Here is a 225204-nt window from a genome sequence, read left to right on the forward strand (position 1 = left end):
AAGGAAAGTTCGGCTCCCGGGAGAGCACGGCATAAGCCGTCCGACCATCGCGCAGGGAAGGCCGAGTGATCGGCGACACCTGTATGCTGCTGTGCGGTTCTTCCTGCGTGCGCATTTCGCGCAGCGGACCGCGGGTGCGAACTGGCACTCGGCCTTCCCTGCGCCCTCTTGGATTTGAGGGTGGAGTGACCAAGCAAAGCTCGGGCGAAATCAGCCGCGAGAGCGCGAAGCCATGTCTGCAGCCGCACACTCACCGTCATCGCCCGGCTTGTCGCCTTCTGAAGCTTCGGCGCATTCCGAGGAGCCCGCGACAAAATTGCGAAGCAATTTTGCGCGGGCGACGAAGAGGAGAATACGCCCGCCACTTCGCTCTCGTGTCTGGACGCAGCCCTCCCTGGCATGCTCTATCCCGCGAGGATCCGCCGGCAAGCGTCGACGAAGACCTCTGCACCGGTGACGATATCGGCGTCGGCGGTGTTTTCGGTCCAGTGATGACTGATGCCGCCGATCGACGGTACGAACAGCATGCCGGCGGGCATGACCGTTGCCAGCATCTGCGCATCGTGACCTGCGCCACTGGGCATGCGAACGGATCGGCCGCCGGCGAGCGCCTTGCTTACGGCTTCGATCGCATCCTGGAAGCCGGTATTCATCATGGCGGGCGCACCGGTGCGCAACTTCGTCACGATGACGGTGCAGGGGCCCTTCGCACTGGCCTCGTCCGCCATGGTCCGCAGCAATTGCTCCAGCCGGGCAATGACGGCAGGATCGTCGTCGCGGATCTGGAACAGCATTTCCGCGCCGCCCGGAATGATGCTCGGTGCGCCAGGATTGAGCGTGATGCGCCCGGTGGTCCAGACCGTGCGCGGGCCGCAGGCATCAGGCAAACTCTGGTCGAGCGCGACGCAGAATTTTGCCAGCGCCAGCCCTGCATCCTTGCGCACGGCCATGCGCGTGGTGCCGGCATGGTTCTGCTCGCCGACGAAATTGATCTGGTATTGCCAGATGCCGACGATGGAGGTGACGACACCGACCGCGAGCTTCCCGCTTTCGAGCGTGTCGCCCTGTTCGATATGCGCCTCGAGATATCCGACGTACCGGCCCGGCTCGACCTTGGCGCGCGGGCGGCCGGCGAGCCCCATGTCGGCGAGCGCGTCACGCATCGTGCGCCCGCTGGTGCGGTCGCGCGCGGCATCGATGTCGGCTTCGGTCACCTGCCCGACATAGGAGCGCGAGCCGAGGAAATGGCCAAAATGTCCCTCCTCGTCGCACCAGGAGGCGACTTCGACGGCGCCCTTGAGCGAAGGATCGGCATTGAGCACGCGGGCAGCTTCGAGCGCGTAGACGACGCCGAGCGGGCCATCCAGCCAGCCGGCATAGTTCTGGCTTTCCAGGTGCGAGCCGGCCAGCAGCTTCGGTCCGGGCTTGGCGCTGGTTCCGAACACGTTGCCGATGCCGTCGATCGAAGCGGAGAGACCGGCATCGGGCAGCTTGCGCAGCAGCCAATCGAGCGAAAGCTTGTGCGGCTCGGAGAAGGTCGGCTTATGCACGCCGGTCTTGTAGGCGCCGATGGCACGGAGCGCATTGAGATCGGCGAGAACGCGTTTCCCGTCGGCTGAAGGGAGATGGTCAGGCATGTTCGGCAACCTTCAACGCCTCGGTGCGGATTTCCTCGACCAGCCGTTCCTTGAGCTGGACGAACTCCGGCGTCGTCTTGATCTTGTAGGAGCGCGGATGCGGCAGGTCCACGTTGATCTCGGCTTTGATCCTGCCGGGGCGCGCGCTCATGACGATGACGCGGCTGCCGAGGAAGATCGCCTCCTCGATGTCGTGGGTCACGAACAGCACAGTCTTCTGGTCGCGCTCCCAGATCTCGAGCAGCATCTCCTGCATCAGGGCGCGGGTCTGGTTGTCCAGTGCGCCGAACGGCTCATCTAGCAGCAGGATTTTGGGATCGTTGGCGAGCGCGCGGGCAATCGCCGTGCGCTGCTGCATGCCGCCGGAGAGTTGTTTTGGCCAGTGGTTCTCGAAGCCGGACAACCCGACCTGGCGGATGAACGCGTCGGCGATCTTGTTGCGCTCCGCCTCGGCCACACCGCGCTCGCGCAGGCCGAAGGCGATGTTCTCGCGCACGGTGAGCCAGGGAAACAGCGTATAGGACTGGAACACCATGCCGCGATCGGCGCCGGGGCCGGTCACCTCGCGCCCATCGAGCGTGACGCGGCCGCTGCTGGGACGATCGAGGCCGGCGACGATGCGGAGCAGCGTGGACTTGCCGCAGCCGGACGGGCCGAGGATGGTGACGAAGTCATTGTTGCCGATGACGAGGTCGGTCGGCTCGAGCGCCTTGGTCGGCGCGTTGCCCTGGCGAGCCGGGAAGGTGCGGGAGACCTGTTCGATCTTGAGGATCGTCACGCGAGCCTCCACGGAAACAGCCAGGCGTTGAACGCCTTGAACATGAAGTCCGAGAGCAGGCCGATCAGCCCGATCACGATGATGCCGAAGATGATCTGCCCGGTGTTGAGCAGCGCCTGGCTGTCGGTGATCATGTGGCCGATGCCGGAGGACGAGCCGATCAGCTCGGCGACGATGACGTAGGTCCAGGCCCAGCCCAGCACCAGCCGCAGGATTTCCGCGATCTCGGGCGCCGAGGACGGCAGCAGCACGCGGCGGATGATGCCGCGGTCGCTGGCCCCAAGCGTATAGGCAGCCTCGACCAGATCGCGCCGCGTCGTGCCGACGGTGACGGCGATCATCAGGATGATCTGGAACACCGAGCCGATGAAGATGACGAGCAGTTTTTGCAATTCGCCGATGCCGGCCCACAAGATCAGGAGCGGGATGAAGGCGGAGGCAGGCAGATAGCGCGCAAAGGAGACGAACGGTTCGAGGAATGCTTCGACCGGCTTGTAGGCGCCCATCAGCACACCGAGCGGGACCGCGATGATGGCCGCGAGTGCAAAGCCTCCGACGACGCGCCAGATCGTCATGCCGATATCGTAGGCGAAGCCCTGCTTGGCCAGGAGGTCATAGCCCTCCTGCACCATGGTCAAAGGGTTGGCGAGGAAGGTCTTCGACACATGGCCGCCGAGCGTTGCCCAGGACCAGAGGGCAACGAACAACACGAAGAACGCAAGGCCGTAGGCCACGCGCTGCTTCGATGTCACAGGATCCAGGGGACGCATCAAACTGTCTATCCGAATGGTCGATCATGAGCCGGCTCCGCTTTCGGGCGGAACCGGCGGCCTGCAGAAGTTTACTTGATGTAGCTCGCGTCGAAGAGGTCCTCGACCTTCGGCGCGGCCTTGATGATGCCGATTTCCAGCAGCAAATCGGCGGCCTCCTTGTTGAAGGTCAGGAAGTCGCCGGCGAAGAACTTCTGGTTTGCGGCCTTGTCCTGCCAGCGCAGATATTTTGCCGAGTTGCCGAACTGCTCGCCGCTCTGCTTCACGTCGGCGCCCATGATCTCGTAGGCCTTGGCCTGATCCTTGGCGATCATGTCAAGCGCCTCGAAATAGCTGCCGGCGAGCGCCTTGGCGGCTTTGGGATTCTCGGCGAGGAATTTCGGCGTGCAGCCGAAGGTGTCCATGACCATCGGATAATCGAGCGTGGTCGCGATGATCTTGCCCTTGTCGGGCGCGGCGCGCACGGTCGACAGATACGGCTCGTAGGTCATCGCCGCATCGTTCTGGCCGGAGACGAAAGCCTGCGCGGCCGCAGCCGGCTCCAGGTTGACGACGGTGACGTCCTTCACCGACAGGCCGTTTTTCTTGAGCATCCAGGCCAGCGCGAAATACGGCGAGGTGCCCGGCGCGGAGGCGGCGACGGTCTTGCCCTTCAGGTCCTTGATCGCTGCGAGGTCGTTGCGCACGGCCATGCCGTCGGCGCCATAGCTCTTGTCGAGCTGGAAGATCTGCTTGGTCGCAACGCCGTTGGCGTTCCAGGAAATCCAGGTCTCGACGGTCGTCGCCGCGCACTGGACGTCACCGGAGGCGATCGCGAGATGGCGGTCCTTCTGCGGAATCTTCTTGATGGTGACGTCGAGGCCGTTCTTCTTGAAGATACCAGCCTCCTTCGCCAGCGTCAGCGGCGCGAAGCCGGTCCATCCGGAGATGCCGACGCCGACCTTGACGTCGTCCGCGAGCACGGGAGTGGAGGCCGCGAGGGCAATGATTGTCGCAAATATCGTCGAACTACGCATGATTGTCGTCCTCTGCCGATCGATGGATTGACGTCCTGTTGATCTCTTCATGGAGCGTTGCACGATTTGTGCCGACATATCTCAGCCTCCCTTGAATCGCGCGACAAGGCGGTGAGAGTCACCGGGATAGAGCAGGCGCACGGCGGTGATCGTGCGCGCGCTGCGCCAGGTGTAACGGTCGATCACGAGACAGGGCGCGCCGACGGCGATCGCGAGCGCGTCCGCCGTATGGTCGTCCGCAACGATGGCGCTGATCGTGTGTTCGGCCTCGGTCCATGGGACGTGGTGAAGCAGCCACGATCCGGGCGGCTCGCGCGAGAAATCCGCGGTCGCGGCATCCGGCACGGACGACAGGTCAATCAGCCTGTCCTCGACCGCGAACGGCACGTTGTCGGCGCTGTGCCGGCAGGTGATCGCGACCACCTTGCCGGCCTTCTTCACGCCGAGACGGTCACGGTCGGCCGCGGTCGCGGCGCGCAGCTTGCGATGGATCAGCTCATAGCCATATGCGCGGCCGAGCGCGGTGATCTCGGCGCGCATGTCCGCGATCTTGAGCACCGCGGATTGATGTTGCGGCCGGCGGACAAAAGAGCCCGCGCGCCGCCGCCGCTCGATCAGATCGGCCTGCGCGAGCTCCGACAGCGCCTTGTTCACCGTCATGCGCGAGCAGCCGTAACGGGCCACCAACTCGTGCTCGAAGGGAATGCGATGCCCCGGCGGCCATTCGCCGGTCAGGATGCGTGTCTCGATGTCGGCGCGGATGCGCTTGTACAGCGTCGGCTTGTCGGCGGCATCGGTGGCAAGGCTCATGCGACGAGCCTCCGCACTGTCGCATTGAAGCGTTCGCGTGCGGCTTGGCGCAATCTGTGCCGGCCGCCTTCGACGACCTTGTGGCCGCCGGCCCAGACGCAATCGACCGCGCCAGTGCCTGCGGCAAAGATCCAACCATCGATGGCAGCGTCGCCGGCGCGCCCTGCCAGCGAAGGATGCGCCGTGTCGAGCGTGACGATGTCGGCGCGCGCGCCCGGCGTAAGCCCCACCGCCTCCTGCGCCAGCGCTTGCGCGCCGCCCGCAAGAGCATGGTCGAACAGTGTGCGCCCCGTCGAACGGCCCGCGCCGCTGGAGAGCACGTTGCGCGCGCGATGCTTGAGCCGTTGGCCGTATTCGAGCTGGCGCAATTCGTCGGCGACGCCGACCAGCACGTTGGAATCTGTGCCGATACCGAATGCGCCGCCGGCATCGAGGAATTCGCGCGCAGGAAAGATCCCGTCGCCAAGGCTCGCCTCGGTGATGGGGCAGAGCCCGGCAACCGCGCCGGTCCGGGCGAGGGCGGCGACTTCCTCGTCCGTCGTGTGAGTCGCGTGAATGAGGCACCAGCGCTGATCGACGGGCGCGTGCTCCAGCAACCATTGCACTGGCCGGCGGTCCGACCAAGCCAGGCAATCCTCGACCTCCTTCACCTGCTCGGCGGCATGGATATGCACCGGCCCGCCGTCCGCCAGAGGAATGATCGCCGCGAGTTCGTCAGGCGTCACCGCACGCAGGCTGTGCGGCGCGATGCCGATATTGGCGTCCGGCAAAGCGCTGATCGCCTTGCGCGATGCTGACATCAATGCCGCGAACTGATCGGCCGAGCAAATGAAGCGGCGCTGGCCGGCATGCGGCGCCGCGCCGCCGAACGAGCCGTGCGCATAAAAACTCGGCAGTAACGTCAGAGCAATGCCGGAGACCTCGGCAGCCTGCGCAATCCGCGTGGCCATCTCGGCAATATCGGCATAGAGAGCGCCGTCGCGGTCGTGGTGAAGATAGTGGAATTCGCCGACGCGGGTAAAACCCTGCTCCAGCATCTCGACATAGAGCAGCGTCGCAACAGAGACGACGTCGTCCGGCGTCATGGCGAGAGCGAAGCGATACATCGTCTCGCGCCAGGTCCAGAACGTGTCGGTGCTGTCGCCACGCAGCTCGGCAAGACCCGCCATGCCGCGCTGGAAGGCGTGGCTGTGCAGGCTCGCCAGTCCCGGAAGCGCAATCGCGTGGCGCTCGGTGCCGGCATCCGGTGCCACGCCCGGCGTCACCTCCGCGATCGCGCCGGCGGTGATCACCACCTGCACGTCATTAGCCCAGCCCGAGGGCAGGAGCGCGGAGGCGAAATGCAGTCGTGTCATGTTTCCATGCCGGCTGGACAGAACCGCCTTACGGTTATATGTCTAGACATATAAGTCAAGCATCCCACGAAGGGACCATTGCATGGCAGAGCGCTTCGACCGGATCTGGCACAACGCCCGGCTCGCCACGATGCGGGCCGGGCGTCCCGATCTCGGCGAGATCGAGCGTGGCCTGATCGCAGCGCGCGGCGGCCGCATCGTCTATTCGGGGACGCAGACCGATTTTGCGGTGGATGCCGATGCGGTCGAAAGGATCGACTGCGAGGGACGCTGGATCACGCCGGGCCTCGTCGACTGCCACACCCATCTCGTCTATGGCGGCAACCGCGCCCATGAGTTCGAGCTGCGCCTGAAGGGTGCGAGCTATGAAGAGATCGCGCGCGCCGGCGGCGGCATCGTCTCGACGGTAGCTGCGACGCGCAAGGCGAGCGAAGCCGAGCTCGTCGCAAGCGCGCTGCCGCGGCTCGATGCGTTGATAGGCGAGGGCGCAACCACCGTTGAGATCAAATCCGGCTATGGCCTCGACGCCGAGACGGAGATGCGGCAGCTCGCGGCCGCGCGCAGCCTTGGCCGCCAGCGGCCGGTTGCGATCCGCACCTCTTTCCTCGGCGCACATGCGTTGCCGGTGGAAGCCGGCGGCAACAAGGATCGCTACATCGATCTCGTTTGCAACGAGATGCTGCGGGCTGTTGCAAAGGCCGGCCTTGCCGACGCCGTCGATGCTTTCATGGAGGGCATCGCGTTCTCGGCCGAGCAGACGGCGCGGGTGTTCGCCACGGCGAGGGAGTTGGGGCTGCCGGTCAAGCTCCATGCCGACCAGCTGTCGAATCTCGGCGGTGCCGCGCTCGCTGCAAGATTCTCCGCGCTGTCGGCCGATCATCTGGAGCATACCGACGAAGCCGGCGCTGCCGCGATGGCGAAGGCCGGCACCGTGGCCGTGCTGTTGCCCGGCGCGTTCTACTTCATCCGTGAGACGCAGAAGCCGCCGGTCGAGGCGTTCCGCAAACACGGCGTCCACATGGCGCTCGCGACCGACTGCAATCCCGGCAGCTCGCCGCTGACCTCGCTGCTGCTCGCGATGAACATGGGGGCGACGCTGTTCCGGATGAATGTGGCCGAGTGCCTTGCGGGCGTCACCCGAGAAGGCGCGCGGGCGCTGGGCGTGCTCGATGAAACCGGCACGCTGGAGACCGGCAAATGGTGCGATCTCGCGATCTGGGACATCGAGCGGCCCGCTGAGCTCGTCTACCGCATCGGTTTCAATCCGCTGCACCGGCGGGTGTGGAGGGGGCAGTGACGGAGGAGGGCGCAGCGATCGTCGTTAAGCCGGGAACGGTCAGCCTCGACGATCTCGCGCGCGTGCTCGCAGGACAAGCCGTTGTGCTCGATCCATCGTTCTGGCCGCGTGTCGAGGTGGCTGCCGAGATCGTCGCGAAGGCCGCGCGGGCCGACGCTCCCGTCTATGGGATCAATACCGGCTTCGGGAAGCTGGCGTCGAAGCGCATTCCGCCGGACCAGACTGCGCTGCTCCAGCGTAACCTCATCGTCTCGCACTGCTGCGGCGTCGGACCCGCCACGCCCGAGCCGATCGTTCGTCTGATGATCGCTTTGAAGATCGTTTCCCTTGGGCGCGGCGCTTCCGGCGTGCGCCGCGAGGTGATTGAGCATTTGCAGGGCATGCTGGCGCGGGGCGTCTACCCGCTGGTGCCGCAACAGGGCTCGGTCGGCGCCTCCGGCGATCTCGCGCCGCTGGCGCACATGACTGCGGTCATGATCGGCGAAGGACAGGCGATCGTCGATGGCAAGATCGTGTCCGGCAACGAGGCGCTCGCCGTTGCCGGCCTCTCGCCGCTGACGCTCGGACCTAAGGAAGGCCTCGCGCTGATCAACGGGACACAGTTCTCGACGGCCTATGCGGTCTCCGGCGTGCTGCGCGCATTCGGCCTGGCGCGCGCCGCGCTCGTCACCGGCGCATTGTCGGTCGATGCGGCGATGGCCTCGACGGCACCGTTCCGCCCCGAGATCCAGGCGCTGCGCGGCCATGCCGGGCAGATCGCGGCGGCAGCGACCTTGATGGCGCTGCTCGACGGCAGCGACATCCGCTTGTCGCATCTCGAAGGCGATGAGCGCGTGCAGGATCCTTATTGCCTGCGTTGCCAGCCGCAGGTCGCGGGCGCGGCGCTCGACCTGATCACGCAGGCCGCGCGCACGTTGATCGTCGAGGCCAACGCCGTCACCGACAATCCGCTGGTGCTGGTCGAGAGCGGCGAGATCGTTTCCGGCGGCAATTTCCACGCCGAGCCGGTGGCGTTTGCCGCCGACGCGATCGCACTCGCGCTATCGGAGATCGGCGCGATCAGCGAGCGGCGCATCGCCACGTTGGTCGATCCCGCGCTCAATTTCGGCCTGCCGCCGTTCCTCACGCCTGATCCCGGCATCAATTCGGGGTTCATGATCGCCGAGGTGACGGCGGCCGCGCTCTATGCCGAGAACAAGCAGCGCGCTTCTGCCTGCTCGATCGACTCGACGCCGACCAGCGCCAACCAGGAAGACCACGTCTCGATGGCGGCGCACGCCGCGCGCCGCCTGTCCGACATGGTCGACAATCTTGCCGCCATCCTCGGCATCGAGCTTCTGGTCGCAGCGCAAGGCATTACGCTGCGCGCGCCGCATGCGACCAGTGCGCCGCTCGCCGCCGTCGTCGCGGCGTTGCGCCAGCGGGTGCCCGCCCTCGGCGCCGACCGCTACATGGCCGGCGATCTCGCCAAGGCGGCTGCGCTGATCGAAGCCGACGCGTTGCCGGCCATCGCGATCACCGCGCTTCCATCCGATCCGTTTCCGAGACTTGATTGAGAGGTCCGCATGAACCGCCGACTGGACAATGACCGCACCATTCGCGCCCCCCGCGGCAGCGACATCAGCGCCAAAAGCTGGCTGACCGAAGCGCCGCTGCGCATGCTGATGAACAACCTCGATCCTGACGTCGCGGAGCGCCCGAGCGAGCTCGTCGTCTATGGCGGCATCGGCCGCGCTGCACGCGACTGGGAGAGCTTTGACCGGATCGTTGCGGCCCTGCGCAAGCTCGAGGCCGACCAGACGCTGCTGGTCCAGTCCGGCAAGCCGGTAGGTGTGTTCCGCACCCATGCGGACGCGCCGCGCGTGCTGATCGCGAACTCCAACATCGTGCCGCACTGGGCGACGCTCGATCATTTCAATGAGCTCGATCGCCTGGGCCTGATGATGTACGGCCAGATGACGGCGGGCTCCTGGATCTACATCGGCAGCCAGGGCATCGTGCAGGGCACCTACGAGACCTTCGTCGAGATTGGCCGACGCCATTACGGCGGTAGTCTTGCCGGCAAATGGATTCTCACCGCAGGCCTTGGCGGCATGGGCGGCGCGCAGCCGCTGGCCGCGACCATGGCCGGCGCCTCGATGCTCGCCGTCGAATGCCAGCCGAGCCGCATCGAGATGCGGCTGCGCACCGGCTATCTCGACCAGCAGGCCGCAACGCTCGACGAAGCGCTGGCGATCATGGCGGACGCCGCAAAGACGAAGAAGGCGGTCTCGGTCGGCCTGCTCGGCAACGCCGCGGAGATTTTTCCTGAGCTGGTGCGCCGTGGCGTCAAGCCCGACGTCGTCACCGACCAGACCAGCGCGCACGATCCGGTCAACGGATATTTGCCGAAGAGGTGGACGCTCGCCGAGTGGGAAGCCAAGCGCGGCTCAGATCCGAAGGCGGTCGAACGCGCCTCCAAGACCTCGATGGTTGAGCACGTTCAGGCCATGCTGGATTTTCACGCGCAGGGCATTCCGACGCTCGACTACGGCAACAACATCCGCCAGATGGCGCAGGACATGGGCCTGAAGAACGCCTTCGATTTCCCCGGCTTCGTTCCCGCCTATATCCGTCCGCTGTTCTGCCGCGGCGTCGGGCCGTTCCGCTGGGCTGCGCTCTCGGGTGATCCCGAGGACATCTTCAAGACCGACGCCAAGGTCAAGGAGCTGATGCCTGACGACAAGCACCTGCACAATTGGCTCGACATGGCCAAGGCGCGCATCAAGTTCCAGGGCCTGCCGGCGCGGATCTGCTGGGTCGGCCTCGGCGATCGTCACCGGCTCGGCCTCGCCTTCAACGAGATGGTGGCACGCGGCGAGCTCAAGGCGCCGATCGTGATCGGCCGCGATCATCTCGATAGCGGCTCGGTGGCGAGCCCCAACCGTGAGACCGAGGCGATGAAGGACGGCTCGGACGCGGTGTCCGACTGGCCACTGCTCAACGCCCTGCTCAACTGCGCCAGCGGCGCGACCTGGGTGTCGCTGCATCATGGCGGCGGCGTCGGCATCGGCTATTCGCAGCATGCCGGCATGGTGATCGTCGCCGACGGCACGCCGGAAGCGGCCAAGCGCATCGAGCGCGTGCTCTGGAACGATCCCGCCACCGGCGTCATGCGGCATGCTGATGCGGGCTATGACGCTGCAATCGACTGCGCCCATGACAAGGGGCTCGACCTGCCGAGCCTGGCGCGATAGCCGCAGCTTTCGGTCACTCTCCCGAAGGGCCGCCCACCCGGACCCTCCATCCTGAAGGCCCGCCAACGGCGGGCGTCGCGAAGGATGGCCACAGCCGAGACCGCTGCCGTCGGCGATTGACCGCTCCCGGTTCGGGGAGAGGTCATAGCCGCATCCGATGGCCGTTACTTCTTTTCGAGCGCCGCGGTCTGCTTGGCCAGTTGCTTGTCGAAATCCTCCGACAGGCCGGTCACGTAGGTCGCAAGCTCGCCGGGTTTGACGAACGGATTCGGGGCGCCGTCTTTCATCTGCGCCCGCTTGGCCTGCATGCCATAGACCTCCGGGTGCGGCCCGAGCAGCACGTCGATCTTCATCGCCTTGGCCTTGACGTAGGTCGCCCGGTAATCGTCGACAATGCCGGGATAGGTCGGCTGACCGACCAACCTGTTCAGTGCCACCGTGCCACTGCAGAAGAACAGCACCTCGCGGTTCTGGTCGCCGTCCTTGGCGGTCATCTCCCAGCTCGTGCAGCCCGGCGAGTGGCCGGGCGTTGCATGTGCGGTGAGCGTCGTGTCGCCAAGCGTGACCTTGTCGCCTTCCTTTACGGTGCGATCGACCTTCACCGCGGGAAAGGTGAGATCCTCGTTCTTCTCGTCGCCGGGATAGTAGCCGCCTTCGAGCAGAGGCTTGTCGCGCTCGCCAGCCACCAGCTGCGCACCCGTTTCCTTCTTGATCTCGGCAAAACCACCGGTGTGATCGAGATGCGCGTGCGAGTTGAGAACGACCTTGATGTCGGAAACCTTGAAGCCGAGCTTGACGATGTTGTCCTTGATCATGCCGGTCGACTGGGACATCGCCGTGTCCATCAGGATCAGGCCCTCCGATGTCTTAATGATATAGACGGCAATGCCTTCGGTCCCGACATAGTAGATGTTGCCAATGAGCTGGAACGGCTCGAACGGTGCTGTCCACTTCTGCATGGCCGTCGCCAGGAAATCCTTGAGGGTCTGCGCTTGCGCGCCCGTTGCCAACAGTGCCAGTGCGCACAATGCGGCCGTGAGTGTTCTCATGGTTTGCCTCCCGTAGTGTTCTTGTCGTTTTAATCGGCCCGATGTCGCGGCTCGACCCCTGCGCAGGTTACGTTGCAGGCCGCGTTGCGGGCAACCGCTTCGCATGCGGAAAAATTCATACGTCGCCCGGGAACAACGGCATGTCGGCGGGAAAGCCGCGCTTTAGGTTGTTGTTTAAGCATGATCTTTTCGGAAAACCGCTGCGCACTTTTTGCCGATCATGCTTTTAGCGCCCGATGGTCACGCCGGCGGTCGAGCGCATGGCGGCTCTCAGGCTGGTCGCGTTCATGTCGTCGAGCATTCGTCGCGTCAGCACGGTGGTCTGGCCCGGCGTGTTGAGGATCGGCTCTCCGCGCGAGGAAGAGAGCCTGTCGGCGTTGTAGGAGGCGGACGGATCGGTGGCGGGAACGGCAGCGACTGCATGACGTGGCCGTTTGCCCGCGGCGATGGCTGGCTGCGAAGCGCAGGAGGCGGCGATCACGACCAGAAGCAACGAGCTTGCGCGCATATGCGATCTCCCCCTGCGGGATATCTGCCTAGCACACATGACAGCGATCGCGGAAGAAAGGATCAGGCAAGAGCGGCCTGGCGTTCCCGCGGTTCGCGGACGCGCTCGATTTTCCCAGGCTCGGCGAGTCGCGTGAAACTGCGATGGCTCGCCTGCGCCGGCGCTTCGACGATGACGCCTTCACAGACGATCTGTCCGCCAAGCATCTTGAATTCCAGCTTGTCGTAACGCGGCATCGTCTCGCCGGGCTCGGGCGGCAGCAGCCCGACGCTCCCCTGGATGTTCAGCGTGGCTTCGCCGGCGCCGTACAGCCGCGGATTCCACATCCTGATCCCGGTTTCCGCCCAGCGCTGCCGGATCAGCGCGGTGCGATCGGCAGGTTCCGCGGCTCTTGCGCGAACTCTCGGTACGTTGCGGCTTTCGGGAGAAGGAGACACGAGAGCCAGCTCGATCTCGGTAGCGAGGCCGGCTGTGTTGGCGGAACACTGCGCGGCGGCTATCGCTGCGACGGGGGCAGCAACGTCCACAACAGCCGGCTCGATTTCCACCGCGGCACGGGGGGAGGGAACGCTGTCGAAATGTTCCTCGGGAACGGGTTCTGCCGCCAGCACTTCGCTATCGGCAGGCGCGACACCCGGCTCGTCCACGGCGGCTTCGCCATCCACGATGACGTCAAGGCAATGATCCTCGTTGACGACAAGAGCGGGAGCATCAACCGGAGTGCTCGCGACGGCGATAGAAGAGGGCGATGCCTCCTCCGCGACAACGAACTCCGCGTTGCTCGGGAGTGCGGGACGTGGATCGCTGCCGATGACGAGTTCGGCGTCGACCGCTTCGCAGGCGATGGCGACCGCGGCCGGCTGCGCATTGACGCCCTCGAGCTTCGCCCCGGTTTCGACAGCCGGGTCATTGCTGGCGACGGGCTCGGGAACATCGGCTGTCGCGATGTCGATCTCGATGGTCGAGACCGAAGCCTCCTCCACGATGACCGGCTCGATTTCCGACGGCGTCTCCGGCGAGGAATCGTCGCCGCTGGCATCGGTGGGTGCTGCCGGCGGGCTCTCCGCCATGACGGCGACTGCGGTAGCATCCTCAGTGGAGGGAGCCGCACCTGCGATCTCGGCGTCGTCTCGCGCTGAAACCGTGCTGATATCGCTGATCTGATCCGAAGTCGTTTCCGCCACGACCTGGGCGACGTCTTCGGCGATGACAGGCGCGACGTCTGCGGCGAGCGGCGTGACATCAATGTTGCCGCCATGCGGCACAGGCCGAAGCCCGGCGAATGCCCATTTCACCACGGGGATGCGGCGCAGCAACGATATCAGTCTCGAAAGCACTGGGAGTTGTCCAGGAGGTACTCGGCGTGAGGCAATCGCTGATTCGCCAGCAATATGAAAAACTGCCTCGGCCGTCACACCCGTGTCAATGTAAGGGAGATCAATTGCAGAACATCCGCACCTTCGGCGCGCGGTGACCGCAACACAGTGCACCCGACCTAAACGTGTCTTCGAAAGCAAAGGAGAGGAAACGTGATCACAAAATCTGTTTGGCCCTCGCGAGGCCTTTCGAAATCGGGATCGCAGAGCGTCCGCCGCCTGCCAAGATATTGTCACGGTCGCTGATCAATTCCTGTCGGTCCGTGGGAGGGGACGACGATCCCCTCCCGGAACTCCGATCTTCCGACTATTTGCGATCTTCCGACTATTTGCCCGAGCCAGCACCGCTGCCCGAGCCTGCGCCGCCGCCAGAGGCGCCACCGGCCTGGCTGCCCATATTGTTGGTGTTGGTGCCGCCGGCCGACGGCTGCGCACCCTTGCTGTCGCTGGCCTCGTTCTGCATGTTCGACGACCGTCCTGTCGTCATGCCCTTGGTGGCGGGACCTCGCGATGAGGGGCCGACGTCGCTTTGGTCGGAGGCGCCCGGAGCGGGTTGTGTCTGCGCGACGGCGCCACCGGTCGCCAGCGCCATGATGCATGCGGATGCCAAGATGATCTGCTTCATTGGATTCTCCTTGACTTTACATCCCGACAATCCGCCTGAGCCAACGACGTTCCTGCCGCTTTGCAGCCACCCGTTCAACTCTCTGCGGCTTTAACATCGGGGGTTCCCCTCTTCATCGACAGGGACTATTCAGGTCCGTCATTGTTGGTTGAGGAACGACGCATGAAGAAGATTGCTGCCCTGGGAGCGGTACTGCTCTGGTCCACCATCGCATTCGCGCAGGATCGCTCCATCACAGTCGCCTCGACCACCTCGACGGAACAATCAGGCCTGTTCGGCCATCTGCTGCCGCTGTTCACGAAGGCGGGGGGCATCGGCGTGAAGGTCGTCGCCGTCGGCACCGGCCAGGCGCTGGATATCGGGCGGCGCGGCGATGCCGACGTGGTGTTCGTCCATGACAGGCCCGCCGAAGACAAGTTCATGTCGGAAGGGCAAGGCGTGAAGCGCTTCGACGTCATGTACAACGACTTCGTCATCGTCGGCCCGAACAGCGATCCCGCAAAGATTGCCGGCGGCAAGGACGTTGCGGACGCGCTGCGCAAGATCGCGGCGGCGAAGGCGCCGTTCATCTCGCGCGGCGACAAGTCCGGCACGCATGCCGCCGAGCTCCGGCTTTGGAAGGAAGCGGGCGTCGACATCGGCGCGGCGAAGGACAATTGGTACCGGGAGATCGGCCAGGGCATGGGCCCGGCGCTGAACATGGCCTCGTCGTCGAACGCCTATCTGCTTTCGGACCGGGGCACGTGGCTGTCGTTCAAGAACCGTGGCGAACTCGCCATCCTGACCGAAGGGGACAAGCGACTGTTCAACCAGTACGGCGTCATGCTGGTGAATCCCGCCACGCATCCGAACGTGAAGGCGAAGGACGGGCAGGCCTTCATCGACTGGCTCGTCTCCCCGAAGGGACAGGAGGCGATCGCCGGGCACAAGGTCGGCGGCGAGCAGCTATTTTTCCCCAACGCGTCCCACTAGCAGGAAGGCGACGGTCGACACCGCCACGCTCAGTGCGAGCAGGATCAGCCCGAGCCCGAGTGCCAGCGGCAGGTCGCCTTTGCTGGTCTCCAGCGCGATCGCGGTCGTCATCGTGCGCGTGAAGCCGCGGATGTTGCCGCCGACGATGAGGATGGCGCCAACCTCGGCGATGGCACGTCCGAACGCCGCGAGAAAGGCCGTCAGCAGCGAGGTTCGACCGAGCGCGAACAGCAAGCCGATGCTGCGCAGTGTCGACAGCCCGTCGATCCGTGCCAGGTCGCCATATTCTGCCCACAGCAGGCTCGCTGGCCGGTGCACCAGTGCGACCACGATCGGTGTCGCGAGCAGCGCCTGCGCGATCACCATGGCCGCCGGCGTGAACAACAGGCCGGCCGCCCCGAGGGGGCCGGACCGCGACAACAGAAGATAAAGCGCGAGCCCGACCACGACCGGCGGAAGACCAAGCAAGGCATTGGTCAGGACAATGATAACCTGCCGTCCGCGGAACCGGGTGATCGCAAGCAGGACTCCGAACGGCGCGCCGATCAGAAGCGCGACGATGCTGGCGGTGAGGCTGACGCGCACCGACAAGGCGACGATGCCCAGAAGTTCGGCATCGGCCTCGCCGATCAGCGTGAAGGCGGCCGTGATAGATTGCGCGAAGTCGTTCATCCGGCCTGATGCCGTTGCGCCGGCTCGATGCCGGTGATCCCGATCAAATCCATCGCGAAATCCCTCGCCCTCAGCAGCTTGCCCCGCCAGCTCGGCCTACGTCGGCCGCGGACGGGGTCGTTCACGCACATCCTCGGATGGCAGCTGCACCGGTTCTGGCCGCTGTGCTCGCCACAATCAAGAGGTCGCAATCCCGGATGTTGGGGGTGGGCTCTCGTCCATGTGACATCGGGGTGCCCGATGTCGTTCGACCACGTCGGGCCGCCCGACACAGAATCGGGCAGTTCGGGCGGGCATAGCCCAAATCCTCCAGGCCGGCGCTAGATGGCTTTATTCCGCCCATGGATGCTTTAAGGAAGGGGCAGGGTCGGGTCGCACCCTCAGTGCCAGACCCTGACGCGGGAAACAGGTGGGGGCCGGAGCGATGCTGGCAGACCCTCACGATGAGAAGGATAGGACGCAAATGATCCAGACCGTTGGTATCATCGGAGCAGGGACCATGGGAAACGGCATCGCGCAAATCTGCGCGGCAGCCGGGCTCTCGGTCGTGATGGTCGACATTTCCGATGCGGCGGTGAACCGCGGGATTTCGACCGTCGGCGGCAGCCTCGAGCGCCTGGTCAAGAAGGAGAAGATGTCGGCGGCCGATCGCGACGCCACGCTCAAGCGCATCACCGGCACCACCGACCGCGCGAAGCTCGCCGATTGCGATCTCGTTATCGAGGCCGCGACCGAGAATGAGGAGCTCAAGGTCAAGATCCTGAAGGATCTCTGCGCCACCTTGTCGCCGCGCACGCTGGTTGCGACCAACACCTCGTCGATCTCGATCACCAAGCTCGCCGCCGCGACCGACCGTCCCGACCGTTTTATCGGTATGCACTTCTTCAACCCGGTGCCGGTGATGGCGCTGCTGGAACTCATCCGCGGCTTGCAGACCTCGGACGACACCCACGCCAAGGCGCTCGATTTCGCCCAGCGCATCGGCAAGGTGGCGATCACGGCGAAGAACAGCCCGGGCTTTGCCGTCAACCGCATCCTGTGCCCGATGATCAACGAAGCGATCTTCGCGCTTCAGGAGGGGATTGCGACGGCGGAAGAAATCGACGCCGGCATGAAGCTCGGCTGCAACCATCCGATCGGGCCGCTGGCTCTGGCCGATCTGGTCGGGCTCGACACCATGCTTTCGGTGATGGAGGTCTTTTACAAGGGCTTCAACGATCCTAAATATCGGCCAGCGCCACTGCTGAAAGAGATGGTCGATGCCGGCCATCTCGGCCGCAAGACCGGGCAGGGCTTCTACACCTATAGCGGCTGATCAGGGCGCCGGGCTTCGGCGTGCGCGCCGGATTCCGCACTTTGCGCTGCGACAAAGACGGCGCGCGCAATCGGCCCGACAATCTCGAACGGACGGACTGCAGGAACAACGGAACGGAGCGCGAAGGACATGTCGGATCGACTGATGGCCGAGCGCGAGGCGGCGGCCGGGCGGCGGAATCTGTTGATCCAGGATGCGATCGAGCGCACCGGGATCACTGAGGAGATGATCGGGGAACTCGTCACCCGCTTCTACGGGCGCGTTCGCGAAGACGCACGGCTGGGACCGGTGTTTGGGGTCGTGCAGAATTGGGACGAGCATCTCGCCAAGCTCAGGGATTTCTGGTCCTCTGTTGTGCTGATGAGCGGCCGATACCAGGGCTCGCCAATGCGGGCACATCTGCCGCTGAGTCTGGTCGGCGCTCATTTCGATCGCTGGCTCGATCTGTTCGAGCAGAGCGCGCGCGAGGTTTGCCCACCGCCGGCGGCTGCGCTGTTCATCGACAAGGCGCGTCGCATCGCCGACAGTTTCGAAATGGCGTCGGCGACGGTCGCTGGTTCTATCGCGGCGCCGCGCCACGTGCTCAGGCCCTGACGACCAGCGGCTGCCCGCAAAATATGCGGGCGCATCGTGCCGCGTTTGCGGAGCGCGATGCATGCGCTGCACCAATTCCAACATCATTGGTCTGATCTGCAAAATCGTCATGCGGATCGCCCGGCGCGACGTTGAAATTGCGAAAACGCGCTTGAATGGATTCATCCTCGCTCAATCACCGCGAGCAAAGCCATATTGATGCGCTGCGGTGCCAACTCTTCGCCTTTTTTTCGGCAGAGTTCCAGCGCCTCCTTGCAAACATGTCCCGCACATCGTTCACGACCAATTCCTCATCGTCCGGAAACATCACGGAACCCGAAGCCGACCCGTGCGCCGAGCAGACGCGGCGAACGGTTCTGCTTGGCGCAATCGCGACCACCGCCTGCCTCGGTTGTTCCGCGTACGCGCGTGCGGGCGAGGATCCGCCCGGCTCCGACGAACGGCCCCAGAAAGGCGATGTGCTCGTCTTCGCCGAAGGCGACAACGAAGGAAAGCTCATCACCGCGGCCGACCTGTCCGCTGGTGGACCGCCGGTGCATGCCTGGCCGAAGGATCCCAAGACATCGGTGGTGCGCAGCGCCTCGCGACTCAACGAGATCCTGATTATCAGGCTCGATCCCGCCGAGCTCGACGAGAAGACCCGCGAGCGCGCCGTCGACGGCATCATCGCCTATTCGGCGATCTGCTCTCACGCCGGCTGTCCGGTCACGGCCTGGGTGAAGAGCGATGTCGGCGACAAGGAGGTGTTCAAGTGCATGTGTCACAACTCCGAATACGATCCTCGTGCGGGCGCACAGGTCGTGTTCGGGCCGGCGCCGCGACGGCTCGCTTCGCTACCGCTGGCGCTCTCCGACGGCTCGCTCAGCGTCGCCGGCAACTTCATCGGAAAGGTAGGTGGCGCGCAGCCGGGATGATGGACAGTGCGGGCCCGCGCCCGCTCACGAGAGACCGCATCCGCCACGGGGCGGACGGCGGGACGAACGACAAGAATTCAACACAAGAATTCAAACGGATGAAAAAGGGGAACGTCCATGACCAGGAAGCAATGGTTACTGTCCGGCTTCGTCGCCTTTACCTGCCTCGCTTCGACCGCCGCCGTATCGGGCCCGATCGAGAATTACGCGCCGGTCACCGCACAGCGGCTGGAGAATCCGGAACCAAGCAACTGGATGCTTTATCGGCGCACCTATGACGGGCACGGCTATAGCCCGCTCGAGCAGATCAACACCTCCAACGTGAAGAACCTCACGCCGGTCTGGACCTTTGCCACCGGCGTCGTCGAAGGCCACGAGGCGCCGCCGATCGTCAACAACGGCGTGATGTTCGTCGCGACCCCGATGGGGCAGGTGATCGCTCTGAATGCGAAGACCGGCGACGAATACTGGCGCTACAAGCGGCAGCTTCCCGACGATCTGTTCCAGCTGCATCCGACCAGCCGCGGCGTCGGCCTCTGGGAGGACAAGCTCTACCTCGCCACCACGGACGACCACGTCGTCGCGCTCGACGCGAAGACCGGCAAGGTGGTGTGGGACACCAAGGTGCAGGACTACAAGAAGGGCCAGTACATGACCCTGATGCCGCTGATCATCGACGGCAAGGTCATTGTCGGCGGCTCCGGGGGCGAGTTCGGGGTGCGCGGCTATATTGCCGCCTATGATGCCAAGGATGGCAAGGAGCTGTGGCGAACCTTCACCATTCCCGGCGAAGGCGAGCCGGGGCATGACACCTGGCAGGGCGACGACTGGAAGAACGGCGGCGGCTCGGCCTGGATGACCGGCAATTACGACAAGGAGACCAAGACGATCTATTGGGGCGTCGGCAACGCAGCGCCATGGCCCGGCGAGACCCATCCCGGCGACAATCTCTACACCTCCTCTGTGCTCGCGCTCGATCCCAACACCGGCAAGATCAAGACCTATCACCAGTATCACCAGAACGATTCCTGGGACTGGGACGAGGTCGACGCGCCGATGCTGATCGACCTGCAACGCGACGGCCGCAACATCAAGAGCCTGGTCCATCCTGGGCGCGACGCGATCTTCTGGATACTCGAACGCACGCCGACGAAGATCAACTATGTCGCCGGCTGGCCGTTCGTTTTCACCGACGTCTGGAAGGGTATCGAACCCGAGAGCGGCAAGCCGATCGTCGACCCCGCGCACAAGCCGGTGATCGGCAAGCGCGTCGAGTTCTGTCCGTCGCTATGGGGCGGCAAGGACTGGCCGTCGGCGGCCTACAGCCAGAAGACCGGCCTCGTCTACGTGCCCGCCAACGAGAATTTCTGCGGCGGGTTCACCGGCGAGAAGGTCGCGCTGAAGCCAGGCGAGCTCTGGCTCGGCACCAAGCCGGAGGACATCGGGCTGACGACGAAGCCGGGCGCGGACCATTTCGGCGAGCTGCAGGCTTGGGATCCAGCTACGGGGAAGAAGGTCTGGCAGCATAATTTCCCGAAGTCGCAGCTGTTCGGTTCGGTGACGGCGACCGCGGGCGATCTCATCTTCGTCGGCGGCACCAATGACCGCAACTTCCGGGCGTTCAATGCCAAGACCGGCGAACTCCTATGGGAGCAGAAGACCAACTCCGGCATCATGGGCATGCCGGTGTCCTATGAGATCGACGGCACGCAGTACATCGCGATCCAGTCGGGGTGGGGCGTGGACGCGCAGCGCATCCAGGATGCGCTGGTGACCAACAACATCGGCATCGAAGCCAACGTGCCGCAAGGCGGCGTCATCTGGGTGTTCGCACTGAAGAAGTAACTCCGCGGGCGGATCGAAAGAAGCGGAGGCGCAGGGGGTGGCGAATGCGGCGGACGGTAACGTCCGCCGCATCTTTTTGTGGGGAAAGGGATTGCTCTCGCGGCCGCGTGCTCGTCGTCATGCCCGGTCCTGTCCCGTTTATCCATGTCTTCGTGCGGCGGCAAAGGACGTGGATGGCCAGGACAAGCCGGCCATGACGGCGTGAGGTCTGCAAAGCCTACTTTCCCTCGCGCTCGACCTTGTCCTTTTCCTTCTGGTTCATCTCACGAATCTTGGGATCCGGATTGTGCTGCCCGGTGGTCTGGGTGGTCGAGGCGGGCGGGGCGTTGGCGTTGGGAAGCGACGTCTGATCCGGCGTGCTGGGGCGCGTCGCGGTGGTCGGCGGCGCCGTATTGCCTTGGGCGAATGCGCCGGAGGTCGTCAAAAGAAAGGCGCCCGACAGCGAGACTGCGAGCGCCCTTGAGATGTTGGTCATCGATCTGCTCCTGTCAGATCGATGGAAACGGCGTGAGGCCGCTTCTAGTTCCGACTCACGCCTCCAATTGCTTGCCGATCGGCAGCGAGCGGATGCGTTTTCCCGTCGCGGCGAAGATCGCATTGATCAGCGCCGGCGCGAATGGCGGCACACCAGGCTCGCCGACGCCGCTGGGCGGCGTGTCGGGGCCGGGCGGCACGATGTAGACATTGGTCACCACAGGAGAGTCGTCCATCCTGACGACCTGGAAGTCGTCAAAATTCTTCTGCTGCACCTTGCCGTCCTTGAAGCTGATCTCGCCGTATTTGGCGAGGCTCAGCCCCATGATCGCGGCGCCCTCGATCTGCGAGGCAATGCGCTCGGGGTTGACGTAAGTGCCGCAGTCGATGGCGGTATCGACCCGCGGTACCGTGAGCTTGCCCTTGTCGTCGACGGCCACCTCGACGATGGTCGCGATGTAGCTGACGAAGCTGCGGTGCACGGCAATGCCGAGACCGTGGCCCTTCGGGACCTGGCGACCCCACTCGCCCTTCTCGGCGACCAGCTCGACGACCTTGCGAAGGCGCGCAGTGTCGATCGGGTAGCTGTCCTGGGGCTCGCCATAGTTCCACAGATCCTTCACCTCGGGTTTGACGATCCGCGGGCTGCCGATCAGCGCGAGCAGCGTCTCCTTCTGGTCACGCCCCGTCGCCTGCGCGATCTCGCTCACCATCGACTGTACCGCGAAGGCGCGCGGGATGTTCGAGACCGAGCGGAACCAGCCGATGCGGGTATGCGCGGCGGCCTCCGGATTCTCACACGAGATGTTTGCGATCTCAAACGGCATGTCGACGAGGCCCATGCCGATCTCGAACGGCGCCTGATGCACCGTGCCGGCGGCAAAGGTCGAGGCGATGCTGGGAGCTACGCTGCGGTGGCGCCAGGCAATCACCTTGCCGCTCTTGTCGAGGCCGGCCTCGATCCGCTCGGCCGAGACGGTGTGCAGGAAGCCGTTACGAATGTCGTCCTCCCGCGTCCACTGCACTTTCACCGGCGCGCCGAGCTCCTTCGACAGCAAGGCAGCCTCGAGCGCAAAGTCGCACTTCGATTTGCGGCCGAAACCCCCGCCGAGCAGCGTGACGTTGACGGTGACGTTGCCCTCGGGAATGCCGAGCGTCTTGGCGACGTCGTCGCGCGTGCCACCCGGGCTCTGCACCGGCGCCCAGATATCCGCCTTATCGCCCTTGACGTCGGCGACTGCCACCGGCGGCTCCATGCTGACATGAGCAAGATGCGGGATGTAATACTCGCCGACGATGACCTTGTCGGCGCCCTTCAGCGCAGCATCCGCATCGCCCTCCTTGCGCAGCACGAGGCCGGGCTTGCGTGAGGCCTCCTCGAGCTCCTTGCGGTAGGCGACCGAGTCGTACTTGCCGTTAGGCCCGTCGTCCCAGACCAGCTTCAATGCGTCGCGGCCCTTGATCGCCGCGCCGGTGTTGCGCGCGATCACCGCGACGCCGCCGAGCGGCTGGAACTTCGATGGCCACGGCCAGCCCTGAACCTTCATCACCTTCTCGACGCCGGGGACCTTCAGTGCCGCCTCCGGATCGAACGAGACCAGCTTGCCGCCGGTCACCGGCGGACGTGCGATCACGGCATATTTCATGCCCGGCAGCCGCACGTCGGCGCCGTAGCGCGCCTTGCCGGTGGTGATGTCGTGGAGGTCGACGATGCCGACCTGGCCCTTGCCGAGATAGCGGAAGTCCTTGGGGTCCTTCAGCTTGAGGCCCTCGATGCTGGGCACCGATTCCTTGGCGGCGTCGGCTGCCAGCTCGCCGAAACCGAGCTTGCGGCCGCTGGCGCTGTGGACGACCTCGTGATTGACGGTCTTCACCTCGGTCGCCGGCACGCCCCAGCGCTTGGCCGCAGCCTGCTCCAGCATGGTGCGGGCGGAGGCACCGATTTGGCGCATCGGCATCAGATAATGCCGTGTGCTGCGCGAGCCGTCGGTATCCTGGTTGCCGAACTTCACCTCGTCGCCATGGGCCTGCTGCACCTTGACCCTGGACCAGTCGGCTTCCATCTCCTCGGCCACGATCAGCGGCAGGCTGGTGCGCACGCCGGTGCCCATTTCCGAACGGTGCCCGACGATCGTGACAATGCCGTCCGGGGCGACCGAAACGAACACGCGCGGATCGACCACGACGCCATGCGGCATCTTGCCGGCACCGGTTTCGTAAGCGAGCGCCTGGCGCGACATCACGGGCGCGGCGAGCACGAAGCCGCCGGTGATGCCAAGCCCCTTCAGGATGCTGCGGCGCGAGACCTTCTCGACCCTGACGTGCTTCTCGAAACCGCGAATCTTGCGGGGATTGTCGATGAAATTCATGTCACACTCCCGTCGATGCGAGGTGGACCGCGTTCTCGATCCGTTGGTAACAGCCGCAGCGGCAGATGTTGCCGGACATCGCCTCGCGGATCTGGTCATGCGAGGGCTTTGGGTTGTCCATCAGAAGCGCGGCGGCCTGCATGATCTGGCCGGTCTGGCAGAAGCCGCATTGGGGCACGTTGACCTGGCGCCAGGCCTTTTGCACCGGATGATCGCCGTTCGGATGCAGCCCTTCGATCGTGGTAACTTCGCGTCCGGCGACGTCGTTCACGGACGTGATGCAGGCCCGTACCGCCTGCTTGTCGACAATGACGGTGCAGGCGCCGCACAGGGCCTGGCCGCAGCCATATTTGGTCCCGGTCAGCCCGGTCTCATCGCGCAGGAACCAGAGTAGCGGGAGATCCGGGTCGCCGTCCCAGCTCTGTTCCTGGCCGTTGATCTTCACCTTGATCATGATCATCCCTCGCTCTTCATAAGCATGCCAAATTTAGAACTCGCCGACGCCAGCCGGCCCAGAACCGGTCGCGCCGCGTCGTCATATTCCGGCCCTCGATTCCGCACGGGCAGATCCCGGCAGGAGGCAGGAACGTGAATCTCGATGTCCGGATGTGTTCGATACCTCCCGTTTTTCTTCTTAATTGATTGTATTTCGCGCGGCATCTTGACGGCGCGATCGTAACAGAGATCGCGCCGGCCCGGCGTTCACAGCCGGGTGTTCTCACCGGGAAAAGATTGCATCGATGGTTTGTCAAAAGCAGGGCGAGTCATCGCGCCGCGTGGACTTCGCGTTCGCAAACGGGAATTGCGATGAAAAGGGCTTCGTCCGCCAGAAAGCCTGCGCGGACGAAGCAAGATGCCTCAGTCGAGGGAGGGAGAAACGCAGGGCCGGACTTCAAGACGGAAGTTGGCGGCGCTGCGCAGTCATTCAGAGACCAGGACTGAGGGAGCTAATTACCCTCGAATACGCGTAAGTTGGTAGAACTGGCGGCATCGCCGCGATCGTTCCGGGGCCGGCCCGTCCGGTTCGCTGGCACTGGTCGAGGCCAGCGAGCGGACGGGGTTCGGCGAACGTGAGGCGGCCTTGATCAGGCGGCCTTGATTAGGCGGCCTTGGCTTTGGCGACGTGGGTCGCGATTGCGTCCATCAACGCCGGTGACAGGCAATCATAGGGCTCGAGGCCGATTTCCTTCAGTCGTGAACGGATGCCTGTCATCTGCTCCGGCTTCACGCCCGCTTCGATCACCGAGGAGACGAAGGCGGCGAATTGCGGCGCCTGCGAGCCCTGCTCCTGGAACAGCTCGGGATGGATGAAGTCGAGACCGTAGAACGGGTGGCCCGTGTTCTCGATGCGGCCGTACATGTGCGTTCCGCAAGCCTTGCAGGCATGGCGCTGGATCACTGCGGAGGGGTCGACGACCTGGAGCTTGTCGCCGTTCTCGAGCACGGTGACGTTCTGGCGCGGCACAACGGCGACGACGGAGAACGTCGCGCCCTGCGGCTTCCAGCACTTGGTGCAGCCGCAGGCGTGGTTATGCGCGACGTCGCCCTTGATGCCGACCTTGACCTGGTGGTCCTTGCATTTGCAGGCCAGCGTGCCGCCGGCGAAGCTGCCGCTGCCCTGTTTGAGGCCGTTGTCAATGGTAGGGTGGAGTGCAACAGTCATGGGTCGATCCTCCTTGGGGGTGACGCTTTCGAGCTAGAACACGACGACTGAACGGATGGATTTGCCCTCATGCATGAGGTCAAAGCCCTTGTTGATCTCCTCGAGCTTGAGCACGTGGGTGATCATTGGATCGATCTGGATCTTTCCGTTCATGTACCAGTCGACGATCTTCGGCACGTCGGTGCGGCCGCGCGCGCCGCCGAAGGCCGTGCCGCGCCAGTTGCGTCCGGTGACGAGCTGGAACGGGCGGGTGGCGATCTCTTTGCCGGACTCGGCAACGCCGATGATGATCGAGGTGCCCCAGCCGCGATGGCAGGCTTCCAGCGCCTGGCGCATCACCGTGGTGTTGCCGGTGCAATCGAACGTGTAGTCGGCGCCGCCGTCGGTGAGGCCGACGAGATGCTGAACGATGTCGCCGGTGATCTTCTTGGGGTTGACGAATTCCGTCATGCCGAACCGGCGGCCCCAATCCTCCTTGGCATCGTTGATATCGACGCCGATGATCTTGTCGGCGCCGGCCATCTTGGCGCCCTGGATCACGTTGAGGCCGATGCCGCCGAGGCCGAACACGACCACGTTGGAGCCTGGCGTGACCTTCGCAGTGTTGACGACGGCGCCGACGCCGGTGGTAACGCCGCAGCCGATGTAGCAGCTCTTGTCGAACGGGGCGTCCTCGCGGATCTTGGCGACCGCGATCTCCGGCAGCACCGTGAAGTTCGAGAAGGTCGAGCAGCCCATGTAATGGTAGACCGGCTTGCCCTTGTAGGAGAAGCGGCTGGTGCCGTCGGGCATCACGCCCTTGCCTTGCGTCGCGCGGATCGCGGTGCAGAGATTGGTCTTCTGGCTGAGGCAGCTTTTGCACTGCCGGCATTCAGGCGTGTAGAGCGGGATGACGTGGTCACCCGGCTTCACCGAGGTCACGCCGGGACCGATCTCGCGGATGATGCCCGCACCCTCATGTCCCAGGATCGACGGGAAAATTCCCTCGCTGTCGAAGCCGTCGAGCGTATAGGCGTCGGTATGGCAGATGCCCGTCGCCTTGATCTCGACCAGGACTTCGCCGGCCTTCGGGCCTTCCAGATCGAGCTCGACGATCTCGAGCGGCTTCTTGGCCTCGAAAGCGACGGCGGCACGTGTTTTCATCGTAAACTCCTCAGATTCTCATGGGGCGCCAAGAGGTCGTCTCGGCAATCCTACGCACCGTAGCTTCACTTCTTGCCCATGCAGGCGTCTTCCGCCTTGGTGTAGGCCTCTGGTTTTTCCTCCTTCTTGGAGGGACGCTGCCGGCCCCATGCTTCGGTGGAGCGGGCGCGAAGATAGACGTACAGGTCGTCCATGTAGCAGGCCACGTTCGGATTATCGCCGAAGGCCGGCATGACGTTCTCCTGCGCGGTCGAGATGTTCTTACGACCCGAGGCGACCACGCCGAGGAAGTCGCCATAGCTCATGGACTTGACGGAATCCTTTAGCGCCGGCGCGTAGGTGGAGCCCATGCCGTCGGGGCCATGGCAGACGTGGCAGTCGGAGTGATAGCGGCGGTATCCGGAATAGGTGAACCAGTCCACGGTGCCGTCGGCCGAAATCTTGTAGGTCGGAATCCCGTCCTTATCGAGCCACTTTCCGTCGTCTTCCTTCTTCACGGAAGTCGGGTCGCCTGGAGCGTCGTCCGCGACTGCAATCCCTCCGGACGCAACCAAGACCGTCGCAGCAATGACAAAGCAGATTCTACGCAAGAGATTTATCCTCGAAGGAGCCCGGGGAGACGAGCCGGCGCGTGGAGTTAATCCACGCGCCGGAGCGATGCTGATGGGCCTAGTTCGGCAGCGAGAACACGGTCAGCGTTCCGCCGAGTGCCGTGTAGTTGCTGAGCGCCGCGTAGCCACCGACTGCGCCGAGACCTGCAGTCGGATCGGTCAGACCCGCCGCCAGACCGATGCCGGCCCAGCCGCCGACGCCGGAGAGCACTGCGACATACTGCTTGCCGCCGTTCTCATAGGTCGTGACGTTGCCGATGATGCCGGAGGGAGTCTTGAACTTGTAGAGCTCCTTGCCGGTCTTGGCATCGACCGCCTTCAGGTAGCCTTCGAGCGTTCCGTAGAACACCACGTTGCCAGCGGTTGCAAGCGCACCTGACCAGACCGAGAACTGCTCCTTGTTCGACCAGACGATCTTGCCGGTCTTGCCATCCCAGGCGATGAAGTTACCCATGTGGGTCTCACCGGCCGGCGGATACATCGAGAGCGTCGCGCCCACATAGGGCTGGCCCGCAGTGTAGCTCACCTTGAACGGCTCGTAGTCCATGCAGACGTGGTTGGTCGGAACGTAGAACAGCTGCGTGTCCGGCGAGTAGGCCGCCGGCTGCTCGTCCTTGGTGCCGAGCGCGGCCGGGCAGATGCCCTTCACGTTGTGGTCTTCACCGGCCTTGTCGGTCGAAGCTGCGTCGAGCACCTTCGGGCGGCCGTAGGTCGGCGAGTTCTTGTCCATGTCGACGCCGGAGGTCCAGTTCACCTTCGGATCGTACTTTTCGGCCACCAGAAGCTCACCGGTGGCGCGATCGAGCGTGTAGCCGAGGCCGTTACGATCGAAATGCGTCAGCAGCTTGCGTGCCTGACCGTTGATCGATTGATCCGAGAGGATCATCTCGTTGACGCCGTCATAGTCCCACTCGTCGTGGGGCGTCATCTGGTAGACCCACTTGGCCTGGCCGGTGTCCGGGTTCCGCGCCCAGATCGTCATCGACCATTTGTTGTCGCCGGGACGCTGCTTCGGATTCCAGGTCGAGGGATTGCCCGATCCGTAGTAGACGAGGTTCAACTCGGGATCGTAGGAGATCCAGCCCCAGGTGGCACCGCCGCCGATTTTCCACTGATCGCCTTGCCAGGTCTTCAGGCTCGAGTCCTTGCCGACCGGCTTGCCGAGTGCTGTGGTCTTCTCTGCATCGACCAGGATTTGGTCATCCGGCCCTTCCGAATATCCGCGCCATGCCAGCTTGCCGGTCTTGATGTCGTAAGCCGACATGTGGGCCTGGACGCCGAACTCGCCGCCCGAGATGCCGATCAGTACCTTGTCCTTGACGACGAGTGGCGCCGAGGTGCCGGTCTCGCCCTTGCCGGGATCGCCATTCTTCGCGGTCCATGCGACCTGGCCGGTCTTGGCATCGAGCGCGACGAGGGTTGTGTCGGCCTGATGCAGGAAGATCTTGCCGTCACCATAGGCGACGCCGCGATTCACGGTGTCGCAGCACATCACGGGGATGACGTTCGGATCCTGCTTCGGCTCGTATTTCCAGACGATCTTGTTCTCGTTGGAAAGGTCAATGGCATAGACCTTGTTCGGGAACGGCGTGTGGACGTACATCATGTTGCCGATGATCAGCGGGCCGCCTTCATGGCCGCGCAGCACGCCGGTCGAGAAGGTCCAGGCGACCTGGAGCTTGCCTACGTTTTGTGCGTTGATCTGGTTCAGCTTGGAAAAGCGGGTATTGGCATAGTCACCCGCCGGCATCACCCAATCTTTTGGGTTCTGCGCCATCTTGCTCAGCTCATCATTGGCTGAGGCGCTGCCGACAGCGAGAGCTGCCGCGGAGCCAAGAAAGGTCGCCAGTAGCACCTTGCGCATAGTCATTCCTCCGTTGATTTCGTTTTATTGTTTCCGAAGCATTGCTCAATCGCCGGGCTTCTCGTCCGGCGTCTGCTCGTGCAGGGCGGTCACGTTTGGGACCAGAAACGATGCTGTGGTGTTTTCTCCTCCTGATGAGAGCTACGGGTCCGCGTGCATGAGCGGCCCGTTCTTGTTGTTCCTGATACAATCCGTAACGCCTTCGTCATTGGGAAACTTGCCCAAGAGGGAAGCTGGTTTGCTTGACAGCGCACGGGTACGAAGTTTTTGATTTTGCAGTAGCGAATTCAGCGGCTTCGGCGGCGCGTCGGCGCTGAGGTTCCCCTTGACGGCGCTGCAACTAAGGGTGAGGATTAACTTTCAAGGGTGGCGATGGAACGATGGCGCTGTGCCAACAGACCGCTCAAATTCGAGGTAAACGTCTCGCAATCATGGCTGAGGGCTCCGGCAGCGCTGGTCGCGATTCGCGTCGAATCTCCGGATCAAACCAGTGGCTGGATTAATGTCCGACACCATTCACACGCTCTCGACGACCGGTATGACGCCGAAGCGCCAGATCCAGAGCTGGATCGACGGGCTGACGAGCCTGTGTGGGCATTTCGACGTCGATCCGTTGGAGGCTTCCTCGCTCGAAGGCCGCATCGACTACACGAGCGTCTCGCGCCTGAAGCTTTGCCAGATCGAGGTGAGCCAGCATCGCATCGCGCACACCCTGGCGCGCGCCAAGGCCAATGAACACCCCTACATCAAGATCCACTTCCAGACCTACGGCGTGTCCTATTTCGAGCAAGAAGGCCGTCACATCGAAATCAATCCCGGCGATATCATCGCCTATGACGTCTCCTGCCCGCATTCGATCATCAGCCCCGCCTTCACGCGTCACGACGTGGTGATCGTACCGAAGGCGCTGCTGCGCGACCGCGGATTCCCGTCGCAGCGAATGCCCGCCTGCAAGCTGACGTCGAAGACGGGCACGGGGCGGATCGCCCACGATTTCGTCCATGCGACCTTCGACGAGGCGGCCAAGCTGTCGGCGAACAGCGCGGTCGGCGTCGCCGATTCGCTGATCGATCTGCTGCTGCTGCCGCTGCGCGAAGCCGACACAATGTTCGACCGGGTCGGGCCCGAAGCGATGTATGTGCGCGCGCAGTTCTTCATCCGCGAGCATCTGCGTGATCCGGATCTGTGCATCGACCAGATCTCCGCCGAGCTCGGCTGCTCCAAGCGCTATCTGCACATGCTGTTCTCGGAGCGCGGCACCACGGTGAGCGACTACATTTGGCAGGCGCGTCTGCAGAATTGCCGCCAGGAACTCGAGGCTCACGCCGGCAAGACCATCACCGATGTCGCGTTCTCCTGGGGCTTCTCCAGCTCATCGCATTTCAGCCGGGTGTTCCGGAAATACTTTGGCGTGGTGCCGTCCTCGATCCACAAGGCGCAGCAGGGCACGGTCAGCGCGGACAAGCATTAGGCAGGGCGGGGAATCTTCCGCTGACTGCCAATCCGCTGACTACCAATGATGCTCATGCCGTCGCGGCAATATAGGGAATGCTCGCCAACAGAGCGGCAAGCAGCACCGCGTTTGCCAACATGCCGCTCCAATGCAGCCGGCGCAGCCGACGCGGGGCCTCACTATCGCCGGCCTCTCTCGCGCTGAGTTGGTCGTCCATCCGCTGCATGAACCTGCGGCGTCCCCAGATCGCCAAGGCTGCAAGCAGACCAACGCCTGTCGCGGCGATGAGGCGACCGTCGAGCAGCAGAGCTATGGTTCCTACGATGCCGGCGACGCGCATCACCACAAAATGGGCATTGAACATGCCGCGCAGCAGCTGGGCGACGGGCGGGATATCCAGCCTCACCAGCAGGAAGGCGGGCGAGGCCAGCGTGAAATAGCCCATCGGAAACAGCAGGATGATCATGGTGGCTATGGCGATGGGATCCGGCGTCATGCGATCGGCCCTTCTCCTCCGCGCCGGGAGGATCTCCCGGCGGTCATGCAGGAGCATAGCCGCAAGATATGTCTTGGGCACTAGGCTTTGGTCGGAAGCCGCCGCGCCGAAGGGCACCGGCCCGGCGGTTACGCCTCGCCTCGAAACTCAGGCCGGCTCGAGGCCGAGCGACTTCGCGCTCTCGATCCAGATCGGCAGTTCGCGCTGATACAGCGCATTGGTCTCCTTGAAGCCGATCGCGGGCTCAAGCACGAAGGTCGCGAGAACCTCCTTCACTTTTGGATCGTTGTTGGCGGCGACGCAGAGTTCCGCCAATCGGTCGACGATCGGCTGCGGCGTTGCCTTGGGCACGGCCCAACCCGAAAAGCCGCTGACGGCAAAGAATTTCGACGTCGCGCCCTGTTCGGGAAGAGTCTTGATGGTCGGGATCGCGTCGACCTTCTTGGAATGCACCGCGAACACGGTGCCGCGGTCGCTTTGCAGGACGGACTGTGCTGCCGTGTAGCTGCCCATCGCGGCATCGAGCGTGCCTTCGAGCATCCCCGTCCACATAGGCGCCTCGCCCCGGTAATGGATCGGCTCGATGTTGAGGCCGTACTGCTTGTTGAGCTCGTGGATCGTCATGTGCGGGGCCGAGCCCGCGCTATAGGTTCCGAAGTTCACCCTGCCGCTCTTGCGGGCGAAGGCGACGAAATCCTCCAGCGTCTTGACGCCGGTCTTCGGGTTCGCCACCAGCAACAGGCCGGCGCCCGGAATGACGCTGACCAGGGTCAAATCCTTGTCCATGTCGTAGCCGGGATTCTTCATCACCACCCGGTTCATGATGTAGGTGGTCGAGATCGAGCACAGCATGGTGTGACCGTCGGGCTCGGCGCGGGCGACCTCCGCCGTGCCGATCGCGCCGGAGGCGCCCGGCTTGTTTTCGACGACCACGGTCTTGCCGACCTGCTTGGAGATGAATTCGCCGTAGGCGCGCGCGAGCAGGTCGGTCTGCCCGCCGGCTGGATAGCTGCAAATCATGCGAATTTGCCGCGCCGGCCAAGTGCCTTGTGATGCAGCTTGCGCCGAGGCGTTACGCGCAACGAAAGGCATCGCGAATGCCCCGGCTCCGGCGGCGATGAAGTGGCGGCGGTCGATTTTCGTGGACATGATTCTCTCCCGTTCCGGGCAGGGTACTGCACGAGGCTGGCGCTGCCACGGGCCTCAGGCGAGACAGATTGGCGCATTCGAAAGGCCGTGCTGTGTCTGTTCGGGCGTCAGTTTCATCCAGCGCGCGTCAGCTCCTCAATGCCGCTCCCAACTCGCAATGACGATGGAGCGCCAGTGTGAGCGCCGCATCTCGCTCTTCCTTCCCGGCTGCGGAGCGTCACTGCGTGCCGCACCGCGTCCGGACAAGAAAGCTTCACCGTTGAATGATCTTCCTCCAGACGTCGCCCAAAATCGCGGGCTCGCGCGGTGGCAGATAGGTGAGGCCGGCCTGCCTGCCGAATTCGGCGATCCTGCCCTCGGCCGCGAGGGCGCTCAGCGCCTTGTTGACGGCGTCGATCAGGGCGCCATCGCTGGCAAGCCCGACATAGCCGCGATTGGCGCCGATCGGATAGTAATACCCGGACGCGGTGAGCGCCGTATCGGGGTGCGCGGCGCGATGGGCATCGAAGCGCGCAAGGTCGATCAGCGTCGCGTCGTGCTCGCCGCGCTGGAGCGCGCCCAGGAGATCGTCGCGGCCGGGGACGAGATGGGTAATGCCGTCGATCAACCGCCCCTTGTCGAAGGTCATCAGGATGGCGTCGCCGAGCGAGCCGCTTTCGACGACCAGACGAAGCCCGGCGAGATCGCCGATGTCGCCGATCCTGCGGCCGCGTGCCTTCGGCCCGAGCACCACCGTCATCGGCGAATAGACGTAAGGCTGGCTCGGCGCCAGCACGCCGAGCGCGACGCGGCGTCGGCGATCGTCGCGTGTGGCCCCGGCGAAGTCAGGCAAGCGCGCCGTCTTCATCCCGGGGACGACGAGCGAATCCTGCGTCAGCGCGTAGCCGCCGACCAGCGAGCAGCGCCCATCCGAGAGCAGCGCGTTGGCCTCGAGCTGTGGGCTGGAATCCTCGTCCAGCTTGCTCTCGAACCATTGGATCGTCAGCGGCCGTCCGAGCCGCTCCGCGATCGCCTGCGCCAGCAGCACGTCGAAGCCGGCATCCGGCTTGCCCCGCTGATGCACCGAGAGCGGCGGCCGGTTCTCGTCGAGACAGATTTTCAGGGGATCGTCGGCGGCAAGCGCGACCGACGCCATCGTCGACAGAACGGCCGCGAGGCTCCATGCAACAGGCCGGCCTCTCATGGCTTTCTCCGGCTGGAGATGAAGGCCCAGAGATCGCCGATCTGGTCGTCGCTGAGGATGTCGCCCCAGGGCGGCATCTTGTTGTTCTTGCCGTTCTTCACCGTCGTGACGAAGCGCGTCTTGTCGTCGGGAAAGACGCGCAGGTCCGGCGTGATGGCGCCGGAGTTCATCAGGTTCGGGCCGTGGCAGTGCGAGCATTTCTCCGCATAGGTCGACTTGCCGTGGTCGATCTGCGCCTGCATGGGATTGCCAGTTGGCTCGTCGGCGGCGCGAACGGTCGCCGCAAGCGCGACCGTCAGCACCAGGGCGGCGGCGAAGATCGCCGCCGTCCTGTCATACATGTCTCTCAGCATCATGCCGCGGATTACTGCTTGACCGCAAAGACCCACAGCGAGCCGCCGGGCGGCACCTTAGCAAGCCGCTCGTCGCCGGAGAACAGCGAGTAGACGCCGCCGTAGCCGCTGGTCACCGCGACATACTGCACGCCGTCCTGCTGCCAGGTCACCGGCTGGCCCTCGATGCCGGACCCGGTCTGGAACTGCCAGAGCTTCTTGCCGGTGTCGGCGTCGAAGGCCTCGAACTCGCCGGTCAGGGCGCCCGAGAATACGACGCCGCCCGCGGTCGACAGCACGCCCGAGAAGCGTGGAATGTCGCTCGGCGCTTCCCACTTCGACTTGCCGGTCATGGGGTCGATGGCCTTGAGGTGACCGCGCGGTCCGTCCCCGAACTCCCAGGGGTCGGTCAGGTCCATGCCGAGATACCATTCACCCTGCTTGAAGGTGACGGGCTCGGCCTTGTACTTGCCGCCGAAGTTGAGCGTGTTGGCGTAAGCAAGACCAGTCTGCGGATTGAATGACATCGGCTCCCAGTTCTTGCCGCCGAGGATCGACGGATAGACGGTCACCTTCTTGCCCTCGCGCGCCTCCTTGGCGACGTCCGTCTCGATCGGCTTGCCGGTCTTCATGTCGACGCCGGTCGCCCAGTTCACCTTCACGTAAGGATTGGCCGCCAGCAGCTTGCCGTTGGTGCGGTCGAGCACGTAGAAGAAGCCGTTGCGGTTGGCATTCATCAGCGCCTTGGTCGGCTTGCCCTCGACGTTCACATCCGCGAGCACCATCTCGGCGACCGCGTCATAATCGAACGGATTGTTCGGCGAGAACTGGTAGTGCCACTTGATCTTGCCGGTCTTGGGGTCCATCGCCAGCACAGAGCAGGTGTAGAGATTGTCGCCCGGGCGCACCGCCGAGTTGAAGGGTCCGGGATTGCCGATGCCCCAATACACGGTGTTCAGCTCGGCGTCATAGGAGCCGGTGATCCAGGTCGAGCCGCCGCCGAGCTTCCAGGTGTCGCCCTTCCAGGTGTCGCCGCCGGGCTCCTCCGGCGAAGGGATGGAATGGGTGCGCCACAGGTGCTTGCCAGTCGCCGGATCCCAGCCGTCGATGAAGCCCCGCGTGCCGAACTCGGCGCCGGAGATGCCGGTGATGACGACGCCGTCGGCGACCAGCGGGGCCACCGTCATCGAATAGCCTTCCTTGATGTCGGCCGCCTTCTGTCGCCACAGCTCCTTGCCGTTCTTGGCGTCAATCGCAATCACGTTGGCATCGAGCGTCGTACGAAACAATTTGCCTTCGTGGATAGCGACGCCGCGATTGATGATGCCGCAGCAGACGATTCGGGGCGTCTCGGCGGGATATTCGATCTTGCTCTTCCAGATCTGCTTGCCGGTCTTGGCGTCCACCGCCATGGTCGCATTGTGCGAGGTCACATAGATCACGCCCTGATAGACGATGGGCTGGGATTCCTCGCTGCGATCGTCGTTGAAGGAGTAATTCCAGACCGGGACAAGGTTCTTGACGCTGTCCTTGTTGATCTGATTCAGCGTCGAAAAGCGCTGCAGATTGTAGCCCATCCCGTAATTGAGAACGTTCGATGTATCGGTCGCGCCTTTGACCAGTTGCTCGGTGGTCTGTGCGCTTGCACAAGTCGATGCAAGCACGACGAGGCTCGCAGCCATCGCAAAGCGTTTCATCCGTTCCTCCCAATATGCGCGCCTTTTGACGCTGCGGAACCAAATCTCTGTCGGAAACCAAAACGCGTCAATACGAAAGTCGCATGCGTCGTGCGATATCGTTGAACGCAGGTGATGGTCACCTTGCGGAAACCTGACGCAACCGAGTCCCACTTGCGCGGAGGCGCTGGGAAATTCCGTGCCACGAACCAGCTCCGGTCGAAGTGGTCGGTGCGAGCGGTCGGATTCCGCGAGTTGTGGCGCGCGCAAGTTGCATTCCGGACTTGAACCGGGAGGCGCTTGTGGATTTATCTCGTTGCACGGGAGATTTTCGTCTGGGAGGTCTTGATGAGTTCGCGTCGCTCAACTGCGCTTGCGCTCACGATTGCATTGTTGTCCGGTCCGGCATGGTCGGCCTCCGGCAACGTAGTCAAGCTGTTCGATACCGACAATGACGGCACGCTCGATCTTGCCGAGGTGAAGAAGGCGGCGGCCGCATTGTTCGCAAAGCTCGATCCCGATCATGACGGCACGCTCGATGCCCGCGAATTGCGCGGACGGTTGACGGCGAAAGAACTCGCCGCCGCCGATCCTGACCGCGATGGGACCCTGACGCTCGACGAATATCTATCCCCGGTCGAGCAGCGCTTCAATGCAGCCAATCCTGACAAGGATGGAACGCTGGATGCGAAGGAGCTGAACTCGCCCGCCGGCCGCGCGCTGCTCCGATTGTTGCGGTGATCGCAACGGAACAGACGTGCCGAGGACGGCTTGCGAGCATTTCCGCTCCGATACTCGGAACATCGGGCAGCTCGGCCTGTTCTCTACGCGATGTCCTGCGCGGCCTCGGGGCAACGCGGCGGGAGAAGAGGAGATACAGATGAACACGAAACGTTCCGTTCTTGCCGCCTGCGCGATCCTGACGTTGAGCGCCGGCGTCGCCATCGCCGGCCCATGCAACACGGGCAGCGCCAGCACGGACAAGGATGCTGGTTCTGGTCCGGTCACCGTAGGCTCGGCGCAGTCGCAGAGTTCGTCGGGTGAAACGGGCCAGCATCCGCCGACCAGCACGATGAATCGCGCCAGCGGTGGTGCAGCTACCTCATCGGAAGATGCGCAGCGGCAAATGCAGAGCCAGCCAACCGCAGCGGAGCGGGCGGAAGGTGCCAAGCCCAATCAGCAAACGGCAGGCAAGGACTGCTGACGACATCGCCGCGGCGAGCGAATAAGCTGCGGCGATGCATCGCACAAGATGCTGCGTTTGCCCGAGAGGGAACATCCCTTGCCCGAGAGCGAAGTCTCAGCGCGCGGAAGTTGAGCAGATGCATTGCCTCTGCGATTCCAGACTTGCACTGCATCTGACGCAGCCCTAGGTTTTGCGCCGCGCGATGTCGCGCTCAATACCTTGGGGAGACCCCGAATGGCTTGGAAAGCTCCGAAGATCGTGGAAGTGCCGGTCGGCATGGAAATCAACATGTACGCCTGCGCTTTGCGCAAGTAAGACTGACGACCTGCCGCGGCTTCGATGGCAAACGCCGTCGGAGCCGTGGTAGTGTCAGGAATGCCCGCGAGAGCCAACAGCTTCTGGACTATTGCTGCCTGCACGGTCGCGCTTCTACCCGTATGCGTCAGCGCCGAGGAGGGCTTCGATACCGAGCACATCTTCGGCTTCATGATCGGCACCGACGTCGGCAATCCCGGCGAGCGCGAATTCCAGACCCAGACGACCGGGCGCTTCGGCAAGGGCGCCGGCACATATCGCGCCCTCGAGCACGAGTTCGAGGTCGAAGTCGTGCCGCTGCCGAACTTTCGCGTCGAGGTCGGCGGTACGGCGACGCTGCACGACATCACCGGCGTCCCCGATATCGACGACCGCCGCCAGCTCAATTTCCAGGGGGCCTCGCTCGACCTGCGTTATCGCCTGCTCAATCGCGAGCGCGCGCCGTTCGGTCTTACCATTGCCGCCGAGCTTCATGGCGACCGCATCGACGAGACCAGCGGCGCGAAAGGGAGGATGTATGGCACCGAATTCACCCTCGCCATCGACCGCGAGCTCATCCCGAACTTCGCCATCGGCGCCCTCAACCTGATCTATCAGCCGGAATGGGCGCGCTTCGAGATGGCGGGAGTGTCCGAGAAGAGCTCGACGATCGGAGCGGCGTTTGCGGGCCTGGTGCGCGTGCGGCCCAATATGCTGCTCGGCGGGGAGCTGCGCTACTTCCGGCAATATGAAGGCATCGGCCTCGGGGAGCTTTCAGGCCAGGCCCTGTTCGTCGGCCCGACCGCCTATTTCCAGCTCTCCCAGCGCTCGCGGCTCACCCTGAGCTGGAGCATGCAGGCCTGGGGCCGTCCGGCCGGGTCATCCGCAAATCTCGACCTCGTCAATTTCGAGCGCCACCAGGCCCGGATGGTGTTCGGGGTAAACTTTTAAGCTTGGGAGGTCGTCATGCCCGGGCTTGTCCCGCCTGCGCGGCCGAAGCCGTCTCGGCGCGGCGAAGGCCCGGACATCCACGTTCTTTGTGCTGCTTGGAAGGTGTGGATGGCCGGGACTAACCCGGCCACCACGACGTGGAAGCTTCGGCGGTCTGCTCCGTATCCGGGAGACGAGAGGCCGTTCCCGCCCCATCCTCGCGCCCGTTTGAAACTTCCGGCTCCTTGCTACGTATTTCTTCGTGCTAATCTCGATCGCCCTTGCGAGAGGATCCCGGCATGAACCCGATTGACCTGGTGGTGACTGTGTGTGCGGTGCTCTCGCCTGCGACCTGCGAGGAGCAGCACCTGATGTTCAACTATGGTGGGTCGCCGCGGCAATGCGCGATGGCCGCGCCGCCCTATATCGCGCAATGGGTCGGCGAGCATCCGAAGTGGCAGGCGGTGCGGTGGCGCTGCGAATATCCGCACCCGAACGACAAGGCGTAAGGCCTGGGCGTTGATCTTGCCGAGCCACGGGCAGTCTAGCCCCTCATCCTGAGAAGCCGCGAAGCGGGGTCTTGAAAGATCGAGGCCGAGCTTCATCAGCCGGGCCTGCATGGTTCGAGACGCGCTTCGCGCTCCTCACCACGACGGGTGGGGAGCTACTTGGTGCAGTCCTTCAGATCCTTGTCGGCAATCGAGAACACCGCATCCGCCCTGATCTCGATATCGCGAACGACGCACTGCCGCGCGTTGGGATAGCTGACCTTGGCGTCGTAACGGCCCGGCTCGACGCCGGTGATGCGCAGCCGCTCGTCGTGGTCGACCTCCTTGTCCTTGTCGTTCAAACACTGGTTCGGGCCCCAGTCGGTCTTGCCGGCGGGGGAGAGCTGAAAGCCGGAGATCGTCTCCGTCGTCAGGTTCCAGAGCCTGATGCCCTTGCCCTTGGTCTGCGCCAGCGCCGCGCCGGGCACTGCGACCAAGAGGATGCCGATCGCAATCAGCTGACGCCGCATTGGTGAACCTCTCTCGACAACGTGTGGTCCAGTTGACCACGAGTATTCATTTCGATTCAAGCTGCAACGCTGCGACCTCCGCCCTGATGCTGGCGAGTTCGGCCTCACCGCGCATCGCGCGCGGAATGGCGATCGGCACATCCTGCACGATGCGCGCGGGACGCGGCGACAAGAACAACAGGCGGTCGCCGAGCCGGATCGCATCGTCGAGACTGTGGGTGACGAGCAGCGTCATCACCGGACGGCTCGCCACCAGCGTTGCGATCTCGTCGCGCAAGCGGCCGGCGAGCGCGTCGTCGAGCGAAGCGAGGGGCTCGTCAAGCACCAGCAGATCAGGTTCGACTGCGAAGGCGCGGGCGAGCGCGACGCGCCGGGCAAGGCCCAGCGACAACTCGCCGGGAAAGTGGCTGCGATGCGCGTCCAGCTCCAGAATCCTGAAAAGCTCTGACAGCTTGGCTCCGGTCACGTCCGGCGCCGCCAGCCGCACATTCTGCTCGACCGAACGCCACGGCAACAGCCTCGGCTCCTGGAACACCATTCCGATCCGCGCCTGTGGTGGACGCGCGATATGGCCCCTGAAATCGCCATCGAGTCCGAGGATGATGCGCAGCATCGTGCTCTTGCCGCAGCCGGAGGGGCCGATGAGCACGCCGACCTCGCCGGAGCAAAGCGTGAATTTGAGCGGCGCGAGCACCTCGTGCATCCCGCCCGCGGCACTCATGAACGTCTTGCCTGTGATGTCGACCTCAAGCCGCACGGGGCCGCCACCGTGTTGTGCGTGACTCGAACGGCTGCACCAGCAAGGTTTCGATCACGAGTACGACCGCGGCGAATGTCAGTGAATAGGCGAGCAGCCGCGGCGTGTCGAACAGCTGAAAGGCGACGCCGATCTCGAAGCCCACGCCGTTCGGACGCCCCAGCAGCTCGGCAACCAGCACGATCTTCCACACCAGCGACAGTCCCGAGCGGGCCGCGGCGGCGATATAGGGCGCGAGCTGCGGCAACACGACATGGCGGAATGCGCGCCAGCGCGGCATCGCGAACACGCTCGCCATCTCGTCGAGCGAGCGATCCAGCGCGCGGGTGCCCTCGCGCAAGGTGACGACTGCGGTCGGCAGCTTGTTGATGGCGATCGCCGCGATCGCTGCGGTCTCGGTGAGGCCGGCCCAGATATAGGCCAGCACGATCACGACCAGCGCGGGCAAATTGAGCAGCAGGATCAGCCAGGGATCGCCAAGCCGGTCGGCGAGCCCGACCCGTCCCATCAGGTAGCCGATGGCGCTACCGAGCGACATCGCCAGCACGAAGGCGAGCGTCACGCGCGCCAGCGTGGCGCCGAGATGCAGGAACAGCGCGCCGGATGAGGCTTCCGCGATCATCACTTCGAGCACGGCCGGCGGGGAGGGCAGCTTTGCGCCGCCCACGAACAACGCGGCAATCCACCAGGTGACGAGGAACAGGGCGAACGATAGAAGGCGCAGCACCTCAGTCTCCGGGCACGGCGTGATAGAACGTGCCGGGATCGAGCTCGACCGCAGGGCCGACGAGGTCGCGGCCGCCGGTCTCGGCCAGCACGCGGTAGAGCACGCGCGCATCTTTTTCCTCGTCGTCGATGCTCCGGCGCGGAATGCCGTCGCGATAGCGGTCGCGATAAGTCTTGAGCAGGGTGGCATCGCTCGTGCCGGTCAGCGGCGCGATCTTGTCCCAGGCAGCATCCGAGCTCACCAGCAGCTGCTTGGCCTTGCGGGTCATGGCGATGAAGCGCGCCAACGCTTCGCGATGGGTCGCGGCCCAGCTCTCGTCAAAGACATAACCGATTGCGGAGACCGCGCCCTTGGCGCCGAGCTTGGGCAGGATGTCCTCGATGCCGGCGAGACGCCTAAAACCCTTGGCTTCGAGCTGGGCGCAGAAATTCCAGAAATTGAGGCTCGCATCCATCTCGCCGTCGAGTGATTTGGCGGCGATCAAGGGCGGAGCGCCATAGACGATGGTTGCCTCCGACTTCAGGTCGATGCCGTCCTGCTTCATGCGCGCCTGGAGCAGCAGCCAGCTCTTGTCGATGGCTCCGCCGGCCACGGCGAGCTTGCGGCCCTTCAGGTCGGCGAGCGACTTGATCGGCGAGGTGGCGGGTACCATCACCGCGCCGAGGGCGCTGGAATAGGGATAGAAGGTGAGCTTGGCGCCGAGCGCCCGCTCGCGCGACACCCACAGCCAGTCCGACAGGATAATGTCGGCGCTGCCCGCGCGCATTGCGATCTTGCCGGCCTCGGTGCTCGCGAGCTCGGTGACCTCCAGCGCGAGGTCGGCTTCCCTGTCGAGGCCGCTCGCGCGGATCGCAGCCAGCTCCCAGGAGAATGTTCCGGTTTTCTGCACCGCAAGACGGATGGTATCCGCGGCGTGACCCGGTGCCGCCAGCGTCAACGCCAGCGTCGTTGCGAGCGCCAATGTTCGGCCAAGTGCCCTTATCACACCAAGTGCTCTCATTACTTGTGAGCCGTTTCCTCTGACAGAATGCTTTTCAGGACAATACGCATAGCATAGCTTTGGTCGCAACCAGCGGGAGGATGCGCATGAAACTGGCCGGGCAGCTACGACCGATTGTCGCCGCATTGACGGTGCTGGCCGCGACGGCGTGCGTGGCGCGGGCCGAGGAAGCCAATGATTATCCCACGTCGGCGCGCGCGGAGTACGTCTATGGTTGCATGAAGGCCAATGGCGAGAGCCGGCAGTCGATCGAGCAATGTTCCTGCTCCATCGACGTGGTCGCCTCGATCGTCCCCTACGAGCGCTATGTTACCGCGGAGACCGCGCTCAGCATGTCGCAGGTGCGCGGCAATCTCGGCGTCCAGTTCCGCACCTCGGAGCAGGCGAACACGGCGGTGAATGATTTGAGGCGGGCACAGGCGGAAGCTGAGGTGAGGTGTTTTTAGTTTAGTGTGGTCATTCCGGGCGCGCGAAGCGCGAACCCGAATCTCAAGATTCCGGGTTCGGTCCTGTGGACTGCCCCGAAATGACAGTGTGACAACTAAGTCCCCGGCTTCTCCACATCCCACTCGTTGCGGAACACGTGTCCCTCCGTGTCCTTGGCCTCCGCGCGGAAGCGCTTGGCGCCGCTGGATACGTAGGTGAAACGCAGATTGGGATCTTCCGAGATCGAGATGCCGCCTTCCATCGACAGCACGGGGCTGTCGTCCTGCGTCAGCTTCAGCTGGTTGACGAAGAAGGCGGGAATATAGAGCTGCGTGACCTGGTCCATCTGCAGGCCGGAATTGTTGGGATGGCCGATCATGATCTGCGCTTCGCGGATACGGCTCGCGGGCGCCTCCTCGCGCGTGAACTGCCGGTAGCGCATCTGGCCGAGCCGGTTTTGCGCTTCCTCGGCGTTCTTTCCTGCCGGCGCCGAGCAGCCTCCCGAGGCCTTCACGTAGACTTTCGAGACATAGAGCTGGCCGTCGCTGAGCTCCGCCACCGCATGCACATCGGTGTAATTGTTGACGCGCACGCGCGTCGATATCTCGCTGACATTTGCGTCGGAGCCGAGCTCGAACTTCGCCGCCATCGGCGCCGGGTTACGGTCGATCACCAGCGTGATCGAACGGATCCGGCGGCTATCTGCCGGCGATAGCTTGCTGTGTAGAGTCACCGGCACGATCGCCGCGTCCTCCGCGCGATACGGCATCTCGATGCCGATGACGGCGCTGCCCTCATTCATCGGACGATTATTGAAAATGTCCTGCACCAGGCCCGGCCAGGGATCGTCGGCCTCTTCAGCCTGCGCCGGCACCGCGAAGGCGATGCCGAGCAGTGCGGCGATCAAGGGCAGGTGGCGTGTCCATCCCGTCATGGTCATGGTCCCGGGAGTCAGCGAAGCTGATCTCATGGCTATGATAGCGCGCCCGCTACTCCCATTCAATTTCCGAAAATGCTGCGGTTGCGTTACGAGCATTGTAGTCGCCGAACAGCTCCCAGCGCGCCCGCTCCTCAGCCGCCGCCTTGTCGGCAGCGGCTCGGATCGGCTCGCCGTTTTTGTTCAGCGCGCGCACGTCGGACAGCAGCGTTGACAGGTAACGCCGTTCATCGGTCAGCGCGGCAGGCCAGTCGCTCACGGGTCCGTGACCGGGAACGACGCGTTGCGCCGGAATGGCCTCCAATTCCTTCAACGTGTCAAGCCAGCCGCGGATGCTGCCGTCCATGACCGGAATGTGGCGGAGAAAGACGAGGTCGCCCCCGAACAAGGTCTTGGTCGTTTCGTCGTACACCGTGACATCGCTGTCGCTGTGCCCGGTCCGCCAGGCGCGCAAGGTCAGTTGGCGCGACCCGAGGTCAAGTGTCATCGTGTCCGAAACCAGCAGGGAAGGAGCAATGATCTTCACGGGATCTATCAACGCGCTGCCCATGATGCGACGAAAATTGTCGAGATAGTAGGGTCCGCGCGTCGCGAGCGCCTGCGGCAGCTTGCTATGGCCGACGAAGCTTGTATTTGCGGTGGCGAAGGCGGCGTTGCCGAAGACATGGTCGGGATGGCCGTGGGTGTTGATGACATAGCGGATCGGCTTGGGGGTGCGGGCCCGCACGGCAGCCAGCAGGGCCTCGCCTTCGCGTAAGCTGCCGCCGGTATCGATGACAGCCACGGCATCAGCGCCCACGATGAAGCCGACATTGGCGATGTCGCCCTCGTTCTCGCGGGTCATCAGGGCAATGGCCCCGGAGTGTACGAAGATTCCCGTTGCGACTTCGCTCACAGGCAATTCGGCCGCCCTGGCCCATGCTAGCGTTGCTATCCCCAGCAGGGACAAGGCTGCGATCACTCGAGCGCTGCGAGACACTTTTCCGCCTCAGTTTAAAGGGTTTGCTGCATTGCACTGCAACAAAGCGAAGCCAGCGAAGTCTGGCAAAACATGGCGCATCATGCGTTGCATGGATAGCATTCAAACAAAACGAGGAGGAAGCGGGATGACGGAGCTCGGACGACATCGTCGCTGGTTGTTTTCATTGTGGGTTCTGGTTGGATCCTGTGCGCTCGGTGATGTCGCCGTCGCGCAGACGAACGAGGCCGGCGATCTCTCATTCGAGCTGGTTGATCCCAAGGTGCTGCGCGTCTGCGCCGATCCACGCAATCTGCCGTTCTCGAACGAGAAGGGCGAGGGGTTCGAGAACAAGCTGGCCGAGCTGTTTGCCGACAAGCTCCAGAAGAAGCTCGACTACGTCTTCTTCCCGCAGGCTACCGGCTTCGTGCGGATGACGCTGGGTGCGCATCGCTGCGACGTCATCATGGGCTTTCCGCAAGGCGATGACGTCGTGCAGGGTACCAATCCCTATTACCGCACGACCTATGCGCTGGTCGCCAAGGCCGGCAGTGGGCTCGAGGATGTCGACACACTGGAAGACTCGCGCCTCAAGGGCAAGCATCTCGGTATCGTCGCCGGCACCCCGCCCGCGACCAACATGGCGTTGGCCGGCCTGATGGGCGATGCAAAGCCCTATCCGCTGATGGTCGACACGCGCTACGACAATTCGGCGCAGGCCATGATCGACGATCTCACTGCCGGCAAGATCGACGCCGGCGTGCTGTGGGGTCCCATGGCCGGCTACTACGCGAAGAAGGTCGGCTCGCTTCACGTCACGCCGCTGGTGAAGGAAACCACGGGGCCGAAGCTGGTCTATCGCATCGGAATGGGCGTGCGTCCCGCCGACCAGAACTGGAAGCGGCAGCTCAACAAGCTGATCCAGGAAAACCAGGCCGAGATCAACAAGATCCTGGTCGACTTCGGCATACCGTTGCTCGACGAGAGCAATCGGCCGCTCAGTGCGGAGACGGCCAAGAAGACACCATGAGGTAGACGCCATGAGGCGACCTCTTGCCGCTGCGCTCGTCGCTGCCCTGCTGGCGGCGCCGGCTCTGGCGCAGCAGCAGGAGCCGTTCGAGCCTGAGGGTTATCGCGCCGACAATTATCGCGCGCCGGTGCCGGCAACGCTCGCCGGTGCGCGGGTGCTCTCTACAGTGGAAGCGGAAGCGATCTGGCGCGCCAGAAGCGGTGCATTCATCAACGTGCTGCCGCGCCCGCCGAAGCCGAAGAATCTCCCGGAGGGCACGGTGTGGCGCGATGCGCCGCGCAGGAACATTCCGGGCAGCATCTGGCTGCCGGATACCGGCTACGGCTCTTTGCCGCTGGCGATGGAGGATTATTTCCAGCGCGGGCTCGCGCGTGCCTCGCGCGGCGACAAGGCCGCGCTGGTGGTGATCTATTGCCTCGCCGACTGCTGGATGTCCTGGAATGCCGCCAAACGCGCGCTCGACTATGGCTATTCCAACATAGCCTGGTACCCCGACGGCACCGACGGCTGGGAGCGTGCCAAGCTCCCCACCGAGGAGGCAAAGCCGGAGGCGCGGCCGGAGCAGTGAACGTCTTGACGAAAGGCGCGCAGCCACTCCTCGTCATTGCGAGCGCAGCGAAGCAATCCAGGGTCTTTCCGCGGAGGGACCCTGGATTGCTCCGTCGCTTCGCTCCTCGCAATGACGATGTGAGACCCAGCCCTACTGCTTCTGCAACTTCGTCAGCGTGCCGGTACCGTTATTGTCGGTCGCCGAATAGTTCACCCGGTCGCCGGCATGAACGGCGTCCAGCATCGCGGCATCTTTGGTTTTGTACTCCTGGAGCGCGCCTGCACTGCCAGTGCTGGCGCCGACCGTGCCCTTCTGCGTCTGCTGGATCGAGATCGTGCCGTTGAGCCGATCGATCCGCATGACCGTTCCGGTCAGGTCGTCAGCAAGGACGCTGGTTGCGAGCAAGCTGAGGGCCACAGCGCCCGCATAGATCAATCTTGTGGTTCCCATCGAGGCCTCCCGACGTCTTGGAGTTCACTTCGACAAGCCATCCTAGATCGATTTGGTTCCGTCGGATAGCCGGGCAAAGGTTAACCGGGCTGGTGCGGGAACCTGTCGAGAGCCGTCGGCAGGCGAGCGCTATTCCATTTCCTGCTGGATCACGCGGCCGAGCGCGAACAGGCGCTGGTCAATCGTGGTTGGAACCTCGCAGACGAATCGCACCACCTTGTTGCGGTCTTCGAAAATGCGGGTCTTCCAGATCAGCTCGTTGCCGAGCGCCTCGACCTTGGCCTCGTCACGCGGCGTGGCGCCCTGAAGCGCCTGGAGCTGAATTGTCTCCTCGCGGATCTTGTCGGCGGCCTCGCGCTGCTTGCGGCTGACTCGCTCGAGCCCGCTCATGACCTGCGTACGCTGGGCGTTGAGCGTATCGAACAGGCCGGCGAACAGCAGCTTGGCATTCGCAGTCTTGTCGGCAGAAGAGGCGGCCAAGAAGTCCTTCACCGACTTCTCGGCCTCGTCCATCGGCGTCTTGCGCGCCGACAGTTTTGCGACCAGTGCCGTGATTTTCGTGTCGTTCTTCCATTTGGTCTCGGCATCGTCGAGCGCAGGACCAGCCCAGACGGCGGCGAGCGAAATCTCCGGCACCTTGGCCTGCGTGCAGGGCCAGTTCGGGTAGCGCGGATCGGCCGCGCGGGCGACCGTGCCCGACAGCGCGAGCGCCAGAACAGCCATGGCCAGAACCTTCATCATTCGCCTCCTGGGGGCCCCCGTCGCGCCAGTCCACGCGAGGGATCATAGGCCCAAATCGCGCCGATCATGAAAACGACTGTGCAAGCCGCGACCACCGCGAGCGAGATCCAGTTGATCTGCCCGTAGAGTGCAAAACGTACCAGCTCGACCGCATGGGTGAACGGATTGACCTCGCACAGATAGTACAGATAAGGGCTGCCCTCCTGCACCCGCCAGAGCGGATAGAGCGCGGAGGAGGCGAAGAACATCGGGAAAATCACGAAATTCATCACGCCGGCGAAGTTCTCCAGCTGCTTGATGCCGGAGGAGATCAGCATGCCGAGCGAACCCAGCATCAGCCCCGACAGGATCAGCGCCGGCAGCACGGTGAGATAGCCCGACGACGGCGGGGTGATGTCCCAGAACCAGGCGATCAGGAGGAACGCATAGACCTGGAGTAACGACACCGCGGTGCCCGCCAGCAACTTGCAGAACAGGAGAAATCCGCGGGGCAGCGGGCTCACCAGCAACGTGCGCATGTTGCCCATCTCGCGGTCATAGACCATCGAGAGCGAGGACTGCATGCCGTTGAAGAGCTGGATCATCGCCATCAAGCCGGGCGCGATATAGACCTCGTAGAGGATGTAGGTCTCGTAAGGCGGGATGATGGAGATGCCGAGCACTTGGCGGAAGCCGGCGGCGAAGATGAACAGCCACACCAGCGGCCGCACCAGCGCCGAGACGAAGCGCTCGCGCTGATGCAGGAAGCGCAAGCCCTCGCGCCAGACGATGCCGGTGAGGCACGTCATGTACTCGGCGGCCGAGAAGCCGCGCGGCGCCTCACGCGTGGTGATGCTGCTCATGCGCCGCCTCCCGGCATGGTTTGCGCGCCGGTCAGGCGCATGAAGGCGGTGTTGACGTCCTGTGCGCCGGCCTCCGTGATGACGCGGCTCATCGGCCCCTGCGCCAGCACCTTGCCCTGGTGCAGCACCACGAGGTCGTCACTGGGCACGATCTCGTCGAACAGGTGCGTAGCCCAGAGCACGCCGATGCCTTGCTCCGTCACGAGTTGGCGGACCTGACTGATGATGTCGGCGCGCGCCTTGACATCGAGGCCGACGGTCGGCTCGTCGAGGAGCAGCAGCCGAGGCCGGTGCAGCAGCGCGCGGGCGATCTCGAGCCGCCGCATCTGCCCGCCCGAGAGATCGCGCACCTTGCTGCCGGCGCGGTCTTCGAGCCCGATGCGGCCGAGCAGATCGGCGCTGCGCGCGGCGGCTTCGCGGCGGCTGATGCCGTGGAGCGCGGCGTGATACAGCAGGTTCTGCGTCAACGACAGGTCGAGATCGAGCGTACGCGGCTGGAACACGACCCCTAACAGCCGCAGCGCCTCGCCGGGGCTCTTGCTGATGTCGTGGCCGAAAATGCCGACGCGACCGGACTGGATGCCGAACAGGCGCGTGATCAGCGAGAACAACGTGCTCTTGCCGGCGCCGTTGAGCCCGAGCAGGGCCGTGAAGCTCGCGGGCTGCACGTTGAAAGAGACGTCGATCAACGCCCGTCGCGGCCCATAGACATGGCTGACACCGTCGATCGACAGCGCCGGCGCCGGGGTCGGTACTAGCCTCGCCGCCTCCTGTGGTTCGGGAATTGCAGCAGGGCTGGTCATGGCGCGATCGTGATGCCCCAGGGCAGTTCGCCCACCTGAATGGTCTTGATCACCTTTTGCGCGGCGACGTCGATGACGGAAACGTCGTTCGACACGCCATTGGTGGTGAGCAGGTATTTCTCATCGGGCGTGAACGCCATGTGCCAGACCCGTTGCCCCACCAGCAGATATTTCGTCACCTTGCGCGTGGCGACATCGACCACGGCAATGCGGTTGGCCGGCCCGAGCGCGACGAAAGCGGTCTTGTCGTCCTTGGTCATGCCGATGCCGACCGGCTGGATCGCCTCCTTCCGCAGGCCCGGAATCTCGAACGTAACCTTGCCGATCACCTCGTGCTTTTTCGGGTCGATCACCGAGACGGTGCCACCGATCTCGGAGGAGATCCACACTTCCGACGAGTCGTGCTTGAACTCGGCAAAGCGCGGCCGGGCATCCACCAGCACGTTGGCGACGATCTGGCGCGACGAGGTGTCGATGAAATGCGCCATGTTGGTCGTTTCCGACGTGTTGATCAGCGTCTTGCCATCAGGGCTGATGGTCATTCCCTCCGGCTCGACGCCGACCTGGATATCGCCGAGCCGCGTCCGCTTCTCGAGGTCGATCACGGTCACCGTGTTGTCGTTCTCGTTGGCGACATAGAGGATCTTGCCGGCGGCGTCCTGCGCGAACAATTCCGGGTCGGGCCCGGAGGGCAGGCTGTCCACCACGGTCTGCGTCTTGGCGTCAATCATCTGGATGGTGTCGTCGTCGCCGACCGCGACCATCACGAACTTGCCGTCGCGCGTGAAATCGATGCCGCGCGGACGCTGGCCGACCTTGATGGTCTTGGTCACGGTCCAGCTGTCGGTGTCGATCACGCTCACGGTGTTGCTCTTTTCGTTCGAGACATAGGCGATGAACGCATGCGCGGGCGCTGTCCCCAGCACCAGTCCGGCGAGAAGCCCCATACGCCCCATGCGCAACATTCGCGTCCTCATTTCAGCTTGCATTTGCTCTCCGGGCGATCATAGCCGAGCGTGTCGAGCTCGGAGACCTGGTGCAGGAATCCCTCCTGAGGCGACACCGACACCACCATGCGGCCGTCGACCAAGAGGATCGGCTGGCGCAGCTGCAGATTCCAGTCGCGCAAGGTCAATCGCGTGCCCTTGAAGGCGGCGACCGAGAAGTCCGGGCCCTTGATGAAGTCGGTCACTTTCTTCACGTCGCCGGAATTGGTGCGCGAGGTGGCCTCTCCAATCATGCGGGCCGCGGTCCAGGCCTGCATGTCCAGCGCCGTCATCCGCCGGGAATTCAGCTTCATGAAGCGGTTCTGCATCTGGATTGCGCCCCACTGGTCCTGCGCCGCGTCCCAGCTGCGCGGTACGAGCCCGGCCGAGCCCGCGACGGGCCGCGGATCCCAGGTGCGATAGGGCAGATAGGCGCCGAACACCTCGCTCTCGTCGGCGGCGACCAGCACGTCGTAAGCGGGCGCGGCCTGCGTGAACACCGGCATCTGGCGCTGGATCAGCGTCACGCCGCTATCGGTGCGGCGGGCGCCGCCCTTGTCCTCGAAGTTGCGCTCCTGCACGATCTTGGCACCGAACCGCGCGGCTGTGCGCCGGAGCGCATCCGCGAACAGCTTGTCTTGGTCGTGCGAGCCGACCACGAGCAGCCAGCGTGACCACTTCTTCCAAACCAGATATTGACCGAGCGCATCGGCCAGCATCGCGCGCGTCGGCGCGGTATGGATCACATTGGCGCGGCAATCGGCCTCGCGCAGCCGCTCGTCGGTTGCCCCCGCATTGAACAGCAGCGTGCCGCGGTCGCGCAGGGCGTCGGCCACTTTCAGCAGCGCATCGGCGGGCAGGTCGGCGATGATGAAGCCGTTCTTCTCCGCCAGCGCGGTCGCGGCCTGCACAGGGTCCTCGCCCTCCTTGATGCGGCGCTCTTCCAGCGCGAAGCGCTGATCCAGAAATTTTCCAGTGGTGTTGTTGTCCTCGATCGCGAGCCGCGCGCCGGCGAGGCCGTCATTCTCCGCGGGCTGCTCGACCAGCGACAGCGTCGATCGGCTAGCAGCGACGCCGAGATAGCCGACGCCGATCAGGGCAGGCTCCGCCGCGAGCGCGCTCGTCGCAGCGAGACCAAAGCCGATCAGACCGGCCAACCATCGGATCATGTTTCCTCCAGGCGTTCTCTCCCGCTTGACCGCCGGTAGAGAATTGTCTCTGCTAAAGCATGACCAATTTGTCAGGGCATGCAACCCCGCATTTCGTCCCCGCGCACGAGCACTGGAATCACGATCATGCGAGCGCTGATATGTTTCGCGGCTTTGCTGTTGACGGGCTCGGCCGCGCGCGCCGACCCGCCGAAACTCGCGGTGTTCGATTTTGAATTGATCGATACTAGCCTGCCCGGCGAGTTCTACGGCTCGAAGCCGGAGGAGACGCGGCTCGAGCTAATCAGCGAGCAGTTGCGCAAGGCACTGGCTGAGTCAGGCCGGTTCCAGCTGCTCGACATCGCGCCGATCCGGGATGCCGCCCGTCGCAGCAATTTACAGGCCTGCGGCAACTGCGATCTCCAGCTGGCCGGACAGTTAGGCGCTGACCTCGAGATCACCGGCACGGTGCAGAAGGTCTCGAACCTGATCATCAACCTCAACATCTATCTGCGCGACGTGAAGACCGGCACCATGATCACTGCGGCGAGCGCCGACATGCGCGGCAACACGGATGAAGCCTGGACGCGCACGATGAGCTACCTGATCCGCAACCGCTTGCTGGCGCCGAATTACGGCAAGCCAGAGTAGGGGGAGCTCTTACCCTGCCTCCAGGGAGGGTAAGAAAGATCACCCCTTCAGCTTCTCCGCATGCCAGTGCAGATGGTCGCCTATGACGGTCGAGATGAAATAATAGCTGTGATCGTAACCCGCCTGCCGTCGCAGCGTCAGCGGGATGCCCGCCTTGGTGCAGGCGGCTTCAAGCAGCTCCGGCTTGAGCTGCTCTTTGAGGAAGTTGTCGGCCTCACCGACATCGACCAGGAAGCCGGAAAACTTCGCGCCGTCCTCGATCAGCGCCACCGTGTCGTGGCCGCGCCAGGCGTCCTTGTTCACCCCGAGATAGCCGGTCAGCGCCTTGATGCCCCAAGGCACGAGCGAGGGCGCCACGATCGGTGCGAACGCGCTCGCGGCGCGATAGCGGTGCGGGTTGCGCAGCGCCACGGTCAGCGCGCCGTGACCGCCCATCGAATGCCCCATCATCGATTGCCGCTTGGCGTCAACCGGAAAGTTCTCGGCGACCAGCTTCGGCAGTTCGTCGGTGACATAGCTCCACATCCGATAATTGCGCGCGAACGGCGCCTGCGTCGCATCGACATAGAAGCCGGCGCCCAGGCCGAAATCATACGCGTTGTTGGCATCACCGGGCACGTCGGCGCCGCGCGGTGAGGTGTCGGGTGCGACGAAGATCAGGCCAAGCTCGGCGCAGGCTTTGCGGAATTCGCCCTTTTCGGTGACGTTGGCATGGGTGCAGGTGAGGCCCGACAGATACCAGACCACCGGCAGCCTGGCGCCGTCGGCATGCGGAGGAACATAGACCGAGAACACCATGTCGGTTCCGGTCGCCTGGCTCGCATGGCGATAGACACCCTGCACGCCGCCGTAGGATTTGTTCGTCGAGACAGTCTGAATCGTCATGCCCTAGCTCCAGTGGCATCTCACCACATCAATATTGCAACGCTTGTGTGACCGGATTTGTGGCAGCCGCCGCGTCAGGCAACGCCGCTGGCGATCGCGAGCCGCACCAGCTCGACCGAGGTCTTCACCCCGAGCTTCTGGCGCATGATGGACGAGGTGTTGGCGACCGTCTTGTACGACGACTGCACCAGCCAGGCGATCTCCGACAGGCTCTTTCCGGCGCTGAGCAGCCGCAGGATCTCCATCTCGCGCGCGTTCAGCTTGGACAGAGGACTTTGCGCCAGCGCAGGTCCTGCAAAGGCGATGCTGCGCGCGATCGCGCTCGGCAAGTACGTGCCGCCGCCGCCGACGGCGCGGATCGCCTCGACGAGATCGTCCGGATCGCCGGTCTTGGAGACGTAGCCCTTGGCGCCGCATTCGATCGCTCGCGCGGCAAAGGCCGGGTCGTCGTTCATGCTGAACATGATGATGCGGGCCTCGGGCGCGCGCTCGAGGATGCGGCGCGCGAGCTCGAATCCGGAGACGGTCGGCAAGTTGATGTCGATGATGCAGAGGTCAGGGCGTTCGACGATGAAGACGCACTCGCCGTCTTCGGCGTCGGCGGCCTCCAAAATCTCGATCTCGCCCTCGTCCGCCAGCACGGCGCGGCAGCCGGAGGCCACAATGGGATGATCGTCGACGATCAGAATGCGCATAGGCGTTTCCCTGTGACAGCGCCAGCCTGTTGTCGCGCCGCATGCTACCGAACATGGAGCCGTGCGCGTCTCATGTCGCCTCATGCAACCCGGCCGGGATTGCTGTACGCTTCCGATTAGATATCCGGCGCTTCGCCTCTGTCAACGTCATCGGGCAGGCGGGGGCCAAAGCTTCGCGGGGAACGAGCGATACCAATGTGGCAAAATCTATCCTTGCGCGGGCGCATCAACCTGTTGCTGGCGCTGCTGCTCGCCCTGGGGCTCGCCGTCAATATCGGCCGCCAGGTCGCGGAGGCCGGACCGCGGGTGCAGGCCGAGGATCAGAGCGTGATCCGGCTCGCGCGCGAGTTCATCGAGATGATCGTGGCCGACCTCAACGAGGCGCCCGATCCGGATGCCAGGCTGAACCAGATCGCGCGCGACCTCAGCCGTCTGCGCCATGTCAGCATCACGCTCCGTGATGCCGGCGGTAATCCGCAGACGCCGCCCCGGCTTGACACCGATGCCGACACGCGCGGGCCGCCGGCCTGGTTCGTCAGCCTGGTTCATCCCGAGCAGACCGCGGTGAGCGTGCCGGTCTCGATCCATGGCAGGCCCGGCTCGCTCCTGATCACCTCGCATCCGGATGACGAGATCGCCGAGATCTGGGACGGCATCGTGACCCAGCTCGAGGTCGGCTCGGTGATCGCGCTGGCGCTGTTTTTCCTGATGATGAATGTGGTCGGCCGGGCGCTGGCACCGCTGCAGTCGCTGGCGGAGGCCATGGGGAAGCTCGAAGGCGGACATTACGAGGCCCGTGTCACGCCGGGCGGCGCGCCGGAGCTCGCCGCGATCTGCACCAAGCTCAACCACCTGGCCGCAACGCTTCATGAGGCCGTCGAGGACAAGCGCCGCCTCGCCGAGCGAGCGGTGTCGCTCCAGGACATCGAGCGCAAGGAGATCGCCCGCGAGCTCCATGACGAGTTCGGGCCGTATCTGTTCTCGCTGCGCGCGCATGCCGGCGCGCTGGCCAAGCAGGCGGATGGGCGCGTCCCGAGTGCGGAGGCCGTGCGAAAACATGGCAGCGCTATGCTGGAGCAGATCAACGCGCTGCAGCAGTTCAATCGTCGCGTGCTAGAACGCCTCCGGCCCGTCGGCCTCGCCGAGCTCGGCCTGCGTCAGGCGCTGGAATCGCTTTCGCGGCTGTGGCGGGAGTCGCATCCCGATGTCGCGATAGAGACCGTGATCTCGCCGTCGCTTGGGGTCACCGGCGAGACCGCCGACCTCACCATCTACCGCATCGTGCAGGAGGCGCTCACCAATGTGTTCCGCCATGCCGGCGCGACCTCGGTCAATGTTGTCATCGAGCCGGTGGAGCAGATGACGCACGACGGTCGCTTTTGCGCCCGGGTGCGGGTCAGCGACAATGGCCGCGGCATGGAGCCGGGTCAGAAGCTGGGCTTCGGCCTCGTCGGCATGCGCGAGCGAATTCTGGCGCTGGGCGGCACGCTCGACGTCATCTCCGGCGACGGCGGACTGACCGTCGAGGCGCTGGTTCCAACGGCGGCTGCCTGAGCGCGCCCGAAGTGATCGGGAAAAATTCCCGATTTGGTCGGGAGAAAGGGAGCCGATATTGCCCGACCTTTTGTGGCTGGCGCACCCGATGTGGCCGAATACACTCGTCTCGACCAATCGGCGAAGAGCAAAACAGCCGATGGTCACGGATGGGAAGGCGGGATGGGCAAGGTTGTTTCGTTCAAGCGTGGTTTGTTGATGGTCTCGGTGTCGACTGGTCTGGTCTCAGGGCTGGTGTTCGCCAGCCCCGCCGGGGCCGCGCCAGACGAGGAAACCAATGTCCAGAATCTGCCGCCGGTCGAGGTGACGGCGCCGCCGCCGTCGCTGGCGAGGCGTAGCGCGCCGACGCGGCCGGTCGCGCGCATCGGCGCCGCGTCGTCCGCCAGTCCCCGGACGCGCATCTACGTCTACCCGACTGCGCCGGGCACCGGCAGAGGTCTCGATGTCGACAAGGTGCCGTCGGCGATCAACGCCGTCGATCCGAACCAGATCAGGCGCACCGGATCGCTGAACATCACCGACGCGCTGCGCGACAACATCGCCGGCGTCAACATCACCGAAGTCACCGGCAATCCGTTCCAGCCGGATGTCGAATTCCGGGGCTTCGTCGCTTCGCCCGTAACGGGCACACCGCAAGGCCTTGCCGTGTATCAGAACGGCGTCCGCATCAACGAAGCCTTCTCGGATGCCGTCAATTGGGACCTGATCCCGACCGCCGCAATCAGGTCGGTGACGCTGGTGACCAACAATCCCGCCTTTGGCCTCAACGCGTTGGGCGGCGCGCTCAATCTGCAAATGAAGGACGGTTTTACCTATCAGGGCGCCGAGATCGACGTGATGGGCGGCTCGTTCGGCCGCATCCAGGGCTCGGCGCAATGGGGGAAGCAGGTCGACAAGAACTATGGTGTCTACGCCGCGCTGGAAGGCCTGCGCGACGACGGCTTCCGCAATTTCTCCCAATCGACCGTACGGCGCTTTTACGGGGACGTCGGCTACAAGGCAGGTGACAGTGAATTCCACGCCAATATGGGCGTCGCCAAGAACGATTTCGGCGCCAGCGCCACGGTTCCCGCCGAGCTGCTCGACAAATATTGGGGTGCGACCTACACCACGCCGCAGACCACGTCCAACCGCGTCGGCTATCTCAATCTAACGGGCAAGGCCGATCCGACGCCGACCTGGACGCTGGAGGGCGCCGCGCATGTGCGCAGGTACGAACAGAGGCTGGTCGACGGCAATCCGACCGACACGCAGGAATGCGCGGTTGTGGGGCTGCTGTGCTTCGGCGACGATGCGACGCCGGCGAATGGCACGAACGGCGCGCAGCTCGTCAATCCGTTTCCGTTGGGAACCATCCTGGGCGAGATCGATCGGAGCACGATAAGTTCGACCAGCTTCGGCGTGTCAGGGCAGGCCACCAACACCGATCAATTGTTCGGGCACGACAACCGCTTCGTAATCGGCGCGAGCTATGACGCTGGCGTCACGCGCTACAACGCCACCGCCGAGATCGGCTCGATCGGGGAAAACTACCTCGTCAGCGGCAGCAGCCTCTTCCTGGGGCCGACCGGCCAGCCGACGACAGTCGCCGGTCCCGTCTCGCTGCGGACCGTCAATCAATATAACGGCCTATATGCGATGGACACGTTCAACGTAACGGACGCCTTCGCCGTTACGGGTGGCGGCCGCTTCAACGTGGCGCGGATTTCGTTAGAGGACCAGCTCGGGACCGATCTCAACGGCGATCATACCTTCACCCGCTTCAATCCGGTGATCGGCGGCACCTACAAGATCACGCCGGAGCTGACCGCCTATGCCGGCTATTCCGAGGCCAACCGTGTGCCGACACCGCTCGAGCTCGGCTGCTCCGATCCGGCCCGTCCGTGCCTCCTTGCGGCCTTTCTGGTCTCCGACCCGCCGCTCAAGCAGGTCGTCTCCAAGACCGTGGAAGCCGGCTTCCGCGGCACCAAGGAGCTGAACATCGGCACCCTCGGCTGGAAAATCGGCGGCTTCCGCGCCACCAACCATGACGACATCGTCGCGGTCCCCGTGGTCGGGCGAACCGGCTTCGGCTATTTCTCCAATGTCGGCCGGACCAGGCGACAGGGCTTCGAGGCCGAAATCAACATCAAGTCGCCCACGCTCCAGTTCCAGGCGAGCTACGCCTTCGTCGACGCGCGCTTTCTCGATCCGCTCGAGCTCGGATCCGAAAGTCCATTTGCCGATCCGGCCACCGACACCATCCAGGTCAGGCCCGGCAACCAGCTCCCCGCGATCCCGCGCCATCGTGTCAAGGTCGGTATCGACTATGCCGTGACCGACGTCTGGAAGGTCGGCGGCAATGCGCTGTTCGTCTCCAGCCAGTATCTGGTTGGCGACGAGTCGAACCAGTACACCAAGCTGCCGTCTTATACGGTGTTCAATCTCCACACCTCTTATCAGGTGACGAAGAACATCCAGCTCTACGGCAAGATCGACAACATCTTCGACAAGCGCTACGCGACCTATGGACAATTCTTCGACAGGGGAGCCCTGCCCAACTTCACCAATGGCGGCAACGACTTCACCGACCCGCGCTCGCTCAGCCCTGCACGGCCGCGTGCATTCTATGCGGGGATGCGGGTGACGTTCTAGGCACGGGTACCGCGTCTGTAGGACTCGGCGCGTTCTGCAGTCATTCAGGCGAGCTGCCGGAAGTTCCGGCACCCAGCGGGGAGGCGGGAAGCTGCGCCCATTGTTCTGCGATGGCGTTCGCTGAACTTGCAGAATATTCCGCCTCCGGCATGATGGCTTCGGAGGCCTGCCTTACCGTGTCGTTGAAGAATCCCGATGCCGTCGCTTCGATCGTTTCAGCGCTTCGACATGCCTACGGTGACGAGATCGCCCGACTTATGCTCGTCGAGGGCATGAGCCTCGCCGACTTGATCGATGCGATGTTTTCCGGGCCCCTGGCGCATCGCGAGGCCGTTCGGGATATTACCGACGCATTGGACGATTTTGTCATTTCACCGGAGCTGGGTCTGATGTGGCACCTCAGGTACATCTATGAAGACGAGCCCGGCTCCCTGCACGTCGTGGACATGGAGATCGCCACGCCGGATGGCACGCTGGCAAGCAAGGACGTCTGGCTTCGGCTGTCCTCTTGAGCGAGAGGCCGCCCCTGGGATGATTTGGCTCCGCTCCGCGCGGCGTTGTCTTTACCAATCAGAAACCATGTCAAATGATCCGAAAATTTTAACGAAACCGCTCGGGGATCTCCGCGTCAGTTTGTCGGAGGGCCGGTGTGATGACAGAGCGCCAGTTGAGAGAGCGGGAATGCCAGATCGCGCGTTATCGGCGTTTGGAGCGGGAGGTTACGGATCCGCTCGCCGCGTGTCTGCTTCACGGCATCGTCGAGGAGCTTGAAGCCGAGCTGCGCAAGCAGCGGCCGGAATGGCACGGGCCGCGTGATTAACGCTTTCTTTGCGCTAATCATGCGGATTATCGTGGGGGAATGTCAGGGGAGACGGCGCTCCCATGCTGAAGGACGGGAGGTATGCGGCGTGGTACAAGACGCCGCTCAACCAGGGCACCGGGATCGTCCATGTCGCGGACGGACAGATTTAGGGCCGTGACAGCCTGATGACCTATCGCGGCTCCTGTCAGGTCGACGGAGATCGCTTCACCGCCACCGTGTCGACGAAGCGTCATACCGACGGACGGGCAACGGTGTTCGGCGTAGACCACGAGCTCATTTTGGATATCGAGGGAAACTGCCCCGGCAAGATCGCGACTTACACCGCGACGGCGCAGCAAGTGCCGGGAATGGTCCTCCAGGGAACGCTCGTTCTCACCGAACAGCAGCCGCCGGCACATGAACGGGCCGAGCCGCGCCCTGCGTTCAATCCCGGCAAGCTGCCAAAGTTGCCGAAGCGCTCGCGCTGATCACGGAAGTCAGCGCGTCGGCTGGCCCGCATCCATATGTCGCGCCCCAGACCGCGCAATTCTGCATCCGGCATTCCCTCAAGCTTGCTTCTCAAACCGCCCTGGACTCGCCATTGTGCGCCCGCAACAGCTCGGAAAGCGGAGGAGCATCAATGTCGGACAAGGTCTCGCGTCGCCGGTTCGCGAAAATCGCAGGGCTGTCCGCCGCCGGTTTGACCGGTCCGCTCGATGCAGCAAAGGCCAAACCGGCAGCGGCGCCGCGCGGCGGCTTTCCGGCGGGCTTCGTCTGGGGCACGGCGACCTCGTCCTACCAGGTCGAGGGCGCGGTCAACGAGGACGGGCGAGGGGCCTCGATCTGGGACAAGTTCGTGCGCATCCCCGGCAAGATCGAGGACGGCACCACCGGCGACCGCGCCAATGAGCATTATCACCGCTATAAGGAGGATATCGCGCTCATCAAGGCGCTCGGCTGCAAGGCCTATCGCTTTTCGGTGGCTTGGCCGCGGCTGTTTCCGGACGGCGACGGCAGGCCGAACCCGAAGGGGCTCGACTTCTATAACCGGCTCATTGACGAGCTCCTGAAGAACGGCATCGAGCCGTGGCTGACGCTTTATCATTGGGACCTGCCGCAATCGCTTCAGGATCGCTTCGGCGGCTGGCGCTCGACTGAAACCTGCAAGATCTTCGGCGACTACGCCGCCTATGTCGCAAAGCATCTGACCGACCGCGTCAAAAACGTCTTCACGCTAAACGAGAGCGGCCGCTTCGTCTATTTCGGTTACGGCATCGGGATCGACGCTCCGGGATTGACGCTGCCGCAGGCCGAGGTCAACCAGATCAGGCACAACAGCGCGCTGGCGCACGGGCTCGCGGTGCAGGCGGTGCGCGCCCATGGTCGGCGCAAGACCAAAGTGGGGCCGGCGGAGAACATCGATGCGTGCGCGCCCGCGATCGATACGCCGGAGAACGTCCGCGCCGCCGAGATCGCGCTGCGCGAAATGAATGCCGGCTATCTCAACGTCATCATGACGGGGCGCTATACCGACGCTTTCCTGAAATTCGCCGGGCCGACCGCGCCGAAATTCACCGATGCGGAGCTGAAGATCATCTCCTCGCCGGTCGATTTTCTCGGCCTCAACATCTATGCGCCGCAGAACTACGTGGTGGCCTCCGACCAGGGCGCGGGCTTCATGCCGCTGCCGATTCCGAAATCGTTTCCGCACATGAATTCGGACTGGCTGCGCGTCGGGCCCGAGACGCTCTATTGGGTACCGAAGCTGGCGGCGAAGATATGGAAGACGGATGCGATCTATATCAGCGAGAACGGCGCGTCCGGCGACGACGTCGTAACGCCGGACGGCAAGATTTACGACACCGACCGCATCATGTATCTGCGCAACTATCTCGCCCAGCTCCAGCGCGCCACCAGCGAGGGCGTGCCGGTGCGCGGCTATTTCCTCTGGAGCCTGATGGACAATTTCGAGTGGGTGTATGGGCTCAACAAGCGTTTCGGATTGTATCACGTCAATTTCGACACCCAGGTCCGCACGCCGAAACTCAGCGCCAGTTTCTATCGCAACGTGATCGCAAAGAACGCCGCGGGGGCGTAGCGGCGGGATCGGTCGTCATGGCGCGGGCTTGTCCCGCCTGCGCGGCCGAAGCCGCTTCGGCGAGGCGAAGGCCCGGGCATCTTTCTCAGTGCGGCGTGGCAATGCGTGGATGGCCGGGGGCCCGGCCATCACGTCGTGGAGGCTTTCAGCGCTAACCGCGCAGCGGAAAATCCACGTGAGAATCGGCAAACGCCGCGCATTGACTCTCCTCTCCGCCTTATTCAGAACCGTCCTCAACACTCTCAACAGGAGGACAACGCCAATGGCTGACGCGCTGATCATCGATGCCTGCCGGACCCCGCGCGGCGTCGGCAAGGCCGGCAAGGGAGCGCTGTCGGGCATTCATCCGCAGCAGCTGGGCGCAACCGTGCTGCGCGCGCTCGCGAGCCGCACCGGCATCAATACGGCCGACGTCGACGACATCGTCTGGGGCTGCAGCGCGCAGGTGGCGACGCAGGGCGGCGATCTCGGCCGGATGTCGGCGCTCGATGCCGGCTATGACGTGCGCGCCAGCGCCGTGACGCTCGACCGCTTCTGCGGAAGCGGCATCACCAGCGTCAACATGGCGGCCGCCTCGATCATGGCAGGCGCGGAAGACCTCGTCATCGCCGGCGGCTGCGAGATGATGTCGATGGAGGGACGCCGCGGCTCCGGCCCGATGATGATGGACAACGGCAATCTGCGCCTGCGCGCGCGGCATCCGCAGTCGCATCAGGGCGTCTGCGCCGACGCGATCGCGACGATGGAAGGCATCAGCCGAAGGGATGTCGACGCGCTCGGACTGGAAAGCCAGAAGCGCGCAGCGCATGCCATTGCGAACGGGCACTTCAAGAGGAGCCTCGTGCCCGTCCACCGCGAGGACGGCAGCCTCGCGCTCGACCACGAGGAGTATCCGCGGCCGCAGACCACGATGGAGGGCCTCAGCAGCCTGAAGCCGGCATTCCCCGCGGTCGCCGACTACGCCCTCGACGACAAGGGCACAACCTATCGCGGCCTGATCCTGCAGGAGTACCCGGACCTGAACATCGACTTCGTGCACCACGCCGGCAACTCCTCGGGCGTCGTCGATGGTGCCGCCGCGATCCTGCTGGCCTCGCCCGCTTACGCCAGGGCGCATGGCCTTAAAGCCCGCGCCCGTGTCGTCGCGATGGCGAACATGGGGGACTCGCCGACCCTGATGCTGAACGCGCCGGTGCCGGCCACGCGCAAGGTGCTGGCGAAGGCGGGCCTGACCATTGATGACATCGACCTGTTCGAGATCAACGAGGCCTTTGCGGTGGTGGCGGAAAAATATATCCGCGACCTCAAGCTCGACCGCGCCAAGGTCAACGTCAATGGCGGCTCGATCGCCCTCGGCCATCCCATCGGCGCCACCGGCTCGATCCTGATCGGCACCGTGCTCGACGAGCTCGAACGGCGCGATCTCAAGCGTGGTCTCGTCACCATGTGCGCCGCCGGCGGCATGGCGCCCGCCGTCATCATCGAGCGCATCTAGCCTTATTTTCCAGGGTGAAACGCGACCGGCCTCATACAAGAGGCCGGTCGTCGCTTGTCGAAAGCAGCGAATCAGCTTTAGCAGGCTGCGTGCGGGCCTTTGAAACAAGGCAAAATCCGCTGCCTGAGGCTTCTCCCGCTCCGGAAGTAGCTAAAAAGCAGGGTTTTTTGCCGCAGAGGGCCAAAAAAGCCCGTAAAACCGCGACAAAACTGTGCAGAAGGCTATAGGCCTTCGCCGGTTGGTCTAATATGCAGCCGTCACGAATCAGAGGAGACACGATGGCAACCCAAATGTCCAAATCGCAGCTGATCGAAAAGATTGCGACCACCACCGAGCTTTCCAAGCGCGACGTCAAGAGCGTCATGGAGACGCTGACCGACGTCGGTCACAAGGAGCTCAAGAAGAACGGCCTGTTCCTGGTGCCGGGATTCGCCAAGTTCGTGGTCATCAAGAAGCCCGCGACCAAGGCACGCAAGGGCACCAACCCGTTCACGGGTGAAGAGATGATGTTCAAGGCCAAGCCGGCCCGCAAGATCGTCCGCGCCCGTCCGGTCAAGGCCGCCAAGGACGCGGTGGGCTAACGAGGCAAAGGGCCCCCTTGGGTAGAGGGGGCCTTTTGTTTGGGGCAGCCGCGAGGACTTGAGACGGAGGGCTCAACCCTTGCGGCGCTTCACCCTGATAGGAATGGGTTGAAGCTGCGGCCCGGGCGCCGCCAGCGCATCGCGAACCCCGTCGATCGCGCGATCGAGCGACTGGCGCAGCCGCTGCGTTGCCGTCGCATCCTTCGCTTTTTCCAACAGTTTGTTCATCGCAGTCACTCCGCCGCTTCGACCTTCGCGTCGACTTGCGCATGGGCTTGGGCCTCGACCGGCTCGAGCGCCGCGGCGATGGCTTCGTCGACGCGCTCCAGCCAGATGAATTCGAGGTTGTCCCGCGCGCTCTTCGGGATGTCGTCATAGTCCCGCTTGTTGCGCGCCGGCAGCATCACCCGCTTCAGGCCGGCGGCCGCGGCTGCGACCACCTTCTCCTTGATGCCGCCGACCGGCAGCACCAGGCCGCGCAGCGAGATCTCGCCGGTCATTGCGGTGTCGCTGCGCACCGTGCGGTTGGTGAGCAGGGACGTCAGCGCCGTGAACATCGCAACGCCCGCGCTCGGCCCGTCCTTCGGAGTTGCCCCCGCCGGGACGTGAACGTGGATGTCGCTCTTCTCGAACAGCGACTGGTCGATGCCGAGCTGCGGCGCTTTGCTCTTCACCAGCGTCAGCGCAGCCTGCACGCTCTCGCGCATGACCTCGCCGAGCTGGCCGGTCAGGATCATCCCGCCCTTGCCAAGGACACGAGACGCTTCGATGAACAGGATATCGCCGCCAACAGGCGTCCAGGCAAGGCCGGTGGCCACGCCCGGAATGCTGGTGCGCTGTGCGATCTCGCCTTCGAAGCGCGGCTGGCCGAGCACGGTGGCGATGTCCTTCGGCGTCACAACGACCTTGGCAGCCGTGCCCTCGGCGACCTGCACCGCGGCATGCCGGAACAGCTTGCCGACCTCGCGCTCGAGGTTACGCACGCCGGCTTCGCGGGTGTAACCCTTGACCACCAGCTTCAGCGCCTCCGGCTCGATCTCGGCCTGCTCCGCCGAGAGGCCGTTGGCCTCGAGCTGCCGCCGCACCAGATAGCGGCGCGCGATCTCCAGCTTCTCGTCCTCGGTGTAGCCGGTGAGGCTGATCAGCTCCATGCGGTCCAGCAGCGGACCGGGGATCTGGTCGAGCATGTTGGCGGTCGCGATGAACACCACGCGCGACAGGTCGAAGGGCACGCCCAGGTAATTGTCCCGGAATGTCCCGTTCTGCTCGGGGTCGAGCACCTCAAGCATGGCAGCCGATGGATCGCCCTGCACGCCGCGGCCCATCTTGTCGATCTCGTCCAGCATCATGACGCAGTTGCGGCTGCCCGCCTTCTTGATGCCCTGGATGATGTTGCCCGGCAGCGCGCCGATATAGGTGCGCCGGTGACCGCGGATCTCGGCCTCGTCATGCACGCCGCCCAGGCTGACGCGCACGAAGGGGCGGTCCATCGCACGCGCGATGGATTGGCCGAGCGAGGTCTTGCCGACTCCAGGCGGGCCGACGAAGCACAGGATCGGCGCCTTGCCTTGCGGCGCGAGCTTGCGCACCGCCAGATATTCGATGATCCGGCTCTTGATCTTCTCCAGGCCGAAATGGTCTGCATCCAGAATGGCTCGGGCCTCCTTGATGTCGATCGGCTTCTCCGCGGGCAGGGCCCAGGGCAGCTCGATCAGCCAGTCGAGATAGGTACGGACCATGCCGGCTTCGCCGGCGGCCTCAGGCATCCGTTCGTAGCGGCGCAGCTCCTTCTTGGCGTGCGCGTCTGCCTCGGGAGGCATGTTGGCCTTGGCAATGGCAGACGTCAGCTCGGCGACCTCGGCCGCCTTGCCGTCGCCTTCGCCGAGCTGGCGCTGGATGGTCGCCATCTGCTCGCGCAGGATCGCCTCCCGCTGCCGCTCGTCGAAGCTGGCGCGAGTCTTCTGGCCGATTTCGTTGGAGATGCGCAGCACCTCCAGCCGCTCGGCCAGATGCTTCGACACCTTCTCGACGCGCAAGGCGAGGTCGATGGTCTCAAGCACCTCCTGCTTGTCCTGCGGCTTGATGTCCATGAACGAGGTCGCCAGATCCGCCAGCGCGCCGGGCGCGGTGGTGCCCTGGAACATGGCCGCGAGCTCGGGCGGGGCCTGCGGCAGCAGCTCGATCGCCTCGATCGCCTGGCGCTGCAGATTAAGCGCGCGCGCCTCGATCTCGGGCGATGTCGTGGTGGGCTCGGGGATCTGCTGGATACGCGCAGCCGGGAATGGCGTTCCCGGCAGGAAGTCGAGGATGCGCGCGCGCTGCACGCCCTGGCAGACGATGTGGTGGGTGCCGTCGGGCGCGGTGATGTAGCGCACGATGTTGGCGATGGTCGCAACCCGGTAGAGGTCGTCCGGTCCGGGCTCCTCGATCTCGGGGCTGCGTTGCAGGACGATGCCGACCGGCCGCTGCTCGCGCAGCGCCTGCTGTGCGGCGGCGATCGACTTGGCACGGCCGATCGTGATCGGGGCGATGGCGCCGGGGAACAGCACCATCTCGCGCACGGGGATGACGATCAGCGCGTCGTCGGGGATCTTCACTTCGTTATTGTTCTGTTCGTTGTTCATCTGTTCGGTGGCCATGATCGACCTCAGGATTTGGCAAGGCGCAGCGCGACGCAGCCGTCCATCACGAAGCGGCTGATGACGTAGCGGCCGAGGGGCAATGCAATGCGGCGCTCAAAACGCCCCTGCGGCAGCTCGAGCCTATGGATGCGGGCGTTGCGAAGCTCCGGCGGAAGGGTGCGCTGGCCGGAGATGACGAGCACCCCGTCATGGATGACAGTCTCGACATTGTCGGGATTGACGCCGGGAAGCGCGACCAGGATCAGGAGCTCACGCTCGGTCTCGAGCACGTCGATCGGCGGCTCCCAGCAGGCTTCCTGGCGGCCGAACTGCTGGCGCAGCCGTTCGGCGCGCGTCAGCGAGTCCAGGGCTTCGGACAGCATCCAGTCGAGGGGATTTTTCGGTTGCATGATGGAGGCTCGGCGGTGGGAAAGTCAGCATATGGGGCTGGTTCCCGGGAATGCCAGCCCGGCGGCGCGGACGTGCCATGCAGATCATGCGATCCGAAAAGCAAACGCCGCGGCATAGGCCGCGGCGTTCCGTAGGGCAGGCGCAACTCATCAGGCCGCGGCGCGATACTCTTCTTCGGCTTCGAGATTGATCACGGAGGTCGCGAGCTCCGTCAGCGTGTGATCAGTCGCCTCTTCCTCGTCCAGCGTCGCCTGCAACAGCCTTGCTGCGTCCTGCATGCCGAGCTCCTCGGCCCAGGTGCGCAGCGTACCGTAGCGGGAGATCTCGTAATGCTCGACCGCCTGGGCGGCCGCGAGCAGTCCCGCATCAAGCGCCGGCGCGCCCTTGAACTCCTTCATGATCTCGGCGCCCTCGTCGGTAATGCCGTTGATGGCTTCGCAGGGCTTGCCGCGTGCAGGCTTGCCCAGCATCTTGAAGATCTGGTCCAGCCGCTTGACCTGGCCCTGGGTCTCGCGCAGGTGCTTGTTGAAGGCGGCGGCCAGCTCTTTCGACTGCGCTGCCTTCGCCATTTTGGGCAAGGTCTTGATGATCTTGTTTTCGGCGAAATAGATGTCCTTCAGCGTCTCCAGAAACAGGTCGCTGAGCATTTTTGGCGCCTGACGCGGCCGCCGCGCCGCGGTCTTCTTGCTTGTGCGCTTCTTCGCTTTTTTAGCCATACGTCCTCCTCATGAGGTGACACGGGAGGGCCTCGCCCTCCTCAATCCTCAGGCGATCAAAGCCGTTTGACGAACGAAAGTTCCAAACTGCAACCGGCGTTCGGTCGCTCAGGTCGGGCGCTTGTGGGGATCTTCCTGGCGCTGCCGCTCCTCCGTCGCGCGATCGAGCCGTGCGCGCTCGCCGCCGCGCAGGTGGCCGGCCTTCATCACGCCATAGACGAGGACGCCGCCGAGCACGAACGCGCCGATGAACCAGAGCCAAAGCATTTGGGCCGAGGCGTGACCCAGCAGCATGCTAACTCCGTTATCGCTCATGATTGGTCTCCACCGATGTCCATTGCGATCATGCTGAGCTAAGTCGGCGACCGAAACGTCGTTCCATCCGACCGCCCACCGCCGCGTCAGACCAGATCCGGCATTGACTGCCGTAACGGCGCTCCCTTCGGCTCGCTGCCCCGCGCGGTGAAATCACCCGCCTCAGTCGAGGTCCGCAGCCATTTCGTCACGTCGCCGATGGCTTCCCATGGCGACCGGCCGAATTTCCTCAGGCCGCGGAAATATTCGAGCTGAAGATGCGCCGAAGTGCCGCGCTTGGGAATGGTCTTGAGATGCTGGATGTCGTCTTCGATGCCCAAGTGCGCGATGTCGCCCGCCAGCTTCGCGATCACCGCCTCGAGCCAGCTCCTGAACGAAACCGGTTCGAACGACACCAGATCGATGTAGGTGCCGTCGGTTCCATAGCGCTGGGCGCGCCAGCGGTTTTCCTCGATCAGCGCGCGGTGCACCGCCGAATAGGTGGCATTCAGATCGGGATGATGGATGGCGTGCCGGACGAGGGCGCGGAATAGCGCCGCGATCGCCACCGAATCCGCGATCGCTGTGCAGCAGTCGGTGATGCGCAGTTCGAGAGTCGGATGCTGCAGCGAGGGCCGCAGCGCCCACCAGACATAGGTCGCGTTGGGGACGATGCCTGCGTCCACCAACGTCTTCACATAGGTCTCGTATTCAGCAAGGTTCCGAAACATCTCGGGGAAGCCGGTGCGGGGCAGGGCGTCGTTAGCGGCATTGCGGTAGCCCAGCAATCCAGTGGGATAGCCGCACCAGAACGGCGACGAGGTCGAGAGCGCCAGCAGCAGCGGCAGGAACGGCACCAGACGATGCATGATCTCGACGCGCTGATCAGGCTCGGGCACCTCGACATGGACGTGCAATCCGCTGATCGGGTTGCCGAGGCCGACCATTCCGAGGTCGCTGATGACTTTGCTGTAGCGGCGCTTTTGCGTCATGCGTTGCTGCTGCGGCTGGGCCAGCGGATGGGTGCCTGCGGCGATGATGCCGACGCCGTGGTCCTTGCCGACCTCGGCCAGAACCGAGCGGTATCGCGCAAGCTCCGCGATCGCGTCCGCCGAAGATGCCAGCGGCGGCGTCGCCACCTCGATCTGCGATTGCAGGATTTCGGTGGTCAGGCGCTCGCCGAGGCGTTTCTGGGCCACAACCATGTAAGGCTTGGGCAGTTCGGAGCGTGGGGCCGCCGATTGGCGATTGACCAGAAAGTACTCTTCCTCGATGCCGAAGCGGTAGCGATGCATGTCTAGGCTGCCCCTTGCGTCTTCGCACGCTGGCGAACCGCGTCTCCAAAGGCCGAGAGGATGCGCGCCGATGCACGGTCCGTGCTTGCCCAATAGTCCGGATGAAAGAGGGTGCCGAGTGCAAAGCCGCTCGCGCCTTCGACGCTGACGGCTTCGATCGCGCCGTCCTCGGCCACGGCTTCCGCGACGAGGCCCGGAGCCAGATCGGCGATCAGGAAGCTGTGCAGCGAATTCACCAGGAGGTCGTCCTCGCCGCAGATCTGCTGCAACATGCCACCCTTGCGCAGTGTCACCTTCTGCCGCAGCCGGTAGCGGGCATCCTCATTGTCTGCTTTCGGCGTGCCGTGGCGTTTATCCTCGGGCAGATCATCCGGCTCCTTTATCAGCGTGCCGCCAAGGGCGACGTTCAGCTCCTGGATGCCGCGGCAGATAAAAAGTGCGGGGATGCCCCGCGAAAGCGTCCTCGGGATCAGGCGAAGTGCGACCTCATCGCGGAATTCATCGAACGGGCCGTCGCGCGCCTCGTCAGCCGTTTGCCCATAGCGGGAGGGATGGACATTGGTCTGCCCGCCACCGACGAGAAGGCCGTCGAGGCCGTCGAGGTAAGCATCGATATCTGCTTCGGGCGCTGCGGGCAGAACCCGCGGCACCGCGCCCGCGACGAGGCCGATTGCGCTGACGCAGGTCAAGGCGACCGAGGCGAGCTGTTCGCCGCGCGCAATCATGGAATCGGAGAGAATGCCCACCTGTGGCGCGCCGCTGCGGCCTTGCCATTGGCCACGCGATGCGCTGCGCCGCCACTGCTGAAGACCGTAAGCAACCGCGTCTGCGGCGCTGCCGAATTGATGGATCGCAGCCTTGAGTTCTCGGACGTTTGTCCCTAATCGAAGTGCCCAGCGGCTGCAGGCGACGGGATCGTGCGGATCAATTCTGGAACGGGGCTCGTGCAATTGTCTCGGTGCTTCTGTTTGTGTCTTGATGACAAGTGCAACGGCAATCGTGGAGAATGGTTGCTTTGCAATTGAACTGCTTGATCTTTTTGCCCCGCACCGCTCTTAACTTTTGTTATTGCTGGGCGCTTGAATAAGTCCACCGGGAGAAACCCTCATGATTGATTTCTCCCTGTCCGCCTTCGTGACGCTGCTGCTGGTCGTCGATCCCGTTGGTCTCGTGCCGGCGTTTCTGGCTGCTACGGCTGGCATGCCCGACACTGCCAAGCGTACGATCGCCTGGCGCGCGCCGCTGATCGCGGCCTCGATCCTGGTGGTGATCGCGCTGGTCGGAAACTGGCTGCTCCGCCAACTCGGGATCGGCATCCCCGCCTTCCAGATCGCCGGCGGGCTGCTGCTGTTCGGCGTGTCCTACCAGATGATCTTCGGCGATCGTCCGCATCGCGAGGCCCGCGAGGCCGACAAGGCGACGGCCGAGCACGTCTCCGATGTCGCGGTATTTCCCCTGGCCATTCCCATGATGGCGGGCCCCGGCGCGATTGCGACCACGCTGCTCCTGTCAGGCGATGCCGGCCACGGGGCGAGGCTCGCGATCATCATCGCGGTCGTCCTCTCGGTCTGCCTGCTCTGCATGCTGTGCTTCGTCTCGGCTCACCTGATCGCGCGCACCTTGGGCCGCACCGGAAACGCCGTGCTCTCGCGCGTCCTCGGCATGCTGCTCGCCGCCTATTCCGTGCAGTTCGTGCTCAACGGGATTGTGGCCGTTCGGACCAGCCTGTCGTAGGACTGCGATATCAGGTGAATCCATTGATTCTGTCGTCCATTTCGTGGTTTGGCAGGAGCCTCGCCAAGGCGATACCGGATCCGGGCCGCTTTCGCTTGCACTGCCATGTTGCTTTGACGTACTTCCGGTCTAACAAGCCCAGCGTCAGGAAATCGGGATGTCGATGACTGCGGACGAGCTCGCCAAGAGACAGGCTATCATCGACGCTTGCCGGCGCATGAACGCGCTCGGTATCAACCAGGGCACCTCGGGCAATATCTCTGTCCGGCATGTGGACGGGCTTCTGGTCACGCCGACAAGCGTGCCCTATGAGGCCATGATGCCGGACCAGATCGTCTTCATGGCCATGGACGGCGCACACGCGGCCGATCAAAAGCCGTCGAGCGAATGGCGGTTTCATCGCGATATCTTGAAGTCGCGGCCGGACGTCAACGCCGTCGTGCACGCTCATCCGACCTATTGCACCATCCTGGCGATCATGGGCATGGAGATTCCGCCGGTGCACTACATGATCGCGGCGGCGGGCGGCGACAGCATCCGATGCGCGCCCTATGCGACGTTCGGAACCGTGGAGCTATCCGACCATGCTGTGCGGGCGTTGGAGGGGCGGCTTGCCTGCCTGCTCGACCATCACGGCATGATCGCGATCGGCAAGACGCTGGACAAGGCAATGTGGCTGGCGGTGGAGGTCGAGACACTGGCGCGGCAATATCACGGCTGCCTCCAGATCGGACAACCGCCGTTGCTTCCGAGCGACGAGATCGAGCGGGTCCGCCAGCGCATGGCCGGCTACGGCCTGTCGGAAGAGTAGGACAGAAGGTGTTCGTGCGGATCAGGCATCTCGTCGATGGCAAGGGGACGAACCGCACCATGGTTCGGCTCCGCGCCCTGTTGCGCAGCAACGAGTTCTACCTGATCCCGCTGGCGCTGGTGATCGGCACGCTGGCCGGCGCGGTCGTGACGCTGATGGCCGAGATCGCGCAGATCGCGCATGTGGTGATTTACGGCATCCCCATCGACGTGCGCCTCTCGTCCAACGCCTATGTGAGTCCCTGGGCCGCGCTGCTCGCGCCTGCGCTCGGGGGGCTTGCGCTCGGCATCATGGAATGGTCGCGGCGGCGCATGAAGATTTCGAGCGCGGTCGATCCGATCGAGGCGAATGCGCTGCGTGGCGGCAATCTGTCGATGCGCGACAGCGTGGTGGTGTCGAGCCAGACGCTGATCTCGAACGGTTGCGGTGCGTCCGTCGGCCTCGAGGCCGGCTACACCCAGATCGGCTCGGGTATCGCCTCGTTGTTCGGCAAGTTCTTCAATCTGCGCCGCAACGATCTGCGCCTGATGGTCGGTTGCGGCGCTGCCGCGGCGATCGCGGCGGCGTTCGGTGCGCCGATCACGGGCGCGTTCTATGCCTGTGAGCTGATCGTCGGCGTTTATTCGGTCGGCAGCGCGGCGCCGATCCTGGCTGCCTCGCTCGCCGGCGCGTTGACCGCGCAGTGGCTCGGCGGCGCGCCCTATTCGTTGGAGATACCCAAGGTCAGCGCCGTCGGCGTCGAGCAATACCTGGCGCTGATCGGGCTCGCGCTCATCACCAGCGGCGTCGGCATCGCCGTGATGCGCTCCTCGCCGATGTTCGAGCGGCTATTCAAATGGCTGCCGGTTTGGCTGCGGCCGGTGTTTGGCGGCCTCATTGTCGGCGGTTTCGCGATCGTCACGCCGCAGGTGCTGGCGGCCGGCCATGGCGCCATGGTGCTCGATCTCTTTCACGAGATGGCGATCGGCATGATCGCGCTGATCATCGCCTTGAAGGTGACCGCCTGCCTGATTTCGCTCGCCTCGGGCTTCCGCGGCGGCTTGTTCTTCGCCTCGCTGTTCGTCGGCAGTCTGATCGGCAAGTTCTTTGCCGCGGTGCTGCTCTTGATCAGTCCGAATTTTGCGATCGATCCCTTGGTCGCGATGCTGACGGGCATGGCGACGCTCGGTGTCGCCATCGTCGGCGGCCCCCTGACCATGTCGTTCCTGGTGCTCGAGATGACCCGCAATGTCGACGTCACCGCCGTGGTGCTCGCCGGCTGCATCGTCACCTCGATCTGCGTCCGCTTCATGTTCGGTCACTCCTTCTCGACCTGGCGCCTGCATCTGCGCGGCGAAACCATACGCAGCGCCAACGACGTCGGCTGGCTGCGCAATCTCACCGTGGAGCGGCTGATGCGCTCCGACGTCGGCAAGGTGCCCTCGACCACGACGATCGCCGCGGTGCGCCGCGAATTCGCGCTGGGCTCGCGGCCGGGAATCGTCATCGTCAACAATGCCGACGAATATGTCGGCCTCGTCCTGCTGCCGGATTTGTTCTCCGGCGACCTCGATACCATCGCCGACGAGATCCAGGTGATCGAGCTCGCCCGCCTGATCGACATCGTGCTGATTCCGGAAATGAACGTGAAGTCGGCGATGGCAGTGTTCGACGAGGCGGAGGCCGAAATGCTGGCGGTGGTCGATTCCACCGACAGCCGCAAGGTGGTCGGCTTCCTCACCGAAACCTTCGCCCGCCGCCGCTATGTCGAGGAGATCGACAAGGCCACGCGCGGCGTGCTCGGTGCGCTGTCGTAAAGTCGCTTGGAGGCGGGACGGCGGGTCCACCGCCGTCCGCGCCGGTTATCCGCCTGGTTGAGATGGGGACGCGACGAGCAGCCTCACGATGCGCCGGACCATCGGCAGTACCAAGAGCAGCGTCGGAAAGGCGACCAGCCAGGACAGCGCCCAGGCGCCTGGCCACGTCGCGAGGAATGCCGGCGTTGGGCCGAGGCTTCGAAGCGTGGAAATGACCGACACCACGGCCGTCATAAGGATGGACAGCACAAATGGCATCACGATCGGCGCATAGCGCGCCGGCAGTTTGCGAACCGCAATCATCTGATTCTCTAGGGGAAAAGGACGCGTCGATCACGGTGAACCTGCAAATGGCATCGATCCCGACAGCGTCGGTTGATGCGTTGGTTCACGTAAAACGCTTACGGCGACCGAAAAAGGCGCGGCTGTTCATTATCCGCTCAGGTTCGATGGTTCAAGCTACGATTTGGCCGTTGATTTACAATCGTTCAAAGCGTGGCAGATTGCCGCGAACGTGAAACCATCTCAATGGTTTGCGCATTAAACAGGGTTGCATATCTCTTCATTGGGCAAGAACTCAGGCAAGGGCATAGGAAGGTCAAAATGACTGTTAGAGCCATGATTTCTGCAGCCGGCCGCAACATGGTGCTGGCCGCGTTCACTAGCCTGGCATTGGTCGCAAGCTCCGCGTCGCCCTCGGCTGCGGCGTCGCCGGCTGAACCGGCATCCGCGAAGCCTGTCACCGCCGGGCAGGGCTCCTCCGACGTCACCGATTTCAGCGCAGCCCGCCGTCGCTACTATCGGCGCGGCCCGAACGCTGCCGGTCTCGCCTTCATGGGCCTTGCGGCGGGCGTGATCGGTGGTGCGATCGCCGAGAGCCGGCGCCGAGACTATTACGAGAACCGCTATTATTACGGCTCGCGTCCTTACTACGGGGGGCAAGGCTATTACGGCGGTCAGGGTTATTATGGCGGCGGCAGTCCGTTCTATTACGATCCCGGCTACTAGTACCGGCCACGTCGAGCGACGGTTTTCGACGCTACCTGGATTGGGTTGCACGAAAGGGCGGTGCTTGTGTCGCCCTTTTTTGATGCGTTGGTGCTCCCGTAGCCCGGGTCAGCGCAGCCTACTCCGGACATTGCTTGGGGAAACCCGGATGTCGCTGCGCTTCATCCAACCTAGGGGTCGGGCCTGTGTCGCACTCTGTCAATCCACTCGCGTAAAAACATTCCACCTTACCGAAATTCGGTTTTGGCGCATATGTCGTCCATCCCGGCTCATCCAAGAGGGGCGATCTTGTGGTCGTCACGCTCGCGAGCCGGGCTTGCGGTGGACGCGGCAGCGTCGGTACGAGATGGGAGGGCAGGGCGGGTAGTCCCTGTGAGGTCCTGCTGCTGATGGTGTCCCCGTCAGCGGCGCAAGCCAAAGCGCCGAAGACCACGAAGACGCGTCCCGATCCCTGTGCCCCGATCGGCGTACCGCGGATGGCAAGCTGGTCTACGCCATGACGTGCGAGACCCTACCGGCGCCGCCGCAAGCGGAACTGAAGGAGGCGCCGCCGCCTGCCGCCGGGCCGGAACCGGAGACGCGGCGGAGCGGCATTTTCGGCTGGTCCTACGACCGCAGGTGACGTTGCCGCGCACTTGCGCGAAGCTGTCGGGAGTGCTCTTTGCTTCAAAGGTTTCGTGGGCCACTGGCCCGACCCAGAGAGATGAGATGGGCAAACTCGTTATCCGTGCGGGCGATTTCACTTTCGATGCCCGCTTCGAGGAGCAGCTGGCACCCAAGACCGTCGCCGCCTTCCGCAAGGCGCTGCCGTTCGAAAGCCACATCATCCATGTGCGTTGGAGCGGCGAGGGCGTGTGGATGCCGCTCGGTGATCTCGACTTCGGCGTCGGCTACGAGAACCACACCAGCTATCCCGCGCCCGGCCAGATCATTCTCTATCCCGGCGGCATCAGCGAGACCGAGATCCTTCTCGCTTACGGCGGCGTGCAGTTCGCGAGCAAGATGGGCCAGCTCGCCGGCAACCATTTCATCACGCTGACCTCGGGGCTGGAGAACCTGGCGACGCTGGGCAAGAGCGTGCTGTGGAAAGGCGCGCTGCCGATCCGTTTCGAGGAAGCCTGAGTGGCCGATACAAGCTACCCACGCGATCTCCGCGGCTACGGCCGCAACCCGCCGCACCCGCAATGGCCTGGTGACGCACGCGTCGCGGTGCAGTTCGTCGTCAATTTCGAGGAAGGCGGCGAGAACAACATTTTGCACGGCGACCGCGCCTCGGAAGCCTTTCTGTCCGACGTTCTCGGCGCGCAGCCCTGGCCGGGTCAGCGCCACGCCAATATCGAGTCGATGTTCGAATATGGCTCGCGCGCCGGATTCTGGCGACTGTGGCGGATGTTCACCGCGCGCAACTGGCCGACCACGGTGTTCGGCGTCGCCACCGCGCTGAAGCGCAATCCCGAGATCGTGGCGGCGATGAAGGAGGCGAGCTGGGATATCGCCAGCCACAGCCTGAAATGGATCGAGCACAAGGACATGACCGAGGCGCAGGAGCGCGCCGAGATCGCGGAGGCGATCCGCGTCCACACAGAAGCCACCGGTTCGCGTCCGCTCGGCTGGTACACCGGGCGCTCCTCGATCAACACCAACCGTCTGCTGATGGAGGAAGGCGGCTTCCTCTATCTCTGCGATTCCTATGCCGACGATCTGCCCTATTGGATCAAGGGTGCGAGCGGCAAGCAGCTCATCATTCCCTATACGCTCGACGCCAACGACATGCGCTTCATCAATCCGCAGGGCTTTGCCGAAGGCGAGCAGTTCTTCACCTATCTGAAGGATGCCTTCGACGTGCTCTATGCCGAAGGCGAGAGCGCGCCGAAGATGATGTCGGTGGGCCTGCACTGCCGCCTCGCCGGGCGGCCCGGCCGCGCCGCCGGTTTGATCCGCTTCCTGGATTACATCGGCAAGCACGAGCGCGTCTGGGTGCCGACCCGATTGCAGATCGCGCAGCACTGGCACGACAAGCATGCGCATCTGGCGGCCGACGCATTCGAGGTCGGATAAGGAATGTCACAGATCTCGCTGGCCGATCTCAACGCAGCAAGCAACGCCGATTTCGTCGCGGCGCTCGCCAACGTCGTCGAATACTCGCCGTGGATCGCCGAGCAGCTCGCTGGCAAGCGGCCGTTCGCCGGCATCAATCAGTTGCACACAGCGTTGATGGCGGCGATCCAGAGCGCCGAGCCGGAGGCGCAACTGGCGCTGATCCGGGCGCATCCCGATCTCGCCAACAAGACCCAGCGCGCGGCAGGGCTCACGGCGGAATCAACTGACGAGCAGAACAGCGCTGGGCTCGACCGGCTGTCGGAGGCCGAGTACGCGGCGTTCGGGCGCGTCAACAACGCCTATCGCGACAAGTTCGGCTTCCCCTATATCGTCTGCGTGCGCCGCCACACCAAAGAGTCCGTGCTGCGCGACTTCGAGGTCCGGTTGCGCAATATCGCAAAGACCGAGACGCGGCGTGCGATCGAGGAGATCGGTCGCATTTCGGCGCTCCGGCTGGATCAGCTCGTCATTGCCGACGACAAGCTGAAGGTGCATGGCCGGTTGTCGACGCATGTGCTGGACAATCACATTGGCAAGCCCGCGGCCGGCATCCCGATTGAGCTGGTGGAACTCGCGAGCCTCGGCGAGAGCCGCGTCATCGCGCGGGGGGTCACCAATGCGGACGGTCGCACCGATCATCCGCTGATCGGCGGCCGCCCGTTGCCGATCGGCCGCTACGAGCTCAGATTCAACGTTGCCAAATATTATGCCGGACGCAATGTGCCGCTGTCCGATCCGCCGTTCCTCGACGAAATCCCGCTGCACTTTGCGATCAGCGAGCCGGAAGGCCATTACCACGTGCCGTTGCTGGTCACGCCCTGGAGCTATTCGACCTATCGTGGCAGTTAGCTGCCGAACTTGTCGTGCAGCGCCGGAAACAGCCGATCCGGCTTGAAGGGTGGCGCGGTGAAGCGGATGCCGGTGGCATTGGCAATCGCGTTGCCGAGCGCGGCGGCAACCGGATTGTACGGGCTCTCGCTCATCGACTTAGCGCCAAGCGGCCCGATCGTGTCGCACGTCTCGGCGAAGTACACCTCCGTGCGCGGCACGTCGGCGAAAGAGGGCAGGTGGTAGTCGCGGAATTTCGGGTTGGTGACGCGGCCGCTCGCGTCGATCACCATCTCCTCGTAGAGCGCGGCGCCGAGCGCCTGCGCGACGCCGCCTTCGACCTGACCGCGGCACTGCATGGGATTGGCGACGATTCCAGCGTCCGCCGCCTGCACGCTCCTGAGAATCCTGAGCTCGCCGGTGCCCTTGTTCACGGCGATACGAAGCCCCTGGACGTTGAAGCCGACCGAACGCGGCGTGCCCTCGGAATTGCCGCTGCTCGCGAATGGCTGTCCGCGTTCGCGCGCGAGCTTGACCAATTCGGTAAAGGGCATGCGCCGGACGCCGCTGACGACGGCATTGTCTTCGAGCACACAGGCCTGGACGTCGCACAGCCACGCACCGGCGGCCGCCGCCTTCAGCTCGGTCGCAAGCTGCATGGAAGCCGCATGAGTCGCCTTGCCGGCGACAAACATGCCCGCGCTGCCGTAGGCGCCGGTGTCGTGGCCGCCATGGGCCGTGTCGGACTGGCGCAGGCGGATTCTGTCGACGGTGGTCGCGAGCGTGGTCGCTGCAATCTGCCGGTGCACCGTGCTGGTGCCGTTGCCGAACTCTGCGGTGCCGACGGTGAGGTCGAAACCGCCGTCCTCGCTGAGCGCGATCGTGGCGTCGGCGATGTGCCCCGCTGGCGGCGCCGAGTCGATCATGGTGAGAGCGATACCGTCGCCGATCAGCCATTCCGGCGAAAGCTCCGGCTGCGGGCCATCAGCCTGCATGGCGCGCTCGACGAGATCGAGGCATTGGTCGAGCCCGTAGGAGCCATAGACGACGTCGTGAAATTCGGATGGTGGCGGCGACAGCATGGGGTCGCCGTCCCTCACGATGTTGCGCCGGCGCATCTCGTACGGGCTGATGCCGAGCTGCCTTGCCAGCTCGTCGATTGCGGCTTCCACAGCGATCAGCGCCTGCGGCAGGCCGTAGCCGCGAAACGCCCCCGCCGGCACCGTGTTGGTGTAGACAGCGGCGCCGTCGACCCGCTTGTTCGGACAATTATACACGCTGATGGACTCGGCCAACGCATGGAACATCACGGGGCCGGCGTGATTGCCGTAAGCGCCGGTGTTGGAGAGCAGATCGAGCTGAAGCGCGGTGAGCTTGCCGCTCGCATCGGAGCCAGCCTTGATATGGACCCGCATCGGGTGCCGCGTCGAGGTCGCGATGAACTGCTCCTCGCGCGTGAGCTCCAGCTTCACGGGACGTCCGGTCCTTAGCGCGGCGAGCGCTAGAATGTCCTCGACGAACATCTCCTGCTTGCCGCCAAAGCCGCCGCCGACGCGCCCGCAGAACACACGCACTTTGTCCATGGGGAGCTCAAAGATCTCGGACAGCGCGCGGCGGGTCAGGAACGGCACCTGGGTCGAGGTGCGGACGTTGAGCACGCCCGAAGCATCGAGCCAGGCGAGCCCGCCATGGGTCTCCAGCGCCGCATGCTGCACGCGATGGCTGTGAAAGGTGCCTTCATAGGTGACCGCGGACGTCAGGAGCGCCGTCGCGACGTCGCCAAACTCGCCGTGGGTCTCAGCGGCAAGGTTGCGCTGGGGATCGGCGATGCGGTTCGCCCTGGTTCGATCAGGGTGAATGATCGGTGCGCCAGGCGCCATCGCCTGCTCCGGATCGATGAGCGCGGGCAAAATCTCGTAATCCACCTTGAGCCGGCGGCATGCCTCTTCGGCGGCGGCTTCGCTCTCGGCGACGACGGCAGCAACCCGCTGTCCGATGAAGCGGACGACGTCGTCGAGAATGCGGGTGTCCTCTGGGTCCATCCAGTCCTTCTCGTGCCGCGCAGTGGACATCAGGACAGACGGCGCATCCTCATACGTCAGCACCGCGTGCACGCCGGGAATCCTCAGCGCTTCCGACGTGTCGATCGCGACGATCCTGGCGTGAGCATGAGGCGACCGCAGCAGCTTGATGCGCAGCAGGCCGTCGATGGCGGTGTCGAAGGTGTAGCGGGCCGTGCCGCGCACGATGTCAGGGCCCGCCGGTGCCGGCAGGCTGCGGCCGAAGGCGGAACCGGCCTCGACACTCGCCTCGACATTGGTCTTGCCGAGCAGTGCATCCTCGATCGAGCGATAGCCGGTGCAGCGGCAGATATTGCCCTTCAGCGCTGCGCCGAGATCGGTTCGCTGAGCCTGGTTCAGCGAGACGCAGGTCAGGATCATGCCGGCGGTGCAGAAGCCGCATTGGAAGCCCTGCGCATCGAGGAAGGCCTGCTGCATCGGATGCGTGCCGCTCTCTCCGCCCAGACCTTCGATCGTGGTCACAATGCGTCTCTCGGCGCGGAACGCCGGGATCAGGCAGCTATGCACCGGCTCCCCGTCGAGCAGCACGGTGCAGGCGCCGCAATCGCCGGCATCGCAGCCCTTCTTCACGCCGAAATGGCCGAGTTCGCGCAAGAACGTGCGCAGACACTGGCCGGCGCGCGGCGTCTGCGCAAACGACTTTCCGTTGACCTCGAAGCTCATGACGGCATCGCTCCCAGCAGCTCGCAGCGAATCTCTTCAGCGAGCCGAAGCGTCATGTGCTTGCGCCAGAGCGGCTGCCCGTGGATGTCGGTGTGGTACAGATCGTCCGTGATCTGCTGCTTGATCGCGTCGCGCAGCGTGCTTGCGGCCGGGACCCCTCGAAAGGACAGTTGGATCGGCCGCACGGTCGATGCGGTGACCGTGAGCGTCAGCGAGTCATCGATATCAAGGCTGCCGATGAGCAGCGCTGCCGAGCGGCCGACCGGCGCCAGCGAAATCTGGCGAAATGCGGTGCGGCGCTTCAGCGCGGCGATTGGAATGTCGATCTGGCGAAGCAGGTCGCCCGGCGTTAGGCGATTGCGCTGGTTGCCAGTGACGAAGTCGACGACAGGAACGTTCTGCTCGCGCCCGCCGGCCTTCCAGATGGTGCAGACGCCGTCGAGCGCGGAGGTGAGCGAGATCATCGGTCCCGCCGGCAGCGACATGCAGAGATTGCCGCCGACGGTCGCGGTCTTCCAGATCTTGAACGAGGCAAGAAAGGCGCGGCAGCACTGGCCGATCAGCGGCGCGGCGAGCCAGTCAGGCGGGCAGGCAAGTCCGTCGAGCTCCGCGATGGTGCAGGTGGCGGCGATCGAGAGATGGCTCTCGGTGATCGTCAGCGCCGGCCATTTCAGGTCGGTGAGATCGATCAGCCGCGTCAGCTGCGTTTGCGGCTCCGAGAACAGCCAGGTGCCGCCCGCGAGCCAGGCATCGCCTGCCGTCCACGCGGGCAGCTGCGTGCGCGTTTGCGGATGGGCGACCGCTGTGATGGTATTCAAATCCATGGCTGCGCCAGCGCTTCCGTCGGGTGAATCGTCCAAGAGAAAGTGTTGCAAGACGGGAGCCAAGTGGCAACAACAAGTCGGAGCAAGGACGCAGTCGTCCTCCGCCTTGGGGGCCCCCGTCAGCGGATGTGAGGAGAAGCGGGACCATGAGCGATTCATTGCCGATCTGGATCAAGGATCCCTTGGCCATCCTCGCCGATGGTGCCGAGCGCGGCATCGTGGTGAAGGACGGCCGGATCGTCGAGCTCGTCCCGGCCGGCAGTACGCCTGCGACCGCTGACGTCGCGGTGTTCGATGCCGGCGAACACGTCGTGCTGCCGGGCCTGATCAACACCCATCATCACTTCTACCAGACGCTGACGCGGGCGCTTCCGGCGGCGATGGACCGCGAGCTGTTCCCCTGGCTCCAGGCGCTCTATCCGGTGTGGGCGCGGCTAACGCCTGAAGCGCTCGAGCTCGGCGTCACCGTGGCGATGTCCGAACTGCTGCTCTCCGGCTGCACCACCACGACCGATCATCACTACGTCTTCCCCGCGGGGCTCGAGGACGCGGTCGATATCGAGGCCGGCGTCGCAAAGCGGCTCGGAATGCGCGTGCTGCTGACGCGCGGCTCGATGAATCTGTCGCAGCGCCACGGCGGCCTGCCGCCCGACAGCGTCGTGCAGGACGAGGACACGATCCTCGCCGACAGCGCGCGCGTGGTGGCGAAGCATCACCAGCGCGGTCCGGCTGCCATGGTGCAGATCGCGCTGGCCCCTTGCTCGCCGTTCTCCGTGACGACCTCGCTGATGCGCGCCACCGCCGGTCTTGCTGAAAAACTCGACGTGCGCCTCCACACCCATCTCGCCGAGACCGACGACGAGAACAAATTCTGCGAGCAGATGTATGGCTGCCGCCCGCTCGACTATCTCGAACAATGCGGCTGGCTCAATGCGCGCACGTGGCTCGCCCATGGCATCTTCTTCAACGCGGACGAGATGAAGCGTCTCGGGAAGGCAAGGACGACCATCAGCCATTGCGCCTGCAGCAATCAATTGCTGGCGTCCGGCTGCTGTCCCGTGTGCGAGATGGAGGAGGCCGGGGTCGGAATCGGGATCGGTGTCGACGGCTCGGCCTCGAACGACGGCTCGAACCTGATGCAGGAGGTGCGGGCCGCGTTCCTGCTCCAACGGGCGCGCTATGGCGTGACCAAGGTCAGCCACAAGGATGCGTTGCGCTGGGCCACCAGGGGTTCGGCGGCCTGCGTCGGCCGGCCGGAACTCGGCGAGATCGCGGTCGGCAAGGCCGCCGATCTCGCGCTGTTCAAGCTCGACGAGCTGCGCTTCTCCGGCCATGGCGATCCGCTGGCGGCGCTGGTGCTATGCGGGGCGCATCGCGCCGACCGGGTGATGGTGGCCGGACAATGGGCCGTGATCGACGGCGCGGTCCCGGGCCTGGATGTCGCTGACCTGATCCGCCGCCACAGCTCGGCGGCGCGGGCCATGCAGACCGCATAGGGGCAGAAATTGAAAGAGGGGGCGACCACAAGTGCCGGGTGCTTCTGGCCACCCCCTCCGAACCTCCTCCGCGAGGAGCAGGTGATTTGGGTAAAGCAAGAAGCGTGCTACTTGCCCGGCAGCTTATCATCGATGCCTTTGACGTAGAAATTCATGCCGAGAATCTGGCCGTCGTCGAGGTGATCGCCGCCCTTGCACTCCACCGGCTTGCCGTCCTGCCCAATGATCGGGCACTTGAACGGATGCAGCTTGCCCGCGGTGATCGCGGCCTGGGCATCCTCCGCCATCTTCTTCACCTCGTCGGGCATGTTGGTATAGGGCGCCATCGCGAACATGTGGCTGTCGAGGCCGCCCCAGCTGTCCTCGGACTTCCAGGTTCCGGCGAGCTCGGCCTTGACGCGTTCGATGTAGTAGGGCCCCCAGGTGTCCAGGATCGAGGTGAGCTGGGTCTTCGGCCCGAACTTGATCATCTCGGAATCTTGCCCGAAGGCGAGCTTGCCGCGTTCGCTGGCAATCTGCATCGCGGCGGGCGAATCCGTGTGCTGCATGATGACGTCGGCGCCCTGGTCGATCAGCGCCTTGGCGGCGTCGGCCTCCTTGCCGGGATCGAACCAGGTGTTGGCCCAGATGATCTTGGCCTTGATGTTCGGGTTGATGGTCTGCGCCGCCAGCATCGTCGCGTTGATGCCGGAGACGACCTCCGGAATCGGGAATGAGCCGATATAGCCGAGCACGCCCGACTTCGACATCTTGGCCGCGATCAGACCCTGAATGTAACGGCCCTGCCACCACTTGGCCGAGTAGGTCGACATGTTCGGATTGCGCTTGTAGCCCGTGGCGTGCTCGAAATGCACGTTCGGATATTTCTTGGCGACCTTCAGCGTCGGGTCCATGTAGCCGAACGAAGTCGTGAAGATCAGCTTGTTGCCGGCGCGCACGAGCTGCTCGATCGAGCGCTCGGCATCCGGGCCTTCAGGCACGTTCTCAAGATAGGTGGTCTCGATCTTGTCGCCTAGTTCCTTCACCAGCGCCTGACGCGCGAGATCGTGCTGATAGGTCCAGCCGAGATCTCCGATCGGACCCAGATAGATGAAGCCGACCTTCAGCTTGTCGGCGGCGGAGGTTGCACTGACGCTCCCGGCGAGCAAGAGCCCGGTAGCAAGCGCGAGAAATGATTTCCTCATCATCGATCTCCAAACATCAGGGGAAAGCCACGATCCGCAACGCGCGCGCCCCATCGCGCACGCCGCGGAAATGAAATTCAGCGGTCAGGTACGAACACGGTGCCGAGCGCGGCCGGTGCGGTCGAGCCGCCGCTGCGCGCGCGGGAGAGCAGGACAAGAACGATGATGGTCGCGAGATACGGCAGCGCCGACATGAACTGCGAGGGGATCCCAACGCCCCAGCCCTGCGCATGCAGTTGCAGGATCGTCACCGTGCCGAAGAGATAGGCGCCGACCACGAGCCGGCCCGGCCGCCAGGACGAGAACACTACGAGCGCCAGCGCGATCCAGCCGCGACCCGCGGTCATGCCCGGGATGAAGAACGGCGTATAGGCGAGCGGCAGATAGGCGCCGGCGAGCCCAGCGCAGGCGCCGCCGAACATCACGGCGAAGGTGCGGATGCGGAGCACGGGGTAGCCGAGCGCATGCGCGGAGACGTGGTTGTCGCCGCAGGCGCGCAGGATCAATCCTGCTCGCGTGCGGTACAGGAACCACCAGACGCCGACGACGAGTGCAACGGAGACATAGACGAAGGCATCCTCGCCGAACAGCACGCGGCCGGCCAGCGGGATGTCGGTGAGGCCTGGAATGGAAAGGTGAACTGCAGGGGTGATGCGCTCGCCGACGAAGCGGGCACCGATCAGTCCGGACAGCCCGACACCGAAGATGGTCAGCGCGAGACCCGTCGCCACCTGGTTGACGGCGAGCCCGAGGGCCATCAAAGCGAAGATCAGCGACATCATCGTGCCCGCGACGATGCCGAACAGCGCGCCAATGAAAATCGATCCAGTGAGCCAGGCACCGGCAAAGCCGCAGGCCGCGCCGACGATCATCATGCCCTCGACGCCGAGGTTGAGCACGCCGGAGCGCTCGGCGACGAGCTCGCCGGTCGCCGCAATCAGCAGCGGCGTCGAGGCGGCGAGCACCGCGAGGATGATGGCCTCAACCAACTCCACGGGTCACCTGTTGGTTCGAGGACACCAGCTTGAAGCGGTAGAGGATCAGGGAATCGCAGGCGAGCACGTAGAACAGCAAAACGCCCTGAAACACCTTTGTGACGTCCAACGGAATCTTCATCGCGATCTGCGCCTGCTCGCCACCAATAAAAGTCAAGGCAAGGAAAAGACCTGCAATTAATATTCCAAGCGGGTTCAGTCGACCGAGGAAGGCGACGATGATCGCGGTAAAGCCATAGCCGGGCGAGATGCCGGGCTGGAGATGTCCGACGGGCCCCGCGACTTCGATGATGCCGGCGAGACCCGCGAGCGCTCCCGAGACCGCGAAGGTCAGGATGATCAGCTGGTTGGCATTGAAGCCGCCGAACCGTGCCGCACGGGGCGCGGCGCCGACGACGCGGATCTCGAACCCCTTGATGGTGCGAGCGAGCAGGATCGCCGCTGCCGCGACGACGAGCAGGACGATGATGGAGCCGAGATGCAGCCGGCCGCCTTCGATCAGCAGCGGGACCGTCGCTACGGGATCGAACTCCGCCGTGGTCGGGAAGTTGAAGCCGTGCGGATCGCGCCAGGGTCCGCGCACGAGATAATCGAGGAGGAGGTCGGCGACATAGACCAGCATCAGGCTTGTCAGGATCTCGCTGGCCCCGAACTTCACCTTGCAGATAGCCGGGATCAGCGCATAGAGCGCGCCTGCGGCGGCAGCGAGCACGAGCATGGCCGGCAGCACCCAGGCGCCCGCGTCCGTGCCTTGCGTCTTCACCGCGAACCAGCTCCCGGCGACCGCGCCGATCAGGAATTGTCCTTCAGCACCGATGTTCCAGGCATTGGCGAGATAGCAGAGCGAGAGCCCGATCGCGATCATCACCAGCGGCGTCGCCTTCACCGCGATTTCCTGGAGCGAATAGCTGTCGGTCAAAGGCGCGATGAAATAGGCGTGCAGTGCGAGCAGCGGATTCTTGCCGAGGATCGCGAACAGGATGACCATGGTCACGATCGTGAGCGCGATCGCGATCAGTGGCGAGACCAGCGCGATCGTATTGGAGCGTTCGGCGCGCTTCTCAAGCACCAACTGCATGCGCGGCCTCCTTCGGCTCCAGGCTGCTGCCGCCCATGAGCAGGCCGAGCTTTTCGCGGCTCGCCTCGCTCGTGGCGAGCGGCGCAGACAGCTTGCCGTGGAACATCACGGCGATGCGGTTGGCGATCTCCGAGAGCTCGTCGAGATCCTGGCTGGTCACGAGCACAGCGGCGCCCGCGGTTGCGAGATCAAGCAGCGCCTGGCGGATCACGGCGGCGGCGCCGGCATCGACGCCCCAGGTCGGCTGGCCCACTACCAGTACCGCGGGCTTGCGCAGGATCTCGCGTCCCACGATGAACTTTTGCAAATTGCCGCCGGAGAGGGATCCTGCTTCAGGATCGCGCTTGGCCTTGCGCACGTCGAACCTTTCGGTCGCGCTGTCGACCGTCTTCAGCGTGGCCGCGGTGTCGATGAAGCCGCGATGGACCATGCCGCTGGCGGCATGTCCGGTGAGCAGCGCGTTCTCCGACAGCTTCATGCGCGGCGCGGCGCCGTGGCCGAGCCGCTCCTCGGGCACGAAGGCGGCACCCAGCTTGCGCCGCTGAGTGATGGAGAGATGGCCGGCGGCGATGCCTTCGATCACGACTGTGCCGGGATCCTTCGACAGCCGCTCACCGGACAACGCGGCGAACAATTCGTCCTGGCCATTGCCGGCAACGCCGGCGATGCCAAGGATCTCGCCACCCTTCAACTCGAACGATATGTGCTCGAGCCGTACGCCATGCGCCTCGCCTGGTGCGAGCGAAAGATCGTTGACGACGAGGCGCGGCACGGTGGTCTTCCGGGCCGATGCCGCCTTCACCTCCTTGATGTCGCCCCCGACCATCATGCGTGCGAGCGAGGCAGCGGTCTCGAGCCTGGGATTGCAGGTTGCGATCTTCCTGCCGCCGCGCAGGATCGTGGCGGTATCGCAAAGCCGCTTCACTTCCTCGAGCTTGTGGCTGATGTAGAGGATGGCGCGCCCTTCGGCCTTGAGCCGCTCCAGCACGATGAAGAGCTGGTCGGCTTCCTGCGGTGTTAAGACGGCGGTGGGCTCGTCCAGGATCAGGAATTTCGGGTCCTGCATCAGCGCGCGGACGATCTCGATGCGCTGGCGCTCGCCGACGGACAATTGCCAGACCTCGCGCCGGGGATCGAGGGGAAGGCCATAAAGTTTCGACACCTGCTCCAGGCGCGCCGACATGTGCTTGAAGGACTCCTTGCCGTCGAGGCCGAGCGCGACGTTCTCGGCGACGGTGAGATTGTCGAACAGCGAGAAATGCTGGAACACCATGCCGATGCCGCGGCGGCGCGCGTCCGAGGGACCGGACAGTCGCTCGCCCTGCCAGCGGATCTCGCCGGCGCTGGGCTGGATCAGTCCGTAGATCGCCTTCACCAGCGTCGACTTGCCGGCGCCGTTCTCGCCGAGCAGTGCGTGGATCTCGCCGGGCCAGATATCGATGTCGATGCAATCGTTGGCGAGGAAATCGCCGTAGCGTTTGGTCAATCCGGCCGTCTGAAGCAGCGGGGATTCGCCGGAATGCAGGCCTTTGGACGTCGGATCTAACATTCGCTGATGCGCTTGCATGGGATGGAGTGCCTCAATACTGGGCCAGTTTGAGCCGCCGCGTAAGATGCGAAAAAGCGTCATCCCTTGCCCAACGCTTCGGCAAGCATGGCAGTGCCGGGAAGGGCGCGTCGTTTTCGAGCGACGATCGCCGCTAGCAGCTTCGGACGGGCTGGCGCAGTCGCGGCTCCCAATGGCGTCTGTTGCAAATTTGTGACGGTTTGAACCAATTCGGAACCCGCGGTGCAGGCTTGACGTGAAGTTGAGCAATCCTGCGTCGGTCTCTCCATGCCTGAGGACCGCGGCCGCGACAAGCGTTCCGGCCCGGCCGTACATCGGGCAGAGGTCCGAAAATCCGAACAAAAACAATCGGGAATGTTCGGCAACGCGATCCTGCCGTGCGGGCTCGCAGCGTGTGCAATCTTGGCAGTGTCCGGCGATGAATCGCCGCGTGCTGCCGAAGCAAGCGGCACGTCATGTGAAAAGTTGAGGCTTCTCACTTCGGGAGATCGGCGCAAGTGTCGCACCCAAGCGCGTTCACTGACGTGTCCAAACTCGGGGGTATTCAGGATGTGGTTTCGTTACACGGCAATGGCAGCAGCGGCGCTGTCACTTGCTACGCTGGCCACCGGTGGTCAGGCTCACGCGGCGGATCTGCCGGTCAAGGCGGCCAAGAAGGCGCCCGACCTTCCGTTTTTCCTGGTGATCGATAACCGCGTCACGTTCTCGTACATCTTCAGCGCGTCGCAGCCGGGCGCGTGGTCGTTCCGGCCGGATGGGTCGATCGACAGCAAGACCACCAAGCAGGTCTATTCGTTCACGCATTTTGACGCGTGGGCGTACGGCACGAACTTCTTCACCATCTCGATGTTCAAGTCGGATCACAATGACCCGGCCGGGCCCTGCAGCAACGCGGGCACGATCTTCGGCGCGCCGGCATCGTGCGCCGGGGCAACGGAAATCTATGGCCTGTTCCGCTCGACGTTCGGCTGGAATGAGCTCTTCAACACCAAAGCCTTCAGTGCAGGGCCGCTGCACAACATCTCGTTCGAGGTCGGCATGGATGCCAATACCGAGAACAGGTATTTCGGTGCCGCAAAGCGCGACGTCGTCGGCGGTCTGCAGTTTGCGTTCGATCTGCCCTACAAGGGTTACGTCAACGTCGCGCCGCTGGTGTACTGGGAGTTTGCCAACCACAACTCATTCAGCCAGTGCGGCCTGTTCGGTCCGGGTGTTCCCGGCGTCACGTGTCTTGCAGATGGCAATACGTCGTTCAGGCCAACCTGGGCCGTCGAAGTCAATTACTACATGGACCTCGGCTTCCTGCCGCCGAACATGCAGTATTTCTCGGTCAGCGGGCGCGCCGGCTGGTACGGCAAGAAGGGCACCGACACCGAGCCGCTTCCCTACAGCCCGGCGAACGGCGTCTACAACACAGCGGTGGAGCTGAATTCGGAGCCGATCCGCCTGACCTTCGACGCCTCGAAAGCCGCCTGGGGTGACAAGTACTCCCACTTCGTGGACGTCTGGGTTGCCTACCGCTACTGGCAGAACAAGTTCGGTCTCGATCACAACCTCGCCGTCGGCTGTACCACGGCCGTCGGTGGCCGGACGGTGAGCACCGGGGCCTGCACCGAATCCTCGCTCTATTCCGGTATCACCGTGAAGTTCTGAGCGGTTGAGGCCTCGAAGGTTTGGATGGTGCCACGTAGAAATGCGCGGCGCCATTCGCGCTTACCAAGAGTGCGCTCGTACGGGGGGCAAAGCGAAGCGTGCCCACCATCTTCTGCGGTGTTGGGATAGATGGTGGGCACGGCGCAAGCGCGCTTTTGCCCACCCTACGGTAGCGGTTGTTCAACCATCTACTTCGTCCACACGCCCTCGTGCAGCGCTTCGGCTTCCTCTTCGAGCAGCGGCCCGACCACCTCGGTCGGCCGCTGTCCGCCGGCAAAGACCTCGCGGCAGGGCAGGTCGAGGGTCGGGTTCTCCGGATGGTTGCCAGTGACGCCGCGCAGGCGATGCTCGCTGAGGCCGTAGACCACGCGGCCGATGCCGGCCCAGTAAATCGCGCCGGCGCACATCGCACAGGGCTCGGCCGAGGAATAGAGCGTCGCCCTCGCCAGCACCTCGCGGCTGAGTGTGCGGCAGGCATGGGTGGCCGCGAGACGTTCGGCATGCGCGGTGCCGTCACGATCCGGCATGTAGCCGTTCTCGGCCTCGATCAGCACCTTGTCGTCCGCGACGAGGATGCAGCCGAACGGATGATTGCCATGGGTAAGGGAGCGGCGCGCAACCGCAAAGGACAGGCGCAGAAAGTGTTCGTCGCGTTCCGATGCGCCGGCCATCAATCCTCCGCGGTCAGTGTTCCGCTGTGCGCCGACCAACTTCGGCGAGATCGGCCTCGCTGGTCGTGCTTCATGCACGAATTCGGCGTTGAACGTACCACCGGCGCTGAGCAGGTTGAAAGTGCCTCGCCGGGGGCCGGCAAGTCATCTGGGAGAAATACGAATCAGGCAAGCTGGATGGCGGCCGCACCATCGGAGTTGCTCTAGCCCAGATATGAATAAGTGTTATCTCATTGCCTCAAATCGCGGAAACCGATTCTACCACGGTGTGGCTGCGACGTTTTTCGCCAACGTCGTCCATGGGGTCAATTTTCTCGGATCGTCTATCAGCAGGGCTATCGCATTGGTATTTGTCACGAGCTGAGTGCCCGCCTCGTCCTTCGAGACGACCGCTTCGCGGTCTCCTCAGGATGAGGCTAAGCAGCACTGAGCCCGTTGAAACTGCTGCCGCACACTCGGTCCTCGTCCTCAGGGCCCGCCATCGGCGGGCGTCTCGAAGGATCGCGGCAGAGAAAGCGCTCCCTTATGCGATAGCCCTGCGCCCATCAGGGAGCTCCTCTTGGCCCACGTTCAACGTCGAATTCGCGGATCGCATGCCAGGACTCATGCGTGTCCGCCGAGAGCGGAGGACCCGCGGTTAGTTGTCATGCATTGGTGTCACGCCGCGAGATCCAGCAGCCGGCACGATCCACGCACCAGCACCTTGCGGCCGGCTGGTGTCATCGCAGGCACGCCGTCATTGATGACGACCAAGCCGAGTTCGACGAGGCTTGCGACAGGATAGGGCTTCGAGAGGCAACCGTTCGCCGGCGGGTTGCGCAGTGTGCGCAGAGCTTCCCATTGATCCGGCGCAAGTTCGAAATCGAAATCGTTGCTCATGTTGCCTCAAGTAGTAGTGCCGATGGCGCCTCTGTTAGCGGCGCTGCATGAAGACCGTGCGACGACAATGAGTCGGGAATTCGGTGAGCTGTTTAGAGCTTCTCTCACAAATTGCCGCACTTCGTTGCGACACGAGGAGCTAGACCGCTCAATCGCAAACTGCGCCCCGAAGCTCGATCACTAATTGATGATCCGCAGTTGATGCTGCGCTGCAAGTTACCGCAGCGCATGGGAAGTATCGCTGTCCATTCTGCGATATGCCTGGGAATCACGAGGCGAGCAGCCGGGATTCTGTTAGGTTGATTCGGGGGATGACTTCACACGGCGGGAGTGGAGTGCATGAACAGGCTGGTCGAAATTCGCAGTCAGGAATCCCTGTGCCGGGAGCGTGCCGCGCTCGATTTTGAGCGCCGGATTTTCTGGCTCGCGCAAGCCCAGGAATGGGAGCAGCGCGCGCTCGACGAAATTGCCTATCACTTCCGGGAGTGTAACGTCGGCCATGCGGAGCTTGCGCGAAACTGACGTTTCGCAACTGAGTTGGCCGAGCGAGACCTACCGATAAGTCGCCACGATGTCGGACACGGCGCGCTCGAGCTGTTGCGCCGTGGCGCATTGACGTACGACGCTGCAAAAGGTCGCGTAGCGCGGCATCTCGGAATCGCCAAAGCCCCAGGCGAGGCGTCCTTCGGGATTGAGCCAGACCAGCCGCTTCGAGCGTTCGGAGATGCGGCGCAGGATGTCAGCACGCGGGTCCAGATTGTTGCTGCGGGCATCGCCGAGCACGATCACCGTCGTCTGCGGCGTCAGTGCGCTCATGAAGTCCTTCTCGAAATCGGCCAGCGAAGAGCCGTAGTCGGACGAGCCGAAGCCGACCTTCGACATGATCTCGGCCATCGCCTCTTCCGGCGAGTTCTTCTCCAGGATCTCGCTGACCTCGATCGTGTGCGAGGAGAAGGCGAAGGAGCGGACGTCGTCGACCACCTCGTGCAGCGAATGGATCAGGAGCAGGAAGAAATCGGAGACCTGCGCGACCGACCCGGAGACGTCGCAGAGCGCTACGATCTTCGGCCGGTCGCGATGCTTGCGCTTCCATGCGGTCAGGAAGGGCACGCCGCCCCAGGCCGCATTGCGGCGGAGCGTGCGGCGGACCTCGAGATGGCCGCGGCGCTGGCGCTTGCGCGGCTTCGAATAGCGCTCGCGCAGGCGGCGCGCGATCTGGCGGATGAGGGCGCGCATCTCGGCGACTTGGCGACGCTCGATGCGGGCGAGCGGCGCGTTGCGCAGGATCTCGTTCCGGAGATTTTCGGCTTCCTCGCGGGCGTAGAGCGCAAGCCCCTGGGAGACCGTGTCGCGCACCGCCTCACGCAAGGCATCGAGCGTGGCGCGCAGACGCTCGGCCAGTGCCGGATTGGTCGCGGTCAGATCATCGAGATCGTCGCGCAGGCGCTGGAGGCCCATGGCATCGAGAATGCGGCTGGAGAAGATGCCGCGCTGGGTGGAGTAGCGGATATCTGACAGGGAGGTAGCCCCGGAGGCGCTGGCGATGGCGGCTGCGATCGCGTTGCGGTCCTGCGACAGCAGCATCTGCGCAAGCTGACCCAACTCCTCGGGAGGCTGACCTTCGCCCGCTTCGCTGGCCGAGCCGGAGGAGGGCGACTGATCCGAATCCTGCGAGGCGTTCTCGTCGCTGTCGGCCTCGGGCTGATGCTGCCGCGGCTCCGGCTGGCTGAAGAACAGGTCAAAACAGTCGGCGAGTGCAAGCTTCTCGTCCTGGGATTTGGCGAGCGTGAGCAGCAGTGAATCGCGCAGGATGGCCCGGTCGGAAAAGCCGACCTGCTTGACCGCACGCATCGCATCGATGCTCTCCGCAGGCGAGACGTGGACACCGACGCCCCGGGCTGCTCGAAAGAAACGATGGAGATTCTCGCGCATCGGCGTTAACCGAAGACGTTGGACCGTGCCGCCTTGGCAATGAAGGTCGTCACCTGCGGCCTTGCTGCCTCGATGTCGGCTTCGTATTTCAGGAGCACGTTGAGCGTGTCCTTCACCATATCGGTGTCGAGCTCCGTGGCCTGGAGCAGCACCAGCACGCGCGCCCAGTCGATGGTCTCACTGACCGAGGGCAGCTTCTTTAGATCCAGCGAGCGGATCTCGTGGATGAATCCGACCATCTGCCGGCGCAGCGTCTGCGAGACGCCGGGCACGCGGCTTTCGACGATGCGCTCCTCGAGCCGCTGCTCGGGGAAGCCGATATGCAGATGCAGGCACCGGCGCTTCAAGGCGTCGCCGAGGTCGCGCTCGCTGTTGGAGGTGAGGATCACGGTCGGCGGCGTGATTGCGGAGACGGTGCCGAGCTCGGGGATCGTGACCTGGAAGTCGGACAGGATTTCCAGCAGCAGCGACTCGAACTCCGCGTCCGACTTGTCGATCTCGTCGATCAGGAGCACACAGCCGCCCGACTGCTCCAGCGCCTGGAGCAGGGGGCGCGGCTCGACGAACTCCTTGGAGAAGAACACGTCGCCGAAATCGTGGAGTTGGCCGAGCGCGGCCTGCAGCGTCTGCGCGCCGCCCAAGACTTCGCCGAGCTTGTCCTTGAGGATCTGGGTGTAGAGAAGCTGCTTGGCGTATTTCCACTCGTAGAGCGCCTTGGCCTCGTCGAGGCCCTCGTAGCATTGCAGGCGGATCATCTTCATGCCGCGCCAGGCCGCAATCGCCTTGGCGAGCTCGGTCTTGCCGACGCCCGCGGGGCCCTCGACCAGGATCGGCTTCTCGATCTGCTGCGACAAATAGACGGCGGTCGCGATCTGGCGGCTCGCGATATAGCCCTGCGCGGCGAGGCCGCTCTCCACTGCCTCGATCGAGGTCGAGGCCTTCTGTTCAGCCACGAAAGGGCGCTCCCAAAGGTCTAGTTTGAGGCTTGTTCTGCCTGCGTTCCCGACAAAGAACAAGCCTCGTTTGGGAGGCATCAGACCCGCGTGAACGGCGTTTTTCCGCTTAGCGCAAATAATTGCGCGGTTCGCCGTTCGCGCAATCAGTGCCGAAGCAGCTCCCGCTCGCCGTGACATTCTTGAGACGTGCCGTACTGTAACGGGCGGACTGAATGCCTATCTGCGGCCAGTCCGGCTGTTCGGATTCTCACCCAACGATAAGGGAGCAATGCCCATGACGCATGCCATTCGTTTTCACAAGACCGGCGGTCCGGAAGTCCTGGTCTGGGAGGAGGTCAGCGTCGGCAAGCCCGGACCGGGCGAGGCGCGCATCCGCCACACCGCCGTCGGCCTCAACTTCGTCGACATCTACAACCGCTCGGGCCTGTACCCGGCGCAACTGCCGAGCGGGCTCGGCAGCGAGGCGGCCGGAATCGTCGAGGAGGTCGGCCCAGATGTCACCGATCTGAAGCCGGGCGATCGTGTCGCTTATGGCGCCTCGCCGCTCGGGGCCTATTCCGAGGCGCGGCTGATCCCTGCGGACCGCCTGTTGAAGCTGCCCGACGGCGTCGACGACAAGACCGCGGCGGCGATGATGCTCAAGGGCCTCACCACACAATATCTGATCCGGCAGACCTATCGGGTAAAGGCCGGCGATACCATCCTGCTGCATGCCGCGGCCGGCGGCGTCGGTCTGATCCTGGGCCAGTGGGCCAAGCACCTCGGTGCGACCGTAATCGGCACTGTCGGCAACGACGAGAAGGCCAAGCTTGCCAAGGCGCATGGCTGCGACCACGTCATCATCTACACGCGCGAGGATTTCGTGAAGCGGGTCGACGAGATCACCGGCGGCAAGAAGGTCCCCGTGGTCTACGATTCCGTCGGCAAGGACACGTTCCTGAAATCGCTCGACTGCCTCGCGCCGCTCGGCGTCGCTGCGCTGTTCGGTGCGTCCTCTGGCGCGGTCGAACCGCTCAATCTCGGTCTGCTCGCGCAAAAAGGCTCGCTCTACGTCACTCGCCCGACGCTGTTCACCTACGCCGCCAAGCGCGAAAATCTGGTCGCGATGGCGAACGAACTGTTCGACGTCGTCAAGTCCGGTGCGGTCAAGATCGAGGTGCACCAGACCTATCTGTTGAAGGATGCCGCAAAGGCGCATGCCGATCTCGCCGCACGCAAGACCACGGGGTCGACCGTGCTTCTGGTGTAATGCCCGGCCGGGGCGGTGGCGCAGGCTTTCCGGCCTGCGTCACGTCCGTTCGTGCTTGCGCAGATCGCGGATATGATCGAGGCGGGATGCCTCGAGATCGAGATCTTCGGGCGGAATGTCTGGCAGGGCGGCCTCGGTCAGGATGGCCTCGGTGACGTCCTCGACCGAATCCTCCGCTATTTCGTGGATGAACGAGACATTCCGGTATTCACCCGAGGCGACGCGGGAGACGACCTCACGTCTCGTGATCTCAGGGTCGACGACCGCCTCGCGGCCCCGCCGTCCATAGTCGATCATCACGACGAAATACTGCATGAAAACGACCCCGCCGCGTCCCGTTTACGGGCGCGCGGCAGAGTATTTCTGAAAAACGGAAGTAAGTCAAGATCGACTTCTAAAAAGTCGAAATCCGCCGGCCGGGGCCTTCACTTCCCCTTCTTGCGGGGGCGCGCCGACTTCGCGCGCAGCCGCTCCAGTTGCCCTTTGGGCATGGACAGGCAGATCTCCCCGACCCATTCCAGCTTCACGCCGACGATCGGCTTGGCATTGAAGCTGTTGAGATTGACGACGGACGGGCTTTTCCCACGCTCGATCGTCTTCAAATAGCGTTCGCCGGTCTTGAGTCGGACCACAGCCTCTTCGCCGTAGAAGCTCGACAGCGGATGGCGCTGGTCCTTGTAGACCACGATCACGTCCCCGCTCTCGTATTTGGGCAGCATTGAATCGCCCACGATCTCGAATGCGACGGTCTCTTCCATGATCGGAAAGGGCAGCGTGATGTCGCCCAGCCCCTCCGGCGGAACCTGCTCGTAATCCGGCTCGATCACGGCACCGGCGCCGACGCGGCCCATGATCGGCGCAAGATTGAGCTCGAGGTATTCCATGATCGGAATGATCTCAGAAGCCTTCACCAGGCGCTCGCCGCCGAGGATCTCCGAGACCGCGCCGGGCCGCACGCCCATGGCCGCCGCCAAGCCGCCCTTGCTCTTGCCTGTTTTCTCCAGGCCTCGCTCGATCATTGCAACGTCCAACATGGTGATTCCCTCATTGCGCATCGTTCTGCTCTTGTAATCCGAAATTCGGAATAATTGCAATTATGAATATCAGAATTACCGCTTGACTCGGGCTTCGGAATACCGGAATGTGCGTTTCGCCTCCGGTCAGGCGGTCGGAAGAGGCGCATCACAGGACAGCAACATGGAACCGGGTCATTGGCCGTCGGAGCACTCCGACGCGCTTCGCGACTATTTTCGCAAGGGCATGTCTTACGCAGAGATCGGACGACAGATTAACGCTAGGTTTGGAACGGCTTACACCCGCAATGCAGTGATCGGCCGCGCCAAGCGGCTTGGACTCGTGATACCGGAATGGATAGCGAGCCCGTCGATCGCGCCGTATTTGCCGGGTGAGATCCCGGTTTCGCCGCGCCGCGCGGTGTTACCGAACCTGAATCTGCCGCCGAAGTCCGCAATGAAGCCTGCGGCGCCGGTGAAGTTGCGCTGCGTCGGCGTTCAGCCGCGCCTGGTCAAACTGGTTGAACTCGAGCCGGCCGACTGCCGCTATCCCTATGGGGGCGACAAGGAGGGGGAGGAGATCGCCTTCTGTGGGCATCCCTGCGAGCCGGGCTCCAGCTATTGCGCGCCGCATGCGCGCCTGACGCGCCGCTCTGGTGCTGCGTCCGCCGGCGTCCCCGGTCCGATCGTGCTGAGGCTGGTCTCGGCTGCCTGAGTTCGTGGTTCCCCGTTCCATCGATAATTCGCAAGGAGTATCCGAGTGGCTCGTGTCCGACGCAATAAGTCCTACAAATTGACGCAGATCTACGACCGGCGGTCCCGCGAGGTGCCGTTCAATGCCGAAGTGGCGGAGGTCGAGGTCGACAATCCGCTGGCGCTCGATGCCGGCGAGAAGATCGTGGCCATCCGGTCGATCCGTGGCGATCCCCTCGGCCGCCTGCACGCACACCACCAGATCGACGAGGCGCAATACCGCGGCGGTCGAGCCTTCCAGAACGATTGGGAGAGGGCGGAGCGGGGTCCTCAGGCGATGGACCCGACCCGGGAATATGTCGATGGCGCGCGCACGCGTGAGCCCATCACCGAGAGCCAGCGCCAGGCGGTTTTGCGGCTGAACCGGGTCGAGCGCGAACTCGGCACCGACGGCGCCGCGCTGGTGCACGACGTGCTGATACTGGGCCTGACCATGGATCAGATCGGGGAGCGTCGCGCCGTCCGGACGCAGCGCTGGAACGATTATTTTGCGCGGCGTTTTCGCGAATGTCTGGACCGGCTGGCGCTGCTCTACGGCTTTGCGACGGAAGCGGGGACGCAACGGGCAGAGCGACGCAGATGAATGCGGCACGCCAGCGGCCTCGGCTGCGGCGTGCCGGTCTATTGCCTAAAGCGCGATGCGATTAGGATGAATCGCCATCGCGTTTTAGGTTGTTGTTTGAGCATGACCTTTTCGGAAAACCGCTGCGCACTTTTCCGGAACATGCTTTAGGGATGCGGTACGATCTGGTAAGGCGTCGTGTAGGGCTCGACGCGGAGCGAGGCGTTGGCCAGAAGCCCGATCTTGGCGGTCGGTGTCTGCTGCAATTCGCCGTTCGGGCCGCGATGCACGTTATATTGCCAGACCGTGAGATCGCCCTTCTGCGCCAGCGCGTGCGCAACCGCGCTCGCATCGTTGCCGCCGATTCCCTGAAGTTCCTCCGTCGATAGCCCGACGACGATTTCGTCCTTGATGGTGATGATCTTGAACAGGTTCATCTTGGTCTCCTGGGCCCCGGCGCCTTGTATCGAGAGGATGAACAGCGCGGCCGCGGCGCCCTTGATGAGATCACAGCGAGAAAGCATGCCGTCGTCCTTTGGTGCTGACGCGCGCCCGAATCGAAGTCTTCAGCCATGGCGCCGTGGTCTGCGTGGCCGTGTCGCAACGGCTTGGTCGTTCGATCATGGACAACGGTTCATCGGGGAAAACATTTCCGGCCGAGGCGGCGGCCGCGCCGAGTCAGGACGCCGGAGATCCGCTGCGAGATCAATCTTCATGTCGCCGCGGATACAACCGCCGAAGTCGGACTCGGAAAGCCGCTCATCGCAGCCAACGTCCGTTCATATCGGAAACACGCCGAAACGTTGCGCCGATTGACGGCGGCAGGGGCTCCGTGCGTGATTGATGCCGCTTGTTGACACAGGTGGGTGACGGCGCTCGATATTCCTGTTATCCGGAATTTGCCGTGGTGCGATGCCGACGAAGCATCGCTACAGCTATTGTTGGACTTGCCGGATTGGTTGTTCTTTGGCATAAATGCAACCCATTGGTTTCGGATATGTCGTTCGACGTGCCAACCGGTCGGGGCCATCCGTCGAGAGTTCGTAGGGTCCAGTTGTGGTGTCTTGTCGTGGCGTTCGGTGCTTGAGTGGATCACGAAGGCCGATGCTTGTCATAGGTGCGAGATGAAAAACCTCAGTTTCGCGGCTGAACTGCACCTCAAGCTCGGCGCGCCCGCAAGCGGCACGGTCGAAAGTCTGCGCCTGCTCCGTGCATTCCTGAAGCTCGCACCTCGACAGCGTTTCGAGGTCATCAAGCTGGTCGAAGACCTCGCCACCGAAGAAGCCCTTCCCGAGCACCCCTTGTCCTGAGCTTTGCTGCGCGCCGGCCCCTACGCCGTCTCCTTCGTTTTCCCGCGACATTTTCTTGCCGGAGTCGGGCCGCCGGCGACGTTTCCCCGAGGCTGGCGCTGGAAGGCGATCCGGCAAGTGTGGTATTCAGTTGGGAAGATGGGAGGAGTGCGACCATGATCGAACCGAAGCTCGAAGTTCCGGCCGAACTGCGCGACCTGGCCGAGAAGACGATTGACCAGGCGGAAAAAGCATTCGGCATGTTTTTCGAAGCCGCCACAAAATCGATGTCGTCCGTTCCAGGCGCGGGGACGGAGGTGTCGAAGCAGGCGCTGGTTTTCACCGAGCAAAACATGAAGTCGGCCTTCGAGCATGCGCGCAAGCTGGTTCATGCCACCGACCTCCAGGAAGCGATGCGGATCCAGTCCGATTTCCTGCGCAGCCAGTTCACCAGCGCCGGAGATCACATGCGCCAGATGACCGGCAGTCTCATGCAACCGGGCAAGGGCAAGTCCTGATTCTCGGCTTGTGCACAGCGTGCCCACAAATTGAACTTGCATGGCGTGGCGATCCGCACTTCGATGCTGGTGCGGATCCATGCCGGGCCACCGAATGACCTCATTCGCCGTCTGGCATTCCTTCTGCTGATCCCTGTCGGTCCTCCGGCAGGGATTTGCATTTGTGGCAGATGTGGTGCTCGGCGCGCTACCGGTTCACTTGCGCCAACGCGGCCCTTCGGGTCGGATCGTGCTCTAACGCAGCGATGCGATGTAGGCCGCGATGTCGCCGGCTTCGGTCCGGCTCAAGGGCATTCGGCATCTTCGGGTGTGGATCGAGCAGGAAGAAGGCGAGCCTCTCCGGATTGAGTCCTGCCTGCGCGGAACGGAGGCAAAGGAGGAGACGTCGGCACTCGCCTGGGTCTGGCCGTTCGCAATGACATGGCAGCTTGCGCACCAACGTTTGGCGAGGTAGGCACCGGGATCATCGGCTGACGAGGAAATACTCCCCGACGCCGAGAACGCAAAGAAACGCTAGGATTGAAAACACCCTTTTCATGGTGTGGTCTCAAATCACGTTCGGCTGAACAGGGCCATTGCGAACTCCCGGATCGAGCGATCGTGAGCAGGTCACGGGGTTAAATTTAGGCAAGTCCGTAAGCTAGGCCGCAAGGGCTGCATGCCGGGGGACCACTCCGAACGGCAGGGCGGCTAGAGACAGCCGGCTTTGGCTCGTTCAGGGCAGAGCCGGAATGCGCTCGACAGCGTGAACAGGAAGCGGGGACTGCGGCGCTCGTTGTCCGGTGCCCGGTAGCTCAAGGGCACGGCCACGCCGAGATCGGCCTGGAAATCGTGTGGCAGGAAGAAGCGCACACCGGCTCCGGCCGATGTGAGCGACAGGCCCTGGCTCAGGCGGTACCCGTGGTTCCAGACGGCGCCGGCGTCGCCAAAGGCGTAGAGCTGATAGCCAGTCCAGTAGCGGAAATTGAGCTTCTGGTCGAAGCGCAGTTCGAGCGAGCCGGCAAGGCCGTTGTCGCCGCTGATCTCGGCTGCGCCATAGCCCCGGCCGAAGGCCGCGCCGCCGAGATAGAACTGCTGCGAGGTGAACAGCGGCCGCGACGCTGTCTGGCTCGCCGCGGAGAGCTTGAGCGACCAGGCATCGTTGAGGGTCTGGTAGCGCGTGAACCAGAGATTCAGCACCGAGAAGTTCGACGAGGCGCCGTCGCGGGACAACAGAGCGTCGTCGAAATGGGACGCGCCGAAGACGTCGAGGGCCTGGCGGTAGGTCAGCGTCGCAAGGTTGGTGCCGCCGAAGCTATCCTGAAGCCGGTAGTCGGCGGTCAGGCTCGCCGTCCTGATGTGATCGTTGTACCATGGGCCGTAAAGGTCGTGCTCGGATACGTTGCTGAAGCTCGTCGCCGCTGTCAGGGTCAGGGTGGAGGATTGCGACTGCAACGGGACAATGCTGGCGCGCAGCTCGAAGGCCTCAGTCGTCGTGACGTCGCTGTCGAGGCGGCGGGCATCGCCCGGGCGGACCGCGCTGTAGAGAACGGAGGCACCGAGGCGTACGCCGTCGACGCCGACGGGCGTGTCATAGGACAGCCGCGCAAAGCCGAGCTGGCGCGGATCGTTCGCGATGGTCGACAGGTTGACTGCCAGCGTGTCTCCGGGCGCGAGATAGGAGTTGAACGCGCCGGTCGCGTAGGTCTGCCACGGGCCGACCGATGACGATCCGAGATTGTCCACGCCGAACGAGGAGAAGACGTGCCAGGTCTTCAAATGGACTGTGAGGCGGAAGCGGCCGGACGCGCCGCCGATTTCCTCGAGCGCGGTATCGGTGATCCGGACGCCCGGCCTGCCATTGATGAGGAAGAGCTGGCGTTCGAGCGTCGGCAGGCGCGACGGCTGCTCGGCCAGAACCGGCCCGAGCATCGGCCTGACGCCGAATTGCTCGGCGCCGTCGCCTTTCAGCTCGACCTGCACGATGGCGCCTTCGATCACCTGGATCCGGACCCGGCCGTCGGCAATGTCCTGCGGCGGCACGATGGCCCGGCTCAGATGGAAGCCGTCGGCGCGGTAGAGGTCGCTGATCGTGCCTGCGATCCCGGCGAGATCCGCCTGCGAGACCTTCCTGCCGAGATACGGCTGATAGGCCGCGGCAATGCGATCGGGGGAGACGGCGTGGGCGCCGCTGATGTTGACGCCGCGCAGCACGAATTGCGGCGTGGTATCGCCGCCGGTGTTGGGCTGGCCGGCCGTCGGCAGCCTGACCGGCGGTCGGTTCAATGTTTCTCGTTCGGTTTGGTTTTCAAAGTATTTCTCGGGCTGGCGGGGATCGAAACCCGGCTGGTTCGCCTGTTGTGCGAACGCCTGGGAAGCTCCCGCAAAAATCGGTGCCAACAGCGCCAGGGCGGTAAGGAGATGCCGTCTCTCAACGCGCGCAGCGAATCTTTCCCCGTAGTTTGACGGAGAAATTGCTACGGGGCGGAAAGGGTTCATTGGCCGCATGATTTTTCATAGATTTTTATGGTCAATGATTGGTTAAAGCGGCCGCTTGGTTGGCCGCTACCCGCTAATTCTCTCTTGAGTGATTTCGATTATCCCTCTGATCTGGCTCTAACGCGGACTGAGGATCGTCATGCTCGGCAGAATTGGAATGCGGTGCGCCTTCGCGGCGGCACTGATCCTGGGAACGGCTTCCGGTGCATCCGCTGCGGCGGATGGTGTCTGGTCGGTCAGCAAGGCCACCGGTGAGGTGTGGATCGCGACCGACGGGGCGCAACAGGTCTCGCTGAGCCAGGAAGAGACACTCAAGCCTGGCAATACCATTCGCACCGGACGCAACGGCCGGGTGCTGCTCGTCCGCGGCGAGGAAACGATGCTGATCTCTCCCAACTCCGTGGTCGGCTTGCCGGCGGAGAAGAAGGACGGGCTCTCGACCACCATCATCCAGCAGGCGGGTTCGATCCTGCTCGAAGTCGAGAAGCGCAACGTCAAGCATTTCGAGGTCGAGACGCCCTATCTCGCCGCCGTGGTCAAGGGAACGAAATTCACTGTCACCGTGGGGGCAGGCAGCACCAAGGTCGGCGTTGTCCGCGGCCAGGTCGAAGTCGCCGACTTCAGGACGGGACAGATTGCCCAGGTCATGCCGGACCAGGCGGCCACCGTCTTCGAGCGTGGCAAAGCCGGTATCAGCCTGAGTGGCGCGGGGACGTTCAACCCGATCGAGCACGGCAAGCCGCGCGCTCCCACCATCGAGCGCATTCCTGTCCCGAAGTCGGGATTGTCCGCACCGCGCAACGCCGCGAACGGCCATGCGATTCACGCGCTTGGTCCGACCGACAAGGGGACCAAGGCGGCGGGCGCGCCGAAGCAGGCACACCAGGCGGCCGGAGCTCACACCCTCAAGGGTGGCGGCAGCGCTAAGGCCGGCGTCGTGCGCATCTCCAGCTCGCTCGGCGAGGTCAAGCTGAATGTCCACAAGGCCACGCGCGGGCTCGCCCACGGCGTCGATGCTCCCGGTCAAGTGCGCAGGGCGAACGCGAGCACTGAAAGCCAGACGGTCTGGAGCGACGGCAAGACCAACCCGACGGCGTCCAACAGCTCCATCCAGACCGCGGTGACGACCAGCGGAGGCGCGACGGCCGGCAACAGCGCGTCGAGTGCAGGTGCGGCGGTCGCTGCAGCAACAGCGGGCGCATCGAGCGACAGCCCCGGCGCTAACAACGGAAATGGCGGCGGCAACGGCAACAACGGCAATAACGGCAATAACGGCAACAACGGTAATAGCGGCAACAACGGCAATAGCGGTAACAACGGCAACGGCAACAGCGGTGCCACCGGCAACGGCAAGGGCAACAACGGCAACGGCAATGGCAATGGCGGCGGCAATGGCAGCAACGGCCATGGCGTTGCCCACGGCCGGCACTGAGGCGGCTTTCTCGGGGACCGAAGGGGGCGCGCCCGTTGAAGCGGGCGCGCGGGAGGATCGGAGTGAAACGTTATCGGCCGCATATCCTCGTCGCGATCGCGCTTGCGATCGTGCTGTCCACGGGATGGCATGGTGCGCTTCGCAACGCGCTGACCGATCTGCGGTTCGCCTGGCAATCGCGTGCTGCCAGCGGCAATGTCATCGTCGTGGGCATCGACGCACCGTCCATCGATCAGATGGGGGTGTGGCCCTGGCCGCGCCGGCTGCACGCGGAGCTGCTGCACAGGCTCGAGGCCGCGGGTGCGGCGGACATTGCATTCGATGTCGATTTCAGCACGCCGTCGGATCCGGCATCCGACGAAGCCTTCCTCAAGGCCCTCCGCGAGGTCGGGGGATCGACGATCCTGCCGTCCTTCAAGCAGCCGACGCCGAACGGTGGCGCGGCACACGTCAATCGCCCGCTGAAGCCGTTCGGTAACCAGTCCTGGCCCGCCCTCGTGAACGTCGCAATCGAGTCCGACGGGCTCGTTCGCCGCTATCCGTTTGGAGAACGGCTCGGCGATGCCTTGATGCCGTCGATGGCGGTCGTGCTGGCTGGGCAGAACGCCAATCGGCGGCCGCCGTTTCTGATCGATTTCAGCATTCGTGCAACCTCCATCCCGAGCGTCTCCTATGTCGACGTGCTGCGCGGCGATAGCGCGACGCTCGACAGACTGAGGGACAAGAAGATCATCGTCGGCGCCACCGCGCTCGAGCTCGGTGACCGCTTCAGCGTTCCCAATGGCAAGATCGTCTCGGGGCCGGTCCTGCAGGCGCTGGCCGCCGAATCGATCCTTCAGGGCCGGATGCTGCGCTGGACGTCCGATGGCGGCATGGTCCTGGGCCTGGGTGTGATCTGCCTGATGATGATGTATTCATGGCGCCGCGTCGCGCCAGGAATTCGCGTCGCTGTCCTTATCGCGTCCGGGGCGGGCGTCGAACTGGTCGCAGCCATCGTCCAGACAAGATGGCCCTTCATCATCGACACATCGCTGTTCCACATTGCGATCGTCGCCTATCTGACCGCGATCGCGCTGGACGAGATCGATTTCCGTGGTCTCCTGGGACGCATCGCCGAGAGCCGCTTTCACCGCATCGCGATGTCGCTTGGCGACGGCCTCGTCTGCACCGACGAGGATCACCGGATCACGGTCTGGAATCCCGGCGCGAGTGCGATCTTCGGCTTCACGCCGGCCGAGATGATCGGCCGCCCGTTCGAAACGCTGTGCGCGGTGGCGGTGGACGGCAAAGAAAGATCGTCCATGCACGACGCCGCGCGCCAGGCGCTGCTGGTCCCGGGCGGGGCGGTCGTGGTCGAGTTCGAGGGCCGGCGCAAGAACGGCGAAACCTTCTCCGTCGAGGCGAGCTTCTCGGGCTGGCAGGGAGCGGACGGCTTTCAGTACGGCGCGATCCTGCGCGACATCTCGGTGCGCAAACGCGAGGCTGAACGCGTCAAATATCTTGCCGAACATGACGTGCTGACCGGTCTTGCCAATCGCAGCACGTTGCATGCCGGGCTGGCCGGCATGATTGCAGATGCGGAGCGACGGCCTCGCGAGGTCGCGTTGCTCGTGATCGGGCTCGACGGCTTCCAGCAAATCAACGACATGCTCGGGCATTCAGCCGGTGACCACGTGCTGCGGGCGGTCGCCGAGCGTCTCCGGATCCAAGTCGATGGCAAGGCGATCGTCGCGCGGCTCAGCGGCGACGAATTCGCCGTCGCGCTCGATGGTGCAAAGGCCGGCGAGCCGATCGCGGCGTTCGCCGAGCGGATCGCGCAGGCGTTCGAAGCGCCGCTTGCGACGGGCACGCGGCAGCACCGCGTCAGGATCAGCATCGGAGTTGCCGTCTATCCTGAAGGTGGACACAACGCTGACGATCTCCTGAGCAACGGCCATCTCGCGCTGAGCCGTGCCAAGGCGACGCGGCGGGGCAGCCACGTGCTGTTCGAGGCTGCGATCCGGCAGGAGCTGGAGAACCGGCTGACGCTGGAGAGCGAGCTGGCGCTTGCCGCAGATCGCGGTGAGTTCGAGCTGTTTTACCAGCCCCAGGTTCGTCTGATCGACGGCAGCCTGGTCGGGGCCGAGGCGCTCATCCGATGGCGGCATCCCGTGCGCGGCTACGTCTCGCCCGCGGAGTTCATGCCGGTGGTCAACAGCTCGGCGCTCTCCGATCGGGTCGCGGGCTGGGTGATGGAGACCGCCTGCCGTCAGGCGCGTGACTGGGAGCTGTCCGGCAACGGCGTGCGCGTTGCGATCAACCTCTCGCCCTCGCAGCTTCACTCCGGCGATCTCGCGCATGCGGTTGCGGCGCTGCTCGATGCGACGGGGCTCTCGCCCTCGCTGCTCGAGATCGAGGTCACCGAAGACATCCTGCTCCATGATGAAAGCCGCGTGCTCGACATGTTCAAGCGGATTCAGCAGCTGGGCGTCCGCGTCCTGTTCGACGATTTCGGCACCGGCTATGCAAGCCTGAGCTATCTGAAGAAGTTTCCGCTCGACGGGCTCAAGATCGACCGGTCGTTCGTGTTCGGTCTGCTCGCCAATTCCGACGATGCCGCGATCGTCGGCTCGACCATCGGGCTCAGCAAGCAGCTTGGCCTCACGGTCGTGGCTGAAGGCATTGAGGACCGCGCAACCGCCGACTTCCTGGTCGGCATGGGATGCGAGGAAGGGCAGGGATATTTCTTCGGCCGTCCGATGCCTGCGGAAGCATTCGAAAAGCAATTCCTGGCTGCCGAGCTCGAAGCTGTCAGCGCTGCCTGACCAGGGTGGCGTCGCTATCGCCGCCGCGCGATTGCCATGCCGAAAAGGAAGGCGACAAACAGGCTGGCGAGCGGCGCTTCGCGCGTGATCGCCGAGACCGTCGCCAGGGCTCCGCCGGGCTTGCGCGATTCCTCGATTGTAGAGGTTAGACGGTCGACCGCTGCGTGCAGGCCCCCGGCGACTTCACCGATCGTGCGGGAGACATCGGCTGCCGTATCGATGGCACGCTCGGTCACGCCGGGCTGCGAAGTGGACTGCGGTATCTCGGTGCTCAACTGCGCGACCTCCAAGCCGGATGGCGGAGGCCGACACCTTTGGCTATCCGCGCGAGCGCTCGTTCTGAACAGCGGGTCTGATGACCTTTGGCTATCCGCGAGAGGCGCCGTGGTTGACGGCGGGTGCCGGCCCTGGATGAGCAATTCAGCGCGTGAGCTTTTGTTCCCAGGTGATCCGCCGACAGCGGAGGTACCCGGGAAACGACGGGGGCGAATCTCTGTTAGGCTTGCTCAACCTTGTTGACGCAGGAGGCGGCAGCCGTGACCGATCGAGGCATGACGGATCGCGCCCGGCGCATCGCCCTGCTCGGTGCTCCCATCGACATGGGGGCCTCGCAGCGCGGCACCTTGATGGGCCCTGCGGCGCTGCGTACCGCTGGCCTTGCGACACTGCTCGAAAGCCTGGATTTCGAGGTCGTCGACTACGGCGATCTTTCCGTGGCCGAGATCCGGGACCTCGCCGACAGGCCGCCGGAAAGAGCCAATCACTACCGGGAGATCCAGCGCTGGACGCGTGTTCTGAGCCAACGAGGCCATGAGATCGCGAAAACCGGTGCGCTACCGATCTTCCTCGGCGGCGATCACACGCTGTCCATGGGATCGGTCAACGCCATGGCGCGCCATTGGCAGGAGCGTGGACGGGAGCTGTTCGTGCTCTGGCTCGACGCCCATGCCGACTACAACACGCCGGAGACCACGATCACCGCGAACATGCATGGCATGTCGGCCGCGTTCCTGTGCGGCGAACCCGGCCTCGACGGTCTGCTTGGCGAGGATCCGCGCGCTTCGATCGGCCCTGACAGGCTCGATCTGTTCGGCGCGCGTTCGATCGACAAGCTCGAAAAGGAGCTGATGCGCGCGCGTCGGATCAGGGTCGTCGACATGCGCCAGATCGACGAGTTCGGCGTCGCCGTGTTGATCCGGCGCGTCATCGAGCGGGTCAAGGCGAGCAACGGCGTCCTGCACGTCAGCTTCGATGTCGATTTCCTCGACCCATCGGTGGCGCCGGGGGTCGGCACCACAGTGCCGGGCGGTGCGACCTACCGCGAGGCACATCTGATCATGGAGCTGTTGCACGATTCCGGTGCGGTCGGATCCGTCGACATCGTCGAGCTCAATCCCTTTCTGGACGAACGCGGTCGGACGGCGCGCACGGCCGTCGAGCTGATCGGCAGCCTGTTCGGCCAGCAGATCACCGACCGGCCGACGCCGAGCAACGCGATCGCTCCGGGCGAGTGAAGAGACCATCTCTATCAAAGTCGATCCGAGTGACGAACTCAGTGACGATGGGCCCAGACCGAGCGACAAGCACCCAAGGGTGACCCCAGTGGCCCAGCTCCCCGATGCCGCGAATATCCGCGAGCTGGGCCTTTTTTTCCATCGCAACCGGGGTACCGACGCGGCCGGAACTTTGCCGCTGCATCATCGTTTCCGGTGCTCAGGCGCGAATGTAGGCGGAAGCCATGAAATGGATGCTTGTGGTCCTCGTCGGTGGCGTCGCGCCCGTCAATACTGATCTCGTCTTCGACAAGTTCAGCGACTGCCTGTCCGCGGAGGAGCAGATGCGGCAGCACTACTCTGATGCGTTCGATGCCTGGGACCGTTTGGCCGCGACAAGAATCGAGCGGCGTCGTGACTATAAGAAGGCCCGCGATCTCGAGGCGAAGAGATTGCTGAGCAATGTCGGCACCTGTGTGCCACATGGCGGGGGAGATCTTGCTGCGCCGGCGGAGCAGCCCAAGCCGCCGGCCGCACCCTCGCAGCAACCTGCTGCGCCGTCGCAGCCGGCGCCACGAACTTAGCACAGCATGGGACCCAAGCGGCGGCCGAGTGGTGTCGCGGTTATTGGCCGCTGCCGGTTAGGTGAGACGCCGACACGACTTTCGACCGGTAGGATTTCTCCTTCGCGGCGGATGAGCGAACGCCGCGCCTGACCCGAATAAGGCCGCGCTCATTCGGAGCGCGGCCGCCTTGACGGTGACGAGCGAAGCCTACCAGTGGTGATGATGCCAGCGGTGCCGCACGACTGGATAGGATCCGCGGTAATAGGCATAGGCGGGGCGCACGACGCGGCGATAGCGGTAACCGTAGGAAACCGGCTGCGTGTAATAGGTGGCTGTGGTGTACCCGCCGCCCCAGCGATATGGCGCATCGTAGTCGTAGGCGTAGGGGCCGCCGTAGTAGCCGGCGCCATAGTAACCGGCGTAGCCTGGACCGTAGCCGGAGTAGCCATAGCCGGGGCCCCAACCATACGCCGAGGAGGCAAGCCCGCCGATCACGGCACCGGCGACAAGGCCGCCGGCAATGCCCGGACCCCAGCCTCGCCAATGGGCTTCAGCCGGAGACGTCGCAGCGATCGAACTCAAACCAAGAGCGCCGGCCATCAGAGCCGACATTGCGATTTTCTTCATCGAGATACCCTTTCACATCGCACTTCTTCTGCCCCGGCAACAACGGGAAAAATAGGCAATGGTTGCTAGCTGAAGGATCCTGCGAGGCATTAGGGCGTGTACTCATAAATTCCGGCCAGCCCGCGGGGGCCCGTGCCCGCTAGTTCTTCAACACCGGACATGGCTAGTTCGCCCTGGTTAGGCCGCTAAGGGCCAACAGGAGACATCCCCAGCCTGGTATTGTATGCTGGAGCTGCAACGAAGGTGGCCTTCGGGATAGAACAAGCACTCATGTTTGCGTTGTTTGTAATTGTCGTGTGGCTTGCTGTGCTCTGGATACCGCCGTGGATTGTCTTGCATCGTAATCGCGCTGTCTTTGGCCAAGGCTTGAGAGCGGTGTGGCGCATCTGGATCGCTCAGGTATTCATCGCCTCCGCCCTTATCTTTGTGGCAGATAGGGCAGGCTTGCTCAATCCGGCAGGCTACACGCTCGGAATCTGTCTCTTAGTTGGATTGGTAGGTGCTTTCGTCCTAAATCGCTCTAAAGCAAACTGGCCATTCCCATCATCAAAATAGCCTCGATAGGTCAGCGACAACGGCGGCGGCTCGTCGGATGTCTCCTTTGGGTCAAAACGCGAAGAACTCAGGTTGAGCAAATCTGGTCCGCTCTGGCTCAACGAGCGGACTTCCAATCGCCGAAGCGCAACTTCGCAGATGGGCCATCAGCGGACATCGCAAGCGTGGCGTGGTATAGCCAATTCGCACCAATTGCTGCGATAAAGAAGATGCCACGCCCACTCACCTCCAACGAGCGAGACCTAGTTGCCTTTATTCTGGGGCACTCTTCACCTTTGCATGGTCATTTTGGCCTCGTAGAAGAAATGGACGACGGTGGGATGGGTAGTCTTCGCTTTGTCGGTAGCGCAGACCGCCGTTTGGGCAAATGCATTGGCGAAGCCGAATTCGATGACGCAGATGGAGTGACCGTCTCAGTCGCGCTCAATGTTGATCAGCGAGGAGAATTGTTTGAGCTCGATCTTTGGAAGGTGGACTTTTCGCCACTACAACGCATCGCGGCTCTAGCTGAACTTCGCCCCGCAGCGGGTCGCCACGGAACGTCAGTCTGAGCGAACCTCAAAGCTGTTAAAATTCAGCTCGACGCAAGTCCGCTTCGGGTCAAAGGCGGCGGTCCGCATCGGAGACAACTACTTCTGCTCTGCCCCCGACTCCAGACCTGCCGTTGCAGTGCGCCAAACGACGCGACGGGCCAATAGGCGACATCTGAATAAGGAGGCCGCGAAGTGAAGGCGGCCTTACTGCTTCTCTGAAGAACGATGCAGCCACAGATAAAGGAACGGTCCCAACACAAGAAGGTCCAGTAGCATCCCGCCGAGATAGGCCGAACCTTTGAAATAAATCGCAATGGGCACGCTAGCAGCTATAGCGGCAAACATGGCGGCTCGCTCCCACGTTGTCGGTAGAGGTGGTTGCGACCCGATGGGCAGTTGATGATGTATCGGACTGGCCGCATCGTTCAAGTCTGACCGTACTCCCGGTGGAGGGTCAGGAAGCACGCTTCTCAGTTCGCGAGACTCGGTCATGCAGTCCCATCTTAGTCGATTGGGCAAGCTGCCGATTTCAAATGTTTGTAAGCCCGATCAAAAATAGTCACGAGCGCTCAGTCCCTATCCGGTTCGCCCCGGCGATTGCACTCGCGCACGGATATGTCGAGCGGCAGGCCTCTCCAGCGCAAAATGCCGGCCGAAACAAGCATCGAGAGACCGGCTGCGAGCATGCACTCAGAGAGAACTCCGCTGGCGGGCATCCCTCGCCAAAGCAGGACCGGAATGAGGCCAAGCACAGCCAATACCGCAGTGTTCAGAACCATCGGTAGTCCATTCATCGAACGGCCTCAGTTCGGCAGTTGTGCAACAACTATGGCACAATCTCGAGCAAGCTCTCCATCCGCAAGCCAGCCGCTTACCCTGCGCTCGCAGTCAGCTTCGGGTCCATAATGCGAAGAACTCAAGCCGAGCAAATCTCGTCCGCTCTGCCGCAGCGAGCGGCCTCGGTCAGCCGACGCGCAACTTCGCTGATGGGCCAACACGAGACGTCAGTGCGTCAGTTTTGAGGAGCATAAATGTCGCACCTCCCTTTTGCGATGCCGTGAATAACAAAGTTGATGGCGTCTTGACGGGTCATGCCCTGTTCACCGAGAAGCCGTGCCGCCGGGGCTCTCCGTCCTCGGCGAATATCGCGACAAGAAGAGCGCCACCGAGAGCGCAGCATAAAAATCGCCCTACGGGACGTCATCCGTTCGACTAAAGTTACCGGGAAAAAGTGGAAACATTCACGAGTGCCTGGAGTTGGCAGCGATGAATTGGTGCCCGGAGAAAGCATCGTGGACGACGCCGTCTTGAAGACTGCCACTGAGACTGCCTGGACGGTGTACCGGGCGCGGCATCCCGATGTCGAGGTATCCGACAGTCGACGATGCCTGCTGGAACGCCATTTGGTCAGGAGAAGGGAAGAGCGCGAGAGCGATGCCGAAGAACTCGCCAGCTTCGGGATAGCCTATCTGCATCGGCTTTCCAGCGACGAATGTTGACGGGCATGAGACTGCTCGTCGCCCGGGTAGCCAGCGCAAGCACAAGGCCGGGGTGGACGCTGCTCGCGATTTCGTTTCTCATCTCGGCCGTCGTCGTGATCGTCCTGCGCATCGTGTTCGGGAGTTAGTCGCGGACACACCACGAAGCCCGGGTTCACGTGCCGGCCTTGCGCCGCAGTACAGGGTCAATCACGCCGGCGCCTAGTGCACGGGACTGCAGTCCAGCAGTTTGATCCTCCCGGCGGCGTCAAACGCCAGGACCGAGCTCATAACCCCCGTACTGGTGGCGTAAGAGATCACGGTTCCACGGTCCGAAGGATTGAGATCGTCCAACGTGCCCGCCGGATATTTTTGGAGGCGGTCGATCCAATAGGCGCGAAGTGCCTGGCGGCCGGTGATGGTCTGGACGCCGCAGCAGCCGCAGTGCACCACGGCATCGTCGGCATGGAGTTCCAGGATCGCTTCGATGTCGCCGGCGCGGTAGGCATCAAGCCAGTCAACCGCGACCGCCATCGGGTCAAAGGAGATATTTGTCACTTGCAGCCATCCAAACAGATTTAGGTTGGGGAACCAAACCGACGATTCTATTTTATTACCCCACCCGGCCACGGCCATATGCCGAAGGACATAGAGGACCGGGCCGAGGCAAAGTCGATGTTGGACGCGTCCGCCAGGCACGGGATACTCAAACCCATCCGGCTTGTGCTCGTTGATCGGCAACCGATCGTCCTGCAGGGACTGAAGTCGATACTCGGGACGCAGCAGGACTTCGATGTTGTCGCATCGTCCAGCGATGGGGCAAGCTGCCTCGAGGCCATTCGGAATTTGGCGCCCGACGTCGCGCTTATTGCCGATACCCTGCCGGACCTGACGCTACGCGACATCCTTGCGATCGCGAAAGCCGAAAAGCTTTCCACGCGGCTGGTGTTTTTTACCGAATCCGACCCCAACAACGATCTGACCGCAGCGATTGCTGCCGGCGCCTGCAGCGCGATTTCGAAATATGCTGCTCCCTGGACCATGCTGCAATCACTGCGGCTGATGGCGAAGAGCGGTGTGTCTCTGGAGCAGTCCGATCTTTCGCCAACTGGCAAGGAAGCTGATGGCGGCGGCAAGATCGAAAAATTGCTGGAGCTGTTGACGCCCCGGGAACATCAGATCGTTCGCCTGGTCTCGGAAGGAATGTCGAACAAGGAGATCGCGCGTCGGCTCGACGTTTCCCAAGGGACGGTCAAAGTCCACCTGCATAATATCTTTCAGAAGCTCGAGATCACCAATAGGACGGTGCTCGCGACGATCTCATTGCTGCAACGCACCTCTGGCTTCAGCGCGCTCGCTCTGGGCCTTCTGGCGTTCGCAATTGCGGACGAACTCAAGGCGTCGGAAGCCGACGACATGTTGGCGCATGACGATGGCTCCGGTCAGACGGACGAGCACGCCGGATATGAGGTCTGCAAAAAAGCCGTGCTCCAGCATCTCATCGTGTCGAAATCCGGCGGGACGTCTTCTTTCGCGGAGAGGGACTTGCTTGCCAAAGCCAGCCAAGCCGCGACCCCGGCCGCGGCCATTGAAGCGTTGCGCGCGGCGGAGCAATTCCTGGGTTCGAAGCTCTGGAAAGATGGCGGTCCGGTCGGATCGGGCACGCCAGGCTTGCCTGCGCTCTTGCTGCGAGGAAGCAACGACGCTCTGACTGGAGGTGACCCTGCCCGGGAAGACCACCTTCCGCGGCTTGCTCCCAATCCGATGCCGATTCAGGGAGGCTATGCCACCTTTGCCGCTGTCGCCGGGGCATTGATCTACGAACTGAGCGAGGCTCAGCACGCCGCGCAGGCGCATGGGCCGGATCAGGCTTCGATCGACAGCGTCCTGGCTGGCATCGGAGACAAGGTCACTGCAAAACTGGCTGCGGTCAGCGATGTCGAGGTCAATCATGCAGACAACGCAGCGCCAAAATTCCTTTCACACGATTTCGGTCCGCATTCCGACTTTGTGACCCCTGCAAATAGTGTCACGCAACAAGGCGTTCCTGGCAACGCGGCCCTGGACGGCGCGGGTCACAATCTCCAAACATCTGTTGACGTACTGGACGCGAGTCACGATCCCAGTGCGGGCGGACATGGCCGCGACCAGCTGCTGGGGGCCAATTTTGCAAACGCTCCCGATCGCTCTGCGGCCGATTCCAAGCCTGCCCCTTCGGATGCCGTCGTGGATGTCGCATCCGGTCCGGGGCGGCTCAATCTTGCGGCGTTCGGAGCGCTGGCCTCGCTGCATCTGACGGCGGCGGCCAAATCCATCCCGCCACATACGCTGGCCTGGATCTACGATCCCGAAAGCAATCAAACGATCGTCTATGTAAATCCGACCGATCACATCCTTGATGTCGGGGATCGCAGCCTGGTCGAAGTCCATCTGCAGGGAATTGTATCCGTTGCGGAGTCGGATTTCGTTCATCAGCCAGGAGGTACTGCTGTCGCGGTCACCTTGGAGCAGCTCGAACAGATGCTGATGGCGGCCGCAATCGATGAGACCGCTCTGAGTCCGAACAGCAGCCACGCGAATGAGGACTCGCTCGAAGCGGCCGACGTTTGGAGCCCGTGGGCCGACGACGGCTTGAGCTTCCAATTCGCACACCTTCGAACTGGCTCCGGGACATCCGCAAAGTCCGGCGCCTACAGCAGCGATTCGGCGGACGCAACGGAAGAGAGTGCCAGTGTGTCCGGTGGGTCGGCTTACGGATCATCAATCGCGCCCGGTCATGGCGCGGCGCCTCCGTCCGTGGAAAACCCCTCCGCGAAGAATGAGCCGGCTAATTCGAACACCGGGGCTCCGCCGGCGAAGCAGAGCGAGATCGTTCAACCCGGCATCGACACCGTGGATGGTGCCGGCCGCGCTAACTCTGAGCACGATCCAGAGCCGGGGTCGGCAAAGGCAGAGATGGCCCAGGAGGAATCCAAGCCCGGCAACAGCGTCGGTCATGGCAATGAGCACCATTCGCAGGCCGAAGACGGTTCGCCAGGCGCAGCGAAGATCGCAGAACCAGACCTCTCGCTCGGCAATTCGGGCCATTCAGCTTCTGCAAAGGGCGCGCAAGCAGCGGACGCGGCCGAGCCGAGCGTCGTAACCGCCGATAAGACCAGCCACGGCCCCGCACAGCAGGGTGTGGAGCCCGGGTCTGCAACGGCGGCCGCAGAGATGGCCGCCGCCAAATCCAAACCCGGCAACGGTGTCGGGAATGACCATGAGCACCATTCCCAAGCTTCGGACACTCCGCCGGAGGCAGCGAAGACAGTAGAACCCAGCGGCGTGGAGCACGGCAATCCGGGCCATTCAACTTCCGCCAAAGGAACGGAAGAAGGCGAGAGCGCCGCAGCTCCCGGTCACGCGGAGCACGGCCACTCACAGCACGGTGCGGAGCCCGGGTCTGCAACGGCGGCCGTAGAGATGGCCGACGCCAAATCCAAACCCGGCCACGGTGTCGGGAATGACCACGAGCACCATTCCCAAGCTCCGGACACTCCGGGGGCAGCGAAGACAGCAGAAGCCAGCGGCGTGGAGCACGGCAATTCGGGCCATTCAACTTCCGGCAAAGGAACGGAAGCAGGCGAGAGCGCCGCAACTCCGGGTCACGCGGAGCACGGCCACTCACAGCACGTGGCGGAGCCGGGGTCGGCAAAGGCGGCGGCCGTCGAGATGACCGAGGTGGAGCCTAGATCCGGCAACGTCGGTCACGGCAATACGCACGATTCCCAGGCTTTGGACGGCTCGCCAGACGCAGCGAATACGGCCGAGCCCGGCGGCGGCACAGACCGCCAGTCGAGCCGTTCAATTTCGGCAGAAGGGGCGGACCCGGGCCAGAGCGCCGCAGCTCACGGCAACACGGACCACGGCAAGTCGCTGCAGGCTGCGCATTCCGGTGCAACCCCATCCGAAGCCGCGCAGCCGGCGAAAGCCGCGTCCGAGGCTGGCGCCGATCAGCAATCAGTGTTCCGCTTCGATGGCGAAGTCGCTCCATCCACGCTCGTCATCGCCGTCGAGCCCAAGGAGCATCATATGCCGCACGCCGCGCTCGGTCAGGCAGACGACCTCAGGATGATCGCCGCGATGGTCCCTCCTGTCCTGGGCGAACATGCGGCGCAGCACGGCAATCATGGTCAGCATCCCGGCGCTTTGCACGGGTCTCATGACTTGCTGATTTGAAGCTTCCCTCGTCTAGAAATGGGCAACCGCGCGACAGCCAGGCCCACGGTCATCATGACGCTGGAACCAGGCTGGCGCGCCTGGAACCGGGAGGGACGCTTCTGAATTATCCTGTGATAAGAAAATAGCGGATCCTGTGATGACAAGTGGTCGCCTTGCCAATTCGATCTCTACCGCGCTCCGCCATCCCGGCGTAATCGCGCTCATCGTGGCCGGTATGACGATTGCAGCAATGCTGATCGTCGACCACGGCCCCTGGAATCGCGCCAAGACCCAGCCGGCCCATGTTGCGATGTATGCAACCACGGGCGAAGCGGCACGAGCCGCCGGCGCCTCGGTGCTCCCGACCAGTCCGAAGTCGCCGGTCGAGCCGGCGCGGCCGGGGCCCAAGACGTCGCCGACCGTCAATCCCGTGACGCCGTAGCTTCTTCAGCCCATCATCGACGAGCCGAGCAGAGCGAGGACAGCCAGCGCCATCAGCGCAGTGCCGACCCAGCCCAGCGCGATCAGCCATGACCGGGCCCTGAAGCGGCCCATGATCGCGCGGCTCGAGACAATCAGCATCATCATCGCCATGATGGGGACTGCGACGATGCCGTTGAGCACCGCGCTCCAGACCAGCATGTGGATGGAGTCAATTCCGGTGAAGCCGAGGCCGAAGCCGATGAGGGTCGCCGCGGCGATGATGGTGTAGAAGCCGACCGCCTCGTCGGGCTTGGCCTCCAGCGTGGCGCGCCACCCGAAGATCTCCGCAACGCCGTAAGCGGCCGAGCCTGCCAGCACCGGGATCGCAAGCAGGCCCGTGCCGATGATACCGGTCGCGAACAGCGCGAAGGTGAAGTCCCCGGCGAGCGGCCGCAGCGCTTCGGCCGCCTCGGTCGCCGAGTTGATCCTTGTGATGCCGTTGGCATGCAGCACCGACGCGGTGGTTAGAATGATGAAGAAGGCGATGCCGTTGGAGAGCAGCATGCCGGAGAGCGTGTCGATCTTGATGCGGTCGAGCTCATGCGTGCCGCCGCGCTTGAGTTCGCGCAGCGGCTTGTCGCGCTTGCCCTGGTTCATCTCCTCGACCTCCTGCGAAGCCTGCCAGAAGAACAGATACGGGCTGATCGTGGTGCCGAGCACGGCCACGACCATCATCAGATAATCGGCGTTGACGTTGGCCTTGGGCCACACCGCGGCGAGCAGCGCCGCGCTCCACGGGATCTTGACGGTGAAGGCAGTTGCGACATAGGCGAACAGCGCCAAGGTGAGGAATTTCAGCACCGGCGAATAGCGGCGATAGGGCAGGAATACCTGCAGCAGGGTCGAGCCCGCCGCGAAGATCAGCGCGTGCTCGTGATTGAGCCCGCCGATGACGAGCGAGAGCGCCTCGGCCATCGCGGCAATGTCGGCGGCGATGTTGAACGTGTTCGCGGCAACGAGCATGGCAACGAGGCCAAGCACCGCCCAGCGCGGCGCGACCTTCATGACGTTTGCGGCAAGCCCCTTGCCGGTGACGCGGCCGATCTGCGCGCTGACGAGCTGGATGGCGATCATGAACGGCGTGGTCAGGAACACCGTCCATAGCAGCCCGTAGCCGAATTGCGCGCCGGCCTGCGAATAGGTGGCGATGCCCGACGGATCGTCGTCGGCAGCTCCGGTGACCAGGCCCGGCCCAAGCCGCTGCAACAGCGTCGGCGCGGATTTCGTCGGGGTGAGGGCGCTGTCGCTCATGAAGGTGACCTCGGTCGGCGGCGATGTTCTTAGCAAATGCTAAAGCGGGAACATAAGTTCCCTGCCGCGTGGGAGGGTTGGCAATTTCTGAAAATGCTAATTCAACTTGACCGCCGGGCAAAACACCTGTAGATTGCCATCATCGCAAGAGTTGTCTCTCCAGGCTCCGGTCCGCTAGATTTGTTCGCCTGCGGGCGAATACTCACCGAAGGCTCGCGCGCCGCCTCGCTTATTTGACGCTGACGAACATGCCCCAGGCGGCGGCCAGCGCCGCACCAGAAAAGACGATCAGCGGGTTGTCGCAGAACGGGCCGCCATAGCGGCACATGGTAACGCCGAACGAGCCGATCTCGTGATGGCTCGCGGAATAGAACAGTCCCGACAGCACCAGCAATGCGGCGGCGACGTAGTACATGGCGACCTCTCTCCGAAGCTCTCCCGATTGCGTCCGCAAGGAGAGCAGGCAACATGCTTCAGCATGGCGTAAAGAGATTTCATTCCGCCGAATCCGATGCGGCGGGTTTGGTTAAATTTGATTCCAAATGCCTGTTTTTCCCGACGCGGCAAGGTGGTTCGCCCTCATGAAAAAAGGCCCCGCACCGCGGGGCCTTGTCTGGTCGGGATCGACGCAGGCCTATCGCCGCGTACCCGCGCCGTAAAGCTCGCGCTCGCGGCCGATGTCCTCCGGAGACAGCGGCGGGCTCGCCGCGTCGAAGTCGCTCCAGCCGGTCTTCTGCCAGGCCGCGCTGCGCTCCTGCAAGTTCACGGCTCTCTCGTGAAGCAGCGCATCGAGCCGTGCGCGGTCCTGGTCCGGCACCCGCGCGGTCACCAGCGTGCCGCCGCGGCGAACGCCCTCGGCATAGCGCGATGCATCCTCCTTGGAGACGCCGGCCTCCGTCAGGGCGCCGACGATGCCGCCCGTTGCCGCACCGGCGGCTGCGCCGGCTGCGGTTGCGGCCAGCCATCCTGCGGCCACAACCGGCCCGAGGCCGGGAATGGCGAGCAGGCCGAGGCCGGCGAGAAGGCCTGCGGCGCCGCCGAGGCCCGCGCCGATGCCGGCACCGGTGCCGGCGCCTTCGGCACGATCGTCGACGCCGTCACGGTCACGGTCGATCTTGCCGCGCGAGGAGCCGTACCAATTGTCTGAATTGTTGGCGACGATGCTGATGTCGGAGTGTGCCACGCCGGCTCCTTCGAGCCGGGTCACGGCGCGCTCGGCGTCGGCGTAATTGTCGTAGAGGCGAGAGATGGTGGTCGTCATGTCAGGGATTCCTTACTTGGCGGGGTTCACGTTGCCCTGGAAGTCCAGGCTGACGTCGGACTTGGTGCCGGCCTTGTCGGCCTTGCCGCGCCAGACGCCCTGGTCATCCTTCTGCAGTCCGGAGACGTTGGAGTATCCGGCGTCCTCGATCCGCGATTTCGCCTGGCCCTCGGTGAAGCTGTTGCGTCCGGCGACCGGCTTGTTCGCGTTGTTCTGGTCAGAGCTGTTGACGGCGTTGTTGCCCGGCCCGCTTTGCGCAGGCTGCGACTGGGCGCCCGCGGGCACCGAAGCCAGCAGCAACAAGGTTGCGGCCAGCAGAGTTGAACGTGTCATGTTGTCGTCTCCTGCAAGTGATTGTGCCGGCGACAACAAGCCAGAGTCGAAATAGTTGCCTATGTTAAAGCTGCGAGTGCCGGAGCACGGTCAAGCTGCGATCGTGCTTTGCGAAAAATGAGGTTGTGAGGAACGATTGCCAGAATATCCCGTTTGCTCGCCTCGCCTCGTCCTCGCATTCGGGCGCGACCTAGGTTCGTGCTGGTCGTGCCCGCAGAAGGTCAGCTGGGCCCGCCGATCAACGCCGGTTGCGGAGGAACGTCACCCCTGGCGGCCGCTTGTTCTCACTTGAACGGCAGTCGAGGCAGCTCCAACCATGCAATCACGCTATCCATTGTTGAAGAGGTGGACAGCGGACGAGCATGAGCGGTTGAAGGCCATGGCTGAAGCCGGCCGGCGGCCCGACGAGATTGCACGCGAACTCAACCGGAGCGAAGCGGCCGTGAGGGTGCGTGCCTGGCAGCACGGCATCGCGCTGCGCACCGTCACTGCGAAGCGCAGCAGATAAGCCGCGCCAGCCCGCAACGCCCGAGTTCGTCTTCATGCCGCCGCATGCCGCAATGGATCACCCTGCTTGCCGCGTTCCCGCCACCGGCGAGCGGGCATTTGCAGGCCAGGAAACACGCCTGAAACAGTGCTGAAACCCGATTGTCCTGAACTCCGCGAGCCCGGGCCCCGACCAACGGAGCGAAGAGGAGATCATCATGATCCAGATCGGCTCGAAGGAAGAAGTCGCGTTTCTGCTGGCGCTGTTCGGCACCCACACTCAGCCTGTGAAGTGGCCGAAGCCGAAACCGCAGCAAAGGTGAGAGGCTTGAAGCCATGCCCGGTTTGGCCGAATGCCAGAGCCTGTTGCGGCTCCTGATCGCCCGGGGCGATCCCAAGGCGATCCCGCTCGCCAAGGGCGCCATCGACCAGTTCCTGAACACGGCGCCACTCAGTGCCCGCGGGCGCGGCCTGCGCGTGCTCCAGCGCGACGCACTGGACCAGCATGATGTGGCGGTCGGCGTGCAGCGCTCGTTTGCAGAGACCGTCGACGCCTATATCGAGCGCAAGCTCGCGGAAGAGTAGGCCGGCGCATTCCGGCAGGCGGATCGCGGCAAGGTGTCGCGCGTTCCCGGAACCCGTTGGAACGCAACAGAATTTTTCGCTCCTGGGGAAACCTTTGTCCGCCCCGCGCCTAATAGGGCAAAGGATGCGGACATGCCCCGATATTACTTCGACCTTCGCGACGAACAGGGAATTGCGCTGGACGAGGAGGGACTGGAACTGTCCAGCCCGCGCGCGGTTCGGGCCGAGGCCGCCAAATCGGTTGCCGACATGGCGCGCGACGCCGTCCTGTCCGCGCCGCTCACGGGCAACCGGCAGAAGATGGCGATCGACGTTCGCGACGCCGACGGGCCCGTCATGCAGGTGAAGTTCTGCTTCGAGATCGACAGTCTTTCGTCGCGATTGCACTCACGCGATCATTGACGCGTCAGTGTCGGTCGGGATCGCGCGGATGGCAGCGGCGGCCGAGACTCCTCCGAGTCCAGCACGGCGATCTTGCGGGCGAGCTGCCACACCTCCACCTTGCCCTGCCGCGTGAACTGCTGCGCGAAGGTGAGGGCGGACTCGTCGGACGGGGCCTCGAACGCTTCGGCGGAGCGGAAGACGCCGTTCTCGCCGACGAGGTAAGCGCGATATTGCTGCCTCATGTCGGTGCCCTCAGTCCGGGCGAGCGCAGCCAGGCCTCGATCTGCATGGCGGTCTCGTCCTGCCGCGCCCGGCGCAGCAGCATCTCGCGGCGCCGTCCCGGTTCGAGCCGGCGCGCTTCCTCGCGACAGCGTATCGCTTCGTCGGCGAGCCTTTCGTTGAGTGTCGTGGTCTGTTTGAAACGACGCCGCTTCAACATGGCGTGCTCCCTCGTTGGATGAGGCGGAAGCGCATCGGCGTTCTCGTCATCGACCGATACCAAGAGCCTTGGTTGCTGCATGAAGGCTACGGCTGCCGTGAGCGGGGAGTCTCTATCTTTTGATAGTACAGCGAATTTATTTTCGAAAGCGGGGATGAGCGTGTTGAGTGACTTACTCAGTCGGGTGCGACGCGATCATTAAGTTCACTTTTGAACAGAAGCGAGCTCTGCTGGTTTGCGGGACGTCAGCCGCCGAGCTTTCGTGCGTGGCACCGGCCGAGAAAGCGCGCGCTCTCCCTGCAGAGCAACGGATGAACTCTCCGCCGAACGCGAGGCCGATATCTCGATGAGCCTCAACGCCAGACAAGACATCAATTGACATTGTTCTCTGTTTGTTCTAGGTAAACTAATTCAACCTGTGCGGGAAATGCGCTTCGACTTTGCCCCATCATTCTCGCGGGTCAGATGATGAATAGCTCGCTGCTGTCTGTGGTCTTGTTGGACCATCCGGTAACGCCGGACATGTCTGCGGTCGCCAGGGTCCTTCATGCCCGGCATCCGGAGTCGGCCACGGCGGTGGACGACGGGCGTGCGCCGCAGGCTCAGGCAAACTCCCCGCTCATTCGCTGCGGCAAAGACCTGGTTGCCCTCAAGTCAATGCCGGGGCCCGTCCCGGCCGATCAGGGACTGTGGGCGCGCGCGGGAATATTATACTTTAGGTACCCAGTAGCCCGGTGCTACCATTAGTAGCGCCGGGTTGCGTCTCGGCCCGATGCGGAGGGGACCGGTGAAGCGAATTCGAATTCCGTGGATGCTCGAGGTTCTGAACGCGATTGAGCAGCTTGACCTTATTACTGAAGGGAAGCCACTCAAGGAGTCGTGGTTTTTCCTCTATCAGGCCAAAAACCAAATCGAGGCTGTTTTCGGTCAAAGTCCATATTCGAGGCACTTGCGCGTATCGCGCGATCTTGCTGGCGAACTTCACACAGAGATAACGAGCATTCTCGGGGATGGAACCAAGAACGATAGGGCGCTCGATGACTTCGAGGTTTGGTCGCTGAAATTTAAGCGCGACGCATTCAAGCCCGTGTTTACCTCAGAGGTGAGCACTCTCCCTTCATTCCTTGTTGTGGAGAAGGAGGGGTATGACATCAATCTTCTGATCGAAGATGGAGTGAAGCTGTTTCCGGCGACGATAGCAGCACGGGCGCCAGAGGCCGTGCGAGACGCAATGGAAGTAGGCAAGGCCATCGCATTTGAACTTCCAACAGCAGCGGGCTTTCACATTTTCCGCGTCGTAGAAGCGGTAGTGAAACGCTACTGGGATCACGTCTCGGCAGGCAAGGATCGGCCAAAGCTCGAAACTCTCGGTACCTACGCTGTAGCGTTGGAGGACAACAAGTTTGGGGATGCAAAAGTTTGGGAGTCCTTGAAGCAACTTGGGAAGCTACATCGCAATCCGCTGATCCATCCGGAAGTTATTTTGGATGTAGGTGAGGAAATTGAAATTCTTGGCATATCCCGCAGCCTTGTCGGAGCAATGCTCAAGGTAATGCCGGATGTCCCGACAACTACGACGACGGCTTTGCCGACGACTTAGCAACCCGCTTGAACGCTTTTTCGAAAGTCTTCCCCGCTTTCATCAAACGCCAAGCTCCCGAGCGGCTTCTATGAACCGCTCGGATTGCTCTTTGTCGCTCAGCTTAGGCGTTGCCTTTTTCCGCTTTGGGGGATCGGCGGCTTTTGCCATATGGAGATCCTTGGCTAATTAGTCGTTCGATAGGTCAGCCGCCTTCCAGCCGCTCCCTTCAATGTGGTGAAGGACGGCGATACGATCTGGGCAAGTGCGAGCGAGCGCATCCAGCTTCGTTATCCGAACTCCGATGTTTTTGGAGGGCTGCCGGTGTTTTGCTGTACCGACGAGTTCGTGCAAATGGGCGGCATCGGCACACTGAGCCACGGTCGGGAAGCAATAATCCGTCATGCCGACGTGGCTAGATCTTCCTTAGCAGCTCCGCGAGCCACGATTTCCAATTGCTCGTCCGGCAATGGTCGCTGCAGCGCCTTCGCTTCGTCCCAAGGCGCCCGCATCCACACGTCCCATTCTTCGGCAGTCGTTAGAAGCACGGGCATAGCCTTGGGATGAATCGGCTCCACGACCGCATTTGGCGTCGTCGTGAGAAAACCATAGACCCGATGCGGCCCCGGAAGGGGCTTCGACTTCGTTCCGCGATCACCGTTGAATGTCGTCCAGATTCCGGCGAACGCAAACAGCGGTCGCGTCTCCGCAAACGCAAACCACACGATGTCTTTCTTCTTCGTCTCCGGGTTCGGCTCCGGTGCGTATTCGGCAAAGCTGTTGACCGGCACGAGGCAGCGGTGCTCGGGCTTGAGCCAGCCGCGCCAGTGCGGCGAGGAGGTGTTGCGAATGTTCGTCACGGGCGGACCGCCGGTGCGCGGCGGCGGCGGCATGCCCCAACGCATCATCACCAGCTCGCGCTCACCCCCGCCGGCCTCGCGAATGACCGGTGCGGGGAAATCCGGAAACACGCCGGGCATGGGCGGCAAATTGCCTTCGAAGCGGCGGACGACGCGAAAGAGTTCGGCAATGGCGGCTTGATTGGTCGTTATCGAATAGAGATTGCACATGGGGAAGGAAATCCTAGCGCTCGCCGGGCCACCAATATGAAGCCGGATGTTCAGCGGAAATCTTGGTCGGTCTCAGCGCGACCAGCTGGCCGCGTTTATATGCGTAACCACGCATTTGCGAACAGTCTTTGCAACGCATGTAGCGTTCTAATTCATGTACGGGCGTCGTCTTGGCGCGCCGAATGATGTCCAGTGCCACGGTTTGATTGGTGTCGCATCCAAGGCATCGAACCTCGAGGTACAAGAAGCCGGCGTTGATGGCATCGCCGATCGTCGGCGACGGCTGGGCGGGGCCTCTGTAGCCGAGCATCCGCTGGTTCCAGGCAACGCAGGCAAGCTTGTCGGCCTCCTTGCGCGCTTCCTTCGCGCGCTCGGCCGACATCTTGATCTGAGTGCCAAAGAGATATTGACGCGACTTCGTGGACATCCGGTCATCAAAGGCATGAGCCAACTGCGTTGGCAAATTGTCGATTCCTAGTGGAGGGGCAGGGCGGAGAACCACTGCCCGTCGTGGCTGTGGAAAATCGAGGCCGTCAGATAGTTACCAACTGTCGGCCGGTTCCTTTGCAATCAACGCAAGCGCAATCGGGTCCGACAATCTCTGGTGCGAACTTGCCCCAGTTACCGTCGCCGCCGCATTCGAGACATTGGATTTCTCCGGCGCCGCACCCGATGTCGGCAACGTCTATCTCGACCTCGGTGTTACAATTATTGGCGCAGTAAACCACCATCGCTGAAGTGGCGGTCGCCGACCAGGTTGTCGTCATCTTCGATATGCCTTTGCAGAGACACTCTCCGGATACAGCTCCAGAGTTTGGACTCGAAGCCACTCAATTGCCTGGGCGAAATTGTCGACCGTTTCAGAGGCAGCGAAGCCGTGCAGCTCATCGCCAATCTTGACCTGAAATCCGGCATCCCAAAATGCGGCGATCGCAAAGTTTACTTCGCTATCATAGAGATCCTGAAGTGTGCGAGCGGTGCTATCCATCACAGGTCCTCCCTCAGCCCCTTGAAAAATGGGTGCCGCACCTTGCCCTCCGCCGACTTGGTGCGATACTCGATCTCCGCGAGTAGCTTCGGCTCAACCCAAACGCCTTTGCGCGAAATCCGCTTCGCGTAGGGTTGCGTCTTACGCCGCAGCGGCTCCAGGCGCTTCCGCAGTTCGGCCGCTGATGCGTTGTCGAACCCGTTGTCGACCTTGCCGGCGTAGACCAGATCATTATCCTTGCGGCGGCCGAGATACACGCCGTCCCATTTGCCTTCGTCGAGTGCGAAGCCTGCGATGGTCAGGGTCTCCCGCTGCGCGCAAGTCTTCTTGACCCACTTGATGTTAGAGCCGCTGGTGTAGCTGCTGTCACGAACCTTGGAGACGACGCCCTCAAGTCCGACCTTGCAAGCATGGGTGAACATCTTGCGACCGTCGATCTCGAAGCTTTCGCTGAACTGCACGTCGGTGCCGGAAATGATCTTCTTCAGCTCGGCCTTGCGCTCAAGCAGCGGCACGCTGCGAATGTCGCGACCGTTGAGATAGAGCAGATCGAACGCCACCAGCACGATCTTGGACGAGTTGCCCCTCAGTTCGTTTTGCAGCACCGAGAAGTCGGTCGTGCCGTTAGCGGCCGGGACGACAACTTCGCCATCGATGATCGCCGAGCCCGCCTTGATGTGCCATGCGTCCTCGGCGACCTTCTTGAAGCGCCTGGTCCAGTCGCGGCCGCGCCGGGTGTAGATGGTAGCGGCGTCATCGGCCAAGTGCACTTGAACGCGATAGCCGTCGAACTTGATCTCGTGAATCCACCGCTCTCCGGACGGCACCCTCTCGACTGAGGATGCCAAGGCCGGTTTGATAAAGCCGGGTAAAGGCGCCTTGACGCCGATCGCCGGGGACTTCCGCTGACGCTGGGACGCCACCAAACAACTCCACGCAACAAACTCATTTGATTCGAATCTTTGTGCGGGGATTCGTTCCGGTCGCACCAGCTCGCGCGATCACCCAAAGGAACCAACTGAATCCTCAAGCGTTTTCGCAGCGCATGGAGGTGCAATATGGCTAAGGCGAAGAAGCAGACCGCTCGCGGTCGCAAGCAGGACCGCGCACGCGTGGCGGGCGGACAGAACTACGAAGTCGGCTACGAGGCAAAGAAGACGGGCCGCTCGGCCTCTTCCGTAAAGAAGGCGGTCAAGAAGGTGGGCAGCAGCCGAAAGAAGGTCGAGCGCAAGCTGAGCCGCTGAGGCCGCTTTTGAGCAAGCGCTCAGACTGGCATTTAATCCCGAACACAATGATCTCGAACGGCAAGGGGCAATCGCGAGGTAGCCGCTTTTCTGATGCGTTGTGCGCCTGCCTGCTCGAGTTTGACACGTCGGGCAAAACACTGGCAGAATAGCATCATCGAGACGAGTTTGTTTTGCACCCGCGCCGGAGATTTCCGCCGCGGGTTTTTTGCGTCCCGATCCAGACCAATCGGATTGTTTGAAAAAGGATTTCCAAATGACTGAACCGGCCAAGAACAGCCTTCTGTCCGAGAACGCTATCGCGAGGATACGCGCTCGCCAAGCTCTGAAGCAGCGGACGTTGACCGAAATCAAATCCCTGGCGCGGACGCATACGAATCTGGCCATGAAAACTCTCGTGCAGATCATGCGCGACAAGGATGCTCCTGCCCATGCCCGCGTGCTGGCCGCCAACGCCATTCTCGATCGGGGATGGGGCAAGCCATTGCAGCCGATTGTGAGTGAAGACGACAAGCCGATACAATTTGTTCATCGCATCGAGCGGGTCATTGTGCATCCCAGCGACAATGTGAGCATGGAAGCGTCAATCGAGGAGAGGGTGCAGCGGATGCCGATCAGTGTTCTTGGCAGCCTCGGCGCGGTGGGCGATAGCGATGCTTGCCACGAAGAGCTTTGGTTGCGTTCGCAGGAGCAGGCATGAGCGGAATACTGCTGAAGCCGTTTCAAGCTGAGCCGGTGGTGGACTCGGCACCGGAGTAGAGTTCTCGGTAGCCAACAAGCGTCACGTTGGTTGTTGACATGAGGGTTGACTATCAAAACGAGTGGCAGCATTTCGCGGTGTCGCTGAATGTCGGCTCGCAGGGCAATCCGGAAGTTTGCAGCCGGGCTAATTCGGCGGCTTGCGACCCCCAAGAGGACCTTGGGGGCCGCTTAGCGGTCATGATCAGTTCTGAGGTTGTCTAGTCGTTCTCATGGCTGGTGTGGTACTGGCCTGCTCCCGACCTCGGTGGCCTAGTTTAATTTTGGGAGTGGCCTGATTTGAAAACAAACATATGAAATAGCAACTTAGCTGGGGTCGCGGCATTTTTGTCGCATGTCTGATTCCGTACTCACCCGCGCCGAACTTGCTATTGAGGAAGCCCGCCAGCTCAGAGAGCAGAGGGAACTCCTCGCGCGTGTTTCCGAGAACGCCCGCATGGCTTGTCGACTAGCCGTTTGGGAAAGCGCCACGACGCGCGCGGAACTCAGAGCTTATCGGAGCGACAAAGAGGAGTAAGGCCGTCCAAGTTGACGGACTGAGTTTTCCACTCGTTTGATTTTGTGAGTGGCCTAGATTCGTTCTGAGCACTAGAGTTCTCCCGCACTGCACGGTGGGGGCTATGGCGGGATACCGCGTTTACCGAGTTGACGACTCCGGCCACATCCAAGGGATGCCGGAAATTATCGAGTGCGACGATGACGACGCCGCACTGGTTGAGGCGCAACGCTTTGTCGATGGCTGCGGCGTTGAGCTATGGGACGGCGCTCGTAAGGTGGCCTCTTTCCCCCCGGACAAGACGCGTGGCCATCCGTAAGTTACCCCGCCCGCCTGACAACAAGCGCGAGGATGATTTGCTCCAGATGGTCCAAGATGACATCGAGGAACAGCGCGAGCTCCAACGGAGACTTCGCCGTAAGATGAATTAAGGCCGCCTCAGTTGGCGGTCTTCCACTGTCAGCTGTTGGCCATTCGGCGATCTCAAGTTGTCCGCTGTTTAGCCTCCTGTTGAGGGATAAGCGGACATCCGAAGCACCCTGATCAAAAGTCCAGGTCCTTAGGCCGGGCTCGGCTCGGCCCGAACCACCGCGTCATTGCCTCCTCAAGCCCGCTCTGCCTCCCGTCTCCGACCCACGCCACATGCCCATCTGGACGCACCAGCACGGCGCTTGGCGCTGCCACTTGCCCGCTGACTGGAAGCTCCCATACGCCGTGGTATGTGGCATCGACGACATCGATGCGATCCGCCCACGGCGCCACGTCGATGGCCCCTCGCTTGCCGAAATCGAGCAGCACGCCGCGCGCGCGGTGCAGCAGCGAGAACAGTGTTCGCTTCTGTCCTTCGACCGTTAGGTCCAGATCCGGCATGCGCCGCCCCAGCAGCGCGTGGCCTTCGCCGAGATCGTAAGCGATGTCGAGCCCGCTCATCATCGCGCCAAAGCGCTTGCGCGGCTCGTCCATGCCGAGCAGCTCGGCGATGGTGTCGCGCGCGGCCTTGCGGCCCTCGTCGCCGCGGCGGAGCAGGGCGATCTGCGCCATGGTGTTTTTCAGCACGCGCGCGGCCACCGGATGGCGCTCGGCATGGTAGCTGTCGAGCAGGCTGCCCGGCGAGACGCCCTTGACCACCTGCGCCAGCTTCCAGCCGAGATTGACGGCGTCCTGCACACCGAGGTTGAGGCCTTGCCCGCCGGCGGAGTGATGGATATGCGCGGCATCGCCGGCGAGCAGCACGCGGCCCTTGCGATAGGACACAGCCTGCCGCGCCGCATCGGTGAAGCGGGAGATCCACGCCGAGCTGTGCAGGCCAAAGTCGGTGCCGTACACGGCCATGAGCGCGTCGCTGAGATCGCGCGGGGTGGGCGTGCCGCTGCGATCGAGGCTTGCTTCGGTCACGACGACCAGCACGCGCCCGCTCTCGGTCTTGCTCAGGCCGTGGAAGCCGAGCGCGTCGTGACGCAGGCCCCATTCCGGCGGCTCGCGCATCTCGACCTCGGCCATCAAGTTGCTGAGCGTCGGATCGAAGCCGGCGAAATCGATGCCCGCGGTCTTGCGCACCAGGCTGCGGCCGCCATCGCAGCCGACCAGGTAATCTGCCCGCAAGCGCTCGCCGCCGGACAGCGAGATGTCGACGCCGGTCTCGTCCTGCGCAAAGCCCGTGACCTCGCTACTCCGGTAGAAGGGGACCGCGAGCTCTTCGGCCCAATCGGCCAGGATGCGCTCGATGTGGGTCTGCCGCAGCGCGAGCCCGTAAGCGTGCCGTGTCGGGAGGTCGCTGATGTCGAGCCTGGTCCAGGCAAAACCGGCGAGCTGCACGATTGTCCCCTCGCGCAGGAAGCGGTCGGCGACGCCGCGCTGATCGAATATCTCGATGGTGCGGGCGTGCAGCCCGCCGGCGCGCGTCTCGACAATCGCCTGATCGGGGCGCCGTTCGACCACGGCGACGTCGATACCGGCGAGCGCGAGCTCGGCGGCCAGCATCAGGCCGGTCGGGCCGCCGCCGGCAATCACGACGTCGTGCTCGCTCATGGCCGGGTTCCGCAGGCGGGTTCGGCGCGTGCGGTCGCGCGAACGGGAATTGGGAAGCGTTGCAGACACGTCGTGACCCCTCGGCTTGCTGGTTGGGCCGGGGGTTCTACGGCAGAGGCGGGGACTTGAAGCAAGCCCGTTGCGCACCACATATTGAGTTGGGAGGAGGGGCTTGCTCTTCCGCGCCCGCCGCGTTGACACGTCGGGCAACACACCGGCATGATGGCATCATCGAAACGAGTTTGATTTGGCCCGCGCGGGAGATGCCCGCTGCGGGTTTTGTTTTGCCGGGAGAGATTCAGCAGGTGCCGGTGGTTCGCTGCATGACGTCGGCGAGCTCCTCAAACGAGAACGGCTTCCTGATCATCGGCAGGCCGTCGCGCCGGGGCTCGCGCCCCGACAATTGCAGCATCTTCAGCTCCGGGCGGATGCGCCTTGCCAGCTCGGCCAGTTCATGCCCATCCATGCCGGGCATGTTGATATCGGTGATGAGGATGGAGATGTCCTGGTTCTGCCTGAGCCGTTCGAGCGCATCCGCGCCGCCTTTGGCGCAGATCACCTCGCAGCCGAGCTCCTCCAGCATATCCACGATCACGTCGAGGACGGCGGGGTCGTCATCAACGACCAGGACAGTGTGGCTCATCGCGCGAACTTCCTTGCATCACATCGATCAACGCGCCGCTCTGCTTGTAGGTTCCCGCGAGCCTAAGCATGATCCGAAAAAGTGCGCAGCGGTTTTCCGAAAAGATCATGCTTAAACAACGACCTAAAGCGCGATGCGATTCACCCTCATCGCATCGCGCTTTAGTCGTCCTTCGACAAATCGCCGGGCTTTTCGGGAACGCTGATGCTGCCGCCTTCGCCGTGCGCGAGGTCGCGGCCGCTGTCACGGGTCTCGCCGGGCTCTTCGATGATCGCGTCCGGCATGTCGCGCTTTTTGTCGCGGCGCGGCTCGTCTGCGGGCGTGCTGCGCGGTGTCTGCGGTATCGTCGTCTTCGGTGTCATTGGCCGATCCTTTCGATCGGCTAACGCTCGCCGCGCCTGCAGGTTCGTTTGACACGTCGGGCAAAACACTGGCAGAATGGCATCATCGAAAAACGTCTGGTTAGCCCGCGCGGAGACATCTGCAGCGGGCTTTTTCATTTCCGCTTTTTCGCGGCGACGATCTCGCGCAACACAGGCTTTGACACGTCGGGCAACACACCGGCATAATGACATCATCGAGACGAGTTTGGTTCACCCGCGCGGAGCACATCCGCCGCGGGTTTTTTCGTCTCGATTTCAGAATCGGACGGCGGCGGCGCATTGCGGCCACGCACTCGTCAAACCTGGAGCGCCGATCGGCGCGCCGCCGTCCGTACCATTGCTGGCCGTGCACGCGCGAACGTGCCGGCCCGCGGCGAGAGGGCCCATTGCCCGCGCCGCTGCGGTCTCCGGAAGACACGGAGATAGGGTTCGCGCCCGAAACGATCGCGCTTTTGTTGACGCGATCTGCCGCGCATTTTCTTGTTTGGGAGGGATGATGACCGCCTATCTGATATCGCTCGCGCTCGCCGGCCTGATCGCAATCGTGCTGTGGGAGACGTTGTCGTGAGCGATGACATCGAAAGCGAGCTCGCAAACGAGCCGTCCCGACCGCCGGCTGGCAGGAAAACGGCGAGGGCGCGCACCCTGACCGAGATCCGCTCGCTCGCGCGCAGCCACACCAGGACGGCCCTGAAGGTTCTCGTCGGCATCATGCGCAGCGATGATGCGACGCCGGCCGCGCGCCTCTCGGCCGCCAACGCCATCCTCGATCGCGGCTGGGGCAAGGCCGCACAGCCGCTCGAGAGCGGCGAAGAGGTCGTGGAAACGATCCACCGGGTCGAGCGGGTCATCGTGCGCCCGGAAGACGCCATCGGCGGCGAGGCCGGCCCCAAGGCTTGAGTTGCCAAAATCTCGAACTTGAAGTTCGCCTCGACGCGTCGGGCAAAACACTGGCAGAATGGCATCGTCGAAAGAGTTCCGTTCAGCCCGCGCGGGAAGCATCCCGTTGCTTGCTGCTCATTTCGTCGATCCCTAGTTCCTGCTCTGCTTGCCGGCCCGGTGCTGCGCGGCATAGGCGCGTTGCACCTGAGCGCCGCAATAGGACAGCTTTCGGCCGTCGCCGGTGAAGTGTCCGTCCTTGATGATCCAGAGGATGACGGTCTTGTCGTCGATCTTCTTGAACATCAGGTTCTTGCGGTCATGAATGGTGTCCGGGTCCTGCACGCTGACGGCGTCGGGGCCTGGAGCCGATTGCAACGTGCAGTCGGCGTCGATCCTGACGGTGTCGGGAAGCTGAACCTGCGTATTCCTGATCTGGCAGATATTCGAGGCCGTCGTGATCGACTTCCTGGCGAATGCAACGACCGTGTCACTGAATTTTGCGCAACGTTCCTCGAAATCAGCACCTACCGCGCCGTAGACGCCATCCTGCGGATGAGCGCTCTTGAGAGTGAGTTCCACTTCGGCCTTCCGCTTGGCTTCCTCGGCCTTCTGCTTTGTTTCCACCTTGGCTCTCAGCGTGGCCTCGGCGAGCGCGCGCTGCGTCTTCAGAGGGCAATAGGCTGCACGCCAGGGAGGGTCCTTGAACTTCCCGTTCAGGCTTTTCTGGACAGAGATTGTCGCGTCATCAATCCGCTTGACGAACATGACTTCGTTGAATTTCCTGCTCGCCCAGTTGGGATCGCGGGGGTTGAGGTTCTGCGCCAGATTGTAATCGTCGCAGACCATTTCAACCCTCAGCGAGCCCGGGCCTAGATCGGTGATTTTCTTGAAATCGCAGCCCCATTCGGAACCGCTGACCGACATTTCGCCGATCGTCATGTCGTTGCCCTCATCGCAGTTCGACTCGAAATTCCTGCCGGGTTCAGCATAGGCGCCGGCCTTCGGACGCCATTTGTCGAATGCCGGCGCGGGGCGCTCTTGTGCGATCGCATCGGATGCGAATGTGGTCAGCATCAGCGCCAACATCGCGTGATGCCGAATTCCGAAGACCGGCAGCTTTCTCACGCGAGTCTCCCCTGTCCGTCGGATCGAGAGGTCGCCCTCTGCGTCTCCTGCGGGCAACCTAGTTAGACAATTATCAATGGTTGAGCAAATCGGCCGAAGCCACACCGTCGCAGGTGCGGGCAAGTGCGCTGACGTGCCTCTTCCGAATGGGGTTGGGACATGTCCTGGGAAGATATGACGAGAATGCCTGTCGGAAGCCCGAACCGATCGGCGTTCGATTCAGCGCCGGTAGAGGTCCCGAACATCGGCCCGGCTTCCACGCTCCCACCAGCCGCGCAGGAACAGTTCGGTGGCCTATTTGGGCTTTGGCTGCCATTCTCCGAAAACGCGATCCCGCCCGACCTGAGCCAACCTCGGCAACGACAACCCGACTCACCAGACAACGAAGACTGGTCCGCGATGTGGCGCAGGCGCACCAGCCTGCCCTAGGGCGAGCGAGCGCATCCATTGTCCATCCTGAAAATTCCGACGGCCAAGATCTTCGAGCCGCTGCTGAAGCCTGCGCGCTACAAGGGCGTTTATGGCGGACGCGGCTCGGGCAAATCGCATTTCTTCGGCGAGCTGCTGGTCGAGACCTGCCAGGCCGAACGCGGCACGCTCGCGGTCTGCATTCGCGAGGCGCAGCGTACGCTGGCGCAATCCTCCAAACGCCTGATCGAAGGCAAGATCGCAAGTCTCGGTCTCGGCCACGGCTTCAAGCTCTTCAGCGACAAGATCGAGACGCCCGGCGACGGGCTCATCATCTTCCGCGGGCTTCAGGATCACACGGCCGACTCGATCAAATCATTGGAGGGATTCCGCATCGCCTGGATCGACGAGGCGCAATCCTTGAGCGCGCGCAGCCTTGCGCTGCTGCGGCCTACGATTCGCGCCAAGGACTCCGAGCTTTGGGCGAGCTGGAATCCGCGCCGCAAGAGCGATGCGATCGACGATTTCCTGCGTGGGCGCAAGCCCGACGGCTCCCTGGTCGTCAAGGCGAACTGGCGCGACAATCCCTGGTTTCCGGACGTGCTCGGCGAGGAAAGATTGCTGGATCAAAAGCTCTATCCGGAGCGCTACGATCACATCTGGGAAGGCGAGTATGCGCGCGCTTTCGAGGGCGCCTATTTCGCCTCGCTGCTGTCGGAAGCACGCGCGCAGGGGCGGATCGGGAAGGTGGCGGCGGATCCATTGCTGCCGCTGCGCGCCTTCATCGACATCGGCGGCGCGGGCGCAGCGGCGGATGCCTTCACGATGTGGGTCGTGCAGTGGGTTGGCAGCGAACTCAGAGCCGACTTCCAGCACCTGCGGCGCTGGCGAAAGAGCGTGGAACAGGCGCAGAGCTACACCTTCAAGGCGGTGATCACGATCATTGCGACGGGCCTGATGGGGGCGGTCTGGCTCGGCGTCAAAGTCGTGCTGGGCAAGTGAGCCTCCACCGCCTCCGAGTCGCAGTAGACTACCCCCCAATAGGCCATCCCATGTACAGAATTCGGATCGTCGATGCGGACGATGATGAGACCGCCGAGATTCTCGGCGATCTGCATCGGCTGACATTCTTCGATGGGGCTTCCATGCCGCAATTCGATTTGGGGGCGTGGTGGATCGCCTACCACGGTGATGACGCGGTCGCCTTCGCCGGCGTCGTGCCGTCGACGCATGCGCGGAACAGCGGATATTTCTGCCGGGTCGGGGTCTTGCAGCGGCACTGGGGACGGGGACTTCAACTGAGGCTGATGCGAGCGATCGAAGTGCGAGCGCGACGCCTCGGATGGGACTGCATCGTCTCCGATACAACGGACAATCCGGTATCTGCGAATAATTTCATCCGTGCGGGTTATCGGCTTCACGAGCCCGAATCGCCATGGGCCTGGTCGCATACGCTCTATTGGCGAAAGTGGCTGCGCTGAACAATTGCAGCGGTTTTCCCGTCATGCGGAACGTGACTTTCGCAAACTAGAATGGCCGCGAGAGGCGCGCGCGCTTCCGCCGCTCGGAGATCTCTAACAGCCCGGCAGCTTGATGGCTGCCGGGCTGTTTCTGCGTTTCGGGCTGGAGCGAGCGAGGCACTTGGGAAGTGGGCCTTGCGAAGTGGGCGGCGCCGGGCTTTAAGTTTGCTCTTGCAGGAAATTCGGCGGCCATAAGCCGATGTAAAGGGAGCGCCATCGATGCCCAACAAGCCTCAATTGCCGGAACGTTCGCCGCGGGCGACGGGAGGACCGACTGCGCTCGATGGCCTGCTGGTCGTCGATTTTACGCGTGTCGTCGCCGGCCCGGCCTGCACGCAGATACTCGCCGATTTTGGCGCGCACGTCATCAAGATCGAGAACCCCGACGGCGGCGACGACACGCGCGCCTATGAGCACGCCGAAATTGGCGGCGAAAGCGCGGCCTATCTCAGCCTGAACCGCAACAAGCGCGGCATTGCGCTCGATCTTTCGGTGCCGGAGGCCCGCGAGATCGCGCTGGATCTGATTCGCAAGGCGGATGTGGTCGTCGAGAACTTTTCCAGCGGGGTCATGAAGAAGTTCGGGCTCGACTATGAGGCGGTTGCCCCGCTCAATCCTCGGCTGGTCTATTGCTCGATCTCCGCCTACGGACGCTCCGGACCGTTCGCCTCGCGCCCCGGCTTCGATCCCATCACGCAGGCCGAGAGCGGCTTCATGTCCCTCAACGGATTCGCCGACGGCCCGGCGGTTCGGACCGGCCCGCCCATCGTGGACATGGCGACGGGGATGTCCGCCTGTAACGCCATCCTGCTGGCGCTGCTCGCGCGGGATCGGCTCGGCCGCGGGCAACATGTCGAAGTCGCCTTGTTCGACATCGCGATGGGAATGACCGGCTTCTACGGCATGGCCTATCTCATCAACGGCGAAAACCCCGGCCGGTTCGGCAATTCGCCCAGCGGGTCTCCCACCGTCGGCGTCTATGAGGCCTCCGATGGGCCACTTTACATGGCCTGCGCCAACGATCGGCTCTATCGCCGGCTCGTGGTCGAGGTGTTCAACCGACCAGATCTCATTAGCGAGCCGCAGTTTGCCACGCGCAAGGCCCGTTCCGAGAACAAGGAGCTCCTGCGCGCGGCCATCGCGGAGGTCTTTGCCGGCGATACGCTCGAGAACTGGATGAGGAAGATGAAGCGGGCCAATATTCCGGTCGGCTACCTTCGGACGGTGGAGGAGGGGTTCAACGCACCAGAAGCTCGCGAGCGCCATCGCTTGAACCGGATTCCGCACCGTACCGCGGAATGGGTGCCCAACATCGAGCCGCCGATTACCATGAGCCTCACCGGCGCGATCGATCCCGTTGCGGCACCCCTGCTAGGTGAGCATACCGAGGATGTCTTGCGTCATGTGCTCGGTTACGACGAGCGTCGGATTACGGAGTTTACGCGGAAGGGTGTCTTTGGCGTGGGCAAAACCTCGGCGCCAGGTTAAGCCTGAGCGGTCAGTCCTCACGGGACCCGGCTTCGCCGGCATGCGAATCGATACCATTTGCATTGGCTTGATTTGGCGGTGCGGCGGCCGCATAAATGTGTGAAGCGAGGGACACGAATGGCGCCTGGTCGAAAGCCGAGCATGGGGCAGCCCACCGGGCCGGACGCCGGCGAACACGCCCATGCGGCAATGATCGCGAAGGCTCGGGCGCTGGTGCCGCAGCTCCGAGAGCGGGCGGCGCGAACCGAGGAGCTGCGGCATCTGCCGTCAGAAACCGAGAGGGACCTCCACGACAGTGGTCTGTTCCGGATGCTCCAACCGGCACGGATTGGCGGCGCCGAGCTTGACTATGTCGCCCTCGTCGACTGCGCCGAGTTGCTCGGACAAGCGGACGCGTCGGTCGCCTGGAATCTCGCCAATCTGGCGAGCCATCACTGGATGCTCGGCATGTTCGAGCAGAAGGCTCAGGAGCTGGTCTGGGGCCGTGATCCGGACGCGCTGATCGCATCCTCGTTCATTTTCCCCGCCGGACGCGCCACGAGAGTCGCGGGCGGATACCAGCTGCACGGCAGCTGGCCGTTCTCCTCCGGCGTTGCCTCCTGCGAATGGAACATGCTTGCAAGCGTGGTCTACTCCGACGACGAGGCGGACGGCATTGAGTATCGCATCTTTCTGCTGCCAAAAGGCGATTACAAGGTGCTGGACACTTGGAACGTCACGGGACTGCGCGGGACGGGGTCTTGCGACGTAGAGGTCAGGGACGCCTTCGTGGCTGACCACATGACGCTCGCCGTCGGCGACCTCGCCGGCGGTCCGACGCCGGGAAGCAGGATCAATCCAAATCCGCTGTATGCGCTCCCCGTATTCTCGCTGTTCCCATACGTCCTCTCCGGGGTCGCGCTGGGGAATGCACAGGCGTGCCTCGACGATTACACGGAGGTCGCACGTCATCGTATTTCGACCTACAACCGTGCCAAGCTGAGCGATTTTCAGAGCACTCAGATCAAGATCGCGGAGACTTCGGCCAAGATCGACGCCGCGCGGCTGATCATGCGGTCGGCATGCCTCGATGCCATGGAGGACGCGCGACGCAATCACGTTCCTGACATGGCAACAAAGACCCGATATCGGCGCGACGGATCTTTTTCTGTGAATTTGTGTACGGACGCGGTGTCGATGCTGTTTGCTGCGAGCGGCGCGCGCGGGCTGTTCACGAGCGGTGTGTTGCAGCGTCAATTCCGCGATGCTCACGCGATCAATTCGCATCTCGCATTCAACTTCGATTCGGCCGGGACCAACTATGGACGCGTGGCGCTGGGCCTGCCGTCCGAAAATCTCACGCTGTGAGGCCGGCTGATGAATGATCTGCCGCAGCAGCCCCACGTTCCCGATCCCGCCAACGAATTCGCGAGCGATAGCTCGCAGATTGACCCTCGCGACTTTCGCAACGCGCTCGGAACCTATGCAACGGGCGTGACGATCATCACGGCCGCGGCGCCTGACGGCAAGCCCTACGGGCTGACATGCAATTCGTTCGCCTCCGTGTCGCTGAATCCTCCGCTGGTGCTGTGGAGCCTGGTCGTCTACTCCTCGAGTCTGACCATCTTCCAGAACGCCAGCCATTTCACGGTCAACGTGCTTGGCGCTTCGCAGCAGGGGCTTGCGAACAAATTCGCCAAGTCGTCGGACGACAAGTTCACCGGTGTGGATTGGACGCCGGGCCTCGGCGGGGCGCCGGTGCTTGCGAAGAGCGTCTCCAACTTTCAATGCCGCTCCGTGAATCGCTATTATGGCGGCGACCACGTGATCTTTCTCGGCGCGGTCGAAGCCTACACCTACAATACGCAGGAGCCGCTGCTCTTTGCGCAGGGAGCGTTCGGCCGATTTCTCGCGGACGACGCGCGCAAGAAGACACCTTAGCGCTTCAGGTCGCGCTCGATGGCTTAGCGCTCCGCCGCTGAAAGCTTGTAAATTTCCAGTGCGTCCGCTTCCGCGCCGCGCGCGGCCTTGGCCAACCTGAAGAGCTGGCCCGCAAGCGAGGCCATCGGCACAGGCGTCGACGTCGCCTGTGCGATGTCGGCGACGGTATCGAGATCCTTGAGCATCGTTGCGACGTGGCCGAGCGGCGGGGAGTGAATCCCTTGGACCATCCGCGGCACGAAGAGCTGGAGCGGGATGGAATCCGCAAAGCCGCCGGCGAGCGCTTCAGGCAGGCGATTAGCATCAATGCCGGCGTTGACGGCCAGGCGCGTGGCTTCGGCCAGGACCGCCATCGCGCAGCCGACGATCACCTGATTGCACAGCTTTGTGGTCTGGCCGGCGCCGGTCGGACCCATGTGGGTGAACCTGCGCGCCATGGTCAAAACGTAGGGGCGTACCCTCTCGATGTCGGCCGCCTCTCCGCCCGCCATGATCGCAAGCGTGCCTTCCTCGGCGCCCTTCGTTCCGCCGGAAACCGGTGCATCGATCCAGCCGGCGCCGTTGGCGTCTTTCAGTCGCTTGGCGAGCTCGCGCGCGGCGTCGGGATGTATCGACGAGAAGTCGACGACCAGCTTGCCTGCGCCGGGCGCCGCTGCAAGCCCGTCGGTCCCGAAGATCACCTCGTCGACCGCCGCCGCGTCCGTCACGCACATGAAAGCAATATCCGAGTTCACCAGGAGATCGCGAGGCGTGACTGCGGCCTTGGCCCCGGCCTCGACCAGCGGAGCCACCTTGCCTACCGAACGGTTCCAGATGTTGACCTGATAGCCAGCCTTAAGCAGGCGTCGGGTCATCGGCGTTCCCATCAGCCCCAGGCCGAGATAGCCAAGCCTCTCGGCACCTTGCGGGTTCGCCTTGCTCGCATCAGCCATAGGTTGCCTCCCTTCTGTCGCAGTGCGACGCCGCTTTACCATACATTGCGCATCGGACGGCAAAACCGCCCGGCTCGCATGGCTTGCCTGATTGTTTGAACCATGAAACATTTGATCCCGGTCGGGTTGAGGTGGCGCCGGTCGGCGCCGGAGCAGCGGAGTGGGCACCATGCGAACCGTTTCGAAGTGGATCCTGGCTTTGGGGGCGGCAGCGGCCGTGAGCGCGGGAGCAACCTCCTCATGGGCGCAGCAGACGATCCGCGTCGGCTGGACGATCCCGGCCGAAGAATCCAAATACTGGATGATGCGCCGCCCGGCTGAATTTCCCAGTATCGGCAAAACCTACAACATCGAATGGACCCAATTCCAGGGCACCGCGCCGATGACGCAGGCACTCGCGGCTGGCGCGCTGGATTGCGCGACGCAGGCGCCACTGTCGCTCGCCAACGGTGTGGTCGGCGGCAATCTCAAAGCCTACATCGTGGCGCAGCACGTGTTCGAGAAGCCTGGCGGTTTCTCCGTCTATTGGGCGGTCATGGATGACTCGCCCATCAAGACAATCGCTGATCTCAAGGGCAAAACGGTCGGCATTTCCGTGATCGGCGGTGGCACGCAAGGCCCGTTCAACCTGCTGCTGAAGCAGAATGGCGTCGATCCAGCGAGGGATATCAAGCTGGTCGAGGTCGGCTTTGCCGTCTCCGAGGATGCGCTGCGCCAGGGCCGTGTCGATGCGGTCAACATGAACCAGCCGTTTGCCGCGCGCGCGGAGGCTAAGGGTGGCACAAGGAAGCTGTTCTCGCTGTCCCAGGCCATGCCGAACATCGTGCATATCCTCGAAGCCTGCCGGGCCGATTTCGTCGACAAGAACCCCGAGCTGGTCAAGACCTATGTCCGCGACATCACGTCGGGCATGAAGAAGGCGCTGGCCAACCGCGAGGAGACTCTCAAGGTGGTCAACGAAGTCCTGAAGGCGCCTATCCCGGTGCTCGAGACCTACCTGCTCAAGGACAACGATTTCGGCCGTGATCCAGGCGCGGCGCCGAACTTCCCCGCGATCCAGAAGATGCTGGACATCTACGCGGAGACCGGAATGCTGCCGAAACTGGATGTCGCGCAGTTCAAGCATCCGGCGATCGTCGCTCCGCTGCAGTAGGCGAGCGGGCGAACGATCCGAACGAGGAGCTTGCGGCGTCCCCGGATGATCCGGGACGAGGCACGAAGAAGATGCGCGCATGAAGAAGTTGCGATCACGAGTCACGACAGACGGCCTCGACCGGGCTCCGCACCGGGCGTTCATGCGTGCGATGGGGCTCGACGACGCGGCGATTGCGAAGCCGATGGTGGGCGTCGTCAGCATGAAGGGCGAGCAGACGCCCTGCAACATGACCCACGACTTCCAGGTGGCTGCGGCCAAAACCGGAATTGAGGAGGCCGGCGGCACGCCCCGCGAATTCTCGACCGTGTCGGTTTCCGACGGCATCAGCATGAATCACGAGGGAATGAAGTTCTCGCTGTTTTCGCGTGAACTGATCGCCGACTCGATCGAGGCCGTCGTCCATGGTTTGGCTTACGACGCTCTGATCGGCTACGGCGGATGCGACAAGACGCTTCCCGGCGTGATGATGGGCATGGTTCGTTGCAACGTGCCGTCCATCTTCATCTATGGCGGGAGCTCGCTGCCGGGCCGCGTGGACGGGCGTACGCTGACGGTGCTCGACTCCTACGAGGCTGTCGGCAGCTTCATGACGGGGGAGATCGATGGCGGCACGCTCGAGCGGATCGAGCGTGCCTGCTTGCCGACGATCGGCGCGTGCGCCGGTCAGTTCACCGCGAACACAATGGGAATGGTCTCGGAGGCGATGGGACTGACCATTCCCAACGTCTCGATGGTCCCCGGAGTCTATGCCGAGCGCGCGCAGATTTCGCGGCGCGCCGGGCGCCTGATCATGGAGATGCTGGAGCGCGGCGGGCCGTTGCCACGCGACATCGTGACGCGGAAATCCCTGGAGAACGGCGCGGCGATCGTTGCGGCGACAGGCGGCTCGACCAACGCTGCGCTGCATCTGCCTGCGATCGCGAACGAAGCCGGCATTGCATTCACAATCGACGATGTGGGGGAGGTCTTCACCAGGACGCCGTTGATCGGAAATCTGCGCCCGGGCGGCAAGTACACCGCAAAGGATGTCTACGACATCGGCGGCGCGGCGGTCGTCATCCGTGAGCTGATCCAGAGTGGGCATATCGATGGCAGCTGCTTGTCCATCACCGGCCGCACCCTTGCTGAAGAATATGGCGCGGCCAACGCACCCGATGGAGAAGTTGTGCATGCGGTACGTGCGCCGATCATGCCTGATGGCGGCGTGGCGGTGCTGAAGGGAAATCTCTGTCCCGACGGTGCCGTGATCAAGGTCGCGGGTTTGAAGAGCCAGTTTTTCGAAGGCGTGGCGCGCGTGTTCGAGGACGAGGAAGCTTGCGTGAAAGCGGTTCGTGACCGCAGTTACAAGGCAGGTGAGGTTCTCGTGATCCGCAATGAGGGGCCGGTCGGCGGTCCCGGCATGCGTGAGATGCTCGGCGTCACCGCGCTGATCTACGGGCAGGGCATGGGCGAAAAGGTGGCCCTGATCACCGATGGCCGGTTCTCCGGCGCGACCCGCGGCATGTGCATCGGCTACGTGGCCCCCGAAGCATTTGTCGGCGGTCCGCTGGCGCTCGTTCGCGACGGTGATAGGATCCGGATCGATGCGGCAAACCGGCGGATGGATGTGCTGCTCGATGAGCAGGTACTCACCGCGCGACGACGAGATTGGAAGCCAGGTCTGCCGCGTCACCGTGCAGGTGCGCTTGCAAAATATGCGCGACTGGTAGGGCAGGCGCCGGGCGGAGCCGTTACGCATGAAGGCCCGGCAGAATGGCCGTGGTTCGAATGACGCACCGCACGCGTGCGAAAACGGCCGTCTGTCTGGCAGGTTTCTTGCTAAGCTCGTGCCGCTAACGAAGAACGTTCAGCAGGTTCGCCGAGAATGTTCGCGCGAGTGAGACCAGAGACGGGATGACGGTGGTGCCAGCGAGATCGAGCGAATGGGTGAGACCGGTGACATCACAACAGCCGGCTTCTGCAATCATCGAGATCGACCGCGTCTCGCAGGTCTTCCAGACCTCGGCGCGCAAGGGTCATGTGGCGTTGTCGGACATCTCGCTGACGATTGACGAGAGAGCCTTCGTCTCCATCCTCGGTCCGTCCGGCTGCGGCAAGTCGACACTGCTCTATATCGTCGGCGGTTTTGTCAGCCCGACCAGCGGCACGGCGAAAATCAAGGGCCGTGCGATCACAGGGCCCGGTCCGGACCGCGGACCGGTGTTCCAAGAGTTTGCCCTGTTCCCCTGGAAGACCGTGCTGGGCAATGTGATGTATGGCCCGCGCCAGCAAGGTGTGCGTGCCGCCGAGGCGGAAGCGCAGAGCCGGACCTTGATCGAGATGGTCGGCCTCAAGGGCTTTGAGAATTTCTACCCAAAGGAATTGTCAGGCGGCATGAAACAGCGCGTCGCGCTGGCGCGGACACTCGCCTACCATCCCGAAGTGCTGCTGATGGACGAGCCGTTCGGCGCGCTCGACGCGCACACAAGGACGCGCCTGCAGAACGACCTCCTGAACATCTGGGAGCGTGACCGCAAGACCGTGCTGTTCGTCACCCACTCCGTCGACGAGGCCGTCTTCCTCTCGGACAAGGTCGTCATGATGTCGAACTCTCCCGGCCGGATCCGGCAGGTGATCGACATCGACCTGCCGCGCCCGCGCCGCCGCAACGAGCTGTTGCTCGATCCGCGCTACCAGAAGTACGTCGTCGATATCGAGCGCATGTTCGATGACGGCGACGAAGGCGGGCCAGCCTTATGATGTCGCCGGCCGCCTTGATCAGACGAGCCGCGCCGGTGCTGGCCTGCATCGGATTGCTGGCGCTGTGGCAGGTCGCCTCGCTGGCGCTGAAGAACGACAGCTTCCCGACCGCGATCGAGGCGATCCGGGCAATTCCCGATATCCTCGGCGACAAGGAATCCCTGATCAACATCCTGGCCTCGCTTCGCCGCATGGCGATCGGGTTTGGCCTAGCGGTGCTGGCTTCCATTCCGCTGGGCCTGTTGATGGGACGCAGCAGGGGCGTTGCGGCTTTTTTCAATCCGCTTCTGATGGTGATCTATCCGGTGCCGAAGGCCGCCTTGATGCCGATTATCATGCTTTGGCTCGGCGTCGGCGACATCACCAAGACATTGGTGATCTTCCTGGGCGTCAGCCTTCCCGTCATCTATCATAGCTTCGAGGGTGCCAAAGCTGTCGAAGAGAAGATGCTGTGGTCGGGCGCCGCGATGGGGCTCTCGCCCGCGCAACGCCTGGTGCGGATCGTGTTGCCGGCGGCTCTGCCGGAAATCCTGACCGGGTGCCGCACGGGACTGGTGCTGGCGCTGATCACGATGATCACCAGCGAGATGATCGCCCGCCAATCCGGCGCGGGCAACATCCTGTTCAATGCGCTCGACATGGGCCAGTATGACACCGTGTTTGCGATGATCATCATCGTGGGGGCGATGGGAATCTGCCTCGACGCGATTTTCGAAAGGGTGCGTGCCAGGCTCGTGCGTTGGTCCGAGCCTCAGTTCGACATACCGCTGAGCTTCTCGTGATGTCGCGCCTTCCTTCTCCCTACGTCCTTCTTGGGATTGCCCCGATCGTGCTGGTCATCGCCTTGTGGCAAGGCCTGGTGTCATTCGGCTTCGCCCCAGCGGTCTTGCTGCCGCCGCCGGGCTTCGTCTTCAGCCGCCTGCTCCAGCAGCTCCTGACGTGGACATTTCAGCAGGAGATCGCGGCAACCTTGATCCGGCTGTTTGCAGGGTTCGCGATTGCGGTCGTGCTGGGTGTCAGTCTCGGCATTGCCGCCGCCGCCAATCCCGCGATCAATGCCGTGGTTCGGCCAATCGTGCGCGTATTGGCGCCATTGCCCAAGGTCGCGCTCTATCCAGCATTGCTGCTGCTGCTCGGCTTCGGCCACGGGTCGAAGATCACATTGGTGGCTGCCGACGCTCTTTTCCCCATTCTATTGTCGACCTATTACGGTGCCTCGATCGTCGAACAGAAGCTGATCTGGTCGGCGATGGCGGCGGGATCGCGTCGCACCGAAATTCTGTTCAAGGTGGTGCTACCGGCGGCGATGCCGTCGATCCTGACCGGATGCCGGATCGGGCTTGTCATTTCCTGCATCGTAGTGTTTCTGGCCGAGATGATCACGTCGACGGACGGGTTGGGGCATGCGCTCGTGACCGCAGCCCGAACTTTTCAGGCCGTCGACATGTTCGTGCCCTTGATTACGATCTCGCTGCTGGGCCTGATCCTGAATGGCCTGCTCGGGGCGGTGCGCTCGTACCTGCTACGGGGCTTTCCCGAAGCGTGAACTGACCAAGAAGACGAGACGACCGGGAGTGAATCATGCTGACTGATCGCATCGAGGCAAAGTGGATCGACGCATTCTGCGAGATCTTTGAACGCTGCGCCGTGAAGGCCGGCGATACCGCCGCGATCCTCTCGGAAACCCAGTCGCGTGCGCTGAATGTGCATCTGGCAGAACTGGCGCTGCTGCGGATGGGTGCGCGGCCATTTCATGTGGTGATGCCGACCCCGCGCAATCGTAATATCGTCCCGGTGCGCTCAACAGGGGCGAGCGAGGCGATCCAGAAACTTGGTCCGGTCATCACCGCGCTTCAGCAGGCCGGCTTCGTGGTGGATTGCACCATCGAAGGCCTGATGCACGCGGCGGAGACGCCGGAGATATTGAAGGCCGGGGCGCGGATCCTGGTGATCTCCAACGAGCATCCCGAGGCGCTGGAACGCATGGTGCCGGATTCCGCGCTCGAGAAGCGTGTTCGGGCGGCGGCGAAGATGCTGCGGGGGACCAAGCGGATGCGTGTCACTTCGAAGGCCGGCACGGCGCTCGATGTCGATATGGTCGGCGCGTCCACGGTCGGCGTGTGGGGTTGGACCGACAAGCCCGGTACGCTGGCGCATTGGCCGGGTGGCATCGTCGTCAGCTTTCCCAAGAGCGGGACGATCAACGGCACGCTGGTGATGGCGCCGGGCGACATCAATTTGACTTTCAAGCGTTACCTGTCCTCGCCTGTGAAGATGACCTTGAAGGACGACTATGTCGTCGAGCTGCAAGGCGAGGGCACGGATGCTGCGATGATGCGCGCCTATCTCGCAGCGTGGGGAGATCGCGAAGCCTATGCGGTCTCGCATGTCGGTTTCGGCATGAACCCCGGTGCACGTTATGAAGCGCTGTCGATGTACGACCAGCGCGACACTAACGGCACGGAGATCCGGGCCGTCTGCGGCAATTTCCTGTTCTCGACCGGCGCGAACGAATTCGCCGGCCGCTACACCGCGGGGCATTTCGATCTGCCGATGATGGGAACGACGATCGAGCTCGATGGCGTCGCGGTGGTGCGTGAAGGCGTTCTGCAGGACGTCTTCGGCTAAAGCATGATCCGGAAAAGTGCGCAGCGGTTTTCCGACAAGATCATGCTTAAACAATAACCTAAGCGCGATGGCGATTCATCCTAATCGCATGCGCTTTAGTCGCGATCGAGCACCGGTGGCCGCGCTAGGTCGAAATGCCGGAGCAGGTCGACCATGGCCTGAAGCCGTTTTGCCCGATAGGCATCGACGTCCATGCCGGAATAATCGAGGAATCCTGCGCCCGTGCGCAGGCCGATGCGGCCTTCGTGCATGTTGCGAGCAATGACGTCCGGCGCGCGATAGCGGTCGCTGCCGAGTGCGTCCTCGAGATAACGGCTCGCGTAATAGAGGATGTCGCCGCCGCCCCAGTCGATGAATTCGAGCAGCCCAAGCACGGCATAGCGGAAGCCGAAGCCGTAGCGGATCGCCTTGTCGATCTCCTCTGCGCTGGCGACGCCTTCCTCGACCATGCGGGCGGCCTCGTTCATCGCCAGCGCCTGGATGCGCGGAACGATGAAGCCGGGCGTCGCCGCGCAAACGACCGGCATCTTCCCGATACCTTCGAGCAACGCCTTGACCTCGTCGATGATCGCGGGATCGGTGGCCTTGCCCGGCGAGACTTCGACCAGCGGAATCAGATAGGCCGGGTTGAGCCAATGCACATTCAGAAAGCGGCGCGGGTTCACGATCGCGCCCGAGAGATCGTCGACCAGGATGGTCGATGTCGTCGATGCGATGATGGTGTCAGGGCCGACTTGCCTTGAGGCTGCCCCCAGCACCTCGCGCTTGAGCTCGACGAGTTCGGGGACGCCCTCGAAGACCATTCCGGCTTGAGACAACGCCGCGCTGCTCTTGCTCGCCGGCACCACCGAGACCCGCGCGATCAACGGATCGACGTCCGCTTCGATCAGCAGTCCCAGCTTCGACAGGCTGGCAAAGGTCTTGCCGACTTCGCCCAGCGCGTCCGCCTCCAGCTTGGCGAACTCCTCCCCGGAGCGCGCCTTGATATCGATCATCGTGACCTTGTGCCCGGCATAGGCGAACGCGACGGCGATGCCGCGCCCCATGCGGCCAGCTCCCAGACAGGCGATATTGACGCGGTTGGTCATCGATCAGAATCCATTGCGAAGCAGCGTCTGCAATTCAGCCTTGCTGAGATTGTCGAGTCCCAGCGTCTGAAGCGTTCGGCCACCTCGCGCAAAATCCTCGCCGCAGACCGCGCCGCCGATCGACAGGAACGCTTTGGCCAGCGGTGTGGCGACGCCAGCCAGGCCGGCGACGGACACCAGCAGAGACAACCCCAGTCGCAAATCCTCACGCATATAGCGGTGCTCGGTCAGAACGATCTGCTCCCGCCAGTCGCCGGATTCGGTCAGCCGATCGTGTGAGCCGCGGCCGTACATCCAGATCTCGCCTTCCCTGGCGTAATGATCAGCGAGCGGGAAATGCGGTGCTTCGTATCCGAGCGCCTCACGCACCGCGATGCGTTCCGCGTCAAGCGCGTCGGTGACCCGGCGAATCGCGGCTTGGGTGCCTTCCTTGTGAATGTCCCAGCGCTCGAAATGTTCGATCGGGCCGGCATTCATCACGATCAGCGGCGGATGGATGATGGGTCCTGCATTCATCAGCGCACCGGACAGCGCGTCTCCACACGGCTCGGTCGCATCGGGGAAAGCACGCCCGATCACCTCGAGCGCGTGTGGTGCGTGGTCGAGCGGGAACACGCCGACCGGAAGCCGCTTGGCGCGAATGGTGATCGCAACTTCGAATGGTCCGTGCTTGCGGGTGAGCCAGGGCAGTGTGCCGGTTTCGGCAAAGCTCGCTTTGGCATGGTTCCCGGCATCCCGCGCAGCCTGCGCGAAGATCATCGAGCCGAATGTCGCCGGAGGCAGGAATACGACCTGACCGTCGCGCAGATGCGGCGCGAGCAGGCGAGCGATATCTGATTGGGCGAAGGCAGGGGCGGGGCACAGGATCAGCTCCGTGCCCTCGACGGCCTCGGCGATATCGGTCGTGATGCGCGCGAGCGTCGCGTCGTGGCGGCCGTTGTGATCCCTGACCAGGATGCGCGAGCCGGCGGTGCGATGCGCTGCGACCTGATCGGCATCGCGGCGCCACAGCCGCACCTCATGGCCCGATAGCGCAAAATCGCCTGCGGCCGCGAAAGAGCCGTTTCCCCCACCCAGAACCGCAATCTTCAAGATGCTTCTCCTTGCGTGCGGGACTGTGCATCAAGCTGCTTCAGCAGGAAGTGCTGGACCTTGCCCAGCGCCGTGCGAGGCAGGTCGGTGACGAAGACGATGTCGCGCGGCACCTTGTAGCGGGCGAGTTGCGCCTCGACATGAGCTCTCAGCTCGTTCGCTTCGAGCCGGCAGCCGGATCGGGGGATGACATAGGCGATCGGCACCTCGTCCCAGCGCGGGTCGGGTCGGCCGATCACGGCGCATTCGCTGACATCGGGGCGTTCGAGCAGGACGCGCTCGACTTCCGCCGGGTAAATGTTCTCGCCGCCGGAAATGATCATGTTCTTCTTGCGGTCGCGGACCCAGAAATAGCCGTCGGCGTCGCACAGGCCGATATCGCCGGTGCGATACCAGCCGTCGTGCAACGCTTCGCGCGTGGCGGCCTCGTTGCCCCAATATTCGAAGAACACGTTGGCTCCGCGCAGCGCGATCTCGCCGGGCGTGCCCGCCGGCACCTCGTTGCCGGAATGATCAACCACCTTCGCTTCACAGCACAGGCCGGCAAGGCCGGTCGAGCCCGAACGCGAAAGGTCGCCGCCAAGCCGCGTGTAGACGGCGATCGGACAGGTTTCGGTCGAGCCGTAGACCTGCAGCACCGGGACGTGGCGCGCAACGAAACGCTCGATCAGGTGCGGAGGCACGATGGTCGAGCCGGTGGCGACGGCCTTGAGCGAGGAAAGATCAGCGGCTGCCCAGGCGGGATGCTCGCTCACGGCCTGTATGATCGCAGGCACCATCACGGTGAGCGTCGGTCGTTCCTGCTCGATGGCCGCGAGCGCGGTCTCCGGCGCAAAACGCGCGTGGACCGTGACGGTCGCGCCAAGCTGCAGGGCGGGCGTGGTCTGGATATTGAGGCCACCGACGTGGAAGAATGGCAGCACGGTCAGCACGTGGTCGTCGGACGTCATGTTGTGCATGTGCTGGCTCATGACCCCGTTCCAGAACAGTGCCTCCTGGCGCAGCACCGCGCCCTTCGGCCGCCCGGTCGTCCCTGATGTGTAGACGATGAGCAGCGGGCAGGAGAGATCGGTGTGCGGGTTGCGGCCGGTGCCCCGGCTTCGAGCCAACAGGTTTTCGAACGTCGTGCCGCGAGGCGGCTCGAAATCGAGCCCGACAAGTGCAGTCCCCTCAAGTTCGGCAAGAACCCCCTCAAATGCCTGCTCGAGCACCAAGACCTTGGCGCCAGCATCGGTGAGGATGAAAAGCTGCTCGGCGATAGCCAGCCGCCAGTTCAGGGGCACCAGCATCGCGCCAAGCCGCGCGCAGGCGTAGAGCAGAACCAGATAGTCCGGTCGGTTCAGGCTGAGGATCGCGACGCGGTCGCCGCGGCCTACGCCGAGCTGCTGCTTCAACGCCGTCGCGGTCCGCTCGATGCGCGCGGCGAATGCCGCATAGCTCAGCCGTTCCCCTTCAAAGGCAATGGCGGTCTTGTCCGGCGCGAACGCCGCGTTGCGATCGATCAGACTGCTGAGGTCCACGGTCAGTCGTCCGTCTCGCCGGCCTCGTACAGCGCCTCGCGCCCGATCCGGTCCAGGCACAGCTCGGCTGTCCAGGGCAGCATCAGCGAGCCGCAGCGGCTGTCTCGATAGATCCGCTCCAGCGGCAGCGAGCGGAGCATGGCCTGACCGCCGCAGGTGCGGATCGCGAGCGCGGCGAGCTCATTGGCGCCCTCCATCACCGAATATTGCGCGGCATAGGCTCGCAGAACCTGCTCCTTGCTCGGATTGGCGCCGGCTTCGGTGACCGCCTGAAACCAGATCGCCTTGATCTGCTCCAACTTGATCTGCATCTGCGCGACCGCGATCTGCTTGGTCGGATACATCCGGCGCTTGACCGCCGGCATGCCCGGCACTTCGCCGCGCAAGTATCGCACGGTGAAATCATAGGCCGCTTGCGCCAGACCCATATAGGTCGGCGACAACGTCAGGAACATGTGCGGCCAGCGCATCGCAGCCTGGAAATAGACGCCGCGCGGCATCAGCGCGGAATCCTCAGGAACGAACACGTCCTTGAACAGGAGCGTGCGTGAGACGGTGCCCCGCATGCCCAGCGGATCCCAGTCGCCGACGACCGAGACGCCTTCCGATTTGGCGGAGATGGCGAGATAAAGCGTGTTGCGGCGCGACGCCTTCTCACCTTCCTCGATCTCGGTGCAGAGCACGCCGTAATAGTCGGCATGACCGGAGAGCGACGCAAAGATCTTCTTGCCGCTGACGATCCAGCCGCCTTCCACAGGCTTTGCTTCCGTGCCGAATGCGACGCCGCCGGCAGCGGCCGCACCGCCCTCCGAGAAAGGCTGCGAATAGATCGCGCCGTCGTCGACGATGCGCTTGTAGTGGACCGCGCGGCGCCGCTCGTGCTCTGCGCGGGTCTCGACGTCCATGTCGAGGTCGTCGGCGAGCGGGCCCGACCACAGCGTCGAGCAGACATGCATGTTCCAGGTCAGCGCAGTCGCGCCGCAATAGCGGCCGATCTCGGCCGCTGCCAGCGCGTAGGTCTGGTAGTTCGCGCCGAGCCCGCCGTGTTTCTTGGGAATGGCGATGCCGAGCAGGCCGACACGATGCAGATCGCGATAATTTTCGACCGGGAAGGTCGCTTCGCGATCGTAAGTGGCGGCGCGAGCGGCGAACACGCTCTGGCCGATCTCTCTTGCGCGCGTAATGATGCCGGCCTGGTCGTCATTGAGGCGGAATGCGACCGGATCGAAGATCGGCGCGTCGAGCGCGACCTTGTCAGTCGTGCCGATGGTCTTGCTGACTTGCATGGTCATTGCGCAGTCACCTTACGCTTTGGTCGCGAGAGAGTTCAGGAACCCGCCGAGCGCTTCGTCGAAGGCGTCGGGACGCTCGAGGTTGGCAAGATGGCCGACGCCGGCGAGCTCGATATACTCCGCCAAGGGAATGTACGTTGCCGTCTTTGCCATCATCGGCGCCGGCGCGTTGTTGTCCTTGGAACCGGACAGCAGCAGCGTGGGAATTGAAATATCCCCAAGCGTGCTGCGCTGATCGAAGCCGATGAGGGCAAGCATCATGGCGCGATAGCTTGCCTCGGGCACGCTTCCCATGCACTCGCATGCGACCTCCATCCCGTCTGGATCGGGATCGTCGCCGACGAGCTCTTTCACCAGCGAGGGTGCCAGCGACTTCATCGTCTCCCCACGATCGAGCGGCCCGAGCCGCGCCGCGATGAACGCTTTCTGCCAGTTTCCGTCGGCCTTTCCGAAGGCCGGGCTGGTCTGCGCCAGCACGACCGCGCGCGCTAATTTCGGCGATTGCACCAGCCATTTCTGGACGATCATGCCGCCGATCGAGTGACCGACGAGAATGGGTCTGGTTGCACCGAGTTGCTCGATGAATTGCTGGAGCGCCTGCGCCAGGGCAGCGATGCTGACGCTGGCGAGCGGCGCCGATCCGCCATAGCCCGGCATATCCCACGCGATTGCGCGGAAGCGGCTCCCGAATGTGGCAAGCTGGCGCCGCCAGGCTCGCGCTGCGCCGCCGATGCCATGCAGGAAGATCAGAGGCGTCGCGTTCGGATCGCCCACGGCTTCATAGGCGAAGCGTCCGTCCTTTGTTATCATTGGCGCAGGCTGCGACACGCGACATCCTTTTGCTTGGCCTTTCGATGCTAACAGGCCTGTGGGGGATGGAAAGTGATAATTTTATACTTAAAGCAATTTTCGGGCCGGCCGCTTATGCAGTGATGTTCGCGACGGCGACCACCAGTTTCGTTGCAAAAATTTGAAGGTTAAAATATATCGGAAGAACGATCAGCACTTCAGGGAGCCAGCGCATGTCCGGATTGCCGCACTCGCCGCACGCGCTGGTGACAGGTGGAGGTCGCGGCATCGGCCGCGCGATCGCGGCATCTCTCGTCAGTGCCGGCGCCACCGTCACCGTGCTTGGCCGGAATGCGGCGACTCTTGCAGAGGCGGTGGACGCCGGCGCCGGGCATTATGCGGCCGGCGCCGACGTGTCGGACGAGGCGTCGTTGAAATCAGCCATCGCCGAGGCGAGCGCGCGGCAGCCGATCGATATCCTCATTGCCAACGCTGGCAGCGCAGAATCAGCGCCATTCGCGAAGTCCGACACCGCTCTTTTTGTGCGCATGATGGACGTCAATTTCATGGGCGTGGTCCACGCCGTCCATGCCGTGCTGCCGGACATGAAAGGCCGTTCTTATGGCCGTATTGTCGCGGTCGCGTCGACGGCGGGACTGAAGGGCTATGCCTATGTCAGCGCGTACAGCGCGGCCAAGCACGCGGTGATCGGTCTGGTGCGTTCCCTTGCCGTCGAAATGGCTGGCAGCAATGTCACCGTGAACGCGGTGTGTCCCGGCTTCACGGACACCGATCTCGTCGCCGGCAGCATCGAGAACATCATGATCAAGACGGGGCGTAGCCGTGAGCAGGCGATCGCAGAGCTCGCCAAGCACAATCCGCAAGGACGCCTGATCACGCCTCAGGAGGTGGCAGACGCGGTTCTTTGGTTGTGCGGCGAGGGCGCCGGCGCAATCACCGGGCAGGCGATTGCCGTGGCCGGGGGCGAGGTCTAGCGTGTTTGGCGCAGGCGCGGAACAAGGAGCCAAGGAGAACGCATGAGCAGACCAGCAAATCCCGTCACCATTCCGCTCGCTGGCTATTCGCCGCAGCACTTCCTGCTGGCGGTGGTCGATGGCGTTGCGACGGTCACGCTCAACCGGCCCGAACGAAAGAATCCGCTGACGTTTGAAAGCTACCGGGAACTGACCGACTTGTTCCGCGCTTGTGCGTTCGACGACGAGGTCAAATCCATCGTCGTCACGGGCGCCGGTGGCAATTTCTCGTCGGGTGGCGATGTGTTCGAGATCATCGGCCCGCTGGTGAAGATGGACACCAAGGGGCTGACGGCCTTCACGCGGATGACCGGCGACCTCGTCAAGGCGATGCGCGCCTGCCCGCAGCCGATCATAGCCGCGGTCGAGGGCATCTGTGCCGGGGCCGGTGCGATCGTCGCCATGGCCTCGGACATGCGCCTCGCCGCGAGCGGGGCCAAGGTCGCGTTCCTGTTCAACAAGGTGGGCCTTGCCGGCTGCGACATGGGCGCCTGCGCAATCCTGCCGCGGATCATCGGACAGTCCCGCGCTTCAGAGCTGCTCTACACCGGCCGGTTCATGACCGCGGAGGAGGGCGAGCGCTGGGGCTTCTTCAGCCGCATCGTGACGGCGGAGCAAGTGCTGACCCAGGCGCAATCGCTGGCCAAGCAGATCGCGGAAGGGCCGACCTTCGCCAACACCATGACCAAGCGGATGCTGGCGATGGAATGGGCAATGTCGGTGGAGGAGGCGATCGAGGCGGAAGCCGTTGCCCAGGCCCTGTGCATGACGACGGCCGATTTCACGCGCGCCTTCGAGGCCTTCGCCAACAAGGTCAAGCCGGTCTTCAGGGGCGATTGAGCGGGCGCGCTTTTGCCCGGCGCCAGCCAGTAACGGGGACTTGCGCGGAATTATTTTAGGCTTAAAATAGTTTCATGGCCGGGTGAATTGGCGAGGCTCCCATGAAAGTCGCGATCATCGGTGGCGGACCTGCGGGTCTTTACGCTGCGATCCTGCTCAAGAAGCAGCGCCCGGGCGCCGAAATCACGGTGTATGAGCGCAATCGGGCCGACGACACTTTCGGCTTCGGTGTGGTGTTCTCCGACGCCACGCTGGACAATTTCGAAAAGCACGATCTGCCGAGTTACCGCCGCATCACCCAGGAGTTCGCGTACTGGGACGACATCGCCGTGCATTTTCGCGGCACCGTTCACCGGGTCGGCGGTAACGGTTTCTGCGGCTGCTCGCGGCGCAAATTGCTTCTGATCCTTCAGGAGCGAGCCCGCGAGCTTGGCGTCGTGCTGCACTTCGAGGTGGACGTCGAGGACGAATCCCGCTTCGCCGATGCCGATCTCATCCTGATCGCCGACGGCATCAACAGCCGCTTCCGCGAGAAATATGTCGATCATTTCCAGCCGGAGGTCGACGTTCGCTCCAACAAGTTCGCCTGGATGGGCTCGACCAGGCCGCTCGACGCCTTCACCTTCATCTTCCAGGAGACGGAGTGGGGGCCGTTCATCGCCCATGCCTATCAATATGAAGTCGGGCACTCGACCTGGATCTTCGAGACCGATCCTGAGACGTTCGAGCGGGCCGGCTTGACGGGGCTGGACGAGACGCAGTCCGCCGCGCGGATGGCGGAGATTTTTGGCTGGTTCCTCGAAGGGCACAAGCTGCTTACCAACCGTTCGATGTGGCGCAATTTCCCGATGGTCCGCAGCAAGCGCTGGGTCAAGGACAACGTGGTGCTGCTTGGCGATGCCAAGGCAAGCGCGCATTTTTCAATCGGCTCCGGCACCAAGCTTGCGATGGAAGATGCGATTGCGTTGGCCGAAGCCATGCGGAACGCCCCGAGCACCAAGGCGGCGCTCGATCTCTATGAGCATGGCCGCCGCGAGGAGGTCGAGAAGACGCAGCATGCCGCCGACGTCTCTCTGGTCTGGTTCGAGCATGTCGACCGCTTCTGGGATTTCGATCCCGTGCAGTTCGCCTTCGGCGTGATGACGCGCTCCAAGGCGATCACCTATGACAATCTGAAACTCCGCGCCCCTGACTTCGTAGCTGAAGTCGATAAGTCGTTTGCCAGGCAGGTTCGCAAGGGTGGTTTCGACGTCGATGTCGAGAAGCCGGTTGTGCCGCTGTTTCAGCCGTTCCGGCTGCGCGAGATGGAGATCGCCAACCGCACCGTGGTGTCGCCGATGTGCATGTATTCGGCCGAGGAGGGCGTGCCGACCGATTTCCATCTGGTGCATTACGGGTCGCGCGCGATCGGTGGCGCCGGACTGATCTTCACCGAGATGACCTGCGTCAGCCGCGATGCCCGCATCACGCCGGGCTGCGCCGGCCTGTGGAACGACGAGCAGGAAGCCGCCTGGCGGCGCATCGTGGATTTCGTCCGCGGGAATTCAGCTGCAAAGATCTGCCTCCAACTGGGCCACGCCGGCCGCAAGGGCGCGACCAAGCTGATGTGGGACGGGATGGACCGGCCGCTGGAGCAGGGCGGCTGGGACGTGGTTTCGGCATCGCCGTTGCCCTATTTCCCCGACAGCCAGGTGCCGCGCGAACTCGATCGTGCCGGCATGAATGCAGTGAGACACGCTTTTGTCGCGGCCGCCGAGCGCGGGGAGCGCTGCGGCTTCGACATGCTCGAACTGCACTGCGCCCACGGCTATCTGCTCGCGAGCTTCATCTCACCGTTAACGAACACCCGCACGGACGAGTATGGCGGTTCCCTCGAAAACCGTCTGCGGTTCCCGCTCGAGATCTTCGAGGCGCTGCGCACAGTGTGGCCCTCGCACAAGCCGATGTCGGTGCGCATTTCCGCCACCGATTGGGCTGATGGCGGCATCACCGGCGACGATGCGGTGGCAATCGCACGGGCCTTCGCCGAAGCCGGCGTCGATCTCGTCGACGTCTCGACGGGGCAGACCGTCCGCGATGCGCAGCCGATCTATGGCCGCATGTTCCAGACCCCGTTCTCGGATCAGGTCCGCAACGAAGCGCGGGTGGCCACGATGTGCGTCGGCAATATCACGACGGCGGACCAGGCCAATACCATCCTGGCCGCCGGCCGGGCGGATCTCGTCGCACTCGGCCGGCCGCATTTGGTCGATCCGTTCTTCACCATGCGGGCGGCAGCTTGGTACGGGGCAGATGCGGCGTTCTGCCCGCCGCAATATCTGCCCGGAAAAGAGCAAATCTTCCGCAACAGCGTCCGCGACCGGCAGGATCTCGAGGAGCTGCGCATTAAGGCTAAGCCCAAGACCCGGGCCGAGCTCAAGGCGGAGGCGACAAAGCCGCTTGCGGCGGAGTGACTGCCCGTGCGACGTTAACCCATTGCCTGTGTTTCGAGTGGAGTTTGGGCGATGAAGGCGATCATCATCGGTGGCGGTATCGGTGGTCTCACCACGGCATTGATGCTGCGCTCGCGCGGCCTGGATTGTGAGATCTTCGAGCAGGCTGACACCATTCGCGAGCTCGGCGTCGGCATCAATACACTGCCGCATGCCATGCGCGAGCTGGCCGGACTTGGCCTGCTCCAGAAGCTCGACGACGTCGCGATCCGTACCGATCAGCTCTATTACCTCAACCGCCACGGCCAGGAGGTCTGGCGCGAAGCCCGCGGCATCGACGCGGGCCACGACGTGCCGCAATTCTCGATCCATCGCGGCCGCCTCCAGGGTGTGATTCATCGCGCGGTCGAGGAGCGGCTCGGGGCGGACGCGATCCACACCGGCTGCCGGCTTGGGGCCTTTACGCAGGACGAGGGCGGCGTCACCGCCTATTTCTTTGATCGTGCGGGCGCCCACGTCCACACAGCGCGCGCCGATATCCTGATCGGCGCCGACGGCATCCATTCCCGCGTTCGCGAGACGCTATTTCCGAACGAGGGGCCGCCGTGCTGGAACGGCCTGATGCTGTGGCGCGGTGCGCGCGACTGGCCGCTGTTTCTCACCGGTAAATCGATGATCGTGGCCGGCGGCCTCAATGCGAAGGTCGTGATCTACCCGATCGCGGAAGGATTGAGCCCGGCGAGCCGCCTGACCAATTGGGCGGTGCTGGTGAAGGTCGGCGAGGGCAATGCGCCGCCGCCGCGGAAAGAAGACTGGTCGCGCCCGGGCCGCCGCGAGGAACTAATGCCGCACGTCGCGCGCTTCTCCGTTCCCTATGTCGACGTGAAAAGCCTGATCTCGGCGACGCCTGAATTCTACGAATATCCGACCTGCGACCGCGATCCCCTGCCGTACTGGTCATCCGGACGCGTCACGCTGCTCGGCGATGCCGCGCATCCCATGTATCCGGTCGGCTCCAACGGCGCGTCGCAGGCGATCCTCGATGCGCGCTGCCTTGCCGATGCGCTGGTGCGCGCGGAGCATCCGCGCCAGGCGCTGCTCGAGTACGAGAAGAAGCGCCTGCCCATGACGGCCGATATCGTCCGCTCCAACCGGCGCGGTGGTCCCGAGGGCGTCATCGACGCCGTCGAGCAGCTCGCGCCTGACGGTTTCGACAATGTCGACAACGTGCTGAGCTATTCCCAGCGTGAAGCGATCGTTCGCGGCTATGCCACCAAGGCCGGCTTTGCCGCCGTGCCGGGGCTGGCGGCGGTCCGCGCCTGAGGCTAACCGCCGGGAGGCGGCGGCAGAAAGTGGATGTTGAACTCGGCTGCCATGGCCACCACGTCCTCCGGCTTCTGTTCCTTCATGTTGTGAAGGCCCCAAAACAGGTCGAACAGCTTGCGGGTTGGCGAGACCCAGAACAGCACCTTTGCGGTCTGCTCCGACTTGTTGAAGATGCCGTGCGGCACGCCCATGCCGAGGCGGATCAGATCGCCGGCGGTTGCCTGCGACTCCGAATTGCCGAGCATGAAGTCGAGCTTGCCCTCCAGCATGTAAAGATACTCATCCTGGTCGGGATGAATGTGCGGCGGCACGAACGTGCCCGGCGGCAATGTCGCGTGCCAGGAGAAACTGTGCTCGGTCTTGCTCTTCGGCACATAGGTCTGGCCTAGGATGTTCCAGGAAATGCCCTGGATGCCCTCATTGGCCCGTGTGATGCCGGTGATTTCGCTGCTCACTGAAGTCCTCCCGTAACCCGTCGCGGCTTTAGTTCGCCGCCTTGCAGTCCTTGGCATAGCGGTCGCCGTAATTCTCGAAGACCTTCTGGACGATCTCGGTCTGGAACTTGCCATCCGAACGCTTGGCGACCTTGGTCAGGTAGAAATCCTGGATTGGATAGCCGTTGGTGTTGAACTTGAAGGCGCCGCGCAGCGAGGTGAAGTCGGCCTTCTTCAGTGCGGCCCGGACGGCGTCCTTGTTCGAGAGGTCGCCCTTCACGGCCTTGACCGCACTGTCGATCAGCATCGCTGTGTCATAGGCCTGGAAGGCGTAGGTGCCCGGCACGACGTTATAGGCAGCCTCATACGAGGCGACGAACTTCTTGTTCTGGGGATTGTCGAGATTGGGTGCCCAGTTGGCGCCACCAAACATGCCGACGGCCGCGTCCTGTTGCGCCGGCAGGGTCGATTCATCCACTGTGAAGGCCGATAGCACCGGAATGCTGTCGGCGAGCCCGGCCTGCCGGTATTGCTTGACCAGATTGACGCCGAGGCCGCCCGGCATGAATGTGAAGAGGGCATCAGGCTTCTGCGAGGAGATCTTGGACAACTCCGGCTGGAAGTCCAGCGTGTTCAGCGGCATGTAGGATTCCTCGACGATCTCGCCCTTGTAGTCGAGCTTGAAGCCCGCCACCGAATCCTTGCCGGCCTGATAATTCGGCACCATCAGATACATGCGCTTGTATCCGCGATCCTGCGCCACCTTGCCGAGGATCTCGTGAACCTGATCGTTCTGATAAGAGGTCACATAGAAGAAGGGATTGCAGTCCTTGCCGGCGAACGTCGACGGACCGGCATTGGGGCTGATCAGGAAGGTTTTCGATTCCGTCACGGGCCGGTGGATCGCCTGCAGGATGTTGGAGAAGATCGGGCCGATCACGAAGTCGACCTTGTCGCGCTCCAGCAGGCCCTTGACCTTGGTCACGGCCGCATCCGGCTTGAGCTCATCGTCCACCACGACGACCTCGACGTCACGGCCGCCCATCTTGCTGCCGAGATCCATTACCCCAAGTGCAAAGCCGTCGCGAACCTGCTGGCCGAGCGCGGCTGCGGGCCCCGACAAGGTCACGATCACGCCCAGCTTGATCTTCTCTTCGGCAAGAGCAGGGGTCATCGCGGTGCCAAGCAGCACGGTGGCTGTGGCCCAGGTCATTTGCAGCTTCATGATCTCTCCCTCGTGACTATCGGCGAGCGTTGCAGGCCGCGTACTCTAATCCAAGCTTATGCCGATGATGGCTGCCGCGGCAAGCAAGCTCAAGGCGTCCCAGCAGAGCGGATAGTGCGCATGCAAGCGGCGCGCCAATTGTTTGAAGCCTAAAGAAAATCAGGTGCGGTCGATTGTTGCAGCTTTGGACTTGCGGCCGACTTCAATTTATTTGAAGCTCAAAATGTTGGGCCCGTGCCGGCGCCAATGCCCGCCGAGAGTGACTGCACCGAGATGCTCGATTCCGAGACCAAGGCCGTCGAAACGCCGGAAGACCACGCCGAAGAGCTTCGGCTGTGGTTGCGCCTGCTGACCTGTACGACCCTGATCGAGGGCGAGGTTCGCGGTCGGCTGCGGCAGCGGTTCGACGTCACGCTGCCCCGCTTCGATCTGATGGCGCAGCTCGACAAGGCGCCCGATGGCATGACGCTGTCCGATGTCTCCAAGCGCATGATGGTGTCGAACGGCAACGTCACCGGTCTAGTCGAGCGCCTTGTGGAATCCGGCCATCTCGATCGTCGTACCTCGGAGACCGATCGCCGTGTCCAGGTGATCCGCCTCACGAAGCTCGGCCGAGCCGAGTTCCGCAAGATGGCTGCGGAGCACGAGACCTGGATCGCCGATCTCTTCGCCGACCTCTCGCCGAAGGATGTGCGCGAATTGATGCGGCTCCTCGCCAAGACCAAGGCGTCGGCGCAGAAATCGGCCGCGCGCCGCCGGTCGTAAGCGCGGGCGGCAGGCCGCCCGATCCCTTTTGCCGCAGGAAAAAGCACGGGATGCCTAAATCCCCTATTGCGCCGAATTGCTTTAAGCATAAAATGTTTTCCAGATCGTGCTGCCGGGTGCAATCCATGCTGAAAGGAGCGTGCGATGGCCAACGCCGCCAAAGTTCAAGTGACGGGCTCGCATGACGGCAACGCCGCGACGGCCCATGTCGATACGTTCGCGCAGCAGCATCTGCCGCCGCGCGAGCTCTGGCCTGAATTCATCTTCACACGGCCGGAGCTGCACTATCCGCCCCGGTTGAACTGCGTCAGCTATTTCCTCGATCGCTGGGTCGACCAGGGGCATTGCGATGCGCCCTGCGTCATCAGCCCCGCAGTCAGCTACACCTATCGCGAGCTGCAAGCCCTCGTGAACCGCATCGCCAACGTGCTCGTCGGCAAGCTTGGTCTCGTCCCCGGCGGACGTGTGCTGCTGCGCTCCGCCAATAATCCCATGATGGTCGCGACCTATCTCGCGGTGATCAAGGCCGGCGGCATCGTGGTGGCGACGATGCCGCTGCTGCGCGCCAAGGAGCTGTCCTATCCGATTCAGAAGGCGGAGATTGCGCTCGCGCTGTGCGACGGCAAACTCTCCGAGGAAATGGAGAAGGCGAAAGCCGCAGCGCCCGGTCTCAAGCAGGTGGTCTATTGGGGCAATGGCACCGCCGCTTCGCTTGAAGCGCTGATCGCGGACGCGAGCTCGGAGTTCAGGGCCGTTGATACCGCCTCCGACGACATCTGCCTGATCGCTTTCACGTCGGGCACGACGGGCGATCCCAAGGGCACCATGCATTTCCATCGCGACATGCTCGCGGTCTGCGATGGCTACGCGCGCAATATCTTGCGAGCGGAGCAGAAGGATCGCTTCATCGGTTCGGCGCCGCTCGCGTTCACGTTCGGCTTTGGCGGCGTGCTGTTCCCGATGCATATCGGCGCCTCCTTCGTCGTGCTGGAGAAGACGACGCCGGACGACATGCTCGCGGCGATCGAGCAATACAAGACCACGGTTTGCTTCACGGCGCCGACCGCATACCGGGCGATGATAGGCAAGCTGCCGGGCCGCGACATCTCCTCGCTTCGCAAATGCGTCTCTGCCGGCGAGACCCTGCCCAAGCCGACCTTCGATGCCTGGCTCAAGGCCACCGGTATCAAACTGATGGACGGCATCGGCTCGACCGAGCTGCTGCACATCTTCATCAGCGCAACGGAAGACGAAATTCGCCCCGGCGCAACGGGCAAGCCCGTTCCGGGCTATGAGGCCAAGATCGTCGACGATGAGGGCCATGACGTCCCGCCGGGCACGATGGGGAGACTCGCGGTGCGCGGGCCTACCGGTTGCCGCTATCTCGCCGACGAGCGGCAGCGCAAATACGTCCAGAACGGCTGGAACATCACCGGCGACACCTATCTGATGGATAGCGACGGCTATTTCTGGTACCAGTCGCGCTCCGACGACATGATCGTCTCGGCCGGCTACAATATCGCGGGCACGGACGTCGAGGCGGCGCTGCTCACGCATCCGGCGGTCGCCGAGTGCGGTGTGGTCGGCGCGCCCGACGAGGCGCGGGGCATGATCGTGAAGGCCTATGTCATCGCAGCGCCTGGTGTGACGCCTGACGTGCAGCTCGTTGCCGAGTTGCAGGAGCATGTCAAACGCGAGATCGCGCCGTATAAATATCCGCGCGCCATCGAGTTCGTGACACAACTCCCGAAGACCGAGACCGGAAAATTGAAACGCTTTGCCCTACGGCAGCTGGCGCAGGCCGCCGTCACGTCCTCGGGCGTCGCGGCGGAATGAGAAAGATGGAGAATTGTCTGTGACGACGCCGAAAGGCCCGCAGCTTGCGGTGCTGCCGACCGCATCCGAGGATCACACCCGTCCGCGGGTGCAAGTGCTCCAACCGTCGGGATGGCCGATGCCGAAGGGCTATGCCAATGGCATGGCCGCCGAGGGCCGCATCGTCGTCACCGGCGGGGTGATCGGCTGGGATGCCGAAGAGCGTCTCGCGGAAGGCTTCGTAGCGCAGGTGCACCAGACCTTGAGCAACATCGCCGAGATCCTGACTGAGGCCGGCGCAGGGCCAGAGCATCTTGTGCGATTGACCTGGTACGTCGTCGACATGGACGAGTACCTGTCCAACCTGAAGGAGCTCGGTAAGATTTACCGTGCCATCTTCGGCGCGCACTATCCGGCGATGGCGCTGGTGCAGGTGGTGCGCCTCGTGGAAAAGGCGGCGCGCGTCGAGATCGAAGCCACGGCCGTCATTCCGCGCTGAACCAGCCCGACTCAGACGAAAAGATCATGCTCAAATAGCCTAAAGCGCGATGACGCCGATCTCATTGCGCTTTAAGCTTCCGGCTCGGAAATCGGCGCGAGGTTGGCGGAGCGGAAGGGCTTGGCCTTGTCGAGTCTGCGGTAGGCCATTGAGGCCGTCCGCAATAGCTTCTTCTCCCGCTTGCGGTTGAGGAAGCGATTGCTGGCATCGAGGCTGGCGCCGTTCAACGACGCTGCCAGAACTTGTCCCCGTGCATCGTCGTTCAATTGTCCGAGCGAGCGTTGCGCCTTGCGCAATTTCTTGAGGACAGACTTCTGCTTCGTCAGTGATTCCTCGGCGAACAGGTCCTGGAGTGACTCGATCGAATAGGTCATCCGCTTGTTGACAAGCCGCAGCTTGTGGCGTTTCTCGACGTCGAGCTTGCGGAGTTTGCGCGCTTTCTTCAGCAGCTTGGTCTCCCACTCGGCCAGCCGTTCGCTCGCGTGATCGGCGAGCGTGCAGCGGCGCAATCGAATGGTTTCCTTGCTGCGCCGGGTCGACCAGGGGCCTCCCTCGATCCAGGTCGAGGTCTGCTCGACAAGGCGGCGATACCGCGCGGATTGCAGTGTGCGCGCCAGCAGGCGGTGGCTTTCGGCGCGTTTCTCGTCCCAGTGCTGGAGCTCGGCAATGACGGCGAGCTCGTCGCTGCTCTCGGCGACGACCCGCTCGATCGCCACGTCGAGGTCCCGCACCATACCGAGCTGGCCGTTGAGCCATTTCAGTTCGGCCCAGACATTTGGGCGCAGAGCGTCGTCGACCATCGGCGAGAAGAAGCGGATGGCGGTGCGCAGATGCGTCAATGCGATCCGGATCTGGTGCAGCGCGTCGGGCTCGCCGCGGCAGGTGCCGTCATGCTGGGTGAGGACGGCATCGAGGTGACGGCGCGCGATGATCCGGAACGCGGTGTCGCAGGCCATGCCGGCGCTGAGGCAGGCGGGCAGGGTATTGCGCCGCGTCGCCGGCTTAGCCGCCGTCGAGCTTGTGGCAGGTCGCGACATCCTTGCCCGCGTCAATCGGATTGCCTTATTTGCCCCTCGGCGATCGCGTCCCGGCAGCTCTGGAGCGTTTGCTCTTGTGTCCCGGATGCATCGATGGTGGTCCAATCGACATGGCCGATATTATATTGCTCCTGCAGCGCGGCAACCTCCTCCGTGGCGTCGGATGCGTCTCCCCGGCGGCTTCCGATCCGCATCTGCCGGGTCGCGAGGTCGGCAACGAGGAAAAGGCCGTTCAGCGGCACGTTGCGCTCGCGGGCCAGTGCGGCGATCGCGTCCCGTTCGTCCTCGCGCGCGAACACGCCGTCGATGATCGCCGAATGGCCTTGCGCCAGTACCCGCCCGGCGTGCTGAGCCAGCGTGTCGTAGATGCGGGTTGCGTGCTCCGGTGTGTAGGCGGACGGCGGCAGGCGGTGGGTGTCCTCGACCCCGAACATCCGTTTGCGAATGAGGTCGCTACGCAGCACGACGGCTCCCGGCGGCGGTGCGACGACGGGCGCGAGCGCTTGCGCCAAAACCGTTTTGCCGCTGCCTGAAAATCCACCGACCGCGATCAGGCGCGGAGCAGGAGGATGGATCAGCGTCCTGGCAAGGTCAAAATAGCACTGCGCCTGGTCGAGAATGCCGGGATCATTGGAGTGGGGTTTCAGCTGAGCCAGCGCCACCTGGGCGCGGATCGACGCCCGGATGGACATGAACAGCGGCAGCGCCGAAAGCGCGTCGAGATTGTCGGCCGGCGAAGCGGCAAGATAGCGGTTCAGGACGATGTTGGCCGCGCGTGGCTGATTGTGGTGCAGCAGGTCCATCAGCGTGAATGCGAGATCATAGAGCACGTCGACGGTTGCCATCTGCGCATCGAATTCGATGGCGTCGAACAGCACGGGCCGATCCTCGATCAGAACGATGTTGGCAAGATGCAGATCGCCATGGCAGCGGCGCACGAAGCCATGACCGCCGCGCTCTGCGAGCAGGGGACGAACACGCAGGAATGCCTCGTGCGAGGCTCTGCCGAGCTTTTCGATATCTGCCGCGTCGCAATGGCCGCCGGCTCGCAGACCGTGACTGTTGCCGTCGATCAGGGCGGGAATGGAGGCGACCCATGCTTTGCCGTCAGCGCAGGTCGCCGCGCGGTGCGAAGCCACGATCGTGTCGGCGGCAGCCGAAGCGAGCTTCGTATCCAGCGGGCCGGTCTTTGCCAGATGATCCAGCGTCCGGTTTTCGTCGAACCGCGACATGTCGACCGCATATTCGACTGGACGGCCCTGGCCGTCGACCTTGAACGATCCGTCGGGCTCCTCGGTGATCGCGACGACGCGATGGTAAATCTGCGGCGCCAGCGGCCGGTTGATCCGGATCTCCTCCTCGCACGCTGCCTTGCGCTTCTCGAGCGTCGAATAATCAAGGAACGGAAACTGCACGGGGCGCTTAATTTTCAGCGCACGCCTGCCCTCGAGAAAGACCGAAGCCGCGTGCGTGTCGATCCGCTTGACGTCCGGATGTTCGGCGGAATTGGTCAGCGCCGCAAAGATCCGGTCCTGAGTCGCAGAATCGTCTGTCATTCCTGGCACATCCAGATGCGTCGGAGCGGTAAGCCCGACGATCACGGTAACCCTTAGGAGCGGATCGCCGCCAGTCCTTGACGTCGATCAACGCCTGCAGCTGCCCGAGTTCCCCTGGCTTGACGAGGATCAAAGGTCTCGACGAAAGCCCGCCTATTGTGGCGTCCAAGGAGAATCCCCGATGCCCATCAAGGATGTCTTTCTGCCGCTTGTCGGCCAGCCGCGCGGGCCGGCCCTGGTTGCGATCGAGAAATGTGTAGCCCTCGCCGCCGCCCTCGGGGCCAGGATCACTGCGCTGGCGCTCGAACAAGACGTTTCCGAGCGGCCGAAAGTGATGCTGCCCCACGATCGCGATTCCACGGAGACCAGCAGCTCGCGTGAGGCGAGCGACATGCAGCAGCTCCTCAACGCACTCACCGATGCGGCGTCCCGCGCCAACGTTCGCGCCCGGAGCCGAACGGGCAAGGTGCCGGCGGACCAGATCGCGGCGATCCTGGCCGAGCACGCCCGTTTCAGCGATCTCACGTTGTTTCCCGTGAAGCCGCACGACAGCCGAACGGAGAGCATTGTCGAAACTTTCCTATTCCAATCCGGCCGGCCGATTCTGCTCTGTCCGGAACATCTCGCTGCCGAACTTCGGCCTGAATTCGAGAACGTCATGATCGCCTGGGACCACTCCGCACGTGCGGCGCGAGCGGTCGCTGATGCGCTGCCGGTTCTTCAGGCGGCCGCGTCGGTCCGCGTGGTGACCGTAGCGGATGACAAGACCGAAGCGATTGTGCAATCCGGAACCGCTCTGGTCGATCATCTGAGGGAACACGGCGTCCACGCCTCGTTCGAAACGGCCAAAGGCAGTGGCAGCTCGATCGGCAAGGTGTTGGGAAGCTGGGCGAATTCCCACGGCATGGATGTGATCGTGATGGGCGCCTATCATCATTCGCGCCTGAACGAGATCGTGTGGGGCGGTGTGACAAAGACCGTCATTGGCCAGCCACCATGCTGGGTTATGATCTCGCACTGGGCTGGCCATTTTCCAGCTTGATCGTAACCATCGAACCGTCGCTGACCGGGCGCGTTTGCTTTCATGTCAACCTATCGTCTGAACAATCTGCTGGCGCCGCGTTCCGTCGCCCTCGTCGGCGCGAGCGCCCGTCGGGGCTCCGTGGGACGCGCCGTCCTGGAGAACATTCACAAGGCCGACTTCAAGGGGCGGTTCGGCCTCGTCAATCTACGCCATGCCGCGATCGGCGGCGTTGCGGCGGTGAAGAGCCTGGACAGGCTGGACTTCGGGCCCGAGCTCGTTGTCATCACCGCGCCGGCGCGCGAGATTCCTGCTATCATCGATCAGGCCGGGCGTCGCGGCTCGGCGGGCGCCTTGATCGTTTCGGCCGGGCTCGGCCATGGACCGGGATCTCTGTACGAGGCTGCGATCACGGCGGCGCGCCAATACGGCATGCGGCTGCTCGGACCAAACTGTCTCGGCATCATGATGCCCGGGGTCAGCCTGAATGCCAGCTTTGCCGCGCATATGCCGGGGACAGGCAGCCTTGCGCTGATCTCGCAATCGGGCGCGATCGCAGCCGGCATGGTGGACTGGGCTGCGCAGCGCGGTGTCGGCTTCTCCGGCATCGTCTCGATCGGCGATCAGATCGACGTCGATGTTGCCGATCTGCTCGACTATTTCGCGATGGATCACAAGACGCGCGCGATCCTGCTCTACATCGAGTCCATCAAGGACGCCCGCAAGTTCATGTCGGCGGCGCGTGCCGCTGCGCGCGTGAAGCCTGTCGTCGTCGTCAAGTCGGGCCGTATGGCGCAGGGCGCGAAGGCCGCCGCCACGCATACCGGCGCGCTCGCCGGCTCCGACGCCGTCTATGATGCGGCATTCCGCCGGGCGGGTGTGCTGCGGGTCTCCGATCTGCGTGAGCTGTTCGATTGTGCCGAGACACTAGGCCGTGTCGAATCGCCGGTAGGAAAGCGTCTCGCCATCCTGACCAACGGCGGCGGCATCGGCGTCCTCGCCGTCGATCGATTGGTCGAACTCGGCGGAATCCCCGCGACCATCTCGGCGGAGGTGCGCAAGACGCTCGATGCGGCGCTGCCGCCGACCTGGTCCGGAGCAAATCCCGTCGACATCGTGGGCGACGCTGACGCCTCGCGCTACGCGGCGGCTTTGGAGGTGCTGCTGGCCGACCGCGACAATGATGCGGTCCTGGTCCTCAACGTGCAAACGGCAATCGCCTCGGCGGCCGAGATCGCCGGGACCGTGACGGAGCTCGTCGGCAAATATCGGCAGGAGCATCGCCGATGGGCCAAGCCCGTTTTGGCGGCCTGGGTGGGGGCCGATCAAAACATCATTCAGGCGCTTTCCGGCGCCGGTATACCGAACTACCCGACTGAAGACGACGCCGTACGCGGCTTCATGCATCTGGTCCGGCATCGAGAAGTGGTGGAGGAGCTGAGCCAGGTTCCTCCCGCGATGCCCGATACGTTCGTTCCAGACGCCCGGGGCGCGCGGCAGATCGTCACCGCCGCGATCGCGGACGGCCGTGAATGGCTCGAGCCTGTCGAGATCAAGAATCTGCTGGAAGATTACGACATCGCGATGGTGCCGACCTATGCGGTAACCGATGTCGAGCAGGCGGTGGCCTATGCAAAGGAGATCTTCGCACAAGGCGGCACAGTGGTGCTGAAGATCATGTCGCGGGACATCATCCACAAATCCGATGTCGGCGGCGTCGTGCTCAATCTGACGACGCCGGACGCCGTGCGTGCGGCCGCCTCGGACATTCTCGCCCGGGCGAGAAAGCTGCGGCCCGAGGCCCGCATCGGCGGCATTATCGTCCAGGCGATGGTCGTCAAGGCGAAGGCGCGCGAGCTGATCCTGGGCCTCGCCGACGATCCGACTTTCGGCACCGTCGTGGTGTTCGGCCGTGGTGGCACCGCGGTGGAGATCATCAACGACAAGGCGCTTGCGCTGCCGCCGCTCGATCTGCAATTAGCCCGCGACCTGATCGACCGCACGCGCGTGTCGCGGTTGCTGCGCGCTTACCGGGACGTGCCGGCGGTGAAGCCGGACGCCGTCGCCATGGTGCTGGTCAAGCTGGCTCAGATGGCGGCTGACATTCCCGAGATCCGCGAATTCGACATCAATCCGCTGCTGGCGGACGAAACCGGCGTGACCGCGGTCGACGCCCGCGTCGCCGTAGGACCGCCGCAACGGAAGTTTGCCGGCTCGGGCCCGGCCAATTTCGCGGTTCGCGCCTATCCGTCGCAATGGGAACGCCGCCTCAAGGTCAAGGACGACTGGCGTATATTCGCGCGGCCCATGCGTCCCGAGGACGAGCCGACTATCCATGAATTCCTGGGTCACGTCACGGCACACGACCTTCGTCTGCGTTTCTTCGCACCGATGAAGGAGTTTACCCACGAGTTCATCGCGCGGCTGACCCAGCTCGACTATGCGCGCGCCATGGCCTTCATTGCATTCGACGAGGCCAATGGCGAAATGGTCGGCGTGGTCCGGCTCCATTCGGATTCGATCTACGAGAGCGGCGAATACGCGATCCTGCTACGGTCCGATCTCAAGGGGAGGGGGCTCGGCTGGGCCCTCATGCAGCTGATCATCGACTACGCGCGGTCGGAAGGCCTGAAGGTGATATCGGGCGATGTGCTCCAGGAGAACACTGTCATGCTCGAGATGTGCCGGCAGCTCGGGTTCGAGGTGAAGCCGGATCCGACCGAACCGGATATTTGCGATGTCAGGCTGAAACTCTGAGCGCGTCCAGTGCCAAGTCACTTCAGCCGATCATTGGGCAGGCGCTTTGGCCGTCTGATCCTCTCCCGGCCGGCTTGGACGTTCGGCAGCGCCTCAACGCAACCGGCTTGGGCGTTCTGCAACTCTGCATCGATCTAACGCATCGGCGCATCCTGCGGATGCGGCCTTCCGACTGACCGCGGCTTTTTCGCGGCATTGCCTCAAATCGTCCGCGTGCTTTCTGGTTGAAAAGCCTGATAACGTTCACTACGCAGAAACTTTAGTGCCTCGTAGTCTTAGGAGCCCCGCGGCGTGCCTCAGGACAAAACCGGCGACCCCCGACAGTCGGCGGGCAACAAACTATCGGTCCTGCGCAAGCACCCGATCTTCGCGGATCTGGAGCCGGAGGCGCTCGATCAGCTCTGCCGCTACGCCAAGCACACCACCGTGAAGCGCGGCGTGACGATCGCTGCCAAGGGCGATCCCGGCAACAATCTGTTCGCGGTGATCACGGGGACAGTCAAGATCTCCTCGTCGTCGCCCGATGGCCGGAACGCCATTCTCAATCTGATCGGTCCCGGAGAGATCTTCGGCGAGATCGCGGTGCTTGACGGCGCGCCGAGGTCGGCCGATGCGACCGCCAACACCAATTGCGAGCTCTACATCATCGATCGGCGGGACTTCCTGCCGTTCGTGAAGAGCCAACCGGCCCTTGCGATGAAATTCATCGAGCTGCTCTGCGCCCGTCTGCGCTGGACCAGCCAGCAGGTCGAGCAGGTGATCCTTCAGAATCTGCCGGGCCGGCTGGCGAGCGCGCTGCTCGGTCTCACCGAGGAGCGCAAGTTCGACTCCGGCAGCGGAACGCTCGCCATCACGCAGCAGGAGATCAGCGAGATGGTGGGAATGACGCGCGAGAGCATCAACAAGCAATTGCGTGCCTGGGCCGGTCGCAACTGGGTTCGGCTCGAGCACGGCGCCATCGTTGTGCTGGATACAAACGCGCTACGCGAACTCGCCGAGAGCGGCCTCCACGCCGAGTAATGCCTCAGGCGTGATCTTCGATGATGGCGACCGCGCGGGTCCAGCCCGCGGAGGCGCGTTCGATCTTCACCGGGAAGCATGAGACCGTGAACCCGGTCGAGGGCAATTGATCGAGATTGTGCAGCTTCTCGAGATGGCAATAGCCGATGTGCCGTCCCGCCTTGTGGCCTTCCCAGATCAGACCGGCATCTTTTGTCTCGGCGTATTTCTTCGCGGTGTAGACGAACGGCGCGTCCCAGCTCCAGCCGTCGGTGCCGGTCAGCCGCACGCCGCGTTCGAGCAGATACATGGTGGCTTCATAGCCCATGCCGCAGCCGGAATTGACGTATTCGGCCGTGCCGAATTTAGCGCCGGCGCTGGTGTTGACGACGACGATTTCCAGCGGCGACAGCTTGTGTCCGATGCGCTTCAGCTCCGTCTCGACATCGCCTGCGCCCGCCACGTAGCCGTCGGGCAGATGCCTGAAGTCGAGCTTCACGCCGGGCTGGAAGCACCATTCCAGCGGGACCTCGTCGATGGTCCATGACCGTTCGCCGCGGTTCATGGTCGGATGGAAGTGCCAGGGCGCATCGAGATGCGTGCCGTTATGGGTCGACAGCGAGACCTGCTCGACGGCCCAGCCCTGTCCGTCCGGCAGATCCTGCGGTTTGAGGCCGTCGAAGAACTGCAGCATCCGGGGCAGGCCCTGCTGGTGATCGATATACTGGATTGTCGGATGGTTGCCGGGCGGATCGGCCGTGACGTCGTTTCGAAGCGGCACGGAGATATCGATCAGCTTCCGCGGCATGGGCATTCCCTCAAAATGGTCCCTTGTTTCGAATATCTTGAGGGGCCTGCATTGGTGACGTCAAGTCACGTGGCGGCAACGCCAGCCACCGGCCGTACCCGCCATAATGCGAATTGCGTCAGAAATTGATCGATGCAACTCTTGCATTGATCGATGCTGGAATTGGGTTGGACAGAGAATGCCGCCCGCCCTAGGGACGACTTGGTGCTTGACTTCACGCCTGAAGTGGAGCGACCCAAGGCGGCCCGCAGCCTGCCCGACAACGACATAATCAACCCCGGAGGAAGCCCAAGATGAAGACACTCACCGGTATCATCACAGCCGTTGCGCTGGCGCTCTCAGCGCCCCTGGCGACCGCACGCGATTTCCGCTCCGCCGACATCCATCCCGCAGATTATCCGACCGTCGAGGCCGTCAAGTTCATGGGCAAGCAACTCGCGGCGGCGAGCGGCGGCAAGCTCGGCGTCAAGGTGTTCCCGAACGGTGCCCTGGGCTCAGAGAAGGACACCATCGAGCAGCTCAAGATCGGCGCGCTCGACATGATGCGGATCAACGCATCACCGCTCAATAACTTCGTGCCTGAGACCATCGCCTTGTGTTTGCCCTTCGTCTTCCGCGACACGCAGCACATGCGTACCGTGCTTGATGGGCCGATCGGCGATGAGATCCTGGCGGCCATGGAGCCCGCCGGCCTGGTCGGTCTTGCCTATTACGACAGCGGCGCCCGGTCCATTTACACCGTAAAGGCGCCGGTCAAATCGCTTGCGGATCTCAAGGGCCTGAAGATTCGCGTTCAGCAATCCGATCTGTGGGTCGGCATGATCCAGAGCCTCGGCGCGAACCCGACGCCGATGCCGTATGGCGAGGTCTATACCGCGCTCAAGACCGGCCTGGTGGATGCCGCCGAGAACAACTGGCCGTCCTACGAGTCCTCGCGCCATTTCGAGGCCGCCAAGTTCTACAATATCACCGAGCACTCCCTGGCACCCGAAGTTCTCGTGATGTCGAAGAAGGTCTGGGACACGCTGAGCAAGGAAGACCAGGCGATGGTCCGCAAGGCAGCCAAGGAATCGGTGCCCGTGATGCGCAAGCTCTGGGACGAGCGTGAGCAGGCCTCTCGCAAGACGGTCGAGGCGGCCGGCGCCCAGGTCGTGACGATCGCCAACAAGCAGGAGTTCGTCGATGCGATGAAGCCGGTGTACCAGAAGTTCGCCGGCGACGAGAAGCTGCAGGGCCTCGTCAAGCGCATCCAGGACACGAAGTAAGCACAGCGGCGTCGGATCCGGAGTCGCCGATTTGCGACACCGGATCCCGGCGCGGGAGGCGCGGGATGACAGACCCACACGTCGCAGATCACGAGCATGAGGCGGTCGGACGCCCCTCTACAGGCCTGCTGTCGCGGATCAACGCCCCCGTTGCTCGCGCCGGCATGTATCTGTCCGTGACGGGCCTGCTCGTCATTGTCACCATCGTGTTCTACCAAGTGTTCGGGCGTTACGTCCTCAATTCCAGCCCGACCTGGACGGAGAACCTTGCACTGGTTCTGATCCTTTATGTCACGCTGATCGGCGCCGCCGTCGGCGTGCGCGATGCCGGGCACATCGGCATGGACAGCCTGCTGGTGATGCTTCCGGATCGCACGCGCGAGAAGATTGAGCTCTTGATCCACGTCCTGGTGGCCATGTTCGGCATCGCGATGGCCTATAACGGCTGGATCCTTGGTTCCTCGGTCGGGACCGTGAAGATCCCCAATCTCGGTCTTCCCGAGGTCATCCGCTACGTGCCGCTGATCGCCTCCGGCGTCCTGATCGTCTCTTTTTCCATCGAGCACATCATGGCTCTCCTGCGCGGCGAAGAGGTCGTCCCCTCATGGAACTGATCATCCTCGGCGCCACCTTCTTCGGCTTCCTGATCCTCGGCGTCCCGGTCGCTTTCGCGATCGGCCTCTCGGCGATCTGCACCATCCTTTACGAAGGCCTGCCGGTTGCGGTCATCTTCCAGCAGATGATGTCGGGGATGAACATCTTCTCGTTCCTCGCCATTCCGTTCTTCGTCTTCAGCGGTGAGCTGATGCTGCATGGCGGCGTCGCCGACAAAATCGTGCAGCTCGCCAAAAATCTCGTCGGCCACATCCGCGGCGGCCTCGGCATGTCGAACGTGGTCGCCTGCACGCTGTTCGGCGGCGTTTCCGGCTCGCCCGTGGCCGACGTGTCGGCGATGGGCGCTGTGATGATCCCGATGATGAAGAAGGAAGGGTTCGATACCGACTACGCCGTCAATGTCACCACTCACGCCTCGCTGGTGGGAGCGTTGATGCCGACCAGCCACAACATGATCATCTATGCCCTGGCCGCCGGCGGCAAGGTCTCCATCGGCGCGCTGATCGCCGCCGGCCTCCTGCCGGCGATGGTGCTGATGGTCTGCATGCTGGTCGCCGCTTACGCAGTCGCGGTGAAGCGCGGCTATCCAGCCGGCAAGTTCCCGGGCTGGGCCGAGGTGTTCCGCTCGTTCGCGGCGGCGCTGCCTGGCCTTCTGATCGTCGGCATCATCCTGACAGGCATCCTCTCCGGCGTGTTCACGGCAACCGAATCCGCCGCCGTCGCGGTCACCTACACGATCCTGCTGACCTTCTTCATCTATCGCACCATGACCTGGAGCAACTTCCTGCGCGCAGCCGCCAAGGCGGTCAAGACGACGGGTGTGGTGCTGCTGCTGATTGGCGTCTCCACCATGTTCCAGTATCTGATGGGACTCTACGAGGTTGCCGATCTCGCCGGCGAGATGATGAGCAAGGTGTCCACCCAACCCTGGGTGATCTTCCTGCTCATCAACGTCATCCTGTTCGTGCTGGGCACGTTCATGGACATGGCGGCGACGATTCTGATCTGCACCCCGATCTTCCTGCCGATCGCGATGAAGGCGGGCATGGACCCGGTGCAGTTCGGCATGCTGATGCTGATCAACTGCGCCCTCGGGCTCAATACCCCGCCGGTCGGAACCACGCAGTTCGTTGGCTGTGCCATCGGCGGCATCTCGGTCGGTGCGGTGATGCGCACCATCCTGCCGTTCTATGCCGCGCTGATCGCAGCACTGATGTTCGTGACTTACGTCCCTGCATTCTCGCTGTGGCTGCCCCGCCTGCTGATGGGCTACAAGGGCTAGCAGCGACAGGAGAAGTTATCAGTGACGGACTATCGCAAGCTCTTCGATCTCACCGGCAAGACCGCAGTTGTCCTTGGTGCCGCCTCCGGCATCGGCAAGTCGTCGGCCGAGGCCCTTGCCGGGTTGGGGGCCCGTGTCGTCTGCGCCGATCGCGCGCGCGATGCGGCGGAAGCGACCGCCGCCGGCATTCGCGACAAGGGTGGCTGGGCGGAGGCAGCTACTTGCGACGCCGCAAGTGCGGCGGACGTCAACGCGCTGGCCAAAACGGTGATGCAGAAATTCTCCCGGCTCGACATCGCCGTGACGACGCCCGGGCTCAACATCCGCAAGACCATCCTCGACTACACCGAGGAGGATCTCGACCGCGTCCTGAACCTCAACGTCAAGGGCACCGTCTGGTTCTTCCAGGCCTTTGGCCGCATCATGGTCGCGCAGAAGGGCGGCAGCATCATCGCCTGCTCCTCCGTGCGCGCGGTAACCATCGAGCCGGGCCTCGGTGTCTACGGCTCGACCAAGGCGGCGATCGGCCTGCTGGTCAAGGGCTTTGCCTCTGAGGTCGGTCATGCCGGCGTGCGAGTCAACGCGATCGCGCCGAGCATCGCGGAGACCGCGCTCACCGGTCCGTTCAAGCAGCGGCCCGACATCTACAATCTCTATGCCGGTCACACCGTGTTCAACCGCTGGAGCAGCGCCGACGAGGTCGCGACCGCCGTGGCCTATCTCGCCTCGGATGCCGCCAGCTATGTCAGCGGCAGCACGCTATTCGTCGATGGCGGCTGGACCGCCGTCGACGGCCCGCCGACCGGACTGACCCAGCTGCACAAATAGGACGGCATCTAACCGGTAAAGCCGGCGCGCTGGCGCAGCTCTCTGTGATCTGCGCCAGCCAGCAGCGCGATCAGTGCAGCCGCTTCCTTCGGATGCGCGGCCCCCGCGGTCACGCCGGCCGTGTACATCGTCACGAGTTCGCAGCCCGGCGGCAGCGATCCTGATAGCACAATGCCGTCGGTTGCGATGATCTCGGTTGCCTGCGTGCAACCGATCGGCCTTTGCGCGGTGGACGCCGCAAGCTCCCGCATCGCCGTTGCGCCGTTCGGAAATATCTTGAGGCGCGATGCGACTTCATAGGCCATGCCGAGCTGGTCGAGCACCCTTGCGACGTGCTGCCCTGCCGTCGAGGCCTTGGTGTCGGGGACGTAGATTGCGTCGGCGCTGCGCAGCACCTCGCGCAGATCGGCCTCGGTCTTCACTGTCACCCTGGGATCACGGCTGCGGACCGCCAATGCGGTCTCGACGCGGCCGACATCCATGATTGAGGAGGCGGCGACGAGCTTCTCCTCAGCGAGCTTTGCTAGCAGCGCCTGCGTCAGGATCACGAGATCGGCCGGCGTGCCCGCGCGCAGCCTGTCGGCCATGAGGCCGACCGCGCCGAATTCGCCGTCGATGCCGAAGCCGGTCTGCGCCCTGAAGGCCTCCGTGAGGCCGCGCACCAGGCCTTGCGCCGCGCCACCGCTCAAGATGTTCACTGTCGTCACGATGCAAGCTCCGCAGCTGCAATGATCCTATCGCGCGTGATCGGCAGGTCGCGCACGCGCACGCCGAGGCAGTCGTAGACCGCATTGGCGATCGCCGCCGTCACGGGGCCGTGCGCGGCCTCACCGGCGCCGACCGGCTCGATTTCCGGCCGCTGGATGATCTCGACATCCACCGCGGGCGCCTCGCTGAAGGTCAGGATCGGATAGTTTGTCCAGGAGGTCGATGTGATGTGGGTCCGGTCGAAGCGGACGCGCTCCTTCAGCACCCAGCTCGTCGCCTGGATCGCGCCGCCCTCGATCTGGTTGATCACGCCGTCCGGATTGATGGCCTCGCCGACGTCAACCGCGAGCGTCAGCCGCTTGACGCGGATGTCGTCGGAGCCTTCGATTTCGGCAATCGCGGCGCAATATGCGCCGGTGTTCTTGTAGCGAGCGAACCCGACGCCGTGGCCGACACCGGGGCGTTTTTGCGGCTTCCAGCCGGCACGGCGTGCCGCAGCTTGGATGACCTCGCGCGCCCGCTCGTCGCCGAGATGCCGCAATCGGAACGCGATTGCGTCTTCGCCGCGCAAGGCGGCGATCTCGTCGAGCAGGGATTCGATGGCAAACACATTGCCTTGTGCGCCGAGCGTCCGCAGCGCCGAGGTGCGGATCGGCATGATCAGCAGCCGATGGCTGGTGATCGTCCAGGCTGGAAAATCGTAAAGCGGGACAGAGTTACGATCGCCGCCGCCGCCGTTGGCAGCCGGTGGATTCGTCGAGATCATGCGCGGGCAGGGGTTTGCGATCTCGGTCGCGGCGAGCAGCGCGGGCTGCGCCGCGCGGCCAGGCCGTGCGGCATGGCCGTTGCTCCAGATCGCGTGGCGCCAGCCGGTGATCTCGTTGTCCGCATCGAGATCGGCCTCGATCTCGATGGTCATGGCCGCACCGAACGGCGCATGGGACATCTCGTCGTGGCGCGGCCACTGCACCCGGACCGGACGGCCGCCGGCCGCCTTCGCCAGCAGCACGGCATCGAGCGCGACGTCGTCAGCCGCATTATGACCGTAACAACCGGCGCCCTCCATGTGCTCGACGACGATGTTGTCCGCCGGCAGCTTGAGCACGATGGCGAGATCGGCGCGCAGCAGATAGACGCCCTGGCTGTGGGTCCAGACATGGACCCCATCGCCGTCCCACCTTGCCATGGCGCAGGACGGTGCGATCGAAGCATGCGCAATGTAAGGGCGGGTGTATTGCCGGCGCAGCGTTTGCGCGTGTTTGCGCGTCCTCGCCGCCGTCCTGGTGTCGATGACAGTCGTCTCGACCGGCTGTCTCTTCAGGAAGCCCGCGAGATCGTCCTCATCGGGCAGCGGCTCGCCGGTCGACCACGTCGCGCCTTTGTGCAGGGCCTTCAGTGCGGCTTCTGCTGCTGCCTCGCTGCCGGTGACCACTCCGGAAAAGCCGCCGTCGCGGACGATCGCGACGAGGCCGGGAACGGCCCTCGCAGCGGTTTCGTCGAGCGCAATCAGTTTGGCGCCGGAGATGTCAGGCCGCAGCACGCGTCCATGCAGCAGGCCCGGCAGCGGGCAATCATGGATGAAGCGCGGCCGCGCGAACACCTTGTCGGGAATATCCAGGCGGTGGGCCGAATGTCCGGCCACGCTGCGCTTGGCAATGCTCTTCGCTGCCGCGCCCGCGGTGGCGTCGTGATCCAGCGAGACGTCGCCCGCCAGCTCCCAATAGCTGGTCCTGACGTTGCCCGGTCCGGAGATCGTGCCGTCATCGACATCGAGCAGCGAGACATCGACGCCGAGGCGTTCTGATGCAGCAGTGAGGAAACGCCGGCGCACCTCGGCACAGGCGTGGCGCAGGGCGCGGCCGGACTGCTGGATCGACAGGCTGCCCGAGGTGACGCCCTCGTTCGGGCTCATCGCCGTCGAGGCGCGGATCATCTCGATTCGCCCGAGATCGACATCGAGCTCGTCCGCCGCGATCTGCGCCAGCGCCGTGACGATGCCCTGGCCGATCTCGACCTTTCCGGGCGAGATCGCCACACCGCCTTCACCCGTGAAGTTCACCCAGGACGACAGTTTTGGATTAGCGGCGAGGCTGACCGGCAGTTTCGAGGCAGGGGACGACGTACTCATGAGGCCGCCATCTCCGCAGCCGCGCGCAGCACGGCGCGCACCATGCGGTTATGTGATCCGCACCGGCACAGATTGCGATCGAGTGCCGCTCTGACCTCGGCCTCGGTCGGGAACGGATTGCGCTTCAGGAGCGCCGCCGCGCTGATGAGGATTCCGGGGACGCAATAGCCGCATTGCATCGCCTGCTCGAAGATGAATGCACGTTGCAGCGGGTGCGGTCGCTCGGCCGTGCCGAGCCCTTCGACGGTGACGACGTCCTTGTCCGCGACCGACCACATCGGCATATCGCAGGAGGTTATCGCGCGGCCGCCGACCATGACATGACAGGCCCCGCACTCGCCGGCGCCGCAGCCGAAATGCGCACTGGTCACGCCGAGCCGGCCGCGCAACACGTCGAGCAGCGGCTGGTCCGGATCGGTATCCACGGCCATCGCCGCACCGTTGAGCTGGAATTGAATGGTGGGCATGCTCGCTCTGAGGCCTCAGGACTTGTCGAACTTCTTGACGACGTCGGCCCATTTCTCGATATCGCCGCGCAGGAATTTGTCGAACTGCTCGGGCGTCATCGCCATGGGCACAGCACCCTGTTCCGTCCAGAGCTTGACGATGTCGGGCCGCTTCACCATCGCGTTGACGGCGGCATTGAGCTTGTCGATCACGGGCTTCGGCGTTCCCGCGGGAGCCATCAGGCCGAGCCAGATCGTCGCCTCATAGCCCGGAACGCCCGCTTCGATTGCGGTCGGCACGTTCGGCAGCACGGCTGAATGTTGCTTGCCGGTGGTTGCGAGCGCGCGCACCTGGTTCTCGGCGATGTTCGGTGCCATGGCCGGCACCGCGTCGATCATCATCTGCACCTGTCCGCCGATCACGCCGCTGCGCGCCTCGCCGCTGTTGCGATAGGGAACATGGACGACATCGATGCTGGCCATGGCTTTGAACAGCTCGCCGGCCATGTGATAGGGCGTGCCCTGACCGGAGGAGGCGTAGTTCAGCTTGCCCGGTTGCGCCTTTGCGAGTGCGATGAACTCTTGCAGAGTCTTCGCCGGGACACTCGGGTTCACCACGATGACGAGATCGGAATAGTTCACCGGCGCGATCGGCGCGAGGTCGCGCATCAGCTCGTATTTGCGTTTGTCCGGTGTCAGCAGCGATTCATTGGCAGTCTGGGTGTTGGACATCATCAGCAGCGTGTAGCCGTCGGCCGGCGATTTCGCCGCCTCGACCGTGCCGATGACACCGCCGGCACCGGTGCGGTTCTCGACCACGAAGGGCTGGCCGAAGCTCTCCTGGAGCCCATTGCCGATCAGCCGGGCCGCGACGTCGGCCGGGCCCCCAGCGCCGAAGGGCACGACGATGCGGACCGCGTGAGTAGGATAATCTTGTGCGAACGAGGGGGCGGCGGAGAAAACGGCGAGCAGGCCGGCGGCCAATGCCGGCACGAATCTTCGGGTCGTCATGCCCACCTCCCTGATATCGTTCTTGTTGGCCGGCACTGTAGCGGCAGCCGATGCGGACTGTCGACGCCTCACAAAGGCAATGGGCCGGGAATACCGGACGGCTTTCGGTGGCTGGACCGCATTTCGCGGTCGCAGCAGGAACCGGCGGCGCGTACGACTTGAGCAAATCGCATGGGCGTTGCCGGATAAATGCCCTCGGCTGACAGGTATTTTGGTGTTACGAATTTGGCCATGAACCAGCACGCCAAGATCGAAATCCGCCATTCGACCTGTCCGCACGATTGCCCGTCGGCCTGTGCCCTCGATGTCGAGGTGGTCGAGGGACGCAGCATCGGCCGGGTCCGTGGTTCGAAAAAGCAGACCTATACGGCCGGCGTCGTCTGCGCCAAGGTCGCCCGTTATGCCGAGCGCATCCATCATCCTGAACGGCTGATGTATCCGATGCGTCGCATCGGGCCGAAGGGTTCAGGACAATTCGCGCGGATCTCCTGGGACGAGGCGCTGGATGAGATCGGGCATCGCTTCAACGCGGCCGAGCGCGAGTTCGGCGCGGAATCGATCTGGCCCTATTACTATGCCGGCACGATGGGCCTCGTGATGCGGGACGGCCTCAACCGCCTCACGCATGTGAAGAAATATTCCCGCTTCTATCAGACCATCTGCGCCAATGTCGCCCGCATCGGCTATGCTATCGGCACGGGCAAGATCGCCGGCGTCGATCCGCGCGAGATGGCGCTCTCCGACCTCGTCGTGATCTGGGGCACCAACCCCGTCAACACCCAGGTCAACGTGATGACGCACGCCTCCCGCGCACGCAAGGAGCGCGGCGCCAAGATCGCCGCGGTCGACATCTACGACAACGAGACCATGAAGCAGGCTGATATCAAGATCATCCTGCGGCCCGGCACCGACGGCGCGTTCGCGTGTGGTGTCATGCACGTCCTGTTCCGTGACGGCTATGCCGACCGCGCCTATATGGATAAATACACCGATTGTCCTGCCGAGCTCGAGGCGCATCTGAAGACGCGCACGCCGGAATGGGCGTCAGCGATCTCAGGCGTGCCGGTGGCTGAGATCGAGGCCTTTGCCAAGGCGGTCGGCGAGACCCAGCGGACCTTCTTCCGGCTCGGCTACGGTTTCACCCGCTCGCGCAACGGCGCGACGCAGATGCATGCCGCGACCTGCATTCCCGCGGTGACCGGCGCTTGGCAGTATGAAGGCGGCGGCGCCTTCTTCAACAATTACGCCCTCTGGCATTTCAACGAATCCATCATCGAGGGCCATGATGCCATCGACCAGGGCATCCGCGCGCTCGACCAGTCCAAGATCGGCTGCATCCTCACCGGCGATGCCGAGGCGCTGCGCGGCGAGGGGCCCGTCAAGGCGATGCTGATCCAGAACACCAATCCGATGACGGTGGCCCCGGAGCAGGCGCTGGTCCGGCGGGGCTTTGAGCGCGAGGATCTGTTCGTCGCGGTGCACGAGCAGTTCATGACCGAGACGGCTCTGATGGCCGACATCGTGCTGCCGGCGACCATGTTCATGGAGCACGACGATCTCTATTACGGCGGCGGCCACCAGCACATCTCGGTCGGGCCGAAACTGATCGATCCGCCCGGCGAATGCCGCTCGAACCACGAGGTTCTGCAGGGGCTGGCGCCGCGGCTCGGTGCCAAGCATCGGGGTTTCGAGATGACGCCGCGCGAATTGATCGACGCGACGCTGAAGCTGAGCAATCACGGAGACATCGCGGGCTTGGAGGCCGATATCTGGCGCGACCTGCAGCCGGACTTCCGTACCTCACATTTCCTCGATGGCTTTGCCCATGCCGACGGCAAATTCCATTTCAAGGCAGACTGGGCGCATCCGCCGTTCGGCGTGACCATGGGCGATTTCGACAAGATGCCTGATCTGCCCGACCACTGGGCGGTGATCGAGCACTCCGACCAGGCCCATCCGTTCCGGCTTGCGACCAGCCCTTCGCGCAGCTTCCTCAACACCACCTTCAACGAGACGCCGTCCTCGCAGGCGCGCGAGGGCAAAGCGAGCGTGATGATCCATCCCCTGGATGCAGCCGCGCTCGACATCGCCGACGGCGATGCGGTGATGCTCGGCAATACCCGCGGCGAGACCACGCTGGTTGCGACGCTGTTCGAGGGCGTGCGGCGCGGCGTCCTGATCGCGGAGTCCGTTCATCCCAACAAGAACCATATCGGCGGGCGCGGCATCAACATGCTGACAGGAGCCGAAGCCGTCGCGCCGATCGGCGGGGCCGCGTTCCACGACAACAAGGTCTGGATCAGGAAAGCCTCTTCAGCTCACGGCACGCATTCGGTGACGCCGTAGCCTGCGAACTCCTTCGCGATATCAGGGTTCATCGACTTCGCCTGCGCGATATCAATGGCGCCGTCGCCGCCGCTTTTGCGGCTGGCGATGCCGCGGCCGAACAGCGACGATGACGAGCGTGGGTTGCGCTGGATTGCGTCGGTATAGTCCTTGATCGCCTCGGCGGACCGGCCGAGCTTGAGGTTGACGAGCCCGCGGCTGTCGAGCGCATCGTTCAATCCGGGATCGATCTGGAGCGCCAGATTGCAGTCGGCGAGCGCGCCCTGAAGATCGCCGGTCGCAGCGCGCGTCCAGCAGCGGTTGTTGAGCGCCTCGCCATCCCTGGGATCCCTGCGGATCACGAGGTCGAAATCCTGCATGGCGAGCGTGTAGGCGCGCTTGATCGCATAGACCTGACCGCGCTTGTAGCGCGAGGCGACGTCATTGGCGTTCGCCGCGATCTTGCGGCTGAGATCGGCGATGACCGGATCCTTGGCGAGATCGTCGGCGCTCGGGGACGGCTCCGCCTGCGGCGCCTCGCAGACCGGCTTCTGCGGCTCCGGTTTCTGAGGCTCTGGCTTCGTCGGGTCGCCGGCCTTGTTGTCGGCCGGCTGCGCCACCGAGCCTGCGAACGAGAATTCGGCGGTCAGCGAGGACGACAGCCATGGCACCTGCTCGCGCTTGGTGGCGGCGACAACGCCGTTCTTGGTGTTGGTCAGGGCTTGCTCGGCGCTGATGTTCGGCGCGCGCATCTCGCGGAGCAGCTCGGCGACGAACAGGCCGTGATCGGTCTTGCCGCCGGCCGTAACCGCGCCCAGCGCCGCGGAGTAGAGCACGAGCGAATTGCTTGGCGCGATCGCCGGCGCAAGGCCCGCCGAGTAGCGGCGGAAGCGCCGCTCGAACGGGTTGCGGCGCGAGGCGTCGATCAGCGCGATCTTGATCGCGGCGCCGCGCGTGTTCATTTCGGCGAGGATAGTGTCGAGGCTGAAGCCGTCGCGCGCCACGTCCGGTTCGGTCCAGATCTGTGCGTCGACCGGGAGCAGGTAGCTCTGCCGGTTGGACTGGATGGCAAAGCCGTCGAAGAAGATCAGCGCCACCGCGCCGCGTTCGATGCGGGCGTAGAAGCGGTCCAGCACCTGCCGCATGGTGTCGGCGGTGAGATTGGTCTGGCGATCGACGACGAAGCCCTCGCGCCCCAACTCCTCGGCGAGGTCCTGGGCATCGTTGGTGACCTCGTTCAGCACGAATTCGTTGTCGGGATACTTTGCGTTGCCGATCACCAGCGCGAGTTTAGCGGCGTCGCCTGCGCGGCTTGCAGGTCCTGCGCTCAGCACGAGCAAGCCTGCCAGCAACAAAATCATTGCGTTGCGCATAAAATGGCTCATCGGTGATCAAAATCTCCAGTCAGGATAGCGGCCGTCACCGTTAATTCAATCGCCGTGGGAGTTTGCGCCCACACGCTATGGTGACGGGGCGTTGCAGATTGCCCTTGCGCGCGCCGCCCGTCCTGCCGCAAATGGCTGCAAAACGGAACACAAGGAAGCGAACCTACCATGACGGACACCACCGCAATCATCACTGAGAAGCGAGGGCCGGCGTTCTGGATCACCATCAACCGGCCGGAGAAACGCAACGCGCTGAACGGCGAGGTCGTCGCCGGCATCACCAAAGGCTATCGCGACGCGCATGACGACAAGGACGTCCGCGTCATCGTGCTGACGGGCGCGGGCGACAAGGCGTTCTGCGCGGGCGCCGACTTACAGAATTCCGGCGCGGCTTTCGCAATGGATCATTCCAAACCAAATGTCGACTATGCCGATCTGTTACGTTTGTCACAGAACGCCACCAAACCGGCCATTGCGCGGGTCGGCGGCGTGTGCATGGCGGGCGGGATGGGCCTGCTCTGCATGACCGACATGGCGGTCGCGGCCGACCACGTCATCTTCGGCCTGCCGGAGGTGAAGGTCGGCGTGTTCCCGATGCAGGTGCTGAGCCTGTTGCAGAGCATCGCGCCGTCGCGCCTCGTCAACGAATGGGCGCTCACCGGTGAGCCGTTCGATGCCAAGGCGGCGCTGAGCGCGGGCCTGCTCAATTACACCGTACCTAGGGCCGAGCTCGATGCCAAGGTCGACTGGCTGATCGGCCGCATCGTCGACAAGTCGCCGACCGCGATCCGCCGCGGCAAATACGCCATGCGTGCCATCGCCTCGATGTCGTTCGACGAGAGCATCGCCTATACCGAAAGCCAGATCGCGCTGCTGGCGATGACGGAGGACGCCAAGGAGGGACTGAAGGCGTTCAGCGAGAAGCGCAAGCCGGTCTGGACCGGGCGGTGAGGTCTTGGTGAGCTTTCTTGCGCAACTGTCCCGGCTGTTCGGCAACGGTTCGCCTCGCAGGGAGCTCCGTCGCCTGAACCGGCTCGAACTGCACGTCACCCACGCCTGCAATCTCGCCTGCGAGAGCTGCTCGCACTACTCCAACCATGGCCATGCCGGCAATATCGATCTGGTGGAGGCGGATCGCTGGATGGCAGCATGGAGCGATCGTCTCGAGATGGAGGAGTTCTGTCTGCTCGGCGGCGAGCCGACGGTTCATCCGCGCCTGTCCGAATTCGTGCCGCTGGTCAGGCGGCATTGGCCCGAGGCACGCATCCGCATCGTGACCAACGGCTTTCTGCTGGCCCGGCATCCGGATCTGCCGATCAGGATGAAGGCTGCAGGCAATTGCGATATCGCGCTGTCGGTCCACCACGACGCGAGCTCTTATCGGGAGCGGTTGCAGCCGAGCATGGATCTGCTTGAGCGGTGGCAGAAGGAGCACGGCACGGTCGTGCACACCTGGCTGTCGCATGGGGTATGGACCCGTCGTTACGTCGGTTCGGGCGCGGCTATGTTGCCGTTCGAGGACGGCAATCCGCGGCGGAGCTGGCAGATCTGCCCGGCGCGGCATTGCAAGCAGCTCTTCGAGGGCAAGATCTGGAAATGCGCGCCGCTGGCCTATCTTGGGCTCCAGAAGACGAAGTACGACCTCTCGGAGAAGTGGGATCCCTATCTTGGCTACGCGCCACTCGATCCGTCGGCAACGGACGACGAACTGGATCGATTCTTTATGCTTGAGGACGAGCCTGCGTGCGCGATGTGCTCGGCCGAACCGCGCAAGTTCTCATTGCCAAATCCGTTGCGCGGAGCGTCGGAGTCGGCGCCGCAGTCGACCGGATCGAGTTAGCGCGGTCGGCGATCCAGCCGCGACCAAGCTTGGCGGCAATGCCATATTGGCTGCGCCAATGGTCCTCTCCCAGACGGCGCGATCGAGCTCATGCTGTGCCGCAAATTCGAAGAATTCTTCGTTCGACATCAACTGCCAGGCGATCGAATAGTACAATTCTCCACCGAACATGCCGACAAGATCACCGTGTCGGCTGGCCAGTACTTGCTGGGCTATGCCGCGCAGGATGCGGAACCGCTCGGTTTGATCGCGAACCGCATTCGGTGTCTGGCCGCCAAGAATCGCGCGATTGCTGAAATTGTTCTTGCCGTGGCGGCGATGGGCGCCATGCGCTGCGTCGATGACGAGGGTTCCGCCGACGGAATGGGCGAGGCGGCCGTAATAGCTGTCGATGCTCTGAATCCGCACCTCGTCAGCCTCAGCCATCGTCGGCGCCAGCGCCTGGATCAGGCTGGTGCGGAACATGAGGCCGCTCGTCGCGCTCCATATCCATCGATCGAGCAGCCAACTGCTCCACCATGCCGGGACGTAGTGCAGCCGAAACCGGAGCGGCTCCATCTGCAACGGCAATTCGGCATTCCAGCTCCGTGCGCGCGCGAGGTGCGACCAGGCGGTATCCGGCTCGAATTCGCGCCATTTCTGATGCCAATGACAGGTCCCGGCCAGCACCTCGCCGGCAGCATCGATCTGCACCTGATCGCTGACGCTCAGTGCCGCCGAATTGAGATCGTTAAGGTGGGCGGCGACATGCGTCGATATGAATGTTGGAAAGAGAAAGTCGTCGGCATCGAGAAAAGTAACGAAGACGCCCTTGATCTCATCGAGAACGTCGAGTGCGTTCAGCACCTGGCCGCGATTGGTATCCCTGCAGAGCAGCCGGAACGATCCGCCGTTCAGGCGCTCCAGCGTCGCCTCGATCGCGGCGCGTGATTGGTCGCTCGAGGCGCAGTCAACGATTACACATTCGATGTTGTCATAGTCCTGTGCAGCGACCGACCGAATGCATTGCTCGATGAAGTCCCCGTAATTGTGATTGATGATCACGACGGAGACCCGAGGAGATTTGACGGCGATCGTCCCCGGCTGGCGCACGGGTGTGGCGACAAACTGATTCATGCCTGCAATTCCAGTCCGGCCGCGCGCGGCGAGGGTCCAGGGATTTCGCCGGTGTGGCGAAGCTGGCGCTCTGCCGCCGCGCAACGTCGATCGCCGAATTCTTGCGCGATGTCGTCGCGCCGGTCGGCCAAGGTCTTACGTGCGACCGCCAGTGTTGCATTGAACAGGTCGGCTCTGTCGAAGCGGCCGCTTGCCGCCTGGCCGCCGAGCACGCCGTTGTTGCTCCAGGTATTGCTGCCATGCCTGCGATAGGCGCCTTCGGCTCTGTCGATCAGGAGCGTGCCGCCGAGGCAGTGAGCAAGGCGCGCATAATAGGAGTCGATGCCTACGTGCGCCGGGAAGCCGTCGTGATCGCCCACCGCCGGCGCCAGGGCCTTGGCCACCCTCGTCTGAAACATGATCGAACTGGTGCTGCCCCAGATCCAGTGCTCCATCGCCCAGCTATTCCAGTCAGGCGGGACGTAGCGGGCGCGGCAGGACGAGGTCGGATCTGGGCTCGCCAATTCGTGCCATTTCTGATGCCAGTGGCAGGTCCCCGCCAGCATCTGGCCTTCGGCGTCGATCTGGATTTGATCCGTTACGCTCAGCGGGGCGGAAACGCCGCTCGCCATGTGAGCAGCGAGGTGGGTTGCAACGAACGATGGAAACAGCAGATCGTCGGAATCGAGACAGACGAGAAAAGCGCCGCGAACGTCAGAGAGCGCCGAGAGCGCGTTGGGCAGATGGCCGCCATTGACGTCGCGATGACGCACGCGGAAGCGCGACGACGGCAGACCGGCCATCGTGGACTCGATCACCGCGCGTGAATTGTCGCTCGATGCGCAATCAACGACGATGCACTCAATGTTGGGGTAATCCTGTCGTGCGACCGACATCAGGCACGGCTCGATGAACCTGCCGTAGTTGCAATTGACGATGATGATCGTGACGAGCGGCTCAGCCGCTGTCGGCAAGTCGTTCCACTCGGTACGGCTTGTCGAGGCATCTTTCACGGACGGCACAGTCCCTCTGCGATCGGCCGGTCGATGCTCGGCCAGAAGCCGATGGAAATCAACGGAAAAGCAAGAGCTGTGGCGATAGGAACTGGTCCCGGATGGCGCCGAGGGTCGCGCCAAGCGCCATCCTATGACAGGCTCCGCGCGACCCCAGGGGGTTGCGCCTGAGGCACGAGAGCTCCCTACGAAGCTTTCGCATCCCATTGAGGCTAGAGCCCCTTACCCCGCATTCGCCTTCAGCCCCGCGGCCTGGATACCCGCGAGTGCGCAGGCCTCGTCATTGTCGGAGGTGTCGCCGGAGACGCCGACGGCGCCGAGCAGCGTCGTGCCGTCCATGATCAGCACGCCGCCGGGGACCGGCACCAGCGCGCCCTTGGCCATGGTGTTCACGGCGTCGATGAAATAGGCCTGCTCCTGCGCGCGCTGGAATAAAGCGCGCGAGCCCATGCCCATCGCGAGCGCGCCATAGGCCTTGCCGTGCGCGATCTCGGCCCGCATCAGGCTGGTGCCGTCTTGCGCGGCGGCGAGCTTGAGCACGCCGCGGGCGTCGAGGATGGTGACGACCAGCGGCTTGAGCTTGAGTTCGCCGGCTTTGGCAAAGGCAGCGTCGAGGATCTTGCGGGCGGTGTCGAGGGTGAGGTCAGCCATGGCTGGTTTCCTTTTCAGCGAGGGAGGTGGAATTGGTCTTGGCGCCGTCAAGGCTCATCGCCAGCACGCGCGCGACGTGAAGCGCTTCGCGCTGGGCGCCGTCGTGAATCTGGTGTCGGCATGAGGTGCCGTCGGCAACAATGAGCGTATTTTGCCCCGCGCGCCGCACTGCGGGTAGTAGCGAGAGCTCGGCCATCTCAATCGAGGCATCGTAGGTGTCCGCGCCATAGCCGAAGGCGCCCGCCATGCCGCAGCAGCTCGAGTCTATGGTCTCGACGGTCAGGCCGGGGATCAATCGCAGCACCTGCTCGACCGGCTTGAAGGCGCCGAAGGATTTTTGATGGCAATGGCCGTGCACCATGGCCTTGTCGGCGACGGCGCCGAGCGGCAATTGCAGCCGGCCCGCCCCGGCCTCGCGCACCAGGAATTCCTCGAAGGTGAGGGCGTGGGTGCCGACAGCCTCGGCGTTATCGTCCTTGCGGAGCGAAGCGAGCTCGTCGCGCAGTGTCAGCAGGCAGCTCGGCTCGAGGCCGACGATCGGCACGCCGCGCGCGGCAAAGGGTGCGAAGGCAGCCACCAGCCGGTCAAGCTCGGCCTTGGCTTCGTCGATGAGACCGGCAGAGAGGAAGGTGCGGCCGCAACAGAGCGGGCGGCTGCCGGCCAATGGCTTGGGCAGATGCACACGATAGCCGCCAGCTGTCAGCACCCGCAGTGCGGAGTCGAGATTTTCGCGCTCATAGACGCGATTGAAGGTATCGGCGAACAGCACGACCTCGTGGCCCGTCTCCGGACCAATCGCATCCGCGGGCGGCGCAAACACGTCGCTGCGGAAGGCGGGTAGCGCCCGGCGCGCGCTGATGCCGGCAAAGCGCTCGAACAGCTTTCGCAGCAGTGGGCTGCGGTTGCGCAAATTCGCCAGTGGCGCGAAGCGCGAGGCGAGGCCGGCATAGCGCGGGAGATAACCGACCAGGCGGTCGCGTAGCGTCAGCCCGTGGGAGGCGACGCGTGCGGCGAGGACTTCGATCTTCATCTTGGCCATGTCGACGCCGGTCGGGCACTCATGTCGGCAAGCCTTGCAAGAGACGCAGAGCTTTAGCGTGTCCATCATCTCGTCGGAAGAAAGTGCGCCCGCGCCGAGTTGGCCAGAGATCGCGAGCCGCAAAGTGTTCGCTCGCCCTCGCGTGACATCCTTCTCATTGCGCGTCGCGCGGTAGGACGGACACATCACGCCGCCCTCGAGCTTGCGGCAGGCACCGTTGTTGTTGCACATCTCGATCGCGCCCTGGAAGCCGCCGCCGGCGCCGGGCCATGCGGACCAGTCGAGCTTGGTCTTGAGCTCGCCGACGCGATAGTCGGGCTTGAAGCGGAACAGCGAGCGGTCGTCCATTTTGGGCGCGTCGACGATCTTGCCGGGGTTGAGGACGCCGTCGGGATCGAAGCGCTGCTTCACCTCCCTGAAGTCGGCAACTAGGCGCTCGCCGAACATGGTCTCGTGGAATTCGGAGCGCACCAGGCCGTCGCCATGCTCGCCGGAATGCGAGCCCTTGTATTCGCGCACCAACGCGAAGGCTTCTTCAGCAATGGCGCGCATCGCCTTGACGTCTTTTTCCAGCTTCAAATTCAGCACCGGGCGCACATGCAGGCAGCCCTCGGACGCATGCGCATACATCGTGCCGCTGGTGCCGTGCCTGGCGAACACCTCGTTCAGCCGCGCGGTGTAGTTGGCCAGATGCGGCAGCGGCACGGCGCAGTCCTCGACGAAGGAGACCGGCTTGCCCTCCTGCTTCATCGACATCATGACGTTGAGGCCGGCGGCTCGGAAATCGGCGATGCCGCTCTGCAGCGCCGGCTCAATGATCTCGACCACGCCGCCCCATTTGCGCTTGTCGTTGTTCCAACCGAAGCCGAGATCACCCATCAGCTCGCCGAGCTGCTTGAGGCGCGTCACATTATCAGCCTGGTCCTCTTCGGCGAACTCGACCACCAGCACGGCGTCCGGATCGCCCTTGATCGCAGCAGAGATGATGGGCCGGAACATCGCGATGTCGCGGCCGAGCACGATCATGGTGCGGTCGACCAGCTCGACCGCGATCGGCTTGAGTTTCACCAGATGCTGGGCCGCGTCCATCGCCTCGTAGAAGCTGCCGAAATGACAGACGCCGAGGGCCTTGTTGCGGATCACCGGCCACAGCTTCAGCTCGACCTTGGTGGTGAAGGCCAACGTGCCCTCGGAGCCGACCAGGAGATGGGCCATGTTGTTGCGCACATTGCGCGGCACCAGCGCATCGAGATTGTAGCCGCCGACGCGGCGCTGCACTTTTGGAAAGCGCGCCGCGATCTCGTCGGCCTCGCGCATCCCGAGATCGAGCATGTCGCGGAACAGGGCGCGCGCGCTGTCGTTCGCATCGAGATCTGAGAGATCGCGCGACACCTCGCCGAAGCGGCTCAGCGTGCCGTCGGCGAGCGCCGCCTCCATCGACAGCGTGTTGTCGCGCATGGTGCCGTAGCGCAGGCTGCGGCCGCCGCAGGAATTGTTGCCGGCCATGCCGCCGATGGTGGCGCGCGACGCGGTGGAGACGTCAACCGGAAACCACAGGCCGTGCTTCCTGAGCTGGCGGTTGAGGTCGTCGAGCACGATGCCCGGCTCGACGACGCAGGTCCGGCCCTCGACGTCGAGCGACAGGATCCGGTTCAGGTGCTTGGAGAGATCGACGACGAGCCCGTCATTGACGGTCTGGCCGCATTGCGAGGTGCCGCCGCCGCGCGGGGTGACCTTGTGTCCCTCGTCGCGGGCAATCGCCAGCGCCAGCAGGGCCTCGTCCATGGTCTTGGGCACGACCACGCCTGATGGCACGATCTGGTAGAACGAGGCATCGGTGGCGTAGCGGCCGCGACTGAAACGGTCGAACAGGACGTCACCGGTGATTTCCCGGGCCAGCCGTGCCGCCAGACGGTCCGTTTGGACCGATTCCGGTGATTTTCCAGCCACTTCCGCCGCCATAATCCGCTCTCGCCTGTTCGCCGGCACCGTCTTGCCTCCCGTCAGGGCCCTTGGCAAGCGAGCCCTGCTTCTTGTGCATTGACGGACCTCGTCGGGCGAGGGACAAGCCCGGCGAATAATGATATGCGAGCGGCTCGCCGGAGCTCTCAATTCGGCCAACCGACGTTAGAGGCAAGACAGCCTCAAAGACCGGGAAGGACGCTGATGACCGTGCACAGTGGAAGGCATTTCCTACAGATTCCAGGACCGACCAACGTGCCCGACCGGGTGCTGCGGGCGATGGACATGCCGACGCTGGACCATCGCGGTCCGGAGTTCGCCGAACTCGGTTTCGCAGTTCTCGCTTCTATGCAGCGGGTGTTCCGCACCACGCAGCCGGTGATCATCTTCCCCTCGTCCGGCACCGGCGCCTGGGAAGCGGCGATGGTCAACGTGTTCTCGCCCGGCGACAAGCTCCTGATGTGCGAGACCGGCCAGTTCGCCGTGCTCTGGCGCGGCATCGCCGACAAGTTCAAGTTCGACGTCGACTTCATCCCGAGCGACTGGCGCCACGGCGCCGACCTTGTGGAGATCGAGAAGCGCCTGGTCGCCGACAAGCAGCACGCGATCAAGGCGGTCTGCGTCGTGCACAACGAGACTTCGACCGGTTGCGTGACGCCGCCGCTGGAGGTGCGCAAGCTGCTCGACCGCGTCAAGCATCCGGCGCTGCTGATGGTGGACACCATCTCCGGCCTCGGCTCGATGGAATATGAGCACGACGCCTGGGGCATCGACGTCTCGGTCGCCGGCTCGCAGAAGGGGCTGATGCTGCCGCCCGGTCTCGGCTTCAACGCCGTCTCGGAGAAGGCGCTCAGCGTCGCCAAGGCCAACCCCGGCATGCGCTCCTACTGGGACTGGCAGGAGGTGATCAACTTCAACAAGCTCGGCACCTTCCCTTATACGCCCGCCACCAACCTGCTCTACGGCCTGCGCGAAGCGGTGAAGATGCTGGAAGAGGAGGGGCTGGAGAACGTCTGGACCCGCCACAAGCGCCACAGCGCGGCGACGCGCGCCGCGATCAAAGTCTGGGGCCTGGAGACGCAGTGCGCCGACCCGGCTGCGCACTCGCCGGCGCTGACTGGCGTGCGCGTGCCGGATGGACACGACGCCGACGCCTTCCGCAAGGTGGTGCTGGAAAACTTCGACATGTCGCTCGGCACCGGTCTGAACAAGGTCAAGGGCAAGGTGTTCCGCATCGGCCATATCGGCCATTTCAACGATCTGATGCTGATGGGTACGCTCGCCGGCGTCGAGATGGGTCTGGACCTCGCAAAGATTCCGCACCGAAGCGGCGGCGTCTTGGCGGCCATGGACGTCCTGAAGGGACGCGACGTGGTCCCGATGGCCAAGGCTCAGGTCGCTTAAACCTCGGGCAAGGCTAAAGCCGACTAAACGAAGAAGAGAGCGCGCGATGAACGCACCGACAGCCGCCAACGAAGACCTGCTCTACTCCGTCACGGACGGCATCGCGCGGATCACCTTCAACCGCCCGCAGGCGCGCAACGCAATGACCTTCGCCATGTATGACCGCATGGCGGAGATCTGCCTGGAGATCAACGCCGATCGCTCGATCAAGGCGCTGATCCTGACCGGGGCCGGCGACAAGGCGTTCGCCTCCGGGACCGACATTTCCCAGTTCCGTGCGTTCAAGACAGCGCAGGACGCGCTCGACTACGAGGCGCGGATCGACCGCGTGCTCGGCACGCTCGAGCAGTGCCGCGTGCCCGTGATCGCGGCGATCGCGGGCGCCTGCACCGGCGGCGGCGCCGGCATCGCCGCCTGCTGCGACCTCCGCATCGGCACCGAGACGACGCGGATCGGCTTTCCGATCGCGCGCACGCTCGGCAACTGCCTGTCGATGTCCAACATCAGCCGCGTCGTCGCGCTGGTCGGTCCCGCCCGCACCAAGGATCTGATTTTCAAGGCGCGCCTCGTCGAGGCGCAGGAAGCCCTCGCGCTCGGCCTGCTCAACGAGGTCGTGCCCGACGTCGAGACTCTGCAGCGCCGCGCCGACGAGACCGCCAAGCTCGTTGCCAGCCACGCGCCGCTCACGCTGGAGGCGACCAAGGAAGCGGTGCGCCGCATCCGCCGTACGCTGTCGCGTGAAGAGGGCGAGGACCTGATCCTGAAGGCCTATATGAGCGAAGATTTTCGCGAGGGCATGGACGCCTTCCTCAACAAGCGTACGCCGAACTGGAAGGGCAAGTAGTTGGCTATCTTGCCGTCCCAGCAAAGTATCCCTCTGCCTCGCCGTCCTTAGTGAACCTGGGGCAGACGCAAAAGCCCCCCGGTGAGCTGCGAGTTGGACACATGACCTCTGGTGTTCCCGAGGGCAGTTCGGAGGCATTCACGAGGCATTGCGATTTAGGTTTTAGATCCTGTGGCACGCTCTTTGAGAACACGGCTGTACCAGCGCCGGTTAGGATCAAAACGACAAGGACTCCTTGAAGGAAGCTCATGTGTAGTCCTTATAGCGATGGCATGCGAATTGAATGGTTCCCCAAAAGGAACGAGCAACATCATCGAATAGCCACGCGCTACGATAATTCAAGCGCTGACTACCTTGCTTTTCCTGCTCGCCTAATCAAGCTATGGCTAGGCGCTAGCAAGTCGAGTCCTAGGCCGTGTACCCATGAACCTGGCGGCGTGATGCGACTAAAGCAGTGTCTGCTTTGCGCCTATAGCGACCGACTTCGGGCGGCAGCGCAATGTGTCGCGATGGGCCAAAAGCTGACGTGGTGCACTGCTTAGCCTGTCCCGATTTCGCTGCTGGCTTCCCTGCGCATTGAGGCATTCCCGGCCGCCGATAACTGAGCGTGTAAAAGCCGCGAGGCAAGGGCGGGACCTCCTGAGGAGCTATCACCACCAGACAACAAAAAGCCCCGGACGAGGCCGGGGCTTTGAGCTGCTGGATTTTGAAAAGGTCTGGCAGATCAGTACTTCGCGACGACCGGGCCGCCGAAGCGATAGCTGACACCCGCACGCACGGTGTGGAATACCGGATCATGCTCGTACGAGAAGGCGGGGAACGCCACGGTTGAGTTGTTCCGGAAGTTGCCGAAGTCGGTGTAGCGATACTCGACACGAGCCGACCAGTTGGGCGTGAAACCGTATTCCCAGCCGGCGCCGACGGTCCAGCCGGTGCGAGTGGTGGAGACGGTCTCAAACAGAGCGTTCGCGAGCACGTAGGTGTGGTCCATATCGGCCCAAGCCGCACCACCCGTCACGTAGAGCAGCGAATTGTCGAAAGCGACGCCGAGGCGGCCGCGGATAGAGGCCTGAGCATCGATCCGGAAATCCGTGCCGTTGAGGTTTCCAAGGCGATAACCGCCCCTGACGTCGGCGCCTTCGATGTCGCCTTCGAGACCGAAGACGAACTGGCCGAACTGCCAATTGTAGCCAACGTGACCACCGCCAACGACGCCGTCAGCGTTGAAGCCCTGGACAAAACCCGTGGGAAGGCCGGTTGCGTCGGTGAACTCACGGGTGCTGTTATCGCCCCAGGCGTAACCGACCTGCGCACCGATGTAGAAGCCGGTCCAGTTGTAAACGGCGGCGACGGGCGCGGGCGCCTTAGTGTAAGGCCGGGCAGCCAGATCGGCCGCTGACGCGCCGGCGGTGCCGAGGATGAGAGCGGCAGCGGCGATGGCGAGCTTTTTCATTATCTTCCCCAATCTTCAGATATGGAATGCGAGTATTTGATGAGGCAGTATAGCTCATGAGTCGCCCTACGGGTGTCACCTGTACGCCACAGCTGCCCGCAATATGAGCAGTGGCCTCACATCCCGCCACTCGGTCACTGCTGATCACCTCGCTAAGAAGCTGAACCAGGGAGACTGACTTGAAGGTCAACCTGCCCAATACGGACCTCAAGACCGTGCAAACCATTGTCAGCCATGAGCTCAAAGACGAGCGCGGCCGGCCTGTTGGCCAATACCTATTTGGAAAGGGCCAGGGTCGAACTGTCTTCCTATTTGGGAAGTACAAGGGGACTTTTAAGACTCACGCTGAATGCCAAGCATTCATCGATGGTGTGCTGGCGGTGATTGGCGAGCCCCACGGTCATCCTTGATGCTCAGGGGGCGATGTCCGCTCGGGGTCATTTTCGACGCATTTGGCAGAGATTGAGGACTGGGTTATGTCCACTCCTGTCCGTAAGCGCCGTATCAAGAGCGGGCCAGGAGCGTTGCGTTTGGCCGGGCTGCCGTGTTCAAACTCCCGAACTGGGGGCTCGAATCATGCGCTACGAACTCGCCGACCATGAATGGACCGCCATTAAGCCGATGCTGCCGAACAAGTCGCGCGGCGTTCCTCGGGTGAACGACAGACCGGGCCTGAACACCCTGGCGTGATCTGCCGACGGCGTTTGGCCCATACACCCCTTGCTACAACCGCTTCGTTAGGTGGCGGCGAGCCGGTGTTTGGGGCCGTATCATAGAAGCGCTTGCCACTGCCCATGATGCCCCTGTCCAGATGATCGACACCTCCATTGTCCACGTGCATCAGCATGGGGCCTGCATCACAAGGAGCCAGCGTCAATCGATGGGAAGGTCCCGCGGCGGCTTGACTAGCAAAATCCATGCGGTCGTCGAGGGCAATGGTCTGCCGGTACGGCTGGCACTGAGCCCGGGTGAGGCCCGTGACGTTCGGCTCGCCGGAAAACTGCTGTCTCGTCTGAAATCCCGGTCAATGCGACTTGCCGACCGTGGCTATGATGCGGACTGGATCAGGGAGCTTGCCATGAAGAAGGGCGCGTGGGCCAACATCCCGCCGAAAAGGAATCGCAGCTATCCGATCTGCTTCAGCCCCTATCTCTATCGTGCTCGCAACCAGGCCGAGCGGTTCTTCAACAGGATCAAACAATGTCGTCGGGTGGCGACGCGCTACGATAGGCTCGCCGCCAACTACCTCGCATTCGTTCAACTCGCGTCAATCAGGCTATGGCTGCGCGTTAATGAGTCCGCGTCCTAGATAGATGCCGTAGAACCGAATATGTGAGAGAGTATTAGATCATTCTTCGCGACGACAAGTATTCCGCCGCGTCTGTGTCTCGCGAGTTTCTTGATAACTCGTCGCTTGATCTATGAGACGCATCGTGGATGAGCGTCCGAACTGCTCGGCAATAATTTGGGCGCGACTGGCGATGTTGTGCTGAGTGGCTTTTAGGACTCCAGCATGTTGGGCGCGCGCAAAAACATCACATACCTCGGAGAGGAAGTTCGGCGCGTACCCATACGCCTTAACGCCCTGCTTGGTGCGAAATTCGATAAGGTTGGCCATCCTAACAAGGTCTTCGCCAATAAAGGGCTTCAGACCCTGCACCGTCAAAAAGGCAGGGAGATTGGCGCCGCTCCTGTAAGGCTGGCGTCCTTTGGGTAGGCGAATGCGGCCTAGGCCCAGCAAGAAGCCGCTCTGAGTGATCACGCGCTGCCCGTTGTCGAGGACCGCAACCTCAATCTCGATGGTTCCGAATCGAAGGACGCCTTCATGCGTCGCTTGCGGCAAGTGTCTCGCCCAGCGGGCTCTGGCGGCCTTCCGAGCAATCTCCCTACGCTCGTCACCTGATAGCGCGGCCGCTCTTGCGGTGCCGCCGGCGGCTCGGGCAGGTACTCCCCACTGCACTTTCCAGCGTGTTCTTTTCCGCTCGGGGGCGTGGTTCAGGTTTACTTTTGTACGCGTATTCATATTTCAGGAATATGATTGGATCAGAAAATTGCAAGCGCCGGGTAGCAGCAAAGATGAAGGAGGTGAAAGCGATTTTGTTCGCACAATGTTACGCCGCGAGCAATCCCGGATCATTCAATAGGGCCTTGACGCGCGCAGGGGAAGAGCAGTGCCAGACTGCTGTGCAGAATGCTTTGAGCATTGCGTCCTTACATCTGATTTGTGGAACTGGCCGAAACCTTGCCGTGAGAGCTTGGGCAACGCTTAGTGCTTGGTAGACATTCCGCTCCCGATAGAGCTTTGGACCAAACAGGCTCCCGAGCAATCCGCCCCAAACGCTGTGCTTGTGAGCACGTACCAAGACGCCCTTCTTGCCGACAGAGATCCAACAGGCGTCTCCGCTGTCCAAGATGATCGTCGCGTCGTGGCCAAATTTCTCGTTGATATAGAGCAGTTGCGGCATCACTTTACACTCTGAACGGCTCGGCAAATTCGATCAAACTCGAAGCGGCGGAGCGATTTGAAGATCTCCGCGTCAGATCAAGCCCATTGCTCTTTTCCGCCGCTTCCTCACGACAAGTGGCGGCTCCCTTGTAACGCAATCGCGCGAGACTTGCCTTATTCCAAAGTCATAACCGGGACGACGACGGACGGCTTGAACTTAATCCAATTCGCCAGCACAATGGGCGCCGAATTCATCTCTGAATTTCCAATCCAAACAAGAACATAGGGAAGACGCACGTGGGACATGGAATGAAGGCCGCAATTGCGCTTGCCGCCGCGCTTTGCGGCACGCCGGCTGTTGCGGCTTGGGAGCCGGCAAAGCCGGTCGAGATCGTGGTGGCGGCGGGCGCGGGTGGCGCCTCCGACCAGATGGCGCGGATGATGCAGGCCGCGATCCAGAAGAACAATCTGATGAAGCAGCCGGTGGTCGTCTCGCTCAAGGGCGGCGCCTCGGGCGCGGAAGCGCTGATGTACATGAAGTCCAGCGAGGGCGATCCGAACAAGGTGCTGATCGCTTATTCGCTGATCTACATGCTGCCGCTGTCGGCGAAGATCCCGTTCAACTGGCGTGAGCTGACCCCGGTTTCTGTGGTCGCGCTCGATCAGTTCGTGCTCTGGGACAACAGCGCTGGCCCCAAGACGGTGAAGGAGTTCGTCGCGGCCGCGAAGGCGGCGAGCGCGCCGTTCAAGATGGGCGGCACCGGCTCCAAGCGCGAGGATCACGTGCTGACCGTCTTCCTCGAGCAGAAGACCGGCGCGAAGTTCTCCTATTTGCCCTACAAGTCCGGCGGCGAGGCCGCGACCCAGCTGGTCGGCAACCACACCGAAGCCAACGTCAACAATCCCTCCGAAAATCTCGAGGTCTGGCGCGCGGGCCAGGTGCGTCCGCTCTGTGTGTTCGACAAGGAGCGCATCGCCTACACCACCAAGGTGACGGAGACGCAGTCCTGGGCCGACATCCCGACCTGCAAGGAGGAGGGCGTCGATGTCCAATATCTCATGCTGCGCGCGATGTTCCTGCCCGGCAAGGTCACGCCGGAGCAGCAGGCGTTCTATGTCGATCTGTTCCACAAGGTGACGCAGACCGCTGAGTACAAGGAGTACATGGAGAAGCAGGCGCTCAAGCCGATCTTCCTCACGGGCAAGGACATGGTGCAGTTCCTCGAGGAGGATGATGCGCAGAACAAGTCGCTGATGACGGAAGCCGGATTCGTCGCGAAGTAGCTGCTCTTCTTTATTCTCCCTCTCTCCGCAGGAGGGGAAAGGGAGAAATGACGCACTCCGTCCCCAACGGCTCATGTCCCAAACCGATCTAGAAATCGTCGTCGACGATCCGACCGCGCCTGAGGACGACTCGCCCTCCGTCGTGTCCTCCGGCACGGTCGAGATCGTCGTCTGTCTGCTGTTGCTCGCGCTCGCGGTCGCGCTCGGCTTAGACAATTGGCGCACCGGTGCGTCCTGGGATTCGACCGGGCCCGAACCCGGCTATTTCCCGTTCTATCTCTCCGTCATTCTCGGCGGCGGCAGTGTCTATGGCCTGATCGTGGCGCTGCTGGCGCGTCGCGCCGTGTCGGAAACCTTCGTCACGCGGGCGCAGGCCCGCCGCGTGCTGGCGGTATTCGTGCCGACGCTGCTGTTTTGCCTGGCGATGCAGTTCCTCGGCCTTTATGTCGCGAGCTTCCTCCTGATCGCTGGCTTCATGCGCCTCGTCGGCAAGATTGCGCTGTGGAAGTCGCTGCTCACCGCTTTCGTGTTCACGGCGATCATGTTCGTCACCTTCGACGTCGCCTTCGACGTCATCATGCCGAAAGGGCCGCTCGAAGCGGCTTTCGGACGCTAGGACGGATCCGCGATGGAAGCTTTCGGTCTCCTGCTTCACGGCTTCGCCGTCCTGCTGACGTGGAAGACGGTCCTGCTGATGATGGTCGGGCTGGTGCTCGGGATCTTCGTCGGCGTGTTGCCGGGCCTCGGCGGCCCCAATGGCGTTGCGATCCTGCTGCCGCTCACCTTTACGATGGATCCGACCTCGGCGATCGTGATGCTGTCCTGCATCTATTGGGGCGCCCTGTTCGGCGGTGCCATCACCTCGATCCTGTTCAACATCCCCGGTGAAGCCTGGTCCGTCGCGACCACGTTCGACGGTTATCCGATGGCGCAGCAGGGCAGGGCGGCGGAGGCGCTGACCGCGGCGTTCACGTCCTCCTTCATCGGCTCGCTGGTCGCGGTGCTCCTGATTACCTTCCTTGCGCCGACGATCTCGTCCTTTGCATTGAAGTTCGGCCCACCGGAGTTCTTCGCGGTTTATCTGCTCACCTTCTGCTCCTTCGTCGGATTGGGGCGCGAGGCCAAGCACAAGACTGTCATCTCGATGTCACTGGGGCTGCTGCTCGCCGGCATCGGCATGGATACGGTATCGGGCAATCTGCGCATGACCTTCGGCTCGCCGGAGCTGCTCCGCGGCATCAACTTCCTGGTCGCCGTCATCGGCCTGTTCGGCATCAGCGAGATCCTGCTGACCATGGAGGAGCGGCTGGCGCTGCGCGGACATGCGGCGAGCATCTCGCTCCGCGTGGTGCTCGGCGTCTGGAAGGACCTGCCGAAATACTGGGTGACGCTGCTGCGTTCATCCTTCATCGGCTGCTGGCTCGGCATCACCCCGGGGGGCGCGATCGCGGCCTCCTTCATGGGCTACAACCTTGCCAAGCGTTTCGCCAAGGATCCGGAAAGTTTCGGCAAGGGCCGCATCGAGGGCGTGTTCGCGCCGGAGACGGCGGCGCACGCCTCCGGCACCGCGGCGCTGCTGCCGATGCTGGCGCTCGGCATTCCCGGCTCGGGCACCGCCGCGATCCTGCTCGGCGGTCTCATGGTGTGGGGGCTCAATCCGGGGCCGCTGCTGTTCGTCGAGCACAAGGACTTCGTCTGGGGCCTGATCGCCTCGATGTATCTTGGCAATGTCGTCGGCCTCGTGCTGGTGCTGACCACGGTGCCGATCTTCGCCTCGATCCTGCGCGTGCCGTTCGCCGCGGTGGCGCCGATGATCGTGGTGTCCTGCGCGATCGGCGCCTATGCGATCCAGAACGCGATGTTCGACATCTGGCTGATGCTCGGCTTCGGCATCGTCGGCTACGTCTTCAAGAAGATCGGTATTCCGCTGGCGCCGTTCACCCTCGCGCTCGTGCTCGGCAACCGCGCCGAGGATGCCTTTCGTCTGTCGATGATCGGCTCGGGCGGCGACCTCAAGGTGTTCTGGTCGAACGGCCTGGTCGGCTCGATCACCACGCTGGCGATCGTGCTGCTGTTCTGGCCGGCGATTGACCGGATGCTTTCCCGGGTCGGGTGGACGCAACGGACCAGGGCGCCATCGCAGCAAGTTTAATCTTTTGGATTCGATGATAAGCGTGGCCATGTCGTTGTGGTCCGGAACGCCACACGCCGCGATTGTTTCTGGATGTTGCAGGCATGGCACAGCCTTTGGGGAGGCAGTGGCGTATGTTTTGGATCACAAAATTGTGCGGAGGGGGTTCCCCATGAAGCGGATCGTGATTGGAATGGCGGCGGCGATGTCGCTGTTCGCGACGGGTGCTCTGGCTGCTGATCTGGCGGCGCGCCCCTATGTGAAGGCGCCTATCGCAGATCCCGTTTGGAGCTGGACTGGCTTCTACGTCGGCGCCAACGCCGGCTACAGCTGGGGCCGTTCGCGCACCAACGTCTCCTATTTCGACTCGGTGACCGGCGTGGCGGTCGCGCCTCCGGCAGGCTCCATCACCAGTGCGTCGTTCGACATGAATGGCGCCATTGCCGGTGGTCAGGCGGGGTACAACTGGCAGAACGCCAACTGGGTCTACGGCCTCGAGGGCGACCTGCAATGGTCGGGCGAGAGGGGCAGCACCGGGTTTGTCTGCGCCGGCAGCGCCGTCTTCCCGGTCGCCGGGCCCTGCCTTCCCGGTCTGACGTTCCTTCCGGCCGGCGCCGGAACCAACACGGTTCTGACCATCGATCAGCATCTTCAGTGGTTCGGCACGATCCGCGGTCGGGTCGGCATTCTGGCGACTCCCAAGGTGCTGTTCTACGGCACCGGTGGTCTGGCCTTCGGCGAGATCAAGACCACCGGCACCATGACCGGCTTCACCCCCGCCGGCGTGGCGATCGCCTCCATCGGCTCGAACTCGACGAACCGCGCGGGCTGGACCGCGGGTGTGGGCGTCGAAGGCAAGATCACCCAGAACTGGAGCGCGAAGCTCGAATATCTCTACATGGATCTCGGACGCTTTTCGTCCGGTCCGTTCACGCTCGCGCCGCTCTCCACGATCAGCGCCAATGCGTCCTCTCGCTTCACCGACCACATCCTCCGCGCCGGCGTCAATTATCAGTTCGGTGGCCCGGTGGTCGCCAAGTACTAAGCGAGCACTGAGATCAACAAAGGCGTCAACAAGAAGCAAAGCCCGGCCTCGCGCCGGGCTTTGTCATTTCGGACGCCGGGCGCTCACACCACCTTGGCGTCCCTGAGCTTGCCGATCTCGTCCGCGCCGAAGCCGAATTCCTTCAGCACCTCGTCGGTCTGCTCGCCGAATTCCGGCGGCCGCGCCACCATCCTGCTCGGCGTGCGTGACAGCGTCACGGGCTGGCCGACCAGGCGGATATGGCGACCCTCGTCGTTCGGCACGTCCTGCGCGATACCGAGATGCTTGACCTGGGCGTCCTCGAACATCTGGTCGATGGCGTAGATCGGTCCGCAGGGCACGCCAGCCTCGTTGAGCTCGCGGACCCAGGTCTCGGTCGATTTCGTCACCATGCGCTTCTGGATCTCGGCGTTGAGCGCGTCGCGGTTCTTGGAGCGCGCAGGAGCCGTCGCGTAGTCGGGATGGGCATAGAGCTCCGGTGCGCCGATCGCCTGGGCGCAGCGCTCCCAGATCCGTCCACCGGTGGTAGCGATGTTGATGTAGCCGTCCGAGGTCTTGAACACGCCGGTCGGGATGCTGGTCGGATGGTTGTTGCCGGCCTGCTTGGCGACCTCCTTCTCCATCAGCCAGCGCGCCGCCTGGAAGTCGAGCATGAAGATCTGGGCCTGGAGCAGCGAGGTCTGCACCCACTGGCCCTTGCCTGAGACCTCGCGCTCGAGCAGCGCGGTGAGGATGCCCATGGCGCAGAACAGGCCCGCTGTGAGATCGGCAACGGGAATGCCGACCCGCATCGGGCCTTCGCCCGGCGCCCCGGTGATTGACATCAGCCCGCCCATGCCTTGCGCGATCTGATCGAAGCCGGGCCGCTTGTGATAGGGGCCGTCCTGGCCGAAGCCGGAGATGCTGCCATAGACGATGCGCGGATTGATCTGGCACAGGCTGTCATAGTCGATGCCGAGCTTGTTCTTCACGTCGGGCCGGAAATTCTCCACCACCACGTCGGCCTTCGCGGCGAGGCGCTTGAACACGGCGAGCCCCCGCTCGTCCTTCAGGTTCAGCGTCATGGCCCGTTTGTTGCGATGCAGATTCTGGAAGTCGGAACCCCGCCGGGGGCCGCCCGGCTGCTCGCCGCCGGCGTCCTCGGTCAGCGCGTCGATCTTGATGACATTCGCCCCCCAGTCCGCCAGTTGCCGCACGCAGGTCGGCCCGGAACGGACGCGGGTCAGATCGAGCACGGTGAAGCGCGACAGGGCTTCCGAGGCATGCGGAAAGGGCATCTTTGAAGGCTCCGGGACAGATCGGGGGCCTACCATAATGCCGAAAGAGGAGGCGACAAGCCGGCCCGGCGCCGATGCCGTCTGCCGAAATGCCATGCCTGATGTGGTGGCTGAGAGATTAGCGCGAGAGGCGCTTCAACTCCGCGCGTGCCTGCTCGGCCAGCGGCGCATCGCCGTGGCGCGCAATGAAGAGCTCGAACGCCTCCCGCGTTCCCTTCCGGCGGGCGGCTTCGTATTCCTCTGCCACGGCAACGGCAGGATCTCGGGCCATCGGCATGGAGGGCGCGCGTCCTGCCTTGCCGGTCTCGTCCGCCTTGGCCTTCTCCACCATGACAGGCAGTCCTCCGAAGGGTTGATGGTCCAGTCCGGCGAGCGCGATCAGGGCGCCGAACAAGCCGGCCGGGAGTGAGCGTGGTTTCATGAATCCCCTGCGAATTACGGGGTGCGGTGGGAACAGAGCGCTTGCACGGAGCCGTATGACTACGGGATTTGATGGCTAACACAGTCTTATGGAAGGGTCGCGGACGCCGCTGCCCAAATTAAACCAAACGTTTAACTCTCAAGCTAGAATTATGTGCTTTCGTCTCGAATCGCACGCGATGCGTTGCTCTGGAGAGTCCATTGGCCACCGCTGTTAATGTCAGTGCCACCAACAACGCCGAGATCGACGGCCTGCTGTCGGGCTCCAAATGGTCCGGCGCGATCACCTACAGTTTTCCCGACGCACCCAGCGACTATGCCAATCCCTACAGCGGCGGCAACAGTGAGCCGACCACGTCGGGCTTTGCGTCGGTGCCCACGCAGATCCAGGCGGCGATCAATTACGCGATCGGGCTGATCCTCAGCTACACCAACGCGGACATCCAGTACGCGGGTACTAACGGCGCCGACATCATGATCGCGCAGTCGCCGGCGGCCAATCCGACCGCTTACGCCTATTATCCCGGCAACTACGCGCCGGGCGGCGACGTCTGGTTCGGCACTCAATACAATTTCTCGCTGGCCAAGCTCGGCAATTATTACTTCACAACCGCGCTTCACGAGCTCGGCCATGCCGTCGGCCTCAAGCACAGCCAGGAGACCGGCGGCCCCGCCAACGTCGCGGTGCCGAGCGCGCATGACGACAGCGAATACACCGTCATGAGCTATCGCAGCTATGTCGGCGCTTCGACAACGTCCGGCTACACCAACGAGGCGTACGGATATTCGCAGACCTACATGGCCAACGATATCCTGGCGCTGCAGACCATGTACGGCGCGGACTACACGACCCAGAACGGCAGCACCGTCTACACCTGGAATCCCACCACCGGGCAGGAGTTTATCAACGGCGTCGGGCAGCTCGCGCCGGGCGGCGGCGTCGGCGGCTCGGCCAACCGCATCTACGAGACGGTCTGGGACGGCGGCGGCGTCGATACCTACGACCTCTCCAACTACACGACGAACCTGAGCATCAACCTCAATCCCGGTGCTTCGTCGGTGTTCTCCTCCGTACAGCTCGCCAATCTTGGCAACGGCCATTACGCCTCGGGCAACGTCTACAACGCCTATCTCTACAACGGCGACGCACGCTCCTACATCGACAACGCCATAGGCGGATCCGGCAACGACACGATCATCGGCAACGCCATCGCCAACACGCTGAACGGCGGCGGCGGCAACGACACGTTCACCGGTGGGGCGGGCAACGACACCATCATCGGCGGCGCCGGCACTGACACCGCGGTCTACTCGGGCAGCAGGGCTAGCTATCTCATCACTTACGATGCGAATTCAGCCACGTGGATCGTCACCGATCAGCGTAGCAGCTCTCCCGATGGCATTGACACCGTCACAGGGATAGAAAATTTCAAATTTGCCGACGGCATTATCGACAGTACTGTTGTCGTACAGCCCGTTCTGCCTGATTTGACCGCGTCATTTGATAGCGTGAGCAGCACGACGATTGTGCCGGGCGGAAGCACCAACGTCGACTTCTGGCTGGTGAATTTTGGCAAGGCTGCCGCTGCCGCGTCGATCTCAGGCATTTATCTGTCGACGGATGTGACGATCACGACTGGAGATGCGCTGCTGACGACGGTGGCCTCACCAGGACTGTCGGCGAACGGGGCGACGGGCTATTACGATCACCAGACTGTCTCGCTGGCGCTTCCCGCCAATCTGGCACCCGGCACGTATTACATCGGCGGAATCGCGGACTACAATAATGCGATTTCGGAGAGCAACGAGGCCAACAACAATCACAATGTCACGCAGATCACAGTGCCAGCGCCGGCAGCACCGGCCAAGCCTGATTTGACCGCGTCGTTCGACAGCGTCAGCAGCCCGACGATTGCTGCCGGCGGAAGCACAAACGTTGACTTCTGGGTGGTGAATTTTGGCAAGGCTGCCTCTGCCGCGTCGATCTCGGGCCTTTATCTGTCAACCGACGCGACGATCACGACTGGAGATGCACTGCTGACGACGGTGGCCTCACCAGGGCTGTCGGCAAACGGGGTGCCGGGTTATTACGATCACCAGACTGTCTCGCTGGCGCTTCCCGCCAGTCTGGCGCCCGGTACGTATTACATCGGCGGAATCGCGGACTACAATAATGCGATTTCGGAGAGCAACGAGGCCAACAATAATCACAATGTTACGCAGATCACAGTGACAGCACCGGCAGCGCCGGCTCAGCCTGATTTGACCGCGTCGTTCGACAGCGTGAGCAGCACGACGATTGCGCCGGGCGGAAGCACTCACGTTGACTTCTGGGTGGTTAATTTTGGCAAGGCTGCGGCTGCGCCATCGACCTCCGGCTTCTATTTCTCCACGGACGCGACGATTACGACAGCCGACACCTTTCTGACCACGGTCGCCTCTCCGGGCCTGACGGCCAACGGAACGCTGGGCTACTACGATCACCAAGCGATCACACTGACGCTGCCCAGCAACCTAGCGGCAGGAACCTACTACATTGGTGCGATCGCCGACTACACCAACGCAATCGCCGAGCGCAACGAGACCAACAACAACCATAACGTGACCCAGATCACCGTGGTTGCACCATCATCACCGACCCATCCAGATGGACTGCTCCATATCGGTCAAGATCTTCTTGTTTGAAGCGCGATGATCTAAGACCATCGCGCGCGCATCAAGCAGCCAAACGGTCGATCCTACGAAAGCGAACGTTGCGAGAATTCTGGCAGCTCGACTGACCGTTTCATGCTTCGGAGGGCGCTCTCTCGGCTCGGCTCTGCCGAACGGCATAGTCCGCCTTGACCGTCTTGAAAAACGCCAGATAATGGCGCGCCATGTTTTCCCAGGACAACGTCTGGACCCGGGCAAGTCCCCAATCGCGGAGCTCGTTGTAGCGGTCTCGCTCGGTGCATAGCACAAATATGCGCTGGGCGAGCTCATCGGGAGAGTTCGGGTCCGCGAGCGAAAGCTTCTGGGTGAAGAAGTCCTCCGAATCCAGTGTCCGTCCGACGATCGCGGGCGTCCCGCAAGCCATGGCCTCGACGGGGCTCATTCCAAAACCGTAGCGCGACGGGAATAGAAACAGATCGAGGCCACAATAGAAGCGACGAATTTCGGTCTCTGGGATGAAGCCTAGGAACTTGTAGTTCGGCTCCGGTATCAGGCGCCGCGCCAGTTCCTTCATCTCATCGATCTCGTTGCCGTCGCTTGCGATCCACAGATGGGCATTCGGCAACTGAGGCAAGATCTTCGAAAAGGCGATGATCGTTGTGTCCAGACCCTTGGCGCGTTTTGCCTCACCGAGAAAGCCGAAGTGGAGGGGCCGCCGCTCGATTTGAGGTTCGGGAAAAAAGGTCTTGTGGTCGATACCGAGCGGGATGACCTCGACCCGCTCAGCGGGGACACCGAACAACTCGCGGATCTGCTTGGCCGTCGACGGAAATGGAACAATAATGCCGTCACTGCGGAGACATGTAAATTCGATGCAGCGGCGCTTGATGAAGTACTTGGCGGCATTGTCGTAGCCCGTCGCAAGGAACGGGATGAGATCGTATAGGCCCGTGACGACCGGACGCTGCGCAGCCAAAATGGGAAAGATCCCGGCGATCGGATAGACCGCGAACCAAAGGTCGTGACGCTTGCGGCGGAGTTCGAGCGCGAAGCTTGCGGCCTGCGTCATGGCCAACAATTCGCTGCGAATGATGCCGCGGTCGTAGAAAGTGTAGGGCTGGCCAATGGCTTCCAGGCCCGTGACGAGCTCGGCAATCACACGCTCGAGACCCCGACCCGTGCTATGCCCCTTCGAGAGCGGAAAGGCAGAAATGGCCAGATCGGAGATCTCGCTCGATGGCATGTAATTTTCTCGGCGCGGCATCAGGATGCCAACGAACGATCGCTGTCGGCCTGTCTGGCGTTGCTGGTCGAGATCGTGACCGGCTTCTCGCCGACCGAGCCCGGGCGGATGACTTTGCGGATCGAGTAGTACGGCACGTCTTCCACCGCGTAGTAGATTTTGACGAGGAGGTCCGTCAGGATTCCGAGCGATACGAACAGCAGTCCGGCGATGAAGGTGAACACGGTCAAGAGCGGCTCGAGCGTGCTCGACAGTTTCTGCTCGTTGAAGAACAGGTACACGGTTCGTAGTCCGAACAGAGCCGATATCACGAGTAGGAGGACGCCGACGCCTCCCAGGAGGTGGATTGGCCGCACCGAGTAGCTGCGCCAGAACCACAGCAGCATCATGTCGGCAAGGCCCTTGAACGTCCGAAATACGTTGTATTTCGAACGCCCGCTCGTTCGCGGCCGATGATTGACCGCGAGCTCGCCGACCGAGAAGCCCTGCATCTGCAGCAGGGCGGGAATGAACCGGTGCATCTCGCCGTAGAGCCGCAAATTCTCGAAGCAGTCGCGGCGGAAGATCTTGAGTGAGCAGCCGCTGTCGTGGATGTTGTCGCGCAGGAACATCTTTCGCAGCAAATTCGCGCCGCGCGATATGATGCGCTTGCCGAACGTATCCTTTCGGAATTTCCGCCATCCGGCGACAACGTCGAGGTTGTTCGCTTCCAGATACGCGATCATCTTCGGGATATCGTTCGGGTCGTTTTGTCCGTCGCCATCCATGGTGACGACATAGGGGAATCTCGCCATCTGGAAGCCGCTGTCGAAGGCGGCGGTCTGGCCAAAATTCCGGCGGAAACAAACGACCGTCACCCCGGGCAAGCCGGCTGCAACTTCAGCGGTGCCATCAGTCGAGCCATCGTCGACCACGATAATCTCATACTCGTAGTTATGAGTCTCGCAGACCGACCTGATTTCGCCGATGAGGTTGGTCAGAGCCCCCGTTTCGTTGTAAACGGGGATGACGACGCTGAGCTGGGTGCGTTCCAAAAGAACTCCTTTGGAAATCATGCTTCTGCGAGCAGGATGACTGGTAGGCGCCAGCTGGTTCGGGACGGTTCCCCAACGCCTGGCAGCATTATTGGGGCCTTATAGCCGATCTGTCAGGCTTTTCAACGGCTCCGCCCGTCTTCTACTGGAGCGCGAATAAGGACCGGTCGAAGCGCCTGGGTCCGTCAACCGGCGTTGCACGGGCCAGCATGCCGCGCACAACGCGTCGTCAATGCTGGAACGCCCGCTGGACATCGCTGTATCTGAACAGCCAGCTGTAATCGAAGCCTTGCTGGCGATCGACATAGACCGCCTTGTCCCGCATCTGCCGCAAGATTTGATTCAAACACCAGCGTCGGTTGCCCATATTCTTGCTGACGACCAGGAAATCGGAATCCGCCACCGCGGTTGCGTTCAAGATCGCTCTCAAATCGTCCAGAGACTGGCAATGGTCGAAGTCGAGTAGAACCCAATTGAGCGAAGGGCTTGCGTAGAACGGCGGTCGGTTGTCGAATGCGATTTTTACGGGTCGATCGACATTTTTCTCCAGATAGCGAGAGATGAAATACGTCGTTTCTCCCCAGCCCGGCCACATCCACCAGATGTATTGGTTCATGTCAATGGCTGATGCGTTTTCAACCGTGCGATCGCGCAGGATGTTCTTGTAGCGCAGGTTGGTGGGAGCCGCTTCAAATGCGGTCCGCAGGACCGCGCACATCACCAAGAGACAAGCGGTCGAGGCAAGAACGCGCGGAGGGGCCTTGGCCAGGGCGACCAGCGCCGGAAACGTCCCATAGATGGTGAGCAGAAGGCTTACGAGGACGAGATATTTCGGGTCGAAAGGTACGTCGCCGATCGCGTATGCCAACAGCGTTGCAGCTGGCACTGCCATCAGCAGAAGCAGGGTGCCTGCATGCGACTTGAAGAGGTGTTCATCGTTGCGGGACAGGAATAGAAAAAGGGGAGCGGCGGTCGCAATCATGACGACCGTGATCTCCGGAATCGTGTAGAACAGCGTTCTGATGATGCCGAATAGAACCTTGGCGTGGGTGATCCAGGCGCTCTGGTCCATCGTCGTGATGGAGCTGAAGGCGATCGGCTTCGACACGTAGATCGATCGCGCAGCAAGATCAGCAGGGGCGAGATCGTTGCCGGCAATGGTCGGGTCGAAAATGAGGTTCTCCTGAAAGATCACGCTCACGACGGCGAAGACCATGACTGCCGCTGTGGAAAACAGCAGCGCGGCCTTCTGGAACACAGGCAGGCCGATCCGCGCTGGCCATGCCGGCCGTATCATCGGAACGAGGATATAGAGGGAGGCCAGCACCACGGCGCCCAATAGCGCAAGTCCCATCGGCACGTTGACGAGATACGGCCCGACACTCGAAAACAGGGTAGTGACCTCGAGTGGGTGTTGCCAGTAGATCGGCGAGGCGACAAAGCTGGTGACGAAGAAAGACAGCGCGACCACGCCGAGAAAGCGCGTCAGCCGAAGTAGTGCGGCGTACCCGTCTGCCGACGAAAACGGGATCAACGTCGTTTCGATCAGTAGGATCAGGACCGTGTTCGAGATGGTGGAATCCTTCTCCAGATAGGCGAGTGCCGCGAAGAAGCCGATCGATGCGACGGGAAAGGCTTTGGAGGAGGATGGACTGGCCGTGCGATAGCGCAGATAGCAAAGCACGGCGATTGCCGAAAACAGTGTCGATAGCGCGTCATATTTTAGAACCTTCACCAGCCCTTTCAGCATCGGAAAGTTCATGATCACCGCCAATGCGAAGAGAAGGGCGATCCGCCGCGACGTGGCGTCGGGGCGCGCCAGTTCGGTCGCGGAGTGCGCCAGATACAGGATTAGCGCGAGCGAGACCGTGACCTGGACGATGGCGAAGGGCAGTATCTTCGTGGAGTGGATGTTCCAGACGATGAGATCGTCGGCGTGCCAGAACCAGCCGAGCAGGCCTGCGAGCAGCTGCGCGGGTCCGGCGACAACAAGGTTGGAAATCATCGATCCTTGTGCCAGAGACGCTGATCGCGGATCGCGCAGAAAGTTAGTCAGCCGGAGCGCGGTGACGTCCTGGTCAGCGGTCGCGTACTGAGACAGCGCGTCGAAATAGGAAAGAAGCGAAATCGCGACGGCTATGGCAAAGCCGACATAGAGGATGCAGGCGTGCCATCGGTCTGGACGAGTGCTGTACGACATTCTGAGGCTGGTCGGGTTGAGATCCTGAGAAGACGGTTGCTGGCGGTGGGCGCCTTAAGGAATGGGGACGATGCCCACTTTTACGGGCGGAGTAGCTTCAATTGGAATGGTCGCAATCATCTGCTCGGCCGCCATATCGACACCGCGTTCCCTGAGGCAGTTGACCAAAGCAGGACTTGCAGGGCTGTTGGATAGCACGAAAAGCCGTCCGATAGAACGGAGGTCGGCCGGATCGGTCTTGATACGATGACAGTTGATGTCGTCCCAGCCCGGCCCTGTGTCGAGCCAGGCGAATCCGAATGCGCGTGTGTTGGTGCCGACGATAAGACCAGGCATGTTGTAGATCGGGAGAACAAGATCGCGCTGCCGGTCGAAGCCGGCGCTTAGAAGAGCACGCTCGATGTTCGCCAGCTCGCTCGACAGGCTCGCGCTGACCTTGAGACCCTTGAGCTCAGGCGGGTGATCGAGCCGTGTAGTCTGCCTGAAGATCGTCCCATCCACCCGATACGGAAAGAATATGCGATTATGTGCAACGGAGACGACCACAAGCAACGAAAAGCAGATGAGCGAGACGGGCGCAACGCAGGCAGGTATCCGGCCTAGGCGCAAACCCGCATGTGTAAGCGCAATGTATCCCGCCGCCATCAGCGGCCCCATGCAGAAGATGCTGTGCGCGAGTAAGCCCGTGTTGGTGCCGAGTGACGTGACTATCGTGAGGATCAGCAGCAGAGCGAGAAGAATCGACCAGGCCGAGGCGGTCCAGCGACCGGTCTCATCGAATGATGCGCTTTTTTTTAGAAGAAGCCGATCCAGCATGACGAACAGGGCCGCAACGACAATCTGTCCGCCGACGGCATACATGAAGGCCCGACCGGTCAAGCCGGTCGGCTGGTCACAAACGATCATGGCTTTGTCGGCGCAAAGGCCCGGCGGCCAGTTCGTGAAGATGTCGACCAGCGAAAGGTAGCCCCACAGCGAGATCAACGGCAGAAGAGCCGCAAAAAATAGGATGCGGGCTCGGACCTGACGGAGCCCAGGCGGCGACGGAGACGTGGAAAAAGCTCGCCAGCCCAGCGGCAGGCTCGTAACGAGCCCGACTCCAACGGCGGCGGCTGCATAGCGTAGGGATTGCCAGGCGAAGCCGAAAAGATCGGTTAGATGCTCCGCAGCCAGTACTCCGTAGTTATAGGACGACCCTTCTGAATCGCCTGTGCTCAGCATGAGCTGAATCACCGGCAAGATCTGCTGCCATGCGTCGAACGCAGTCGCCAGCACGATTGTCCAGAGCACTCCGAAGAGGATGTGCAGCAGAACGAGCCTGATCGTCGCCTGCCAGCCTAAAAGCATGGAGGCCAGCCACAGCATCGCGGGCGCGGCCAGCAGATAGCCTGCGCCTGCGCTGATCCGGGCCGCCTCGAGTAGCACGATTGCCAGCGACGACAGCGCAACCAGGACGTGACGACGGATGCCGGGCGCGGCCGTCACGGCAAGTGCAAGAAGTCCCGTGCCGGCGAGCAAGCCGCATGCCGCCACGCTGTTCGACGAAAGAGTAGGTGGGCCCGCACCGTAATATCCGAGCGACCCAATCAGAACAGCAATGAAGAATCCCGTCCGGTCCGATTTCGAGCGGGAATTTCCGAAGAGGCCCAGGCCTGCGCCCAGGCGCCAGAATCCAGCGGCAAAGATCAGAGAGCAGGCGATGTTCAGGCAAAGTGAAATGACGCGCCAGACAACGATGTTGTTGTGGAACAGGTGGCCCAGCTTGCCGGCGATCAGGTAAATATGCGTGCCCGAACTCGGTCCGGCATGCTCCATGTCGTACAGATACATCGCCTCGTCGGTCACATCGAAGCCGCGATTGATGACAAGCAGCAAGCCAATCGTTGTGGCCAGTACAATCGAGAGTGCGGGAAAAAATCGATAATTGGGAAAGAATTGGGCCCAACTCAGCAGGCGTCCGGGCATATAGCCACGCCGTAGCAGGCGACCTGAGTTCACTGCGCACACACCCTGTTTCAATGGTTTGTCGGAACGGAGAGCTGGTTTCTCCTCATGTTGCATTCTTCTTAGAGCATGTGATCATGCCAAGCGAGGGGGAAGGCGAATGCATTTGTGCACGCGATGCCGATTCGAACGTCTTCAAGTGATTGTCTCAATGCCCATGATAGGCTACAGCGCAGACACCACTATAGTTTATGACAATTTGGTAGCACGTGCTACTTGGGCCTGAGGCTGACCCGGGCGCCTTGCTGGACCCCCAACGGCCCATTACGGACGCACCATGAGAGGTTGTGAGCACCACCTCCACGCAACCGACAACGGAGCCGCGCGTTTCCCCCGAGGTATCTGCCTATGCTCTCGAACATCGCACGCAGGATCAGACGAAAGCGCTTCACGCCTAAAGAGGTGATCGAAGGCTATGATAACGACGAGCTTTCGGAGACCATCTTCCGCAAAACGATTGCCTACCACCCCACCGGCGAGTGGCCGCTTGTTGCAGGCGTGGACACCGTTATCGAATTCGGCGGGGGCTGTGGTCTCCACTACAAGCTCGCGGCGCAGCAGACTCCAACGATTCGCTGGGCAGTGGTAGAAACAACACCAATGGTGCTGCGCGCGCTAGAGCTTGCGACTGACAACCTGAAATTCTTCACTGACATTGCGGCGGCCGCCGACTGGCTTGGCCAAGTCGAACTCGTGCACGCCAACGGAGCCATTCAGTACACACCAGCTCCGTTGGATACCGTCCGACAGCTTTGCGCTGTTCGTCCGCCGACAATGATTTGGTATCGCGTGCCGATCACCACGGGCTCAATGAAGCAGGAGGTGCGCAGCTCATTCCTCAGCCACCACGGCCGGGGACACTGCTTGCGCAGAGTGAAAAAGTCGTGAAATTCGCTCGAACGTGGATGCCGGAGGCCCGGTTTCTTGGAGGCTCACCGGGGCTACAACGTTGCGGAACGAGAGCCGGATGCGCAGGAACAGGGCTCCCAACGGTTTCCCTTCGAACGGGTCTCCCCCTGAGCCGCAGCACCGCTGCTGCCCCGACCTTGGCGTCGGCCCGGCCGGCATTGCTCCGATTTACGTGCCGCCTTAAAAGACATGCTCGGTGGAAGGATGAAATCGCGTTAAACTGGCGTTTTCCCCCGCAGGAAGCAAGTGGCGACCGCCACGGACAGGTAGCAGCTTGCTCTGCTCTCCCGGCGCTGCGCGAGCTCACGTTTTGAGGAAGGTTCGGGCTTGACCGGCATACAAGCGGATGCGCGAGGCAGCTCTAGGCCAGACAGCGGTCCCGGAGCAGAGGGCCGCTTGGGTCGACTTCTGCATGGCTGGTCGGCAAACCTCGTTCTGGTCGTCCTGGGGTTGACCCAGCAACTTCTTCTCGTTCCGGCGTACCTGCATTTCTGGTCGAGCGATACGCTCGCGGCTTGGTTTGCCATCTTTGCGGCGGGAAGCTTCATGATCGTCGCTGACTCCGGTCTTCAGTCGCGAGCAGTCAACCGATTCCTTGCCTTCAAGGCGTGCGCCGACTGCGACGGACGGACGGGCAGTTTCTACAGCGGAACAATGCAGGTTTACCTCCGCCTCGTTCTCTTCCTGGGCGTTGGGGTGGTTGCCATCGCTCTGTGTCTGCAGCCTTCCGTAATGCTGGGGTTCAAGGCGACGGCTTCGTTCGATTCCGCCATGCTGGTCATGATGGTGGGGATGCTTCTTACTTTGCCCGCCAGTGTGACTTCAGCTCTCTATCGCGCGCGGGGAAAATTCGGCCGGATCGCCTGGCTACTGAGCGGCGCTCTCCTGCTGACTCAAATTGCGCAGATCGTGGCGGTGGCCTTGTTTGGCAGTCTGCTCGCTGTCGCCATCGCCTATATCTCGACGCAGCTTTTGTTTGCAATTTTCCTGATTGCGATCGATGCGCCGCGGCTGTTTCCATTTCTCAAACGTGGACATCGTGCGTGGTCGTGGCGGTGGGCCATCGGACAACTCGGTCGCGCCATACCATTCGGCGTTGCCAACGCGGCCGAACTGGCCTTGACAAATCTGCCGGTGCTCCTGGTCAGCGCTTTCGTTGCAGATCGGGTCGCGGTCGCCCAGTGGGGGCTGACGCGCGTCATGGCTAGTCTGGTGAGGGGGTTGTGCAGTCAGATGGTCCTGCCGATGGCGGCAGAACTTGGTCACGACTATGCTGTCGGCGAACATGAGCGGCTGCGCCGGCATTATGCCTATGGCTCGGTGCTGGTGACGGCGCTCGCCAGCGTCGTCGTGGCCGCCCTGCTGTCATTCTGGGCCGACTTCTTTGCGCTTTGGACCCACGGCAGCATTCCCCTGGACATGCCGCTCGCGGTCACGTTACTGCTTGGGGCCGTTACCGTCGCTCCGGCCTTGCTTGCTCTTGGTTTTGCCAGCCACAGCAACCGCGCCGATCTGCTGGTTCGGACAAAGGGGCTGCAGCTCATTTTGTTTCTGGGACTGTCGGTCCTGCTGATACGCGGGTTGGGTCCGCTAGGCGCGGCTCTTGCGATCGTCGCGAGCGACTTTGGCATCCAGTTTGGCCTGCTCGCTGTTCTCTTGATGAGGCAGACCTTGCGAAATCCGCTCCGGCACATGGCCTTCCTGGCCCTCATCGCCGTGACCATCGTGGTGCCTGGCTGGGCGTTGGGGACGATGGTTGCTGAAATTGCCCCTGGGAGCGGAGTAACGCATTTCCTGTCCGAATGCGTCATCTGGCTGATGATTGTCGGCGCGATCGCAAGTCCGCTTCTGAGATCAGGCTTGCGCGCAAGCCTGATCTCTCGGATTCCCTCCTGATCCGGCAAGCCTTAACGGTTCAGCGCAGGGTCAGAGCCAAGCGGTGTTTCAGCCGCTGCATCTGCTGTGTGAACCGTTCTTGTCCGAGTTTGCTTTCGGCTGTGAACTGTTCCAGCCGACGATAACCCGCCTCACACAAGCGTTCACGCGTGCCGTCCATGCGAAGCGCGAGGATGGCATCTGCCAGCGACTGTGGCTCGTCATAGTCGAACAAGATGGCGGCGTCCCCGACCTGCCCCTTGAATGCCTCGGGATAGATCACGGGTGTTCCAACCGCCCAGGCTTCGAGCGGAGGCATGTTGGTCGGGCCGAAATAGCTCGGCATGACGAGCGCGGAGGCCCCGCGGTAGAGGGCGCCGAGGTCGGACGAATCGACGAAGCCGATGATGGAAACCTGTTTTGAGAAGCCACAGGCCGCAATAGCCGCGTCGATCCTTTCAAAAGTGCCCCGATCCGAACCGCACAGCACCAGGCGCTCTGTGATGCCTTTTTCGCGCAGCAGTGAGAGTGCCCTGAGAAGCGTCATGTGGTTCTTGTGCGGCCAGAACTGCGCCGGATAGAACAGATAGCCGGGCTCAAGCCCATGTTTCCGAAGGACAGCTGCGTCGGTTGCGCCGTCCTTTGTCGATTGCGCGACATATGGCGATGGCGAGAGTGGTATGCAGACGGCGCGGTCGCGCTCCATGGCGTATCGACGGCAAAGACTGTCGACCAGTTCGGGGGCATTGGCGATCACAATTGCTGCCTTCGTGCAGGCCAAACTGAATAAAATCTCCCGCCTTTCAAATTCGCCGAACGCTCGAACTTCCGGGAATTCCGGAGTGTCTCGATGGCAGCCATCGAAGATCGTCATGGTGAACGGAAGCTGGTAAAGTAGCAGGTGCCGCTTCGACGTCGACGTGAAATGAATAACGTCGATCCCATCCTTGATCAGAGTTCTCTCGAATAGCGACTTCGCCTTGAGTGCGATCTGGATGAGATCGAACGGGCGGCAGTATTTGAGGAAGAGAAATCCGTGATCCAAAACGCCGAACTTGAGGAGGCGGCCTTCGATGCCGAATTCCTTCAGGACTTCTATCGTCCGGGGGTAGGGTGAATACACCACGACTACATTGCCGGATTTCTTCCCCCAATCATGCAGCCACAACGCATCGTTCAGGGGCTGCTGGAAGCCGCCGCCAACTTCAATGGCTTGCTCCAGCATTACCGCTAGGCGCAACGGTCTCATCTCAACTCACTCCTTGGCGCTCTTCCTAGCAACCGGGTAGGCGGCCCAAATCCCGCCTGTTCGGCGCGGCTGGTCGCCTGCGCGATCAGTTCGTGGCTGAAATCGGCGCATCTTGCAAAGACGCTCACGTCACAATTTCTCTCGGAGCCTCCGCGGAGCGCGCGATCTGTCCTCGGTCGCCAATGAATCGGCCGCGCTCACTCATCTGGGATTCCCCAAAAGTCAGCCGTTACAATACGTTAGGTTTGAGGCAGGTGACTTTGGCCATTTTCGCACGTCCCGTCAAGGTTGGGTCGGGGCGGGCGAACTCCGCGTTCCTCCTAGGCGATAAAGTCCAGAATCTCTTGCACGCGTGTGCGATAATTGTGGCGGGCAAGCGTCGTTTGTTGCCCGGCGGCAGCGATGACTTTACGCTCGCCATCGTTTCGCAGGTAACGATCAATTGCCGCGGCGCATTCTGCCGGCGACTGCCAGACAGCAACGTCCCGATCCGGTTCAAGCAGCGTATGCAGGTTCTGCTTGAAGTCAGTCAGCAGGAATGTTCCGACCCCGGTTGCTTCGAACAGGCGCATGTTGCCTGCTTCGTTCCCGGCGATGTCGATGTGCGAATTCAGGGTGATGCGGGAGCGCCTCAGGACCTGGTACATCTCCGAGCCCCAGACTTCTCCCTGAAAACATCTGCGAAGTGGCGAGGCGGCGGGCAACGAATTAGGGATGTTGCCCCACAACTTCAGATCGAACCGCTCCGCCACGAATTCGAGCAGCGCAATCCGCTCCCGATGGTCCTCCGATACGGATCCCACGAAGGAGACGTCTACGTCCAAGGCCGGGGTTGGCGGCAATTGCTGCAGGACATCCGGCTCGAAAGCGAGATGGCTGACGCGCGCCCGCACGCCAGCCGCCGTGAACTTAGCAACCACGCGAGGCAATTGCGACAGCATGAGATCGTAGACCCGCCAATTCTCGCCGCGAGAGGGCTCGATGCCCACCTGCCCAATGACCTTTGGCCCAGAGATGGCTCTGATGCGCTCGACCAAGCTGGGGGTCACGTAGAAAACGTCCTGATTGAGGATCAGGTCTGGCCTGAAATCTTCGATCTGGGCGAGGAGAACGCGCTCGAGTTGCTGGTCCAGGCGAGGGCTCAGTCCAATGCGCCGGGCCAGCGGTCGCAGCATCGGCTTCATCGGCGCGATGGTCCGCTGCAACCAACCCGGCAGGCGGTCCTTTCGGCTCACGTCCCACGATTTCGGCGCTTCCCAGGTGATGCCGTGCTCGCGCGCCCAGGCCGATTGGAGCCACGCATTGTTGACGTGGATCTCCTTCGCCTCATGCCCCAGCGCACGGAAGTTCCTTGAATAGAAGTCATTGACTCCGAACAGGCTGGCGTTGCGGGCGCGCATTTGGTCCGCATACGACGCTGTCACCAGACCGGGGTGGCGACCGTACAGCCATGTCAGGTATCGCGAGTAGTCCGCATTGAGGATGAGTACGCGCATAAATGTCGATTCTGTTGGATCAGAGTTTGCGGCTACTCGCGCCCTGGAGCAGATGCGTCGGCGGCTGATCCAATACATCCCGCGGGGTAACATACCAAAGCAGAAACATCATTGCTGCACCGTGCGACACGACAACAATCGTCAACGGCACGTTCAAAAGGACTTGGAGCAACAATCCCCCCGAGAGAAGAATGAACTGCTCCGGCAAGCCCGAGGATGCGCGGTTGCCAAGGCCGATTACAAGACCGCAGGCGAAAGCGGAAAACGGGGCGAGCCTGGGGCCGACCGACGCAATACCTTCCGTGGCAAACAACGACGCGTTGAAGTAGCCGATATGATAGCTGTCTTGCATCACGACTGACAACGGGTCCTTGTAGGGACACGACATGAGACTCTTGACGAATGTAATCTGACAGAAGTGCGTGAGCTCGTGCGACGCGAAGAAGTCGTTATAAAAGTCGAGCGCGCTGGAGGGCATCGCGATCATGCGAAAGTTGACTGTGCCGAAATACGGTGCCGAAAGCTGATTCGGCAGCAGGCCGTATGTCTCCCCGGCTGTGATCAGCACGCCCGCCAAGATCGGCAGGAGAAGCGACAAGATGGTGGCTGTGCGGCCGTCGAAATAACGCGAAAGAACGGTCAGGAACAGCAGCCAGCCAGGCGCAAGCAGGGATAGTTTCGTCAACGTGACGGGATAGAACAACAGCAGCAGCAACAGACATAGCGCGGCTCGGCGATAGCTCCTCAGTCGTATGAAACAGGCGTAGGCGAACGGCAGCAGGCTGCTCGAGGAGATCAGGACGGCGTAGTTCAACCATCGCGGAAGCGCAATGTCGTTGCGAAAATTGTAGATCTCGGAGGGGCTCACCAGCTGGAAACTAAACACAGAGCCTACGACGAGGATCGCGACAGATTCCAGCAAAATGGCCCATAGAAGAACGGTGAGCTGCTTCGCGGACAGCTCGAAGGTTCGAGGGAAGGGCGATGTCAGGAACAATGCAGGGATGAGGAACGCGATTCCGGACGCGAATGCGGAGATCGCGGCGGTCCGGTGATCGTACTGGAAGGTCGAAAATTCGATGAGCCGCAGATAGCCCAGGATCAACGAGAAGAAGTAAAAGGAGACTGCATAGCCGAAGCTGAAGCGCCTGAATGCGAAGACGATCGCGCATAAGGCAAATGGTATCACGGCGAGGGCTGCGGCTTCGAGGCGGGGGAAGCTGTTTGCCGCGATCGGCAGCATTCTTCCATAGTGCTGGAGGACGAATACAAGGGAAACGCAGCACATAGCGATATGAACGAAAATGAGCAGACCCAACGTGAGTCGGCTTACCGAGGCGCCGGAAGCGCGTTCGGGGGCTTGCATGGGCGGATTGCGCAAAAATCTCTGCATCGGGCTCATTTAACGGAGGCGGATGGCGGACAAAAAACCTGGGCTCAGATTACGCGGGTTTGTGGGCGGGGAGCGGGTCCGCCGATCGGGGCCGTCCCGCAATGCGGAAGCTGCTACCATAGGTGCGGCAGAATATGCTCGTGTCCAGCCGACCGGGCTCGAGCAAATCGCGTCAGATGCGCATGAGCGCTTCCTTGGATGCGCTCGTCCGGAGCGGCATCTGGAGCTCTAAACTGGTATTATTGTCTTGATCGAGAATGAATTTCTTGAATACGCTTGGCTCAGACTTGTGGGGCGCGTACGAGATCGGTCCGGCGAGCGAGCTAAAGGGGAGGTATGATGATAAGGTTCGGCTTGCTTGGTTGTGGGCGCATCGCCAAACGCCATTCGGAGCTTCTGGGCGGCAATCAGATCGAGGGTGCGCGTCTCGTCGCAGCCTGCGACATCGTCAAGGCGCGCGCTGATGCCGTTGCCACCAAATTCGGAATTGCGGCATTCGACAATATCGACGAGTTTCTAGCGCGAGAGGACATCGACGCCGTCGCCGTGCTGACGCCCAGCGGTATGCATCCGCAGCATGCCATCGCGTGCGCGCGCGCGGGAAAGCATGTTGTGGTGGAAAAGCCGATGGCGCTTCGGCTGCAAGACGCCGACGACATGATCCGCGCTTGCGACGAAGCCGGCGTGAAGCTGTTCGTTGTCAAGCAGAACCGCTTCAACGTTCCTGTGGTCAAGGCGCGCGAAGCCCTGGAGTCGGGCCGGTTCGGACGGCTTGTCCTTGGCACGGTCCGGGTGCGCTGGTGCCGTGACCAGAGCTACTACGATCAGGACGCCTGGCGCGGCACCTGGGCCTATGATGGCGGCGTGCTCACCAACCAGGCGAGCCATCACATCGACATGCTGGAGTGGTTCTTCGGTGACGTCGTCAGCGTTCATGCGCGGTCCACCACTGCACTGGTGAATATCGAGACGGAAGACACGGCGGTCGCAACCCTCAAGTTTCGCAACGGCGCCTTGGGTATCATCGAGGCCACCACCGCGGTCCGGCCGAAGGATATCGAAGGCTCGCTCTCCATATTGGGAGAGAAGGGCATGGTCGAGATCGCGGGATTCGCCGTCAACCAGATCAGGCACTGGCGCTTCGTCGATGAACTCCCTAGCGACAAGGTCGTCATCGAGAAGTTCTCCGTGAATCCGCCCAACGTCTACGGTTTCGGCCATCAGGCCTATTATCAGCACGTCTTGGATTGCCTCCTGCGTCAGCGGTCGGCGCTGGTGGATGGTTTGCAGGGGCGCAAGAGCCTCGAACTGATCTCGGCGCTGTATGAATCGATCGAGACCGGGCAGGAGGTGGCGCTTCGTTTCGAGCCCCGCCGAAGCCGGCTGGGCACGTTCAAATGAATAGGCCGATCGTATCCCAGGTTGGCGTGCGCGACGTCCAGTTCGGCGAGCGCGTCAAGCTGGTCGAACCCTGCAATTTATACGGCTGCACGATTGGCGACGATTGCTTTGTCGGACCCTTTACCGAGATCCAGACAGGTGTTGTCATCGGCGCACGAACGCGCGTCCAATCGCACGCTTTCATCTGCGAGCTGGTGTCGGTGGGCGAGGATTGCTTCGTCGGCCATGGCGTCATGTTCATCAACGATACGTTTGCGACCGGGGGGCCGGCGCGCGGGCGGCGGGAGTTGTGGCGCTCGACGAAAATCGGCAACCGGGTCTCGATCGGCTCAAATGCCACGATCATGCCGGTCAGCATCGCCGACGATGTCGTGATCGGGGCCGGCACCGTCGTCACGAAGGACATTGCGGCTCCAGGCATCTACGCCGGAAATCCGGCGCGCCTGATCAGGCCGCACACATAGAGGGATTCATCAATGGCAGTACCTTTCGCGGATCTTGGTCTGCAATATCGCTCTATCAAGGAGGAGATCGACGGCGCCATTGCGGCAGTCATTCGCGACAATGCGTTCATCCGCGGTCCTTACGTGGACACGTTCGAGCAGGAGTTCGCCGCGGCGGCGCAGATCAAGCATTGCGTGTCCTGCGCCAATGGTACGGATGCGCTTTACCTCGCGATGGTGGCGCTCGGGGTCAAGCCCGGCGACGAGGTCATCACAACGGCCCATTCATGGATCTCGACGTCCGCGATGGTCACGCACTCCGGTGCGAGCGTCGTGTTCTGCGACACGGATGGTGCGACTTTCACGATCGATCCGGCCGCGATCGAAGCCGCGATCACGCCGCGCACGGTCGGCATCATCCCGGTCCATCTTTATGGGCAGCCGGCGGACATGGACGCCATCATGGCGATTGCCCGCAAGCACGGCCTCTGGGTTCTGGAGGATTGCGCGCAGGCCCATCTGGCGAAGTTTCGCGACCAGCCGGTTGGAACGTTCGGCGCAGCCGCGACCTATTCGTTCTACCCCGGCAAGAACCTCGGGGCCTTCGGCGACGCCGGCGCCGTCGTGACCAACGATTCGGCGCTCGCCGAGCGCATGGCCATGCTGGCCCGCCATGGCGGCCTTGTGAAGCACAACCACCTGATCGAGGGCATCAATAGTCGGCTCGATGGAATGCAGGCGGCGATCCTGTCTGCCAAGCTGAAGCACTTGGAGGCCTGGACCAAGGCTCGTCAGGATGCCGCCCGGATCTACGACGCCGGGCTCAACCAGCTCGACGGCGTGGAGGTGCCGGCCGTCGCGCCGGGCCGCACGCATGTCTATCATCTCTACACAATCAAGCATGAGCGGCGCGACGCCCTCGCGGCGTATCTGAACGAGCATGGGGTGCAGACCGCCATCAACTATCCGACCGCGTTGCCGCTGCTACCGGCCTACGCGCGGTTTGAGCATCGCCCGGATCAATTCCCGAGGGCGGTGGCAGACCAGAGCTGGATACTCTCCCTGCCTATGTTCGCCGAGATCACCGGCGAGCAGCAGGACGAGGTCATCGGGCTGATCAGGAAATTCTAGGCAGGCGGTCGCTTCTCGAACAGGCCTCGCACGATCTGCCGGTAGCGCAGGGCCGGGGCCGCCTCGCTGTATCCGAGCGCGGCGACCGCGGCCCGCTGCAATCGTCGCCAAAGCGACCGCCGACGCGTCGCGTGTCTATTGGGTGCAGACAGGTTGGCGCGCGGCTCGGATCCGGCGGACGCAAGACGGACGTGCGCTGCTCGTCTCTGGCGAGGCGCCGTTTATTGACTAGCTGCGCCCCCGGGGCGTCACGTACCAGAGCAGACTGAGAATCAAGGCGCCGTGGGTGACCAAGGCGACCGACAATGGCACGTTCATCAGGATGTTCAGCATCATTCCCCCGGAGATGAGGACGAAATCGCCGGGCAGTCCTGCGGAGGCACGGTTGCCCAGACTGATCAAGAGTCCGCACCCCAGAGCCGCCAGCGGTGCGAAGGTCATGCCCACGGATGCAATGCCCTCGGTCGCGAACAGCGACGCATTGAAATTGCCTATGTGATAGGCGTTCTGCATCACCACCGAGAGCTGCTCCTGATGGGCGCATGTCACGAAGCTTTTGATTAGGCCAATCTGACAGAAGTACATCAGATCATTTCTGGAAAAATAGTCGTTGTAGAAATCCAGCGCGCTCGAGGTCAGCGCTGCCATCCGGAAATTCACGGTCCCGAAATAGGTGTAGAACGTCCGCTCCGGAAGCAGGCCCCGGGCATAGAGCGCCGCGGCCAGCACTCCCAACGCCAGCGGGAGCAGCAGGGACGCGATGACGGCCATCCGTATGCTGAGGATGCGGCTCAGGCCGACCAAGAACATCAGCCAGAGCGGGGCGAACAGGGACGTCTTGCTCAGTGTGATCGGCCAGAACAAGGCGAGCAGGACCAGGCACAGTGTGGCCCGCAAGCGCATCCGAACGCGTAGGAAGCAGGCAAATGCGAAGGGCAGCAGCGCGCCCGAGGTGATCCCTATGGCATATTCTAGCGCTCGGGGAAATTTGAGTTCGTCTCGAAACGTCGACATGTCGCTGAAGCTGACGAACCGGAAATTATAGATCGCGCCCGCTGCGATGACCGCCACTGCCACAGCCAGGATGAACGACAGCAGCTTGTTCAGCGCGTCGGGCGTCAACGCGAACCGTGGCTTCGCGGGTGAATTGATCAGAAGCACGGGCGCCATGAAGGCGAGTGCCGAGGCGAACGCGGACACCGACGCCATGGCGTGATTGTAGGGAAAGGTCGAGAATGCGACGAGCCAGAGATAGCCCAGGATCATGGTGTAGAAGTAGAAGCCAAGCGCGTAGCCGAAACTGAAGCGGGCGAACGCGAAGATCGGCGCGACGGCGGCAAAGGCGGCGACGTTGATCGCGGCAGCCCAGACGCGGCTGCCGTCGATGGCCGCGAGTCGCAGCGGGACCCCATAGGAATCGACGACGACAAGCAGGGAGACGCAGCAGCACGCGACGTGACACGCGAGGATAAGCAGGAGCCGAGCCCGATCGGACGGGATCGTGCCGGAAACTATGCGATCATCAGTCGTCTGTTCTTGCATTCTGGGTGGGGCGCCCGCGCCGCGTCGAAGAAAACTGCTTCACGATTTAACTATCACACCGGTCGAATGATATTGCGGAATGATCGCTGTATCGACCGGTTTTCCCGCTGGGCTATTTGGTTGCCAACATGGCAATCGCGCTGCCCATTTTGCGAGCGAAGGGGATGCAGTTGCAGATCGCATCGTCGGTCCGCGTCACCCACTCGGCCTTCGGCACCGACAATCTGAACCCGGCCTTTTGCGCGACGATGGCGGGATAGCGCGTGATCGCCCCGTGATGCACGCAATCCGCGCTTCCGAACGCGCGAAAGAACGGCGCGGCACGCTCCTTGGTGATCGGGCTGCAGAATGAATTGGCTTCACGCTTGCCGAAAATGGCGGTGCCGATCGTATAGCCAGGCGCCTTCCAGGGCTCGATCGCCGCGAATTTGCCACCCGGTCTGAGGATGCGCGCCATCTCGGGCATTGCGATTTCGGTTCTCATGTGATGCACGCAGCCGCCGACAAAGCATACGTCGGCATATTGATCGGCGAGAGGAATCTCCTCGCCGATGCCAACGATGCAGCGCAGGGGGACGTCGAGGAGCCTGGCGATTTCCAGCGCGACGAGCGCCTCGCCGATCATCGGCGTGATCAATATCCCCTCTGCGGCGCCGGCAAGCAGAAGCAGAAGCGGCACCGTTCCGCTGCCGCCGACCTGGACCACCCGTTTCCCGATGACGGGGCCGATGTGACGGTAACAGTCGGTCTCGCTGGCCGCGTCGATGTTGTCGCAGGCCCACAGCGATGACGGCTCGGGAAACTGGTGCCGTTGCTCGGGCCGAAGAGTGGCGATGCGGAACACGTGTTGCATGCCGATCGAGTCAATGGATTTCGCCGAGCCGTCGGCGCGCAGCTGTTCGGCTCTCTTGCGACCGATGGTGTTGTAGAACTCCATCTCGGCGCGGGTCCACGACTTGTCCGTGATGGCCTCAGGTCCGAGCAGAACGGGGACACCGTCCTGCAAGGGGTACGCGATGCTCCTGTCCGCGGTGGAGACGGCTTGATCGCCAAGGATGGTCAACGGCATCTTGGTGACCGGGCAAACCAGTCCCTCGATCTTGATGTCAGTCACGGCGGCGATCTCGTGCAAGTAAATCGGTTAGGTGGAGGAAGTGCAGGCAGACTGAATGCTCAAGTGGATGGAGCAAGGCTTCCTCTTTTACCTGTCTACCCACGACAACGCTACACTGATGCTGTCGGCCCTTCTTAAGAGCGCGTCGGCTCAATTGCAACGGAAGAGCGAATCGATGGGCCACCTTTGATTACGCCGGAACAGTGGTCGAGTTAGAGGCAGATATCGATGGTTCAGGGTGGTATGGCTGAAGATTCAAGGTCGGTACCCATGATCCCGCGCGATGCAATTCCCACGACTTTTCCATACCTGGTCCCGCATCGACCATCGCCGACCAGGCGCTGCAGCTTTGTCGAGTTCCCCGCTACGACGGGAGCCCCCTGGGCCGCAACGCGAGCAACGCAGCCTCGTTCGGCAGCAGAGATTACTGCTGGTGGAAGCCTTCAACGAGAGGCTCCGCGCAAAGCTCGCGCCGGTCGTGGACGGTATCTGTTCGGGAGGACCCTTTTTGACGAAGACATTTCGACTGCCGGTGATCCGCAAAACGTTGGGCGCAAACATGCGAGGTTGTTGAGCTGTGGGGTTCAGGCAATCTCCTTTGGCCTAATACCTCTCGTGGCGGCGCTGTCGGATTGACCTTTCCCGTGGACGTGTCTAATCAGTCCCGGCCTAGGCTCAGGGGCGCCCTACAGTTCAACTGGTTTGAGGTGAGGCCGCTACCGAGGAGTCTTGAGCTAGACCAGGAACTTAGTCGAATGCGTTCGACGCACGGGGATTCCGAACGATGATCACCGGCCCGGATGGGCCGAAACCTCTCGATTTTGCTCGGAAATTGTGCTCATAAGTCCGGTGTCTGTCTGGTCTGGGCGGACCGTGAGCGTCTTCAATCCAAAACAACGGACCATGCCATGTTCGTAGAGAAATGTCGCGCGTGCGGCGAGGGGCCTCTTGCTCGTTTCCTCGATTTGGGAGAGACGCCGCCTGCCGACCAATTTCTGCACAAGCACCAGTTGGGTGAGCATCGAGATTCGTATCCCCTTCAAGTGGCTGTTTGCGAGGATTGTGGCTTCGTCCAGCTGAACTATATCGTGCCTCCCGAAATCCTCTACTGCGACGACTACCCCTACGAATCCTCAACCACCACGGCCGGCCGCCGGCATTGGGGGGAGTTTGCTCGCACCACGACGCGCCTGCTCGGGCTGACCAAGGACGATCTCGTCGTCGATATCGGCAGCAATGTCGGCGTGCTCCTGCAGATGTTCAAGGAGCAGGGCACGAAGGTGCTCGGCGTGGACCCGGCCGCCAACATCGCCGAGATCGCCAACAAGAACGGCATCGAGACCGTCGCCGCGTTCTTCAACAGCGAAAGCGCCAAGAAGGTCGTTGCCAGCAAGGGGCAGGCCTCGGTCATTACCGGAACCAACGTCTTCGCTCATGTTGGCGATCTGCATGATTTGATGCAGGCCGTCTCCATCCTGCTCACCGAGCGCGGCACCTTCATCATCGAGGCTCCCTATTTCCTCGAACTGCTGCACAGCCTCGAGTACGACACCATCTATCACGAGCACCTGTCCTATCTCTCGGTGAAGCCGCTGGTGCGGTTCTTCAAGCAGTTCGGCATGGAGATATTCGACGTGCAGCTGCGCGACATCCATGGCGGATCGATCCGCATGTTCGTGCGCAGGATCGGCGTCTCGTCCAGCCCGGTCGCTCCGATCGTCGAACAGATGCTGGCCAATGAAGAACGCGAGAAAATCTACGAGCTGGATACCTTGCGGAAGTTCGCGCAGGGCGTCGCCAACAACCGCCTGGCGCTGCGGGCGATGCTGACCGGCCTCAAGCAAAGCGGTAGCAAGATCGTCGCCGTGAGTGCGCCGGCAAAGGGAATGACCCTGCTGAATTATTGCGGGCTGGGCAGCGATTTCCTCGACTTCGTCACCGAGAAGTCGAGGCTCAAGATCGGTCGTTACACGCCGGGCGTGCGTCTCGAAGTCGTTCCGGACGATATGTTACTGAAGCATCAGCCCGATTATGCGCTTCTGCTTGCCTGGAATTTTGCCGAAGAGATCATGAACAATCTGAAGGAGTTTTCGGATCGGGGCGGCAAGTTCATCATCCCGATTCCGACGCCCCGGATCGTCGGCTGACATCGTTCCAACTAATTCCTGCCGAGCAACTTGATTTGTCGTCGGCAGCAGGGAGTCATGAGATGGATGTAAAAAAGCTTCCGATTTCCTTTGCGGACAAGCGTGGGGAAATCATCGACGTGCTGCAGCGGGAGCCCATCGAGTACGCGACCATCATTCACAGCAAGAAGGACGCGGTTCGTGCCAACCACTATCACAAGGAAACGTGGCAGTGGCTCTATGTGCTGTCGGGCAAGCTTCGCACCGTTTCGCAAATGCCGGGCCAAGCGCCGACGGAAGCGATCATGGGGCCCAACGATCTCATCCTCAGCGTTCCCCACGAGCGGCACGCTTTTGAGGCGTTGGAAGACACGACGTTTCTGGTGCTGACGCGCGGCCCGCGCGGCGGCGAGGACTACGAGAAGGACACCTTTCGTCTCGACGTCCCCCTGATCGCACCGAGGTCGTGATGGAAGCAGCCCCGTTCATTCCGGTCTCCGAGCCCCTGATCGGAGACAACACGGCTCCCCTCGTCAACGAGTGCATCGAAACCGGCTGGGTTTCCTCGGAAGGACGCTTCATTCCGGAGTTCGAGCGCAAATTTTCACAGTTTTGCGGCGCCGCCCATGGAGTGGCCGTAAGCAATGGCACCACGGCCCTTCAGGTCGCCATGAAGGCATTGAGTCTCGAGCCCGGCTCCGAGGTCATCATGCCCTCCTACACCATCATCTCCTGCGCGATCGCGATACTCGAGGCCGACTGCGTTCCGGTGCTGGTGGATTGCGACCCTGAAACCTGGTGCATGGATCTCGATCAGGTTGAAGCCGCGATCACCCCGCGGACGCGCGCGATTATGCCGGTGCACATGTTCGGGCACCCCGTCGATATGCGCCGCGTCATGAAACTTGCCGCCAAGCACGATCTGCGCGTCATCGAAGATGCCGCGGAGGCTCACGGTGCGGAAGTCGAAGGCCGCCGTGTCGGCAGCTTCGGTGACATGGCCTGCTACAGCTTCTACGCCAACAAGATCGTGACAACGGGCGAGGGCGGGATGGTCGTCACCAGCAGCGACCACTATGACGCCCGGCTGCGCTCCCTCCGCAACCTTAGCTTCCGTCCGGAGCGGCGGTTCTATCACACCGAAATTGGTCACAATTATCGCCTGACCAATCTCCAGGCCGCGATCGGCGTGGCTCAGGTCGATCGCGTCGACGACCATATTCGCCGCAAGCGCAAGATGGCCAAGGCCTATCATGAACGGCTGTCCGATCTGTCGCAGATCGCGCTGCCGGTCGAGCGGGAATGGGCAAAGAACGTCTACTGGATGTATTGCCTCATCCTTGCCGATGACGTCGAGTTTGATGCTCTCGAGTTTGCGAAGCGCCTGCGTGCGAAGGGCATCGATACGCGGCCGCTTTTCCTCGGCATGCACGAGCAGCCAGTCCTGCGCGAACGGGGTCTCTTTGCCGGCAGCAGCTATCCGGTGACGGAGCGGCTCGCGCGCCGCGGCCTGTATGTTCCGTCCGGACTTGGCTTGACTGCGGCACAGATCGATCGCGTCAGCGCCGCGGTTCGTGAGGTTCTTTCGTGACAGGCGTCTTCAACGACTCCTATGCGTCGACCTATGATACGGTCTATGCCGAGAAGAACTACGCCGCCGAATGCAAGGCGGTCGAGAGTCTGATTGCGAAGTTCGGACGCGGCGAAGTCAGGAAAATGCTGGACCTCGGCTGCGGAACGGGCAGGCATGCCGTGATATTCGCGGGCGGCGGCTTTGATGTGACGGGTGTTGATCAATCTGAATCGATGGTCGCGCGTGCGCGCGACCGCGCGACGCAGATGAAGCTCGGCGCCAATCCGAAATTTCTCTCGGGGGATATTCGGAGTTTTTCGGCCACCTCGCCGTTTGATGTGGCCGCGATGAATTTCAACGTCATCGGCTATATGACCAGCAATGACGACGCGCTGGGCGCGCTCGGCGCGGCCCGAAAGAATTTGCGGCAGGACGGCTTGCTGGTTGCGGACTTCTGGTATGGGCCCGCCGTGGTGACGGATCCACCAGGTGAAAACACTCGAGAGTTCGACAGCGGCGATGCACGCGTTGTCAGGTCCTCTTCAGGTCTTCATTTGCCGGATCAGCAGTGTTGCGAGATTACAGTCAAGGTCACGCGCTTGCAGGGCGATCGCGTCCTCGATGAGGCACTGGAGACCCATCGGGTCCGGTACTTCTTTCCGCTGGAGCTTGAACTGATGCTTCGCGTCAGCGGATTTCAACTGATGGCGTTGACAGCTTTCCCCGACATCGACGCGCCCGCAAGCGCGCGCAAGTGGGCTGCAGCGATGGTCGCTGTCGCGATCTGATGTTCTCGATCAGCTCGGTTGCGAGGCCTGCGGCTTTGTAGCGACCTGCAGATACATGACGGCCGCCATATCGAGCAAAGGATAGGCCTCGAGCTTTTCAAACGGCCAAAGCATTCTCACGAATTCGGGGCCCGCGCGCCAATGGAGGACGCGGTTCACCTTCAGGTTCATGCCGGATTCCTGCAGCATGCGTGCAACGTTCGAGCGCGTGGCGGTAAACTGGCTCCATTCCAGTCGGTCTTTCGCAGCCTTGACGAAGTTGACGGGGTTCCAGACGATCGGCTCGCACACCACGATCGCGCCGCCGGGTCTCAAATGGTCGCGCATTGATTCAATGGACGCTCGCGCGTCTTCGAAATGATGCATCGCGCCGCTGCAGAAGATCGCATCAAAGGTCTTATCAGTGGCGATGTTTTCCGCAGCCGAGACCACGTAATCGACATTGAATTGGGCAAGCCGGATCTTGGCCTTCTCCAGCATCTTGGGCGAGATGTCGGACAAGATGTAGTGAATATTGCGATGAGCGTTGGCTTGGAGGAAGTGGTAGGCGTGAATGCCGGTGCCGCCGCCAAGTTCCATGACGTCATAGCGTTCGAGCGCAGGCAGATTGTCGAACATCACCTTCGAGATCTGATCGATCTTGTAAAGATGGTTCGAATTCTCGCGGTTGTAGGTTTCGTCGAAATGATCGGCGATCGTTTCGTAATGGTCGAGATTGTCTTGGCGTGCGGACATAAAGTCGCGTCCCTCCGTGGCCATGTCTGAGCTTCGGAACATGCTTCGACCTTGCCACACGACGCTAAAATGCACAACTGACCGAACTTGAGGGCGGTTGTGCGCGCGCCAGATTCGGCCGGTCAGATGCATGAGCTGCCAAGTAGCAGCGAAACGGTTGCTTGCCTTGCCAATCGACCTCCTGGTCGAATCCGATGTTTGATCGGGCGGGTGTTGCAGGCGGGAGATCGTGTCGAACTCTATATTTCGTCCGTCGCGGATTGTGTCGGAGCCAGGACCCGAACGCGCAAGCGATACCACTCCAAAAAGGCTCCGACGACCGCCAGCATGCCATTTACCGCGATCATGAGTGCCGAG

Annotated in this window: 210 protein-coding genes and 5 pseudogenes (1 of these 215 only partly in view); 103 read left to right on the plus strand and 112 right to left on the minus strand. The window is 63.1% G+C overall.

Going from position 1 to position 225204, the window contains the following annotated elements; all coding sequences use genetic code 11:
- Positions 1-404: 404 nt before the first annotated feature.
- The 6 genes from IVB28_RS08335 to IVB28_RS08360 all read right to left on the minus strand — a co-directional run bounded on the left by IVB28_RS08335 (position 405) and on the right by IVB28_RS08360 (position 6366).
- A complete protein-coding gene (locus IVB28_RS08335; RefSeq protein WP_247525600.1) occupies positions 405-1637 on the minus strand; it encodes a Zn-dependent hydrolase in 1233 nt (410 codons plus the stop codon).
- Positions 1630-2415, minus strand: coding sequence for an ABC transporter ATP-binding protein (locus IVB28_RS08340; protein WP_247525601.1), 786 nt, complete (start codon positions 2413-2415; stop codon positions 1630-1632). The genes IVB28_RS08335 and IVB28_RS08340 overlap by 8 nt, the downstream gene beginning before the upstream one ends.
- Positions 2412-3185 carry an ABC transporter permease gene (locus tag IVB28_RS08345; protein ID WP_247528484.1) on the minus strand — a complete coding sequence of 258 codons (774 nt, stop codon included), beginning with the start codon at positions 3183-3185 and terminating at the stop codon, positions 2412-2414. Before IVB28_RS08345 ends, IVB28_RS08340 begins: the two co-directional genes overlap by 4 nt.
- A 71-nt stretch (positions 3186-3256) precedes the next feature.
- A complete protein-coding gene (locus IVB28_RS08350) occupies positions 3257-4201 on the minus strand; it encodes an ABC transporter substrate-binding protein (RefSeq protein ID WP_247525602.1) in 945 nt (314 codons plus the stop codon).
- An 81-nt stretch (positions 4202-4282) separates the two neighbouring features.
- Positions 4283-5011 (minus strand): histidine utilization repressor, encoded by a 729-nt coding sequence (gene hutC / locus IVB28_RS08355; protein ID WP_247525603.1) that lies wholly within the window; start codon positions 5009-5011, stop codon positions 4283-4285.
- Complete coding sequence (locus IVB28_RS08360) at positions 5008-6366, minus strand: formimidoylglutamate deiminase (RefSeq protein WP_247525604.1); 1359 nt, start codon at positions 6364-6366, stop codon at positions 5008-5010. The genes hutC and IVB28_RS08360 overlap by 4 nt, the downstream gene beginning before the upstream one ends.
- Before the next feature lie 82 nt (positions 6367-6448).
- On the opposite strand from IVB28_RS08360, the gene hutI reads away from it, so the two are divergent.
- The 3 genes from hutI to hutU are packed head-to-tail and all read left to right on the plus strand — an operon-like array spanning position 6449 to position 10899.
- The gene (gene hutI, locus IVB28_RS08365) at positions 6449-7663 is read left to right on the plus strand and encodes an imidazolonepropionase (protein ID WP_247525605.1); all 1215 of its coding nucleotides are present in this window, start codon (positions 6449-6451) and stop codon (positions 7661-7663) included.
- On the plus strand, positions 7660-9219 hold the full coding sequence (gene hutH, locus IVB28_RS08370; protein ID WP_247525606.1) for a histidine ammonia-lyase: 1560 nt from the start codon (positions 7660-7662) through the stop codon (positions 9217-9219). The genes hutI and hutH overlap by 4 nt, the downstream gene beginning before the upstream one ends.
- Positions 9220-9228: 9 nt before the next feature.
- Positions 9229-10899 (plus strand): urocanate hydratase, encoded by a 1671-nt coding sequence (gene hutU / locus IVB28_RS08375; RefSeq protein WP_247525607.1) that lies wholly within the window; start codon positions 9229-9231, stop codon positions 10897-10899.
- Positions 10900-11063: 164 nt separating this feature from the next.
- Here the strand turns inward: hutU and blaBJP are convergent, their stop codons facing one another.
- From blaBJP to IVB28_RS08395, 4 genes are all read right to left on the minus strand, one after another.
- Entirely contained in the window at positions 11064-11948 is an 885-nt protein-coding gene (gene blaBJP, locus IVB28_RS08380; protein WP_247525608.1) for a BJP family subclass B3 metallo-beta-lactamase, read from the minus strand.
- 226 nt (positions 11949-12174) lie between these two features.
- Positions 12175-12456: a Plug domain-containing protein gene (locus IVB28_RS08385; protein WP_247525609.1), complete on the minus strand. Its 282-nt coding sequence runs from the start codon at positions 12454-12456 to the stop codon at positions 12175-12177.
- 62 nt (positions 12457-12518) lie between these two features.
- Complete coding sequence (locus IVB28_RS08390) at positions 12519-13871, minus strand: hypothetical protein (RefSeq protein WP_346730721.1); 1353 nt, start codon at positions 13869-13871, stop codon at positions 12519-12521.
- A 286-nt stretch (positions 13872-14157) separates the two neighbouring features.
- Complete coding sequence (locus IVB28_RS08395) at positions 14158-14457, minus strand: hypothetical protein (protein WP_247525610.1); 300 nt, start codon at positions 14455-14457, stop codon at positions 14158-14160.
- Between the two features lie 162 nt (positions 14458-14619).
- Here IVB28_RS08395 and IVB28_RS08400 point away from each other — a divergent pair, with 162 nt between their 5' ends.
- On the plus strand, positions 14620-15429 hold the full coding sequence (locus tag IVB28_RS08400; RefSeq protein WP_247525611.1) for a substrate-binding domain-containing protein: 810 nt from the start codon (positions 14620-14622) through the stop codon (positions 15427-15429).
- Here IVB28_RS08400 and IVB28_RS08405 read toward each other — a convergent pair.
- Positions 15403-16101, minus strand: a complete 699-nt coding sequence (locus IVB28_RS08405) for an ABC transporter permease (protein ID WP_247525612.1) — start codon at positions 16099-16101, stop codon at positions 15403-15405. The two genes, IVB28_RS08400 and IVB28_RS08405, sit on opposite strands and share 27 nt — an antisense overlap.
- 463 nt (positions 16102-16564) lie before the next feature.
- Between IVB28_RS08405 and IVB28_RS08410 the strand changes: the two genes are divergently transcribed.
- From IVB28_RS08410 to IVB28_RS08425, 4 genes are all read left to right on the plus strand, one after another.
- Positions 16565-17416, plus strand: coding sequence for a 3-hydroxybutyryl-CoA dehydrogenase (locus tag IVB28_RS08410; RefSeq protein ID WP_247525613.1), 852 nt, complete (start codon positions 16565-16567; stop codon positions 17414-17416).
- Positions 17417-17545: 129 nt separating this feature from the next.
- Complete coding sequence (locus IVB28_RS08415; RefSeq protein WP_247525614.1) at positions 17546-18010, plus strand: group III truncated hemoglobin; 465 nt, start codon at positions 17546-17548, stop codon at positions 18008-18010.
- 260 nt (positions 18011-18270) lie between these two features.
- Positions 18271-18924 carry a Rieske 2Fe-2S domain-containing protein gene (locus tag IVB28_RS08420; RefSeq protein WP_247525615.1) on the plus strand — a complete coding sequence of 218 codons (654 nt, stop codon included), beginning with the start codon at positions 18271-18273 and terminating at the stop codon, positions 18922-18924.
- A gap of 117 nt (positions 18925-19041) precedes the next feature.
- The gene (locus IVB28_RS08425; protein WP_247525616.1) at positions 19042-20769 is read left to right on the plus strand and encodes a methanol/ethanol family PQQ-dependent dehydrogenase; all 1728 of its coding nucleotides are present in this window, start codon (positions 19042-19044) and stop codon (positions 20767-20769) included.
- 217 nt (positions 20770-20986) lie between these two features.
- Here the strand turns inward: IVB28_RS08425 and IVB28_RS08430 are convergent, their stop codons facing one another.
- The 7 genes from IVB28_RS08430 to xoxF5 all read right to left on the minus strand — a co-directional run bounded on the left by IVB28_RS08430 (position 20987) and on the right by xoxF5 (position 28893).
- The gene (locus IVB28_RS08430; RefSeq protein ID WP_247525617.1) at positions 20987-21244 is read right to left on the minus strand and encodes a hypothetical protein; all 258 of its coding nucleotides are present in this window, start codon (positions 21242-21244) and stop codon (positions 20987-20989) included.
- Positions 21245-21299: 55 nt separating this feature from the next.
- Positions 21300-23612 carry a molybdopterin cofactor-binding domain-containing protein gene (locus IVB28_RS08435; protein WP_247525618.1) on the minus strand — a complete coding sequence of 771 codons (2313 nt, stop codon included), beginning with the start codon at positions 23610-23612 and terminating at the stop codon, positions 21300-21302.
- 1 nt (position 23613) lies between these two features.
- The gene (locus tag IVB28_RS08440) at positions 23614-24066 is read right to left on the minus strand and encodes a (2Fe-2S)-binding protein (protein ID WP_247528486.1); all 453 of its coding nucleotides are present in this window, start codon (positions 24064-24066) and stop codon (positions 23614-23616) included.
- Between the two features lie 645 nt (positions 24067-24711).
- Complete coding sequence (gene gfa / locus IVB28_RS08445) at positions 24712-25275, minus strand: S-(hydroxymethyl)glutathione synthase (RefSeq protein ID WP_247525619.1); 564 nt, start codon at positions 25273-25275, stop codon at positions 24712-24714.
- A 33-nt stretch (positions 25276-25308) separates the two neighbouring features.
- Positions 25309-26418 (minus strand): S-(hydroxymethyl)glutathione dehydrogenase/class III alcohol dehydrogenase, encoded by a 1110-nt coding sequence (locus IVB28_RS08450; RefSeq protein WP_247525620.1) that lies wholly within the window; start codon positions 26416-26418, stop codon positions 25309-25311.
- A 65-nt stretch (positions 26419-26483) separates the two neighbouring features.
- On the minus strand, positions 26484-26954 hold the full coding sequence (locus IVB28_RS08455) for a c-type cytochrome, methanol metabolism-related (protein WP_247528487.1): 471 nt from the start codon (positions 26952-26954) through the stop codon (positions 26484-26486).
- Positions 26955-27087: 133 nt separating this feature from the next.
- Positions 27088-28893 (minus strand): lanthanide-dependent methanol dehydrogenase XoxF5, encoded by a 1806-nt coding sequence (gene xoxF5 / locus IVB28_RS08460; protein ID WP_247528488.1) that lies wholly within the window; start codon positions 28891-28893, stop codon positions 27088-27090.
- A 502-nt stretch (positions 28894-29395) separates the two neighbouring features.
- Between xoxF5 and IVB28_RS08465 the strand changes: the two genes are divergently transcribed.
- The gene (locus tag IVB28_RS08465) at positions 29396-30364 is read left to right on the plus strand and encodes a helix-turn-helix domain-containing protein (protein WP_247525621.1); all 969 of its coding nucleotides are present in this window, start codon (positions 29396-29398) and stop codon (positions 30362-30364) included.
- Positions 30365-30416: 52 nt separating this feature from the next.
- Here the strand turns inward: IVB28_RS08465 and IVB28_RS08470 are convergent, their stop codons facing one another.
- The 5 genes from IVB28_RS08470 to IVB28_RS08490 all read right to left on the minus strand — a co-directional run bounded on the left by IVB28_RS08470 (position 30417) and on the right by IVB28_RS08490 (position 35203).
- Positions 30417-30842, minus strand: a complete 426-nt coding sequence (locus IVB28_RS08470) for a hypothetical protein (protein WP_247525622.1) — start codon at positions 30840-30842, stop codon at positions 30417-30419.
- A 147-nt stretch (positions 30843-30989) separates the two neighbouring features.
- A complete protein-coding gene (locus IVB28_RS08475; protein WP_247525623.1) occupies positions 30990-31991 on the minus strand; it encodes a tripartite tricarboxylate transporter substrate binding protein in 1002 nt (333 codons plus the stop codon).
- Positions 31992-32244: 253 nt separating this feature from the next.
- The gene (locus tag IVB28_RS08480; RefSeq protein WP_247525624.1) at positions 32245-33174 is read right to left on the minus strand and encodes a transporter substrate-binding domain-containing protein; all 930 of its coding nucleotides are present in this window, start codon (positions 33172-33174) and stop codon (positions 32245-32247) included.
- The gene (locus IVB28_RS08485) at positions 33171-33527 is read right to left on the minus strand and encodes a c-type cytochrome (RefSeq protein ID WP_247528489.1); all 357 of its coding nucleotides are present in this window, start codon (positions 33525-33527) and stop codon (positions 33171-33173) included. Before IVB28_RS08485 ends, IVB28_RS08480 begins: the two co-directional genes overlap by 4 nt.
- An 11-nt stretch (positions 33528-33538) precedes the next feature.
- Positions 33539-35203 (minus strand): methanol/ethanol family PQQ-dependent dehydrogenase, encoded by a 1665-nt coding sequence (locus IVB28_RS08490; protein ID WP_247525625.1) that lies wholly within the window; start codon positions 35201-35203, stop codon positions 33539-33541.
- Between the two features lie 327 nt (positions 35204-35530).
- Between IVB28_RS08490 and IVB28_RS08495 the strand changes: the two genes are divergently transcribed.
- The 5 genes from IVB28_RS08495 (at position 35531) to IVB28_RS08515 (ending at position 38101) form a co-directional block, all read left to right on the plus strand.
- Positions 35531-35923 carry an EF-hand domain-containing protein gene (locus IVB28_RS08495; protein WP_247525626.1) on the plus strand — a complete coding sequence of 131 codons (393 nt, stop codon included), beginning with the start codon at positions 35531-35533 and terminating at the stop codon, positions 35921-35923.
- Between the two features lie 139 nt (positions 35924-36062).
- Positions 36063-36386 (plus strand): hypothetical protein, encoded by a 324-nt coding sequence (locus IVB28_RS08500; RefSeq protein ID WP_247525627.1) that lies wholly within the window; start codon positions 36063-36065, stop codon positions 36384-36386.
- A 216-nt stretch (positions 36387-36602) separates the two neighbouring features.
- A complete protein-coding gene (gene pqqA, locus IVB28_RS08505) occupies positions 36603-36683 on the plus strand; it encodes a pyrroloquinoline quinone precursor peptide PqqA (protein WP_018460299.1) in 81 nt (26 codons plus the stop codon).
- A gap of 24 nt (positions 36684-36707) precedes the next feature.
- A complete protein-coding gene (locus IVB28_RS08510; protein ID WP_247525628.1) occupies positions 36708-37613 on the plus strand; it encodes a hypothetical protein in 906 nt (301 codons plus the stop codon).
- A 278-nt stretch (positions 37614-37891) separates the two neighbouring features.
- Positions 37892-38101, plus strand: a complete 210-nt coding sequence (locus IVB28_RS08515) for a hypothetical protein (protein WP_194403575.1) — start codon at positions 37892-37894, stop codon at positions 38099-38101.
- Positions 38102-38256: 155 nt separating this feature from the next.
- On the opposite strand, the gene IVB28_RS08520 is transcribed toward IVB28_RS08515, so the two are convergent.
- From IVB28_RS08520 to IVB28_RS08535, 4 genes are read right to left on the minus strand one after another with little or no spacing between them, the layout of a single operon-like run.
- Positions 38257-38610, minus strand: a complete 354-nt coding sequence (locus tag IVB28_RS08520; protein ID WP_247525629.1) for a hypothetical protein — start codon at positions 38608-38610, stop codon at positions 38257-38259.
- A 46-nt stretch (positions 38611-38656) separates the two neighbouring features.
- Positions 38657-39367 (minus strand): ABC transporter ATP-binding protein, encoded by a 711-nt coding sequence (locus tag IVB28_RS08525; RefSeq protein ID WP_247525630.1) that lies wholly within the window; start codon positions 39365-39367, stop codon positions 38657-38659.
- Positions 39357-40094 (minus strand): ABC transporter permease subunit, encoded by a 738-nt coding sequence (locus IVB28_RS08530; RefSeq protein ID WP_247525631.1) that lies wholly within the window; start codon positions 40092-40094, stop codon positions 39357-39359. The genes IVB28_RS08525 and IVB28_RS08530 overlap by 11 nt, the downstream gene beginning before the upstream one ends.
- A 1-nt stretch (position 40095) precedes the next feature.
- Positions 40096-41094 carry an ABC transporter substrate-binding protein gene (locus tag IVB28_RS08535; protein WP_247525632.1) on the minus strand — a complete coding sequence of 333 codons (999 nt, stop codon included), beginning with the start codon at positions 41092-41094 and terminating at the stop codon, positions 40096-40098.
- 86 nt (positions 41095-41180) lie between these two features.
- Between IVB28_RS08535 and IVB28_RS08540 the strand changes: the two genes are divergently transcribed.
- A complete protein-coding gene (locus IVB28_RS08540) occupies positions 41181-41540 on the plus strand; it encodes a hypothetical protein (protein ID WP_166468550.1) in 360 nt (119 codons plus the stop codon).
- A gap of 95 nt (positions 41541-41635) precedes the next feature.
- Here IVB28_RS08540 and IVB28_RS08545 read toward each other — a convergent pair whose 3' ends face one another.
- The gene (locus IVB28_RS08545) at positions 41636-42454 is read right to left on the minus strand and encodes a quinoprotein dehydrogenase-associated SoxYZ-like carrier (protein ID WP_247525633.1); all 819 of its coding nucleotides are present in this window, start codon (positions 42452-42454) and stop codon (positions 41636-41638) included.
- 55 nt (positions 42455-42509) lie between these two features.
- Positions 42510-43436: a quinoprotein relay system zinc metallohydrolase 2 gene (locus IVB28_RS08550; protein WP_247525634.1), complete on the minus strand. Its 927-nt coding sequence runs from the start codon at positions 43434-43436 to the stop codon at positions 42510-42512.
- A 127-nt stretch (positions 43437-43563) separates the two neighbouring features.
- On the opposite strand from IVB28_RS08550, the gene IVB28_RS08555 reads away from it, so the two are divergent.
- Together IVB28_RS08555 and IVB28_RS08560 are read left to right on the plus strand one after the other, a co-directional pair.
- The gene (locus IVB28_RS08555) at positions 43564-44445 is read left to right on the plus strand and encodes a substrate-binding domain-containing protein (RefSeq protein WP_247525635.1); all 882 of its coding nucleotides are present in this window, start codon (positions 43564-43566) and stop codon (positions 44443-44445) included.
- A gap of 10 nt (positions 44446-44455) precedes the next feature.
- Positions 44456-45013, plus strand: a complete 558-nt coding sequence (locus IVB28_RS08560; RefSeq protein WP_247525636.1) for a PQQ-dependent catabolism-associated CXXCW motif protein — start codon at positions 44456-44458, stop codon at positions 45011-45013.
- A 132-nt stretch (positions 45014-45145) separates the two neighbouring features.
- Here the strand turns inward: IVB28_RS08560 and IVB28_RS08565 are convergent, their stop codons facing one another.
- From IVB28_RS08565 to IVB28_RS08590, 6 genes are all read right to left on the minus strand, one after another.
- Positions 45146-45445 carry a copper-binding protein gene (locus tag IVB28_RS08565; protein WP_247525637.1) on the minus strand — a complete coding sequence of 100 codons (300 nt, stop codon included), beginning with the start codon at positions 45443-45445 and terminating at the stop codon, positions 45146-45148.
- A gap of 129 nt (positions 45446-45574) precedes the next feature.
- Complete coding sequence (locus IVB28_RS08570) at positions 45575-46183, minus strand: hypothetical protein (protein ID WP_247528490.1); 609 nt, start codon at positions 46181-46183, stop codon at positions 45575-45577.
- On the minus strand, positions 46183-47028 hold the full coding sequence (locus tag IVB28_RS08575) for an ABC transporter permease (RefSeq protein ID WP_247525638.1): 846 nt from the start codon (positions 47026-47028) through the stop codon (positions 46183-46185). The genes IVB28_RS08570 and IVB28_RS08575 overlap by 1 nt, the downstream gene beginning before the upstream one ends.
- Positions 47025-47831, minus strand: a complete 807-nt coding sequence (locus IVB28_RS08580) for an ABC transporter ATP-binding protein (protein WP_247525639.1) — start codon at positions 47829-47831, stop codon at positions 47025-47027. The genes IVB28_RS08575 and IVB28_RS08580 overlap by 4 nt, the downstream gene beginning before the upstream one ends.
- Entirely contained in the window at positions 47828-48820 is a 993-nt protein-coding gene (locus IVB28_RS08585) for a YVTN family beta-propeller repeat protein (protein ID WP_247525640.1), read from the minus strand. The genes IVB28_RS08580 and IVB28_RS08585 overlap by 4 nt, the downstream gene beginning before the upstream one ends.
- Entirely contained in the window at positions 48805-49986 is a 1182-nt protein-coding gene (locus IVB28_RS08590) for an ABC transporter substrate-binding protein (protein ID WP_247525641.1), read from the minus strand. The genes IVB28_RS08585 and IVB28_RS08590 overlap by 16 nt, the downstream gene beginning before the upstream one ends.
- 126 nt (positions 49987-50112) lie before the next feature.
- On the opposite strand from IVB28_RS08590, the gene IVB28_RS08595 reads away from it, so the two are divergent.
- Positions 50113-50616, plus strand: coding sequence for a DUF3280 domain-containing protein (locus IVB28_RS08595; RefSeq protein ID WP_247525642.1), 504 nt, complete (start codon positions 50113-50115; stop codon positions 50614-50616).
- 39 nt (positions 50617-50655) lie between these two features.
- On the opposite strand, the gene fghA is transcribed toward IVB28_RS08595, so the two are convergent.
- Together fghA and IVB28_RS08605 are read right to left on the minus strand one after the other, a co-directional pair.
- Positions 50656-51501, minus strand: a complete 846-nt coding sequence (gene fghA, locus IVB28_RS08600; RefSeq protein ID WP_247525643.1) for an S-formylglutathione hydrolase — start codon at positions 51499-51501, stop codon at positions 50656-50658.
- Between the two features lie 74 nt (positions 51502-51575).
- On the minus strand, positions 51576-52196 hold the full coding sequence (locus IVB28_RS08605) for a response regulator transcription factor (RefSeq protein WP_247525644.1): 621 nt from the start codon (positions 52194-52196) through the stop codon (positions 51576-51578).
- Positions 52197-52391: 195 nt separating this feature from the next.
- Between IVB28_RS08605 and IVB28_RS08610 the strand changes: the two genes are divergently transcribed.
- From IVB28_RS08610 to IVB28_RS08645, 8 genes and pseudogenes are all read left to right on the plus strand, one after another.
- Entirely contained in the window at positions 52392-53750 is a 1359-nt protein-coding gene (locus IVB28_RS08610) for a histidine kinase (RefSeq protein ID WP_247525645.1), read from the plus strand.
- Between the two features lie 162 nt (positions 53751-53912).
- Entirely contained in the window at positions 53913-56384 is a 2472-nt protein-coding gene (locus tag IVB28_RS08615; protein ID WP_247525646.1) for a TonB-dependent receptor, read from the plus strand.
- 149 nt (positions 56385-56533) lie between these two features.
- Positions 56534-56896, plus strand: coding sequence for a hypothetical protein (locus IVB28_RS08620; protein WP_247528491.1), 363 nt, complete (start codon positions 56534-56536; stop codon positions 56894-56896).
- A gap of 140 nt (positions 56897-57036) precedes the next feature.
- Complete coding sequence (locus IVB28_RS08625; protein ID WP_247525647.1) at positions 57037-57204, plus strand: hypothetical protein; 168 nt, start codon at positions 57037-57039, stop codon at positions 57202-57204.
- A gap of 62 nt (positions 57205-57266) precedes the next feature.
- Positions 57267-57674 (plus strand): annotated as a pseudogene (locus tag IVB28_RS08630) (hypothetical protein).
- Positions 57675-57826: 152 nt separating this feature from the next.
- The gene (locus IVB28_RS08635) at positions 57827-59284 is read left to right on the plus strand and encodes a GH1 family beta-glucosidase (RefSeq protein ID WP_247525649.1); all 1458 of its coding nucleotides are present in this window, start codon (positions 57827-57829) and stop codon (positions 59282-59284) included.
- Between the two features lie 262 nt (positions 59285-59546).
- Entirely contained in the window at positions 59547-60779 is a 1233-nt protein-coding gene (locus IVB28_RS08640; RefSeq protein ID WP_247525650.1) for an acetyl-CoA C-acetyltransferase, read from the plus strand.
- 278 nt (positions 60780-61057) lie between these two features.
- Positions 61058-61360 (plus strand): HU family DNA-binding protein, encoded by a 303-nt coding sequence (locus tag IVB28_RS08645; RefSeq protein WP_007601427.1) that lies wholly within the window; start codon positions 61058-61060, stop codon positions 61358-61360.
- 72 nt (positions 61361-61432) lie between these two features.
- Here IVB28_RS08645 and IVB28_RS08650 read toward each other — a convergent pair whose 3' ends face one another.
- From IVB28_RS08650 to IVB28_RS08680, 7 genes are all read right to left on the minus strand, one after another.
- On the minus strand, positions 61433-61588 hold the full coding sequence (locus tag IVB28_RS08650) for a hypothetical protein (RefSeq protein WP_247525651.1): 156 nt from the start codon (positions 61586-61588) through the stop codon (positions 61433-61435).
- A 5-nt stretch (positions 61589-61593) separates the two neighbouring features.
- Positions 61594-63999 (minus strand): endopeptidase La, encoded by a 2406-nt coding sequence (gene lon / locus IVB28_RS08655; protein WP_247525652.1) that lies wholly within the window; start codon positions 63997-63999, stop codon positions 61594-61596.
- 8 nt (positions 64000-64007) lie between these two features.
- Positions 64008-64391 carry an Hsp20/alpha crystallin family protein gene (locus IVB28_RS08660; RefSeq protein WP_247525653.1) on the minus strand — a complete coding sequence of 128 codons (384 nt, stop codon included), beginning with the start codon at positions 64389-64391 and terminating at the stop codon, positions 64008-64010.
- A gap of 150 nt (positions 64392-64541) precedes the next feature.
- Positions 64542-65108, minus strand: coding sequence for a ferritin-like domain-containing protein (locus IVB28_RS08665; protein WP_247525654.1), 567 nt, complete (start codon positions 65106-65108; stop codon positions 64542-64544).
- Between the two features lie 108 nt (positions 65109-65216).
- Entirely contained in the window at positions 65217-65423 is a 207-nt protein-coding gene (locus IVB28_RS08670) for a hypothetical protein (RefSeq protein WP_247525655.1), read from the minus strand.
- 86 nt (positions 65424-65509) lie between these two features.
- Positions 65510-66697: a carboxylate-amine ligase gene (locus IVB28_RS08675; protein WP_247525656.1), complete on the minus strand. Its 1188-nt coding sequence runs from the start codon at positions 66695-66697 to the stop codon at positions 65510-65512.
- Between the two features lie 2 nt (positions 66698-66699).
- A complete protein-coding gene (locus IVB28_RS08680) occupies positions 66700-67443 on the minus strand; it encodes a gamma-glutamyl-gamma-aminobutyrate hydrolase family protein (protein ID WP_247525657.1) in 744 nt (247 codons plus the stop codon).
- Between the two features lie 361 nt (positions 67444-67804).
- Here IVB28_RS08680 and IVB28_RS08685 point away from each other — a divergent pair, with 361 nt between their 5' ends.
- From IVB28_RS08685 to IVB28_RS08695, 3 genes are all read left to right on the plus strand, one after another.
- Positions 67805-68431, plus strand: coding sequence for a MarC family protein (locus IVB28_RS08685; protein WP_247525658.1), 627 nt, complete (start codon positions 67805-67807; stop codon positions 68429-68431).
- 157 nt (positions 68432-68588) lie between these two features.
- Positions 68589-69242 carry an L-fuculose-phosphate aldolase gene (locus tag IVB28_RS08690; protein WP_247525659.1) on the plus strand — a complete coding sequence of 218 codons (654 nt, stop codon included), beginning with the start codon at positions 68589-68591 and terminating at the stop codon, positions 69240-69242.
- Between the two features lie 8 nt (positions 69243-69250).
- Entirely contained in the window at positions 69251-71038 is a 1788-nt protein-coding gene (locus IVB28_RS08695; RefSeq protein ID WP_247525660.1) for a chloride channel protein, read from the plus strand.
- A gap of 45 nt (positions 71039-71083) precedes the next feature.
- On the opposite strand, the gene IVB28_RS08700 is transcribed toward IVB28_RS08695, so the two are convergent.
- Entirely contained in the window at positions 71084-71341 is a 258-nt protein-coding gene (locus IVB28_RS08700) for a DUF2798 domain-containing protein (protein WP_247525661.1), read from the minus strand.
- A gap of 300 nt (positions 71342-71641) precedes the next feature.
- Between IVB28_RS08700 and IVB28_RS08705 the strand changes: the two genes are divergently transcribed.
- From IVB28_RS08705 to uraD, 5 genes and pseudogenes are all read left to right on the plus strand, one after another.
- Complete coding sequence (locus IVB28_RS08705) at positions 71642-72046, plus strand: hypothetical protein (RefSeq protein WP_247525662.1); 405 nt, start codon at positions 71642-71644, stop codon at positions 72044-72046.
- Positions 72047-72435: 389 nt separating this feature from the next.
- Positions 72436-72668 (plus strand): annotated as a pseudogene (locus IVB28_RS08710) (hypothetical protein).
- A gap of 86 nt (positions 72669-72754) precedes the next feature.
- Positions 72755-73168, plus strand: a complete 414-nt coding sequence (locus tag IVB28_RS08715) for a DUF3830 family protein (RefSeq protein ID WP_247525663.1) — start codon at positions 72755-72757, stop codon at positions 73166-73168.
- A complete protein-coding gene (gene puuE, locus IVB28_RS08720; RefSeq protein ID WP_247525664.1) occupies positions 73169-74104 on the plus strand; it encodes an allantoinase PuuE in 936 nt (311 codons plus the stop codon).
- Between the two features lie 3 nt (positions 74105-74107).
- On the plus strand, positions 74108-74995 hold the full coding sequence (gene uraD / locus IVB28_RS08725) for a 2-oxo-4-hydroxy-4-carboxy-5-ureidoimidazoline decarboxylase (RefSeq protein WP_247525665.1): 888 nt from the start codon (positions 74108-74110) through the stop codon (positions 74993-74995).
- Here uraD and IVB28_RS08730 read toward each other — a convergent pair.
- Both IVB28_RS08730 and IVB28_RS08735 read right to left on the minus strand, forming a co-directional pair.
- On the minus strand, positions 74992-77718 hold the full coding sequence (locus IVB28_RS08730; protein WP_247525666.1) for a molybdopterin-dependent oxidoreductase: 2727 nt from the start codon (positions 77716-77718) through the stop codon (positions 74992-74994). The two genes, uraD and IVB28_RS08730, sit on opposite strands and share 4 nt — an antisense overlap.
- On the minus strand, positions 77715-78542 hold the full coding sequence (locus tag IVB28_RS08735; RefSeq protein WP_247525667.1) for an FAD binding domain-containing protein: 828 nt from the start codon (positions 78540-78542) through the stop codon (positions 77715-77717). Before IVB28_RS08735 ends, IVB28_RS08730 begins: the two co-directional genes overlap by 4 nt.
- A 146-nt stretch (positions 78543-78688) precedes the next feature.
- Between IVB28_RS08735 and IVB28_RS08740 the strand changes: the two genes are divergently transcribed.
- Positions 78689-80038 carry an 8-oxoguanine deaminase gene (locus tag IVB28_RS08740; protein ID WP_247525668.1) on the plus strand — a complete coding sequence of 450 codons (1350 nt, stop codon included), beginning with the start codon at positions 78689-78691 and terminating at the stop codon, positions 80036-80038.
- 107 nt (positions 80039-80145) lie between these two features.
- On the opposite strand, the gene IVB28_RS08745 is transcribed toward IVB28_RS08740, so the two are convergent.
- From IVB28_RS08745 to IVB28_RS08760, 4 genes are all read right to left on the minus strand, one after another.
- Positions 80146-81222, minus strand: coding sequence for a BMP family ABC transporter substrate-binding protein (locus IVB28_RS08745; RefSeq protein WP_247525669.1), 1077 nt, complete (start codon positions 81220-81222; stop codon positions 80146-80148).
- Positions 81223-81299: 77 nt separating this feature from the next.
- On the minus strand, positions 81300-82217 hold the full coding sequence (locus tag IVB28_RS08750) for an ABC transporter permease (protein WP_247525670.1): 918 nt from the start codon (positions 82215-82217) through the stop codon (positions 81300-81302).
- Positions 82204-83295, minus strand: a complete 1092-nt coding sequence (locus IVB28_RS08755) for an ABC transporter permease (RefSeq protein WP_247525671.1) — start codon at positions 83293-83295, stop codon at positions 82204-82206. Before IVB28_RS08755 ends, IVB28_RS08750 begins: the two co-directional genes overlap by 14 nt.
- Positions 83279-84844, minus strand: coding sequence for an ABC transporter ATP-binding protein (locus IVB28_RS08760; RefSeq protein ID WP_247525672.1), 1566 nt, complete (start codon positions 84842-84844; stop codon positions 83279-83281). Before IVB28_RS08760 ends, IVB28_RS08755 begins: the two co-directional genes overlap by 17 nt.
- A 567-nt stretch (positions 84845-85411) precedes the next feature.
- Here IVB28_RS08760 and IVB28_RS08765 point away from each other — a divergent pair.
- A complete protein-coding gene (locus IVB28_RS08765; protein WP_247525673.1) occupies positions 85412-86515 on the plus strand; it encodes a hypothetical protein in 1104 nt (367 codons plus the stop codon).
- A 188-nt stretch (positions 86516-86703) separates the two neighbouring features.
- Here the strand turns inward: IVB28_RS08765 and IVB28_RS08770 are convergent, their stop codons facing one another.
- The gene (locus IVB28_RS08770; protein WP_247525674.1) at positions 86704-87186 is read right to left on the minus strand and encodes a nucleoside deaminase; all 483 of its coding nucleotides are present in this window, start codon (positions 87184-87186) and stop codon (positions 86704-86706) included.
- Positions 87187-87843: 657 nt separating this feature from the next.
- On the minus strand, positions 87844-88065 hold the full coding sequence (locus tag IVB28_RS08775) for a hypothetical protein (protein ID WP_247525675.1): 222 nt from the start codon (positions 88063-88065) through the stop codon (positions 87844-87846).
- 339 nt (positions 88066-88404) lie between these two features.
- Between IVB28_RS08775 and IVB28_RS08780 the strand changes: the two genes are divergently transcribed.
- Complete coding sequence (locus tag IVB28_RS08780) at positions 88405-88587, plus strand: hypothetical protein (RefSeq protein WP_247525676.1); 183 nt, start codon at positions 88405-88407, stop codon at positions 88585-88587.
- 30 nt (positions 88588-88617) lie between these two features.
- On the opposite strand, the gene IVB28_RS08785 is transcribed toward IVB28_RS08780, so the two are convergent.
- Positions 88618-89997 carry a VWA domain-containing protein gene (locus IVB28_RS08785; protein ID WP_247525677.1) on the minus strand — a complete coding sequence of 460 codons (1380 nt, stop codon included), beginning with the start codon at positions 89995-89997 and terminating at the stop codon, positions 88618-88620.
- Positions 89998-90002: 5 nt separating this feature from the next.
- Positions 90003-90950, minus strand: coding sequence for a MoxR family ATPase (locus IVB28_RS08790; RefSeq protein ID WP_247525678.1), 948 nt, complete (start codon positions 90948-90950; stop codon positions 90003-90005).
- A 277-nt stretch (positions 90951-91227) separates the two neighbouring features.
- On the opposite strand from IVB28_RS08790, the gene IVB28_RS08795 reads away from it, so the two are divergent.
- Positions 91228-92202 (plus strand): quinone oxidoreductase, encoded by a 975-nt coding sequence (locus IVB28_RS08795; protein ID WP_247525679.1) that lies wholly within the window; start codon positions 91228-91230, stop codon positions 92200-92202.
- Between the two features lie 39 nt (positions 92203-92241).
- Here the strand turns inward: IVB28_RS08795 and IVB28_RS08800 are convergent, their stop codons facing one another.
- Positions 92242-92517 carry a hypothetical protein gene (locus IVB28_RS08800; RefSeq protein ID WP_247525680.1) on the minus strand — a complete coding sequence of 92 codons (276 nt, stop codon included), beginning with the start codon at positions 92515-92517 and terminating at the stop codon, positions 92242-92244.
- Positions 92518-92627: 110 nt separating this feature from the next.
- Positions 92628-93236 (minus strand): S24 family peptidase, encoded by a 609-nt coding sequence (locus IVB28_RS08805; RefSeq protein WP_247525681.1) that lies wholly within the window; start codon positions 93234-93236, stop codon positions 92628-92630.
- Positions 93237-93399: 163 nt separating this feature from the next.
- Here IVB28_RS08805 and IVB28_RS08810 point away from each other — a divergent pair, with 163 nt between their 5' ends.
- Together IVB28_RS08810 and IVB28_RS08815 are read left to right on the plus strand one after the other, a co-directional pair.
- Positions 93400-93930, plus strand: a complete 531-nt coding sequence (locus tag IVB28_RS08810) for a GcrA family cell cycle regulator (RefSeq protein ID WP_247525682.1) — start codon at positions 93400-93402, stop codon at positions 93928-93930.
- A gap of 45 nt (positions 93931-93975) precedes the next feature.
- Entirely contained in the window at positions 93976-94551 is a 576-nt protein-coding gene (locus IVB28_RS08815) for a hypothetical protein (RefSeq protein ID WP_247525683.1), read from the plus strand.
- 146 nt (positions 94552-94697) lie between these two features.
- Here the strand turns inward: IVB28_RS08815 and IVB28_RS08820 are convergent, their stop codons facing one another.
- Positions 94698-95054: a hypothetical protein gene (locus IVB28_RS08820; RefSeq protein ID WP_247525684.1), complete on the minus strand. Its 357-nt coding sequence runs from the start codon at positions 95052-95054 to the stop codon at positions 94698-94700.
- 600 nt (positions 95055-95654) lie between these two features.
- On the opposite strand from IVB28_RS08820, the gene IVB28_RS08825 reads away from it, so the two are divergent.
- Together IVB28_RS08825 and IVB28_RS08830 are read left to right on the plus strand one after the other, a co-directional pair.
- Entirely contained in the window at positions 95655-95840 is a 186-nt protein-coding gene (locus tag IVB28_RS08825) for a hypothetical protein (RefSeq protein WP_247525685.1), read from the plus strand.
- Positions 95841-95995: 155 nt separating this feature from the next.
- Positions 95996-96337, plus strand: a complete 342-nt coding sequence (locus IVB28_RS08830) for a phasin (protein ID WP_094972645.1) — start codon at positions 95996-95998, stop codon at positions 96335-96337.
- 234 nt (positions 96338-96571) lie between these two features.
- Here IVB28_RS08830 and IVB28_RS08835 read toward each other — a convergent pair.
- Both IVB28_RS08835 and IVB28_RS08840 read right to left on the minus strand, forming a co-directional pair.
- A pseudogene (locus IVB28_RS08835) lies at positions 96572-96820 on the minus strand (cytochrome c).
- A gap of 207 nt (positions 96821-97027) precedes the next feature.
- Complete coding sequence (locus IVB28_RS08840; protein WP_247525686.1) at positions 97028-98824, minus strand: POTRA domain-containing protein; 1797 nt, start codon at positions 98822-98824, stop codon at positions 97028-97030.
- 130 nt (positions 98825-98954) lie between these two features.
- Here IVB28_RS08840 and IVB28_RS08845 point away from each other — a divergent pair, with 130 nt between their 5' ends.
- On the plus strand, positions 98955-100247 hold the full coding sequence (locus IVB28_RS08845) for a FecR domain-containing protein (RefSeq protein ID WP_247525687.1): 1293 nt from the start codon (positions 98955-98957) through the stop codon (positions 100245-100247).
- A gap of 62 nt (positions 100248-100309) precedes the next feature.
- The gene (locus IVB28_RS08850; RefSeq protein WP_247525688.1) at positions 100310-103051 is read left to right on the plus strand and encodes an EAL domain-containing protein; all 2742 of its coding nucleotides are present in this window, start codon (positions 100310-100312) and stop codon (positions 103049-103051) included.
- A gap of 14 nt (positions 103052-103065) precedes the next feature.
- On the opposite strand, the gene IVB28_RS08855 is transcribed toward IVB28_RS08850, so the two are convergent.
- Positions 103066-103326 (minus strand): hypothetical protein, encoded by a 261-nt coding sequence (locus IVB28_RS08855; protein ID WP_247525689.1) that lies wholly within the window; start codon positions 103324-103326, stop codon positions 103066-103068.
- Positions 103327-103587: 261 nt separating this feature from the next.
- On the opposite strand from IVB28_RS08855, the gene rocF reads away from it, so the two are divergent.
- Complete coding sequence (gene rocF / locus IVB28_RS08860; protein WP_247525690.1) at positions 103588-104565, plus strand: arginase; 978 nt, start codon at positions 103588-103590, stop codon at positions 104563-104565.
- Positions 104566-104789: 224 nt separating this feature from the next.
- Positions 104790-105128, plus strand: coding sequence for a hypothetical protein (locus tag IVB28_RS08865; protein ID WP_247525691.1), 339 nt, complete (start codon positions 104790-104792; stop codon positions 105126-105128).
- Positions 105129-105317: 189 nt separating this feature from the next.
- Here the strand turns inward: IVB28_RS08865 and IVB28_RS08870 are convergent, their stop codons facing one another.
- A complete protein-coding gene (locus tag IVB28_RS08870) occupies positions 105318-105737 on the minus strand; it encodes a hypothetical protein (RefSeq protein ID WP_247525692.1) in 420 nt (139 codons plus the stop codon).
- 2380 nt (positions 105738-108117) lie between these two features.
- On the opposite strand from IVB28_RS08870, the gene IVB28_RS08875 reads away from it, so the two are divergent.
- Both IVB28_RS08875 and IVB28_RS29395 read left to right on the plus strand, forming a co-directional pair.
- Positions 108118-108324 carry a hypothetical protein gene (locus tag IVB28_RS08875; protein WP_247525693.1) on the plus strand — a complete coding sequence of 69 codons (207 nt, stop codon included), beginning with the start codon at positions 108118-108120 and terminating at the stop codon, positions 108322-108324.
- A 5-nt stretch (positions 108325-108329) separates the two neighbouring features.
- Positions 108330-108452, plus strand: a complete 123-nt coding sequence (locus IVB28_RS29395; RefSeq protein ID WP_256466982.1) for a hypothetical protein — start codon at positions 108330-108332, stop codon at positions 108450-108452.
- Positions 108453-108525: 73 nt separating this feature from the next.
- On the opposite strand, the gene IVB28_RS08880 is transcribed toward IVB28_RS29395, so the two are convergent.
- Positions 108526-108861, minus strand: a complete 336-nt coding sequence (locus IVB28_RS08880; protein WP_247525694.1) for a nuclear transport factor 2 family protein — start codon at positions 108859-108861, stop codon at positions 108526-108528.
- A 117-nt stretch (positions 108862-108978) separates the two neighbouring features.
- On the opposite strand from IVB28_RS08880, the gene IVB28_RS08885 reads away from it, so the two are divergent.
- Together IVB28_RS08885 and IVB28_RS08890 are read left to right on the plus strand one after the other, a co-directional pair.
- The gene (locus IVB28_RS08885; protein WP_247525695.1) at positions 108979-112521 is read left to right on the plus strand and encodes a LuxR C-terminal-related transcriptional regulator; all 3543 of its coding nucleotides are present in this window, start codon (positions 108979-108981) and stop codon (positions 112519-112521) included.
- Between the two features lie 139 nt (positions 112522-112660).
- On the plus strand, positions 112661-112945 hold the full coding sequence (locus tag IVB28_RS08890; protein ID WP_247525696.1) for a hypothetical protein: 285 nt from the start codon (positions 112661-112663) through the stop codon (positions 112943-112945).
- A 5-nt stretch (positions 112946-112950) separates the two neighbouring features.
- Here the strand turns inward: IVB28_RS08890 and IVB28_RS08895 are convergent, their stop codons facing one another.
- From IVB28_RS08895 to IVB28_RS08910, 4 genes are all read right to left on the minus strand, one after another.
- The gene (locus IVB28_RS08895; RefSeq protein ID WP_247525697.1) at positions 112951-114237 is read right to left on the minus strand and encodes a divalent metal cation transporter; all 1287 of its coding nucleotides are present in this window, start codon (positions 114235-114237) and stop codon (positions 112951-112953) included.
- 229 nt (positions 114238-114466) lie between these two features.
- A complete protein-coding gene (locus tag IVB28_RS08900) occupies positions 114467-114652 on the minus strand; it encodes a hypothetical protein (RefSeq protein WP_247525698.1) in 186 nt (61 codons plus the stop codon).
- A 219-nt stretch (positions 114653-114871) separates the two neighbouring features.
- Positions 114872-115498, minus strand: coding sequence for a hypothetical protein (locus IVB28_RS08905; protein WP_247525699.1), 627 nt, complete (start codon positions 115496-115498; stop codon positions 114872-114874).
- 12 nt (positions 115499-115510) lie between these two features.
- Entirely contained in the window at positions 115511-115831 is a 321-nt protein-coding gene (locus IVB28_RS08910) for a hypothetical protein (protein ID WP_247525700.1), read from the minus strand.
- A 379-nt stretch (positions 115832-116210) separates the two neighbouring features.
- On the opposite strand from IVB28_RS08910, the gene IVB28_RS08915 reads away from it, so the two are divergent.
- From IVB28_RS08915 to IVB28_RS08925, 3 genes are all read left to right on the plus strand, one after another.
- Entirely contained in the window at positions 116211-116339 is a 129-nt protein-coding gene (locus IVB28_RS08915; protein ID WP_247525701.1) for a hypothetical protein, read from the plus strand.
- Positions 116340-116653: 314 nt separating this feature from the next.
- Positions 116654-116902 carry a hypothetical protein gene (locus tag IVB28_RS08920; protein ID WP_212090665.1) on the plus strand — a complete coding sequence of 83 codons (249 nt, stop codon included), beginning with the start codon at positions 116654-116656 and terminating at the stop codon, positions 116900-116902.
- A 132-nt stretch (positions 116903-117034) separates the two neighbouring features.
- Entirely contained in the window at positions 117035-117304 is a 270-nt protein-coding gene (locus IVB28_RS08925; RefSeq protein WP_247525702.1) for a hypothetical protein, read from the plus strand.
- Here IVB28_RS08925 and IVB28_RS08930 read toward each other — a convergent pair.
- Together IVB28_RS08930 and IVB28_RS08935 are read right to left on the minus strand one after the other, a co-directional pair.
- The gene (locus tag IVB28_RS08930) at positions 117298-117528 is read right to left on the minus strand and encodes a hypothetical protein (RefSeq protein WP_247525703.1); all 231 of its coding nucleotides are present in this window, start codon (positions 117526-117528) and stop codon (positions 117298-117300) included. The genes IVB28_RS08925 and IVB28_RS08930 overlap by 7 nt on opposite strands.
- Positions 117525-117725, minus strand: a complete 201-nt coding sequence (locus IVB28_RS08935; protein WP_247525704.1) for a hypothetical protein — start codon at positions 117723-117725, stop codon at positions 117525-117527. Before IVB28_RS08935 ends, IVB28_RS08930 begins: the two co-directional genes overlap by 4 nt.
- Before the next feature lie 787 nt (positions 117726-118512).
- On the opposite strand from IVB28_RS08935, the gene IVB28_RS08940 reads away from it, so the two are divergent.
- Positions 118513-119325 carry a hypothetical protein gene (locus IVB28_RS08940; RefSeq protein ID WP_247525705.1) on the plus strand — a complete coding sequence of 271 codons (813 nt, stop codon included), beginning with the start codon at positions 118513-118515 and terminating at the stop codon, positions 119323-119325.
- Positions 119326-119705: 380 nt separating this feature from the next.
- On the opposite strand, the gene IVB28_RS08945 is transcribed toward IVB28_RS08940, so the two are convergent.
- The 4 genes from IVB28_RS08945 to ligD form a co-directional block, all read right to left on the minus strand.
- Positions 119706-120374 carry an SOS response-associated peptidase gene (locus IVB28_RS08945; RefSeq protein WP_247525706.1) on the minus strand — a complete coding sequence of 223 codons (669 nt, stop codon included), beginning with the start codon at positions 120372-120374 and terminating at the stop codon, positions 119706-119708.
- Positions 120375-120387: 13 nt separating this feature from the next.
- Positions 120388-120801, minus strand: coding sequence for a hypothetical protein (locus IVB28_RS08950; protein ID WP_247528492.1), 414 nt, complete (start codon positions 120799-120801; stop codon positions 120388-120390).
- A 336-nt stretch (positions 120802-121137) separates the two neighbouring features.
- A complete protein-coding gene (locus tag IVB28_RS08955; RefSeq protein ID WP_247525707.1) occupies positions 121138-121362 on the minus strand; it encodes a hypothetical protein in 225 nt (74 codons plus the stop codon).
- The gene (ligD, locus tag IVB28_RS08960; protein WP_247528493.1) at positions 121362-122285 is read right to left on the minus strand and encodes a non-homologous end-joining DNA ligase; all 924 of its coding nucleotides are present in this window, start codon (positions 122283-122285) and stop codon (positions 121362-121364) included. Before ligD ends, IVB28_RS08955 begins: the two co-directional genes overlap by 1 nt.
- A gap of 135 nt (positions 122286-122420) precedes the next feature.
- Between ligD and IVB28_RS08965 the strand changes: the two genes are divergently transcribed.
- Both IVB28_RS08965 and IVB28_RS08970 read left to right on the plus strand, forming a co-directional pair.
- Entirely contained in the window at positions 122421-122606 is a 186-nt protein-coding gene (locus IVB28_RS08965) for a DUF3606 domain-containing protein (RefSeq protein ID WP_247525708.1), read from the plus strand.
- Positions 122607-122862: 256 nt separating this feature from the next.
- Complete coding sequence (locus tag IVB28_RS08970) at positions 122863-123306, plus strand: hypothetical protein (protein ID WP_247525709.1); 444 nt, start codon at positions 122863-122865, stop codon at positions 123304-123306.
- A 1098-nt stretch (positions 123307-124404) separates the two neighbouring features.
- Here IVB28_RS08970 and IVB28_RS08975 read toward each other — a convergent pair.
- The 3 genes from IVB28_RS08975 to IVB28_RS08985 all read right to left on the minus strand — a co-directional run bounded on the left by IVB28_RS08975 (position 124405) and on the right by IVB28_RS08985 (position 126894).
- Entirely contained in the window at positions 124405-125889 is a 1485-nt protein-coding gene (locus tag IVB28_RS08975; protein ID WP_247525710.1) for an FAD-dependent monooxygenase, read from the minus strand.
- A gap of 298 nt (positions 125890-126187) precedes the next feature.
- Positions 126188-126532 (minus strand): response regulator, encoded by a 345-nt coding sequence (locus IVB28_RS08980; RefSeq protein ID WP_247525711.1) that lies wholly within the window; start codon positions 126530-126532, stop codon positions 126188-126190.
- Positions 126533-126693: 161 nt separating this feature from the next.
- The gene (locus IVB28_RS08985; RefSeq protein WP_247525712.1) at positions 126694-126894 is read right to left on the minus strand and encodes a hypothetical protein; all 201 of its coding nucleotides are present in this window, start codon (positions 126892-126894) and stop codon (positions 126694-126696) included.
- A gap of 585 nt (positions 126895-127479) precedes the next feature.
- On the opposite strand from IVB28_RS08985, the gene IVB28_RS08990 reads away from it, so the two are divergent.
- Complete coding sequence (locus IVB28_RS08990) at positions 127480-127815, plus strand: hypothetical protein (protein ID WP_247525713.1); 336 nt, start codon at positions 127480-127482, stop codon at positions 127813-127815.
- Positions 127816-127947: 132 nt separating this feature from the next.
- Here the strand turns inward: IVB28_RS08990 and IVB28_RS08995 are convergent, their stop codons facing one another.
- Positions 127948-129045: a hypothetical protein gene (locus IVB28_RS08995; RefSeq protein WP_247525714.1), complete on the minus strand. Its 1098-nt coding sequence runs from the start codon at positions 129043-129045 to the stop codon at positions 127948-127950.
- Between the two features lie 324 nt (positions 129046-129369).
- Between IVB28_RS08995 and IVB28_RS29485 the strand changes: the two are divergent.
- The 5 genes and pseudogenes from IVB28_RS29485 to IVB28_RS09020 form a co-directional block, all read left to right on the plus strand.
- A pseudogene (locus IVB28_RS29485) lies at positions 129370-129990 on the plus strand (phage terminase large subunit); the annotation flags it as partial.
- Between the two features lie 392 nt (positions 129991-130382).
- The gene (locus IVB28_RS09005) at positions 130383-130811 is read left to right on the plus strand and encodes a GNAT family N-acetyltransferase (RefSeq protein WP_247525716.1); all 429 of its coding nucleotides are present in this window, start codon (positions 130383-130385) and stop codon (positions 130809-130811) included.
- Positions 130812-131069: 258 nt separating this feature from the next.
- A complete protein-coding gene (locus IVB28_RS09010) occupies positions 131070-132338 on the plus strand; it encodes a CoA transferase (RefSeq protein ID WP_247525717.1) in 1269 nt (422 codons plus the stop codon).
- Positions 132339-132479: 141 nt separating this feature from the next.
- Complete coding sequence (locus IVB28_RS09015; RefSeq protein ID WP_247525718.1) at positions 132480-133685, plus strand: acyl-CoA dehydrogenase family protein; 1206 nt, start codon at positions 132480-132482, stop codon at positions 133683-133685.
- A 9-nt stretch (positions 133686-133694) separates the two neighbouring features.
- On the plus strand, positions 133695-134258 hold the full coding sequence (locus IVB28_RS09020) for a flavin reductase family protein (RefSeq protein ID WP_247525719.1): 564 nt from the start codon (positions 133695-133697) through the stop codon (positions 134256-134258).
- Positions 134259-134281: 23 nt separating this feature from the next.
- On the opposite strand, the gene IVB28_RS09025 is transcribed toward IVB28_RS09020, so the two are convergent.
- Positions 134282-135361 carry an NAD(P)-dependent oxidoreductase gene (locus tag IVB28_RS09025; protein ID WP_247525720.1) on the minus strand — a complete coding sequence of 360 codons (1080 nt, stop codon included), beginning with the start codon at positions 135359-135361 and terminating at the stop codon, positions 134282-134284.
- Between IVB28_RS09025 and IVB28_RS09030 the strand changes: the two genes are divergently transcribed.
- The 6 genes from IVB28_RS09030 (at position 135360) to IVB28_RS09055 (ending at position 141713) form a co-directional block, all read left to right on the plus strand.
- The gene (locus tag IVB28_RS09030; RefSeq protein WP_247525721.1) at positions 135360-136343 is read left to right on the plus strand and encodes an ABC transporter substrate-binding protein; all 984 of its coding nucleotides are present in this window, start codon (positions 135360-135362) and stop codon (positions 136341-136343) included. The two genes, IVB28_RS09025 and IVB28_RS09030, sit on opposite strands and share 2 nt — an antisense overlap.
- 79 nt (positions 136344-136422) lie before the next feature.
- On the plus strand, positions 136423-138117 hold the full coding sequence (gene ilvD / locus IVB28_RS09035) for a dihydroxy-acid dehydratase (protein ID WP_247525722.1): 1695 nt from the start codon (positions 136423-136425) through the stop codon (positions 138115-138117).
- A gap of 122 nt (positions 138118-138239) precedes the next feature.
- Positions 138240-139085 (plus strand): ABC transporter ATP-binding protein, encoded by an 846-nt coding sequence (locus IVB28_RS09040; protein WP_247525723.1) that lies wholly within the window; start codon positions 138240-138242, stop codon positions 139083-139085.
- Positions 139082-139867 (plus strand): ABC transporter permease, encoded by a 786-nt coding sequence (locus IVB28_RS09045; RefSeq protein WP_247525724.1) that lies wholly within the window; start codon positions 139082-139084, stop codon positions 139865-139867. Before IVB28_RS09040 ends, IVB28_RS09045 begins: the two co-directional genes overlap by 4 nt.
- Positions 139867-140631 carry an ABC transporter permease subunit gene (locus tag IVB28_RS09050; RefSeq protein WP_247525725.1) on the plus strand — a complete coding sequence of 255 codons (765 nt, stop codon included), beginning with the start codon at positions 139867-139869 and terminating at the stop codon, positions 140629-140631. Before IVB28_RS09045 ends, IVB28_RS09050 begins: the two co-directional genes overlap by 1 nt.
- A gap of 35 nt (positions 140632-140666) precedes the next feature.
- Positions 140667-141713 (plus strand): peptidase M29, encoded by a 1047-nt coding sequence (locus tag IVB28_RS09055; RefSeq protein ID WP_247525726.1) that lies wholly within the window; start codon positions 140667-140669, stop codon positions 141711-141713.
- A 95-nt stretch (positions 141714-141808) separates the two neighbouring features.
- Here the strand turns inward: IVB28_RS09055 and IVB28_RS09060 are convergent, their stop codons facing one another.
- From IVB28_RS09060 to IVB28_RS09080, 5 genes are read right to left on the minus strand one after another with little or no spacing between them, the layout of a single operon-like run.
- Positions 141809-142801 carry a 3-hydroxybutyryl-CoA dehydrogenase gene (locus IVB28_RS09060; protein WP_247525727.1) on the minus strand — a complete coding sequence of 331 codons (993 nt, stop codon included), beginning with the start codon at positions 142799-142801 and terminating at the stop codon, positions 141809-141811.
- A gap of 3 nt (positions 142802-142804) precedes the next feature.
- On the minus strand, positions 142805-143893 hold the full coding sequence (locus IVB28_RS09065; RefSeq protein WP_247525728.1) for an NAD/NADP-dependent octopine/nopaline dehydrogenase family protein: 1089 nt from the start codon (positions 143891-143893) through the stop codon (positions 142805-142807).
- Positions 143890-145413: a long-chain-fatty-acid--CoA ligase gene (locus IVB28_RS09070; RefSeq protein WP_247525729.1), complete on the minus strand. Its 1524-nt coding sequence runs from the start codon at positions 145411-145413 to the stop codon at positions 143890-143892. The genes IVB28_RS09065 and IVB28_RS09070 overlap by 4 nt, the downstream gene beginning before the upstream one ends.
- A 2-nt stretch (positions 145414-145415) precedes the next feature.
- Positions 145416-146705 (minus strand): acyl-CoA dehydrogenase family protein, encoded by a 1290-nt coding sequence (locus IVB28_RS09075; RefSeq protein WP_247525730.1) that lies wholly within the window; start codon positions 146703-146705, stop codon positions 145416-145418.
- 12 nt (positions 146706-146717) lie between these two features.
- A complete protein-coding gene (locus IVB28_RS09080) occupies positions 146718-147515 on the minus strand; it encodes an alpha/beta hydrolase (RefSeq protein WP_247525731.1) in 798 nt (265 codons plus the stop codon).
- 212 nt (positions 147516-147727) lie between these two features.
- Between IVB28_RS09080 and IVB28_RS09085 the strand changes: the two genes are divergently transcribed.
- The 4 genes from IVB28_RS09085 to IVB28_RS09100 all read left to right on the plus strand — a co-directional run bounded on the left by IVB28_RS09085 (position 147728) and on the right by IVB28_RS09100 (position 153123).
- A complete protein-coding gene (locus IVB28_RS09085) occupies positions 147728-148489 on the plus strand; it encodes an SDR family oxidoreductase (RefSeq protein WP_247525732.1) in 762 nt (253 codons plus the stop codon).
- Positions 148490-148531: 42 nt separating this feature from the next.
- Complete coding sequence (locus tag IVB28_RS09090) at positions 148532-149368, plus strand: enoyl-CoA hydratase family protein (RefSeq protein WP_247525733.1); 837 nt, start codon at positions 148532-148534, stop codon at positions 149366-149368.
- 101 nt (positions 149369-149469) lie between these two features.
- Positions 149470-151821, plus strand: a complete 2352-nt coding sequence (locus IVB28_RS09095) for a bifunctional salicylyl-CoA 5-hydroxylase/oxidoreductase (protein WP_247525734.1) — start codon at positions 149470-149472, stop codon at positions 151819-151821.
- A gap of 51 nt (positions 151822-151872) precedes the next feature.
- On the plus strand, positions 151873-153123 hold the full coding sequence (locus IVB28_RS09100; RefSeq protein ID WP_247525735.1) for a flavin-dependent oxidoreductase: 1251 nt from the start codon (positions 151873-151875) through the stop codon (positions 153121-153123).
- A gap of 2 nt (positions 153124-153125) precedes the next feature.
- On the opposite strand, the gene IVB28_RS09105 is transcribed toward IVB28_RS09100, so the two are convergent.
- Entirely contained in the window at positions 153126-153581 is a 456-nt protein-coding gene (locus tag IVB28_RS09105) for a cupin domain-containing protein (protein WP_091959420.1), read from the minus strand.
- 28 nt (positions 153582-153609) lie between these two features.
- Positions 153610-154785 carry an ABC transporter substrate-binding protein gene (locus IVB28_RS09110; protein ID WP_247525736.1) on the minus strand — a complete coding sequence of 392 codons (1176 nt, stop codon included), beginning with the start codon at positions 154783-154785 and terminating at the stop codon, positions 153610-153612.
- A gap of 246 nt (positions 154786-155031) precedes the next feature.
- Between IVB28_RS09110 and IVB28_RS09115 the strand changes: the two genes are divergently transcribed.
- From IVB28_RS09115 to IVB28_RS09125, 3 genes are all read left to right on the plus strand, one after another.
- Positions 155032-155550: a MarR family transcriptional regulator gene (locus tag IVB28_RS09115; RefSeq protein ID WP_247525737.1), complete on the plus strand. Its 519-nt coding sequence runs from the start codon at positions 155032-155034 to the stop codon at positions 155548-155550.
- Positions 155551-155694: 144 nt separating this feature from the next.
- Complete coding sequence (locus tag IVB28_RS09120; protein WP_247525738.1) at positions 155695-157386, plus strand: benzoate-CoA ligase family protein; 1692 nt, start codon at positions 155695-155697, stop codon at positions 157384-157386.
- A 13-nt stretch (positions 157387-157399) separates the two neighbouring features.
- The gene (locus tag IVB28_RS09125; protein ID WP_247525739.1) at positions 157400-157864 is read left to right on the plus strand and encodes a RidA family protein; all 465 of its coding nucleotides are present in this window, start codon (positions 157400-157402) and stop codon (positions 157862-157864) included.
- Positions 157865-157935: 71 nt separating this feature from the next.
- Here the strand turns inward: IVB28_RS09125 and IVB28_RS09130 are convergent, their stop codons facing one another.
- Positions 157936-158901 carry a CHAD domain-containing protein gene (locus tag IVB28_RS09130; protein ID WP_247525740.1) on the minus strand — a complete coding sequence of 322 codons (966 nt, stop codon included), beginning with the start codon at positions 158899-158901 and terminating at the stop codon, positions 157936-157938.
- Positions 158902-158912: 11 nt separating this feature from the next.
- The gene (locus IVB28_RS09135; RefSeq protein WP_247525741.1) at positions 158913-160457 is read right to left on the minus strand and encodes a bifunctional aminoglycoside phosphotransferase/ATP-binding protein; all 1545 of its coding nucleotides are present in this window, start codon (positions 160455-160457) and stop codon (positions 158913-158915) included.
- Between the two features lie 181 nt (positions 160458-160638).
- On the opposite strand from IVB28_RS09135, the gene IVB28_RS09140 reads away from it, so the two are divergent.
- From IVB28_RS09140 to IVB28_RS09150, 3 genes are all read left to right on the plus strand, one after another.
- Entirely contained in the window at positions 160639-161499 is an 861-nt protein-coding gene (locus IVB28_RS09140) for a universal stress protein (protein ID WP_346730723.1), read from the plus strand.
- Positions 161500-161541: 42 nt separating this feature from the next.
- Positions 161542-164235, plus strand: a complete 2694-nt coding sequence (locus IVB28_RS09145) for a bifunctional acetate--CoA ligase family protein/GNAT family N-acetyltransferase (RefSeq protein WP_247525743.1) — start codon at positions 161542-161544, stop codon at positions 164233-164235.
- A gap of 291 nt (positions 164236-164526) precedes the next feature.
- On the plus strand, positions 164527-165255 hold the full coding sequence (locus IVB28_RS09150; protein WP_247525744.1) for a Crp/Fnr family transcriptional regulator: 729 nt from the start codon (positions 164527-164529) through the stop codon (positions 165253-165255).
- A gap of 4 nt (positions 165256-165259) precedes the next feature.
- Here IVB28_RS09150 and IVB28_RS09155 read toward each other — a convergent pair whose 3' ends face one another.
- Complete coding sequence (locus tag IVB28_RS09155; protein WP_247525745.1) at positions 165260-166042, minus strand: cyclase family protein; 783 nt, start codon at positions 166040-166042, stop codon at positions 165260-165262.
- Positions 166043-166335: 293 nt separating this feature from the next.
- Here IVB28_RS09155 and IVB28_RS09160 point away from each other — a divergent pair, with 293 nt between their 5' ends.
- From IVB28_RS09160 to IVB28_RS09175, 4 genes are all read left to right on the plus strand, one after another.
- Positions 166336-167307, plus strand: a complete 972-nt coding sequence (locus IVB28_RS09160) for a TRAP transporter substrate-binding protein (RefSeq protein WP_247525746.1) — start codon at positions 166336-166338, stop codon at positions 167305-167307.
- A 65-nt stretch (positions 167308-167372) separates the two neighbouring features.
- Positions 167373-167921 (plus strand): TRAP transporter small permease, encoded by a 549-nt coding sequence (locus tag IVB28_RS09165; protein ID WP_247525747.1) that lies wholly within the window; start codon positions 167373-167375, stop codon positions 167919-167921.
- A complete protein-coding gene (locus tag IVB28_RS09170) occupies positions 167912-169204 on the plus strand; it encodes a TRAP transporter large permease (protein ID WP_247525748.1) in 1293 nt (430 codons plus the stop codon). Before IVB28_RS09165 ends, IVB28_RS09170 begins: the two co-directional genes overlap by 10 nt.
- 21 nt (positions 169205-169225) lie before the next feature.
- A complete protein-coding gene (locus IVB28_RS09175; protein ID WP_247525749.1) occupies positions 169226-170032 on the plus strand; it encodes an SDR family oxidoreductase in 807 nt (268 codons plus the stop codon).
- 8 nt (positions 170033-170040) lie between these two features.
- Here IVB28_RS09175 and IVB28_RS09180 read toward each other — a convergent pair whose 3' ends face one another.
- The 4 genes from IVB28_RS09180 to IVB28_RS09195 are packed head-to-tail and all read right to left on the minus strand — an operon-like array spanning position 170041 to position 174325.
- A complete protein-coding gene (locus IVB28_RS09180) occupies positions 170041-170739 on the minus strand; it encodes a substrate-binding domain-containing protein (RefSeq protein ID WP_247525750.1) in 699 nt (232 codons plus the stop codon).
- Positions 170736-172868, minus strand: a complete 2133-nt coding sequence (locus tag IVB28_RS09185) for a molybdopterin cofactor-binding domain-containing protein (protein WP_247525751.1) — start codon at positions 172866-172868, stop codon at positions 170736-170738. The genes IVB28_RS09180 and IVB28_RS09185 overlap by 4 nt, the downstream gene beginning before the upstream one ends.
- Positions 172865-173335 (minus strand): (2Fe-2S)-binding protein, encoded by a 471-nt coding sequence (locus IVB28_RS09190; protein ID WP_247525752.1) that lies wholly within the window; start codon positions 173333-173335, stop codon positions 172865-172867. The genes IVB28_RS09185 and IVB28_RS09190 overlap by 4 nt, the downstream gene beginning before the upstream one ends.
- Before the next feature lie 15 nt (positions 173336-173350).
- Positions 173351-174325, minus strand: a complete 975-nt coding sequence (locus IVB28_RS09195; protein ID WP_247525753.1) for a tripartite tricarboxylate transporter substrate binding protein — start codon at positions 174323-174325, stop codon at positions 173351-173353.
- A gap of 231 nt (positions 174326-174556) precedes the next feature.
- Between IVB28_RS09195 and IVB28_RS09200 the strand changes: the two genes are divergently transcribed.
- Positions 174557-176671 carry a molybdopterin oxidoreductase family protein gene (locus IVB28_RS09200; protein WP_247525754.1) on the plus strand — a complete coding sequence of 705 codons (2115 nt, stop codon included), beginning with the start codon at positions 174557-174559 and terminating at the stop codon, positions 176669-176671.
- Here the strand turns inward: IVB28_RS09200 and IVB28_RS09205 are convergent.
- Entirely contained in the window at positions 176644-178023 is a 1380-nt protein-coding gene (locus IVB28_RS09205) for a caspase family protein (RefSeq protein ID WP_247525755.1), read from the minus strand. The two genes, IVB28_RS09200 and IVB28_RS09205, sit on opposite strands and share 28 nt — an antisense overlap.
- Before the next feature lie 180 nt (positions 178024-178203).
- Here IVB28_RS09205 and IVB28_RS09210 point away from each other — a divergent pair, with 180 nt between their 5' ends.
- Positions 178204-178986 (plus strand): enoyl-CoA hydratase/isomerase family protein, encoded by a 783-nt coding sequence (locus IVB28_RS09210; RefSeq protein WP_247525756.1) that lies wholly within the window; start codon positions 178204-178206, stop codon positions 178984-178986.
- Positions 178987-178993: 7 nt separating this feature from the next.
- Positions 178994-179875, plus strand: coding sequence for a radical SAM protein (locus IVB28_RS09215; RefSeq protein WP_247525757.1), 882 nt, complete (start codon positions 178994-178996; stop codon positions 179873-179875).
- Here IVB28_RS09215 and IVB28_RS09220 read toward each other — a convergent pair.
- From IVB28_RS09220 to IVB28_RS09235, 4 genes are all read right to left on the minus strand, one after another.
- The gene (locus IVB28_RS09220; protein WP_247525758.1) at positions 179813-180991 is read right to left on the minus strand and encodes a glycosyltransferase family A protein; all 1179 of its coding nucleotides are present in this window, start codon (positions 180989-180991) and stop codon (positions 179813-179815) included. The genes IVB28_RS09215 and IVB28_RS09220 overlap by 63 nt on opposite strands.
- Entirely contained in the window at positions 180988-182106 is a 1119-nt protein-coding gene (locus tag IVB28_RS09225) for a glycosyltransferase (protein WP_247525759.1), read from the minus strand. Before IVB28_RS09225 ends, IVB28_RS09220 begins: the two co-directional genes overlap by 4 nt.
- A gap of 99 nt (positions 182107-182205) precedes the next feature.
- Entirely contained in the window at positions 182206-182634 is a 429-nt protein-coding gene (locus IVB28_RS09230) for a heme-binding protein (protein ID WP_247525760.1), read from the minus strand.
- A complete protein-coding gene (locus IVB28_RS09235; RefSeq protein ID WP_247525761.1) occupies positions 182627-185635 on the minus strand; it encodes an FAD-binding and (Fe-S)-binding domain-containing protein in 3009 nt (1002 codons plus the stop codon). Before IVB28_RS09235 ends, IVB28_RS09230 begins: the two co-directional genes overlap by 8 nt.
- Positions 185636-185839: 204 nt before the next feature.
- Between IVB28_RS09235 and IVB28_RS09240 the strand changes: the two genes are divergently transcribed.
- Together IVB28_RS09240 and IVB28_RS09245 are read left to right on the plus strand one after the other, a co-directional pair.
- Positions 185840-187039 (plus strand): aminotransferase class V-fold PLP-dependent enzyme, encoded by a 1200-nt coding sequence (locus tag IVB28_RS09240; protein ID WP_247525762.1) that lies wholly within the window; start codon positions 185840-185842, stop codon positions 187037-187039.
- Between the two features lie 46 nt (positions 187040-187085).
- The gene (locus IVB28_RS09245; RefSeq protein ID WP_247525763.1) at positions 187086-187883 is read left to right on the plus strand and encodes an enoyl-CoA hydratase/isomerase family protein; all 798 of its coding nucleotides are present in this window, start codon (positions 187086-187088) and stop codon (positions 187881-187883) included.
- Between the two features lie 724 nt (positions 187884-188607).
- On the opposite strand, the gene IVB28_RS09250 is transcribed toward IVB28_RS09245, so the two are convergent.
- A complete protein-coding gene (locus IVB28_RS09250) occupies positions 188608-189336 on the minus strand; it encodes an outer membrane protein (RefSeq protein ID WP_247525764.1) in 729 nt (242 codons plus the stop codon).
- Between the two features lie 179 nt (positions 189337-189515).
- Between IVB28_RS09250 and IVB28_RS09255 the strand changes: the two genes are divergently transcribed.
- Both IVB28_RS09255 and IVB28_RS09260 read left to right on the plus strand, forming a co-directional pair.
- Positions 189516-189746 (plus strand): hypothetical protein, encoded by a 231-nt coding sequence (locus tag IVB28_RS09255; RefSeq protein ID WP_247525765.1) that lies wholly within the window; start codon positions 189516-189518, stop codon positions 189744-189746.
- Between the two features lie 166 nt (positions 189747-189912).
- Positions 189913-190645: pseudogene (locus IVB28_RS09260) on the plus strand (IS5 family transposase).
- Between the two features lie 39 nt (positions 190646-190684).
- On the opposite strand, the gene IVB28_RS09265 reads toward IVB28_RS09260, so the two are convergent.
- Positions 190685-191179, minus strand: a complete 495-nt coding sequence (locus IVB28_RS09265; protein WP_247525766.1) for a hypothetical protein — start codon at positions 191177-191179, stop codon at positions 190685-190687.
- A gap of 912 nt (positions 191180-192091) precedes the next feature.
- Here IVB28_RS09265 and IVB28_RS09270 point away from each other — a divergent pair.
- From IVB28_RS09270 to IVB28_RS09285, 4 genes are all read left to right on the plus strand, one after another.
- Positions 192092-193066 carry a tripartite tricarboxylate transporter substrate-binding protein gene (locus IVB28_RS09270; protein ID WP_247525767.1) on the plus strand — a complete coding sequence of 325 codons (975 nt, stop codon included), beginning with the start codon at positions 192092-192094 and terminating at the stop codon, positions 193064-193066.
- A 73-nt stretch (positions 193067-193139) separates the two neighbouring features.
- Entirely contained in the window at positions 193140-193682 is a 543-nt protein-coding gene (locus tag IVB28_RS09275) for a tripartite tricarboxylate transporter TctB family protein (protein WP_247525768.1), read from the plus strand.
- A 12-nt stretch (positions 193683-193694) separates the two neighbouring features.
- The gene (locus IVB28_RS09280; RefSeq protein WP_247525769.1) at positions 193695-195218 is read left to right on the plus strand and encodes a tripartite tricarboxylate transporter permease; all 1524 of its coding nucleotides are present in this window, start codon (positions 193695-193697) and stop codon (positions 195216-195218) included.
- A 151-nt stretch (positions 195219-195369) separates the two neighbouring features.
- Entirely contained in the window at positions 195370-196242 is an 873-nt protein-coding gene (locus IVB28_RS09285; protein WP_247525770.1) for an outer membrane protein, read from the plus strand.
- An 83-nt stretch (positions 196243-196325) separates the two neighbouring features.
- Here the strand turns inward: IVB28_RS09285 and IVB28_RS09290 are convergent, their stop codons facing one another.
- Positions 196326-197519, minus strand: a complete 1194-nt coding sequence (locus tag IVB28_RS09290; protein WP_247525771.1) for a CoA transferase — start codon at positions 197517-197519, stop codon at positions 196326-196328.
- A gap of 118 nt (positions 197520-197637) precedes the next feature.
- Complete coding sequence (locus IVB28_RS09295) at positions 197638-197940, minus strand: hypothetical protein (RefSeq protein WP_247525772.1); 303 nt, start codon at positions 197938-197940, stop codon at positions 197638-197640.
- A 200-nt stretch (positions 197941-198140) separates the two neighbouring features.
- Here IVB28_RS09295 and IVB28_RS09300 point away from each other — a divergent pair, with 200 nt between their 5' ends.
- A complete protein-coding gene (locus IVB28_RS09300) occupies positions 198141-200624 on the plus strand; it encodes a CARDB domain-containing protein (RefSeq protein WP_247525773.1) in 2484 nt (827 codons plus the stop codon).
- Positions 200625-200724: 100 nt separating this feature from the next.
- Here IVB28_RS09300 and IVB28_RS09305 read toward each other — a convergent pair whose 3' ends face one another.
- The 4 genes from IVB28_RS09305 to IVB28_RS09320 form a co-directional block, all read right to left on the minus strand.
- Positions 200725-201834 carry a glycosyltransferase family 1 protein gene (locus IVB28_RS09305; protein WP_247525774.1) on the minus strand — a complete coding sequence of 370 codons (1110 nt, stop codon included), beginning with the start codon at positions 201832-201834 and terminating at the stop codon, positions 200725-200727.
- Positions 201835-201854: 20 nt separating this feature from the next.
- Positions 201855-202868 (minus strand): glycosyltransferase family 2 protein, encoded by a 1014-nt coding sequence (locus IVB28_RS09310; protein ID WP_247525775.1) that lies wholly within the window; start codon positions 202866-202868, stop codon positions 201855-201857.
- A 229-nt stretch (positions 202869-203097) separates the two neighbouring features.
- The gene (locus IVB28_RS09315) at positions 203098-205068 is read right to left on the minus strand and encodes a hypothetical protein (protein ID WP_247525776.1); all 1971 of its coding nucleotides are present in this window, start codon (positions 205066-205068) and stop codon (positions 203098-203100) included.
- Between the two features lie 54 nt (positions 205069-205122).
- Entirely contained in the window at positions 205123-207033 is a 1911-nt protein-coding gene (locus IVB28_RS09320; RefSeq protein ID WP_247525777.1) for a hypothetical protein, read from the minus strand.
- Between the two features lie 387 nt (positions 207034-207420).
- On the opposite strand from IVB28_RS09320, the gene IVB28_RS09325 reads away from it, so the two are divergent.
- The gene (locus IVB28_RS09325) at positions 207421-207960 is read left to right on the plus strand and encodes a hypothetical protein (RefSeq protein WP_247525778.1); all 540 of its coding nucleotides are present in this window, start codon (positions 207421-207423) and stop codon (positions 207958-207960) included.
- Positions 207961-208377: 417 nt separating this feature from the next.
- Positions 208378-209877, plus strand: a complete 1500-nt coding sequence (locus IVB28_RS09330) for a hypothetical protein (RefSeq protein WP_247525779.1) — start codon at positions 208378-208380, stop codon at positions 209875-209877.
- 19 nt (positions 209878-209896) lie between these two features.
- On the opposite strand, the gene IVB28_RS09335 is transcribed toward IVB28_RS09330, so the two are convergent.
- From IVB28_RS09335 to IVB28_RS09345, 3 genes are all read right to left on the minus strand, one after another.
- Positions 209897-211105, minus strand: a complete 1209-nt coding sequence (locus IVB28_RS09335; protein WP_247525780.1) for a glycosyltransferase family 1 protein — start codon at positions 211103-211105, stop codon at positions 209897-209899.
- A gap of 320 nt (positions 211106-211425) precedes the next feature.
- A complete protein-coding gene (locus IVB28_RS09340; RefSeq protein WP_247525781.1) occupies positions 211426-212601 on the minus strand; it encodes a glycosyltransferase in 1176 nt (391 codons plus the stop codon).
- Between the two features lie 19 nt (positions 212602-212620).
- Entirely contained in the window at positions 212621-213994 is a 1374-nt protein-coding gene (locus IVB28_RS09345; RefSeq protein ID WP_247525782.1) for a hypothetical protein, read from the minus strand.
- Between the two features lie 339 nt (positions 213995-214333).
- Here IVB28_RS09345 and IVB28_RS09350 point away from each other — a divergent pair, with 339 nt between their 5' ends.
- The 3 genes from IVB28_RS09350 to IVB28_RS09360 are packed head-to-tail and all read left to right on the plus strand — an operon-like array spanning position 214334 to position 216969.
- Positions 214334-215395: a Gfo/Idh/MocA family oxidoreductase gene (locus IVB28_RS09350; RefSeq protein WP_247525783.1), complete on the plus strand. Its 1062-nt coding sequence runs from the start codon at positions 214334-214336 to the stop codon at positions 215393-215395.
- Positions 215392-215859 (plus strand): acyltransferase, encoded by a 468-nt coding sequence (locus tag IVB28_RS09355; RefSeq protein WP_247525784.1) that lies wholly within the window; start codon positions 215392-215394, stop codon positions 215857-215859. Before IVB28_RS09350 ends, IVB28_RS09355 begins: the two co-directional genes overlap by 4 nt.
- A 12-nt stretch (positions 215860-215871) precedes the next feature.
- On the plus strand, positions 215872-216969 hold the full coding sequence (locus tag IVB28_RS09360) for a DegT/DnrJ/EryC1/StrS family aminotransferase (RefSeq protein ID WP_247525785.1): 1098 nt from the start codon (positions 215872-215874) through the stop codon (positions 216967-216969).
- Positions 216970-217197: 228 nt separating this feature from the next.
- Here the strand turns inward: IVB28_RS09360 and IVB28_RS09365 are convergent, their stop codons facing one another.
- Positions 217198-218511 (minus strand): hypothetical protein, encoded by a 1314-nt coding sequence (locus tag IVB28_RS09365; protein WP_247525786.1) that lies wholly within the window; start codon positions 218509-218511, stop codon positions 217198-217200.
- 112 nt (positions 218512-218623) lie between these two features.
- A complete protein-coding gene (locus IVB28_RS29490; protein ID WP_247525787.1) occupies positions 218624-219625 on the minus strand; it encodes a methyltransferase domain-containing protein in 1002 nt (333 codons plus the stop codon).
- Positions 219626-220425: 800 nt separating this feature from the next.
- Between IVB28_RS29490 and IVB28_RS09375 the strand changes: the two genes are divergently transcribed.
- The 4 genes from IVB28_RS09375 to IVB28_RS09390 all read left to right on the plus strand — a co-directional run bounded on the left by IVB28_RS09375 (position 220426) and on the right by IVB28_RS09390 (position 224112).
- The gene (locus IVB28_RS09375) at positions 220426-221772 is read left to right on the plus strand and encodes a class I SAM-dependent methyltransferase (protein ID WP_247525788.1); all 1347 of its coding nucleotides are present in this window, start codon (positions 220426-220428) and stop codon (positions 221770-221772) included.
- Positions 221773-221834: 62 nt separating this feature from the next.
- Positions 221835-222221, plus strand: coding sequence for a cupin domain-containing protein (locus IVB28_RS09380; protein WP_247525789.1), 387 nt, complete (start codon positions 221835-221837; stop codon positions 222219-222221).
- Entirely contained in the window at positions 222221-223342 is a 1122-nt protein-coding gene (locus tag IVB28_RS09385) for a DegT/DnrJ/EryC1/StrS family aminotransferase (protein ID WP_247525790.1), read from the plus strand. Before IVB28_RS09380 ends, IVB28_RS09385 begins: the two co-directional genes overlap by 1 nt.
- Entirely contained in the window at positions 223339-224112 is a 774-nt protein-coding gene (locus tag IVB28_RS09390; RefSeq protein WP_247525791.1) for a class I SAM-dependent methyltransferase, read from the plus strand. The genes IVB28_RS09385 and IVB28_RS09390 overlap by 4 nt, the downstream gene beginning before the upstream one ends.
- A 9-nt stretch (positions 224113-224121) precedes the next feature.
- Here IVB28_RS09390 and IVB28_RS29355 read toward each other — a convergent pair whose 3' ends face one another.
- A complete protein-coding gene (locus tag IVB28_RS29355) occupies positions 224122-225147 on the minus strand; it encodes a class I SAM-dependent methyltransferase (protein ID WP_247525792.1) in 1026 nt (341 codons plus the stop codon).
- A protein-coding gene (locus IVB28_RS09400) for a lysylphosphatidylglycerol synthase transmembrane domain-containing protein (protein ID WP_247525793.1) crosses the window boundary here: on the minus strand, positions 225087-225204 show its end. Its footprint extends 887 nt past the window's final position; the window shows 118 of its 1005 coding nt (coding positions 888-1005); the start codon falls outside the window, past its right edge — the gene reads right to left on this strand; its stop codon occupies positions 225087-225089. Before IVB28_RS09400 ends, IVB28_RS29355 begins: the two co-directional genes overlap by 61 nt.

Source organism: Bradyrhizobium sp. 199, assembly GCF_023073355.1.
Lineage (GTDB): Bacteria > Pseudomonadota > Alphaproteobacteria > Rhizobiales > Xanthobacteraceae > Bradyrhizobium.

What these genes read in the sequence shown, in the direction of transcription:
- IVB28_RS08810 (WP_247525682.1), top strand. Translation starts at nt 93,400, where the DNA reads ATGGAACCGGGTCATTGGCCGTCGGAGCACTCCGACGCGCTTCGCGAC.
- IVB28_RS08345 (WP_247528484.1), bottom strand. Translation starts at nt 3,185, where the DNA reads ATGCGTCCCCTGGATCCTGTGACATCGAAGCAGCGCGTGGCCTACGGC.
- IVB28_RS09010 (WP_247525717.1), top strand. Translation starts at nt 131,070, where the DNA reads ATGCCCAACAAGCCTCAATTGCCGGAACGTTCGCCGCGGGCGACGGGA.
- IVB28_RS09230 (WP_247525760.1), bottom strand. Translation starts at nt 182,634, where the DNA reads ATGGCTGACCTCACCCTCGACACCGCCCGCAAGATCCTCGACGCTGCC.
- IVB28_RS09045 (WP_247525724.1), top strand. Translation starts at nt 139,082, where the DNA reads ATGATGTCGCCGGCCGCCTTGATCAGACGAGCCGCGCCGGTGCTGGCC.
- IVB28_RS09250 (WP_247525764.1), bottom strand. Translation starts at nt 189,336, where the DNA reads ATGAAAAAGCTCGCCATCGCCGCTGCCGCTCTCATCCTCGGCACCGCC.
- IVB28_RS08410 (WP_247525613.1), top strand. Translation starts at nt 16,565, where the DNA reads ATGATCCAGACCGTTGGTATCATCGGAGCAGGGACCATGGGAAACGGC.
- IVB28_RS08570 (WP_247528490.1), bottom strand. Translation starts at nt 46,183, where the DNA reads ATGAAGGTTCTGGCCATGGCTGTTCTGGCGCTCGCGCTGTCGGGCACG.
- IVB28_RS09060 (WP_247525727.1), bottom strand. Translation starts at nt 142,801, where the DNA reads ATGACCAACCGCGTCAATATCGCCTGTCTGGGAGCTGGCCGCATGGGG.
- IVB28_RS09355 (WP_247525784.1), top strand. Translation starts at nt 215,392, where the DNA reads ATGAATAGGCCGATCGTATCCCAGGTTGGCGTGCGCGACGTCCAGTTC.
- IVB28_RS08480 (WP_247525624.1), bottom strand. Translation starts at nt 33,174, where the DNA reads ATGAGAGGCCGGCCTGTTGCATGGAGCCTCGCGGCCGTTCTGTCGACG.
- IVB28_RS09325 (WP_247525778.1), top strand. Translation starts at nt 207,421, where the DNA reads ATGCTCTCGAACATCGCACGCAGGATCAGACGAAAGCGCTTCACGCCT.
- IVB28_RS09020 (WP_247525719.1), top strand. Translation starts at nt 133,695, where the DNA reads ATGAATGATCTGCCGCAGCAGCCCCACGTTCCCGATCCCGCCAACGAA.
- IVB28_RS08660 (WP_247525653.1), bottom strand. Translation starts at nt 64,391, where the DNA reads ATGCAACCGAAAAATCCCCTCGACTGGATGCTGTCCGAAGCCCTGGAC.
- IVB28_RS09205 (WP_247525755.1), bottom strand. Translation starts at nt 178,023, where the DNA reads ATGCGCAACGCAATGATTTTGTTGCTGGCAGGCTTGCTCGTGCTGAGC.
- IVB28_RS08785 (WP_247525677.1), bottom strand. Translation starts at nt 89,997, where the DNA reads ATGCGCGAGAATCTCCATCGTTTCTTTCGAGCAGCCCGGGGCGTCGGT.
- IVB28_RS09005 (WP_247525716.1), top strand. Translation starts at nt 130,383, where the DNA reads ATGTACAGAATTCGGATCGTCGATGCGGACGATGATGAGACCGCCGAG.
- IVB28_RS08915 (WP_247525701.1), top strand. Translation starts at nt 116,211, where the DNA reads ATGGCTGAAGCCGGCCGGCGGCCCGACGAGATTGCACGCGAACTCAAC.
- IVB28_RS08690 (WP_247525659.1), top strand. Translation starts at nt 68,589, where the DNA reads ATGTCGATGACTGCGGACGAGCTCGCCAAGAGACAGGCTATCATCGAC.
- IVB28_RS08590 (WP_247525641.1), bottom strand. Translation starts at nt 49,986, where the DNA reads ATGATCCGATGGTTGGCCGGTCTGATCGGCTTTGGTCTCGCTGCGACG.
- IVB28_RS08965 (WP_247525708.1), top strand. Translation starts at nt 122,421, where the DNA reads ATGGCTAAGGCGAAGAAGCAGACCGCTCGCGGTCGCAAGCAGGACCGC.
- IVB28_RS08500 (WP_247525627.1), top strand. Translation starts at nt 36,063, where the DNA reads ATGAACACGAAACGTTCCGTTCTTGCCGCCTGCGCGATCCTGACGTTG.
- IVB28_RS08490 (WP_247525625.1), bottom strand. Translation starts at nt 35,203, where the DNA reads ATGAAACGCTTTGCGATGGCTGCGAGCCTCGTCGTGCTTGCATCGACT.
- IVB28_RS08465 (WP_247525621.1), top strand. Translation starts at nt 29,396, where the DNA reads ATGTCCGACACCATTCACACGCTCTCGACGACCGGTATGACGCCGAAG.
- IVB28_RS08890 (WP_247525696.1), top strand. Translation starts at nt 112,661, where the DNA reads ATGACAAGTGGTCGCCTTGCCAATTCGATCTCTACCGCGCTCCGCCAT.
- IVB28_RS08395 (WP_247525610.1), bottom strand. Translation starts at nt 14,457, where the DNA reads ATGAAGCAGATCATCTTGGCATCCGCATGCATCATGGCGCTGGCGACC.
- IVB28_RS09280 (WP_247525769.1), top strand. Translation starts at nt 193,695, where the DNA reads ATGGAAGCTTTCGGTCTCCTGCTTCACGGCTTCGCCGTCCTGCTGACG.
- IVB28_RS09145 (WP_247525743.1), top strand. Translation starts at nt 161,542, where the DNA reads ATGTCAACCTATCGTCTGAACAATCTGCTGGCGCCGCGTTCCGTCGCC.
- IVB28_RS08555 (WP_247525635.1), top strand. Translation starts at nt 43,564, where the DNA reads ATGACGGAGCTCGGACGACATCGTCGCTGGTTGTTTTCATTGTGGGTT.
- IVB28_RS09050 (WP_247525725.1), top strand. Translation starts at nt 139,867, where the DNA reads ATGTCGCGCCTTCCTTCTCCCTACGTCCTTCTTGGGATTGCCCCGATC.
- IVB28_RS08760 (WP_247525672.1), bottom strand. Translation starts at nt 84,844, where the DNA reads ATGTTAGATCCGACGTCCAAAGGCCTGCATTCCGGCGAATCCCCGCTG.
- IVB28_RS08335 (WP_247525600.1), bottom strand. Translation starts at nt 1,637, where the DNA reads ATGCCTGACCATCTCCCTTCAGCCGACGGGAAACGCGTTCTCGCCGAT.
- IVB28_RS08770 (WP_247525674.1), bottom strand. Translation starts at nt 87,186, where the DNA reads ATGGCCGGCGCATCGGAACGCGACGAACACTTTCTGCGCCTGTCCTTT.
- IVB28_RS09335 (WP_247525780.1), bottom strand. Translation starts at nt 211,105, where the DNA reads ATGAGACCGTTGCGCCTAGCGGTAATGCTGGAGCAAGCCATTGAAGTT.
- IVB28_RS09110 (WP_247525736.1), bottom strand. Translation starts at nt 154,785, where the DNA reads ATGAAGCTGCAAATGACCTGGGCCACAGCCACCGTGCTGCTTGGCACC.
- IVB28_RS08585 (WP_247525640.1), bottom strand. Translation starts at nt 48,820, where the DNA reads ATGCAAGCTGAAATGAGGACGCGAATGTTGCGCATGGGGCGTATGGGG.
- IVB28_RS08440 (WP_247528486.1), bottom strand. Translation starts at nt 24,066, where the DNA reads ATGATCAAGGTGAAGATCAACGGCCAGGAACAGAGCTGGGACGGCGAC.
- IVB28_RS08650 (WP_247525651.1), bottom strand. Translation starts at nt 61,588, where the DNA reads ATGAACAAACTGTTGGAAAAAGCGAAGGATGCGACGGCAACGCAGCGG.
- IVB28_RS08635 (WP_247525649.1), top strand. Translation starts at nt 57,827, where the DNA reads ATGTCGGACAAGGTCTCGCGTCGCCGGTTCGCGAAAATCGCAGGGCTG.
- IVB28_RS09350 (WP_247525783.1), top strand. Translation starts at nt 214,334, where the DNA reads ATGATAAGGTTCGGCTTGCTTGGTTGTGGGCGCATCGCCAAACGCCAT.
- IVB28_RS08775 (WP_247525675.1), bottom strand. Translation starts at nt 88,065, where the DNA reads ATGAGCAACGATTTCGATTTCGAACTTGCGCCGGATCAATGGGAAGCT.
- IVB28_RS09095 (WP_247525734.1), top strand. Translation starts at nt 149,470, where the DNA reads ATGAAAGTCGCGATCATCGGTGGCGGACCTGCGGGTCTTTACGCTGCG.
- IVB28_RS09040 (WP_247525723.1), top strand. Translation starts at nt 138,240, where the DNA reads ATGACGGTGGTGCCAGCGAGATCGAGCGAATGGGTGAGACCGGTGACA.
- IVB28_RS08910 (WP_247525700.1), bottom strand. Translation starts at nt 115,831, where the DNA reads ATGACACGTTCAACTCTGCTGGCCGCAACCTTGTTGCTGCTGGCTTCG.
- IVB28_RS08950 (WP_247528492.1), bottom strand. Translation starts at nt 120,801, where the DNA reads ATGTCCACGAAGTCGCGTCAATATCTCTTTGGCACTCAGATCAAGATG.
- IVB28_RS08615 (WP_247525646.1), top strand. Translation starts at nt 53,913, where the DNA reads ATGGGCAAGGTTGTTTCGTTCAAGCGTGGTTTGTTGATGGTCTCGGTG.
- IVB28_RS08360 (WP_247525604.1), bottom strand. Translation starts at nt 6,366, where the DNA reads ATGACACGACTGCATTTCGCCTCCGCGCTCCTGCCCTCGGGCTGGGCT.
- IVB28_RS09380 (WP_247525789.1), top strand. Translation starts at nt 221,835, where the DNA reads ATGGATGTAAAAAAGCTTCCGATTTCCTTTGCGGACAAGCGTGGGGAA.
- hutU (WP_247525607.1), top strand. Translation starts at nt 9,229, where the DNA reads ATGAACCGCCGACTGGACAATGACCGCACCATTCGCGCCCCCCGCGGC.
- pqqA (WP_018460299.1), top strand. Translation starts at nt 36,603, where the DNA reads ATGGCTTGGAAAGCTCCGAAGATCGTGGAAGTGCCGGTCGGCATGGAA.
- IVB28_RS08740 (WP_247525668.1), top strand. Translation starts at nt 78,689, where the DNA reads ATGAGCGATTCATTGCCGATCTGGATCAAGGATCCCTTGGCCATCCTC.
- IVB28_RS09345 (WP_247525782.1), bottom strand. Translation starts at nt 213,994, where the DNA reads ATGCAGAGATTTTTGCGCAATCCGCCCATGCAAGCCCCCGAACGCGCT.
- IVB28_RS08385 (WP_247525609.1), bottom strand. Translation starts at nt 12,456, where the DNA reads ATGCGCGCAAGCTCGTTGCTTCTGGTCGTGATCGCCGCCTCCTGCGCT.
- IVB28_RS09240 (WP_247525762.1), top strand. Translation starts at nt 185,840, where the DNA reads ATGACCGTGCACAGTGGAAGGCATTTCCTACAGATTCCAGGACCGACC.
- IVB28_RS08780 (WP_247525676.1), top strand. Translation starts at nt 88,405, where the DNA reads ATGAACAGGCTGGTCGAAATTCGCAGTCAGGAATCCCTGTGCCGGGAG.
- IVB28_RS08765 (WP_247525673.1), top strand. Translation starts at nt 85,412, where the DNA reads ATGTGGTTTCGTTACACGGCAATGGCAGCAGCGGCGCTGTCACTTGCT.
- IVB28_RS08755 (WP_247525671.1), bottom strand. Translation starts at nt 83,295, where the DNA reads ATGCAGTTGGTGCTTGAGAAGCGCGCCGAACGCTCCAATACGATCGCG.
- IVB28_RS09235 (WP_247525761.1), bottom strand. Translation starts at nt 185,635, where the DNA reads ATGGCGGCGGAAGTGGCTGGAAAATCACCGGAATCGGTCCAAACGGAC.
- IVB28_RS08665 (WP_247525654.1), bottom strand. Translation starts at nt 65,108, where the DNA reads ATGGCTAAAAAAGCGAAGAAGCGCACAAGCAAGAAGACCGCGGCGCGG.
- IVB28_RS08625 (WP_247525647.1), top strand. Translation starts at nt 57,037, where the DNA reads ATGACAGAGCGCCAGTTGAGAGAGCGGGAATGCCAGATCGCGCGTTAT.
- IVB28_RS09015 (WP_247525718.1), top strand. Translation starts at nt 132,480, where the DNA reads ATGGGGCAGCCCACCGGGCCGGACGCCGGCGAACACGCCCATGCGGCA.
- IVB28_RS09100 (WP_247525735.1), top strand. Translation starts at nt 151,873, where the DNA reads ATGAAGGCGATCATCATCGGTGGCGGTATCGGTGGTCTCACCACGGCA.
- IVB28_RS08400 (WP_247525611.1), top strand. Translation starts at nt 14,620, where the DNA reads ATGAAGAAGATTGCTGCCCTGGGAGCGGTACTGCTCTGGTCCACCATC.
- IVB28_RS09375 (WP_247525788.1), top strand. Translation starts at nt 220,426, where the DNA reads ATGGGCCGAAACCTCTCGATTTTGCTCGGAAATTGTGCTCATAAGTCC.
- gfa (WP_247525619.1), bottom strand. Translation starts at nt 25,275, where the DNA reads ATGACTGTTGCACTCCACCCTACCATTGACAACGGCCTCAAACAGGGC.
- IVB28_RS08565 (WP_247525637.1), bottom strand. Translation starts at nt 45,445, where the DNA reads ATGGGAACCACAAGATTGATCTATGCGGGCGCTGTGGCCCTCAGCTTG.
- IVB28_RS09365 (WP_247525786.1), bottom strand. Translation starts at nt 218,511, where the DNA reads ATGCAAGAACAGACGACTGATGATCGCATAGTTTCCGGCACGATCCCG.
- IVB28_RS09030 (WP_247525721.1), top strand. Translation starts at nt 135,360, where the DNA reads ATGCGAACCGTTTCGAAGTGGATCCTGGCTTTGGGGGCGGCAGCGGCC.
- IVB28_RS08970 (WP_247525709.1), top strand. Translation starts at nt 122,863, where the DNA reads ATGACTGAACCGGCCAAGAACAGCCTTCTGTCCGAGAACGCTATCGCG.
- IVB28_RS08435 (WP_247525618.1), bottom strand. Translation starts at nt 23,612, where the DNA reads ATGAATTTCATCGACAATCCCCGCAAGATTCGCGGTTTCGAGAAGCAC.
- IVB28_RS08535 (WP_247525632.1), bottom strand. Translation starts at nt 41,094, where the DNA reads ATGAGAGCACTTGGTGTGATAAGGGCACTTGGCCGAACATTGGCGCTC.
- IVB28_RS08475 (WP_247525623.1), bottom strand. Translation starts at nt 31,991, where the DNA reads ATGTCCACGAAAATCGACCGCCGCCACTTCATCGCCGCCGGAGCCGGG.
- IVB28_RS08925 (WP_247525702.1), top strand. Translation starts at nt 117,035, where the DNA reads ATGCCCCGATATTACTTCGACCTTCGCGACGAACAGGGAATTGCGCTG.
- IVB28_RS08885 (WP_247525695.1), top strand. Translation starts at nt 108,979, where the DNA reads ATGTTGGACGCGTCCGCCAGGCACGGGATACTCAAACCCATCCGGCTT.
- IVB28_RS08845 (WP_247525687.1), top strand. Translation starts at nt 98,955, where the DNA reads ATGCTCGGCAGAATTGGAATGCGGTGCGCCTTCGCGGCGGCACTGATC.
- uraD (WP_247525665.1), top strand. Translation starts at nt 74,108, where the DNA reads ATGTCACAGATCTCGCTGGCCGATCTCAACGCAGCAAGCAACGCCGAT.
- IVB28_RS08545 (WP_247525633.1), bottom strand. Translation starts at nt 42,454, where the DNA reads ATGACGGGATGGACACGCCACCTGCCCTTGATCGCCGCACTGCTCGGC.
- ilvD (WP_247525722.1), top strand. Translation starts at nt 136,423, where the DNA reads ATGAAGAAGTTGCGATCACGAGTCACGACAGACGGCCTCGACCGGGCT.
- IVB28_RS08715 (WP_247525663.1), top strand. Translation starts at nt 72,755, where the DNA reads ATGGGCAAACTCGTTATCCGTGCGGGCGATTTCACTTTCGATGCCCGC.
- IVB28_RS08640 (WP_247525650.1), top strand. Translation starts at nt 59,547, where the DNA reads ATGGCTGACGCGCTGATCATCGATGCCTGCCGGACCCCGCGCGGCGTC.
- IVB28_RS09185 (WP_247525751.1), bottom strand. Translation starts at nt 172,868, where the DNA reads ATGAGTACGTCGTCCCCTGCCTCGAAACTGCCGGTCAGCCTCGCCGCT.
- IVB28_RS08700 (WP_247525661.1), bottom strand. Translation starts at nt 71,341, where the DNA reads ATGATTGCGGTTCGCAAACTGCCGGCGCGCTATGCGCCGATCGTGATG.
- IVB28_RS09160 (WP_247525746.1), top strand. Translation starts at nt 166,336, where the DNA reads ATGAAGACACTCACCGGTATCATCACAGCCGTTGCGCTGGCGCTCTCA.
- IVB28_RS08745 (WP_247525669.1), bottom strand. Translation starts at nt 81,222, where the DNA reads ATGAGGAAATCATTTCTCGCGCTTGCTACCGGGCTCTTGCTCGCCGGG.
- IVB28_RS09120 (WP_247525738.1), top strand. Translation starts at nt 155,695, where the DNA reads ATGGCCAACGCCGCCAAAGTTCAAGTGACGGGCTCGCATGACGGCAAC.
- IVB28_RS09080 (WP_247525731.1), bottom strand. Translation starts at nt 147,515, where the DNA reads ATGATAACAAAGGACGGACGCTTCGCCTATGAAGCCGTGGGCGATCCG.
- IVB28_RS08705 (WP_247525662.1), top strand. Translation starts at nt 71,642, where the DNA reads ATGACTGTTAGAGCCATGATTTCTGCAGCCGGCCGCAACATGGTGCTG.
- IVB28_RS08895 (WP_247525697.1), bottom strand. Translation starts at nt 114,237, where the DNA reads ATGAGCGACAGCGCCCTCACCCCGACGAAATCCGCGCCGACGCTGTTG.
- IVB28_RS08620 (WP_247528491.1), top strand. Translation starts at nt 56,534, where the DNA reads ATGATGGCTTCGGAGGCCTGCCTTACCGTGTCGTTGAAGAATCCCGAT.
- IVB28_RS09305 (WP_247525774.1), bottom strand. Translation starts at nt 201,834, where the DNA reads ATGCCATCGAGCGAGATCTCCGATCTGGCCATTTCTGCCTTTCCGCTC.
- IVB28_RS08540 (WP_166468550.1), top strand. Translation starts at nt 41,181, where the DNA reads ATGAAACTGGCCGGGCAGCTACGACCGATTGTCGCCGCATTGACGGTG.
- IVB28_RS09055 (WP_247525726.1), top strand. Translation starts at nt 140,667, where the DNA reads ATGCTGACTGATCGCATCGAGGCAAAGTGGATCGACGCATTCTGCGAG.
- IVB28_RS08575 (WP_247525638.1), bottom strand. Translation starts at nt 47,028, where the DNA reads ATGAGCAGCATCACCACGCGTGAGGCGCCGCGCGGCTTCTCGGCCGCC.
- IVB28_RS09170 (WP_247525748.1), top strand. Translation starts at nt 167,912, where the DNA reads ATGGAACTGATCATCCTCGGCGCCACCTTCTTCGGCTTCCTGATCCTC.
- blaBJP (WP_247525608.1), bottom strand. Translation starts at nt 11,948, where the DNA reads ATGAGAACACTCACGGCCGCATTGTGCGCACTGGCACTGTTGGCAACG.
- IVB28_RS09115 (WP_247525737.1), top strand. Translation starts at nt 155,032, where the DNA reads ATGCCCGCCGAGAGTGACTGCACCGAGATGCTCGATTCCGAGACCAAG.
- IVB28_RS08935 (WP_247525704.1), bottom strand. Translation starts at nt 117,725, where the DNA reads ATGTTGAAGCGGCGTCGTTTCAAACAGACCACGACACTCAACGAAAGG.
- lon (WP_247525652.1), bottom strand. Translation starts at nt 63,999, where the DNA reads ATGGCCACCGAACAGATGAACAACGAACAGAACAATAACGAAGTGAAG.
- IVB28_RS08825 (WP_247525685.1), top strand. Translation starts at nt 95,655, where the DNA reads ATGAAAAACCTCAGTTTCGCGGCTGAACTGCACCTCAAGCTCGGCGCG.
- IVB28_RS09320 (WP_247525777.1), bottom strand. Translation starts at nt 207,033, where the DNA reads ATGCCCGGACGCCTGCTGAGTTGGGCCCAATTCTTTCCCAATTATCGA.
- IVB28_RS08450 (WP_247525620.1), bottom strand. Translation starts at nt 26,418, where the DNA reads ATGAAAACACGTGCCGCCGTCGCTTTCGAGGCCAAGAAGCCGCTCGAG.
- IVB28_RS08485 (WP_247528489.1), bottom strand. Translation starts at nt 33,527, where the DNA reads ATGCTGAGAGACATGTATGACAGGACGGCGGCGATCTTCGCCGCCGCC.
- IVB28_RS08820 (WP_247525684.1), bottom strand. Translation starts at nt 95,054, where the DNA reads ATGCTTTCTCGCTGTGATCTCATCAAGGGCGCCGCGGCCGCGCTGTTC.
- IVB28_RS08985 (WP_247525712.1), bottom strand. Translation starts at nt 126,894, where the DNA reads ATGACACCGAAGACGACGATACCGCAGACACCGCGCAGCACGCCCGCA.
- IVB28_RS09340 (WP_247525781.1), bottom strand. Translation starts at nt 212,601, where the DNA reads ATGCGCGTACTCATCCTCAATGCGGACTACTCGCGATACCTGACATGG.
- IVB28_RS08605 (WP_247525644.1), bottom strand. Translation starts at nt 52,196, where the DNA reads ATGCGCATTCTGATCGTCGACGATCATCCCATTGTGGCCTCCGGCTGC.
- IVB28_RS09210 (WP_247525756.1), top strand. Translation starts at nt 178,204, where the DNA reads ATGACGGACACCACCGCAATCATCACTGAGAAGCGAGGGCCGGCGTTC.
- IVB28_RS09190 (WP_247525752.1), bottom strand. Translation starts at nt 173,335, where the DNA reads ATGCCCACCATTCAATTCCAGCTCAACGGTGCGGCGATGGCCGTGGAT.
- IVB28_RS08900 (WP_247525698.1), bottom strand. Translation starts at nt 114,652, where the DNA reads ATGTACTACGTCGCCGCCGCATTGCTGGTGCTGTCGGGACTGTTCTAT.
- IVB28_RS08685 (WP_247525658.1), top strand. Translation starts at nt 67,805, where the DNA reads ATGATTGATTTCTCCCTGTCCGCCTTCGTGACGCTGCTGCTGGTCGTC.
- IVB28_RS08495 (WP_247525626.1), top strand. Translation starts at nt 35,531, where the DNA reads ATGAGTTCGCGTCGCTCAACTGCGCTTGCGCTCACGATTGCATTGTTG.
- IVB28_RS09200 (WP_247525754.1), top strand. Translation starts at nt 174,557, where the DNA reads ATGAACCAGCACGCCAAGATCGAAATCCGCCATTCGACCTGTCCGCAC.
- IVB28_RS08735 (WP_247525667.1), bottom strand. Translation starts at nt 78,542, where the DNA reads ATGGATTTGAATACCATCACAGCGGTCGCCCATCCGCAAACGCGCACG.
- IVB28_RS29395 (WP_256466982.1), top strand. Translation starts at nt 108,330, where the DNA reads ATGAGACTGCTCGTCGCCCGGGTAGCCAGCGCAAGCACAAGGCCGGGG.
- IVB28_RS08945 (WP_247525706.1), bottom strand. Translation starts at nt 120,374, where the DNA reads ATGTGCAATCTCTATTCGATAACGACCAATCAAGCCGCCATTGCCGAA.
- IVB28_RS09165 (WP_247525747.1), top strand. Translation starts at nt 167,373, where the DNA reads ATGACAGACCCACACGTCGCAGATCACGAGCATGAGGCGGTCGGACGC.
- IVB28_RS08580 (WP_247525639.1), bottom strand. Translation starts at nt 47,831, where the DNA reads ATGACCAGCCCTGCTGCAATTCCCGAACCACAGGAGGCGGCGAGGCTA.
- IVB28_RS08805 (WP_247525681.1), bottom strand. Translation starts at nt 93,236, where the DNA reads ATGTTGGACGTTGCAATGATCGAGCGAGGCCTGGAGAAAACAGGCAAG.
- IVB28_RS09025 (WP_247525720.1), bottom strand. Translation starts at nt 135,361, where the DNA reads ATGGTGCCCACTCCGCTGCTCCGGCGCCGACCGGCGCCACCTCAACCC.
- xoxF5 (WP_247528488.1), bottom strand. Translation starts at nt 28,893, where the DNA reads ATGCGCAAGGTGCTACTGGCGACCTTTCTTGGCTCCGCGGCAGCTCTC.
- IVB28_RS08645 (WP_007601427.1), top strand. Translation starts at nt 61,058, where the DNA reads ATGGCAACCCAAATGTCCAAATCGCAGCTGATCGAAAAGATTGCGACC.
- IVB28_RS09090 (WP_247525733.1), top strand. Translation starts at nt 148,532, where the DNA reads ATGAGCAGACCAGCAAATCCCGTCACCATTCCGCTCGCTGGCTATTCG.
- IVB28_RS09360 (WP_247525785.1), top strand. Translation starts at nt 215,872, where the DNA reads ATGGCAGTACCTTTCGCGGATCTTGGTCTGCAATATCGCTCTATCAAG.
- IVB28_RS08515 (WP_194403575.1), top strand. Translation starts at nt 37,892, where the DNA reads ATGAACCCGATTGACCTGGTGGTGACTGTGTGTGCGGTGCTCTCGCCT.
- IVB28_RS09085 (WP_247525732.1), top strand. Translation starts at nt 147,728, where the DNA reads ATGTCCGGATTGCCGCACTCGCCGCACGCGCTGGTGACAGGTGGAGGT.
- IVB28_RS09075 (WP_247525730.1), bottom strand. Translation starts at nt 146,705, where the DNA reads ATGACCATGCAAGTCAGCAAGACCATCGGCACGACTGACAAGGTCGCG.
- IVB28_RS08425 (WP_247525616.1), top strand. Translation starts at nt 19,042, where the DNA reads ATGACCAGGAAGCAATGGTTACTGTCCGGCTTCGTCGCCTTTACCTGC.
- IVB28_RS08675 (WP_247525656.1), bottom strand. Translation starts at nt 66,697, where the DNA reads ATGCATCGCTACCGCTTCGGCATCGAGGAAGAGTACTTTCTGGTCAAT.
- IVB28_RS09315 (WP_247525776.1), bottom strand. Translation starts at nt 205,068, where the DNA reads ATGTCGTACAGCACTCGTCCAGACCGATGGCACGCCTGCATCCTCTAT.
- IVB28_RS08840 (WP_247525686.1), bottom strand. Translation starts at nt 98,824, where the DNA reads ATGCGGCCAATGAACCCTTTCCGCCCCGTAGCAATTTCTCCGTCAAAC.
- IVB28_RS08350 (WP_247525602.1), bottom strand. Translation starts at nt 4,201, where the DNA reads ATGCGTAGTTCGACGATATTTGCGACAATCATTGCCCTCGCGGCCTCC.
- IVB28_RS08830 (WP_094972645.1), top strand. Translation starts at nt 95,996, where the DNA reads ATGATCGAACCGAAGCTCGAAGTTCCGGCCGAACTGCGCGACCTGGCC.
- IVB28_RS09155 (WP_247525745.1), bottom strand. Translation starts at nt 166,042, where the DNA reads ATGCCGCGGAAGCTGATCGATATCTCCGTGCCGCTTCGAAACGACGTC.
- IVB28_RS08560 (WP_247525636.1), top strand. Translation starts at nt 44,456, where the DNA reads ATGAGGCGACCTCTTGCCGCTGCGCTCGTCGCTGCCCTGCTGGCGGCG.
- IVB28_RS09270 (WP_247525767.1), top strand. Translation starts at nt 192,092, where the DNA reads ATGAAGGCCGCAATTGCGCTTGCCGCCGCGCTTTGCGGCACGCCGGCT.
- IVB28_RS08800 (WP_247525680.1), bottom strand. Translation starts at nt 92,517, where the DNA reads ATGCAGTATTTCGTCGTGATGATCGACTATGGACGGCGGGGCCGCGAG.
- IVB28_RS09290 (WP_247525771.1), bottom strand. Translation starts at nt 197,519, where the DNA reads ATGCCCTTTCCGCATGCCTCGGAAGCCCTGTCGCGCTTCACCGTGCTC.
- IVB28_RS08430 (WP_247525617.1), bottom strand. Translation starts at nt 21,244, where the DNA reads ATGACCAACATCTCAAGGGCGCTCGCAGTCTCGCTGTCGGGCGCCTTT.
- IVB28_RS09140 (WP_346730723.1), top strand. Translation starts at nt 160,639, where the DNA reads ATGCCCATCAAGGATGTCTTTCTGCCGCTTGTCGGCCAGCCGCGCGGG.
- IVB28_RS09275 (WP_247525768.1), top strand. Translation starts at nt 193,140, where the DNA reads ATGTCCCAAACCGATCTAGAAATCGTCGTCGACGATCCGACCGCGCCT.
- IVB28_RS08520 (WP_247525629.1), bottom strand. Translation starts at nt 38,610, where the DNA reads ATGCGGCGTCAGCTGATTGCGATCGGCATCCTCTTGGTCGCAGTGCCC.
- IVB28_RS08975 (WP_247525710.1), bottom strand. Translation starts at nt 125,889, where the DNA reads ATGAGCGAGCACGACGTCGTGATTGCCGGCGGCGGCCCGACCGGCCTG.
- IVB28_RS08870 (WP_247525692.1), bottom strand. Translation starts at nt 105,737, where the DNA reads ATGAAGAAAATCGCAATGTCGGCTCTGATGGCCGGCGCTCTTGGTTTG.
- IVB28_RS08730 (WP_247525666.1), bottom strand. Translation starts at nt 77,718, where the DNA reads ATGAGCTTCGAGGTCAACGGAAAGTCGTTTGCGCAGACGCCGCGCGCC.
- IVB28_RS08470 (WP_247525622.1), bottom strand. Translation starts at nt 30,842, where the DNA reads ATGACGCCGGATCCCATCGCCATAGCCACCATGATCATCCTGCTGTTT.
- IVB28_RS09135 (WP_247525741.1), bottom strand. Translation starts at nt 160,457, where the DNA reads ATGACAGACGATTCTGCGACTCAGGACCGGATCTTTGCGGCGCTGACC.
- IVB28_RS09195 (WP_247525753.1), bottom strand. Translation starts at nt 174,325, where the DNA reads ATGACGACCCGAAGATTCGTGCCGGCATTGGCCGCCGGCCTGCTCGCC.
- IVB28_RS09285 (WP_247525770.1), top strand. Translation starts at nt 195,370, where the DNA reads ATGAAGCGGATCGTGATTGGAATGGCGGCGGCGATGTCGCTGTTCGCG.
- IVB28_RS08610 (WP_247525645.1), top strand. Translation starts at nt 52,392, where the DNA reads ATGTGGCAAAATCTATCCTTGCGCGGGCGCATCAACCTGTTGCTGGCG.
- IVB28_RS08865 (WP_247525691.1), top strand. Translation starts at nt 104,790, where the DNA reads ATGAAATGGATGCTTGTGGTCCTCGTCGGTGGCGTCGCGCCCGTCAAT.
- hutI (WP_247525605.1), top strand. Translation starts at nt 6,449, where the DNA reads ATGGCAGAGCGCTTCGACCGGATCTGGCACAACGCCCGGCTCGCCACG.
- fghA (WP_247525643.1), bottom strand. Translation starts at nt 51,501, where the DNA reads ATGACGATTCAGACTGTCTCGACGAACAAATCCTACGGCGGCGTGCAG.
- IVB28_RS09220 (WP_247525758.1), bottom strand. Translation starts at nt 180,991, where the DNA reads ATGAATCAGTTTGTCGCCACACCCGTGCGCCAGCCGGGGACGATCGCC.
- IVB28_RS08405 (WP_247525612.1), bottom strand. Translation starts at nt 16,101, where the DNA reads ATGAACGACTTCGCGCAATCTATCACGGCCGCCTTCACGCTGATCGGC.
- IVB28_RS09385 (WP_247525790.1), top strand. Translation starts at nt 222,221, where the DNA reads ATGGAAGCAGCCCCGTTCATTCCGGTCTCCGAGCCCCTGATCGGAGAC.
- IVB28_RS08510 (WP_247525628.1), top strand. Translation starts at nt 36,708, where the DNA reads ATGGCAAACGCCGTCGGAGCCGTGGTAGTGTCAGGAATGCCCGCGAGA.
- IVB28_RS08420 (WP_247525615.1), top strand. Translation starts at nt 18,271, where the DNA reads ATGTCCCGCACATCGTTCACGACCAATTCCTCATCGTCCGGAAACATC.
- IVB28_RS08905 (WP_247525699.1), bottom strand. Translation starts at nt 115,498, where the DNA reads ATGACGACCACCATCTCTCGCCTCTACGACAATTACGCCGACGCCGAG.
- IVB28_RS08980 (WP_247525711.1), bottom strand. Translation starts at nt 126,532, where the DNA reads ATGAGCCACACTGTCCTGGTCGTTGATGACGACCCCGCCGTCCTCGAC.
- IVB28_RS08415 (WP_247525614.1), top strand. Translation starts at nt 17,546, where the DNA reads ATGTCGGATCGACTGATGGCCGAGCGCGAGGCGGCGGCCGGGCGGCGG.
- IVB28_RS08595 (WP_247525642.1), top strand. Translation starts at nt 50,113, where the DNA reads ATGCGAGCGCTGATATGTTTCGCGGCTTTGCTGTTGACGGGCTCGGCC.
- hutC (WP_247525603.1), bottom strand. Translation starts at nt 5,011, where the DNA reads ATGAGCCTTGCCACCGATGCCGCCGACAAGCCGACGCTGTACAAGCGC.
- IVB28_RS08930 (WP_247525703.1), bottom strand. Translation starts at nt 117,528, where the DNA reads ATGAGGCAGCAATATCGCGCTTACCTCGTCGGCGAGAACGGCGTCTTC.
- IVB28_RS09245 (WP_247525763.1), top strand. Translation starts at nt 187,086, where the DNA reads ATGAACGCACCGACAGCCGCCAACGAAGACCTGCTCTACTCCGTCACG.
- IVB28_RS08920 (WP_212090665.1), top strand. Translation starts at nt 116,654, where the DNA reads ATGCCCGGTTTGGCCGAATGCCAGAGCCTGTTGCGGCTCCTGATCGCC.
- IVB28_RS09295 (WP_247525772.1), bottom strand. Translation starts at nt 197,940, where the DNA reads ATGAAACCACGCTCACTCCCGGCCGGCTTGTTCGGCGCCCTGATCGCG.
- IVB28_RS08795 (WP_247525679.1), top strand. Translation starts at nt 91,228, where the DNA reads ATGACGCATGCCATTCGTTTTCACAAGACCGGCGGTCCGGAAGTCCTG.
- IVB28_RS08670 (WP_247525655.1), bottom strand. Translation starts at nt 65,423, where the DNA reads ATGAGCGATAACGGAGTTAGCATGCTGCTGGGTCACGCCTCGGCCCAA.
- IVB28_RS09130 (WP_247525740.1), bottom strand. Translation starts at nt 158,901, where the DNA reads ATGTCGCGACCTGCCACAAGCTCGACGGCGGCTAAGCCGGCGACGCGG.
- IVB28_RS08955 (WP_247525707.1), bottom strand. Translation starts at nt 121,362, where the DNA reads ATGGATAGCACCGCTCGCACACTTCAGGATCTCTATGATAGCGAAGTA.